Source organism: Veillonella infantium (genome assembly GCF_002959895.1).
GTDB classification, from domain to species: domain Bacteria; phylum Bacillota; class Negativicutes; order Veillonellales; family Veillonellaceae; genus Veillonella; species Veillonella infantium.
Map to the genome: position 1 here is coordinate 57,672 of NZ_PPDD01000001.1, position 221,384 is coordinate 279,055.

The window sequence follows — 221,384 nt, forward strand, 5'->3', positions numbered from 1 at the left end:
CCACGCCCCATCACACTAGAGTAAACCGAGCTATATTTACATGGTATATCTCCACCTGAAACGAGGGCTTCATCGCTACCATCAATTTCAATAAATACATGGGGATTCGCTTGAATCAAACTAAACTTCTTCCCCTCATAATGGCCATGTACATAGATATAAAGTGCCTCATCTGTAAATTCGTATCCAAAATGTAGTGGCACCACATAAGGATAGTCACCATCCATCAGACCTAGGTGAATGATACGAGTACTATTTAAAATCCCCTTAATTTCATCTATATCTGTAACCATGCGATCTTGTCGTCTCATAATAGCCTTCCCTCCACAGTTTTACGTAAAAGATAATCTATGTATTATTATAGCAAATGTTTAAAACCTTTTAAGGCATAGTATCCTTTTAAAAATTATGAATAATTTCTCTTTTATTCGTATATTAATAATACTATTTGCTCTATATGTCTACTGCATAAATACATTTGACTTTTTACAATAGATACTGTATTATAAGAAAATAGTTTTATATATTCTATAGATTATAAAGGCTATGGGTATCCATGGCTTTTTATATTTGTAGATGGTTTGTAGAAAAGAGGTCTTTACTATGTCTGATACACATCAGTTAAAACGGGGTCTTAAGAACCGGCACGTACAGTTGCTCGCCATTGGCGGTGCCATCGGTACAGGCTTGTTCTTAGGCTCCGGTCGTGCCATTCACTTGGCCGGTCCATCCATTATTTTCGCCTACCTTATTACAGGTATTATCTGCTTCTTTATCATGAGAGCATTAGGCGAATTGTTATTATCCAACTTGAATCATCACTCTTTTATCGATTTCGTAGAAGATTATTTAGGTGATCGAGCAGCATTTATCACAGGATGGACATACTGGTTCTGTTGGCTTTCACTAGCCATGGCCGATTTAACAGCCGTAGGCCTCTATATGCAGTTCTGGATACCGTGGCTGCCTCAATGGATACCCGCCCTTGTCGTCTTAGTGGCATTGCTATTAATGAACTTAACAGCCGTAAAGTACTTCGGTGAAATGGAGTTCTGGTTTGCCTTGATTAAGGTAATTGCCATCATTTCTCTCATTATTATCGGTATCATCATGATTGTCACAGGTTTTACTACAGATGCAGGCGTTGCCGCCTTTAGTAATATGTGGAATTATGGGGGCTGGTTCCCGAACGGAACAATGGGCTTTATCTTATCATTCCAAATGGTTGTTTTCGCTTTCACAGGTATCGAGCTCGTAGGTTTGACAGCTGGTGAAACAGAAGATCCTGAAAAGGTTATTCCTATGGCGATTAACAACATCCCTTTACGCATTATTTTGTTCTATGTGGGCTCTTTGGCTATCATCATGAGCATTTATCCTTGGACAGCCGTCAACCCATCTGCTAGCCCATTTGTGGCCGTATTTACAGCAGTTGGTATTGCAGCCGCTGCAGGCATCGTAAACTTTGTAGTTCTTACATCTGCTGCATCTGCAACAAACTCTGGTATCTTTAGTACAGGCCGTATGATTTACGCCCTTGCTAAACGCGGTCATGCGCCAAGCTCTATGCGCCGCTTAACCCACAGCAGTGTACCATACCAAGCAACCATTTTCTCCGCTGCAGTACTATTGATTACAGTTGTACTCAACTATGTAATGCCAGAAGCAGTATTCGTTATGATTACATCTATCTCTACATTCTGCTTCATCTTTATTTGGGCAATGATGGTTATTTGTCACCTTAAATATCGCAAGAAAAACCCTGAATTAGCGGCACAATCTAAATTCAAGATGCCTCTATTCCCAGTGATGAATTACATCATCCTTGCGTTCTTTGTTTTCATTCTAGGCATTCTCGCCCTAAACGAAGACACTCGAATTGCCCTCTTGTTTACACCAATTTGGTTCGTTATTCTCTGGGCCTTCTACTCCATGCTTAATACAGATGATGAGGACGCTCTCAGTGAGGAACTTATCGAGATGGCTGGTGTAAAAGAAATTTACAAAAAACCTAAAAAAGAAGATTCTGACGATTACATAATCTAACAAAAGGCGATTACATAAGCTAATAAAATTTGTCTACGTAACATAACAAAAAGCCCGTGCATATTGATATGTACCCCCTTTACTGGACAACCAGTAAAGGGGGTATTTTCATGAGATATAGTTATGAATTTAAAAGAAAAGCAATTGAATTATTTTATCAAGGTGAATGGCCCGAGACACCTGACGGTGTAAGGACAGATACATTTCATAAACAAATAAGGGACTGGGTTAAATTAGAACAACGTCATGGTTCGGACATTAATAAATGTCAAGGGACTAATAAGTATTGGTCTCCGGAAGAAAAATATGAGTTAGTATGCCAAGTTCTTTCTGGTCAAGGTTTAAGAGCAGTAGCTATTGTAGCGGGTATTAACTCTGGACAACTGTATCAATGGGTTCATAAATACAAAACTTTGGGATACAATGGTCTTATTAATAAACCTAAAGGACGACCACCAAAGGATTGCAAAATGAAAGTACCTAAGACTATCTCAACTCGAGAGCTCAAAGAAAGTGAATATGAGGAACTCATTCGCTTACGAGCTGAAATTGCTTATATTAAAGCTGAAAATGAAGTCATAAAAAAAGAGATTGCCTTGAGAGAAGAAAAGGAAGCTGCGCGTCTCAAGGCGAAAAAGCAGCGATTATCAAAACGCTCCGCCAACAAGGCTATCAACTAAAGCATCTTTTAAAAGCTATGCCAATGTCCAAATCTACCTATTATTTTGAACTTACTAAAGTAGATCTTGTAGATAAAAGAAATACAGAGCTAAAAGATGAAATTCAAAAGATTTTTACAGAACATAAAGGTCGGTATGGTGTACGCCGTGTATACCAAGAACTTCTTAATCGAGGTTTTGTAGTCAATCATAAACGAGTACAAAGACTTATGCATAATATGGGACTAGCAGGAAAGCGGCCGAAGGAAAAGTATCACTCTTACAAAGGGAAAGTCGGTAAAGTAGCAGAAAATATCGTCAATAGAGATTTTAGTACAACTGCACCATTACAAAAATGGACTACTGATGTGTCTCAATTTAATTTCCCGTGGGGAAAATGCTATTTGTCGCCTATTTTAGATATGAATACGAATGAGATTGTTGCTTATGACTTAGCATTAAGGCCTAACTTAGAACAGATTTCTCGTATGTTAGAGAAAGCTTTTAAGAAGTTTACTAATCTTTCGGGATTAATCTTCCACTCTGATCAAGGATGGCAATACCAACATAAGTATTTTAGGCAAGCACTTAAAGAACATGGCATTATTCAGTCTATGTCTAGAAAAGGAAATTGTTATGATAACTCTGTGATGGAAACCTTTTTTGGTAGATTGAAAACAGAAATATATTATGGTTTTGAAAAAGAATATTCATCATTTAATGCTTTTGCAGTAGCAATAAAAGAATATATTAACTATTACAACAACAGAAGGATCCAGAAAAAAACAAAATGGATGCCCCCTGTAAAATACAGGGAAGCATCCATGTGTTTAGGCTAGTAAATAATATGTGTCCAGGAAAATGGGTACATATCATATCATAGCACGGGCTTTTCTGTTACTTCATAGTCGGGAAGTTTTGTTGTTCATATTGTTGTTGATACGCTGCAATATTGCTTGTATCTTCATCGTAGTTAAAGATTGTTTTACTGCGATATCCACCTTGCGTAATGATGATATCGATAGAGGACGGCACCTCTTGACCAGTACGTTGCAAATGGTTAACTAGCTCTTGTAAAGCTTCATTTTGGCGCATGGAACCAGCCATGTATTTACCTTTAGATAAACCAGTATTTCTAATGACTTGACCATTATATACTTGGCCTCTATTATCTACATAATAGAAGCGTACGGCACCCTTATCTCCCGAAGGCACTGCTTTTACATAAATAGTCTTCCAGTTCTTTTTAACCATACCTTTAGTAGCGTCTGCTAACTTATTAGACAAACGTTGTGTTTCTTTATTAGTCTCTTTGGAGACACCATTTACCTGTTGAATTTCATCATTCATGGGCATTTCAATAGGTGACACCGCAGGATCTTGTTGAACCTTTTTCGCATCTGCAGGCTGAACCGCCAATACACCAACGGCTGCCATTACAGCTAATGTTGTAAGAGCAAATTTCTTCATTATATCTCTCCTCAGATAGGATTCCCTAAACAAATTATATTTTATACAATACATTATAAGCATTAGGCTATTTATTATCAAGCCTATCTTATTTTTTCAGGACCATTATTCTTAATTATTTGATTCCAATGTTCAAATCTCGCAATATTATAATCCATATCCATATATTTAATATTAAAAGATGTAATAGATTTAAGATCGTTATAAAATTCCATCTCATCAGTACTCGTATTCCAGAATAACATCATATTTTCATATATAGGTATACCATAATACTGTTCAGCTTTTAAAAACTCAAATGGTAAATTCATGTTAGGCTTCGCGTAGATAAGAGGACTAACAGTAAGCAAATAGGTATCTCCTACCTTACCATTCATGTATAAATCTCTAGGAATTAAAGAATCTGATATTACTTTATCTTTTTGAATACCATGTTTACTAACATTCTTATTTTGAACAGAAATCGAGTCTGTATTCACTATTTTGCTAGCAGATAAATCAGGGCTTAAGATATATTTCGCGTTCCCTTTAGAAGCTATAATTTTACCATCTATATAGTCTAATGAAGCGGAGAATTTATCGAATTCATACCCGATAACATTAGAGCTTAAAGATGTATCATTAATCTTAAAAATTAAAAGTTGATATAATTTCATATCAGAAATAGCATCATTAGAACGTGCAAGAAGATATAATTCATTATTAACGATAAGAGAGTCAAAAATATAACAGTTATATGCTTTCATGATAGGCAATACATCAACTACATAAGATTCAGAGTAATTACTTGCATTTATAACTGTCACGGTTGCATTAGGATCACGATTACTATCAACTGTAATATCCTTCTCTATAATTATTCCTTGTTTGGGTAAAATTCGATCCTCATTTCTCGTACCATTAAGGTGTAAGGCACACAAAACAAGGATAAGTAAAAGCAAAAAACTAACAATATAATGCTTTTGTATCCATCCCAACATAAAATCACCTCTCTCTTATGTATAGTATAGCGAAATCTCTAACCTAATAAAAGAAAAGGCTTCAACCAATGCTCGACAAAACTTATTCTGTCGATGATTGATTGAAGCCTTTATTTTTATATTATTAATTACTGAAGTCAGTATCTACAATAGCAAATTGTGTATATTCAGGGCAGCGTTTTTGCATTTCTGCTTTAATTTTTTCTAATGTACCTTGTGGATCTTCTTCGTCAAAATCAAAGATAATATCGTAGTAGATAACTTTCTTTTCTTCTTGTACGTAGAACGCATGTACTTGTACTACGTTTGTATATAGACTCACAACTTGGTCGAGTGCTTGTCTTATTTCAAGCACTTCTACACTAGGTTGGTTTTCAGCATATACGCCAACGGTCATAGCAATACCAAATTTTTTATAGAGATGAACGGCGATACCTTTTGTTAGGGGATGAATATCTGCCATGGTCATCGTATCTGGCACTGTAATATGAACGGAGCCAATTGTTTCACCAGGACCGTAGCTATTTAATACTAAATCATATACACCGCCTACATTTGGATGTTGGGCGATAGTTTCTTTAATTTCACGAACTAAGTTATCATCTGCACGAATGCCAAGCAAGTGATTATACATTTCTTTTAAAATGTCATAAGCAGCTTTCAAAATTAAAACAGAGATAGCTGCACCTACATAACCTTGAATATCAAAGTTAAAGAAGAATACTAACGCTGCAGATACCAATGTGGCAAAGGTAATTACCGCATCAAAGAGCGCATCGATACCGGATGCTACAAGAGCATCGGATTTATATTTTTCACCTTGCGCCTTAATATAACGGCCCATTACAACTTTCACCACAATAGCAACAGCGATAATGGCCAAGCTTGGAACATCAAAGGTAGATACCTCAGGGTGAAGAATTTTTTCAATAGATTCCTTGAGGGATCCAATGCCTGCACCAAGGATGATGAAAGCAATGGCCATGGTAGTCATATATTCGATACGACCATGACCAAATGGATGCTCCTTATCGGCACCTTTAGCGGCTAATTTTGTACCAACAATGGTCAATACAGAGGACAAAACGTCTGTTAAGTTGTTTACCGCATCAAGGATGATGGCGATAGAGTTAGACGCAAGGCCTACAATCATTTTAAAAATAACGAGAACGACGTTACCTATAATACCTTTTATACTAGCAAGCGTAATCCCCCGATTACGTGCTGCACTATTTTCTTGCAAAATCATATTAAACTACACCTCTTACATTCAATTCACTAAGCTATAAATCGAAGCATATCGATTTATTTACATTTCTATTATAGCTTATCGATTATCATTTGTCATTATTTTTTTCGAAAAATTTTTATAAAATCATTGATTTTACTGAGTTATCAATAATTCTCATTTCTCAATTAGAATGTTTGATGTATTGTGACTTCACAATCTTATGCAGTAACCGTAATACGCTCGCCTGTGCGCATGTGTGTAAATACAACCTTTTGAGCACGTAATTGGAAGGGCTGCCCCGTTGGTTGTGCGCCATATAATGTATCCCCTACAAGAGGGTGACCTATATGGCTGAAAGCCACACGAATTTGATGTGTTTTTCCTGTGTACAAACGGACTAAAACCTCTGTATATCCACATTCTTGGGAGTTATGCACAGATTTGTCCACATTTCGACCACTTTTATCCACATTTGGTAATTCTATATCCACATTTTTTAATGCTCTATCCACAGAATTCGGGGACTTATTCACAGAGTTATCCACAGGCTGTGATTGATGTCTACATAGAACGGAATAATCTGTACGAGTCTCTTTTCCCTTAGGATTGACTTCATAATGAATCCCATCAGCACTGCGATCCATAGGGAATACCAAGGAATCCTCGTCAGCTTCTACGATGCCTTCTACAGCGGCCATATACCACTTCTCAAAGGTATTATCATCCATTTGTTGTTGATAAAGGCTTTGAGCCAAGCCGCTTTTAGCAATTACAATACAGCCCGTCGTATCTCTATCTAAGCGGTTCAAAAAACGCACCTTACGCTTAATTCCATGTTCTTTAAAGTAATACGCCACGCCATTAGCGAGGGATACTTGGCCTTTAGAGTTTACAGTCACACCTGCTGGCTTATCCACAATGAGGAGATCATCATCTTCATATAGGATATGTAAGTCCATTTCTATGGGTTCGTAATCTATTTTTTCCTTAGCCATAGCAATCCAAATCTCGTCACCTTCGGAAATAACATCCTTTGGCGTCGCCTTATGTCCGTTGAGGTGGATTAGCTTTTCCTCAAATAATTTTACTAAGGATTTACGAGGATATCTCGTATCAAGGACTTCGCCTAGCGAGATATCCACACTATCACTCATTTGAACCGCTTCTTGTTTCTTAGACGGCTGTACTACAGCAAGCTTGTTAGCATGTACAGCCTCTAAATCTGCAGCGGTTACGGTCCACAAAATATCGTCGGGACGATGTGTTTTTCTCGCCATTAGTATCTCCTTTCTACGAGCTCATTGTCTCGCGGCATATAGTTCAGTAGCGAGCTTGGTTGAACCGCTCGGCCACGTATATTGGTTTGTTTAAAGGTAATGGTCAGCTCTTGCTTAGGACGCGTAATAGCCACATAGAACAAGCGCTTTTCTTCGTCTTCACGCCCTTCTGCAATGGCAAATGGGCTTGGAAATGTCCCTTCGTTAAGGCCTGCTAGAAATACATGGTCAAACTCGCTTCCCTTTGCTTGGTGGATAGTAATGATAGGAATGCGATCTTCATTTCGCACCTGCTGAGCGGGCTCACCAGCGGTAAGGGCCGCCATCTGTAAGATTTGATTTAATCTCGCTAACCCGGCTGGTCCTTCATAAGCAGCATCTAGTTTCTCCATAATGCGATATAGATCCCGTATATGCTCTACCTTTGCTGCTTCCCCATGGGATTTATAGTATTCTAGAACCCCCATTTGGTTCATAATGTACGCCAACAACTTCGTTGGCAATTCCGTATAGGCCTTTCTACGTAACGTCGCCATTTGGGACGCAATATTGGTGAAAGCCGCTTTATACTTATTGATTGCCACCATACGACCAGTCGTTGTAGGCACGATATTTTCTTTCACTGCATAAATCAAAAGCTGTGCAGTGGCTAAGATATCGTCCATCGCATTGTGCGTAGGCTCATGATTGATAGGAAACTCTGACGCTAGGAAGCCCAATTTATGATTCGGCAAATTAGGATAAAATCTACGATAGATATCGAGTGTATCGTAAATAGCCTTGAACTCTGGGTTACCTAAATTATGGCGTGCCAATTCATTAGTAAAGATAGTTACGTCATAATTTACGTTGTGACCTACAATAATAGCATTCTTAGAGAATTCCTTAAAGGCTTGTAGCACTATAGCTGGCGCTTCGCCGTGCTCTTGTAAATACGCATCGGAGAAGCCGTGTACCTCTTCAGATTGTCCTACAGGTACGCCTGGGTTGATAAAGCGCTCAAAGCTCTCTAAGACCTGCCCATGTTCATCAATGCGGATAGCCGCAATTTGAATGATACGATCCTGGGACGTATCTGTGCCTGTACTCTCTACATCGTATACTACAACTTCGTGTTTCTCTAAACCACTAACGAGCTTGGCATAAGGCTCGGCCTCAAAGATTGGCATATCCATAAAGTCCGTCAATTTTAAGCCAACTTGACGCGTCTCAGGACTTTCAATAGCGGCGATACGCGCGTCACCGATGCCCGCAACATAGCGTTTTATAATACGCTTAGCGCTGACGGAGTCATTCGGATTCATAAGCAATTTAAAGTAAGCCATAACGTCTTTGATTTCTTGACGTCTAAAGAATTTAAACTCGTCAATAATCATGAAGTGACGGCGTTCATCTTCAGGTTTTTCATTATTTAGACGTTCAAAGGAGTCGCTTAGCCGTTGTGCCTTTTTATTATCTCGTACGAGAACGCCAATATTGGCATCCTTTGGCAAGGCACAGATAGCTTCATAAATATATCGCCCCTCAAGATAGCTATTTTTACAGCCTTTAATGAGAACAGGCTTGCCCTTTCTTTCACTATTAGCGCGAGGCAATTCAGTATAGATAGAGCCTACCAGATCAGGGAACATATTCTGCAATGTTTTGAAAGCCATCGTAAAGAGCGTCCAGTTAGAGCGGTAGTTTTCGTAGAAAATAATTTTTAAAGGCTTAAAGTCCGCATCAAACTGCTTGAGCAAACGGAATGGATCAGAGCCGCGCCATTCGTATATGGTTTGGAAATAGTCCCCACATAATAAGACGTGGTTGCCTTCCCAAAGCATTTCTAATACCTTGTATTCTAGTATGCCTGTATCTTGCATTTCATCTACAGAAATGTAGTTGTAACGGCTACGCCAACGCTCCCGAACTACAGGATCTTGGAATAGGCGATGAACACCGCAAATGAGATCTGTAAAATCTAGACCATGTACAGAGGCTAAGCTTTCATCATAAGCGGCAATCCATTCGTGACCATGGTTCAAAAAGTCATGGAGTTCACTATACAAAACATTGCCAAAACTAGAGAACTGTTGCTCAATTGCAGGACGCTGTTCCTTTTGCAAACGCTCAATAGTTCGTTTATAGTCGCCTACGAGATCATCAGAATAGAACCCATACAAGGAGCGATATTCTTTTACCATGCCGATGATGTTGGCAAAGGACATTTCTCGCAATTTACCGGGACGATACGGTTCAGACAATTCCTTACAATCCTCTTCATCAAAGATGGTTACATCCGTATACAAGGTTTCATTGCGCTTGCCCTCTTGTTGAAGCACGAAAAAGCAAAAGCTGTGGAATGTACTAACCTCCACAGCCTTTGCAGGACTGCCTACGAGCGATTGAATGCGGTCTTTCATCTCGTTCGCCGCCTTGTTCGTAAAGGTCATGCACAAGATATTCTCCGCCTTCGCATAGCCGCCCTCGATGAGGTGAGCCACTCGATAAGCAAGTGTATTCGTTTTTCCCGTCCCTGCGGACGCTAACAAGAGGATATTCTGTTCAACTTCATCAATAACGCGTTGTTGTTCACTATTGATAAGCATGAGGTCCTCCTATTTTAAAAAGCCGTACCATCCGGCAGCAATGAGCATTGGAATAGGGCCTAGAATCGCTGTTAAAGCCCATACGCCCAAACCAATATCCATAGGAATATTGAGGATATGAACGCATACTAAATACGTCAAAATACCAGTTACTGCATTCATAGCCACCCGTTTAATGGTGAAAAATGCTACTTTGAAAGCAATGTAGGCTACAGCAACGGATACAGCCGCCGATATAATCGGTGATGCTAATAAAGCTCCCATATTATCCTTTCATTTCTTGGCGGTTCACTACAGCACCGCCTAACGTCAATTCATCGGCATATTCGATATCGCCCCCCACAGGAACACCGCGGGCAATACGCGTTACCTTAATGCCACTTGGACTTAATAAACGCGCCAAATAGAGAGCTGTCGCCTCCCCTTCTACGTCTGGGTCAGTAGCGAGAATAACCTCTTGTACAACACCATCCCGAAGGCGGGCAATCAATTCTTTTACGCGAATATCGTCAGCACCGATGCCCTCCATAGGGGACAAGGCACCTTCCAATACGTGATATAAGCCCTTATAGTCGCCACTGCGCTCGATAGCAATGACATCGCGAGAAGTTTCAACGACCATAATCGTCGTTTGATCGCGGTTCGGATTGCTACAGAATTCACAAGGGTCTTGAGCTGATAAGTTAAAGCAAATAGAACAGTGACGCGTAGCCCCCTTCGCTTCTACGATGGTTTCCACGAGACGGTCTACCTCTTCCTTCGGCATTTCTACCAAATGATAGGCCAAGCGTCTAGCCGACTTGGAGCCGATTCCCGGCAAGCGGCGCAACTGCTCTACGAGCCGTTCTAAAGCGTTTGTCATTTAGAATAAACCTGTTGGTAAGTTAAGACCACCAGTTACTTTGCCCATTTCTTGAGCCAAGAGGTCGTCTACTTTTTTGCTAGCTTCGTTTACAGCAGCCATCACTAAATCTTCTAACATTTCTACGTCTTCAGGATCAACTGCAGTTGGGTTCAATTTTAAAGACTCGATGATTTTTTCACCGTTCATCACAACTGTTACAGCACCGCCACCAACGGAAGCCTCTACTGTGCGAGTTTTTAATTCTTCTTGCATTTTCTTCATATCTGCTTGCATTTTTTGAACTTTTTTCATCATGCCCGCCATATTGCCCATACCTTTACCAAACATTGTAATTCCTCCTTTTAGGATCTACGTCCTATACTCATATTCTAATTGATTTATTCTTCGATGACCTCGACGATGATGTCGTGATCTTCAGATAGTTTCTCTAATGTTTCTGCCAAAAGAGGATTGTGTCGTTCCTCTTCTGTCATATGCTCTGGATCCCATGCATATTCACGAGCAACCGTCACACTATCGATAGGCGCAACTTCAATAGGTGGTTGTGAAAGCATTGCATGTTCATCACTTTGATAAGGGGTTCCCTGTTGCTGTTCGCCCCCATTAGACTTTGGGACAGCTTCCACCTCAATATGTGCACCGCTATCCATAGGGCGTTCTAAGACTTCCCCATCATCGCTAATAACAGTGACACTATCTAATGGATGTGGTGGCATATCATCTAGGGATGATACATAAGCTTCCTCCATATCGTCTACAGGTACATCGTCAAAGGAATGAACGGGAATATCATCGCCTTCAATAGAACCTGCTAGCGACTCGATAGGAATCTCACCATCAGGCACTTGTACCGTAGGACCGCCATCAAAGGATGTAATCGGCACATCTCCACTAGATGGTGAAGTTTCTGGTCCGGCCTCACTCGTATTAGCACCAGATGTGGCACTTATAGCAGCACCGCCCGTCTTCTTTGCTAAGAATGCTAATGCTGCAGCCTTTGCCGCATCTACCGCTCCGGAATCAGGCTTACTAGCCGTCGCTTCAGATGTAGGACCTCCAACCTGTGCAGTAGGTTGTTGAGCTTGTGACGCGCTACTAGCTTGAGCTCTATTAGCTCCTGCTGAGCTATTTCCCACTGAAGCATTATTAGTGCCTTGTGGGGCTGATGGATTTGTTAAATCCATTTGCGTTGGTTGACCTCCAGAGGTCTTCTGCACATCAACCATTGGTTCTGGTGGACGTTGCGGCGCTTTTACTTGGTGCTGCGTCGTACTGCCAGAGGCTTTTTTATAGTCTTTGTAAACTTGTGTAAGGGCATCAACGATTTCTACATGTACTGGATAGCCTAGCGTATAGGTGAAAGCATCTGCCGCTTCTGCCAAGTTTACTTCGTTGGTCATTACATTGAGGTGCAATGTATTTTTAAAGGCCATAACAGCCTTACTTTGGTCTACGTATACAAGTTGACCTTGGCCAATTACGGTAGAGGTCATATTGCGATTGCTGTCCTTCAAGTATTTAATGACATTAGACTGTACATTGCGATACTCTTGAGCAGACAAGATTTGATCACTAATGATAGCCTGTGTGCTAATGCCTTTTTTACCACGACCTTTGGCTTGATTTCTAGCAGGTCGTTGTGGGGCGTCTCCAATGCTTGGTGGTGGCGCCATCCCAACACCGCCCATCGGCGGAGGAGCCATGCCCACTCCATTCATAGGAGGAGGTGTGCTACCAGGAGCTCCCAGCGGTGGAGGTGTCAAGCCTACATTAGTAGGCGGTGGCATCATTCCTACCCCACTTGGAGGTGGTACTGTACCAACAGTAGCATTTTGCTCACTACTCATGGAAGCATTCTGTACAGCACCATTATCTACAGGAACAAAGCTATTGGCATAACCACTTGGCGGTCCAAAGGAATTAGCACCGTAAGCAGGTGCAGTTGCGACAGCTGGACCTCGCTGTTCTAATTGAGCCATGCGGTTCAATAAATCGTTCCGTTCAGACCGTTCTGCCGTTTCCAATGCATATACACGGTCTTCTAAGCTTTCATCAACAGAGCCTAATTTAGCACATAAAACGAGTAAGCCCATTTCGATGATGGTTCGTGGATTATCCACCTGTTTTGCATCATTCATAATGGATTGTGCACTGCGAACATACTGATTAAGCTCATTAAAATCGATGCTTTCAGCTTGAGCTAAGAATTCATCCTTAAAGGCATCGTATACCTTGAGCTCGTCCGCATCAGGTGCTACCTTGCCTACAAGCAAGGCCCGCACGTGTTGGATGAGGGCTTCCATAATCTGCGTTGCATCACGACCTTCTGCTAAAGCATCGTGGATATAGGACAACAATTTAGGCCCATCCCCGTTGCGCAACGCATCAAGAAAATGAATAATCCATTCCTTACTAACAAGACCGATCAGTTCTTCTACTACTTGCGGCGTAATAGAGCCTGTCGCCATACCGGCACATTGGTCTAAGATACTCAAGGCATCACGCAAACCACCGTCTGCATGAACAGCGATGAGCTGTGCTGCTGCAGGATCTAAGCCAAAGCCTTCCTTTTCTGCTACATAGGATAAACGTTGTGCAATATCGTCTGACGTAATCCTTCTGAAGGTATAGCGCTGACAACGAGACACGATAGTAACAGGCAATTTTTCAATTTCTGTAGTAGCGAAGATAAACATAACGTGAGCCGGTGGCTCTTCGATAGTTTTTAAAAGCGCATTCCACGCCTCAGTTGTGAGCATGTGGGCTTCGTCGATGATGAATACCTTTTTACGGCCCTCAACAGGCATGAATTTGACGCTTTCACGAAGGGCACGCACCTCATCGATACCACGATTAGATGCGGCGTCGATTTCAAGAACGTCCATGGACTGGCCGCTCAAAATCGATTTACAAGCACTACACTCGTTACAAGGATGATCCGTTGGCCCATGCTCGCAGTTGATAGCGCGCGCGAAAATCTTGGCCATACTCGTCTTACCAGTCCCTCGCGGGCCGGCAAACAAATACGCATGAGCCACCTTATCCTCACGAATAGCGCGCATCAATGTATCCGATACCTGATGCTGACCAACCACATCGGTAAACGTCTGCGGACGGTACTTACGATATAACGCAATATATGCCATTGGAACACCCCCCTTTTCCGAAAATTACAATACTTTATTATACCATATTCACGGAAATCTTACTCATTTTATAGAGTTCTATCATTAATTTATACAACCCATTTCCCTCTATCGATTAGACATAAAAAAAGCGGCCCCACAGGCCGCCTTGCAATATTCGATCACGACAGCCCCCGGGTTCCCCGTGGCACATGAAGGTTACCGCTTAGTGCTGCTACCTCTCAGTCCTGACACGATTCACAGGCCCCCATTGCACGGGCCCGAGAACTGCCATGATCCAATATTGCAATACAAATATTATACATGAAAATACCTCTATAGTCAAAGCTATAGAGGTATTTCACATATCTTATCTAAAGAATATTCAGTTAGATTAGAAATTATTTTGCATATTTTTCTTTGAATGCAGCTAATTGTGCTTCTTCCAAGGATAAACCTTGTTCTTTATAGCGTTCAATAGCAGCGTGCATTTCTTCGTATGCTACAGGTACAACTTTTGTAAATCTGTTTACAAAGTTATTCCAGTTTTCAAGGATGTGCCGGCCTTTAGCGGAGTTAGTATGCAATACGTGTTGTTCTACTAATTCTTTAATCCGTTTAAGGTCATCATTGTTAGCAAGGCGTAATTCTACAAGGCCTGTATTTACATAGCGTTCATCGCAATCGAGGATGTATGCATAGCCACCGGACATGCCTGCTGCAAAGTTACGGCCGATTTTACCGAGTACAAGAACTTCGCCACCAGTCATGTATTCACAACCATGGTCGCCTAAGCCTTCAACAACAGCAGTGATACCACTGTTACGAACGGCGAAACGTTCACCAGCTACACCGTTGATATAGGATGTACCAGATGTAGCACCATAGAAGGCAACGTTACCGATAAGGATGTTTTCGTCCGCTTCGAAAATAGATTTCTTAGGCGGATATACAGTGATTGTACCACCGGACAAACCTTTACCGAGGTAATCGTTCGCATCCCCTTCAAGTTCTAATGTCATGCCTTTAGGAATGAAAGCACCGAAGGATTGGCCTGCAGAACCTTCAAAGTTCAACTTGATTGTGTTATCTGGCAAGCCGCTTTCACCATAACGACGTGTCACCTCAGAACCAACCAAGGTACCTACAACACGGTTAATATTGTTGATAGCCAATTTAGCGCGAATAGGTTTTTGGTCCTCAATGGCAGGACGGCACATACGCAAGAGCTTGGACATATCCAATGTGCGTTCCAATTCATGATCTTGGTCAATCATGTGCATATGACCTACAGATGCATCGATGTATGGGTGGAATAATACGCGTTTAAGGTCAACGCGAGACAATTTGAAGTTATCGTCTTGAGATTTTTGACGAACAAGGTCGATACGACCTACAAGTTCAGCTACGGAGCGAATTCCTAAGCGAGCCATAATTTCACGCAACTCACGAGCGATGAAGATCATTAAGTTTTCTACGTACTCAGGTTTACCTGTGAAACGAGCACGCAATTTTTCATCTTGTGTCGCTACGCCATAAGGACATGTGTTGAGGTTACATACACGAGCCATTTTACAGCCTACAGCAACGAGTGGCAATGTACCAAAACCAAATAACTCAGCGCCAAGCATAGCAGCAACAGCTACGTCGAAACCAGTCATTAACTTGGAGTCTACTTCCAATTTAACGCGGTCACGCAATCTGTTGAGCATCAATGTTTGATGTGTTTCGGACAAGCCTAATTCCCAAGGCACACCAGCGTGTTTTACAGATGTACGGCCTGCCGCACCTGTACCACCATCGTAACCAGAGATTAAGATATTATCTGCTTTTGCTTTTGCCACACCAGCAGCGATAGTACCAACGCCAGCTTCAGATGTTAATTTAACGGAAATACGAGCATCTTTGTTAACGCATTTCAAATCGTAAATCAACTCAGCCAAGTCTTCGATGGAGTAAATATCATGATGTGGTGGTGGAGATACAAGTTCAACCCCTGGAGTGGAGTGACGAGCTTTCCCGATTTCAGGATATACTTTCTTACCTGGTAATTGACCACCTTCGCCTGGTTTAGCACCTTGAGCACATTTAATTTGCAATTCTTTTGCGTGGATGAGGTAGTTCGCAGTTACACCGAAACGACCAGAGGCGATCTGTTTTACTTCGGAGTTCATGCTGTCCCCATTTGGCAATGGTTTGAAGCGAGCTACATCTTCGCCACCTTCACCAGAGTTAGATGTGGAACCAAGACGGTTCATTGCGATAGCAATCGTTTCATGAGCTTCTTTACTGATGGCACCATAACTCATAGCACCCGCTTTAAAGCGTTTTACGATGGATTCTTCAGGTTCAACCTCTTCGATAGGAATACCGCCGCCTACTGGGTAGTTCAATTCCATTAAGGAACGCAATGTTACGTGATAATCGTTGCGAATCGCTTTAGAGTATTCTTTATATTTTGCGTAATCACCGTTGATAAGGGATTCTTGTAAAAGATCAATTGTTTTAGGGTTGAACAAATGCTCTTCCCCATCTTTTACAGGGCCATACCAACCACCTGGTTCAAGCACAGATTCGTCGGATTTGAAAGCACGGTCATAACGAGCCAACGCTTCATTGGCAACGCCTACAAGACCAATACCGCCAATACGAGTTGGTGTATTTACAAAGAACTTATTAATAAAGTTGGTATTCAAGCCCAAAGCTTCGAAGATTTGTGCACCATGGTAGGAACGAACTGTGGAGATGCCCATTTTGGACATAACTTTCATAATACCGCCTACAGCTGCTTTAATGTAGTTCTTTTCTGCTTGTTCAGGTGTAATATCACCAAGACGTTTGCGAGCTTGTAAATCGCGTACAGTTTCAAGAGCCAAGTAAGGGTTGATAGCTGTTACACCATAACCGATCAATGTACAGAAATGATGTACTTCGCGAGGCTCACCAGATTCGAGGATAAGACCAATTTCTGTGCGCAATACTTTTCTAATTAAGTGATTATGAACAGCTGCTACAGCTAACAACGCTGGAATTGGTGCATGATTTTCATCAACTCCACGGTCAGATAAAATCAATACATTTTGCTCTGTACGTGCTGCTTCTTCTGCTTTTTCGCACAATTCATTCAATGCATCACGCAAGCCATCCGCACCCTTAGTTGGGTCGAAGAGGATTGGCAATGTAACAGACTTCATACGACGGCAATCAAGAGCCTTGATGGACGCCAATTCTTGGTTAGTAAGGATTGGTGTACGCATAGACAATGCATAGGTACCAGCTTTGTTAGGGTCTGTTAAGTTACCAGAGTTACCAAGCATAACGCGTGTAGATGTAACCATTTCCTCACGAATGGAGTCGATTGGAGGATTTGTTACTTGCGCGAACATTTGCTTGAAGTAGCTGTATAACAATTGTGGTTTATCGGACAAGATAGCAAGTGGAGCATCGGCACCCATTGCACCTACAGGGTCTTTACCATCTTTTGCCATAGGTACGATCATACGTACAAGGTCTTCTTGAGTATAACCAAAGGCTTGTTGCTTTTTGAACAAATCTTCTACTTTTGGAATATCACTTTCATCAGCTTGAGTAATTTCAGACAAGTGGATAACATGTTCTTTTACCCATTCATCATATGGCAATTCAGTAGCAACGCGTTGTTTGATTTCTTCGTCGGAAATAATGCGTTGTTCCTCTGTATCGATGAGAAGCATTTTGCCTGGTTCCAAACGACCTTTAGCACGAATATTTTCAGCGTTTTCGTTTACTACACCCACTTCGGATGCCATGATAACGCGATCATCAGTTGTTACATAGTAACGAGCAGGACGCAAACCATTACGGTCAAGTACGCCACCGATAACAGTACCATCAGTGAAGCCCATTGCAGCTGGACCATCCCATGGTTCCATCATGAAGCTATTGAACTCATAGAAGTCATGTTTTTCTTGGCTCATGAGATTATTGCGTTCCCAAGGTTCAGGAATCATCATCATAATAGCATGAGGCAAGGAACGACCTGTCATGTGCAAGAATTCCAAAGTATTGTCGAACATAGCGGAGTCAGAACCGCTGTCATCTACTACAGGGAATACTTTTTTAATATCTGGGAATAATGGAGATTCTGCCTTACCTTCACGAGCATTGATCCAGTTTACGTTACCACGGATTGTATTGATTTCACCATTATGCACTAAGAAACGGTTAGGATGCGCCCGAGCCCAGCTTGGGAATGTATTCGTACTGAAACGGGAGTGAACCATAGCCAATGCAGATGTAAAGTCAAGGTCACTCAAATCAAGGTAGAAGTCACGCAATTGACCAGGTGTTAACATACCTTTATATACAATTGTTTTAGAGGACAAAGATGCGATATAGAAGTCGCTAGATAATTCTTTGCTCAATGGAATGATGCGTTTTTCCGCTAATTTACGAATGACATATAATTTGCGTTCGAACTCTTTGTTATTTGTAATATCTGGGCCTTTACCGATGAGGATTTGAATCATCCATGGACGAATGGCCGCAGCTTCATGACCAACTTTAGTACCATCAACTGGCACTTCGCGCCAACCGAGAACAACTTGCCCCTCTTCGCGTACAACCTCTTCGAAAATGCGTTTTTGCTCGTTACGGAGGCTTTCATATTTGTGGGCGAATACCATACCTACGCCGTACTCTCCAGCTGCAGGTAGATTGATACCAAGCACTTCGCATTCGCGTTTAAAGAACTCATGAGGAATTTGTACCAAAATACCGGCACCATCCCCTGTGTCTTTATCGGCACCTGCACCACCACGGTGCTCAAGGCGCTCTAAAATGCGCAAGCCATCATCGATAATATCATGGGATTTTTTCCCCTTAATATTAACAACAAAGCCCATACCGCACGCATCCTTTTCAAATTGGCTGCTGTACATACCATTGGCTTCTAGTCTAGCTTGATCTAGACGTTGTTGCTCAATTGTGCTCTGATTCATATCCATAACGTGCACTCCTTCATATCACTTGATCATCCCAAGCGCAGCGGCATCGTTCCGTTCGGGCTTGGTGAAAGTATAAACTATAAACTACCTCTAAAGAATCCATTCTGTAGTGATATTATCGGCTGTGACCGTCCATAACCTCATCTAAGTTTTAAATTCTATAGAATTTTTGTCTATACATAGTATACTCCTGTCCACTGTGAATTGAAAATATAAAAAAAACATAGTCTATGACTTTAAGTCATAGACTATGCATTTTTATCACTATTGTTTTTTGTATACACAAATACACAATCACTACTTCTCACGACCAAAGTTGTCCCCTACTTCACAGGTTACAGTAATAGCCTCGTCCTTACCATAGGGTACAAAGGTGATTTCTGACGCATGTAAGCATTGACGTGTATAGGGTTTATTGCGTGTCCCATACATGGCATCTCCCACAATAGGATGACCAATGTGTTCCATGTGCACACGGATTTGATGTGTTCTGCCGGTTAATAATTTGAACTTCAATAGCGTATGTTTGACTTCGTGACCAAGAACGGTATATTCCGTTTGAGCTGGTTGACCAAATTCATCGATGACACGGCGATTATCAAATACTGGATCAACACCAATAGGTTCATCAACTACGCCATCTTCGTTAATACAGCCTTCTACTAAGCCTGTGTAGATACGGTCGATACGACCAGCTTGCAATTCATCAGTGTAATATTGCTGAGCTTCCTTTGTTTTACCAAATAGAATACAACCAGATGTGTCTCGGTCAAGACGATGTACAGGGCGCACCTTGTGAACTACACCTTTTTTCGCATAATATCCAGCCACATAGTTACTCAATGTACCAGATTTAGTTTGCCCTGCAGGATGAACAAGCATGAATGGAGGTTTATTAACTACTAGGGTATGCGCATCTTCATAGAGAACAGTAATCGTCCCTTTTTCTACATCGACACCATAGTCTTTATCCTGTGGTAATACCAAAGTTAATACATCACCCTTTTTGAGGGAACGCTGGGAATGGGCTACACGGCTATTTACTTTCACCCGTTTCTTGCGGAACATCATTTGAATATCTCGAGAGGATAATGAAAAGCGTTCCTTTACATATTTAGAGACCGTCAATTCTGTTGGTTCTTTCACGGTATACGTTTTCCAGCTCATATTACCACCATTCGTTAATATATGTTTTTTGTTCAGGATAGAGAATATCAAAGAATTCTAGCCATTCATCATTAGCTAAAAGTTTACCTTCAAAAGCAAGATCACGAGCGGTTAATGTGCCCATTAAGAGTTGGCTCAAAGCACCGACTTCAACAGTAATATCTACGTCCCCATCTAATGTGTCAGACACCTTTTTAACCGTTGGAGTCAATGCGCCACCATATTGAACTTCATAGCGACCTTCATTCCACTCACAAAGGCTATCTTTCACACCAAAGGTCATTGTAATAGGCATCATCAAGGCCTCTGGGTTCACTGGAATCGACTCAAAGGCAGCTTTCACATCCACAATACGGCTCATCATGTACGGCATGGTAGCATGTCCGCTTTTACCATCTGGATAGAATCGATAGTACGTATCGTGAAGGCCCTCATTCCAACGAATAGTAGTGCCTTGAGAACGGTGATTATAGAAGTAGTTCAACAATGCTCGTTGTGCACGACGTGTAGTATAAACTAATTCGGATACAGGAATTTCTGGTTGACCTAAGCGATACACTGCATAGCCTTCGATACTTCCTTCATCATTGCGTACAACAGCGATATTCACGCCTTCTGCAAAGAAGCTGCCGAGCAAGCGTTTCCATTCCTTTTCACCGCGCTCTGCATACCCAGAAAGATGGGCTGTATATGTTTTATATACAGGATCAAGCAATGTCCATTGGTCAACGCTATTAAGTAAACCAAAGCTCAAGGATTTATCAGTCATAGGGCGCAAGTCCTCAAGAGACATAGCGTTCACCCATTGATGAGCATAGAGTTCCCAACCATATTGTTGGTAGAATGCAGCCTTGGAAGGCATCAAAATCGTCAATGCTTGACCTCGGTTGCGAAGTTCTTCAAGAGAAGCCTTTAACAACGCACCACCTACGCCACCACGACGAGCCGCTGGATGTGTAGCAACACCTACCATATAGCTTGTAGGCAATACAGCACCACGAACATTGATATTATATTGACGCAAATGAACGGTACTCAATAATTGATCTTGTTCAAGACCAACCATTGTATTTTCTGGTTCATAGCAATTTGTAAAATAATATTGGAAGAATGGATCTTCCTTTGGTTCAAAGCAGTACGCCCATAGATTTTCCACATGTGGCGTATCTTGAACTGTTGCAATTCTATATTCCATAAGTATATCCTCGTTTAGTATAAAAACCACTCTCTATCTGTCGCATCATCATGATGATACAAAATATAATCAAATAGATAGGCTAACACCTCTATTATAACAAAAATGAGCTATGAAGCGCATCGACTTCATAGCTCAGATTTTTATTTACCGCCTGTTGCATTATCTGCTTCATTAGCATATACTGCGTCATATTTTTCGGCAAAATGATCTGGATTGTAAGATTCTTTTGCTTGGCGAAGACCAGGCAAGCCCATGTCTTCTTCACGGTTGATGAATTCTACTTCGCTAAATTCATGACGAATGAATTCATTATTGATTGCTTGATACAAACCACGGATATCTGGATTTGCTTTTTCAATGTGAATCAACGCCATTTTATCATTCAATAATTCACCGATACTGAAAGCTTCAACACGGCCAAACAATTTGATAGCGCCACCTTTAAGGCCTAGTGTTTCCCAATTATCGAATAATAAGTTAATAGCAACCAATTCATCTTCGATACCTTCTTCATGATGAGTTTCTACCCAAGATGCTGCTGTTTCGCGGCACAATGGAATGATATCTTCTGTAATTGGCATATATTCATAGTTAGAATATTGCATACGGAATTGGTTCAAATGATTTTTCTTTTGACGGAACCTCTTACCAGATAAGTTGATAAGATCTTCAGATTTGTAAATGTATTCGTAGTTGTCGCGGTCAGGTGTAAATTCATAACGACCAGGACACAACTCTTCCATACGCTCTTTTACAACTTTGCTAACACCTTTGAAACGGAATGGCAAATTATTTTCTACAAACCATTCTTTAGCGCGTAACAAACCATCAAGGAACTTTGCATCTTTGCCGGCAAATGGAGGCAATAGGAATGGTTCACGTTTACCGCCACCTTGGATGTACAATACGCCGTTTTCCTCAGCCCAACGAATACCATACGCATCTTGCCACATAAACAATGTAGTAAAGCAATTATCAGATGCTTCGTAATGATGTTGTTCAAAATATTTATCGATTAATGGTTTGTCTCTTAGTTCAAAACGTTTAAATTCTAAAATAATAATCCCTCCTATCAGATTCCTCTTTTGAGGTTACCGTCATCATTGGTAAAAGTCGAATATAGCCTAATATTTATTAGGATTTTCGTAATTCTCTATTGAAGTCACTTAGTTTGTAATTATAATTTAACAGATTCACCTAATTCAAAGTTTCCGTCGGTTGTAATTACCTTATCGCCTTCGTTTAGGCCTGAAATAATTGCTACATCATCGTCTTCTGTCATACCGACCTCAACGACACGTACGTCAACCGTATTATTTTCAGTTAATACATATACGTACTTGCCATCTTGGTTTTCACGAACAGCTTTACTTGGAACGGTTAACATCTTCGCCTTTATATCAGACTCGATGATGAGCGTATAGAACTCACCAGCCTTGATGAGGCCCTTGTCATTATTGAAAGTAGCTTTCACAAGAACACTTGGCACATTTTCTGGCTGGGTCACATCTACATAGGTCAATTCACCTGGTAACTCTTGGTCACCTACCTTGAGGAGTACCTTGATACCCTTTTTGGCATCTGGTGTACCCAGTTTCATCGCCGCATCACGAGGGATGCTAAGAGAAGCTACCATTGGTGTAGATTGTTGAATCATCATGAATGGACGATCAGCAATGGCCATTTGACGGTCTTCATTGTAAATGGCGGTTACCGTACCAGCTATAGGCGCTACGATTGTAGATGCTGCCATTTGTGCAGATACTTGAGCAATTTGAGCTTGGATAGCTGCCGTATTGGCACCACCACCGCCACCACCAGTTGTTACTGTCGTAGTTTGTGGTTGAGACCGTTCTACAATGCGATCATATTCTTTTTGTGTAATCATACCTGCTTCGCGCATTTTCTGTGCCTGTGCTAATTGACCACTATCTACAGACGCTGCCGTCGTAGTTGTAACGGATGTCGCATAGGACTGAGCTTGCGCTTGCGCTAACTGGCCTTGTAAGGATGCCAACTGTTGCTGTAAAGCCGATGTATCTACAGTGGCCAAGGTTTGACCTTGCTGTACTTGATCGCCTACTTTTACAGCATATGCAACCTGCCCTGTCAACGTCGGTGTTACCGTCGCCTTATTAAGAGCGGTTACATTGGCATCATTATGGATCTGTAGCGGCATATCCTTGTATGTTACATCAGCAACGGATACAGTTTTTGTACCGCAACCAGCAATGGCCAAGGCCATCATCACAACACCAAGCATAGCAACTACAGAATAAATTCGATTTAATTTCATTCTGTCACTTCCTGTCATATTGATTTTTATCAATACCTTAGTATATCATAAAATCAATTAGAATTGTATGAAAGCTAATTCCTTTAATTTATGGATATAACGGAGGTTCTCATGGAAGAACGGATGGACTTTAGAATATTAAATAACGGCAGCTTCATTCCCTCTATCGGTTATGGCACTTATAAAACAGGCACCGAAGGAGAAACGGAGCAAGCCGTTGCTAATGCACTTAGTGTAGGCTACCGCTTGCTCGATACAGCCGCGTACTACGGCAACGAAGAGGCCGTTGGCAGAGGTATCAAAGCATCTGGCGTTAATCGTACAGATATCATTATTACTACAAAAATTTGGCACACCGATGCAGGCTATGATAATACGATGCGCGCTGTTGAAAGCTCTCTAAAGAAATTAGACACTAATTATATCGACATCATGCTCGTTCACCAACCTTTAGGCGATTACTACGGCTCTTGGCGCGCTATGGAGGAGTTATACGACCAAAACGTATTGCGTGGTCTAGGTCTCTCTAACTTCTACGAAGATCGCCTTATAGACTTGTTGTATCACTGTAATGTAAAACCTGTGGTGAACCAAATTGAGTGTCACCCGTTTAACCAACGTCAGTCCTTATTACAATTAATGCGTAAACATCAAGTCGTAGGTATGGCATGGTCTCCATTTACTCGTGATCGCCAACCTGTATTTGACCACCCTATCATCAAGAGCTTGGCTGAAAAGTACGGCGTTAGTAAACACCAAATCATCTTACGTTGGCACATCCAACGAGGCATCATTCCATTGCCAAAGGCAAATAACGTAAGCCATATGGAAGCTAACTTTGATGTGTTCGACTTCAAGCTTACTAACATCGACATGGACGTTATGGAGTTATTAGATCAACAAGACTTCTTGGAAGATCACCACACGGCACCAGGTCTAGAAAGATTATTACAACTAAAATAGAATATAAAAAGAAAACCACTTATACTTCTGCCCCAAAAGGTTAGATATAAGTGGTTTATTTTATTGTAATTTATTTAGGCACATTAAAGACGGCTTGTATAAGTATCATATACACTACAGTACCTGCCCCAATAGACATGAACATATTTCGCTTCCATAGGTGCATGCCAACAGTTACTAATAAAGCAATAAGTTCTGGAATGCCATAAGGATAGGAAAGCACAATTGTATCTTTAAAGGTATATACAACAAGCATACCCATAACAGCTGCAGGCAATGCTTTACCTAAATACTGTACAAAATCTGGTGCCTTTTTACCAGGTGGAAAAATAAGAAAAGCGGAGAAACGTGTAAGTAATGTAGCTGCTACGACAATAGCAACGGTAATGACCATTTCAAAACTAGTCAAGATGTACACCTCCCCACTTATACGCTATATAACATACTACGAGCATACACCCCATAGAAGCAAGCATAAATAAGGATTTTCCCGTCAACAAAAGCATTGCTACTGCTACAACGGCTCCAACAGCACCAAAGCCTCGAATATTATTACTTTTAGCATTAAATAACATTTCAAGGAATATAACAATAAATAAGCCAGGTAATACAAAACCAATACCACGCAAATCTACAGATGCTAATAAATCACCAAACAATCCCCCTACAAAGGTACTCACCACCCAAAAGGTATAATTAAGCCACGATACATGGAAGTAGAACCATTTTTCATCTACATCATCGGGCAACTTCGTAGATACATTAATTGCAAAACTTTCATCACACATCCAGGCAACGGTAGGAAACCATTTCCACCCCATATTCACATATCTCTGTAATGCAGATAAACCATAGAAAAAATGGCGCCCATTAACAAACAAGGTCAGCATAAAAGCATTTACAGGATCAAAGCCTGCCATCAGCAGCCCAATAGTTACGAACTCCATAGAGCCTGCAAAAATTGTACTAGCCAAAACAGGAGCGGTCCACCAAGGTAATCCCTGACTGGTAGCATACAAGCCAAAACCTAATCCAAGGAAGAAGAAGCTGAGTCCCATAGGAACCATAATAGGAAATGCAAAAGAAAAGGCACTTTGACGCTTTATTTCACTCAAGGGCTTACCTCCTTTCTTTAATAGGTTAATCAGTACATTATGAGATGGCATTACCATCTATTACGCAATAATTCGCACCTAACCCTAGCATCACACTAACAATAAAAGACACCCTGAGGTGTCTTTTATTAATTTATTATATTATACATGGTAAAGATTGACTGTCAAAAGTTAAATTATTTGCTCAATCAATCAATCCGATTATAAAGCGCGCGTTAAAATTTCACGAGCTACTTCTGGTGTGACATCACCTTTTTCGCCAAGTTGTGTCATACCATGGTCTTCCAATTGTTTCACAATTTTATCAACTGCTTCTTCGCCTAGACCATAATCTTTCAAACGGGTAGATACGCCAAGGGACTCGAAGAATTCACGAGTTTTAGCAACCGCTTTGTCTGCTTTTTCTTCGTTTGTACCTTCTGTAATATGCCATACACGTGTAGCATATTGTGCCAATTTTTCAAGCTTGTCTGCTTTTTTCACTTCTAACAATGCAGGCAATACGATAGCTAATGTAATCCCATGGTCAAGATGATACGCCGCAGTTAACTCATGACCGATAAGATGTGTTGCCCAATCTTGTGGTACGCCAGCACCGATCAAGCCATTTAATGCCAAGGTAGAAGCCCACACGTGGTTAGCACGAATGTCGTAGTTTTCTGGATTTTCTACTGTTTCTTTGCCGATTTCAATCATAGTTTTCAAAATACCTTCACTGAAACGATCTTGAATACGGCCTTCTACAGGGTATGTTAAATATTGCTCTGTGGTATGCACAAAGGTATCAATAACGCCATTCTTAACTTGTTTTTCAGGCAATGTGAAAGTCAATGTTGGATCAAGCATGGAGAACTTAGGGAATACTAAGCTACTGAATACAGGGTATTTACCGTCACCATAAGTAATAACCGCACCATTGTTCATTTCGGAACCTGTGGCAGGAAGCGTCATAACTGTACCAAATGGTAATGGATTTGGTACCATGTCTACCGGAACCTCTGGCACACCAGCTTTCATAACCTCAATAACAGGGCCATCATAAGTAGCTCCCATAACGATAAGTTTTGTGGCGTCTACTACAGAACCGCCGCCTACAGCGAGAACGAAATCTACGCCATGTTCTTTAATGAAAGCTACCGCACGTTCACATGTTTCAAGAGATGGGTTTGGCTCAATACCGCCGAATTGCTCTACCTTACGGTTACCAAGGGCTTTCACAATACGATCAATAAGACCACTGCGCACAGCAGATCCACCGCCGTAAGTAATGAGCACCTTTGCATCCTTTGGAACCAATGTATCTAATTCACCTAATCGATCTTTACCAAATACGATATGTGTAGGGTTATAAAAATCAAAGTTAAACATGGGGACCTCCTAAGTATTAAGTTTATATTCCACCATTTTAATTGTATAAAACTTATCTTTATTATATCATATTTCGATTTTTTTAGATATATCTAGATAATGCTACTTTCAGTTACTTAATAACTCTACTTTACAATTATCGTAAAAGCCATAGTTTTAATCTATATCCAACTCCTATGTTTTTATCTATATACAAACCCCCATTTATATGATAGGATATATCCATTATATGTATATAGAAAGGGATGTTCACATGAAATTAAAAAAATTTATTGCCCCTCTTCTCGTTGGCGTTTTAGCATTCGCCATCGCAGGCTGTGGCACAAATACAAATCAATCTAGTCAGGCACCAAAGGAAATTAAAATCGGTGCTACTGCTGGTCCTCACGCTCAAGTAGCTGAAGCAGTTGCAAAAGAGGCTAAAAAACAAGGTATCGACCTTAAAGTTGTAGAGTTCTCCGATTATGTAACACCAGATAAAGCTCTTGCTGATGGTGACATTCAACTAAATGCGTACCAACACGTGCCATTCATGGAAAACTTTAATAAACAAAATGGTTCCAACTTAGTAGCAATCGGTAAAACCCTTTTAGTGCGTATGGGATTATATAGTAATAGTGTACATAGCGTACAAGATGTACCTGAAGGCGCTACGGTTTCTATTCCAAATGACCCTACTAATGGTGGTCGTGCATTAGTATTATTAGCTAAAGCTGGATTAATTACGTTAAAAGATGGTGTCGGCTTCAAAGCAACTGTTGCAGATATCACATCTAACCCGAAAAATATAAAGATTCAAGAATTAGAAGCAGCTCAATTACCTCGTAGTCTAGATGATGTAACAATTGCAGTTATTCCAATGAATTATGTACAAAGTGCTGGCCTTAGTGTAGAAAAACAAGGTTTCTTCTTCGAATCCAAAGATGAACCACTAACAGTCATCGTACTTGCGGTACGTAGTGAAGACAAAGACAATGAAACTTACAAAAAAATTGCAGACATTTACAAATCTGATGCAATTAAACAATTCATCAACGATACTTTCAAAGGTAGCATTACCTCTGCAAACTAAATAAACAAGAACCGACCTCTATCAAATTAGAGGCCGGTTCTTTTATTTATAATGCTAAAAAGCGATACCCTAACTTTTTAGAGTATCGCTCTTATTTTATTCTTTAGTATCACTCACGGTTATTCTTCAGTGTCGAATGTGACGTCCAATGGTTGGCGTTCCACAATATTGCGGTAACGAACCTTTGGATAGCCCATCAAGATACCACCAGCAATGATTTTATCCTCAGGTACACCTAATAGGTCCAATAATGGTTTATATTCTGCTTCTCCAGCATGTTCAAAGAAGCCTGCCCAACAAGTGCCTAAACCTAATGTTGGTGCATACAACTCTGCATAAGACAAGCAAGAATGACCACTATCGTGAGTACGATGAATATCCTTTTTAGAACCGATAGCCACTACTAACGCAGGCGCATCGCGCAAGATATATTCCTTACCTTTATCCACTTCAGCTTGTGCTGCACGAGCATAAAGACGCATAATGGGCACAGTTTTTGCAGCTAAATGCATCCACTCAAGAACGAGATCTGCAATGCGGCGCAACTTTTGTTTATCCCGAATAACAATATAGGAAATACCTTGTGTATTTGTCGCTGTTGGAGCCATTCTCGCAACGTTTAATACCTTACGAATAAACTCAGCAGGAACTGGTTTATTTTGATAATTACGAATAGAGCGACGGCTGCGTAAGAATAACTCAGCTTGCTCTGGCGTTAATTTTTGTTCTTTTGTGATATCAATTTGCTCTTTACGTGGTGTCATATCACTATCAAGAGCAAGTGTAGGGCATACAGAAATACAATGCCCACAGGAGATACAACCTCCTTTGCCAGTTACAGGTCCATTTTCGGACATCACTAGCAAGCCTGTCGGACAGTCAGCTACGCAAAGGCCGCATCGTGTACAGACTTCTGTATTGACGGTAAATAACATCTGATAAATCCTCCAAAACTACTATAAAGCTTATTATAACACACAAAATCTAGTGATATCTAGTTTTAACCAATTAATCTACTTGTAATGGAGCTAATCCATGTTCCTATATTGGCCTTTTGGATGGGACCCCGTTTCGTTAGTACAACTTGGTAAAAAAAGAAAGTATACACTTGCTTGCTCCGTTCTTCGCAATGTCGCTGCACAAGTGTATACTTTCTTTTTTATCACGTTACTTATAAAGGTGTCCCATCCCAAAGGCAAATATACTCGATCGATAAAACTAACCTTGCTCCATTACAATTAATCACTAAAATAAAACTCACAAAACACCTTGATTTCACACATTATAATAAACTTTATAGTAGTAGCGCCACGCCCACCCTGTGGGAAGGACTAGCCTGAGACTAGTCCGCGGGTTAGTTTTAAGCCTAATTTAGTCAAAACTACTTAGCGTTCTTTCCCTCGCCCCACAAAAAGCATATTGAGTAAATATCTACTGCAGCTTGTGGTGGGGAGTTCGGAATATATGGAGGAAACTTAGTCGCTTGCTATGGGACTGTTTCACAACAGGTGTTATAAAAATAAAACTAGGTATTTCTGCACCAACTTTACGAAGGCCGGAGCAAGGAGATACCTACGTTTCTAAACACTTCCCCCATCACACAAAAGCATATTGAGTAAATATCATATGTAGCTTGTGATGGGACTAGTTAATAGCAGGCGCTCAAATAATAAAAAGAGTTCCCTATGCAGCGACTTTGCGAAGAACGGAGCAAAGAGGGAACTCTTTTTATTATTTATTGAGTTGTCGCAATCTAACCGGGCCCCATCACAAGCGGAAAAGACATTTACTCAAATGCTTTTATAAGTTCCATGTATTCCGCTTTGTGTGTCATTCTCCAGGTACCAAAGTCTGGTTCTGGAGATTCGTTTAGAATGTTAGCCAAGGCTTCTAAGAATTCTGGAATTTTTGTAGCTACGATATTACCTGCCATTTTACCAAAATTTTCAGAACCCATGTGTTCGGAGCCACCGTCTACGAGGATAAAGGCTACTGTAGGTTTCTTATCTACTAGTTTTACAGCACCATGGAATCCAATTTCGCCGATTTGGTGTGTACCGCAGGAGTGTGGACAGCCGGAGATGTGTAAACGAGGTAGTTTACTTGTATCTACACCTTTTTCTTCAAGGTGTCCGAAGATGTCTTTCAAAAGGCCATTGGAGTCTTGCATACCAATTTGGCATACTGTAGAGCCTACGCAGGATACGGAACGGCGGAAGTCATTTTCTGCACTGTCATCTGTTAATTCTGCAATTTTACGAGCCTCATCAGCAGTAAGGTTGATGAAGAACAATGCTTGGTCTGGCGCAATACGAGCCTCCACTTGATCCAGTGTTACTGCATAGTCGAGAGCAGCCAATAGATGTTCTACATTAGCATCGCCACCTGCCGGATGGTATTCTACATAGTATAAACCTTCTTGTTTTTGACGATGAATACGATCATTTTCCACAGAATTATCACGCTTACCTGTTTTCGTAATTTCATACGCATAGTCAGCTGGATTAATGGTTAATTGCTCAACTTCTTTCACCATTGCCAATGTTTCTTCATAAGTCTTGATGAAAGCTTCAGCCCCGCCCATTTCAGCAGGCATGTAACGGGTACGAGCCTTACCGCGGTTTTTGAAATTGCCATGGTTAGCAAAAACCATAAGCATAGCTTTCACATGATATAATACATCCTCAGGTTGCACATCATGTGCCACAGGAATACCAATGCGAGGATTTGGGCCAATACCACCACAAGCGTATACATCAAAAGTATTATGTTTCGTTAAATTGAAACCAAGGTCCTTGAATGTAGCATGAGGCGTGCTATCAAAGCCATTGTCGATGCCCATTTTAAACTTTCGAGGGATTTTGATGTAGAACATTTGCTCTAAAAGGAACTCGCTAATAGCCGTTGCATACGGCGTTATGTCGAGGGTTTCACGAGGATCAATACCGCGCAAAATACTAGCCACTACATTCGGATTGTCTCCACCAGCACCGCGATTATAGATACCATGGTCATAGCATTCTGTATAGAGGTTTAAAATTGTATCGCCATCGAGGCCATGCATTTGTAAGCATTGGCCGGTAGTGAAATGTACGTGTTGTAAGTTATATTTACGAATAGCATCTGCTAAGAACTGCATGTGCTCGCGTGTCATACGGCCCCCATTAAAGCGCCAACGGCTCATACCGGAGTTAGCACCTCGCTCAGCGTAACTACCATAAGCACCAGATTGGCCTTTATAGTCCGCAATAGACATTTCTTTCTTATAGAATTTGTGCGTCATATCTTCAAACTTTGGATAATCTGCAATTAATCGATCTTTCAATTCTTGTGTAATCATACTATTACCCTCTTGGCTTATATTTATTAAGCATAATACAGAACTTTGTAATGGTAAGTATACCATATACGCATACGTATGTTAGTAGCCAAGCTCACATTTTTAATATCAATTACAAATAATACTCTTTACAATCTGTAATAATAATCACTTCTAATTAGAGTTATGAAAAATCCTAATCGTACAAAAAAAGAACAGCTCGAAAGCTGTTCTCTTATGTTAAGTTCTGAAATTATAGTAACGGTACTAGATTAACTAGTTCAAGTCATATCCTGCACTTGAGGATTATACGCGACCTTCATTAGGATTGTTATAGGCGTCTTTATCGATAGTGCCCATAATTTTATCTACTACGAGAGCATTTGTTAAGGAACCAGATACGTTCAAGCATGTACGGCCCATGTCGATCAATGGATCGATAGCAAGGATTGGGCTAATGGATGTGAAGTACGCACCAAGGCCTGTACCACTAAGGGATACGGATGCAGCCATTGTAGCTGTACCAGGAACACCAGCGATACCAACGGAACCGATTGCGATAACAATAACACTCATGATGTACATAGTCAAATCGAATGGAATATTTGCTACATTAGAGATATATACAACGACAAGTGCTGGGAATACGCCGGCACAACCTTGCATGCCCGCAGTAGTACCGAAAGATGCTACTGTATTAGCTGTTGTAGCATTTACACCAAGACGTTTTGTCAATGTTTCCACAGTCAATGGCAATACGCCCATAGAGGAACGGGATGTGAAAGCTAACAAGAGCGGAGCTTTTGCTTTTTTGAAGTATGTAATCGGATTGTAACCAAAGCTAGCAATCAAGATAGCTTGAACAACGAACATAATCAAAAGGCCAACGTAAAGCAATACTACGAAGAGACCCATATCTAAGATAGCTTGCAGGCCACGTGTTGCCAATGTAGATGCCAACAATGCAACTACGCCATATGGCATAAGACCAATAATGAAGTCTGCTACCCAAGAAATCAATTGATGAAGTTCATCAAATAACTTAGTGAAGATTTCCATGCTATTTGTGCCTGTTTTCTTCAACAAACGAGCAACGCTGCCCAAGATAATAGCAAATACTACGATGCCAATAACATTAGTTTCAGCAGCTGCTTGAATTGGATTACTTGGAATCAATGCACGGAATGTATCAACCATTGGTTTGATTTCACGAATCTTTTTACCAGACTCTACAATATCGAACCCTTGACCTAAACCGAAAGCATTACCCAAAACAAGGCCTACGATAGCAGCAACAGCTACCATGCCAAGGTTTGTAGATACCATGGCAACTACTAACTTTTTAAGGTTAGCACCCGCCTCCATGTGCAAGATAACATGGACGATAGAAATAAATACAATAGGAATAACAAGCATACGGATCAAATCAATGAAACCGCCACCCACTAGAGAGAACCATTTAGTACTTTCCTTGATGTAAACTACTTTAGATGGATCATCTGGGAAGCCCGCAATGATTTGAACTGCAATACCGAGTACGGCACCAACAATGGTACCAATAATAACGAGATTACCGAAGGATGTGCCCTTGCGTTGCAACACATAAATACCAATTAACGCAAGTACAAACACTGCGATAATACCAATACTTAGTGGATTGCTTAACATGAGGTAATCTGTAAAGAATGGAATATTCATAATACACCTCTTTAATTCATATCACAATAATAGGTTATGAACTAAGTATAGCATATATCGAAAATTTTACAAGTAAAACAATTCAAATTTTATAAGTTTATCTATGCAGAATCTGCAAGCTCCATAAACACGTTAATCTCCATAGCTCTACAGGTGCCTATACAGTTCCAAGAGAGCTCTACATCATAATAGAAATTAACACATATAAAAAAGGTGACCTTCCTAAGGAAGATCACCTTTAAAATTATTCAGTTATAGCTATACCTAGTTAATGTATTAGCGTTTAACCAAAACGTAAGTTACTTGGATAGGACCATGAGCACCATCTACAGTAACCAACTCAATATCAGCCGTACGGGATGGACCAGAAATCAAGCAGATATTTGTAGGGAATTTGGATGGATCGTTATGATAACGTTCAGCCAAATGTTCCATAGTTTGAGTCATACGTGGATTGATTGTATCAGTGTACAATACAGCAATATGTGTTGTTGGCAACAAGCTGATAGCACGACCAGATTCTTCACCAGATGCTTGTACTACAGTAGCTGTTTCAGCAATACCGCAGTATGGGAATGTAATACCGATATCTGCATTGGCAGTGTTGGAGATACATTCTTCACGGCCTTTAGCTGGGTCCCATTGGAAGTATGTACGAGTGCCGCCATTATTAGCTGCATCTTGTTCGAATAATTCTTTTAATTTATATTCGTCTACTTCTGGAGTGCTTGGGAATACAATCTTACCATTGCCCCAGTCTTCGATAGCTGCCAAAATTGTTTCACCTAATTTATCAGGTGTAGTTTCAACGAATTTTGTACCAACACGTTGACATTGTTCCTTAAACATTGTCAAAATTTGATCTTGATTCAAATCTTTGAACATAGTTTCTTGAGGACCATGGCTGTAATCAAAGCCCTCTACAAATGCAGGGCACATTTCTTGATCACGGCCTAATGCACGAGATAAACGTGCAATAAATTGTTTACGTTTAGCTTCATCCATTATTTTTTCTCCTTCTTCTTGTTCTTTTCATGTTCAGCATATAAGTCACGGAATTTCTTGAACTTCAATGTACCCATTTCTTTAGATTTAGTCCAGCCGTTCATAACTGGAATAGCTTGAGTCCATGTAGGCATATTGCCTTCTTTGTTACTAATCAAATTCATGCCGATAGCGCCAGCTTTTGTACCAAGGTCGAATAATGTGGAGTTACCAAACATCTTAGCCGCTGCAGTAAAGATTGCTTCTTCTGCTTTCGGACGAGTTTTTTCGATGTCAGCCATAATATGACGGTGTTCCATCAATAATTCATGCAATGGAATAGCTACTGGACAGTTTTCTGTACATGCACCGCACAATGTGGAAGCATATGGAAGATCGCCTGCTACGTCGTAACCTTTGAACAATGGAGTCAATACAGCACCCATTGGACCTGGATATACGGAGCCATAACCATGACCAGAGATGTGACGGTATACAGGACAGATATTCATACATGCACCACAACGGATACAACGTAACATTTCTTGGAATGTACCACCTAAGATACCGGAACGACCGTTATCGATAATGATGATATGAGTTTCTTCAGGACCGTCAGCTTCGCCAGCACGACCAGGACCAGTCATCATGGAGAAGTAGTTGGAAATTTTAGCACCTACTGCAGAGCGGTTCAACATTTCCATCATTACGTCAAGAGCTTTGAAGTCAGGAACGATACGTTCTGTACCTAAGAAGATTACTTGAGTCTTAGGAATGGAACTAGCCATACGACCGTTACCTTCGTTGGAAACGATAGTACAAGTACCGGATGCAGCAACTGCAAAGTTACAACCGTTAACGCCTACGTCAGCTTTCAAGAAGCGTTCACGTACATAACCACGTACGAAGTGAGTCATTTCAGTAGGGTTTTCAGTACCTGTATAACCTAATTTTTCAGCGAAGATTTCGCGGATTTTATGACGTTCAAAGTGAAGGCCTGGTACTACGATGTGAGATGGTGGGCTCACTGCAGTTTGCAAAATGAATTCCGCCAAGTCAGTTTCGTTTACTTCGATACCAGCTTCTTCAAGAACTTCGTTCAAACCAATTTCTTCAGTTAAGATAGTTTTGGATTTAACGATCATTTTAGCTTCGCGTTCACGAAGAATATCTAAAGCGATTTGAGTTGCTTCTTTATCGTCGAATGCAAAGTGAACTTTAGAACCAGCTTTTTCAGCGTTTTCAGCGAATTGGTTTACATAGTAATCCAAATTGTTAAGAACGTGATCACGAAGTTTAGCTGCTTCTGCGCGGAAATCTAACCATTCAGGAACGTCCGCAACTACTGTATTACGTTTATCATAAAACACGTCTTGTGCTTTTTTGATAGCTGCTACTTTGAAATCGTCAGCCAAACATTCTTTTATACGTGTTTTATAGGGGCGATTGTCATATATAAGTGCCATGTCGTCTCCTCCTTAACGGCAGTTTAAGATTTCAGCAATATGCATTACTTTGATACGGCGATCGATTTCGCCTTCTTTGTGAAGACGGTCAAGCATACCAGCGATGTTCATCAAGCACGCTTGGTCAGAACCGGAAATAACGTTAGCACCTGTGCCAGCGATTTCCAATGCTTTTTCGCGTGTCATAACTTCACTAATTTCAGGATTCTTAACGGAGAATGTACCGCCGAAACCACAGCAACGGTCTGCACGTGGTAATTCAATCAAATTGATATCTTTAACATTTTTAAGGAGTTTGAATGGAGGCTCTTTAACGCCCATCAAACGAGTTACGTGGCAAGAAGTATGGTATGTAACGGATTCGTTAAAGCGTGCGCCTACATCTTCTACACCTAATACGTCAGTAATGAATTGAGTGAACTCGTAAATTTTGCCGCTCAATTTTTCTGCACGTGCCAACCACTCAGGTTGATCTTTCAAGAAATGATGATATTCATCACGGATTGCAAATGCGCAAGAGCCGGACATGCTGACTACATATTCAGCGTTTTCGAAGCATTCGATTGTATTCTTAATTGCATCCATAGCTGCTTCGTTGTAACCAGAGTTAGTGAACATTTGGCCACAACATACTTGTTTCTTAGGCACTACGAGTTCGCAGCCTAATCTTTCAAGTACTTCTACACCAGCCATGCCTACATGTGGGTAGAACATGTCAATCAAACACTGTTGGAAAAGATGAATTTTCATATTATCGTCCTCGTCTTTTCTAGTACTTAACCTAATAAAAAATTTTGATATGTATGTGTTATGGCAAGAATTCTAGTGAAAGTTTTTCAATAATTTTCCGCCCGAAACATTACTTATGCTTTCAAATAAATATTCAAAAGCTTTATCGATATAATTATAAATTAATCATATAGAAAATGTCCAAAGGATTGCTATATTAGTATGTACCCTTTTATTTCCCATATCGTTATGACTTTTTGTAATAACAAACATTGAATTTTATCACAAACACCTCCTTATTTATAAATTATTCTTGTAAAAGTCCCTTAAATTCTAGATTTTGGGAATATTTATCATTTTGCATTTTCAAAAGCTCTCATATCGTTATTTACCTATAATTCATTGAATATTTATATAAATAGGCTTTAAATTTCAAATTCATGTAATTTTTATCCTTATATATTACATTTTCTTATAGTAGTGTATAAATTTAAAAAGTGTTATAATTTATTTTATATAAGTATAGTTTGAAAGGAGCCTTTTCAATGAAACTAAATAAATTATCTTTATCCTTGGCAATTACATTAGCCCTCGGTTCCACATTCGGCATGGCTCACGCCGAAACAACTGCGGCTCATGTAAAATCTGAAGTATCTAGTACAGCTACAAAAGCTGAAGTAGCTGCTAAATCTGACGAACATCGCGTTGATACATCTGTTAAAAATGATGCTAAACGTGTTGATACATCCGTTAAAAACGATGCTAAACGTGTTGATACATCTGTAAAAAATGACGCTAAACGCGTTGATACTTCCGTAAAAAACGATGCTAAACGTGTTGGTACATCTGCTAAAAATGACGCTAAACATGCAACTACAGTTGTAAAACACGATGCTAAGCATGCTGATACATCCGTTAAAAGCGATGCAAAACATGTTGATACATCTGTGAAAAACGACGCTAAACGCGTAGATACATCCGTTAAAAACGATGCTAAACGTGTAGATACATCCGTTAAAAACGATGCTAAACGCGTTGACACTTCTGTAAAAAACGACGCTAAACGCGTTGATACATCTGTAAAAAATGATGTTAAAGAAGATGCTGCTAAAGTAGAAGGAAAAAAAGCTGTAAAAGCTAAAGAAAACTTACCTGCTGGTGTATATCCTGACACTAAAGATAACTGGGCTCGCGATGCTATCCAAGCAATGACACAAGCCGGTTACCTTTCTGGTTACGCAGATAACACATTCAAACCTAGCGCTCAAATCACTCGTGAACAAGCAGCTGCTATTTACGGCAAAGTATTACAACATAACTTAAACGAACAAGAATTAGCTGATATCGTAACAAAAGAATCCGCTACTTCCTACTCTGACGTAGAAGCAGATCGTTGGTCCAGCTCCGCTATCAAATTAGTAAGTGCTGCAGGCGTAATGGAAGGCACATCTAAAACAGCTTTCACACCTAGTAAAACTATGGACCGCGAACAATTCGTAGCATCCGCAGCAAGCTTGGCTAAGAAGTTAAACCTTTCTACACCTGTAAAAACAGAAAAGGTTACTTTCAAAGACGAAGCTAGCATTTCCTCTGCTTACTTGGCAGATATTCAATACATGGCACAACGTGGCATTGTAGCATCTGGGGCAACAGAAAACTTTAACCCTAAACAACCTGTAACAAGAGCACAAGCAGCTACAATTTTGAACCGCATGCTTAACGGTGCTGGCCTTGCAACACCAAAACATACTGCAACTGTAACTGAAACAAAAACTGAGCCAACTGTAAAAGAAGATGTAAAAAAAGCTGATACAACAGAAAAAGATGCATCTAAAGTAAACAAAGATGCTAAAAAAGATGTAGCTAAAGCTGACAAAACAGTAAAAGCTGATGCAAAAAAAGCTGAAAAAGATGTAAAAGGCAACAAAAATGCTGCAGTAGCTCAAAAAACTGAACCTACTCGCACAGTTCGCCCTGTTCGTCGTAGCACTTTAAAAGCACTTGATCAAAAACAACAAGCTGCTTTAGAAGATAAAGTATTCAATGAATTGAATAAAACATATAAAACAGAAGAAGCGTTCCAAGATTACGGTGTAATGTACTGGCGCGATAATCAATTGCACGTAGCATTGAAAACAGATAGCGATATCTCCACAGTAAAAGCTAACCTTGCTGCACGTGGTGATTCCACTGTAAACAACTATGTTGTAGTTGAGCCATCCCAATACAGCCAAACCGAATACGATGCAATCGATGCGAACTTCCGCAACTACTACAACAAAAATGAAAAAGCTGGTACTATCCTAGCTACATTCCCTGATGTAGAAAACAACCAACTTTATGCTGTTGTAACAACTGCATCTAAAGAAACTCAACAAGGAATGTCTAAATTATTCGGTTCCAAAGTAAAAATGACAGTAAAACGCTAATCGGCGTTCACTCAACCAGCCAAGGCAGCGTATACGTTTAGTATTACGCTGCTTTGTTTATATCTCTATGCATGCCTTATTATTCGCTATATAATGGATATAGATTTTTTTGTTGGTAAAAGTTTATATTCTTCGGCTATAAAACGTTAGCCATTTACCATAATTAGGAAGGATTTTTATGTACAAGAATACCCCTTATGTATTACGTGCCCTTGTTTTAGGCACACTATTAGCTACAACAGGCCTTAGTTTTGTTTCTGCTAATACTACAACTCATGCTCCTGCAGTAGCCTCCACTAAAGCTGAAGCGTCTACCGTAGACAATACAAAAGCAGTTACACCAAAAACAGATGTTACTAACGTAGAAGCAACTAAAGTAGAGTCTTCTAAATTTGATGCTGCTAAAGCTGCCACACCTATAGTTGTAAATACATCTATTGGTACGCCTCAAGATATTCAAAAAATCCGTGCCCACATCTTCTCTGATGTACCTAGCGATTTCTGGGCTGCCAACTCTATCAGTACTGTAACAAAAGCAAATCTTATGAAAGGTTATTCTGACGGTACATTCCGACCTAACCAACCTATGACTCGTGAAGAAGTAGCTGCTCTCTTCAACAACATCACAGATGATGGTACAGCAGCCTTCTTATCTAGCAAATTTAAAGATATTACATCTGATCGTTGGTCCGCTCTTGCCATCGAATCTGTAGCGCGCAAAAATATTATCAGCGGTTATGGCGATAACACATATAAACCTGAAAAATATATGTCTCGCCAAGAATTTGCTGTAGTAGCAGACAACTACATTCACTACTTAGGATACACAACAGAGGATCCAACAGCACTTGATAGTATTGCTTATGGAGACCAAAAATTCATAGCTCCTTGGGCTCAAGACGCAGTTCGTGAACTTGCATACCTTGGCTTCACAAACTATGCTCCTGGCACATTATTCAACCCTGAAAAATATGTAACTCGTGCTGAAGCAGCTGAGATTGCATACCGCATGACACAAACAGAGCAAGCACTTGCCTTCCACAATACATTGTTCAAACAACAAGTAGAAAGCAAAACAGCTACTATTATCGACAAAACATTAGGCTATGGCAATGACTTCACTAAATTCCGTCAAGACGGTGCCCTATTCTGGGATGGTGGAAAATTACATGCTTCTTTAACAGATAAGAAAAAAGCTGATGCTGTGGCTCATGCAATCGCTGAAACACAAGATCCTCAACTTGAAAGTGCTCTTGTGGTTGCTCAAGGCAAGTTAAATCAAGCACAACTTGAAGATTACCAATCTGACGCTATTGATTTATACAAAGCAAAAGAGCCAAAAGGTAACATCATCTCCATACGTCCTAATGACGATACAAGCGCTCTTATCATCACAGCAGACTCCGTTCAAAAGGACACTGTGAAAGCTTTCAAAAAGAAATTCAAAAACAATGTAGTCGTAGAATTACCAGAACCAGAGACAGTAAAAGCGGATGCAGCGATCCAATTCCCATTGCCTCCACGCGTAAACTACTACGATACAACAAATAAATAATTAAATAAACTCAATAATAAAAAATAATAAAAAGCCGTGTTCTTACACGGCTTTTTGTTGTATCCCCATCAAAATGTATTATAAGACTATTATTAAATCTATAAAATCATAACCACCCGTAGAACGGGTGGTTTGCTCTGACCCTATAAGGGTCTTTCTCTAGTGGTGGCCCTCTAAAGATCAAGCACAACTTGAAGATTACCAATCTGACGCTATTGATTTATACAAAGCAAAAGAGCCAAAAGGTAACATCATCTCCATACGTCCTAATGACGATACAAGCGCTCTTATCATCACAGCAGACTCCGTTCAAAAGGACACTGTGAAAGCTTTCAAAAAGAAATTCAAAAACAATGTAGTCGTAGAATTACCAGAACCAGAGACAGTAAAAGCGGATGCAGCGATCCAATTCCCATTGCCTCCACGCGTAAACTACTACGATACAACAAATAAATAATTAAATAAACTCAATAATAAAAAATAATAAAAAGCCGTGTTCTTACACGGCTTTTTGTTGTATCCCCATCAAAATGTATTATAAGACTATTATTAAATCTATAAAATCATAACCACCCGTAGAACGGGTGGTTTGCTCTGACCCTATAAGGGTCTTTCTCTAGTGGTGGCCCTCTAAAGAGGGCATTGAATGATCTGACAACCACTCTATTACCACTGGCTGCCCCCTACTCGGGGGCTTTTATTTTGCCTATTTTACTGGCTCACCTGTAAACGGGTCGGTATATTCTTTAAAGTTTAATGTATCTTGCGCTATATCCTCTTGTAGTTGATTGCGAATATACTCTTTTATCGCTCCTTCATATCGTCCTACCGTATCCACATAATATCCTCTACACCAGAAATGTCTATTTCCATACTTATATTTTAAATTTGCGTGTTTATCGAATATCATGAGGCTACTTTTACTTTTTAAATATCCCATAAAACTCGATACGCTTAAATGTGGTGGTATCGTTACTAACATATGAATATGATCCGGACAGCATTCCGCTTCTATTATCTCTACATTTTTTCTCTTACATAAATCTCGTAAGATTTTACCTATATCAGCTTTTATCCGACCGTAAATTATTTGTCTTCTATACTTTGGAGCAAAAACAATATGATATTTACATCTCCATTTACTATGTGATAAGCTTTTTACGTCATTCATTGACATTGAACCTCCTATGTTGAAATGTTGTGGTTGCCAGACCAACTTCATTCTATCACTAGGAGGTTCTTTCCTTTTCTCTAAGAATTTTTACCGACCCCCAGTTTAACTGGGGGTTTAGTCATGCCTATTCGGCGTACAACAAGAAGCGGATAGATATGAAATCTATCCGCTTTTTGTATAGACTTATATAGTTTTTCGATCTTCTATAAAAGGATTAGCCTAAGAATCCGCCATGTCCCATACGAATGCAGTCTTCTTTAGTAATTTCATCATTTGCTACGAGGCGTGGCAAGATTTCATCAAATGCCGTTGGTTTGCTGAACAATACGCCACCTGGAACGCCAAGAATCGGTGTACCATCAGCACAGTAAGCAATACAAACCATAGAACCTGGCAATACAGGTAATCCGTATGTCACTACGCGATCTGCATAACGTTTAATGGCCCCTGGGGTTAAATCGTCAGGGTCAACGCTCATGCCGCCGGTACAGAAAATAATATCAGCACCAGCTGCTTTTACCTTGTCGATAGCCGCCACAATATCGTCTGTATTATCCGTTACGATTTCATGGGCTACTTTATTTACACCAAACTCTGCACAACGTTCCTCAATGATTGGGGTGAAAGCATCTTTAATACGGCCTTCAAATACTTCGGAACCTGTAGTAACAATGCCCATTGTTTTGCGTACGAATGGTTTTACATTAAGTAAAGGCTTGCCATTAGCAATTTTCTTTGCATCCTCCACTTGTTGTTCCTCTAATAACAATGGAATACAACGCATGCCCGCTAATTTATCGCCTACTTTCACCGGTGTATTATTAAATCTCGTTACGATAGTAAGCTCGCCAATGCTATTAATAGCATGTAAGCGATCTACATCAACTTTAAAGAGACCGTCTACGTCCGCAATAGCTTCGATTTTACCTTGCGCCATAGGTCCATCGTGCATATTTTCGCCACCTGCCATATTGTACAAAGCACGTGCCACGTCCTCTTCGTGCAAGAATCCTTCATCCTCAGGTTCCATCACAAAGATATGCTCTTTACCAAGGTCTAGTAATTTCGGAATATCCTCTTCCGTAATAACATGGCCACGACGGAATGGCGTATCTTTCACCTCTCCGATGACAATGCGTACTAAATCATGTATTAATGCATGCCCCACGGCATCTTGTGTTCTAATGGATTTCATAATATCTCCCTTTATAATCTAGAACTCTATGTAATGTATTATACTCAAAATTTTCTTCAAACTTTAAATTCTGAACTCTATACAATGTAAATTCTAACAATTCTATGTATCTTACCAAATAATCATATAAAAATAGATGTATTTATGCTGTAACTCAAGTCACCTTATTCGGTAAAATCAGATTGCACCGAGTATACGCGCAAGTAGTACGCCAATCCAGCAAAGGATTAAGCCCCCTACAACTTGTACAAAGCCATAGAAAAAAGCCTGTACATAAGACTCAACCATCATAAGTTGTAACATTTCAAAGGCAAAGGTTGAAAATGTTGTAAATGCACCGAGTCCACCAACAACGAGGAAGAACCTCGCCAACTGTGATAAATCTGGCTTTTGCATATATAGACCTAGTACAAGGCCAATAATGAGGCAACCAATGAGGTTTACTACAATCGTTCCATATGGAAAGGAACTCACCTTTGTCATAACCCATTCGCCAAGAGCCATGCGACACAAAGCACCAACTGCGCCACCAATGGCAACTGCAATGTATTTTTCCATATTGCCTCCTATACTTACAGTAGTATCCTACGATTTTCACAATCCGTGTAATTATCTGAAATAACCGATAAATATCTAGTTTTCTATATTAGTCAACGACCAACAGTCTCAGTATACTATATTTAGAGAGAAGGGAAAAGAAAGGAATCCCTATGAAGCCTGCAACAACACCGTTAACTGAGCTACGAATAAATACCTACGAAGACCCATTTTTACAACATCAATATGTATGTTTAGGTCATAAAATTGCCAACATTCGCATATCTCTAAATATGTCCCAACACGAGCTAGCACGCCATGTTGGGATTAGCCGCAGTTATTTGAGCAAGCTAGAGTGTGGCACAGGCATATCCGGCATGTCTTTAGAAATTTTATTTAAAATCGCTCAAGCATTCCAAATTGATGTAGCTCAGCTAGTAAGGTTGCGCATCATAGATTATAAAAGTTGCAATGCTCATCTGACGTCACACTATAAACGATTAGAATTTCTAAGTCATACGAGGAACAGCGCGCTAACTAAAGTTAAGCCAAAGCTAAGTTAAGCTAATCAAATACAGTATTAACGCTCGTACAGAAAAAGCCCCGCCAACGGCGGAGCCTTTCATAAGCATGCCAACAATAGGCATTATACTTCATTAAGTTTTTTGTGTTGTACTTCAGCATTTGCTTTTTTGAAGATAAATGCATTATTAATATGCTGACGCATAGCAGTTTCTGCTGCCACTTCATCATGACGCTCAATAGCATCTACGATATGATCATGTTCATCATCGCAATCATGGGTACGCACTGCATTAAAAGAGCTAATGTACATGTCGCGGTTAACGCGTTCACGGAAGCTTGCTAAGTATTCTACAACGCGTTCATTACCAGAATAATGAGCAATCATAGTATGGAAACGACTGTTTACTTCAACGCGTTCTGTAGCTTCTTCAATCTCATGCATTTCTTTACAAATTTCACGCAACTCTTTAATTTGTTCATCAGTTGCATGACGGGCACAAAGTCGTGCACCAAGGCCTTCCATTACTTCACGCACTTGATACAATGCAATAATCTCTTCAGGAGTATCCGCCTTTACAGTAACACCCTTCCAAGGAACAATAACTACGAGATTATCTTTCGCCAATTTACGGAATGCTTCGCGAACAGGTGTAGCGCTCACTTGCAATTGTTCTGCAATTTTTACTTCGTTAAGCTTTTCTTGTGGCATCAATTCGCCTGTTAAGATAGCTGTTTTTAATGTTAAATAAACTTGTTCACTGAGCGGTAATCTTTCAATGGAGTCCACAGCGGACAATTTGTATTTATCTTTTGAATCTTGTCGTCCCATTAATATCCCCTAACCTTATATCCCTTCATCTCTTTCGTACTTTCAAAGAACGGCTAAAATGAGTATAATATATTGTACGATATATTTTATATCTTGAATAAATATGTCATATGTAATTTAGTGCATATAATATAATTATAGAGCTCACATCTAAGACTGTCAATTTAACGATAGATAATAGCTATATCTCATTTTTGAAAGTAAGGAAGTTAAATCATGAGCCGTTGTTTGGTAATCATAAACCCTGTATCGGGTGGCGGTGCGGCGCGCCGTTATGCCCTCGATTTACAATGGAAATTGAGCACCTTATTCGAAACAATCGAGGTCAAATTCACCACCGGTGAAGGCGATGCTACACGTTTTGCAAAGGATGCTTGCGAACGCGGATTCGATGCTGTGTTCTGCATGGGCGGTGACGGCACCGTAAACGAAACTGTAAACGGTATTGCCCAAGGGGGATTCAAATCTACCTTTGGTTTTATCCCTGTAGGTACTGTTAACGATATGTCCCGCGCTCTTGGTATTCACCAAAATCCAACACAAGCAATCAAACGTATTGATATCAATCAAACGCGTACTATTGATATTGGCCGGTGCAATGATAAATATTTCTGCAATAATATCGCAGCCGGTGTTATTCCAAAGGTAATCGAAGAGGTTACCCCAAAGGAAAAGAGCATCTTGGGTCCTCTAGCCTACTTCTTACGCGCAGGGCAAGCCTTATTTACAACAAAGGATTACACATACCGCATCAAAACAGAGAATGATGATTTTATTTGTAAATCACCACTCGTATTGGCATTGCTCACCAATGTAGTATCTAGCTTTGAACGGTTTATGCCTGAAGCCTCTGTAGACGATGGTTATATGCGCATCATAATATTCAAGGAATACTTCATCCTCGATATTCTAAGCGTATTGCCACTTATCATTAGTGGTGCCATCTACAACTCCCGTTATACAACAACACTAACCGTGAAAAAGGCTCATATTGAGTTATTATCTAATATCGGTGATCTACCTACTAATATGGACGGTGATCAAGGTCCATCCATGCCGGTAGATATCGAAGTATTGCCGCGTGTACTGAAAGTATTCGCACCAGCAAAACACAAAAAGAAAAAGGCCTTGAACTTGCCTAAACTACCGTATATAGACTTGTAAGAGGCAATCTAGGTAATTTATTTGAGTATATTATACAGTTAGCACAAAAGCTCTCTATCCAAGGATAGAGAGCTTTTTGTATTTACTGGACTATAAGCTACCTCTGTACAGATTTATACACTAGCATACATATAGCCTTATGACAATCGTACGATTCTTATAGTCTAATCTATAATGATTGCATCGTGCAAGCGGAAGCTATAGATATAGCATGCTTTCACAGGCATTCCCGTCAATCGCTGCAAGGCCTCTTTGTAGAGATCCATTTGAATTTTATAGCGCTTGATGAGGTCTTCCCCTGATTTGACGCGGTCCGTCTTGTAATCTACGAGAACCCATTCACCGTCCTCTTCAAAGGCAGTATCGATAATACCTTGAAGGAATAGATTCTCCCCATCCTCTAAGGTGTCATATACGCGTTTTCCTTCAAAGAGCATACTAAACGGCAATTCACGTTCTATACGTTTCGCATTGATAAGACGCTTCCCAAGGTCAGAACTAAAGAATTTATATAAACTTGTATCACTTAATAAATTTCGCTCTTCCTCTGTGAAAGTCCCTTTTGTTACAAGTGCATCAAGCTCTTTTGTTAAAGAAGATTGGGTATACTGCGCAAGAGGTAGCCATTGCATGGCCTCATGCATCAAGGTCCCCCATTGAGCCCCTGTCAACACATCCTCTTCGGACTGTAATGCTTGCGGCTTGCGGCCGAATACAGAATTAGCTAAATCATCAGCGGAAACTGTAATAGTTGGTACAGCAACATTACTTGTAGCGTCACGATCAGCATTACGAACATCTAGCTTAATAGCTTGACCTAAGATTGCATCTGAAACGGCTCGTTTAGCGCCTGTATCTACCGTTACAATCGGTTCGTTCAAGGTATCAATAGTGCCTGCTTCAATTTCACGTTCTTGGAATCGTCGTTTTAATTCACTGACGGAAATCTTAGCCGTGCGCCGCGTAGCGTCGCTATACGGATAACTATAGTTGAACCGGTCTTCGATTTCCTGTGGCAATTCCACAGCATTAACAGCTTGTAATTCACGTACTTTATTGATGGTAGTTTCATCGATATCTGCCTTGTAATCGAGGTCACCATAGAGAGAACCATCGTGAATTTCCACCTTAATGCGACACTTTTTATCAGGCAAATCAAAATAGGTCGGCCCTTCGTACTCAATGGCTACGCGCAATGGATTGCCACCGTCCAAATGACGGGTAAAGCCCATAATTAACCATTCTAGATATGTATTCGCTTGGGTGATAATATCCGTCGGCAACTGTTGCCCTTCTATAGCGGCAACATTGTTAATGAGCTCACCTAGGCTAGATAGTTTACCTGCAGAATTCTTAAACCCCTTCACAAAGCCCGTCATGAACAGCTTATCTCTAGCCCGTGTTAAGGCTACGTAAAGAATACGCTGTTCCTCGGCCTTGAGGGCCGCCTCTTTAATGTCTTTCACGTAAAACCACGGCATGGTCGGGAAGGAAACCCGAATATCTGGGAAATAGCCCTTAAGACCAAGTCCTGCATTTTTATCGATGAGGAGTTCCGAGCGAAGATCCATCATATTGAACCGTTTTTGAACTCCAGAGAGGAATACCACAGGGAATTCAAGGCCCTTACTCTTATGGATGGTCATGAGGCGCACTACATTATCCGCTTCGCTTACCACATTAGCTAGTGGCATATCTTGGTTGCTATCGCGCAAGCTTTCCACAAAGCGCAAGAATCTAAAGAGTCCACGGAAGCCAGAGGCCTCATAGCCCTTTGCTCGATCGTACAAGGCGAGCACGTTCGCACGGCGCACGAGACCATTTGGCATGGCACCTACATAGTTTACATAGTCTTGGGATTCGTAAATATCCCATAGCAAATCGGTCACACCGTGACGACGCGACAAGGTGCGCCACCGCTCCATATGACCAATAAAAGCTAATAAGCGCTCATCTTGAGCCTCTTCTGCATAGGCGGGCATGAGAGACCACAAAGAGCCCTCACCAGATAGGCGCAGTGCACCTAGTTCGTTTGCATCAAGACCTACAAGACCAGAGTGCAATACCGCAGCCATCGGCAAGTCTTGTTCCGGATTATCTATGATTGATAACAATGCCAATAGTAATTGAATCTCTTGTGCTTCAAAGTAGCCATCCCGTTCGTTTACTACCGCAGGGATACCCGCTTGGCGCATGGCTTCTACAGCACGAGTGCCCCAACCAGCCAAGGATCTGCGCAAAATAGCAAAGTCTCGCCATTCAATTTGATGGAACGTACCATCTGGATTTTGCACCTTCTTCTTGGCAGTATGGATTTCCTTGATTTTTTGGATAATGAAATCTAACTCACGCTCGTTATTTTCAGGGTCGTCCCCTTCGTCCTCGTCACTTTCACTAGCACTGAGGGTGTCCTTACTCACATCGAGGAGCTGCAACTCCACGTCGCCTCCAACCCAATCTGCTGGCGCATCCTCTACGATGCGGCCAGGAATGAGGGATTCAGCCTCAGTATAATTAAGCTCTGCCGCCTCTTCTGTCATGATTTGGTAGAACAAGAAATTCGTAGCAGCCAAAATATTATCGTGAGATCGGAAGTTCTTTGCTAGGTCGATACGGCGCTCCACCGCATCAGTACTGCCGTACGTATTATATTTCTCCATAAATAGAGAACTGTCCGCCATACGGAAGCTGTAAATCGCTTGCTTCACGTCCCCTACGTAGAACCGATTATCGACGCGAGAAATCAAGTTGATAATCGTCTCTTGCACGCCGTTCGTATCTTGGTATTCATCGACCATGATTTCTTTAAAAGTATCTTGCAGCTCCTTCGCTACATCGGATGGCTGAGGATTATCCTCTGTGCCCGGCTCAACAAGAAGAGCTAAACATAGATGCTCCAAGTCACTAAAGTCCATGATACCTTGTTCTTGTTTCATATCCCGATACGCCTTATGAAACGCAATCGTGAGCTCTACTAAACCTTCGATGATTGGATATTGAGCCTTGAACTGCTCTTGCAAGGTAGCTTCCGGCACTGTGAATACAGCAGCTTGTATCGCTTTGAGGTCATCTTTATTTTGGGAACCTAAGGATTTAAACTCTGCTTGTAAACTAGGGTCAACCTCTTCTCCAAGTTTATTAAAGCGGTCTTTTATAAAGGTATCCGTATGTTTACAAGCTTCCCCCATATCGTCCCAAGTTTGAGCATTTGAAAGCATGCCTAGTGCGGCTAGTTGGTTATCATAAATATTTTGCCATTTATGAGGCCCCACTGGATCGAGCAAGATTTGCTCCATCCGCTCTAAGCGCTCGCGAATGCGGTCGATAACAGCTACATGGTTGTCCCACATATATTGGCCCCATAGAGTATCACTTGGGTTTGCAGTCATAGCCTCTTTATAAGGCTCTAAGGCTTTTCGTAACCACCCATCAGGATTGGCAAGGGACATGGCGTAGTTATATAAAGACATAATCTTCGCCGTTAAGCCTGCATCCGATTTATCATCACTAAAGAAATCCGCCAATTCATAGATGTTATAAAGACCTTCTTCGTAAGATTTAGTCAATAAATCAGCTAGCACCTCTTGTTGTAACAATGCCATTTCTGCTTCGTTACCGATACGAGCTGTTGGGTTAATATCCAGCTTATAGAAATAAGATCGAATCACCCATTGGCAGAATGAGTGCAACGTAGAAATATGAGCAGACGGCAACAGATTAAGCTGTCGTTCAAGGCGCTCTTGCATAGCCGCGTCATCAGTAGACTCCATGGCTTTTGCCAAGGCTAAACCAATGCGGGCACTCATCTCTTGAGCAGCCGCCTTTGTAAAGGTTACAACCATGAGCTCTTGTACGGATAAAGGATTATCCATATCTTTAAGACGCGTAATAATGCGCTCTACGAGAACTGCCGTTTTACCTGAGCCGGCCGCTGCCGCTACAAGTAAGGTTTGATTATCTAAGGACGAGTCCTTAGGAGCTATGATGGCAGACTCTTGCTCTGGCGTCCATTTAACACCCATGGTATTCACCTCCTTCGTTACCATTATTTTTAGCGTTCCTGTTATTTCTATCGTTACTGTTGTTTCCGTCGCTACTGTTATTTCCGTCGTTTAGAGCCTCTTTCATCCGTTCTAATGCATCATCTTCAGATAAGCCGGACAGATAATTATACTTATTACGGCTAGAGTCAAAACGGCATACAGTACGATAGTCACAATATGTACATGGTCTAAAGCCATCCAATTGATATGGCTTAATAGGGAACTGGCCTTCCCCAATATTACGGCCCGTTTCAGCCATTACGTGGTTTGTATAACGGCACATTACGTCAAATTCACCTGGATTCTTAACCTTGCGCAAATCCCTACTAGAGATAGTTTGATCCTTTTTCGTAGCGATTGGTACATAAGGTCCTCGTTTAGATCCATAGGATAAAAATTTATTATCGATATGGGTCAACAACTCGATATCATCAGAGAAGTATCCACTGTTTTGCCATGCATTGCTTTCTTTAGCCAAAGATACTGCATCTTCATAAGATATAGGTGCATCGGCAGGAATTTTAGGATTTTTCACATAGGAATACACCACAGCTGCCGGTGACATGGAGCCACCATGCGTTTTGCCATAAGCGGATTCTAACGCCAATAGATAGGTCATGAGCTGCAATTTAAGGCCATAGTATACATCTTGCGCCGTTACGTGTGCGCCGCCCGATTTGTAGTCAATAACCATACCATAAGTTTGACCATCTCGGGTATATTCATCGATGCGGTCAATTTGACCGATGAGGCGTAAATAACGATCCTCTCCAAGGGGCACCCGAATCGGATCCCAGCCTCCTTGACGGCCAAAATCTTGCTCTAAGTATTTCGTATCAAAATCACTGCGCTTCGACCACTCTACGAGGCGGTCTACCGTCACATGTAATGTTCTTTGTACACGCTGCTCGATTGCCTTTTGGTAGGCGTCACTCGTTTCCTCGCCGCCCTGATTTTCTTGTAAAATTTCTTCTGCCACGGAGCGGCACAAATTTTGTTGATCCGCTTCGTTAAGGTCACGCCATTGTTTATTGTTATCTAATAGATAATTACCTAAACGCTCTAAATTAGCGTGAAGGAATGTACCAATTTCAGGAGCACCAAAGGAACGTACACGACGCGGTTCTAGTTTTAAACCATATTGAGCATAGAACTTGAACGGACATTGCTGATATCTCTCTAGACGCGTCACAGAACCAGACATATAGCCTTTAGATAGGAACAATCCATTCACTAAATCCTTCGTAATGACCGGCACATCATTATTATCTCGAATACCACGAGACACCTCCCCTAAACGAGGACGGTAGGTGTCACTTTCACGAGCCCAGTTATAGAGGCCCCACCACAATGGATTGACCTCATGACCACTAAAGAGGGCACCCCAGCGCTCAGACAATAGGGACAAACTCTGTAAAGGTCGCCATACATAATCCGCCTCGGTATCAGGTGCAATAGAGAGTGGAATATCTACCGCCTTGTCTACATAACCAAGGGATTCTAGTCGTTTCACCACGAGAGCTGGCTCAAGGCCGGTTCCATCTTCACCAGAACTTGCATAGGACAGCGTCAAAGAATCGGACGCCCGCGTCATAGCTAGGTATAATAGAAAATTTTCGTTGAAAGCCTTCGGCAAAGCCCCTTCAGCCAAGGTTATACCGGCCTCCGCCAATTCTTGACGTTCCTTATCTTTAATGAGCCCTTCATCGCCCATGCTTTGTGGAAATACGCCTTGGTTGAGGCCCATGACGAATACCTTAGGCCACCATTGGCTATAACCACGTTCAATGGTGGTAATCACCACATGGTCCAAGGATGGTGGAATCATGGAATAATTTACATCACTCAAGCCCTCTTCGAGGAGCAACATCATCTCATCCAGTGTCAACACTTCGTCCTTCATGACCATAGAGATTTCGTCTATGAAAGAAATAACAGCATTGTACATCTGTTCATGGCTAGCTTTAGACTCTTGATCGCCCACCGTTTCTGCGTCCTTCGCCCATTCATAGAGGCGCTGTGGCACTTGCAATGTTTCTAAGAGACCATAAAGTTGTTCGCCCCATTCTGCCCCCGTATGGCCTTCGCTATGAGCAGCAAAGTCAAACCATGGGGATAGAATCTCCATAATAGTTTGCCGAGCTTTGTTGATACGAGCTCTACGAGGTGCATCTACATGACTTTCTTCATCTTGCCCTTCATGAAAGCCTCGTAAATAGGGCCAGCTTTCACGTTCCCATTTATAATGGTCGATACCAAACTCGAGTACATAGTTTTCTAATTCATCTACGGCCTCACGGGTAAGGGGCATCAAATCTGTTTTAAGCAATAAGAACATGCTGTCTCGACTGTAGCTATGGCGCACGATATCAAAGAGTGCCGTCAACAACTCGCCTAATGGATGGTTTTTCATAGGCCGTTGGCGGTCGATAAAGTGCGGAATGCCATACCGACCGAAGACCTTTTCTAAGGTATCCCCGTACGTTTCTGACTCGCGAAGCATGATACATACATCGCGGTAACGTGCTTCTGGAGAGGATTCTACGTAGGCTAAAATACGGCGAGCCACCGCATCAGCTTCTCGTTCTCTATTATAACCACGAATGAGTTGAACAGTAGTATCAGTAGAATTTTGCTTGCTAGGACTAGTAAAGTAATTAGACTCTAATTCTTGTACGATTTGAGGGCCCCGTTTGCCGTCAAAACCCACCCAATTAATACTAGTGCCATAACGAGCCACTAAGGTGTCGTAAATTTCTAAAGGACGACTAAAGAGATGTTCCCCTCGACGAGCGAGGTTTAACGCCTTCGGAGCCATCGGTAAGTCAATAGTAATAACGGCTTCCTTAGCCAAATCAAACAAGGTATAGATCAACTCGTAGTGTGTCGGCGTAAACCAATGAAAGCCATCGATAAAGACGTGGCTGTTTTCCATCAGTGGAGATTGAGGCAAAGCCTCAACGATTTCCATAATTGGATCGATATCGCGCTCCCCATGACGACTGATTTCCTCCTCATAGGCAGCCATACAAATGGCAAGTTCGCGCAATTTCTTTTGTAATACTTTATTTTTTACGGACTCCGCCCCACGTTCTAGGTCTGTAGGACCAACGCGGAATGCGCGAAACTCAGAAAAAAGCTGTTGCAATACAGAAGAAAACTCAGGCCGTTTTGTAGCCTGTTCTAAGAGGCCTAGCTCCTTTTGTTTTCGTTTCATAACAAGGCGCAACAACATAGACCGGCCAAAACTAGATAAGCTTGATTGACCGGCTCCTTTGGAGCCTATGGATTGATATACTTGGTAACCCAAACGACCAAAACCTACGACGCGAACCGTAGTAAAACCTTTTTCAGGCATAAATTCTGCCAGTTCCCGCTCTACCCGATACGTAGCTGGTTCAGGAACGAGTAAGATTATGGGTTCCCCTGGACAATCAGTCATCACTTGACGTATCCGTTCATATACGGCACGCGTCTTGCCTGATCCCGGTCGTCCATAATAGGCGCTAATACTCATGAGACCTCCCTAGTGAAACGTTCACCATCTCAGTTTATATAATTTATATAATACGCAAATTTCATCTTATTTATATATTTCTTGTTCTTAGGTATAGCCTAAAACTATTTTTTTCGATATAATATGTTATTATACTAAGTATTATTATATAGTAATATGATATTCTGTGCTTAATTCTGGGGTTAATTTAAGCTAATTGTACAATATTTGACTCATTTGATTATATTTGTTTATAATTAAGAAAAAAATTTATATTTTATTTACAATTAACAGAATTTCATATATAATACATGTTAGTATTTGTGTTATTTGTAAAAATCATGTATTTAGGAGTGAACTATTATGAACAAAAAACATTTAGCAGCTGCTTTTGCAGTATTTGCAGCTACAACTATGTCTTTCTCTGCTTTCGCAGCATCTGTTGATGCTAATGCACGTGCTTACGAACGCGCTGCAGCAGAGCAATATACTTACGCAGCACCTCAAGCGGCTACACCAGCTTACCAATCTGGCTACGTAACAAGTGCACCACGCCCTGGTTACAAACCATTACCAGCGGTACCTTACACAGCAGGTGACATGGCTCAACAAATGCCTGTATCTAAAGAATTAGGCGATCCAATCTTCGTAGCACCTGAAACAACAGCTGTAGGTCTTCAAATCATGGACCCTATCGCTACTAACAGCCAACCTGTATACCAAGAAACTGTAACTTCCGTAACAGCTAATGGTAACGGCAGTGCATATGTTTCCCGTTATAAAACTAACCAATTAAACGCATTCGACTTGTTGTTGAACGGCAAATCTTACACTTACGACTTGCCTGCATACACTAACGGCTACCAAGTGAAAACTGCTAGCTCCTACAACCGTGCTGGCGACGGCGTTGCAAATGTATTCTCTACAAACGTAATCACTGAAGCAGTTGTAAACAACAACTCCTTGCGTATCACTGTTAACATGACTCAACCAACAGCTGTAGCAGCTGCTAAATTGCGTTCCATGCAACAAACTGGTCAAGTAGCAGGCGGTGAAGTAGCTGCATTGTTCGCTTACAATGAAAGCTATGATGGTGTAAAACAAGCTGCTCATTACGACGTATTCAACAACGGCAACCGTTACATCGTTGTTAAATCTGGTGCTGTAACAGTTCCAAATGGTGCACAACACCCTTACGCAACTGCATTGTTCGCAGTAACTGACGACACTGTAGCAGCTGTAACAGTATCTGGCAACACTGCTGATACTTACGATTTAGTTAAAGGTACTGCATACGCAATTGCACAATCTGCTCGCGTATCTAACGCACGTACTCGCTAATTCTAACTATAATTCGTTACGAATTAACTATAATGGTGAAAGCTACAAGCCTTCACACCTAAAGACTATATAAATCACTAAATCCCCGAATGAGGTATCTCATTCGGGGCTTTTTTATGCATCTTACCAATTGAATTCTTTTTATGCATCTTACCAATTGAATTCTTTTTATGCATCTTACCAATTGAATTCTTATATTTATTTTTTTACGATAATCTTGTAAATACTTCTAACGCTTTATACGCCATCAAACGATAGCCTCTTGCATTAGGATGTACTTCACCGGCAAAGACAATTTGGCCGATTTGATCCGCTTCGTATAATGATGTATAAAAGTCTATAACCTTCAAATCATGCTCTGCAGCATAGGCTTTCAGTTGTTCATTGACCTCTCTCACCACAATGTCGAGTCCATCCATATCACTATCGATTTGTGTTTCTAAACCAATAATAACCTTCCCCTTTGTGCTCGCTAGTTCAATAGCTTTCACCAAGGTCTTGAACACATATGTACTATCTCGACCTTGCAAAATATCATTAGTACCACACATTAAGAAGATATGACGCGTGGAATCAGCTACAGCTGTTGGTAGCCATTTTTCAATGTTATAAATCATGCCCTGAACGGAGCAGCCGTCTTCACCATAATTTGTAAAATGTACACCCTCTATAGATGCATCACAAATTTCAACCCAACCTTGGCCATAAGGCACATCATAACCGCGGGTAATGCTATCGCCAAAACAGATAATTTCCATATCTAGACCTCCTGTACTATGCATTAATCATATAACAAAATGACAATTATATACAATATACATACTATGGATTTTTATATGCATTTTTTATAGAATTACATGTTTGACTATGGTATACTAATTCCACATAAGAGAGGTCAAAGATGAGAAAACTATATCCCTTTTTAATACTAGCATTAGCAACATTACAATCAGCTAGTGCGATTTCACAATATGAATTAGAGAACAAGCCTACTCAATACCAAGTTGCTTATAATAGCCCTTCGGAAACTGTGTATATCGACTTAAGTGCACTTAGTCTAGCACAGTCAGGTCCTACATATAGTACGCTTCACGCTCGTACAATTAGTCTCTATAAAAAGCAGAATATTATTGCTGATTATTCAACTAATTATACATACCATCGTGGTAATACATCTAAAGATATTTATCTTATGGATTGGCATGTAGCACCGGCGAAATTCTACCAAGTAAATGGCGCACCTATAGGAACTGCTAATAATCAGCGTTCTGTTCTATCTACAGGTGCTCACGTCGCTACAAAGGGTTCTCCTGTAGCTGAAATAGGTCAATTTATTTTACATAATGCATTGGAATTAGAGCGTATTACCTATACATCTAAGAACCCATACGTACCACCTCGTCCATATAAACCATTAAGTACACCAGCTCCAACAGAAGGTAGGCCATTATTTGGAGTTCAGCCACCAGAAGGTATCTATAAACCGCTAAACCAATTAGAATCTCCTTATACATCTAATCAACCACGGTTATTTCCTTCTAAATTAGGTATATATGGACCCGTTCCACCACCACCGCCTCAAGGGCCTCGACCTAGTGATTGGATTCTCGACATTCAAAATCAGGACATGCCCGATCCAAATACACCTATGAGTGATTGGAGACCTCAACCTGATTATCATGCACCGCAAAAACCATAATCAAAAAATATAGTTACTCGTAACGTATAAAAAGAGACTGAACTGTCCCCTATTTTGAATTGCACCTCCAAAAATTGTGTCCAATTTTTGGGGTGCAGTTCATTAGGAGAGCTAATTCAGTCTCTTTTGTTTCATATTTTGTTTGTTTCCATACAATCAGAGGAACCTATTGTATGATGCTTTCACATTATTTAAGACGTACAAAGAACAATGCAATAGCACCGATAACTGGTGCAATGGCAAGGGTCATCAATGCAGATTGATAACTGCCTGTAGCTGTTAACATGCTACCTAAAATCATAGGTGCCAACATAACGCCGATCTGATTAAACAAGTTTACGAAGCCTGCAGTTGTACCGCGTAAATGAGGTGCTGCGGATTGAATTACGAGAGCATTTGTTAAAGCACTATGCATGAAAGCACCAATACCAAGAATTGGACCTGTTATAAAGAGCATATCTGGATTTGTGGTGCTCGCAAAGAGGATCAATGCTGGTGCAAATAAGAACATAACAAGCGCCACCAAATGGTTCTTCTTAATCGGTAATATATCGGACAAAATACCGATAGTCGGTTTCGCAATAAGCGCGGCTAAACCAAAGGCAGACATTACATGGCCTGCATAGATGGCATTAACGCCGAGCTGTTTAACCATGTACAAGTTTGACCATTGCGCCACGGCCCAAGTAGCACCGGTAGCAAAGAAGCCTGCAAAGGCAAGACAACAAATATTGCGATTCTTCAAAACATGTAACAAGTTTTCCTTTAAAGAAGTCTTTTCCCCTATATGAGCAGATGCAGCACTCACCTCTGCTTCTCGTTGAGCTAAAATCTCAGCACTTGGCTTACGAACCGTAAAGTAGCTAAGAATGAAAACAAGGATTGGTAATACTGCTGTTAAAAGAAATGCATTTTGCCAACCATAATTAGTTGCCACATATGGTGCATAAAGGTTTACAGTAGTCAATCCAAGGGATGTACAGGACATGAAGATACCCACGGCTGCACCACGTTGATTAGGCCCAAAGTAATCCCCAATAGCACTTAAACAAGATGCTTGTACCGGACCAGATACAATACCTAATAAGAATCGTAATACCCATCCATAGGTGTAATTATCTATAGTACTCATCAATGCCGTAATAACTGCCATAGCAAGTAAGCTTACCAAAATGGTGTAACGATAACCAATGCGATCCGCTAAGATACCACCTGGTAGAACCATAATGGCATAGCCCATATAAAAGGCGGATAAATAGGCTGTACCCATTTGAGGCGTAAAGCTCAAGGCCTCATTAACGATAGGCATCAAGGATGCCCAAGATAAACGCATAACAAAGCTAATCAAAAATGTTAGCCACACGCTGACAAGAATTAAAATCTGAGTTCGTGAGAAACTAAGTCGATTCATACGAGCTCCTTTCTACAGAAAAATAACATATAAAGCTATCATACTATAAATAGAAAGAGTTTTTCAAACTAAAAAAGAACCCGTTACCAAAACGATAAAGGGTTCTCTCTAGTATTATACAAGGAACGGGCTACCGCTTGCTTTGAAATCTATTTTTGAACGTAAGGAATTTATCATATGAATTTAGTTGTTCAGCAGAATAATTTTCCATAATTTCAGTATTATCACTATCTACAATAGAAACAAAAAATATGACATTATTTGTTTTTTTCTTATCTATATTTTCTATCGCTTTTTTAAATCCTTCTATAATTGAATCATATACTTCCGCCTGATATTGCTCAAAATTATCTTCAGATATTAATGTATTTCCATCATTAAGAATATTTTGAATCTCATTATTGAATATACTATCTATTTTCTCAGGAACCTCTCCAAGTCCTATTGCAAATTGAGGGTAATACCATTTAATAAAAGGCTGGTCTTCTTTTGGGTAGTTTACTTTTTCTATTTCGTAGTGAGAAATAGTGTTAGCAGCCCACCCCAGATATGAACAATAGTCATCAATAAATAATGTATAGGCAAAAACTTCATTAGAATTATATCTTTCTAATACAAATTTAAATGACTCTGTAACTCCTTTAGATACATTCTGGATTAAATCTTGAATTATATAATTACTTAAAATACTCATTTTAGTTTTCCTTTTATAAGTTTTTATTATCAATCAGTTTCTATGCACATTTACTAGGTGATCCGTATTTTCCAAAAACCTTACCACCAATTCTAGTCAATTACTTACTCATGTATCTATCTGTTTGAGCTTTGTTATACTTATCCAATACTTTTGAATAAATTCTTCAAATTTAATTAATATGGAAGTCCTTTGGTTATGATGTTTATAGCATATCCTTAAGTTATATTTGTTCATATAAAGTTAAATTCTTTTCTGTGCTTTTATATATATCTGTATAGAAATAAATTCTATTATCTTTTATCTCTTTCAGATAAACCAAGTCTTCGATCCCCCCAATATACCCAATTGATAAATTATCTAAATTTAATGTTGCAAGCCTAAATCCAACAACGCAAAATCGTCTAATAAAAACTGGAATATATATTTTTCTATTGAAATACAACAAAGGCCCTCCAAACCCCTGTTCTTTAATAATAACTTGACCGTTAATGGATAGACTTCCAACTAAGGGAGAACCTTGATTTACTTCCATCAAATCAAGGTAACTGACTTCCCATTCGTCAAAAAAATTTTTTTCTTGAAAGTCTAAAGGAGTTTCATTCAAAATTTTTAACTTAGACATTTTTATATTTTCTCTTGTCAAAGAATTGAAATCTTCTTCTAATTCTACAAGGAGTTTACCAACTTCATTATTAAATGGCCAAGAATCAATTACTATCCGAGATAATAAAAATTCTTTCCCTTTTTTTTGTTGAAAAATACTTTCTGAATTTAGATAATTAATCATGTCATATAGTTCATTTTTTATAGAAACCAACTGCTGTTTATTTGTATAACTATATTCATCACAATTATTAATCATTTTATCAATTTCGACTAAAACTATATTAATCTTTTTTATAAATTGCTCCTGATTCATTGTCTTATTAACCTTTCTAAGACATTAATATATTTTTGTGTTTATCCACCAGGCAACCCCAAACCTTGAGGTGCAGCTTTACCTTCAATAATAGTTGTTCCTGATTTCATTTTAAATTGAGCAATATTAGTCATGAGGTTCCATTTTGGTTACATAAACCATCTTTAATATCAAGTAATAAATTCAAAAATAGCTCTTGAAAATCATCTATTTCATTATTATTTAAATCAGTTATATCAGGATACAAAAAACAAACTGTTATGCGTTGTATATATTTATCTATACCATTTAGCACATCATATCTAGACCAAACATCAATTGCTATTCATATATTCGTGAGGCATTCAAAAGGCTTTTCAAAGAGTACGAAGCATTTTACTTTCAGGATAAGCTTTGAGTTGGAATAGATCATTTGTTCTTATAGATGAGATTCTCAGGTTTTTTGTCGGGAGAAATAAGAAGTTTATCAAGGTATTCGGGGTCATGCCAGTCATCCCAAGGTGCTAGACTAAAATAAGCTTTAATAAAATCATCAATAATAGCTGAACCTTCGGTATTAATACCAATAATATTTCCTTGTTCAATTAAATCAATATTAGGAAAATATTGTTTCAGTATATTTTTATTTACTATACCTTGTTGAATAATTGGCCAGAATCCTTTATCTAACGATTCTTCAGTAATAAACATAGCAGCAATAACATCGTTTTTATCTATTTTTATATCTTCATATAAAGGAAGGTTTTTTGAGGAAATTTTCATTTTGGTAATTAAGCAGGCTACACCTATCCAATCATATCTTCCAAGAATCTGTCCAACAGCTAAAAAATCATCTTCTATGGGAATGCCAAAATAATCGCCTACCTGCCATTTCTGTTTTTTTCTTGCCATTTTTAAAAGTTTCTTTCTGTAATTCAATAAGACATGGGAATTTTTCCACCTAAAAGGCGGCCCGAATGCCTTATTCAACATTGTCATAAATTATGTTTTATTTGTAGAAAATATATTATCTTCTATATGACAGTTTTGAAAAGAGCAGTTAGATATTAAATGATCTTGTATATGCATTGATCTGAATACACAATTAATAAATGTACAATTAGTAAATTTTGTATTACAAACTATTGCCGTAATAAAAGAACAATTAATAAAATTACAATTAGTAAAGGAACTATAGCTTATGAACGCACCACGAAATGAACAGAAAGAAAATTTGAGACTTTCAATTTTCCTATGGGATATTTCGTATCTGTGAAAATCAATATTATCTATATGGGTTAACTGTCTAGAAATTAAAGCATCTAACTCTTTTGTTTCGATTTTAATTAGAGACTTTGTAATATTTTTAAGTAATTCTTGAATGTCATTTGATATCATTTTTATTACCACCAATCTATAGGGTCTGGTTGTATATCTTTCAAAGGTATTCTTGGTTTAGATAATAGAGCAGTTCCTGGGGTACTAGCAGGTGTTCGTAACTGTCGTATTGTAGGCGTCGGTAATGGTTTCGGGCAGCCATTGGGCGTTGTAGCCGTAGTTTGCGGTATGACCAACAAGAGAGAAATTTGGATACCATAATTAAAAGTTTCATACAGACTACAGTTTGCTTTTTTCATTCAAATGAAAATTTTAACATTTTTGATAAGCGATTTATAAAATATAGAATTGCCAAATGTTCATCTTGGCAACAATATTCTTCGGTTCTCAATCCTCTTTCAGAATAGAATATATGCCATTTTTTATTTTCTTCAACAATACATAATGATTCATCATTTACTTCATTGATTGAGTAACTATCTTCTGGTACTCCTTTACTTTTAAGATATGAATTTAATTCATTAATTTTTAACATTTTCCTATTTTCACCTCTTCCAGATGCCCAGATTCTATATGATTTAACAGATTTTGGTAATTCATACTGTGTCCCTAATCCAATCTCTCCGAACAACGACATAATTTTACTTGCAGCTACATTATCAATTGATTTCAGTACCCTATATATGGTATAAGGCTTTAGATTAGAACCAGGAGGTAAGACTCTCATAGAGTATGGTATTCCTACTGGAGATACAGATTGTCTCCACCTGAAAGCCCAATCGGATCCTGATTCACAAACTGCCCGGCCTCAGGCTCGTAATATCTCATCAGGTTGTAATGCAGCCCGGTTTCTTTATCAAAGTATTGGTTTTGCAATCTGAACGGCTGATGCGCATCCTTTTAAACCCGCCCGTCCTTTTTCAGACGACCTCATGTGGTATATTCGCCGCACCATAACAGATTGCCGTGGATGTCGGTCATCTCTCTCAGTATGCCGAACGGGTCGTAGGCGTAGCGGCGGTTAAGTACGATACAAAAAAGGTCGTCTGAAAATATCGAATCTTACTTTTTATTTTTTTTCTTAGGATTTATTTCTTCTTTACGTTGCTTATAAAATTGCCAATATTTTTTGTCTTCCATAGAGAAAGGTATGTAACGTAGCTCATTATAAGTTAGGTCAAAATATTTATAGGCATTTTCCATATCACCTAGTTCGTAATAGATAATACCTGCCCATAGAAATGTACTGCCATCAGGAACTGTTTTTCGCGCCTCTAATGCAATATTTATCCATTCAAGTGCCTTAGAATAATCCTTTAACTCTTTAAATCTGCCAGAAATTTCAGAACATAGCCCACTAGTTGGGGTTACGAATTGAGTAGCAGGTTTTGGAATTAAATCCCAAGCCCTCATTAACTCATTAATCCTTTCCTGAAGAGTTTTAGCTTGTCTCGACTCACATATAATATTATTAATTTCACTATTTAACTCAGGATTAATATCAGATAAATACATGGTTTTCCTCCTTTTCCTAAACCTAGGATTTTTCTTTCGGCTATTACAATTTAAACCCTAAGGATCTAATCAAATAGATACATTCGGTGCAAACCAATAAAGGTTATCACAGCCATCCAACCCAATCGGATCCTGATTCACAAACCGTCCCGCATCAGGCTCATAATACCTGAAGAAGTTGTAGTGCAACCTCGTTTCACGATCGCAATACTGGTTTTGCAGGCGGAAGGTCTGGTATGCGCTATCCGTTAGCTGGGTTTTCTCTTTCAGACGCCCCCAGGCGATATATTCGCCGTACCACAACAGGTTGCCACCGCAAACGAATTCAGTGTCCTCTTCGAGGCTACCTGAAACTTCTTGACTGCTTTTCAGACTACCTCAAAGAGGTATCGAGACCGTCTGAAATAGTTTGAGTTTAAATAGTTTACTAAATTTGTTTTTTAAGAATTTTCTCTAAATAATCTGAAAAATTAGCTGCTAAAGTTAGCAATTCATCAGTATCATGATTGTAAATCATTACCGTTTTAGATGGGGAAATATAAATAGGATTTCCCCAGCCATCGGTGCCAATTATTAAATTACTTTGACCATCTTTAAGATAATCGGAAAATTCTTTATTTAAATCAATAATTGTATCTTCCCCAAGAAATTCGGAATTATGTATTCCATATATTTGAGCATCCCTAATGACACCCCCCCAAATCTCATTGTAAATTCTTTAAAATCGTCATCTAACTTGATATTAAGTGATTTCTCTACATTGAGGACCTCATCATCAGTTGTTGGCTTTCCTTGAGCGACTGGATTTTTTTGAAAGAAAGCAATTAACTGCTCTAAAACAAATTTGTTTAACATAAATACTCCTTATTAAACTAATAAGACTTACCTGCTTTTAGGTCTCTACGTCTTAACTCTTTTCTGGCTCTATATTTCCAATATTCTATACGGCAATTTCAAAAATCATGTCTGACACTGTCATTTCCTACACCTTTACCTTTTTGATTACCAATATGTTAGATAACTTTTACATTTATAGTGATTTTCCCAGCCGGTGTAGTTGCCGAACTACAACAAATTGCCATCCTTATCGGTCATATCGCGCGGGATGCCGATTTGGTCTCAGTGGAAGTGGAAGTAGTGGGTTTGTTGGCAGTTTTCGTAGTCTTCGCTGATGTGGTTTAGACAGGCGAAACCGCCTTCGTGCGTACCACAATGCTCTACGTCGGGATTGGAGGTTTCGTACGGGCTACGGCTTGCTATTTTGAATGGGTTATTTCTTCTACTCTCCCATCTTTTTTAGAAATAACTATATGGAAATTACCACCTAGTGCTTTTGGAGGGGCTCCATTAATGATCCAGACATCTTTCTCTTCAATAATACGGTATGGTTTTTGATTTATTGAAACGGTATTTCCATATACGTTTTTTATGTATGTTTCAGCAAGATCAAGCGCCATATTTTTTGAACTGACTAACATATTGCTCTCCTTTTTGTCTAAAAAATCTTTTGCAAAAGCTGAAGTAAAACAAAGAAATACTAATATAGTAAAGAGACGGATTTTGTTCATCATTCTTTCCTTAATACCAAAATTTAAAAATCGATTGTGCTTGTGTAGGTAATGCAGTACTGCGCACACCCTATATCGGGATTGGAGGTTTCATGCGGGCTACGGCTACTTTTCTAGAAACCTTGGCTTATGTATTCGATTAACAAAATAATAAGTAGATTTAGGAATTACTTATTAACTTTTCGAGATATTCAATACTTCTGAATAAATAATGTTCACCTATTTGCTGTATCAAATTTGATGGACCCCCAAATAATATTTTTTCTAAATACTTTTTAAGAATTATAAGCTCATCTTTTTTTAAGAGATTTAAAGCATGAGTGATGTTTTCTGCGGTAGGTATATTTATAATAAATTCTTCTATATTTACTGGAATATCATCATTTCTAATACTATTACTGATGCTATCAATAATTTTAGGCATTAAATAATTTATTCCTTCTGGTGAAAAAAAGATAAATGGTACTAAATTATGTTCATCAATAATAATTTTCTCTATTGGGGTATATTCGTAATACTTAAATTCATCTTTAAATTCCTCTATTTTATAGATGTTTTCTCGATAAAGTTTTTTGAACAATCCTTTTTTAGGATAATCTCTATAAGGAATTTTCAAGAAGGGCATATTTATCTCCATTATGCTAGATAACTTTTACATTTATAGTGATTTTTCCATGCGATGTATTCGCCGAACCACAAGAGGTTGCCGTGGATGTCAGTCATCTCTCTCGGTATGCCGAACGGGTCGTAGGCGTAGCGGCGGTTAAGTACGGTACCAAATAGGTCATCTGAAAATATCGAATCTTACTTTTTGGTTTTTTTCTTAGGATTTAGTTCTTCTTTACGCTGCTTATAAAATTGCCAATATTTTTTGTCTTCCATAGAGAAAGGTGTGTAACGTAGCTCATTATAAGTTAGGTCAAAATATTTATAGGCATTTTCCATATCACCCAATTCGTAATAAACGATTCCTGTCCATATAAACACACCTGCTGCAGGTTCATCTTTTCGTGCCTCAAGTGCAATTAACATCCACTCAAGGGCTTTTTGATAATCACCTAATTTTTTATAATTTTCTGAAACACCACAGGCGATTGCCGAAGTAGGCTCAACGAACTGAGTGGCTGGTTTAGGTAAAAGTTCCCATGCTTGATTCAGAATATCAATACTTTCCTCCGGCGTAGTAGCATCATTTGAGTTACATACAAACTCATTGATTTTTTTGTTTAATTCATAATTTACTTGATCTAAATACATAATTTCTCCTTCTTATGTGCATTCTTTAAAGAGTATTTATTACCATGTTGGTCCGGTTGTGTACCTGTGCCAAGGGTTATAGCTATAGGAATCGGTGTAGATATAGGTATATCTACCATCCGGCTGAACTTTCTGCAAGAGGTAACTGCCGTCCCAAACAAATCCGGTTTCCTCTTCGAAGCCGTCTGAAACTTCTTCGTTTTTCAGACGGCCTTAATGTTTTATCAGGTTTCTATTAAATATGTAACTTATTGTTTGTAATATCCCATTAGGTTTCTAATTTCTTTAGATTTCTTTTTATCGTGATATTCTTCAGATGTATAATGTTTTGCATCATATCCAAACTCATTTTTTATATTTGTTTTAGCTCCATTTTTTAAAAGAATTTCAATAATATCAAGATTTCCATGAAGACAAGCATTTTGAATAGGAGTGAAATTTAATTCACCTTGTTGATTGACATTTGCTCCATTTTCTATTAATAGAATAACATCTTTTTTAGATTGGGAATTAACTGCTAAATTTAATAATGTTTCTCCCATAGATCCTAAGTCATGTACGGAGGTTATAGGACTATGATTCAAAAAACTAGGGAAATCCCGATATTTAAAAAAAAGATTTTTCAAGGAATTATTCATAATTTAGCCTCATAAAGAATTTATTTAGTATATTCAGATTTTGCTTTTTCTTTTAAAGCATCTAGCCTATTTTAACAACCATTTATTTTGATTGTATGTCTCCAGGGTTACATTTTTCTGTCCCAATTAGTTATAACTCGATACATCTTTTGGCATGATTAATTTGCGCACTTAGAGTTGCGCATATAGACGCTTGAGGTGATACTGGAGTATCACAAAACCTTTTCGCTAGTTGATATTCTCGATCACGTTTATCAGATTTATTATTTTTTTATTTGCTTTGTTAAACAATTATTGTAACTTTGCAAAACACTCTAAAGGGATTTAATCCTAGAAAATCTACCCAATTTACGATACTAAATGCATAAGTATAAAAATTTGTACCTCCTAAATATTTAATAGGATCCTGATTCACAAACCGCCCGGCCTCTGGCTCGTAATAACGCATCAGGTTGTAATGCAGCCCCGTCTTACGGTCGACATATTGGTTTTGCAGGTGGAAAGCTTACTGAATGTAGATATAGGCGTAGTGACGGTTAAGTACGGCACCAAAAAGGTCGTCTGAAAATATTGATCTGCACCCATTTTCCTGGACACATATTATTTACTAGCCTAAACACATGGATGCTTCCCTGTATTTTACAGGAGGCATCCATTTTATTTTTTTCTGGATCCTTTTGTTGTTGTAATAATTAATGTATTCTTCTATCGTTACTGCAAAAGCATTAAATAATATATATTCTTTTTCAAAACCATAATATATTTCTGTTTTCAATCTACCAAAAAAGGTTTCTATCACAGAGTTATCATAACAATTTCCTTTTCAATTGCTTTTCTTTTAAATTCATAACTATATCTCATGAAAATACCCCCTTTACTGGTTATCCAGTAAAGGGGGTACATATCATAACCTAAAGGGCTTTCTAATGTGGCGGAGAGGGTGGGATTCGAACCCACGGCCCCTTGCGGAGTCACTGGTTTTCAAGACCAGCTCCTTAAACCACTCGGACACCTCTCCATAACGGTATTATTATATCAGATTGGCCCAATAATAAGCAACAACGTAATATCGTACAAGAAAAAAGCTGGCTCAAAGCCAGCTTTTTCATGTGTATTTGTTGTTAAAGTAATGTTTCAACTACTTACTATTGAATTAAGTATTCACTAATTATCATAAATTAGAATAAATCTTTTTTCCACATACCGATAATGGCAATAATAGAGAATACTAATGCAACACCTATAACCTCATAGAATCCCTCTGGATCATCTTGGAATGGCAATGGCACGTTTGTCCCCCACAAGCTAAATACGATTGTTGGCACCGCCATAGCAATAGTAAGGGTCGCCAACATTTTCATAACCAAGTTAAGGTTATTAGAAATAATGGATGTAAAGGCGTTCATCATGTTCATCAAGATATTGGAGTACATTTCAACCATCTCGATGGCCTGTTTATTCTCGATGATAACGTCCTCTAGTAAGTCCTCATCCTCTTCGTACATTTTGAGAAGATGTTTATAGGAACTATGACCACGCAAGCGCAATAGACGTTCCATAACGGTACCATTCGTGCGCAATGCAGATGTAAAGTATGTCATGGATTTCTGTAATTCCAACAATTGGAAGAAGTCTTTATTCTTTGTAGTATGACGCAATTGGACTTCAATATCGTCAGTACGGCGGTTGATTTGTTGCAAGTAGCGCAAGAACATAGTTGCTGTGCGATACAAGATTTGGAACAAGAAACGCGTCTTTTTGTATGTATAGAACGTAGAAATCTGATTAGAAATGAACGGATACAATACTTCAGATTCTTCGAGGCAGACCGTAATAAAGAAGTCTGGCGTCAAGAAGATACCAAGCGGCACTGTATCATACATATCGTTACCGCGGATAACCGGAATATTGATAACGATAAAGATGTAGTTATCCTCTAACTCCACGTGAGAACGTTCTTCCATATCGAGAGCGGTCTTTAAAACGTCCGTTGGGATTTCCGTCAAAATATTGATAAGGGATAACTCATCGGGGTCTGGGTTCACCAAATTTACCCAAGAACCTTTTGTGGCATCTGATACAGTGCTATCGGAAACTAACTCTTCTTCTATATGTTTATACACCGTAATCATGCTATCCCTCCTTCCAACGAACTTATAGTAATCATCTAATAAATTATATACTATTTTATAGCTATTATTCAATTCAATTGTGAAAGTTTTGTGTATCTAGAACATACATATACAGTTTTATGTCTATTTATGATGTACAAATGTATATAGTAAAAGTATCGTAAATGTTTAATCCACGCAATAAAATAACCTCTAAGTTAGTCAGTTACTAACCTAGAGGTTATTTATATCAGTCCTAATCATTCAGATCAGGAGAATGTAATTTATTTCGTTCCTCAACAGAGCTATAAACTCTGCTTTCACCTAATTGCGGCGCAAGATACGAACAGAGTTCAAGATACAAAGGATGGATACGCCAGTATCACCAAATACTGCCCACCACATGGATGCATAGCCCATGAGGCCAAGCGCCATGATAAGGATTTTAACAGCAATAGCGAACACTACGTTTTGCCATGCTACGCGCAACGTCGCTTTGGACAAGTCAAGGATATGTGCAATAGCAGTCAAGGACGGACGCATGAATACAACGTCTGCCGCTTCGATAGCCGCATCAGCACCGCTACCCATCGCACCACCTACATCAGCACCAGCAAGTACTGGAGCATCGTTGATGCCGTCCCCTACGAACATAGTTGGACCATATTCAGAGCGAATATCTTGTACTACGGACAATTTATCTTGTGGCAACAATTGAGCGCGAACAGCACTTACACCAGTTTCTTTAGCGATGTAATTTGCACTTGCTTCAGCATCACCTGTAAGCATAACAGTTTTAATATCTTGACCATTAAGATTAGCAATCGCTTCAGCAGAGTCTGGGCGAGCTTCATCGGCGATGATGATACGACCTAAGTATGTATTACCTTCTGCCACAAGAACTTCTGTGCCATATTCAGCAGACTCTGTTGGATAGCCTTGCACATTATAGCGTTCCATAAGGCGACGGTTACCAATAAGTACTTGTTGACCATCAGTCATACCCACCATACCTTCACCAGCTAACTCTTGAACGAAATCAGAAGGTTCCACTGTAAGGCCTTGATCTTTTGCTTCAGACACGATGCTTGTTGCAATTGGATGAGTAGAAACGGCTTCGATAGCTGCCGCCATGGATAACAATTGACTGGAACTTACATGAGAGCCTACAGTTTCTACGCTGTGAACTTTGAACTCACCAGATGTGATGGTACCAGTTTTATCAAGAGCTACTGCTTTCACATTAGCCAACGCCTCGATAACTCGACCACCTTTAAGCAAGATACCGTGTTTAGACGCATTGCCGATACCGGAGAAGAATGCAAGTGGCACGCTAAGCACCAATGCACATGGGCAAGAAATAACGAGGAATGTTAAGGCTGTGTAGATCCATTTATGCCATTCGCCTGTAATAAGGGATGGGATGATAGCTACAGCCAATGCAAGAGCTACAACGATTGGTGTGTATACGCGAGCAAAACGCGTAATGAAACGGTCGATTTTAGGTTTAGAAGATGCTGCATTTTCAACGGCATCAAGGATTTTAGTAACCATAGATTCTTCAAGAACCTTATCTACACGCATTGTAATACGACCAGATTCGTTGATACAACCAGACATAAGTTGAGTGCCAGGTACGGCGCGAACAGGTACAGGTTCACCTGTTACAGGTGCTGTATTAACGCGTGTTTCACCTTCAAGCACTGTGCCGTCTAGAGGAATTAAATCGCCAGGACGAACTTCGATAGTCCAACCTACTTCAACCTTTTCAGGAGCCATAACTACGATTTCACCACCGCAGTCTGTATCTACAACCCGCACCTCTTGAGGACGCATATCGACAGCGTTCATGATTTCTGTACGACTACGATCAGTTGCTTTTTCTTCGAAGAACTCACCAATACGGTAAAACAAGATAACACCTACGGCCTCAGGCAATGCATCGATAGCAATAGCGCCCAATGTAGCGATAGACATCAAGAAGTTCTCGTCGAACACTTGGCCTTTTAAGATATTACGACCTGCGATGCGCAATACTGGGAACGCAAGAAGAATATAGGCAATATAGTAAATTGGAGTTTCGATAGACTCTGGCAAGCTGATGGACGGAACAACCGTAGTCAACGCTTCGTAGAGCATAAATAACAAGCCTGCTACGATAACTGCAATTGTTACTGCCTCACTGCCGTGGTCGTGATCATGACCATGGTCATCCACAGCCGCTTTAGATTTACGCTCATAATCAGCTACGGTTACGCCCTCTTCGATGGCATCACAAATCTCTTGAATGTCACGTTTAAGAGCTTCTCGGTCTTCCCAAGAGCCGGTTAATTTTAATTGATGTGTAGCAATTGTGAAATTTGCAGTCTCTACAACATCCATTTTACGGATACGATCTTCAATTTTTGCTGCGCAGTTCGCACAGTTCAAATCCTTCAACAACAATGTTTCTTCCATGATATCTCCTTTGATAATGGTGAAAGCTTCTATCCTATATAGTAAGTTAGTTTCTAATACTTATTAGACATATCTTATAGCATATCTTTTAGATATTTTTACTTTTCTCATCAGATACTTTATATGAGTATCCATTCATATGTCTATTTTAATAAAATATATACTGTATGTCAAGAAAAATTATCAAAATATATGACACTAAACATTAGTAAAATAGCCTATGCTCATCATACACGAGCATAGGCCAAATCTATGTTTCTTCACTTTACAATTTACTTTACTGAGTTTCTTTATTCGATTACTTTACCAATTACATTAGTGTTATTATTATCAACTCTTCAAAGGTTCTTATTCAAAAGGGTTCTTATTCAAAAGGGTTCTTATTCAAAAAGATTAATTTCCTTTATATCTTTAAAAGCAATGGCTACGCCCCCAATAGATAGACTATGGGCAGGTTTACCTATCGCCTCGATAGTCCCTACTAATTCCGTATAGCAATGCCCTGTATAATAAAGCACTCGTACAAAATCCCCTTCCACCAAGGATTGTATAGTACGGTTTAATTCCTCTATTTGATCCTCCGATAGCTCTACACGATTCTCTTTAGGCCGTGCCACAGCTGCCAGTAATACTTCAAATCCCTTTAATGCCGCAAAGGGCATAAATTGTTTCGCCCGTTGCAAACGAGACATACGATGTTTCATTAATTTATTCCCCATTATGGCCACCTACCAAGGTATTTCTAAAGCGCATTGTCCCTTCATCTTGCAAGCTAGAGGCACGTAAAATAGCATTTTTACCGAACTGCTCCTTGATAGATAACATCGCCTCATGTACTTGACGCTCCTTTTCCTCTTCCTCCGTCGCAAGAGAGCTGAATAAATCTACCTCCTGAGGTATAGCAGAGCGATTGACTAAATCCTCAAAGCTTACGCCTATACGCCGTATAAGTTCATTTTTATGGCAATGTTGTTCATATAATTTAATTACTGCCGTCGTTAATGCTTGCAATGAATCAGTGTGCTGTTTAAGCTTTTTAGAACCTCCAGTAGAGCGCACCATATCATCTGCATAGCCAATATGAACGTGAATATGGTTTGTAACCCCTTTGATTTGTAAAAGCTCTAATACCAAGGACTCCACCATTTCCCGCATAGGCACGTACGCCTCTTCATAGGTATAGTTACGCAACAAAATCTGGCTATGCGAGATAGAGTGCTTAATAGGACGATACGCATGAATATCTGCAATCGTACAAGGCTCACAGCCCCAAGCATGATCGATAATAAGCTCTGCATTAATACCAAACTCCTTATATAACTTTGCTTCAGGAACCATGGTAATACCATGTAAATCATACGCACCATACTTATGTAAGCGGTTGGCTATGCCTTTACCAATCTGCCAAATATCAGTCAAGGGCTGATGATACCAGATTTTCTCTTTAAAGAGGCTTTCATCAAGATACCCTATAAAATCAGGCGCATGTTTTGCCAGGATATCGAGAGCAATCTTGGCAAGGAACAAGTTTGTTCCAATCCCAACAGTGGCATAAATCTTGGTCGCCTCTAACACCGCATCAAGTAACATCTGCGCTAGCTCTCGAGGCGTTTTCTTGTAGAGCGGTAAGTAGGGGGTGATATCAATGAAATACTCATCGATAGAGTATACATGCACATCCTCAGGTGCCACATACTTGAGCAAAGTCCCGTAAATCTCAGCAGACGCCTGCATATACCGTTTCATATGAGGCTTCACCGTCAAATACTCAATGTGCGGAGGAATCTCAAAAAGACGACTGCGATTTTTAACACCTAGCTTTTTTAAGGCCGGTGAAATGGCCAATGTAATAGCCCCTTTGCCACGAGATCCATCGGCCACCACCAAAGGCGTCGTAAACGGATCCAGCCCCAAATCGGCACACTCCACAGACGCGTAAAAACTCTTCAAATCAATGCACATATACATTCGATCCGTATCAGCTGAACCCATACAAACACCCCCTTAAACCGCTAAATCACTAGACTCTACAAGAAATATGAAAAGAAGAATCTCTATGATTAGTATAACAAAAATACAGAGTATTTTCAAACATATGTTTGTTATTATAAAGGTAAATTTTAGGTATAAATAAAAAATCCCAAGCCTTAACTATATAGTTAGGACTTAGGATTAAATGATATAACTTCACCTGCAATATACTATTCAATTACAAACTTAACCAATTTTCTCCTTTTCTACCAACAATATAACGAAAACTATCTAGTGCCACTATATTGATGGGACATCTTCATATCTACAGTGATAAAAAGAAAGGACTATACTTATGCAGCGACATCAGGTCACGAGGAGCAAAGAAGTATAGTCCTTTCTTTTTAATTAAAATGTAGCTATGTCACGGGGCCCCATCAATATAGGCACACCCACAATAGTTTTCATTATTGTTCCGGCCCCATGTCTCGGAATTCCACGTCTCTAAATTGTGTTAATTCCCCAATGAATTGGAGTTCCACGGTACCGACGGAACCATTACGGTGTTTACGAATGAGGACTTCTGCATTATCCCCTTTTTCGGAGTTTTCATCGTAATATTTATCGCGGTACAAGAAGATAACGATATCCGCATCTTGTTCAAGAGAACCAGATTCACGAAGGTCAGACAGTACAGGCCGTTTATCTGGTCTGCTTTCAACACTACGAGACAACTGAGATAAGGCAATGAGTGGCACATTGAACTCACGGGCGATCAATTTAAGGTTACGAGAGATTTCAGATACCTCTTGTTGACGGTTCTCGCTACCCTTGCCGGAGTTGCGGCCTTGCATCAACTGAATATAGTCGACGATAACGAGATCGAGACCATGTTCCACCTTAAGACGGCGCAATTTTGAGCGCATATCTTGCACGGTAAGGCCCGGCGTATCATCGATAAAAAGCTTAGATTTGCTCATGCGGTCCGCAGCGGCAATAACCTTTTCCCAGTCAGCAGGGTCCATATTTGCACGGCGCAGTTTTTCAGAGCTTACACCTGCCACGGAGGACAGAATACGACCAACCAGCTGTTCCTTGCCCATTTCTAGGGAGAAGAACGCTACCGTCTTGTCGTACAACATCGTTACGTTTTGAGCGATGTTCAAGGTGAAAGCCGTTTTCCCCATCGCAGGACGAGCTGCTACGAGGATAAGGTCAGATTTTTGTAGACCATTAAAGACATGATCTACATCTTTAAAGCCTGTTGGCACCCCTGTAATAGCACCATCATGCTGTTGCAATGCATTTAATTTATCTAAGTTAGATAGTACAACCTCCCCAATAGGAGCAAATGATGATTCGGACTGGGTTTGACCACTTACGTCCAGTACCATTTGTTCCGCCTTGTTGAGGATAGCCGTTGGCTCATCTTCGCCAGCGTACGTCATGCCTACGATTTTATTCCCTGCATCGATAAGACGGCGCAACTGAGCTTTTTCACTGATGATTTTCGCATGTTCCTCTACATTATAGGACACCGATTCATTAGCAAGCGATGTAATATAAGCAAGACCGCCTACCGCATCGAGACGTTTACGACGATCTAGCTCTTCACCAACAGTGATAAAGTCCGCCGTCTTGTTAGCATGCACGATTTCTAAGATAGCATCATAAATAATACGATGCGCATCGCGATAAAAGTCTTCAGATTTTAGAATACTCGTTACCGTATCGACAACAGCACCCGAGTTGGATCCATTCGTTAATAAAGCCCCCAAAACGGCTTTTTCCGCATCTAAATTATGCGGTGGAATGCGTACATCCATGATAATCCCCTTTATAAAACCACTATGGATAAAAGAATTCACCATACTCAAAGAGCATGGTGAACACTATTATTCAGCTACTACGTTAACCTTGATAGTACTTGTAATTTCAGGATGAACACGAACGAGTACATCATGTACGCCTAATGTTTTCAATGGTTCTTTGATTTCGATTTTCTTTTTATCGATATCTACTTTGTATTGCGCTTTAGCTGCATCGGAAATATCTTTTGCAGTAACGGAACCGAATACACGACCTTCTTCACCCATGCGAACTTTTACAGTTACTTCAACCTTAGTCAATTGAGCTGCCAAGATTTTAGCCTCGTCATTGGCAACCGCTTTATTGTGAGCGATGGATTCTTGCTTTTGTTTCGCATTATTTACGTTAGTTGCTGTACCTTCAAGGCCAAGACCTTTTTTGATTAATACATTACGGCCATATGCATCGCTAACTTCAACGATTTCACCTTTTTTACCAACTTTTTTAACGTCTTCTAACAATACTACTTTCATTGTTGTTCCTCCTCTTGTTCAGCGGAATGAAGGGCTTCTAGAGCACGCTCTAAGATGGCCTGCTTCGCTTCCTCTACGGTCATACCTTGTAATTGGGCACCAGCCACAGTTCTGTGACCACCGCCGCCCAAGGCTTCCATCACAACCTGTACATTTACCTTGCCTTTGGATCGAGCACTAACGCCGATACCGCCGTCATTCAAGGAATACAGTACAAAGGCTGCTTCAATATCTTCATTACTGATGAGCATGTCTGCACTTTGTGCAGCTAATGCCATCATATCCTTCAAACCTTCAGGGGCTACAGAAATAGCAATCCCTTCAGTTCGGTTGGCTTCAAATACCATTTTAGCACGCAATTGAACAGAATCGAAGGTTTCAATAAATAATTGTTTAACCCGCTCAATATCTGCCCCTGCACGGCGCAAGAATGCAGCCGCTTCAAAGGTACGCGCACCAGTTTGTTGAACAAAGTTCTTCGTATCAAGCACAATACCGGCATAAATACCTGTTGCTTCTGACTTTGAAAGTTTTACACCACCACCTGCATATTGTACAAGCTCTGTAACAAGCTCGGAGGTAGATGATGCAGTTGGTTCCAAGTACGTAAGTAATGGGTTTTCTACGAAGTCCGCTGCACGACGATGATGATCGATAACGATGCGTCGTTCAGAAATTTCAAGCGCCTCTGGGGCTGCTACCATTTCTTGACGATGCGTATCACATACAATAGTGAGCGTATTCGCATCTACCCATACTTTCGCACCTTCTACGGTGATAAAATGCTCTTGCCAGAACTCAGATTCATTAAGAACCGCCACCATTTTATCGATAGCACTCGTTTCTTTTGAAAGTACAACACGTACGTCTTTTCCCAATGCTCGGGCAATGGAAGTAACGCCAATGATACCACCTAAGGCATCATAGTCTTCACGCTTATGACCCATCACAAGGATTTTATCGGAATCAAGCATAAGCTCATGTAAAGCTTGTGATACAACACGAGCACGAACACGAGTATTCTTCTCAACGCCAGCTGTATTACCGCCAAAGAAGTGGGTGCTTTCACCATCCATAATACACACTTGGTCACCACCGCGACCTAATGCAATATCTAGAGCAGCACGAGCTCGGCCCGATACCTCTTTTACAGAGCCTACGTTCTCGCTAATCCCGATAGAAATTGTTGCTGGCACTTGACGAGGAGAAGGCAATTTACGGATTTTCTCAAGGATTTTAAACCCATCTTCCTCCATCGCATGAAGTGCACCACGAGAAATAGCAAAAGTATACATATCATCTTGGAAGTTACGAATGAAACCTTCTTGTCTATCAATTTCATCCATAATAATGTTATTAATATCTGTCCAAACGCTAGTATACTCACGATCACTAAGACCTTTTGTCAATTCTTCGAGATTATCGATTTGAATCATGCCCCATACAGGCTGGCCCTCTTCAGCTTTAATACGCGCCTTTTCTAAGTCTGTAATATTCTTAAAGTAAAGCGCCATTACCGCATGTTCTGCTAATTCATCGTCGCTATCAATATTTGGTCGTGTATCACGAGGATCAATGAATTTGTAAATAATTTGGAAATACTTATCTTCGTACTGTTCCGTCATAAATCCAGATTTTCCCCAGATTTTATCAATACGGAAGCCAGGCATAAGAGCAGACATTTTTTGAAGTTTATTCCAGTCTACCTTAACCCAGTCTGCAAAGACACTATTATTCCATACGAGGGTACCTTGTTTATTAACAAGAGCAATCCCCATTGGCAAGTTTTGTAAAGCAAAGTTCGAAGCTTGTGTGACGTTTTTCATCATCGCCCCAAACTGTTCCCTTGCTAAACGACGCCGGTTATGAAGGGTATTGTAGTTAACCAAATATGCCGCTACCACGATAATTAAAGCTAGAATTGCAATGGCCCAATTTAGATAGGCCAACAATAATAACAATAATACGATAACGGTAATAATGGTAATTTCTAAACCTTCCCATTTCCGTTGAAAGGATTTCATAACGGCCTCCTTTCTATTACTATTGACGCGCTTTGTAACGTGTCCGTAAATCTAAAAACATATCTATGACACCAAATATAGCTAATGCTTGTCCAAAGAAAAAGGCATACACCCCAAGCAATATCCACTTCAATTTATTACTCATGCGGTAACTACTCATTAAATCTGCTAAAGCTGCAAAGCCATGAATAGAACACATAGAACTACCGAGGAGTAATACATTGGTACTAATGGCTATGACCCAGGAAGAGTCCATATTGATATGCGGCGTACCATATATACCAATAATACCTAAAGCGTATAGCCCTGCACTCCAGACAGGCATCTTCCATTCTTCAATTGGTAAAAATCGAGGTATGGAGATACGTAATCTTTTACCTAGCCATATAGATATCTGAATAGTTATATAACTGTATGATACTGCAGCTATAGCTACAGCTACAAAAAACGCATCCTTCAAACCAGTAGCAAGCTTATCTACATTTTTCACAAATAAATCAGCTTGTTCCTGTGTGATATTAGGATTCGTCTGTAATGCTTGATCAGCAATCATACGAGCTTGCTCAGTCATCTGTGTATCTATCATTGATAGAGTAATACCAGATACATATACTTGTGCCATTAAAGTTACTAATACAGCAACAAACATAGCAATACTAGGGAGTAGTAGTCGTTTAATCGTCCCTAAAGAAAGACGGTTACCTTCTCCTACCCCTACACCTACCGCAGCAAATAAGCCAACAGGTATACCATTCCATGGTCCAAACAAAACTACCGCTAAGAAAGTAGTAACAACAGCTGCCGATATACTATACTTGCGACCCCATTTTGTTCCAATTATGCCAATGGCTGCAGGTGTAACAAAAAATGATAAAAAAGCGAAAGCTGGTAAATACACACTAATAGCACTAAGGATGACACCTATAGCACTAACAAATCCTGTTTCTACCATCGCTCTTGTATTTGTTTGTTTCATAAATCTCCATTCTATATAAGAAGATAGATTAATTGGTATCTTTTAATTATAACAGTTTAAAAAGGTAACTTCAAATACCCTATGTAGTAGACAAATGCGATAACACCGCTATTTATAGTAGATTCCATAGGTCCTTTTTAAAATGTTAAAAGTACCACACCATAGGGTGCGGTACTTTTGTTTATTATATATGATTATACGTCTTGAATAATCGGCAAGATCATAGGACGGCGGCGAGTTTTATCATAGAAGAATTTACCCAACGCGTCGCGTACATTTTGCTTAATCGTAGTCCAATCTTTAATGCGTTGCATTTCGCATTCTTCAAGGACTTGGTCTACGCGATGTTCTGCAGCAATCATAAGTTCTTCTGCGTCACGTACGTATACGAAGCCACGAGATACGAGATCTGGACCAGCTACGATTGTACCAGAAGCTTTATCCATCGCCATTACCACGATAACCATGCCTTCTTGTGCCAATTGTTGACGGTCACGGATAACGATGTTACCTACATCGCCAACGCCAAGGCCATCAACGAAGATAGCACCAGCTTGTACACGGCCACCTTTACGGCCACCATCTTTATCAAATTCAAAGATTTGACCATTGTCGCCGATAAGGACTTTCTTAGGATCTACGCCCATAGCAACGCCAAGTTCACCATGACGGCGCAACATGCGGTACTCACCATGAACTGGAATGAAGTATTCTGGACGAACAAGGTTGAGCATCGTTTTAAGCTCTTCTTGGCTCGCATGACCAGATACGTGGATACCACGGTCTTTACCATATACAACGTGACAACCTAATCGGAGCAAGTTATCGATAGTTCTACCTACAGCACCTTCGTTACCTGGAATTGGTGTAGCAGAGATGATAACTGTATCATTCGGCGCCAACTCTACAGTACGATGGTTGCTTGTAGCCATACGGGACAAACCTGCCATCGGTTCACCTTGAGAGCCAGTTGTTAAGATCATAATTTGGTCATCTGTGTAGTTGTGCATTACATCTACGTCGATAATTGTATTTGGTGGAATGTTCAAGTAACCGCGTTCTTGAGCGATTTCTGTAACATTTACCATACTGCGGCCCATAACGACAACCTTACGGTTGAACATAACTGCCGCATCAATAGCTTGTTGGATACGAGATACGTTAGATGCAAATGTAGCTAACACAACGCGGCCCTTTGCTTCTCCAACAGCTTGTTTAATAGCAGGGCCTACGGAACTTTCAGAACCTGTAGTACCTGGTTTTTCAACGTTTGTAGAGTCAGACATCAAGGCCAATACACCTTTATTACCGAGCTCAGCAAATTTGTGCATATCCATCAAACGGCCATCAACTGGTGTTTGGTCGATTTTAAAGTCACCTGTATGAAGTACAGTCCCGATTGGTGTATCAAAGTACACAGCGCAGGAGTCAGGAATGGAGTGGTTTGTTTGGATAAAACCAACCTTAACTTGACCAATTTGAACTTCATCGCCTGCAGCAATAGTACGAAGACATTTTGGAGATACCTTATGTTCTTTAAACTTGCCTTCAATCAAACCACAAACGAGATTTGTTGCATATACTGGGCAATTGATTTCTTTCATAAGGTATGCCAAGGAACCAATATGGTCCTCGTGACCATGGGTAATTACGACAGCTTTCACGCGATCCTTATTCTCGATGATATAGCTCATATCAGGAATAACGATATCTACGCCAAGCATATCTTCGCTAGGGAACGCAAGACCAGAGTCGAGAACGATGATTTCGTCCTCATATTGGAAGATGGTCATGTTTTTACCGATTTCACCAAGACCGCCAAGAGGGATGATTTGGAATTTACCCTTATTAGCGCCATTTGGTGTACGACCTACTAATTCCACAGGAGCCTCTTGATTGTTGCGGTTTGTGGAGCGATTATTTGGACGGTTGTTGTTACGGTTTTGACTATTGCGACCATTGTTAGAGCGCGTATTACGCGTATTTTCACTACGTTCACCACGTGGTGCACGAGTTTGACGAGGTTTACGTTCTGTACGTTCTTGACCTTCACCTTGCTCAGCATTGCGACGTGTATTTGTACGGCGTGTCGTATTAGTACGACCACCATTTGCATTTGTACGAGTATTTGTACGGCGTTGGCGTGTTGTGCCTTCACCTTCACCAGCTGCATGTTGACGAGTACGACCCTCGCCAGCAGGGCGGCGTGTATTAGTGCGGCGGCGAGTCTGTTTATGTTCGCCTTCAGCCGCAGCTGTACGAGTAGCAGGTTTTGCTACTGTTGGTTCTGCTTTCACTTGTGCAGTAACCTGATTATCTGTTGTATTCACAGTTCCTCCTAAAATTTTGTTCATTATTTTATTTAACATAGTTTCTTTTCTCACCTATCACTTGAATTGATCTATGCTATGGAGGCCACACAAAGAAAAAGGCGCTAAAATACTAGCGTCTCGTCAAATAGGCGCAAAAATGCGCTATCAATTTTTGCCGTTCCTAGTGTTGTTGTGACCATTTGCCATAGCAAATGAGTATATTGCCATCATTAGACATGTCAGCCGCGACGGGTACGTTCTCTTCGTCCCTATCCAATGGGTCTTGCAATATAATCCGATCGATTTTGATGAAAGCCTCGCTTTCATACGTTATGTCTATTGTAACATAAAAATAGCGTTAACAAAAGAGGGTAGCCCCCATGTTAACGCTATTTAGATATATCATATTCTATTTATCATCATCTGGCATAGTTTTGTAAAACCCTTCGATACGCCACGCACCATTCTCTTCAATGACAGAAATATAACGCTTCATCGGCGTTGATTCTACAACACCGGCGCCAACCTTTGTGGTTTGTAGGTTTGCATCAAAGACAATGCGCTTCAAATCTCCTGTGCGACTCACCCGTGTAATACCTAGGGATACTACATCCACCTTTGGTGCCTGTTTCATGGACTCTAGCCATTTTTGCTTCTCCACTGGATTTGTACTAGCTTGGCTAATAATATAGGTGAAAGCCTTGTCATAGTCCTTGTTATTCAGGGCATCAAAATAATTCTGTACAGAAGCTCGCGCTGCTTCCGCACTGCCTTCACCAACGATAGAGTTTGTAAACCATCCGTCAGGGAATACCTCATTAGCTGGCCCCATCGCACGTAAAGATGCGCCAAACACACAGATTACTATAACAAGTAATCCCACCAGAACACGCGTAGTTAAAGCACTACTCGTAGGAGATACCTTCATAATAGATGCCAAGCGCTTATCTATGACGATATGTTGCAATGCGCTGCCATATTGATTATCCTGTGGCTGTCCTTTTACACATAACAAACCAAATAAGATCAAAGGCCCTACAAAAGGAATAAAAAACAACAACAAGGTAGCGCTGCTTTTACCTGTATCATGGAGGCGTCGTACAGATAACGCAGCCAAAGGCATCAAGGAAACTAAACTGAGTATGGCAACGATAAGACCTGCCAACCCGATTAGATAGGGCCCTGTTTGGAATATGGCTGTTAAGCCATAAAATACTGCTAGCAAGCCGACAATAGCAATATGCCACAACAATAGAAACTGGAAAAACTCTCTACGAGAGGCGCGTCCATCCGTATCCATGAACTTTTTCCCCATTACATAGAGGAATGTATCCTTATAACTCATTTGGTAATGGGCGAAAGGATAGATTACATCGCCTTCTGGTGCGATACGCTCCACCTCTGTTGCTACTGTATACTGCCCACAGGTAGGGCAAAACATAGCCGCCTCATCACAATAATGACGGCAAGCATCACAATAACGTTTCATAAACTTCTCTCCAACACTCTCAATCTTTTATTATTTTAACTATCTCAATTATTTATTATTTTAATAATCTCAATCACCTATTATTTTAAATAGGTATCTACCGCCTCAGCAAATCCTTGGCGATATAGATTAGCTCCACCGTTTGCTGGATGGCGCAAGCCAATGGCAGACAGACCAAATTTGCCCATCGTATCAGCAGACTTTTGTCCTACGGCGAGCACAAGAGGATCTGCACCGCCTAATTCTATATGTAAATCTAACAAGCGTTTTGTATATTCCCAACCTACTTGTTGTTCTCTATCTGTAGGTGTACGGTTCGTCAATGGGTTGCCATCCTTATGTGGATGGAAGGGGAATATGTTCCACAACAATGTATCATAAGGATCGATACCCTTTTCAACAATAGCACTCCACACCACTGTATCAGTAGGTTCATTAAAACCATCCTTTTGCTGTGTTCCTTTTAACAAAGCGCTAGTAGGTGAACTAGTACGTTCCAACTGAATAGTCGTGATATCCTTCGCACGAATGGTTTTGTGCTTATCTAGTAGCATTCTTTCACAAGTAATGGCAATACCTGTGAAGCGTCCCCCTTGATAGCCTACAGCCTCTGCCACTACAAAGACCTTAGCTCGACCTAAGCGCGGCAATAAATAAGCTACTAAATTATCTCGGCGCACCTGTGCCGCATCAAAGCCATTTGTAACGATCTCTAAATCAGGATTTACCTCACCCCAAGGATTATGGACAAGGTTACCAGAATACTGGGCGAGCCAATCTGCAAAACTACGTACCTTTGCTACTCTCTCCGCCTCAAAAGTTGCTATATATTCATCAAAAGACAAGGTCTTCTCTAACTCAAATAAAGACATACAGCCTCCAATTTAAATTTCATAGGTTATTACCGATATATATCTACTATACATGATAATTACACGAATTGCATAAGAAATATAAAAACCACCCAAGGACGTCGAAATACTTGGGTGGTTCTTTTAAGGTGTACACTAATGGAACTCCTTACTCTTTTAGCTACTTATAGTATACATTATTTTAGAGTTTTGTCTATTATAAAACACCCAAGAGTGTAAAAAACTCCTTGGGTGTTTCGTTAAGGTGTATATACCTAAATATAGAACTCGATTTTGTCTTCTTTTGCGAGTTGGAATTGTTCGAAGATGTGGTTCCGAATATTAACAAAGTTTGGCGATGTACGGTCTGTTCTATCTATGATATTTACAGGGATAATAGTTTGTACACAACCTGGGTTTGCCGCTAGGACTACAACGCGGTCCGCAAGGACTACGGCTTCTTCAATGTCGTGAGTAACGAATACAACTGTTTTACCTTCTTCACGGCAGATGCGAGAGATTTCGTCTTGCAAGTTGATACGTGTCAACGCATCAAGGGCACCTAGTGGTTCATCCATAAAGATAATATCTGGATCAACCGCTAGTGCACGAGCAATGGATACACGCTGTTGCATGCCCCCAGATAGTTCTGCAGGATAGCGATTACGAGCGTGATCGAGGCCTACCATTTTAACGTATTTGTCGATAATCGCAGGGCGCTCTTCTTTAGGCACCTTTTTACTTTCAAGGCCTAGCTCGATATTGCTTTCCACTGTACGCCACGGCAAGAGACCATAATTTTGGAATACCGTTACATATCTGAGTTGAGGCGCTTTCACCTCTTCACCATCGATAGTAATGGAGCCAGATGTAACGAGCTCAAAGCCAGCTATAGCATTTAATAGCGTACTTTTACCAGAACCAGAAGGGCCTAAGAGGCAAATAAACTCGCCCTTTTCAATGTCTAAATTAATATCTTCAAGAATGGTGAGTGGTTCCCCATCTTTCATAAATTCCTTGTGTGCATTGCGCACCGAAATGTAACCCATGAGGCCACCTCCTATTTCTCAATACCCCAACGTTTGTAAATCCATTTTTCGATGAGGGATACGCCCCAATCGAGTAAAAGCCCAACGAAACCGATGGTTAAAATGGCTACCATTAGAAGATCGTTGCGCAAGTTATTTCTCATATCGATAATGAGGAAGCCAAGGCCCGTTTGAGAGCCTACCATTTCGCCTGTTACAAGGAAGATCCACGCTGTACCAAGGGCGATGTGAAGACCCGATGCAATGCCAGGGAATACGGCAGGCAACACGATTTTAAATAACAATTCTGGTTGTCTAATACCAAAGTTGCGCGCTACCTTGATGTACACAGGGTCAATATTTTGAATAGCAGACACGGTGGACAATAATACAGGGAAGAATGCTGCGATAAAGATGATAACGATAGCCGGCGCTTGACCGATACCGAAGAAGAGAACGATAAACGGCAACCATGCTACAGGAGAAATTGGTCGAATGACTTGAACGATTGGATTGATGTAGTTCCAAATCCCCTTATACCACCCCAAGATAAGGCCGAAGAATACGCCGGCTACAACGGAAATGATGTAACCAATGAAGAAGCGTACTAAACTGTCTGCAATATCCTTAAAGAGAACACCGTCTCCGATGAGTTCTCCAAAGCCGAGCAATACCTTATATGGCGTTGGAAACAAGGCTTCGTTAAAACCGCCCAGACGAACGATTAACTCCCAAATCAACCAAGCTGCGATAAATGAGCCCGGCACATATGTATATTTCTTCATGGTCCCCCTCCTATGGTAACAACGATGTATCTACAAACTCTGAATAACTCGGCACTTTTTTAATCAAATCAATATGCGTCATATGATGGACGAGTGCGTTATAACGGTCCTCTGTAAGGGCTAAATCTCTAAACCCAATCACTTGTAAAGAGCGCTCGATAACCGGATCCTTAAACTTCATATATTTTAAGGAAATCTCTTTTTGTGCTTCTGGATGCTCATCTAGGTATTTACCGGCATCAAGATAGGCCTTGGTAAAAGCTTTTGCCAAGTCGTGATGTTCGTCGACGAATTGACCATTAAACACGAGGGCACAGCAAATATTGTCATGCCATAAGTGGTCAGGATCTTCAAAAACTTTGCCATTTCCCATCTCTAATGCAAGAGATCCAAATGGCTCAGCTACGCTATAGCCTGCAATTTGGCCTACAGATAGGGCAGAAGGCATTTCTGGAGGGCTCATTTCTACGATTTGTACATCTTTTTCAGAAAGACCCGCTTGTTCAAGCATGCAATCCACGAGAACTTTTTGAGTTGATTGTTTATGAGGGATAGCAAAGGATTTGCCTTTTAAGTCTTGAACGGAGTTAATATCCTTATTTACGATGATAATATTACCCTCTGTATGACCAAGTGCAGCAGCACGAACATCAATGCCTTGTTCACGAGCCTTTACACCTAGTTCAACGAGTACCGATGCAGCATCTACCTTGCCTGTATTTAATGCATCCATGAGCTCTGGCCAAGATCCATACTTAACAAGCTCTACATGAACAGGACCATCTGCTGTTTCTAATTCTTTTGTAGCGAATACCGGCAATGCATGGGTAATTGGTAAATAGGCTACGCGTACAGTCTTTAATTCTTGAGCCGTCTTTGGTTTATGGTGTTCATGATAACCATAGGCTATGCAGCCAATAACCAAGAGAACCACTCCGATGATTAGATACCAGGTCTTCTTCATAACTTCCCCTCTTTCTACCTCACAACAAGGGGCGTTTTTGACACATGTCATTTTTCACACTTTTCTAAAACCTAGATGAAGTCTGGTTCTAGAACACCTTGTCTTCTAAACTTATTTATACCCTACTATATCAATATGTATTAATTATGTCAATAAAACACAGTAATATTGTAGGTATTATTATTTAGGTACGAAATGTATCAATATAGACCAAATAAATCCAAATAAATATAGTAGTCTAAGTATAGTAGTCTAAAGATATGAACTACTATATCTACAAAACGATTTAGCACTCCAACTTTAGCAATACTATAAACAAGAACTCTATCACTAAACAAAAAAGCAGGTAGTATCCATTGGATACTACCTGCTACTAGCTTTAATATTTTCACTTATTGTTAGATTGTATGTGAAGATTCACTTAAAACAGTGTCTTTTTATTTAGTATATATACTTCTGCTGTACCAGCTTCGCTAGACTCAGATACATTTGGGTAGATAGTAGACTGACGGAAGTGCTTGATTTCACCTTTTGGAACGATGAGCATTAGAGGTTTACCAGAGGCGATTATCTTGTTAAATTCCTCTTCGTTAACTTGTTCCATAAGATATTTCTTTGACCACTCGGCACTGCGTTTTTTAATTTTATCTCGATCATCCCAGCGACTTTCATCACCGTTGATTTTAATAATCTTATGACCTGTATAGTATACAGCAGCTGTACTGTAACCGTTATAGTAATAGATATCGCCATCATAAGAGTCTACTACCGGCACTACTTCTATATTACTCCGCTGTTTAACAAATGGTTCTAACCCTTCCACCACAACGATAGAGGAAATAACCATAGTACCTAGGACAATAATACTAACAAGGCGATACCCTTTTTTCGTATACCATGCATGGAATAAAAGGAGTACGGCTACAGCCACCACAACATAGAGCAAGAAATAGAAGCCCCATGGAGCGAAGAATGATCCCGCTACATAAGCAATCCATAAGAGTAAGGTAGGTCCCATAATGACCCATTTAACAGCTCTAGATTTACCTTTACGTATAATCTTCATAACGCCCATAGCGCCGATAGCACTAAAGGGAACTAAGCTCACGAATGTATATAAAGGATATTTTGTAGCCATTAAGGTGTAGAACAAAACGACCCCAACACCCCAAGTCATGTTATAGATAAAGGCTGTATGACGCTGTTTAAAACCATCAATCATACCGTAAATAACAGCACCAGTCCACGGCAAAGAAGCACCTAGGAAGATTGCGATATAATACCACCACACATTATCTTCAGGATGTTCAGATTGTGTGGCCCGTGTTACATTGTGAAGCCCTAAGAAGCCATTGATAAAATCTTGACCGTGAACGCTGTACATATACACATACCACGGCAAGCAGACTACACAAAAGGCAAGGATACCACGCCAATCAAAGATAGCTTTCACCATCGACCAAGAACGATTGATCCCAGCAAAAACGAGTAAAATCATACCAGGCAAAACGAGTGCTACAGGCCCCTTTGTGAGCACCCCGAGGGCTGCAAAGATATAGGCCACAATCATAGCATGTGGTTTCTGTTCCACCATCCCCTTATAGGAATAAATCATGACCATGATCGTCGTATAAAGTAGCACCATGTCCGTAATAACGCCATGAGCTACGGTCCAGAACATGAGGGATGTACCAAGAACACCGGCCGCAATTAAGCCGAGGGCCCACTTGCCGCTCATAGTACGCGTCGATTGATACATAGTCGCTACAGATAAAGCGCCAAAGATAGCACTGGGTAAACGAACCACCCAATCGGCAATACCAAAGATTTTAAATCCAAGGGCAATGAGCCAATAAATCATAATTGGTTTATCGTACCAATAGGTGCCGTAAATTTGAGGTGACAACCAATCTCCGGAGAGAACCATTTCCTTAGCAGTTAACGCATAGTTAGATTCCACAGGATCCGTAACAGGCAACATATTATTGCCAAATAGATAAAAAACAAGCCATACAATAAATACGACTGGCGTTAATCGTGAAAGTTTCATAAGGGCCTCCTTATCGGCGATTGCGATAGTATTTAAAGCCCAATACAGCCGCTATAATAACGAATACAACAATCATAATAACCAAGAACTCATGATTATATTGGATTAAATCTTTCCAGTTTTCACCGAGAACTTTACCCAAGTAAACAAGAAGGATTGTCCAAGGAATCGTGCCTAGTACAGTCCAAATAACAAAATGCCACATAGGATAACGCGCCATGCCAGCTGGGAAAGAAATAAATGTACGAACACCTGGCAACAAACGGCCAAAGAACACCGCGGCACCACCATACTTATTAAACAACTTTTCAGCGAGTTCAAATTTATGTTCATTAAAGAATATGTATTTGCCGTATTTCAAAAGAAGTGGACGTCCACCATGCTCACCCATCCAGTAGGATAAGATAGAGCCTACAATCCCTGCTAAAATACCTACAACCATAGTCGTATGTAAATCAAATATGCCCTGAGCAATCAGATATCCAGCAAAACCTAAGACGATTTCACTAGGAATAGGAATGTTAGCATTTTCCAAAACCATTGCAATAAACATGGCTCCATAGCCATACGTTTCCATAAATGAAATGATATATTCCACTGTTTTACCCCTTTTTAATCACCATCCGGGTCCATTATGCACAAATTTTTGGGCATAGTATTTTCATCATTACCATACCTATTCGGTATATCTTATATTTTACCATAATAAAAAGGCCCTCACCACAGGTGAAAGCCTTTTTACCATTTAACTGTATACGATTATTGCAATTCAGTAGTTTGAGTTGTTACTTCACGAGCCGTAGTAAATGCGGCAAGTTCTGCATCACCAGAACCAAGGATTACTTTGTTAGCTACTAGCGCGTTAGCCGCTGTTTTAGCATCTTGTAAAGTAATTCCAGCACGAGGAGCACTAATTGTGACTGATGTGCTTTTACCACCGACCGTAGAAAATGTAAGATATACAACGCGTTTTTCCGCCATGTGGGCGCCTCCTTTCACGTTTCATAAACAAGTTCTCGAATTTAGATAGAATAGGATGATTTCTGTAACTCTGCAATTCTGTAATTACACAAATTACAATTAGATTAAATATATCTATCTATAATTCATATCAATAAGGATGGGAATGTGAGGGTTTGCAATCTCTATATCCTGTTACGACTATGGGAGGATATAAAAACTAGCAATAAGAATGTGTTTGGATCACTAAAAAAACGAATAGATAAGATTCAATTAATGTCCTAAGGATACTTCATTGACGCGGACCACGTCGGACAAGCTGTGGTCATACAAGGCTGCCAGCGCATTACCAACGGTTTTTATATTATCGTCGGACGCTTCTTCTGCAACACGTGTATAGGTTACGTCTTTGTACTTCGGCGCATCTTCGGTGCCGATGTTAAAACGCAACACCAATTTAGTGCGTTTAATGTTAGCCATCGTATCACCTCCTTTCACCCTCTTATATTCCTGAGGGTCCCTCTCGACAACCCCCGCTAGAGTAATTAAGGTAATCATTGTGAAAGTCAGAGAACAACAACTTTAAATCTATACTTCTTACAGTATTTATATAAATCTAACAAACAATACAGAAGTATACACGCTATAAACATGTCATAAATACAGAAAAAGACCCTTACAAATCATTAGCTATACAAATATAACTAACAACTGTAAAGGTCTACATAAGCCCATAAAGGGCAATGAAAATCTATAAAGTACCATAAACCATTATTAAGGTCTGTGCTCAATAGATAAATACTATTCAGTTTTCAAGGCTAGCATAAAGTCATGTGCTTTTACAGCTGCTTCAGTATCTACAAAGTGTAGCGGGTTTAATAAGCGACAGAATTTAAAGAGATATTCATGTTTACGTAAAATTTCTTTTACATGTAACACCGTATCGCGCGCCGTACGAGCCGAACTATAGCCATTCATCATAGCGTATAGGTAAGAAATCGGTAGATTATCTTCACGCAAATAGCTATGCACAAAGATGAGTAAATCCCAACCTTGTGGTGTAAATTCAGGCCAACGACGACCATTTTCCCAATCTAATAAAGTAACCTTATCAGTATCTGGATCATAGGTGATATCTCGCATGGCAGGACGGCCATGGGACAAACCATAGTCATGAAGTTGTCCCAATGTTTTACCAAAACTATAGAAGATATGAGTAACCATATCTTGTAAGCTATCATCATCAGGATGTTGCGCTGGCAATTCACTATAATAAGTTAATGTTTTACCAGACCCTTCTGTAACGAAATAATGCTCTCTAAAACCAGCAATCACTGGTGCTACAGGCAACTGAGTATTTACGAAGGAAATTTTATAAAACTCATAATCAAAAGAAGCTCTAGGAGCTGGTTTAATCCAACTAGAGCGATTATTACTGATATCTTGTTTTACATAATAGGTTTTATCATTAAACTCTACAGGAAAAACACGATGGTCTTTCTCTTCATCGATTATGCGATCAATATATTCTAATAACATATCATTCATTATAGCCTCCCTATGTATGACACCTACAACACTAGTGCCCCTCAGCCATATATTTCAAAAAATCTAATATAACAATTTACCCTCGTATTGTTATATTCCTCGGAATATATAGTATTAAATAATTTATGAGTAACAACATAGTAGCTATTACTCATTTAAGTGTATACAATTAATGTATTTATTATACTACAATTATCATCTCATATCAAAGAGAATTCACTTCACCAACACAGATAAACACTGTATTATCGGCAAACTCTTCATGTTAATCTCAAATAACCCACCTTGGTTTTAACCCACAAAAGAAAAACCCCCTAGCCTAAGCTAGGGGGTTCTTCTGGTAATTATGATAATAGGTTTAGATTTAAGACAATACAAGGACCAACTGAGGTCATGTCTAAATCAAACGAATTAACCAACGAATTTAGTCACTGCTGCAGTATCAGTTAAGTGACGTTTAGGCATGCCCATTTCTTCAGGGGAAATGCCAAGAGCAAGACCCACTAATTGGGACATGTGCAAGATTGGCATATCTTTGCCACCGCCAACAACTTCTTTTGCTTCTTTTTGGAACATATCAAGTTGCATTTGGCAAAGTGGGCAAGGAGTTACTACGCAATCTGCGCCTTCAGTAGCTGCATCTTTGTTGATGGAGCCAGTCATTTGCATTACGGAATCATGTGCAGGGTATACAGCATGGAAACCGCAGCAATCAAGTTTACGGGAGAAGTCGATTGGTGTAGCACCGATAGCAGAAATCAAATCTGCTAAGGATGTAGGCATTTGATAATCTTCGAAGCCCAATTCAGTTTGAGGACGAAGAATATGGCAACCATAGTATTCAGCTACACGTAAACCAGTTAAAGGTTTAACAACTTTAGCTTTCAATTTGTCCAAACCGTAATCGCGGATCAATACCCATAAGAAATGAGTGATATCAGTTGTACCACGGTATTGTTTACCGATTTGAGCTAATTTTTTGTTAACTTCGTTCTTTTCTTTTTCGTTTTTATCAAGCTCGTTTTTAGCTTCACGAAGCATCAAAGTACAAGTGTTACATACAGTTAAAAGATTCAAACCTTTTTCTTCTGCCAATGCAATGTTACGAGCATTTGTAGCAAGTGTAATTTCTGGAGCGATGTCTTGAACGTGGGACGCGCCGCAGCAAGTCCAGCCGTCAAGCTCTTCCAACTCGATGCCTAATTTTTTAGCTACAGCAACTGTTGCTAAGTAGTCTTCTTTGGCAGCGCTTTCAAGAACGCAACCTGGGAAAAATGCGTATTTCATTATTTGCTTACCTCCTCAGCTGCTTTCATAAGTCTGCGAACACCATCAATACCATTTACAGGTTTTTGAGGTACTACAAGTTCGAATGGATTGATTTTGCTGTGTTTCCACAAACGTAAAGCATAGAATGCTTGTTTAGCGGAATCAACAACACCATCAGATTTCAAGCTCATAGAAACTTCTTTCAAGCGACCAGTTTTGTAGAGATCGTCTTTGAAAGCAACTGCATGGCGAACGCCTTTGCTGTTAGTAAGACCAGCTTTTGTAGCCTCTTTACGCAAGTTGGAAATATCTTGAGCAGGTTTTAAGTGTTTAGGACAACGGGAGATACAGTTCATGCAGTGAACGCATTTCCAAAGACCGTTGTCGAATGCAGGTTGAATGTGAGCCATAGGTGCATCATCACGGCTATCCAATACGAAACGGTTAGCTTTTGTGAATACATATGGTTCTAAGAAGTCATCTTGACGTGCAGTCAATTTGTTACATTCAGATGCGCAGCAACCACAAAGGATACATTCTGTACCAGCAACGAATTTTTTGAAGTCAGCTGGAGTTTGGCGAACGATTTTGTCACCTTCGTTAAATTCTGCTTTAAGGAAGATCCAAGGAGCAACTGTTTTCAAACGATCAACTTTTGCTTCCCAGTCAACAACTAAGTCACGGATAACGCGGAAGTTGCCGATAGGTGCAATTGTCAATTCATCAGTACCATAACGTTCTGTTAATTCGTCGATTTTAGCTTCGCAACCAAGCATTGCTTCGCCATTTACGCGAATGGAGCAAGCGCCACAAACTGCGGAACGGCAAGCTGCCAAGAATGTTAATGTTGGATCTTGAGTATCTTTAATTTTTTGAAGGCCCCAAAGAATTGTACGGTCAGCTTCATAGTCGAATTTGAAAGTCTGTACAAACGCGCGACCTTGTTGGTAACGGTGAATATGGTAGGTGATTTGTCTCATCTTAGTACTTCCTTTCTTGTGGTTCGTATTTAGTGAACACTACGTCGCGTTCAGTCAATTCGTACTCGCCGTTAGCACCCAATTTGATCAAAGAGTGTTTTAAGTATCTTTCATCATTACGTTTTGGATGGTCTTCACGGATATGAGCACCACGAGATTCACGACGGTGTAAAGCGCCCATAGCAATAGCTTTTGCTACTGTTAACATGGAACCGATTTCACAATAGTTTACGAATGCCATGTTGTAAGTACGTTCAGGGTCACCTACATAACAAGTTTTGTAATCTTCCATCAATTGGTCGATTTCTTTTAATGCTTCAGTAATACCATCTTCATTACGGAAGATACCTACTTTGTTCCACATTGCATCAGCCAATGCATCGCGGATTTCAACTACTGGACGGCCGCCTTCACGAGTTGTTACTTCAGTGAATTTAGCTTCCCAAGCTTTAGCAGCTGCAGCTAATTCTGCATCTACATTAGGTTGTTCATGTGTTTCAGCATAGTCAGCTGCGCCAGCACCGGATACTTTACCGAATACTACGCCATCTGCCAAGGAGTTACCACCCAAACGGTTAGCACCGTGGATGGAGATACAAGATGCTTCGCCGGAGGAGAACAAACCAGGCAATTCACATGCACAAGTTTTGTAATCTACTACGTCGATACCGCCCATTGTATAGTGACATGTAGGACGAATAGGTACTGGTTGTACTAATGGATCGCAATGTTCGAAAGTCATAGCCAAGTCACGGATACCATGAAGTTTTTCGATGATAACTTCAGGACCTAAGTGACGAAGGTCAGCTACTACGTATGCATTTAGACCAGAACCGAAACCACGACCTGCAGCGATTTCATCTTCGATTGCTTTCGCTACAACGTCACGGGATGCTAATTCCATTTTGTTAGGCGCATATTTTTTCATGAAACGTTCGCCTTCAGCATTAAGAAGGTAACCACCTTCACCACGAACCGCTTCAGACATCAAGATACCAGTACGACCAAGACCAGTTGGATGGAATTGGATCATTTCCATATCTTTCAATGCATTACCAGCGCGGAATGCTGCTGCCATACCATCGCCTGTGGAAAGGAATGGGTTTGTAGTACGAGTCCAGAAAATACGACCTGCACCACCAGTAGACAAGATAACAGCTTTCGCTTTAATTTGTTCTACACGACCTTCTTTCATGTTCCAAACTACAGCGCCACCAACATGACCTTCTGCAGATTTAACAAGATCTAAAAGGTACCATTCTTGTAAGAAGTGTACGCCTTCTTTCAAGCATTGTTCATAAGTTGTGTGCAAGATAACATGACCAGTTTTATCCGCAGAGTAGCAAGTACGTGGATAAGATTGACCACCAAAGTTACGTTGCGCAATTTTGTTTTGTTCTGTACGGGAGAATGGAGCACCCATGTGGTCCATTTCAAGTACGCCTTCTGGACAACGGGAGCAGAAGAATTCGATTGCATCTTGGTCACCAAGATAGTCAGAACCTTTTACTGTATCGAAAGTATGAGTTTCGATTGTATCTTCAGCTGCTACGTTGTTCAAACATGCATTAACACCGCCTTGCGCCATTGCTGTTGCAGAGCGAGTTGGGAAAATTTTAGTAATAAGTGCTACATTTAAGCCTTTGCGACGACCTACTTCAAGAGCCGCACGTTGACCAGCGCCACCGCTACCTACTACTAGAACATCAAACTGTTCCATAATGACCTCCTCATAACTACCTATTAATAAGAAAACTTGTTAGACTATCTCATTTCAAAAACTTATAAAAATTTTTGATAACCTAATCATTTTTCTTTCAAGAAAAACCTCATACTTATGCGATTCTTCTTATTTCTTTACCTATAATTATAGAGAGCATTTTGTATGATGTCTAAACCCTATTATGCATAATTAATTTCGATTAATCTAATTGATAATTTATTTCACTTATTGTTTTTCTTGTTTACTTATGAACATTTAAAATAGATTTATGAATATTTCATACAAGAAGTTAAGGATATTACGAAAGTAATTCGGTTCCGAAATTTTTGTATATTTTTATTTCTTACAATACATCAACTAGCCCTATAAATACTGTGTTTATTCAATATCGAAATCATTCATAATAATTAATATCCGTTAAATTCCTACCAAAACTACCTCGATTTTAACCATCTAAAATCATTAAATTTCTACGACTATCATTGGTATTTATCTCTCTGATAATTATTATCACAAGTTTTTCTAGTGATTTCTTTCACACTCGCCAAAATTGGTAAAATCAGGTCTATCTATGCGCATACGGCAATCTTCGATATAGTTCATCTTCATTCATTAGCAGAATTCATTAAGTTTCAAGTTTTTCCCGTCTTTTGGCTTTAAAAACATGAAGAAGGCGCTTATAAACTCGCATATACATTCATCTTTTGCTCATTCCTGTTGTATAAGGTATGATAATAGATAAATAAGTTATATAATATTATATATATAGTCACCCTTATATGGTGTTGTGGCTTTCACAAAAAAAGAAAGCTTATATATATAATGACTATATTAATGTAGTTGGAGAGCTATATTTTTAACTCATACATAAGGAGAACAGAGAATGAAAATTTTACTTGTAGAAGACGAAGAAATGCTGAATGGCATTACGGCCAAATATTTACGTGCAGAGAATATGACGGTTGATACATGCTTTAACGGTCAACAAGCGATTGATTATGTAAACACATCCAGCTATGACGTTATCGTTATGGATATCATGATGCCGATCCTCGATGGTATTAGTGCTCTTGCTCAAATGCGTAACGATGGCAATACAACACCTGTATTGCTTTTAACTGCAAAAGATTCCTTACAAGATAAAGTTACAGGTCTCAACACAGGTGCTGATGATTACCTTGTAAAACCATTTGATCTTGAAGAGTTAACTGCTCGTATCTATGCATTGGCTCGCCGTAACGCACGTCATGCACAAAATGATATCCATGTTGGTCCTCTTACTATCAATGTGCCTCAACGTACTGTTAAACGGGATGGCGAAACAATCACATTGACTGCAAAAGAATTCGACCTCTTATACTATTTAGCAAGTAACGAAAACATCGTATTATCCCGTCAACAAATTCTTGATCACGTTTGGGAATACGATTATGAAAGCTACTCTAATCTTATCGATGTATACATCAAAGATTTACGTAAAAAGATCGATACTGACGAGAATGTAAAACTCATTCAAACAGTTCGTGGAGTAGGGTATGTCCTCAAAACAGAAAACTAATGATCCTCACCGAGATCTAGACACCATGTCTGGGGCAGCTACCGATTTATTTAATCGGCTGCCCCTAACTTTTAAAATCATGTCTTGGTATACCATCTTCTTGCTTATCATTTTGATGGTTGCATCCGCATGGATTTATGCATATACGCACGAATCCGACAACAAAGAAGTTCGCGAGCGCTTACAGCAGCAAGCAATGATCATGGCTACGGATATCCGCAAATTTAAGCCGTACCAAGATAACACATTCTTCTTTGTATCAACCCAGGACGGCTATATTATTAAAGGCGCCTTACCGGATGGTTTCCCTAATCAAACAGTCCTTTCCTTGGGACAGGTTGGAGAAACCGCTGTTGGTGATGACACCTTCTACTACTACGATACGCCGGTTAACGAACCGAATTATCGTGGTATTTTGCGTGCCGTTACAAAGGTAAAAACAGCGTCTAAAAAGACCGAAAACCTTTTATACAGCTTACTATTAGGAAATATCATATTCTTGCTGATTTCCTCACTAGGTGGTTATCTATTTATCAAGAAAGGACTGAAACCAGTCCGAACCTTGACCAAAACAGCTAAAGTTATCGGTAAGAACAATGACTTGAGCCGCCGTATCGACATTCCTCCGCGCACTGCGAAGGATGAGATCTATGAACTAACTACTACATTTAATCGCATGATTTCAGGTCTTGAAGATTCTTCAAACCGTGAAAGACAGTTTAGTTCTGACGTTTCTCACGAGTTGCGTACACCTATTGCGGTTATTAAAGCAGAAAGTGAATTTGCTTTAAAATACGGACGCACCGAAGACGATTTGCGGGAAGGTTTGACACATATCTTAGAACAAGCTAAGTTTATGACAAATCTCGTAAGCCAACTGCTCGATGTAGCACGCCTTGAAAATGCACATGACCTTAACTTATCGCCTGTAGATGTGTCGTTGATGTTAACGAACATGGTACATGACTATACACGGCTCTGTGCAGAAAATACAGAAAAGCAAATCACCATAACATCTCACATTGAGCCAAATCTACGTATGACAGCTCATGAAGTATCCTTGCGTCGAGCTATTACAAACTTAGTAGATAATGCTATCAAGTTTACGAACTCCACTATAGACATTTCAGCTAAGCTTGCAGGTGGTGAACTGATTATCACGGTAACAGATAACGGCATCGGTATCGAGCCGGAAAACCTCGAGCATATTTGGGATCGAATGTATCAAACAGAGCAATCTCGGAACAAGAAATCCAACCACGGTATCGGCCTTGGCCTGTACTTTGTAAATAAAGTTATTAACTTGCACCACGGCACAGTAACAGCCGCTAGTGAGCCACAAGTAAGAACTACATTTACAGTTCGATTGCCATACAATAGAATTGAAGAATAAGCTAAAGCTTACATACATATAACAAAACGCTAGCACAGAGACATCGTCTCGTTGCTAGCGTTTTTTTGTATTATGTGGCGTTTTTGTATTATGTAGCGTTTATAGTATTTAATCTTGAATTGTTTAGCCTATGAATTGTTGCCATAGCGGCATATAAACGTATTCTAGGAAGGTCCATACAACAAGACCCGCTACAGCACCAACGATGGCACCATTGATACGAATCCAGCTGAGGTCATCCTCAACCTTAGATTCGATGAAGTAAATAAACTTCTCTGTGCTAAGGCCGCCGAGCACTTGGCGTATGATGGTTTCAATGAGGTCGTAGCCTTGTTCAAGGACATAGATCCCTATATCGTGTAATGTAACTTCAATACGGTTTCTAAGGTCTTCAGATTGACCGTATACGGTCCACAATTCAAGGGCGATATTAACTAACACTTGAGCTGGTGTTTCCCCATTTTCATCCCCTACAAGCAATAGTTCTTCTACATACGGGCATAAATGGTTTTCAATAACAGATTCCCAGTCTTGTTCACGAATCCAACGTTCCCACGCTTCATCGAGAGCATCACAAACCTCGCGGTTTTCTTCTATATGGCGAATTGGATCTACCCATTGGCGAAGCCATGCAGTCCGTTCAGGACTATTTGGTCGCTTCCAGTTTTCCAGCATAGCATAAGCCTCTTGAACGATAGCCTGTGCTAACTCATGGTAGTTCACCACATCAGTCGCTTCAGACATGGAGATGAGGAAATCAGACCAGAAACCTTTTCTCTTTTTCTTATGAGCCTCTTCTGCCACAACCGCTGTAAGCCATGTCACCATAGCAGGATGGTTGATACGTTCTTGAACTACATTCAATACCTGTACAACCATGCCTTCGTAGCGATTATGTTCACATAAGTCGAGCAAAACGTGCTTCAACACAGGTACAAGGGAATGTTTTTCTAGCAGACCGCGAATGCGTTTTGCCCCCCACTGTGCCCATTCCTCGCTCGTTTGAGACTTCCATAACAAATGCAAACCTTGATGGATAACAAGGCGCGCTGCCCGTTGTCCTTCTGGAGATAGCAAAAATTTCTCAAACAACGGTACAAATTGCACATTATTCAACAATACCTTGCAACGATCCTTGGTAAGCATCTTTGTCTCAACCAGCTTAATAACACCGTTGATGAGGCGCTCCTTATTACGAGGTATTAACGCTGTATGATACGGGAATCCTAGGGGCTTACGGAATAAAGCTGTTACGGCAAACCAGTCCGCCACACTGCCGATAAGGGCAGACTGCACAGCCCAATAGAGGGGTTGGTACCAGCTTTCAGAACCAAAGAAAAATTGACCTACGAAAGCAAAACAGTACAATAGGGCGGTTAACCCAAGAATACCGTTTGCGCGCTGCCGCAAGGTGAGGGATTTCAAATACTGAATCATTTGAGCACCCCCTCTACGAAAATGGTCAAGCCGTAGAAGATACCGCCTAGAACAGCCCCTACGAGAGAACCATTAATACGCACCATTTGGAGGTCGTAGTACATTTTACCACGCACAATTTGAGTAATCTCATCAGGGGAGTAGCGAGATAATTCCTGCTCTACCACCTTATCGATGAGAGGGTTCAATTTTTGTAACCACGGAATGCTGCGTAGCAAGAAGAACCGTTCAAACGGTGCTTGCTTGTCTGGATTTAACAAGATTTCCGTACCAAGCACATTAAAGCGGTCCATAACGATGTCCATGAGGCGATTCCAATCTACAGTATCGCCATCGATGAGCTTCCCTTCCCATTCTTCAAGAACCATTTTAATCCATTGATTTTTATGTTCTTCGATGAATGCTTGCCACTCTGCATTAGTTTCCAAATTATTGAAGAAACGAATCGCTTGGCCCCATACGTAGCGACCTAGCGCAGAATCGATGGACTCATTTTCCTTGAGGAATTGAACAGCCTTTTTCTGCACCGTTTCTACCAATCGTTCTGGTGAAAGCCCATCCCCACCAAAGGCAATAGCCAGTTCGCGGAAGAAGGAATCCTTCGTATAGGTTTTCATAATGTCTAGCATGACGCGATACAAATAAGGATATACCTGATTCGATGCGATAACACGCTGACAGGTACGGTTAAAGTAAAGCCAGAAAATACTTGCTGTTTGGCGTTCTAACATGCAGCGGCCAAACAAGATAACGAGAGGCGTCGCCTTCCAGTTCGTAACACCTTTATAAACAGCCTTGTTGATTTCTTGACGCATAGGCTCAATATCCATATGGGATAAGACTTGATTACCTACACCGTACAAGATTTCTTTAATCTGACCTTGTCCTACATCACTCATGCCATATTCGATAATACGGACCATGACACGTTCTTTTTTGATGGCATAATACATCTGTGGCACGCGCAACAACTCTTCGCTAAGCATGGTACGTCCCATTTGAATGAGCCGTTCCTTGCTACGCGGCAAAATGGCTGTCTTAAAAGGAATGCCTAAGGGCTTCGTAAAGAGTGCCGTTACCGCATACCAGTCCGCCAAGCCACCAATCATGGCCGCTCCAGATACGTGCATGATAAACGCCCAGAACGTATCCTGTCTTTGTGGATATGCAATTAAAAATATAATAGCCATGACAACCAACAGTGTCGTTGCCACTGGTTTAGTTTTCATCATCACTTGATCCTAACTTACTGAATTACGTATATAGACTCTCCCCATATAACGTAGTGACCACATAGGCCACGAACTTTCACAAACTACAAACTGTGAAAGTAGATTTAGAATGTGCATTCATCGCCATCTTTTTGAGGGGCCCAAACCGGCACATCTCCAAAGAGGGCTTTAAAATACACAGATGGAGTCCATAGTGGACCATTTAAATGCATGGGAATAAAGGCTTTTTTCACCTCTACACGACGAAGAAATTCAATACTGCCCCACTCCATAGCATCTTCCAGACGATTGTCCACAGGGAACATCGCTACATCTACAGACAAGCCTTCTAACTCCTTAAACTCGCGCCAAGCCATGCGCTTCGCATCCGCATTGTTCTCAGGCGTATCACCTAGCCAATGCCACCAGTTGAGGTCGCCTGCATGGAAGATAGAGTCAGAATCGATGTTAGCCGTATTTGTCTTTACGTAGAAAGAACCGCCTTCATCGGTGCTACCATACATATGGATGCCTACATCATCAAGTGTAGCATCTTGGCCAGGGCGCATAGTAATACATTTCTTCACCTTGCCCTCTAGCGGTACATCTTGATGGCAAATATAACGAGTTTGAGGCCCATCAAACTCCGTAATAGACGGATTAAAGTGATCACCATGAGTATGACTCACAAAGAACCAAAGCTCACGACCTCGTTTAGCCAATTGCCAAACTATATTATTAGGATCTTTATAATAATCAAACACATAACAACGCTTACCATCATCTACGAGGAAGCCGCTATGAGCTAAAAAAGTAACATTCAACATTATTATCAATACCTCTAATTTATTGAGAATTTATATCATTCGTATTGTTTATTATACCATATTTTTATAAAGACTGGGCATAAACAAGTGGCTATTCCTGACATATATAAAGGTTTTTTTACCTTATCAAATCTATAGTGGCCCATACGTATAATCATAATAAGGGCAGAAATGCCGCTGGCATTTCTTAAATGCGGCCAGCGGCTTTCATATAGTCAATATATTGGTTGCCCCAAGTTTCAAGGGACGCTAGAACGGTTTTAAAACCTGCCCCCACTTCGGTAAGGCTATATTCAACCTTTGGTGGAATCGTACCGTATACTTCACGGTGTACCAGGCCATCATCTTCTAATTGGCGTAACGCTCTAGTAAGTGTTGCTTGTGTAATTGGGTATAAGCGGCGCTCTAATTCACGGAAACGCACAGGCCCTTCGGCTAATTCGTGCATGATCAACAAAGACCATTTGCCGGCTAATAACTTTTGACTCGTTGCAAAAGGACAGCGGCCCACTAAATCATGAACATTTACGAGTTGCTCTGCCATAATAATTCTCCTTCTCTATATAGCTTAAATAGCTTTTTATAACAAAGCTAAACCTCTATTGCTAAGCTCAACCATGTATAGCTATACTACTATCTCCATTTCAGGATTAGAAATATGTCTTTCTAATGTAGTTCAAATCATATCACAAATTTATCGTATTGCAAGCATTTTATAGTATTGTTTTTTAGGGTACAAAACTTTTTGAAAAAATTTTAATCAATAATAATCATAATTCTATCACTTTTGATAGTACCTATCTAAAATAATTCTACTACTCAAAATATTTGCACAACTATATAATGAGGTCATCAGCTGAACACAAACCCTCTATCAAAGTGGCTTTCACAAAAAGGAGAATCATCATGAACATTTTAGTAATCGGTGCAAACGGTAAAGCAGGTCATCGTATAGTAGAGAAAGCTCTTAAAGCTGGTCATCAAGTAACAGGCGTTGTTCGCCGTGAAGGTGCTATTGAAGGCATCCGAACCATCGTAAAGGATGCATTACAATTAACTAAAGAGGAATTAACACAATTTGACGTTGTAGTGAATGCTACCAGTGCTTTCACGCCAGATACGTATCATTTACCAGCAGATTTGACATTATTGCTTGTAAAAGCATTAGCTAACACAAATACGCGCCTCATCGCTATAGGTGGTGCAGGTAGCCTCTACGTAGACGAAGATCACACAGTTCAACTAAATGATACACCAGAGTTTCCAAAAGAATTTTTAGCTCGTTCAAAAACTCATGGTAAGTCTGACGATATCTTGCGTAAATTCAGCAATGTAGACTGGACAATGTTTACCCCACCACCAATCTTAGATGCAGAAGGCCCTGAATCTAATGACTATGTATTAGGTAATGAAAATGTTATCTTGAACAAAGAAGGCAAACCTTATATCTCATATGCTACATTCGCACAAATTCTAGTGGATGAAATCAACAACCACAAATTTGGTCGTCAACGCTTTACAGCCGTACAAAACTAAGCTATATAAAAACTGCTTGTACAATGAGTACAAGCAGTTTTTTACTGTCTATTATGTTTCAAGATATGATTTTAACTGATCTATATGGTTTTTTCTTGATTAAATTATAGCAGTTCTTTGATGAAGGTTTCCATTTCAGCCGGTTTTACAACAGGCTCAAAGCGCCCTACCACCTTACCTTGACGGTCTATGACAAATTTAGTAAAGTTCCACTTTACTTCATCATCATTAAGATAATTAAGGTCAATACCATTAAGATAATCTGTAAGCATTTCCGTCTTATCACTCGGTGGGAAACCTTGGAACGGTTGCTCTTTAATCATATATTTAAAAAGTTCTAGTGCACTTTCATCACGCACATCTGCTTTTCCCATCACAGGGAAGGTAACACCGTAATTTAACTTACAGAATGATTGAATTTCACTATTTGAACCAGGTTCTTCTTCCCCAAATTGGTTAGATGGAACAGCGATAATCTCTAATCCTTGATCTTTATATTTCTTATAAAGAGCCTCTAAGGCTTCATATTGATGAGTAAAGCCACACTTACTAGCCGTATTAACAATCACCAGCACTTTACCTTCAAAATCTTTTAAGCTTTGCTCTTCACCAGCTTTATTGAGTAAGGAATAATTATATACAGTCATGATACGCCTCCTAAAAATATTCATACAATAGATATTATCATCATTTAAAATTCTACATGTCTTAATATCCAAGGTGTTATCACCTCATGACTATACTATATCGAAGTATCCAATATTATAACAATGTTTTCACATCATAGCCAAATTTAGCTGTTGTTTCAGCAGCAGTTTTCTGCCATTCTGTAGGTGCTGTACCGTCTTTCTCAAGGAAGAAACCAGAGTCAAGATAGCGGATAATAATATAGTTGGAATTCTTTTGATCAAAACCGTTACCGCGACTGAAATCAATACCATGACCTGTATTGCGTGTTACAATGGCTTCCAATAACGGCAACGTAATGGCATTCAATGTGATTTTCATATCAGGAGAGTCAAATATCTTTTTAAGGAAAGAGCTAGGCTTTTCTTCCTTGTATACTAGCAATTTACTAATCGTACCATTAGATGCACATACTACGCGACGGATATCTTTAATAGGAATATCTACCTTACCATTAGAAATAACGCCGTTTTTAATGGTAATTTCTCGCTTACCCATAAAGGAAGAGTCTAATGGCAATTGAAGAGTATCTAAGTTCGCAGGAAAATCTGCGGTCAATTTATTTCGAGCAAAGGCTGCAAGAATCGCTTTTGTTTCACGAATGTTGTGACCAGTATTAGATTCTGTGCGATCCGTATCTAAATCTTGACCTTCTATATTTTTCCAGTTGTGATCTCTAAAGAGAATAGAATAATTACCGTTTGAATTTAAATATCTCATAAGATATAGCTCATTTACATCTTCAAAATCAATGTCTGTTAGAACTTGTCCATTTGCATCTTTGCAAAGTACACCATTGTAACTAATAGTTAAAGTCCGATCTGAACCTTCAAAAACAACGGGATGTGTATCGAATACAGAAATCATAGCCCTCTCCTTTTCACGACTCTAGACACAAATACACTTGTGCATATCAAGTGTATTCACTCAAACATTAATTAAATATATTAATCAAATATTCTTAACTTAATCATACACCTTCTATATGTATTTACGCAAACCGCATATTTCACCATAATATAGCTACAAACTCATAATTTTTAAGAAAACAAAAGACACCAACCATTCGATTGGTGTCTTTACTACATACAAGGGTCCATTTTGCAATAGAGCCTTGTCGTTATACAGATGATATTATAATCTACTTCATGTCAAACAAAACAGAATTTTCTAAGAAAATATGTTCATGAAGACCTTCTTCTAAGGCTTTCATAGTCTTAAATACATAGACATAAGTAGCACAGCCATCTGCTGGTGCTGTGTACTGGTTGGTCAATGCACTTAAGGATTCCAAAAGTACACCTGCAGCTTCGTGTTCAGCCCGAAGTTCATCAAAGTCTATTGGTTTACCAGCTTTAAACTCAGGAAAGTCTACATGTTCTTCATGCCGGAAATGAGGTACAAGAGCGGATTTGAGTTGCAAAAAGGTTTGATAAATCTTTATCAATTCCTCACCATGATGGTCATAATGTACATTTAGTAGTTTTGCCAATCCTTGGTCAATTTCATCAATCATATTCAATTGTTCTCGATGATAGGTATGAACGATATAATCAATCAATTGGTCTTTAGAATAACTAAGCACCTCTGCACGAGAAGATTTCTGAGCAACTTGTACATCATTTAACATAGCAATATATACATCCACATCTTTACCTATTTCTGTAATAGCCTCTGCTAAAGGATGTCCACCACCACAGCAAAAATCAATTCCATCTTTTGCTAATACATCCATTAACTCTGGATTTACTTTTACCGCATCAGCTACGGTCATGGATTTATTAATAGTTCCAAAACTCATAAGATACACCTCCAATGGTTTATGCCGATCTATATTCTTATAGTTATACTATACGATCAACCATGGATTCTGTCTGTCGCAGTAGCTACTAATTTGAAAGTACCATGACAACAATGGTAAGGCTGTAAAAAATAACATAAAGTAATGAATATAAAAATATATGGATATATATTGAACATACAAAAAGCTGGCCCCATAGAGCCAGCTTTCAGCATATCAAAACATATACAACATATGTTTATATATAATTGTGTGGGCAACTATTAGATGCTTTCAACAGCAGCAATAGCCGCAACGTCTACAACGTCTTGAGCAGAGCAGCCACGGGAAAGGTCATGAACTGGTTTAGCCAAACCTTGAATCAATGGGCCAAGAGCGTCAGCGCCGGAGAAGCGTTGTACCAATTTGTAACCAATGTTAGCAGCTTGAAGATCAGGGAAAATCAAAATGTTAGCTTTACCAGCTACGTTGGAGCCAGGAGCTTTCTTTTCTGCTACGGAAGGAACGATGGAAGCATCCAATTGTAATTCGCCGTCGAATTTGAAGTCTACATTACGTTCTTTCAAAATGTTAACAGCTTCTACTACTTTGTCTACTTCTGGAGTGGAAGCGGAACCTTTAGTGGAGAAGGACAACATGGATACGCGAGGGTCAGCCATACCAACAACTTTGCGAGCTTTTTCTACAGTGGATTCTGCGATATCAGCCAATTGTTCGCTAGTTGGGTTAGGCAATACGCCGCAGTCGGAGAATACGAGCATACCGTCGTCGCCATATTCTTTTTTGCTTGTAAACATGAACATGGAAGAAGATACAGTTTTAAGGCCTGGTTTAGTACCTACTACTTGTAATGCAGCACGCAATACATTAGCAGTTGGGCAACCAGAACCAGCAACCATGCCATCTACAGCGCCAAGACGAACGAGCATAGCACCGAAGAATAAGCAGTCACCTTTCATAGTTGCGTCAGCTTTTTCAGGAGTCATACCTTTTTTAGCACGCAATTCTACGAATGTATCAACCATTTCTTGGTAACGATCGTAGTTAGCTGGATCGATGATTTCAGCACCTTCTACGGATACGCCAACAGCTTTAGCAGCTTCTGCGATTTCAGCTGGGTTACCTACTAATACAGGTGTTACGAAACCTTCTTTCAAAATGATTTCTGTTGCTTTCAATACACGTTCATCTTGGTATTCTGGCAACACGATTTTTTTACCTAATGGTTTTACTTGGTCTTTTAATTTTTGAATTAAATCCACGATTTTTGCCTCCTTAACATTGGCTTATGCCATATCAATACTATTATTATAGCAAATTCAACCTATTGGTAAAAGTAAAATTTATTTTCTTAGCCTATTATTCCAATTTTACCCCTTTTAGTGAAAGTTGGAATTCATTCCCACTTCACCAATTTTTACCTATCAACTTGGAATCTATTCCAACTTTGACACTTTTTTATGACTAATTTGGATTCTATTCCAACTTTTAAAAGAGTATTCTCTGAATGATACCATGATAAAGTATTGGCTTAGTTATATTAAAAGGCTACAATAATACCAAAACATTGCTATAGTAATAATCAAGAGGATACTACTTTTATCCCCATTCAGGAGGACTCATGGCAAATACAGAAACGACAATCAACGCAGTTATGCATCCACAGCCTAATGAAACGCCCATAGATATTGAAAAGACAATCAAAGCGTTAGAGAGAAATAAATTTGTAGTTCATTATTTTGAAACCGGTGCCGAAGCCGTTACATATCTAAAAAATCGCATCCAAAACAAATGTGTCGCCATCGGCGATTCTCGCACTTTATTGGAACTCAACGTTCACGACGCTTTATCTGAGGTCAACGAAGACATAACAGATATTCAGCGACCATTGGAGGGTGAAAGCTTCCGCGATACGGCCTTACGCACCATGGGACGCGATGTATTTCTCACCTCTGTAAACGCCCTTTCACAAACGGGAGAGATGGTGAATATCGACGGCACAGGCAATCGTGTAGCAGCCTCCTTATTTGGCTCCCAAGAGGTTTTCTTTGTATTGGGTATTAACAAGATTACCCCAGATTTAGCCTCCGCTATTTATCGTGCACGAAACGTAGCGGCTCCACTTAATAGTAAGAAAAATAAAAAGAGCTCTCTCAATCCGTGTGCTAACTTAGAAGAAAAATGCTACGACTGCGGCTCTCCAGATCGTATATGTAATGCATTAACTATTTACTATAAAAAGATGCGTAACATGCAAACTATGGAAGTCATTATCATCAATGAAGCTTTAGGCTTCTAATAGCTTGTGGGCCATTGAGAAAGTCTTGAACACTCAATTGCCCTAGTCCATTGACGACTCTATAAATCGTAGACCATCTAGGGTCTATAGCACCACTTTCAAGATCACTTATATAAGATTGAGCTAGACCTGATTTATCTGCTAATTGATACTGCGTCATGCCCAATTGTCTACGCCAAAGCAAAATCAACACCCCGAGTTTGTGAACTTCTTGTCGAACCTGTATATCACGACAACATAGGATAGGATTCATAGCAACCTCTATCTACTTTCACACTCAACACATGGTTATGCCTTTACTATACGACTCGGCGCCATTCCTGCATAGTAGCAGTTGAAAAGCAATAACGCAAAAGCCTCCATAAAAACTAAGGCATAAATTAGTTCTATCGAGGCTTTTTTCTTTGCATATTAAGTTATGTCCGATTTCATCAATTCGTGGAATTTTAGTATATCTAGAGATAATTAAGACTAAAAATACAGGTATTGTAATCGATAAGCTCAGGTTTTATAAGCATTTATCGTAATTTCTATACATTATCTATGCAGGAAAGACAAATTTGAATTCTAATATCACACTGGATTAGCCTACATCATAATAAGTACATATATACATGACCCTCTACTTTGACCGTAAACTGAAACCAATAATAAAACACTATTAAAATACTATAATAATCAAATCCTTATAGTAAAAAGAGTCCTATACTAAGTATAGGACTCTTTGATTATCTCTATAAGATTATTGATTAGCGCTTTCTTGAGCTTTTTTGATTTCCATGTATTTAACCATGCCGTCAACAGCTTTTTTAGCTTCCCGCATAGCGAGTACTACAGTAGCAGGTTTATGTACAACGTCGCCGCCAGCAAAGACGCCAGCGCGATTAGTCATGCCATATGGATCTTCAGATGTAATGATATAGCCTTTTTCGTCTACCTTTAGGTTATTACCTTCGCCGATAAGACGTGCATTTGGTTTGTGGCCAGCAGCGATGATGATTTTATCTACAGGCATAACTTGGAAGTTACCAGTACCGTGAATGCCTGCACCATCTTCGTTAAGAGCCATCACTTCGTATTTGAAGCCTTCTACCTTGTCTTTACCTTCTACACCCACTGGAGAAGCGAACCATTGGAATTGAACACCTTCAGCACGTGCTTCTTCGTATTCAGACAATAGTGCTGGCATTTGTTCTTGGCTACGACGATATGCTACCGTTACGGATTCACAGCCTAAACGTACGCATGTACGAGCCGCATCCATCGCTACGTTACCGCCGCCAATGATGATAACACGGTCGCCTTTTTTAACAGGAATTTGATCCTTGTCAAGCTCGCCATTTTCTACTAATTGTACATTAGTCAACAAGTACATCGCTTGGAATACACCGTGCACTTCATCATTTTCCATACGTACTTCTTGAGGAATATGAGTACCAGTACCGATAAAGATGGTATCAAAGCCTTCAGCGAAGAGTTCATCCAATGTTTTATCTTGACCGATAAATGTATTACATACGAATTTAACCCCTAAGCCTTCAAGACGAGCGATTTCACGACGTACAACAGATTTAGACAAACGGAACTCAGGAATACCGAATAAGAGTACACCACCTGGTTCAGATTGACCTTCAAATACAGTTACATCATAGCCAAGTTTAGCGATATCGCCGGCTACGGACAAGCCTGCAGGACCGGAACCTACAACGGCAACCTTACCAAGATCTTGTTTGATTTTCTTAGGTTTGCGAAGTTCATTGATGCTTTCAAAATCAGCAGCAAAGCGTTCCAATTTACCAATATTGATAGGCGGTTTTTTCGCCTTATTCATGATGCAGTTACCTTCGCATTGGTTTTCGCGCGGACATACGCGACCACAAATGGATGGCAAGTTTGTACGTTCTGCCAAGATATCATTGGCTTCACCAAAGTTACCGCGTGCGATGGCTTGGATAAAACGAGGAATCTCGTTTTCAATAGGGCAACCCATACGGCACAATGGTTTCGGACAATTTAGACAACGTTTCGCCTCAGCGAGCGCTTCCTCCATTGTATAATCCGCATCAAAATGTAGTGGTTTTAATTCGTTACTCATGGCACATGCCTCCTAACAAGGATCCAGTACTATACTTATACAGCGTTGCATGTACCTGAGCAATCCGATGAGCCCTCTCACATAGGGATGCCGCCACATGCTGCTAAGATTTATCTTTTGTAACCATTCGATAGACGTGTGGTCACTGGTCAGACGCACACTATTCTATAGTATATTCTAAATTGTGAAAGTCCCAACAGTCAAGCAAATATAGCACCTTTTGTATACCAATATAGGCCCTATTCATGCAAGGATTGCATAGAAAAGAAAGATGCTGTAACGCCATTTTCTAAGTGTATATTTACATATACATCTATGCATGTATACTGATAATAGATAGATCAATTGATTCTCACCACATTAACATACACTTATAGAGGTTCACTATGAACACAATAGACTTTACAGAAAAATACTATATCAATCGCCGCGGTTCCCATTCCCGCAAATGGGACGGCGAACACTTAAAATTTAACCACACCGATTTATTACCACTATGGGTGGCTGATATGGACTTTATGCCCCCTCAATGTATTCAAGATGCTATTTGTAACTATGTGAAAGCTAACCCTTTGGGCTATACCATGACAAATCCGAATTATATAGAAGCCGTCATGAGTTGGTATAAACGCCATCATCATTGTAAGCTTCAAAAAGACTGGCTTACAAGTGCACCCAATGTTATTACAGGCATTATGTGGTGTATTGGGGCTTTCACAAAACCAAATGATGCCATTGCCGTTCTAAGTCCTGTGTACGGCGCCTTTGATACGAGCGCCAGCGATGCACAGCGCCAGATCATCGCTATTCCTATGAAACGCAGTGACGATAATCGCTATACCGTAGATTACGAGGCCTTTGAAACGGCGATTACCATGCACGATGTTAAACTGTTCATTCACTGCAATCCTCATAATCCTGTAGGTCACGTATGGACAGAAAATGAGATGGCTCGGTTATTTAGCATTTGTGAGCAACATAAGGTGCTCATCATCAGCGACGAAATCCATCAGGACCTCATTACAGATTCAACACCATTTACATCGGCTCTAACAGTAGCTAGCGGCGCCTATGCCGATAATATTATTGCTATGTCTTCCCTGTCCAAATCGTTTAATATGGCTAGTTTGCATCATGCAGAGGTTATCATTCCAAACGAAAAGCTGAGAGACCAATTCAACTTCTATAAAGCCCATGTATACCATACGGACTCCGATGTTATTGCTGAAACGGCCATCACTGTAGCCTACACACATCCAGAGTCGGAGGCATGGCTCACAGATGTACTGACTGTTATACGTGAAAATTATGAATATCTGTGCAGAGAGCTTTGTACGGCATTACCACAAATCCGCATCAGCCCTATGGACGGCACCTATTTAGCATGGATTGATTTTGGTGCCTATGTAAAGGCGGAAAATATGCATGACCTATTTGAAAATAAATGCCGCATCGCACCAAGCTTTGGCGAATGGTTTGGCGGCGAAAACTACACCACCTTTGTACGCCTAAACTTGGCTACTAGCCTTGAAAATATTAAGACTGCTACCCATAATATTATCAAGTACGTACGCCCTTAATAGGTACCTCTTATCAAAAAATACATTAATTCAGGAAATACATTAATCATATTAGAGAATTCATTTCGTACAAATAAAAGAGGCTGCTCTAGCATCATTCAATGTTAGAGCAGCCTTTTTGTATCAAAGTTTCACTGTATCACACAACTAGTATTACACTAGTTTTTATTTAATTCTATCGAAATGTTCCTTTGCAAATTGCATGTCTTGTACGAGTTCTAATGTACCAATATAGTTATTGTTTTGATCGCGTACAGCCATGTAGTTTACATAGAATGGACGACCTTGTTTTTCAAGCCATACTGCCACATTATCGCGGTCACCTTTACGGAAGGAGTCGATAATACCACGTACAATCGGTTCTACCTTTGGTGGATGGCAGGAGTACACATCACGACCAATTGCTGTAGTAGGACGTTTGAATACCTTTTCACCATCATTGAAGTAACGGTTAATATCTTCATGGTCAACGAAGGTTACCTCCATTGGCATTGTATTGAGCATAGCATCTAGTTGATCTACAGTTAAAGTACCACCAATTAAACCGATAGCATTATTATCACCACTTGGTTTTGTAGTTTGCGCAGCTAATGCGGCATCAGCTTCTGGCCAAGCAATGCGTGTTACCCCAAAGATGTCTTCATACTGCGCTGTATCTTTGTAAATTTGATACCAATCTTCTTTGCTGAAGTTTTCTGCACAGATTGGGAACAAGATATTTTGTTCTTTGTAGATCATTTCTTGAGCACGTGTAAGAAGCTCATCAAAGCGTCTATACCAATCATCTACACTTTGGCTAGATTTTGCTAAATCACCTAATTGGTCGCGAATATCGCCATCAACAGTCCACATAACCATGGATGGACCACCAATTGCATAATCCACTTTCAATTTTGGATATAATAAATCGCCTTTTTTAGCATAGTGAACAGATAGTTGACGCACTGTATTCACATCATCATAAGTGGCAGTTTTGTCTGCTACTTTTGGACGAATAGCCTCAATCAACTCATCGAGCGCTTTATTTTCTTCTGTTAATCGGTTTAACGGATGACCTGCAGTCTCTACCAAACCCACAACGCTCTTGCTCTTTTCTTGAGCTTCTAGAACCGCTTCTACCTTAGCATGTTCTGCATCCATTTGTTCATGAATGGTGGAACCATGGAACAACGCAGAGTGAAGGTCACATAATTGTTGTACCTCTTCTAAAGGTGTACCTTCACGCATAAGACCTTGTTCAGCTTTCATGATTTCACTAGCCTCAACATGTTTGAATTGGCTCGCAAAGTCTTCACGAACAGCACCAAGCTCTTCACCAGTACCTAACCGTTTCAAGAAGCCTTTCAATTGTTCTACACGTTCGCTATCTGTAACAGTGTCCTCTTCATTAGTTTCTGTATTTTGGCTAGCTTTAGGCTCCTCTACTTGAATAGCCACAGTCTCTACAGGAGCATCTTTAGCAGATGCTGCTTCATCACCTTGTAGATTTGGCATTTCACCTTCCAAGGTAAAACCAGCTTTCATGAATGCGCTCACGATATCGATCATGGATACGCCTTTCATTTTAGCCCCTTTAGGAATAGTCATGATTTTACCAACAGAGTTCAACATCACTTTATTAGTGATTTCACTGAACCCTAAGCTTTTCATAATATCTACTACTTCAGGATATTCTGTTACCAAATCATATACGGATTTGGACAAATCTAATTTCTTTTCCATTTTGATCCCCTCGTGTCAAAAATATTGTTTATTACTTATGTGAGTAGCCCTCTATACGTACCACTGTGTATACAAGGCAATATATACTGTGAAAGGTTTATCTAACATAACCTATGACCCTATGATAAACGATATCGATTATAAAATCTGTATCCATGGCTATACTTTTGAAAGTTCTTTCTAAAAATATCAACATTTTTATATAAAAATAACGGATAGATAATACATCCCCAGTCAAGCATGAAGGAGAATATATGAACTATCCGTTATCTATTAAAAATATATATCTAGTTTTTAGAGAGATGAAAGTTCTGAGAGATTTATATATTTCTGAGATCAACTAGTTTGAGAGATATACCAATATCAAAAGCTATCTTATTGATGGTGTGGTTTCAAGGCTTTTTCGTAGTTTTCAGATACTTTGTCCCAGTTAATAACGCGGAAGAATTCCTTGATATAGTCTGGACGACGGTTTTGGTAGTGCAAGTAGTATGCATGTTCCCAAACGTCTAAGCAAAGAATGGCTTTTTTGCCTTCTAACAGAGGATTGTCTTGGTTCGCAGTAGATGTCACTTCGAGTTTACCATCTTTGTTTACCACAAGCCATGCCCAACCAGAGCCGAAGCGTGTTGCTGCCGCAGTGGAGAAGCTTTCAACAAAGGCATCATAACCACCAAGATCAGCGTCAATAGCCTCTTTCAAAGGGCCTTCCAATTTAGATGTATCTGGTTTTGTCATGATGTCCCAGAACATAGTGTGGTTCTTATGACCGCCACCGTTGTTGATAACCGCTTGACGGATGTCCTCTGGCACATTAGCGATATCGCCGAGGATGCAGTCTACACAGCCATAAGCAAGATCAGGATATTTTGCGATAGCAGCGTTCAAATTATTAACATACGCTTGATGGTGCTTATCATGGTGCAATTTCATTGTTTCTGCGTCGATAACAGGCTCAAGATAATCATAAGCATATGGCAATGGTGCGAGTTCGAAAGGTTTCATAATAGTCCTCCTTAAATTTAGGGCATGGAACGATATATATCAGTACCTATCGTTCTAGTGAAAGCGTTTCGATGCACCTGCATCTTTATTTTATTTAATTGATATGAATTATCATTATTTATTGTACATTGTATATAGAAAATCGTCAATATGATTTCCCATGTAAAAAGGCTATAGAATAACCTATAGCCTTTACATAAGTTAATCAATATACGATTTGAATACATCCATACTAAAGGTACGTTATACACCCTTGTACTTCAAACTAATACAGTTGCAACAAGCTCGATTAGTCAATGATACACTGACACATTTTCATTGTTGTTAATGCTGCTTGATGAGATTCTTCCGTAACGCCAGCACAGCAGCTAGAATCTACGTAAACAGGGATTTCTGGCAAACCTGCTTTCAGTATAATCGCATTAGAAACAACGCAAATATCAGTACATAAACCAACGAGCGTAATAGACTCAATAGGATTTACCGAGTTCATGCCTTCCAAACGGGATAATAATTCAAAGGATCCAAAGTTTGGCTTATCGATAAAGGATACAGGGCTCATGACAGGACGCCCTTCTGCAGCTTCGATTAAACCTTTCACAATATGCCAGCCCTCTGTATTCTTCACGCAATGTGTAACAGGCAAGAACTTGCCCTCTTGGCTTTCAAGATAATTAGTATCATGCGTATCGCGCGTAAAGATAATAGGCCCGTCAAAGTTCTCAATTTTTTGGCGCACATTATCTACAATCATCTGCGCCTGTGCTGAGCCAAGGGCACCATCTACGAAGTCTTTTTGCATATCAATAACAACTAGAACCTTTTGCATAGTTCCTCCTGTATATAACCTACCAGTAATAAATTATTTATTCACTATACTAGTTATACTCTTTATACTCAATGACATCAATACTAGAAATTTATTCTTTTTCCTCAGCTAACGCATGACGTACGCGGTGTGGCTCATTATGAGCTAGCTTTCCTGCTGCAGCGGCCGCCACGGCACCTACAAGATCATCGAGGAATGTATTACAGTGACCGCCCTCTTCACTATCTAGCTTCTTAATAATACCTGGCTTTACCTTATCTAAATAGCCATAGTTCGTAAAGCCTATAGAGCCATACAGATTAACGATGGAAAAGGCTAGAATCTCATCGATACCATAGAGGCTTTCATCATTAGCCACGATGCGTTGCAAAGGCTGAGACAATTTATTTTGTTCTGTTAACTTGTCGAGCTCAATGCCCGTAATTATCGCATTGTGTACCTCTCGTTTTGAAAGCACGGATGCCACATGCTCACGACACTCTTCAATCTTTAAATTCGGCATATACGGTTTTTGAACGTATAAAACGAGCTCTGCAATATCCTCTACCGTAACGCCACGCTCCGCCAGTAGGTCGTAAGTGTATTTCTCTAAATCTTTTGTAGATTCCATAAGTGCTCCTTTATTTTTTCTTAGGCTTATCACCGGATAGCATAACAATACTAACTGGAATGGTTATCACCAACTCTTCCTCTGTATCGACATGCTTTGTATTCCAAGCCGCCTCTTTGGCAGCCTCTTCAAAGATGGGGTAAGCCTCTCGATCTAATTTCCAATTATTAGGCCCCGCTTCAACAGCCACAATATTACCCTTATCATCAGTCTTAATCTCTACTGGAACAATCAAGGTACCGTCAGCACTCGTTTTGAAAGCCTCACTAGGAATGATGACATTATAAGAGATTTGTTGCTGTAATTCATAGGTACGCTTATCTGTAGGCTTTAAATCAGCCGCTAAAGAAGTAACAGTTCCCATCATAGACGCCAATACGGCTAGTAACACAACACGTTTTAACATAGTTTCCTCTCGACTAAATACTCTCACGCTACACGCAGTATACGTTGATTATACCATTTATGATATGAAAAAATCCCTACCGAATATATCGGTAGGGATTCCTTATATTAGATTTTTTTAACCATTTCAGATTTCAATGCCATTGCACCGAAACCATCGATTTTGCAATCGATATCATGGCCATCGCTTGCACCAGTGATGAGGCGAATATTCTTTACGCGCGTACCTTGTTTCAAGATGCCCGCACCTTTTACTTTGAGGTCTTTTACAACTACAACTGTATCGCCATCAGCTAGCTCGTTGCCGTTAGCATCGCGAATGATACCTGCTTCAGCTGCAGCTTGTGCGTCAGCCGCTGTCCATTCATTGCCGCACATAGGGCAGATAAACATATGACCATCTTCGTATGTGTACTCATCGCCGCACTTAGGGCAGTTAGGTAAATTTGCCATTTAGATCTCCTTTTCTCACTACATAATGAAAGTATTATACCATATAAAACTTTATTCCACTAAAACATTATAACTACTCTATAAAATAGTTATATCTCTATTAATCAATGCTTATTGTATCGCATATTAGTTCGCATTATAATAATAGTGTAGCCGACGAGGTTGGGCCTCTCTTCTTTTTAGAAGGGGGTGAAACTATGAGTGATTTTGAAATTTTATCAATTGTCATAGATATTTTGACAATTCTCATTTCTTTCGGCTCACTTATTGCCCTTATTTGCTTTACAAAAAGCAAATAGCCCTTCGTTACAGCTCGTAGCTAGATAAAACGAAAAGGCCATTTCCTGATTTTTTCAGTTTTTTGAGATGAGCCTGACGTCTCTACTCGCTCGGCTATCTACTCATATTATAGGTTGAATACCATATATCGTCAAATTATGATTAATAGGAGGTACCTACCTCCACATTGATACAAGTGCTATATACCATCTACAATAAAAAACCTAATCAATCTCATTTCTCTTTATTAAAGTTTCATACAACTCTAACTTATCTTCTAGATTATTCTTATAGCCTTCCAATCGTTTAATTTCGGCCTCAATAAACCGATAGTGGTCTTGTAACAGTGTCATTCTTTCATGAACCGTATGAGATCCGGCATACCTTAAATCCGCATACCGCTTGATATTCGCAAGCGGCATTCCCATGTCTTTCAAGCGTTTAATAAACTGCACAAACCCCACATCCTCCGCATGGTAATTGCGAATGCCGTTCTGCCGCTCGATGTGAAGGAACCCTTGATCCTCATAATATCGTAATGTAGAAATAGACAGTCCCACCAATTTTGAAAATTCACCGATTTTCATACTTTCACCACCTTGACCTCAAGTATACTCGAGCATATATCATACGTCTAGACGGAGGTAATAATTATGAAAGAAACACGTTTTAACATCGGTATGAACACATTGAAACAAATTGACGGGCTGCACGGCGAGGAGGTGTATAACACAATTCAAGAGATTTCACCGGCCATAGCCGATTTATTGGTCGAGCTGTTCGGCGACATCTACACGCGCCCCAACCTGGATTTCAAGGAACGGGAACTGATTACGCTCGCATCCCTATTAACGCTGGGCGGTTGCGAGGCACAGCTGAAAGTACACACCAATGCGGCACTCAATGTCGGTATTGCGCCCGAGCAAATCGTAGAGGTCTGTACCCACTGCATCCCCTATGCGGGATTTCCACGCGTGCTGAACGCACTGTTCACGGTGAAAGCGGTCTTTGAAGAACGAAACATACTGTAATTAAGGAACGACAGTAATAAAAATCTATTAATAAATATTAGTCTATTTAAAACTAACAAAGGGAGACTCTTGATAAAGTCTCCCTTTTATTCGTGTAAAAGTTGTACGAAATTAATTCGTATTTTTCAATATTCAAAATCCGCTATATACTAATAACGAAAGAGCCATTAACGTGAGTTAGGTTCATCTCCGTCTTTTCGAGGGAGGTGACATTATGACTGTATACGAAGCATTATCATTAATGATTTTATTCGCTACCCTCGTAGTGTTAATTCTTAAGAAATAATCAGTTATTTGATTATAAAATAAGATAAACCTAACGTTTAAGACTAAGTACTGCAATACTTAGACACGTTAGGTTTATCAAATTCGTAATTCTTTGATGAGCCTAACGCCTAGAACACGTTAACTGGCTCTTTTGTACTTATAGTATAGTCTGAATTCTAGAGGCTGTCAATTTACATCGTCCTTAGAGGATATTATAAAATGAAATGGAATATAAATAATAACTTCTTCTTTAACATCAATATACCCTATATTCCAAACTGTATCTTTTGCAGACTGTACTAATTTTGAATATATCTCATCATTAGATATATTCTCATTTGGATCTAACTCAATTATTGAGTTTTATATTAACAAAACAAATAAAATATGTCCATTCAGTCCAAGTTCCAAAGAAAATAACTACAAAAGGGAGACTCACAACGGAGTCTCCCTTTATTCATCTATACCAAATCAACTAAACATCTACAATCCTTGCAGAAGTTGTAAATAATCTTGCCGTTGACTAAATATATTATATATACGCACTTCTTTTTCATCATCAAAGACACGATATAAAATAATATTTTTATTAATAATCAACATTCGATAGTTTTTATTACGTAAAACAGTATGTCTTGGAATCGTGCCCATATAAGGATTATCCGCTAATAAAAGGATTCTATCCTTAATATCTTGATAAACAGACTTGGCAATTTCATTGGAAAAAGATTGCTTTACATGCAGAACAATATGATGCAATGCCTGATCGGCCTGTGCCATAATAATGATACGATAAGCAGTGTCTTCCATAACTATTCGGCCTCAGCTAACAACGCTTCTATGCTGATAAAAGTATCCTCAATAGGACCCATTCTACCTTTTCGTTCGTCTTCCTCAGCCAATGCAATAGCCTCTAATAATTCGATCTGTGCTTTCAATTTATTATAGGTTTCATATCCCATACATACCGTATCACCACGACCATTTACCGTCATAATACAAGCTTCGTCCCCTGTTTTCAAAACTGTAGAGATTTCATTATATTTATTTCTTAAATCCGACGATGGTCGAATACTTTCACGTAATAACCCCATAAAAGCACCTCCTCATATACAAATTATATCATAATTTGTATATGAATTGTGAATCACTAATCCTATCCTAATCGTTTACGCAAGATAGCATAGAGAATCATACTAACAATAACGCTCATAACGGCTTGAATGGTATTGGTCACAATACTAGCAATGGCTACGCCTGGATCGAATACAAAGTATTCAGCGATGAAGTAGCCTGCTACGATGATAATGCCACCTACAATGGTTGCCACCAAGGCAGAGGTAGTTGTCTTATTGTTATAGACAGTACCGACAAGATAGCCTTCAATGCCTTTCACCACAAAGGTGATTGGTACAAAGACTACGTAGCCGAGAAACAAATCAGCTAGCGCCGGGCCGATAGCACCAATATAGGCGCCATATTTTCGACCTAATAACAGAGCTGACGTCATAATAACGACATCTCCTACATTGAAATAGCCGCGAATGCCAGGTACTGGGATTTTCGTGTACATGGTAAACAATGTTGCGAGGGCAATCAATACGGCTGTGAGTACTAACGCGGACGTAGTACTGCGGTTTTGAACGTGTTGCATAGCGTCCTCCTTATAAAAATAGACATGTGACTATATCCATCACATGCCTATACTATATACCTTTATGGTAACACCTGCAAATACATAGAATTAACTATAAAAAATACTATTAACAGTACTCTTCAAAACGTTCCTCTACATTGTAGAGAACCTCGCAATCACACCCGCCACCTTCCTTGATAATCCAGTCTAGTACGCTTTCAACATCTACCTTTTGTTTTTCTAAAAACTCTCTTGTGAAAGTCAGACTATGATCGCAACCGTCATTTGCTTCTAATTTCTCGTCTACATAATCAAAGAGATTCCAAAATAATTCTTCGTCCATAGGTAAACTATCTTTAAAATTCTGTTTTTCTTTAGCTTTATAGCCTTTCAATAATTCCTTTTTACGCGCTTTGTCCATTATGATTACTCCCTTTTATGTATTATAAGTTATAGCTCATGACTTATATCTCAAGCCTTATTTCTCATATAATTCCGGTCGTTCTAATATAGTGCCATACTTCAACTTTGGTAGTTTAATTAATTGAGGGTACAACTGCTTAACCTCTTTACAAGATTTTAACGTAAGATGTTCTAAATTATTGAGTTCTAAAATGGGAGAGTAGTCTTTATCTATCACCTTTGCCGTTAAAAAGCTGAAAAAGCGCAACTGTTTCATATGGCGTAGAAATTCTAAGGATTGAACCTTAAGAATTTTAGGAGCGGCGAAGTCACCTTCTAAGGCAAGACTTTCAAGATGTTTTAGATTAGCTAATGGCACATAATCATCAATTTGTTGAAAGTTTTCAATCGACAGCGCTACTAAATTTACTAATCTTGAAATAGGCTCTAAGCTCGATACACTTCTTCCTGACCCAATGTGTAGATATTCTAGTTCTTGTAAGTTCTCTAATTTTGAAATATCTGGATAAACGCCCCATTTTATATGTAATTTTTTGAGTCTCTGTTGGGCACACACCGCATCAAATAACTCCTGTGGCATTCTTGTACAAAACATGAGCTCTGTAAAAGTATCTGGATTATTTACTAGAAAATCACACCACTCCATCCAAATTCGCTTCTTATCTTTAGCAGAATAAGACTCATCTAACTGTGTGCAGTTGATTATCAGCTTGTCTTCACCATCATATTCAGAGACCTCTACCACAGATTTAGGCCGTGCGTCATCCTTATGATAGTAGTCAAAGCCATATTTAATTTGCTTTTCCGTTAACACTGCCATTTACAATTCCTCATCTTCGTCAGTCCTATAATTAATTTATCTATAACCAGAGCCATGACCAACAGATTATAACGGGCCTAACAAATTGATACGAGCACATGCCCCTTCGCTTCTAGCACTTTTTTATAGAACACCTTCATCTGCTCGAAATCATGAAGAAGTTCATCTTTGATTTCTTCCTCTTCCTCTTCATAATCCCAAATATTTGGGTAAAGCTCTGCCTCTTTGCAGGCTGCCATATCAAAAGATTCGAGAGCTGCTTCCATGTCAAACTGTTCTAGAGCCGCCACGATATCTGCTAACTTATCGTGTTCGGTATACGCTAAGTAATCCGATATTTCTTCAACAGCTGTTATGCCAAGCACAGCTTGACTAAGAGGGTTATTATCATCCTTATGGTCAGTGCTTACGCCGGTAAGCACGAAATGGAGCACATCCCACATCTTGTCGATATCAAGCAATAATTCATCATCGTCATTCCACTCTTCAACGCTCTCAAGAATTTCCTCTTCTTCTGCGCCCATGGCTTTAAGCTCTTTTAAATTTACATCGCTTAAACAGCTATAATTAGCAATTAATCCCATAGTCCATAACCTCCTAATCCTATAATCTCAGTAGAAGTGTAATAATCTGTAATCCCCTTAGATATATAGTACTCTATCGCTTATTTAGTACTCTATCTCTGTCAGTAATTCTAGTAAATTAGCCTCTCCTTCATTAGCTTTATTTAATAATGGCTTACCTAGTAAAAGCACTTGCAGTGAGTAGTAATAGAAGCTAAAGAATAAATCATCAGGAAATACATCTTCTTCCTCATATCTAAGAACGTCTTCATCTTCATCGTAGTCTTCAGACCATAGGTATTCTTCGTTGAGCATATCCTCAAAGTTCGGCAATGGATCTGCATGCTCTAGCATAAGACCATCTCGGATACACTCAGCAATCACAGTAAACAACTCAATCAATTGTTCTGCTAAATAATGAGCTACTTCATTCTGAGCGCTCTCTTCCTGGGCTTTCTTAAAAATACGAAGCAAGAAAATCATGGCGAATGGTGTAGCATGCCACAATGTGGATTGATGCTCAATATTTAACGCTATGTCCTCACCAGCCACATCAACAGCTTCAATACTGTCCATCTTCCATAAAACATCAAATTGATTAGGAAAATCTGTGCCCCGTCCATAAGAGGTCGTTAACCGATGCCACGGTATATCACTGACTTGTACGGTCTCTATGTATTTTTTAGTTACAGTATCCATTAAATTTACACCTTTATAGTAACAATTTTATATTTGCACATTTATATGTACGCCATAGATCAGTGCATTTATCGATGATTATTCCTGAACAACCTCTTTCACTAGTTCATAGGTGTCTATGAGACGCAGTTTTCCAATCCTAGGCTCATCTGTAATCTCCTCATAGATATCCTCAAGCGTTCTTCTTGGTGCTAGTGTCCATAATTTACACGGATATAGTTCAACTGTCCCGATAATTTCCAAATTATCCAGTAACAAGCCTAAGTCCTTATGATTGAACCAACAGTCTGTATCGATACCAAAATTTGTATTATCTTTTCGGCATGCGATTTTGCTGTTTAGAAACTGCTCCATTGTCGGTTTTTCTTCTTGTAAAAGCCGCGTACAGGCTAAATGATATTCGATTTTCCGCGGTGATTGATCCACGTCAGAGACAAAAATAGCACCATACTCGTTTTCAAATTTAACAGCTAATACGTCGCCCACCTTAAAATAAGGTACTCTTTTTGTTTTAGATTTACGAACCTTAATAGGCTTCGGATTTTCGCTCTGTAGCTGTACTGCTAACTTATCCAATACCTTTTGACGCTGTTTAAGGGCCTTATCATCGATTTCCAGCCAAAACTCATTAGGACCCTGAGCGATTATATCCAAGGCTTTCTGTTTAATATCAGTTGATAGATGCCCTATCTTCCATAACGAATAGGCCACCGCAGTCCAATAAATTTCTGTATAAAACTCATCAGTACAAAAATTTTCTTCTTCACTTAAAATGTCAGAAATGATCGTATCTACACTGATACCATCCTTGTACCGCTCAACAATGGCATTATAAATATCATGACCGTCGTCACTATCTATGATCTTCACTCCGTCAATTGCCATACGATTCTCCTATAACAACACAAAACCGCTTGAAATACTCTTTTATTGCTGATTATTTTCCCATTTTACATATTAAAAAAATAGACTTTCATATGGTGTAATGCTACCATCCTCTTCATGGTAAAAGCCTTGGTACAGAGGTTCTCGATGTGCCGCATCATAGAACTTTTGTAATTCAACAGCCACATTTGCTTCGGAAGGCATACCTAGCGCCTTGACAACCTCTTCCCATATTTCCATTTCTGTATAAGAAGCGATTTCATCATAACGCTCATTGGCATAGGCTTCGAGAGTATCCATGTCTGTATACTGGCTGGAGTCACAATAATCATGCCAGCAAATGCTATATACCAACAAATAGATTAAATCATCTATACTTTCAGCTATACGACCACATTGACCTTCGCTGCTGACATAACCGATAGAGCCATCCTCTAATTGATGATATTCACCGCCGGCACCATCTCGAGCAAAAGCCTTTCCATCCAAGGAAAAGGTGCATCGCCCCTCTACCTCATCCCGCTCCGTTGGCTCATCGAGCAAAAAGAAATCAAATAAAGCATCAAAATCTGCTGCTAAGCTAGAGTCTTCCTGTAATATTTTTAAATAATCCATATTCTTACCTCTTATAGATTCGCATATTTACTCTATTTCATCTCTTATTTTCCCGTAATTCTAACAACGTAGAAACCTCGTCCATATCGAGATTAAACATGTTACTTTCAAGATTAATAGGTTCAAAATAGTAACGAACTATATCTGTACCAAATTCATCTTCTAAATTGGCCCATTCTGCCCCTGAAAGCACGGTAAACCCAAGCGTATCGTTTCCAAGGCTTTCAACAAACCAGCGCACCTCATAATCAGGCTGAACGAAGTCGTTAAAGTATTTGATGGTTACATCCCGATCTTTCTCATCACCGTAAGGAATTTGCAGTTCTTTATCGCCCTTTTGTAACACAATATCGTCACCATAAGGCTTGCCATTGTTAACGGTTTGAATGTCGATAGGCTCATCCATCATATCATTAAAATAGTTCACCACATCTTCGTCATCCTCGCGCCAATCAATCCAGATGATAGCTTCAGAATCAAACAAATCATTTAGATCCATATCATTGGCAAAAAAACTTTTTAATTCTTTATACAGATTTTCCATCTTCTCTCTCCTATGTATCACTTATAGCTTTAGCTAAACTTCCTCACCAGTGTTACCACTTTAAAACAACACTATAAAGTTTCGTAAATCACATCTTGTTGAGCCGTAAAATTTTCATCAAAAGAAACTAAAATATATAGATGTCCTGCCGGTGATTCGCCCACATCATAGCCTAGCGCAAATGCGTCGTAACAACCTGATTTATCTAACATTATATCCGTTAGTGTAAGTACAACAGACTCTTCTTGCGGTATTTCCTTTTGTATAATTTCCTGTGCTAGTTGGTCTAATTCATCTAATTGAACATATAATTGTTTCCACATTGATAGTGAAAGCACCTCAGCCTCAGTATAACCGGTACAACTAATATTGAGGTTTTTAAAGGCTTGTCCTACAGTCTCTAAATGATTAGTACCCAATCTGCGAGATACAAAGTAAACGCCATACGGTTCTTCAGACCAGCTTTCAACATTCCATAAAGTCATTAATTCGGATTTTCTCATCAGGACGCTCCATTAGTTAATCATCCCGCAATATCTGCATCATCAGGGTTTCCCTCCGCATCAATATGAGCTATGATACAGTGCCCCCAGAAGATATCATCGTCGTCATAATAGACCTCTATGGTGCCATCGTTACGAAATGCCAATTCACCCATCGTAATACGCTTAGCAAATACGTCTGACGTAATCGGATCTTGGTCATCATTGTCGAGCCAATCATTAGCAAGATCTAGTAATTTTTCACTAATATAGGTACTAATTCGTTGTTCAAATGCTTTAAAATTATCGATTGTATTGAAAGCAGCCAATGCTACGGTACAACTTTCATCAGAGTCCTCATCCACATCAAGGGTGAAAGCATAATCATCAATTCTGGCTGTGTAATATTGATACTCTCGATTTAACAGGAAGTCACCCCGGTCAGTATGAAGGTATTTAGGGGTTTTCAAATACGCCGACAACGCCTCTAATTCTCTATGTTTAGCATGCTCCTCTAATACCTCAAGCACATAATAGCGATTATTCCAAGAGGGGCGCATATAGCCCAAGTCCTCTAAAGGCTTTGCTTTCTTAACCAATAATTTATAGACCCCATGGGGCTCAAAAGAATAACCCCATCTATCATCAAGGCCCTCAATAATCCACGTCAAAATGCCTTCGCTACGGTCAAGCATACCAGTTCGAGTATCTAGGATAGCATCGGTGTCCACCAGTGGTCTATGATACTTATCTAAATAAGGACTAGCCCCATTCGCATCGCTGCGTGGCAATGCATAGATTTCAAACTCTTCCGATTCAAACTCTGCTTCATATTCTGGTAAACGTACAATACTCATATGACTCTCTCCTATTCATCACATTTTACGGTACAAACTATTTACAGTTAGAACTACATCCTTTTACAGATGATGCCATAGTATAATTACTTCTATAACATTAAAATGTTCTGTTGCATCACAAGTGTTCAGCTACATCAATTCTATGTAATAGTTCTTTCGCTAGTTCTTTGGCTATTTTGAATTCCTCATTTGAAAGCACCATAAGTACAAAGCTATCGGTTCCTGTGTCCATGCCTGCTAACGTATAGTTTTCCCACGTAGAATTAAGACTAGCACACCAGTCCATAATAACTTGATCTTCATCTAATGTTGCTGTATCAATAGTTAGATTTTCTCTAGTATCTAAAGACTTATTACGTATTAACTTCTGTACATGATAAATAAAATCCTCTAGTTCACATTTACAGTCTAACTCTACGGCATATCCTTTAGAGAGTAGTTCCTCATAGAGGTTCCACCAGCTATCTTCCAATTCTTCCAGGGAGCTCAACTTTACCTTGGTCATAAACGATTTAGCTTGTTTTGCATCACCTAGCAACAACGTTGCTAATTCTGTAAATGTAGATCGCATCTGATCAATATCTAGATACACTGCTTCTACACACAAACTATAGTCAGGTACTCTGCGTTTTTTCATAAAAGCCCGCATCATCTTCACTGCGTCAGGATAACTTACATCAGCCATACGATAGGTCTTGCCATCTATATCTAAGAATAAATCTACTGCATCCTGCGTTTTACCTACACGTGCTTTCATGGCTGTACATCCATCGATGGCATGAGGTGGGTATAACTCCATGTACATATAAAATCCATCATGCATAGCCTTTAAGGTATTATCTATTCCGACTATATTAAAACCGTTTCCATTAGAACCAGGGCTCTTCAAGCGCCATTCTTCGAAATTATCAAATAGTTTTTCTTGAATCCAATTGTAAAAGCTCATATGCACTCTCCCCCATATACTGCTGTTTACATATAATGTTTAACTGACTATGTAACTAAATATGTAACTAAATATGTAACTAAATATGTAACTGAATATGTAACTGAATATGTAACTGAATATGTAACTGAATATATATCTTAATTATATCATTATTAAGGAATACTTATAATGAAAGCATAGGATAAAAAATACCCCTACAAGATACGTCTTGTAGGAGTATTGATCACACTATTTGGATTCTTATTTAGGTTCTAATTATTTAGATTCTAATTTAGCTGCCAATTCAGTATATTTTCGTTCTAACTCATTATATTTTTCAGATAGGTCTTTCATATCTTTCTTGAGTTGTGTAGCATCTTCAGTAGTTACCTCTTCAGAGCTTTTACCAAATTTAAAATTGGCACCTAAGCTAATAGAATTACGGCCGTTACCAACGGTAGTAGCAGCATTAAACATGGTGTTTTTATTAGGGCGATAGAACGCACCTAACGCCGCTGCATTAGCATTTTTATAGTTACCAAAGCCAACAGAGTAGGACCATTTGTCATGTTTATCGAAATCTAATGGATGCAAGCCAGCGAGTGCTGCAGAAGCCGCTGCTACGCTAGATACTTGTTGATCAGTGTAGGATTTAGCTTCATTTAAGCTATTAGCACCGCCATTAATAATACGATTATTTAATGTATTAATATCGCCTTCTATAGTAGTGATACGGTTTTCATGATTATCTACCACGTCTTTAATGGCATGTAATTGGGAGCCATTGACTGCATCAGTAGATGTCGCAGATACACGGCCTGCCGCTACATTTGTAATCGTACGTTCTGCACCACTATCACCAATGCTCAATGTACCAACCGCATTTCCACCAGCAAAGTTATAGGTTCTGCCGCCGATAACACCAGAGTTAGTAGATACAGCTGTAGCAGTAACAGACTTAGCACCTAGTGCAATGCTATTATCTGTGGCAGCCTTCGCATTCGTACCGATAGCGATGGAGTTTTCATTAAGAGCTTTAGCTGCATTTCCGATTGCAGTAGCGCTTTTACCAGAAGCCTCCGCTACAAAGCCAATAGCATTGGATGCAAAGCCTGTCGCTTTAGAAAGGCCAATCGCATTAGCCGCTCTGCCGGAAGCTACGGAAGACACACCAAGTGCTGTGGAGTATGTATCAGATGCTTGCGCATTATCACCGATAGCAGTGGATTGAGCACCAGTTGCTTTGGAAATAGTACCTACTGCAGTACCACCCCAACCAGTTGCTACAGAGTCAGTACCAATGGATACTGCTAATTCATCTGCTGTCGTATTTCTACCAATTACAATACTACCTGCTTTAGCAATATTTGCGGCTTTGCCGATAGCAATAGAATCCACACCAGTTACAGATGCATTTGTACCGATAGCGATACCATTTTCCTTAGTTGTACTTGCACTATGACCAATTGCTAAAGAATCTTTTTCTGCTGCATTCGCTAATGTACCAGCAGCAAAGGCACTTTTACCAGCACTAGTAGAATAGTTACCCAATGCTACAGAGTCCTCATTAGACGCCACAGTTTTAAAGCCTAACGCTGTAGAGTACGCACCGCTAGCATTTGCATAGGAACCAACTGCAGTTGTATTCATAGCCGTTGCTTCTGCATTAAAACCAAACGCAGAAGATTGATTACCAGAACCTATGGAGCTATAACCTACCGCTGTAGCATAATCATTTTTTGCTTTTGCATTATAGCCAATCGCTGTGCCCATAATGTTATTGGCCTTTGCATTATTACCAATAGCAACTGTATTTAGAGCAGTTGCTTCCGCTTTACGACCAATGGCATACGCATCATCGGATGTTGCTTTCGCAGTATCACCAAAGGCGATAGCATTATTACCTTGAACCTTAGCACCAGTACCACCTACCAAAGCATTATTACCTTTAATGGTATTATTCTTACCTAAAGCCACCGAGTTTTGTCCGTCAATACTATTATATGAACCAACTAATAAAGAATTAATCGCATTGTCATTATTGGCATGGCCAAAGCCGCCTACGATATTATTAGTACCACCAACAGTATTGCTAGTACCTACTACCAAGCTGTGAGTAGCAGAGTTTGTATTATACCAACCTGCTACGATACTGCCCGGACCAGATGCAGTATTATTCATTCCAGAGGTGATACTATTAGAAGCAGAAGGTCGAACTGTATTATTGTCACCACCGAGCAATATATTATTTACAGGAGAGAACATACCATTCTCAACTTTGTTATTTCCACCATAAGCAATGGAATTCTGCATACTTAATGGCGCAGCAGTTGTAGCACTAATATCTAAATTGGATGCTGCAAACGCTGTTGTAGTAATACCTGCGGTAATCATAGCCGTTAACAGTAATTCTTTTTTCATTTCGTTTCCCCCTTTTAAGACAACACAAACAATAAACCTAAAAAAAAGATTCAAACCTATCTAATGGAACTTGAATCTTATTGTACCCCTCTATACACTATTCATTGTCAAAATATGAATAAAATATGAATATTACTCTAATATTATAAGTCTAGCTCATAAGAATTGCAAGATAATACAAAAAAGAAGGCATACTACTTATAAAAGCTGTATGCCTTCTTTTCTATATTGGTGCGCCTAACCGGAATCGAACCAGTGACACGCAGTTTAGGAAACTGCTGCTCTATCCTACTGAGCTATAGACGCATGTATACTTTATTATATCGTTTTTAATAAAGTATACGCAAGGCGTCCTTATTGTTGTAGGTATTGGTTATTCACTTGTTTTTGTTCTTCTGGGCTAAGGTTTTGGTAGCCTTTAGCTAAGGCACTTACCCAAGATCCGTAAGCAGGGTTTGGGAATACCACAAAGGTAGTACCAAAGTCTTCTTTATGAGCATCGATGATAGCATTTCTTTCAGCTAAGGTCTTACCTTTTGTACCAATTGGGAAGTCACCGGCATTATCACCCATGTATAGAACGACATAATATTTTTTAGCAATCATATCGAAGCGAGGTTGTTTATCAGAGTCTTTTTCGAATAGTAGTACATGGTCTTTATCGACGGATGGGAATCCTAGTTCCTTAAAGTTTTGTACTGTTGCATCATAGTTAACAGGTGCATATCGGTTTGAAACGTAGAATATTTCAACACCTTGTTTATGTACTTCATTTAGGAATTCAACAGCACCAGGCATGGCTTGCGATTTACCTTGATGCACAGCTTGACGCCACCAAGGAGCATCGAAGCGACCATTGCCATTAGCAATGCTTTCACCCATCAGTTTAGTATTATCCACTACAGTTTCGTCCGCATCAAGAACAATAGCAAGAGGTTTTCTTTGATGAGATGGATCAGTAACAGCCATCTTAACAAGATTTAGCGCCACATTGTACCCTTGATACGCTAGTGCTCTGTACTCTGCAGAGGTGCGCATCCATAAGAGTCCCATTGTTTCTGTTTCGGCTTGGTACTGCTGTTTTTGCTTCAGTGCTGTCTGCTCATCTAGTACTACTGCAGCTTTTGCCGGCTCACTGTTAGCAGCTACCGTATTCGTAGCCGCTATACTATTAGTCGGTCGAGTTGATTGAACCTGTGCTACCATCGCTGTAGGAACTACAGGATTTGCCTTCACTGTCGTCGGAGAATCCGCCTGTACTACGGAACCTACGCAAAGACTACCGCCAAGGCAAGCCACCCCTACATACCATGCTAAACTACTACGTTTCATAATTGCCTCCTATCCACATGTGCTCTCTGTATACATACAATACACAATGTAATTCTACATAGGTATACGAAAGTCCTCTATAGCTTTATAGGCTATCTGTGTATTTTAATCGATTTACACAAGAACTATGCTATAATACAGCTGTTGATAGTATTAGAGAGTTCTTATAAAAAAGAGGTATATGTAATGAAAGTATGTAAACGATTAATTATTACCAGTTCACTATTAGCTGTATTGGCTATATCATCTGCGTACGGGGCTACACCTGTACAGCCAAGTGAAAGCACAGACACTGCAGTGGTTGATATGGATTATTCTAATATTCCAGAGTTAAAAAAATCTATCGAAAGCGCAACTCCTGCTATGGTGCAATCTACGCTTGATGCTTCTAATGGAAAACCTACTAAAGATAAGCCCATCTATTCAACAGTGACTATGTCTGGTAACCGTGTTGTATCCGTAAAAACTTACAAAACTAAAGAAGAACAAGAAAAAGCCATATTAAAAGAGCGTAAACGCTTAGACAAGGTCACTGCTGAACGTCAGGCTAAAAGAAAAGACGAAACACGCACAGATATGCTAAAAGGTTTAACACCAATACCGTCCTATCCACCGGTAAGCGAAACACGTGTATTACAAAGCGAAATGTTCTCTAGACCATTCGGCAGACAACTAGATTTGCGTTTAGTAGAGGCCTATACACAAGATTATGACAAGGCCAAACCTGGCGATATTTATGTCTATGCAGATTATGTGGACTACACATCTAAACAGCTATTAGGTGAAAAAGATGGTACCACTGCTATTTCAGCTATGATTCTACGTGTAATCATGAGAAAAGACGAAAACAAGGCTTTCAGCATTGATGTAAATGCGTACTTCATAAATCCAACAACACATACCATTTCCATAAGTCGGTCCGAAGATGTAAAGGGTATCGATATCAAGAAAGAGGAAAGAGCTGAAGCTGTATTTAAACTACCATCACACCAATTACAAGCCGGCGATCCACAGTATGAAATCGCTAAGCTTATGTATCAGGACCTAACAAATAAAAAATTTGATTAATAATATTTAAATACAATCTCCATGACAAAAGCCCCTCCTTACTATGTCCTACATAGCAAGGAGGGGCTTCGTCTTAGTTACGCTGGACGGCTCCAGTCGACTTGTACGTCGATAGCTTCCCACATGCGTGTTAAAGCTAATTTTAGGTTATCTAAAGATTCTAATGGTTTTACAGTCAACCGTTCATATGTATCAAGACCTGTAGCATGCTCGATGGCATGTTCGTCGTTCAAGTAAGCGATAACCTTATCAGCCCACTCTTGTTCAGGTAAATCTACGGACACTGTTTTTGCTTCTGTATCATAGGACAAGAAGCCATTGCTGTTGATGCCATAATGGATGGCTACACGAAATAAACTCATATCTATACCTCTCTTGCGGTAATTTTTAAACACTATATCCATATTGTAACATGAATAAATATATTAGCGAAAGTATTCAATATAAACTTTATGAGTCTATTGTATCGAGTTATATGTCTTCGTTAAGGTCGCCTACATCACCATTCTTATATAGGTCAAGACTCTTATCCATTTTATTAGATTCCACATCCTCATTAGTAGATTGTGCATCTACTGCGGCCTTTAGTTCCGATCGCTTTCTACGCGTTCCATTGTCTCCGTGAAAGCGCTGCCATAATGCGCCACTCATAACGGCCGTTTCACCAAATTTAGACTCTAATGAATCTAATACACCAGCCAGTTTATTTTCAGTCTCATTTTTAGATGATTCGAAAAGACTATCTTGCATAGGCACCTCTTCATCGAGACCACTTACGGTAAGGCCTAATAGTCGTATAGGGCCCGGGGGATCCATAAAGGCAATCTCACTAGAACTACCATAGTTTGAACTACTATAGTTTGAATTAGTAGATTTTAAATTTGTAGATTTAACCTTCGTAGTGGCTCCTAATAGTTCAATGTCGTTCTTTGTGCCTTTCGGTTTTTTACTGGTCTTATCTTGCATGAGTTTGTTCCACAAGAGCAAAGCCGTTTCAAAAAACACATGCTCATGGTCTGATGGTGTATCTAACCGCTTTTGGCGAGATACGGTGGTGAAATCATCGTACCGAACCTTAATGGATACGGTATGACCTAAGAGATTACGTTTTCGCAATCGTTTTGATAAGCGGTTAGCAAAATATCTAAACTCTAATTCAATAGCACTACCATCCGTTAAATCTTCTTCGTAAGTCTCCTCCGCACCAATAGATTGTATTTTGCGATCTGTTTCCACCGGTCTATCGTCAATCCCATTCGCTAGTTCCCATATGCGGCGCGCCTGGTTGCCCACGAGGGGAATTAAACTACTTTCATCAGGCAACGCTTGAATATGACGCATCAAGTGAAAGCCTCCTGTTTTCAAGATTTTTTCTGTACGAGGACCTACGCCCCAAATGCGTTTAATCGGTAATGGAGCTAAAATCTCTTTTTCACGGCCATAAGGTATGACTACAAGGCCGTCGGGCTTATCTAAATCGGATGCCAATTTGGCAAGGAATTTATTCGGTGCTAGCCCTGCAGAGATAATAAGACCTGTTTCCTCAAATACTCGATCTTTAATGGCTCTGCCCAGTGCTTTTGGTCCACTATACATGGTAGACATACCGCTAACCTCGAGAAAGGCTTCGTCGATAGATAGAGGCTCAATGTGAGGCGTAAATTCTTTCATAATAGAAAAAATCTGATGGGATACCTCTTTGTAACGATCCATACGCGGATACACATAGATGCCATCGGGACAGAGTTTCTTAGCTCGTGAAATAGGCATCGCCGAATGAACACCGAATTTGCGAGCCTCATAGGAGCAGGTAGCAACGACGCCACGTGAAGAAAGACCACCCACAATTACGGGGTGGCCTTTATATTCTGGATGATCCAATTGTTCGATGGACGCGAAAAATGCATCCATATCAACATGCATAATCCATCGTCTCATTGTTACGCTTCTTTTTCGTGCTCAGAAATACGGCAGTATTTAATTTGCGCGCAAATACACTCATCCTTAGATTTATATAATTGAGGGATGATCTCTAAAATATCGCCAAATGTAGCTTCATTAATGGAATAACGAGTCCATAAGCCATTACGTTGAGAGTTAACTACACCTGCATCAATTAAGATTTTCATGTGGTAGCTCAACGTAGATTGGGATAAATTGAAGCTAGCTAAAATATCAGCTGCACATAATTCATTGCAAGACAACATATCGATGATGTGTAATCTTGTTTCATCGCTTAATGCCTTGAAAATCGTAGCTAAACGTTCGTAAGAAACTTCAACCATATCTTTAACTCCTCAAATCCGTATCAAAAAATGTCAATCTACTTTCTAGACTCTATTATATACTATTTCTTAATGTAAATCTATTTTTTTCTTTATATTTGTATCTTAATAATTTATTATGAATATCAATTTTATATAGATGGGTAATTTTTACCACATTATAAACTAATTTAAGCACGTCATAGTTTGTATATTGTGAATATTTTAAATAAATTTTCATCTCATAGATTTATTTAGTTATACATAATTTTGCATATATAAAAATTGTATAAAATATTTTTCTATAGAATTTTCGATATACACATTTTCCGATAACCTTATAGCATACTTCGATATACCGCACTACATTAGCAACCGAAAGGATTAGATGTATTATACTTTTTTTTGTAGTCTAAATCATTTCATTACAAAAGGCTCCTCTTAGAGGAGCCTTATCTGTATAATTCTATAAACCGATTGCATAGCGGTAAAATTTTAACAATTATACTGCTAAATCTACACTATCGAATGCAATCATTTACATTATATCAAATTAGTATAGCTTAGAATACGTTTACCAAGTCGATAGTTTGGTTACGGTTAGGACCTACGGATACGATACCCAAAGGTACACCTGTTACCTCTGCAATACGTTCTACATATTTGCGAGCATTTTCAGGAAGATCTTCGTATTTACGGATACCAGAAATATCTGTTTCCCAACCTGGCAATGTTTCGTACACTGCTTCGCATGCTTCAAGGTCTTTCAAGTTAGCTGGGAAGCCTTCTACATCTTTACCATTCAATTTATAACCTACGCAGATTTTCAATTCTTTGAATGTATCAAGAATATCCAAACGAGTAATTGCAAGGTAATCAAGACTGTTAAGACCTGCCGCGTATTTTACAACCATAAGATCTAACCAACCGCAACGACGAGGACGACCAGTTACAGTACCGAACTCATGACCAAGTTTGCGAAGGTTATCGCCAGTTTCATCAAGAAGCTCTGTAGGGAATGGACCTGCACCAACGCGTGTTGCGTAAGCTTTTACTACGCCGAAGATATTTTTCAAGTAGTTAGGACCAATACCAGCACCTGTGGAAGCACCACCAGCGATTGGATGAGAGGATGTTACGAATGGATATGTACCGTGATCAAGGTCAAGCATAGTTGCTTGCGCGCCTTCGAACAATACCTTTTTATCCTCTTGAACTGCTTTCAAAACAGCGATGTTAGTGTCTGTTACATATGGTTTCAATGCTTCAGCATATTTGATGTAATCCGCTAAGATTTCATCGTAGTTAACAGGTTCAGCATCATAAACCTTTGTAAGCATTTTGTTTTTGAATTCTACATTGTATGCTAATTTTTGTTTGAATGTATCCAAGTCATACAAATCGCAGATACGGATGCCGATACGGTTAATCTTATCAGCATAGCAAGGACCGATACCGTTTTTAGTAGTACCGATTTTAGCATCCCCTTTAGATGCTTCCTCTGCATTATCTAAAGCGATATGATATGGCATGATAACATGCGCACGGTCAGAAATTTGAAGAGATTTAGCAGATTTACCTTGTTTTTCAAGACCTTCAATTTCTTGTAACAAAACTTTAGGGTCGATAACAACACCAGTACCAACGATATTTTGTTTATCATCATACAAGATACCACTTGGTAATAGGCGAAGCGCAAATGCTTTGTCATCTACTACAACAGTATGACCTGCGTTATTACCACCTTGACTGCGCACTACAACGTCCGCACGTTCCGCAATCCAGTCAACGATCTTACCTTTACCCTCGTCACCCCATTGAGTGCCGATAACCATACTTGTTGCCATATCTATATCCTCCATGTGAAAGTCTAAATAATTCACTAACATTATACAACAATGTTCGGACTCTGTGAAAGTATTTATACAAATTCAATCTTTAGTTTCTTCCCAAAGGCGTGAGCAATTTTTTGCAACGTTTTCAAAGACGGATTACCATTTCCATTTTCAATCTTACTAATATCAGACTGGGTAATGCCTGTTAATTCAGATAACTGCATCTGAGTCATATGAGCTGCGAGACGAGCCTCTACAATATTTTGAATGATTTGATATTCATCCTCTAACGCATCCCACTCTTTTTTAAACTTCGGATTTTTTAATTGTTTCTCTAAATATTGATCTAACGTTTCCATATTATGTATACCTCTCAATATAATCATTCTTATATTTAACAGCTAGCTCAATAGCATTCTTCGGTGTTTTCATAGATTTTTTTATAAAACCATTAGTTAAAACAATTCGCTTTCCTACAAAAAAGAAATACAATATTCTAGAAATATTTTAACCTTGCTTCGTTCGTAACTCATAAATACCATCTTCTAAATGTTTAGACTGAGGCTCTCTCAAACAATTGCCATATAATTCAAGTATCTTTAGATCTCTAATTGTTTTAGCACGTTGCTTATCTGAGAGCTCATTTAAGAATACTTTTGCTGGCTTTTCTCCACTAAGAGTTTCATAAAAAACAACAGAAAACGTATCCATCATATTCCCCCTAATACTAGAAGAAATCTTCACCTAAATTATATGTTAAAACATATATATAGTAAAGATATTGAAATATAGAAAGTCAAAGTCTTACTATAACCAATATAAATATCTAATCTTCTAAAGTAAACAAATGGGAGGTGACTATTAGTCACCTCCCACGTATTGACATTTTATCTAATCAAAGTATTCTATTTTGGCTCCTTTAACCAGAAGCTCATTAGGAGCCCCATAAGTCCTACAGGTATCAATGTCATCAATGCTGTTTGCACACCATAGATATCAGCTAAATGGCCTACATATGGAGCTACAAGGCCACCTAAAGTAATGCCTAGACCTAAGGTAATTCCCGATGCAAATCCTGCATTTTTTGCAAGATATTTTTGACCTAATACCGTAATTGGTCCATATTGTGAAAATACGCCAAAGGCCATCGGTATCATAGCACCGAAGAAGCCCCAGATATTTGGTACAAAGATAAATACTAAAACAGACGGCAAGAAGATAAGATTACCTAAACGTACCGTTTTCAGGAAGCCTAATTTATCAGATAGAGCACCGCCCATATAAGTAAGAACCGCGCCCATTGCAAAGTACATAGTTAGCGCCAAACTAGAGGCACTGGCTTCGCCGTTTATAACGGTAATATACAAAATAGGGATAAAGATGGATAGTACAGAGAACAATATGGAGCGAGAAGCAATGACAAAGAATAACTTGCCGAAGCTTACCCAATCGTTGGCACCAGTATTAGTGGACTTAGCAGAGCTTTTACTTTCACCAACAACATCGGTAGCCGCAGAACCTGTAAAGGCATACACATACAATAACACGCCAATTAAGGCAATGGCCGTGAACACCCAAAGGAACTGAGCGCCAAAGACGTACACACCACCAGCAAGGAGCGGCCCCATTGCAAAACCAGCACTACCACCTACGGCAAAGCGCCCCATAGCATTACCAAGCTCATTGGATTGCATACGGTTTACAAGAAGTGCTGCCTCAGGATGGAACAATGCAGCCCCAAGGCCTGCAATGAGCGATAGAGCAAGTATCATCTCATAGCTCGTCGCCAGTGCAATGGAACTAATGGAGACTAATGTTATGGAAAAGCCTACTGGAATAAACCAAGGCACGCGCCACCGATCCGCCACATAGCCCAAGATAGGTTGGGCTACAGAAGCCACGATGGTGTTACAGAAAATGATAGATGCTGATTGATAGTAGTTAAGCCCAAAGTTAGCGATAAAAAACGGTATAAGCGCCGCTAGAGATCCTTGTCCAAAGTCATTAATACAATGAAAAATAGGCGGTCCGTACTTTCGTATAATACGTTTCATATAACCTCCTAAGATAAATAAAAACAGGTAGATATAGCCAACACCTAATGCATGTGCCATAGGCTTGTTGGTCTATACCTACCCTAGTCTTTCATATGTTATGTGGGAAGTACCCTACAATTATAGGCCAAAGCGAGCCATGATTGTATCTACATGTTTCAACAATTTATGTGGATCGAAGCATGCATCGATTTCTTCAGCAGTCATGTATTTCTTGATGTTTTCATCAGATTTAAGACCTGTAGCGAAATCTTTACCTTCAAGCCAACGTTCCATAGCGTATTTTTGAACCCAACGGTATGCTTCGTCACGTACGGCACCTTTGTCTACAAGGTGAGTCAAAATTGTTTGGCTGAATACAAGGCCCCCTGTAAGGTTAAGGTTTTTAAGCATTGTTTCAGGATATACCAACAATTTATCAATTGTACGGATTGTAAGGTGAAGCATGTAGTTCAACGAAATTGTTGCATCTGGTAAGATGACACGTTCTACAGAGCTATGGGAAATGTCGCGTTCATGCCACAAAGCTTGGTCTTCGTAAGCAGATTGAGCATAGCCACGAAGCAAGCGAGCCATACCGCAAATTCTTTCACATGTAATAGGATTACGTTTATGAGGCATTGCAGAGGAGCCCTTTTGTTTAGGGCTGAAATATTCTTCCGCTTCGCGCACTTCAGTACGTTGCAGATGACGAATTTCCAAAGCGATTTTATCCAATGTACCGCCTACAACAGCGATAGTGGACAACAATTCAGCGTGACGGTCACGTTGTACGACTTGTGTAGCGATTTTAACAGGTTCAAGACCTAATTTTTCGCATACATATTGTTCTACGAATGGATCGATGTTGGAGTATGTACCAACAGCACCGGACAATTTACCAACAGCTACGCTTTTACGAGCATGTTCCATGCGTTCGATGTCGCGTTCTACTTCAGCCATCCACAATGCTAATTTCAAACCAAATGTAGTAGGTTCACCATGAATACCGTGAGTACGGCCGATCATAGGTGTATATTTGAACTCAGCTGCGCGACGACGCAATACTTCGTGCAAGCGTTTCAAGTCTTCAATCAAGATGTCGCATGCTTGTTTCATCATGTAACCAAGTGCTGTATCTTTAACGTCAGTAGATGTAAGGCCAAGATGGATATATTTAGCCGCTTCAGGACCTACGTATTCGCCTACTGCTGTTACGAAGGAAATAATATCGTGGTTTGTTTCCTTTTCGATTTCATGAATGCGTTCAACGTCGAAATTGCCCTTTTCACGAATGGCTTTAGCCGCTTCTTTAGGGATAACTCCCAACTCAGCTTGCGCCTCGGATGCCAATGTTTCTACCAATAACATTGTGTCGAACTCGTTGCGTTCGCTCCAAATATGGCCCATTTCTTCTCGTGTATAACGTGGTATCATGATGTCTCCTTTGCATGATAAAAGCTAGATTTCTTATAAAATAATTGTATCATATGTGAAAGCTCCATTCAATGAAAGACCAATAAATTTCCGAATGATAATTATATTAAATTTACTAATCGTTCGTATTTATTGGTACACCATACTTTAACTTAGAATTTATACTAATAAAATGATATACTAGAGCTATCTGAAATATACAGGAACTTGTATATCATTATCGGGAGGCTTTCATGGCAAATTTAAATCGCAAAGAGCGTCGTGCACAGCGCAACGAATCAAATACTATAGGCATACTATTGCGCCTATTCTTTGTACTCAGCTTTATCGGCTTGGCCGTAGTTCTGTTTGGAGAACTTGATCTCAACTATGTATTCTCCATCTTTACAGCAGATATCATCGTATCCTTAATTTACGTGATACTCAATAAATCTCGCATTACTACATCCTTAGCGGTTAACACCAATGTACGCGTTATCATTGCATTCCTCATCATGCTAATAACTATGTTCTTCTACGCCTTTGCATTATGGCGTGTCAATCAGTTTAGTGCGCCTATGCAGGTCACATTATTTATCGGTGGCGCCATCGTATATCTTGCGGTGTTTAACTCTACCAAAACAATGCTTACAAACCAAGACTAATACAAACATAACAAAAGAGGCATATCTTACATACATGCGTATGTGAGGTATGCCTCTTGTTATTATTTATCTAATTATTGATGTACTGTTATTAATTATTTTTTGTATTCTGGTTTCCACAAGATAGCATCAATCGCAGCATCAATATCTTGTTCAGGTGCTAAGCCTTCTTTGATGGCACATTCGGCAACAGCTTTAGCAACTGTACGAGAGAATTGTGTTAATTTTGCTACTGGTGGTAACGTAGCTGCACCTGGTTTTGTAGTATCTACAATACCTTGTAAGGCATGAGCTGCTGCGGAAATCATAGCATCACTTAAGCGAGTTGCATTGACAGCTAATACACCAAGACCTACACCTGGATAAATGAGTGCATTGTTAGCTTGTCCAATATCATATGTTACACCTTTAAGTTCGATAGGTGAATATGGCACGCCTGTTGCGATAAGAGCCTTTCCATCTGTCCATGTTAACAGATCTTGTGCACTTGCTTCTGCTAATTTTGTCGGGTTAGATAATGGGAAAATAATAGGTCTTTCTACATGACTAGCCATTTCTTGGACAACCTCTTTTGTGAAAGTGCCTGGTGCTGTCGATGTACCAACGAGAATTCCTGGTTGTACAGCTTTAATAACAGCATGTAAATTAGTTAATTCATTAGCATTAGTGAATTCAGAACGTTTGCGAGCGAACGGCTTTTGCTCGATTGTTAAGTCTGTCATGTCATCGAATAGGAGACCTTGTTTATCTACGAGGTAGAAACGACTTCTAGCTTCCTCCTCGGATAGCCCTTGCGCTACCATTTCAGACATTACAAGGTTGGCGATACCTACACCTGCTGTACCAGCGCCAAAGCACACATATTTTTTATCAGTTAATGTGTCCCCGCTAATTTTGAGTGCTCCTAAGATGCCTGCAAGGGAAATGATACCAGTACCTTGAACATCATCATTGAAGGTAGCAATTTGAGGACGATATACTTTTAAAATTTCAGTAGCATGGTCGCGACCAAAATCTTCCCAATGTAGGTATAATTTAGGGAATTTAGATTCTACGTGACGAACAAAAGTTTCAATAAATTTATTGTATGCATCTCCTGTGATGCGGTTTTTACGAACCCCTAGATATAATGGATCCTCAAGAAGCTCTTGTCTATTTGTACCTACATCAAGTACAACTGGTAGTACCCATTCAGGATTTACGCCTGCTGCTGCAGTGTAGACCATTAATTTCCCTACAGAAATATCTACGCCGTTAGTACCCCAATCGCCAATCCCCAAGATTTCTTCTGCATCAGTAACTACAATTAAGCGAATATCACGACCATCTGCAGCTCGATCTAAAATAGTATCAAGTTGATCAATATTCTCTTCTGTAATATAGGCTGCATATTCTGGATCAATGAATTCGTGGCTAAAACGTTCTATACTTTCAGCTATAACAGGATCATAAACGATTGGCATCATTTCAACAACATGCTCGCTAAATACTTTGAAGAATAGAGTGCGATTTGTGGAGAAAATACGCATTAAGAATTCACGTTTTTGTAATAGAGAATCTTTGCGACTAAATAATTCATAAGTTTGGGTTGCTTGCTGTTCTAACGTTTGTACAACTGGAGGCAATAAACCTTCAAGACCAAGGTTTTTACGTTCTTCCTTTGTAAAGGCAGTACCTTTATTTAGGAAGGGATTGTTCAAAATTTCATAAGCTTTCATATAAACCTCCTGATAGGAACTACTTGGCACGACTTACTACTGTACCTACTTTAATCATACACTAACTGTCAAGAGAGTTTTATAAACATAAAAAGAGGCATATCTTACATACATTTGTATGAGATATGCCTCTTTATTGTCCTAGAATAACGGGAACTGCTAAGTAAACAGGTTCACCCCGTCGGTTAACGATGGATCCACTGCTTTTGATGATGCGCAGCGCTTCGTCTCGTACAGCTGGTGGTACATCGTCCACGATCAGTGGCGTATGTTCACCAACGATGACATTGCCGTTAATATCAAAGTTAACTCGTACTACTACCTTGCCTGTTACGACAGATGCTCGCCCCTGTTCTTGCACAGTCCGCAAATAGTCATGAGGATTAATATCTGGTTTTTGTAAAAGCGCTTGTTGTCCTGGCGTCAATAAACTCAATGCTAAATCAGATAAGACAGATAAGTCACTAGATTCAGGCAATCCATTTCCAGTTGCATTCGGATCCGATGTTATATCTTTACCGACAGGCGCTTTACTATTCGTAGAGGATTTTCCATCCTTAGAATCTGCCCCGTGCGTAACTACAGCTTGTTCACTGCTGCTCGTTTCCGATTCAATAGCCTTTGGAACAGTCCATTCTCGGCGCACACTAGATGCTGCTGTACTTTCACTTAACTCTTTAGTACGTTCCTCCTCTGGCTTGCGCTCATTCACCAAAGAATTCGCCTTAGGTGCCGCGCCTTCTGGAGTTACGTTCTGTAGTTTTTCCATAGGATTTTCCGCTGGTTTCGGTGCAGTGTCAACAGCCTCAACCCCTGTATCGCTTTCACCATCATCAGGCAAATCAAAGCTAATTTCAGCCGCATCATGGGCTGCACCAGTTCCTGCCATACCTCGTAAAGAAAGCCCCATCCCAGAGACGAGTATCATCGTAATACCTAAGGACACGATGAACGGTTTCAAATAATGTGATTCAAACATAGAATCACTTCCGTTCTGTGGCAACGCTAATATATTTAGCGCCATTCACCTTGAGCATGTCCAATAGGGCGATAACCTCGCTATAGTAAACATCCTTAGATGCGCGAATGACAAAAGCTTGTCGAGGTGCCTGCTTCACGATAGATTGTACCTCTTCAGCCAATCGGTCGGAAGAGATTTCCTGATTGTCGATATATAGCGTGTGCGTTGTGGTGAGCGTAATCGTAATAGGTTCAATAGATTTTGCTGTAGATGTGGATGCAGATGGCAAATTGAGCGGAATTTGCTGCTCTGTATTCATGTACAGCGTGCCAACCATGAAGAATACCAATAAGAAAAATACGATATCGATCATAGGGATAATCATGATGGTCGGTTCTTTTTTAACCCCTAATGTGCGTCGTCTCATATATCATGTTCCTCGTTGTATGCATCGAGGATATTACCACACTCATGCTCTAAGGTAGTAATAGAATCGTTTACCTTTGCCGCACAGTAACTGTGAAAGCCAAGAGCGATAATCGCTACAGTCAAGCCTGTAGCCGTTGCCACTAAGGCTTCAGATACACCGCCTGTAATGATGGTAGGCGCACCAATATCGCCACCTACTACTGCGAAGGCGCGAATCATACCCAGCACTGTACCCAACAGCCCTAACAACGGTGCCATCGTTACGATCATGCTGAGCCAGCTAAGGCCGCGTTTTAAACGCTCATCGGCGTAAGATACTACGTCTTGTAAACGGTTTTCTAAACCATTATAGTTCTTTGCACTGCGCATAGCCCGAGCAAATAAAGAGCCAAGCTCCTCTGTGTCGCGTTCCAGAACACTTGGTAACATGACCCAAGATTGATTCTTCTCTAACACCTTATTAAAGCGACGCAAGTCCTTCGTAAACTTGCGATATAAAACGATACGCTCAATGCCAATCATCAACGCAAAGAGCAAAAAAATTACTAGCGGATACATTACAAATCCACCAGCCACAAATAAATGCGCTATGCTACTCATACTAACCTCCAAAAGCCGTTACCCTCTAGGCCCCATTAAATTTAATTATATCACGTTTTAAGGCATCTAAAAATAATTATGAGACAAAAAAAGGCTATACTAATAGTGATATACCTATTAGTATAGCCTTTAATGTAATCTTAATTTAGCTATAATCCTGATGTAATTTAACCTAGGAGGCTTATAATCTCTTACATCCTATTAATCTTTTTTAAGAAACTTCACAAGTATGCCACCGATTGTTAAGGACACGCCAAAACCAGTAAAGAACATACCGAGGGAATACATCCATGCATAGGTTTGATTATTAGAAGAAATCGCTTTCGCTGCGTCTCGTGCATTAGTAGCGTTTCTTGCAATTTCCAAATTTGTTGTAGCTGGATCTGGATTTAATAATAGGATAACAATACCTATAATTAGAACAACTACACCAACGGGTAATAACATTTTCTTGCTCATTTAAATGTTCCTCTCCTAACATTACATAACATAACATGGTATATACGATTAGATATTATTTATCAAGTTTATTCATATCCAAGCGATTTACACTGCCAATAAAGCTATTGTAGGATTCAATCATATCATTGTAATGATCAGCTGTTTGGTCACCTAAGAATGTACGAATTCTACCAATAGTTGTATTTAAATGATTTTTAGCAGAGTTATAGTCCGGACTAGTAATGCTGCTGGATACATCCATGATTCCTTGCAACTCTTGGTTCGCCGCATTTACATCGATTTGCTTGCCTTCTTCAAAGCTATCCAATAATGCAGTTAAACGTAAATGAACTTCTTGAACAGCAGCTGCATTTTTCTTACCGGAATCTTTAAGTTCTTTCAACTGTTCTTGTTGATTTTCCGTATTATGTTTATGAATTACTGCGTCTAACTGATTATATGCTGCATAGAATTGATCATATAGTTGAACGTATTTAGGTCCTAATTGTTGTTCCTTAGCATAATTATCTGCTTGATATGAATTAGTTTGGTAGTACGTATCCAATTCATTTGCTACTGGTACAATGTCCTTTAATACGGCTAATACGTTATCAAGAGGTTCCTTCATATCATCATATGGTATGCCCGCATCTTTAGCGGCTTGTAATTTTTGTTGTAAGCTATCAAACTTTGGTGCCATAAAGCTTGATAAATGTTGACCCTCTCTTAGTTTTTGAATGGAAGGATTAATAGCATATCCAAAGCTTACGGTACCACTGTTAAAATTACCAACTGCTTCAATATACTGATTAAAGACTTGAATGTCTTTTTGCGATGCCTTTTGAGCGCCTTGCTGCACCCCATTGGCAATCTTAGAAAAACTACAACCACTCAAAAATAATGGAGCTGTTAGAGTAGATGCACACAATACGGCTGTTAACATTTTCTTTACTAGTGGTTTCATAATGACCCTCTCATTTAAATCACACACACAAGTAACAGTTTATGATTAAATTATATATCATATATGTTATTTACGAAAGTATCAACCGTATTTTTTATGAAATTTGTTTCATGAATATGCTTTCACAAGCACATAAAAAGGCATAGTATACATCTCCATTGGGGTAAACCCAATAGTAATGTTTATACTATGCCTTTTCTAGATACATCTTATATGTCTAAATCAGTATGATAGCTAATCGGAGTGTCTTAATAGATAAGTTATGCCAGCTTATCAAATAGGTATGTAGCTATCTACTTATTTAATGGACTTATCGAAAACGCCAATTAATTCTTCAACGGCTTGAGATTCGCTCATTTCACCATCTAAGACGGCTGCTTCCACTTCGCCCATACGACCTTGAATGACGACATTATTAAAGAATAGGTTGTGCAAGTGTTCGTCAATCATATCGCGTACCCAACGGAGGGATTGTTCTTGACGGCGTTTTAAGAAGACCCCATTTTCTTTGCCTTGTTCAGTAAATTCTTGGATTACATCCCACAATTCATCGAGGCCATCCTTTGTAACGGCTGAGCAAGTGTAGGCTTGGGTTTTCCATTTTTCCGTAGCAGGACGAATGTAATGCAACATCCGATCGTAATCGCTACGAGCGATGAGAGCGCGCTTGAGGTTATCCCCATCAGCCTTGTTGACCACAATAGCATCGGCCAGCTCCATAACGCCTTTTTTGATGCCTTGTAATTCATCGCCTGCACCTGTTAATACGATGAGCATAAAGAAGTCTACCATGGAACGCACGGTAACTTCACTTTGCCCAACCCCAACGGTTTCAACGAGAATGATATCGTATCCAGCAGCCTCGCAAAGTAGCATGGTCTCTCTACTTTTACGAGCTACACCTCCTAGTGTACCACCTGCCGGCGACGGACGAATGTACGCGTCAGGATGTTTCGTCAATGTTTCCATCCGCGTTTTATCGCCCAAAATACTGCCCTTTGTGACTTGGCTCGTAGGGTCTACAGCAAGTACGGCTACCTTGTAACCTGCTTCAATGAGCATGTTACCAAAGGCTTCAATAAATGTACTTTTACCAGCCCCAGGCACACCAGTAATACCGATGCGCAACGCCTTGCCCGTGCGAGGCAATATAGCTTGCAATACTTGTTGAGCTAATTTAAAGTGTTCCTTATTATTACTTTCTACTAACGTAATAGCCCGTGAAAGTATAACGCGGTCCCCCTGCTCGATACCGCGTACATAATCAGCGACAGTTAACTTCTTTCGCCGCTGTACGGGACGTACCGACGGAGCCAGATGAGCGGAGCTAGATAAGAGGCCATCGTGCATTTCCTTGACGCCTTTCATTACATGACACGCGAAGGTATCATCCTTTTTCGCATCTTCCGGCACCCAATCGGGACGGTAGGTGCTACCCTCGGCATTTGCATTTTTTACACCTAATTCAGGAGCCTTACCTTCACCAGTGGTGAAGGTGGCATCCTGAGTCGTATGCAATGCGTCCGGAGTAGTCCGTTTATTATCAGTCATCAGACTCTTCTTCTTGAACGTGGCTGGTCAATGTTTCTAGTAATTTCTTAGCCGCTACTGGCAAGACTGTACCAGGGCCAAAGATAGCCACTGCGCCATGTTCGCGTAGGAATTCATAGTCCTGAGCAGGGATTACGCCACCAATGGCAACCAATATATCTCCACGACCGCGTTTTTTGAGTTCTTCCACAAGTTGAGGTAACAATGTTTTGTGACCTGCTGCAAGGGAACTGAACCCGACGATGTGAACGTCATTATCCACCGCATCTTGCGCTGTTTCTTCTGGAGTTTGGAACAAAGGTCCGATATCCACGTCAAAGCCCATATCCGCGAAGGATGTAGCAATAACTTTGGCACCGCGGTCATGACCGTCTTGGCCCATCTTCGCAATCATGATGCGAGGGCGACGACCTTCGAGTTCTTCAAAGTCATCCGCCATTTGACGTACTTCTTTGATGACATCGTCATCTTCATATTCGCTGGAGTATACACCGGAAATAGAGCGAATAACCGCTTTATGACGGCCGCAAACTTTTTCAACAGCAAAGGAAATTTCACCCAAGGATGCACGAGCACGAGCAGCTTCAAGTGCAAGAGCAAGCAAGTTGCCTTCCCCGGATTCTGTAGCATTGGTAATCGCTTCGAGGCAGGATTGAACCTTTTCTTCGTCACGGTTAGCACGCAATTGTTCGAGACGACGGATTTGCGCTTCTCGTACAGCTGTATTATCTACGTCGAGGATATCCAATGGATCTTCTTTATCTAGACGATATTTATTGATGCCGATGATCGCTTCACGGCCAGAGTCGATACGAGCTTGGCGACGAGCTGCCGCTTCTTCGATACGCATCTTAGGAAGACCTGTATCAATCGCTTTCGCCATACCGCCAAGGGATTCGATTTCTTGGATATGACCCCAAGCACGGCGGATTAATTCATCAGTCAAGGCTTCTACGTAGTAGGAACCGCCCCATGGGTCAATAACCTTACATACCTTAGTTTCGTCTTGAATGTAAAGCTGAGTATTACGGGCAATACGTGCAGAGAAGTCCGTAGGCAACGCAATGGCTTCATCAAGCGCATTGGTATGTAGAGATTGGGTATGGCCCAATGCAGCACCCATCGCTTCCATACATGTACGAGCTACGTTGTTGAATGGATCTTGTTCTGTTAAGGACCAACCAGATGTTTGGCTATGTGTACGAAGAGCCATGGATTTAGGATTTTCAGAACCGAAGCTCTTAATAATCTTAGCCCACAACATACGAGCTGCACGCATTTTCGCTACTTCCATGAAGTAGTTTTTACCGATTGCCCAGAAGAAGGACAAACGTGGAGCGAATTTATCTACGTGAAGGCCTGCATTTACACCGGTACGGATGTATTCAAGGCCGTCGGCCAAGGTGTAACCTAATTCGATATCTGCCGTAGCACCTGCTTCTTGCATATGGTAGCCAGAAATGGAGATACTGTTGAATTTAGGCATGTACTGAGAAGTGTACGCAAAGATATCACCGATAATGCGCATGGACGTAGCTGGAGGGTAAATATAGGTATTACGTACCATGAATTCTTTCAAGATATCATTTTGGATTGTACCAGCCATAACCTTTTTATCAACGCCTTGTTCTTCACCAGCTAGGATGTAGAACGCCATGACAGGCAATACGGCGCCGTTCATTGTCATGGATACGGACATTTGGTCGAGAGGAATACCGGAGAACAGAATTTCCATATCGAGGATGGAGTCTACCGCAACACCGGCTTTACCAACGTCACCTACTACGCGAGGATGGTCGGAGTCGTAACCACGATGTGTGGCAAGGTCAAAGGCGATAGACAAACCTTTTTGGCCCGCTGCCAAGTTACGACGGTAGAACGCATTAGATTCTTCTGCTGTGGAGAAACCAGCGTACTGACGTACTGTCCAAGGACGAGTTACGTACATTGTGGAATAAGGTCCACGCAAGAATGGAGGTACACCAGCCATGTAGTCAAGGTGTGTCATTCCTTCATAATCCATCTCTGTGTAGAGAGGTTTTAGTTGGATTTGCTCCATTGTCGTATTATATAAATCTTCAAAGCTTTTTCCTGTTTCTTTTTGAAGTTCAGCAAGCCATGCATCGCGAGATGTCGGCGACTGAGATCCCAAGCCAAGAGAGGAGAAGTCTGGATTTTTAAACATGAGCTCACATCCCTTTCTTATCTTGTAACGTATGTAAGATTTCGTAGCAATTTGCACGAACGGAAATGAAGTCGTCTACGCCAGCTTCACGGTATACAGGCTCAAGGTCCTTAGGAGGCGCCCCTGCCAAAATAACTGTTACATTCGGCATAGTTTCTTTCAACTCTTTAGCAAGTGGTGGTACTAATTCTGGATATGTATCATCTGTGGAACAGATAACGACAACATCGGCACCACTTTCACGAGCAGCCTTCGCCGCATCAGCCGTTGTTTCATGGCCATCATTTTTAATAACTTCAAAAGCACCTACTTCGAAGAAGCCTGTGGAGAAGTCCGCACGAGGTTTATGTTGAGGGATTGGGCCCATATTAGCCAAGAATACCTTCACATTATCTTTCGTACGCTGTTTATACGCTTCCGTACGCATACGAAGTGCTTCGAATTGTTCAGTCCAGCGATGTGCTGTAATTGGTTCGATTGTTTCAGAAGCAATATCGCCAGCATCTAAAGCCTTACGGATTTGGCGGATTGTCAATTTTTGTAATGCTCCAAGTTCGATGAGGCCGATCAACGCACCTGGTTCTGTTGTACTTGCTTCTAGAGTAGCCTGTGCTTTCACAACTGCATCAGCCTCTGCACCTGCCAAGTACTCATCGATTTGAGCAGCTCGTTTTTGACGCAATGTTTCTTGATTTTCTGGTTTAGGATCAAGCAATTCTTCCGTCATGTTCGCATACATGTTGTTGCCAACTGCGACGTCCTTACGGAATGCAAGGTTCTTGAAGCGTTCTTCGAGGATGGCTTTCACTTGAGCTTGAGGGTAGCCTTCTTTCAACGCTGCAATAATGCCACCTTTAGACTCGATGGTTTGGAACTCAGTCCAAATTTTTTCACATAGTTCAGCCGCCAATGTTTCCACGTACCAGGAACCACCTACAGGGTCCACAGGTTGACGCAATTCGAATTCAGTTTGCAACATAACTTGGATATTACGGGCAATACGGCGAGAGAAATCGTCTGCTTTGCGAATTGGTTGGTCAAATGGAGATACTTCAAGACTATTCAACCCGCCTACGACGCCAGAGAATGCTTGTGTTGTATTGCGCAACAAGTTTACATATGGGTCGTATACAGTTTTTGTGAAAGCAGATGTTCTGCCATGTACATGAACGGCGCGGTCCGCTTCTTCGGCACCGAAAGCTTCCATAATGCGAGCCCAAAGTACGCGCAAGGCACGTAATTTAGCAATTTCCATAAAGAAATTAGCACCTAAGGAGAATGTGAACATCATACTCTTCGCGATGGTGTGAATATCGATGTTGCGTTGTGCTAATTGACGCACGTAGCATACAGCCGTTGCCAATGCATAGGCAACCTCTTGCACATCGTTAGCGCCGCCATTAGCGTATACATCGCCGGATACAAGCACTGTTTTAAGCTCTGGAGCTTGCTCTTTAGCCCATACAACTGTATGTGCCATTTCATCAAAGGCTGTATCTAAGGAAATGTGCAAAGCACCATCTTTCGCCAAAACACCGATAGGATCTGCACCAACAAGACCTTTCAAATCAGACGTTTGTTTTTTAGCGCCTTTCACTGTAGCCGCTAACATACCAAGCAAGATGGCTGCAGAAGCACCAGTTTCAATGTACAAAGGGTTTTCCTTCAAATTGAAGCGGTCGATTAATTGTTTGCAGTCATCCATGGTGGATACAGATGTACCACCAACGCCAACAGATGCGCCTACTTGCACGTCTTGATCATGACGTGTTGCTTCATCTAGGCGGATGTTGTGAATAGTGCCACCTTTTACAATCTCGTATAAACTTGCATGATTAGCATCTTTAGGCAAAGAGTCATCTACATATTGGGATACACCCCAAGAGTCTTTAATATAACCACTTGCCTTAGTGCCACGTAGGAACTCACCTGCCCCAGGGTATACGCCCTTCGGAATTGCTTCTGCATGTAATGCAGGTGTGTAAATCGGCTGCAACGTAATACCTTCATAGGTTTTCGTGAACATCTTCTTGTGGAAGTCGCCACCCTTTAACGCCTTTTCAACCTCTGCCTGCCATTGTTCATACGTAGGTTTCTCAAATTCATCAAAGGATACAGGAGCTAATAGATCGCGTTCAGCATCCTTTGAAGTCTTTTTGTCAGACATATATGTGCCTCCTTTTCAACTCGAAACCATACCGAGAAACAGCGCACCGTACCTACAATTGTTATGCTTATACACCACCAAAGCTTTCCTATCTATGGATCACATCAACCTCAAATCTGTGTCCATCAGTTTACTAACAATGAAGCCTGATGTATATGCTCAACAGTCACTTTCAAGGGCAACAAAAAAACGTGCCACCCAAAAGTGACACGTAAGGTTCCTTGTTGAAAAGTATGCCAAAAAACACTGAAACCAGCATACCTCAATCCCCTTCCTATCGCTCGTAGGTACATAACGGTGATTATCAAATAGGCAGTTCTCCTGGCTCGGGCTCATCGCCTTGCTTTCGCCTTCCCAGATTTCTCCAGTGACATTTTTGAAAGCAGGCTCGTCCTTACAGTGGCGGGACCGCATCGGCTTGTACCGATTTCTCTATTAAGTCTTGCGACACCTATTCTCTATATTCGTTGTTCTAAGTCCAATATAGTGTAAGATTATGCACAAAGTCAATGAACATAACAGTTAATCATAAGTATCAAATTTTAGGTTATAACTAATGCATATTTAAAATGATAAAAACTCATCACTTTCAAATATACGTATTCATCGCTATCAAATATACGTATTCATTGTCTGCAAATCGAGTTATAAATCGAGTACAAATCATCATAAAATCTAAGCCCACGCACAAACGCACCCACAATGCGTGATATAATGAATACAATCACAAGGAGGCATTATGGAGCATACAAGTAAAAAAGGTCTAATAACAGCCCTTAGTTGCTATATCATCTGGGGCCTACTCCCTCTCTATTGGGCATTATTAAACCATGTTTCACCATATAATATACTGGCACAGCGCATTATCTGGTCAGGCATTTGCATGGCCATCGTCGTATTTGGCCTACATTTTAAACAGTTCAAAAAGGACTTTCAATTACTAAAAGAACAGCGTTCACAACTATTACTACTGTTGATGGCATCAGTCATCATCAGCGTAAATTGGTTTACCTACATTTGGGCCATCGCCAACAACCAAGTTATGGACACGAGCCTTGGCTATTATATCAACCCACTCTTTAATGTAGTGTTAGGTGTCATCCTATTTAAAGAGGTTCTATCTATACCGAAAAAACTAAGCGTCCTCATCGCTACCATCGGCATCGTCTTGCTCACCTATCAAGTGGGATCCTTGCCGTTAGTGTCGATGATCCTCGCCGTTTCCTTTGGTCTCTATGGGGTCGTCAAAAAGAAACTACTCATCTCTCCCTTTACGAGCATCGCCTTTGAGGCTTGGCTATTAACACCACTAGCCTTATTCTATACGACTATGGTCGATAATACAGTGTGGTCCTATTTCGGCACAGATTGGTATACATCCATGCTACTCATAGCCTGCGGTCTAACAACATCGGTTCCATTGGTGCTATTCTCCTATGGAGCCCAACTATTGCCGCTCAACCTACTAGGCTTCCTACAATATGTCTCCCCTACCATTGCCTTGTTGCTAGCTATCTTCTACTTTGGTGAAAGCTTTGGCACACCACAGATGATTGCCTTTGGTTGTATCTGGATAGCCTTAGTGTTGTTCTCGTTATCAAATCAAATTACAACCATTAGAAAATGTAGTTAAGTACAAGAGAGCGTATGCCATCTGCATGCAATCTCATAAACCATTTTAGAAACTATATCTAACCTATAAACACATAAAAGCTGTATCAAATGATATCCTCATTCGATACAGCTTTCTTTTTATATCTTATATATGCCTATTAATTTATCACACTATTCTTCTACCTTGCTTATTGATCCAATTCATTCATATTGGTTGTATTCATATTGGAAATGTAACGGTTATAGGCCTCAACCATATGTTTATAATCGTTATCTTGTTTGGATCCCATATAGGTACGGATCGCACCAATCGTAGAGTTTACAGAAGTCTTAACAGTGTCATACTGAGGACTAGCAATACCATTCGCTAAATCACCAATAGCTTGTAGCTCTTGATTGATAGCATTTACATCTGGTTCTTTTTCACTATCTAGCTTTTCTAGGACTGCAGTAAGTCGCAAAGAAACCTCTTGTGCAGCGGCTGCATTTTTCTTACCTGCATCACGCAATTGTTGTAACCGTTGTTGCAATCGGTCCGTATTAATCTTATGCATCAAATTATCAAAGTCAGCATAAATAGGAATAAATTGTTCATATAACTGAACATATTTAGGACCTAATTGTTGCTCCTTAGCATAGTTATCTGTAGTATACCCTTTAGATTTATAGTATGCATCGAGCTCTTCCGCAACCGGTGTTATTTCGTTCAATTTTGAAAGTAGCTTATCTAAAGGCTCCTTCATTTCATCATAAGGAACACCTGCTTGCTTAGCCTCTTCTAATTCTTTTTGTAGCTGTTTAAAGTTTGGTGCATTAAATACAGTTAAATGCTGCCCCGCTTTTAACTCATTAAGAGTTGGCCTATTCGCATAATCAAACATTACAGCCATGCGATTAAATCGGCTTACAGCTTTTACATATTGATTAAACAATTGTACCTGATCCTGCTCAGACCGCTGCGCAATTTCCTTGCGACTCTGTTCAGTGCCCTGCCATAGCTCCGACATACTACAACCGCTCAACAATAAGGGAGATGTCAATGTAACCGCACACAACACAGCCATTGCAATCCGTTTACCCAATGGTTTCATGATGAATTCTCTCCTTTCATCAATATACAACTCTATTTATATACCTTAATTATATACCAATATAATTTATATAAATAGAATTAATGCACGCAACGCATACATCTAGTTTGTCAAGTGACTAATAGAATCAGGGGTGACCAATGGTCACCCCTGTTTTCCTTTATATACGGTTAAACTATAAATAAGAATATATAACTCCTAACAATTGTATTATACGTGTACACGTGTTACCATAAAAGGAGAGCATATGAAAGATAAAGATCTACTAAAACTGCTACTCAAAAACGGCTGGAAGGATGTACGGCAACGCGGCAGTCATCATCGTTTGAAAAAAGATAATCGAGTTGAAGTAATTGCCGTACACGGAAAAGATGTACCTGTCGGTTTATTAAATGCAATTTTAAAACGTACAGGACTAAAATGAGGAGGACCTATGAAATTTATATACCCTGCTATAATCCATGATGATGCTGATGGTTTCTGGGCTGAGTTTCCAGACTTAGAATATACTAGCAGTACAGGCTCAACGTTAACAGAGCTCGTAACTAATGCGCAAGAGGCTATGGAATTGTATATTTTAGGAGCTTTAGAAGATGGGGAAAGTTTACCTACACCTACATCTATTCGCAACTTACCTTGTACGGATACAACGTATCCTACATTAGTACAAACAGATATTGATTTAGCTAAAAATAGTAAATCCGTAAAGAAAACCTTAACAATTCCTGCCTGGCTTAACGATAGAGCACTAGCTAAAGGAATTAATTTTTCTCAACTTTTACAAGAAGCATTAGTAGAAAAAACAATGTAAATATAAATTTACATCATCAATTACTCAGCAAAATTAGGACTACTGTCCACGCAATAACTGCTAAGGTGAGTAATATGATACAAAGCATCCACAGAATTGTTACGAAATAGAGCAATAATTTTAGTACATATAGCACATCAAACCATATGCTATGGCAATCTTCTAATCGCGCCATAAATTCGGAGAGATGGCGCACTAAAAATGGAACTTTCACATTAGGATTTAGCTTCTTCCAGTACAGCATAATATACGGTGTTACAAAACATCCTACAAATACTAAGTATGTAAGGAATAGAGGTGTTTCTATATTATGTTGGGACATAAACCCTGACCAGTCTACGACCATTAAACCACCAAGGTATAGAAAAACAAACCAATATATAAATCCTATCGCCTTTATAATAAGGCGAATCATCTGTTTCACATCCATGCCTATAATCCTACTAATGTTTTAAATCGCGCATTATTGTGAAAGCGTTCAAAATGGTCTTGTTCAGCGGCCACAGCTTTCACAGATGGATCAATGTTAATTGCTTTTTCAAGCCAATCAAGGGCCTTCGTATCATCCCCTTGGTCTGCATAAATAGTAGCAATGCCATACACAGACCAGGTGTTACTAGGGTCCTTTTCTAATACCTTTTCAAACCATTGTTTAGACTCATTTAATTGGCCTTGTAATTTGTACACCATAGCCATGTTGTAGTAGTTCGCTACATTATTAGGATCTAGGTCATATGATTTTTTAGTATCTGTTAAGCCCTTAGCTGTATCACCATTTAACGCCGTAGCGAAGCCACGGATGGAGTACGCCTCTGCATTATTAGGATTATCCTTAATAGAAGCTGATGCTTCCTCGATGGTTTTAGCATAATCGCCAGAGGATAAAGCCTGCTTAGCTACCATTACGTGAGCATCTTGACCTTGATCTATTTTAGCTTGTTCGTTAGCTGTTGTTGTAGGTTTAGTGTCTTGCTGGATCTTAGTATCTGTGCCACAACCTAATAGGCTAAGCAAACAAATACATAATAGAATATATTTCATACAATACCTCTATATTATCTATATAATACAACCACATTATGTCGTATATATTCATTATTTAATATGATTACAATATGTAGTAGTATCTTATAATTTATTAAATACATTACAATTATACCAAAACTATATACAAAAAAGGACGAGCCGCAACTCGTCCTTTTTCGTTATATGGTAGGTAATGTTATAAATCTTATTTTTTTGCTTTAGAGCAACGATCTAATAGGAATGCAACGCCTACGAATGGGATACCACCGCTTTCACCAAGACCAATTTCACATGTGGAACTGGAGCTTACGCCTAGTGTTGCACCGTATTCAGCAATTTCACCAGCAAGGTCTTTTGTAGCAGCTTTGTTAAGTTCTGGTGTGAAGAAACCTTTTTGACCAGCAAAGCCATCGCATGCGAAGGATTTAATGTTGAATACATGGTCTGTACATAGACGAGCCAAGTCTTCGATGTATTGAGATTTACCCAAAGATTTAATCTTACATTGTTTATGTACGATTACGCGTTCATCGCATTTTTCAATGTCGAGATGAGGCACTACGTATTTGCACAAGAATTCAGAAATATCGTTGATTTCTAAGTCTGGCATGTGTTTGAACGCATGGTTGAAGCATGCACTATGGTCAATCACGATTGGATATTTACCATTTTGAGATGCTTTCATCAATGCATCGTGCAAGTCCTTAACAGCACGTTCGTGAACGTCATCGTAGTTTTCAAAGCTCAAGCCGCAGCAGAGGTTTTCGATATGTTGAGGATAGATAATATCGATATGAGCCTTGTTGCAGAGGCTTTCTACAACTTGTTGCAAGCTGCGATCATCGTCATACCCTTGGTTAGGTTTGAATGCACGGTTCGCACAAGTACTGAAGTATACAACCTTTTCAAAGTTAGTTGGTTTAATGCGGTTTTTCAATTTATAGCGATTAGCCTTAGGAGTTGTTTTAGGTACATATGGTGTAACACCTGTTACGCCATGTAAGCCTTCAGTAATCTTAGAAATCGCTTTTTGAGTAATGATGGAACCTGCAATACCTTCAAGGCTTACGCCAGCACGGCACATTTGAAGTGTTGTGGAGAAGTTATCGTAGATTTTCTTAGCCAATTCTGGTGCAGGTGGATCGATGCGGCGCATGGACAATGCGATTTGAGCAGTATCGATGCTGAGTGGGCAAAGACCTTTACACATAGAGCAAGCAGCACAAGTATCTACGCCGAAGTATTCGTAACCTTTTCTAAGTTCAGATGCCAATGTGAAGTTGCCTTCGTTTTCAAGGCGTTTAGTTTCGCGCAACAATGCGATACGTTGACGTGGAGTCAATGTTAAGTTACGGCTTGGACAATGTTTTTCACAGAAACCGCATTCCATACAGATTGTGAAAGCATCGTCGATAACGCATTGAGCTTTAAGGTTTTTCTTGTACACATCTGGGTCATCAGTAATCATAACATCAGGGTTCAAGATGCGTTCAGGGTCAAAGATAGCTTTGATGCGACGGTTGATTTCGTACGCTTTTTTACCCCATTCCATTTCAACGAATGGTGCTACCATGCGGCCTGTACCATGTTCGGCTTTCAAAGAACCACCGAAACCAGATACGCGTTCGGACATTTCTTTTACCAAGTCGCCGAAGTTCTTAGTATCTTTAGGGTCGCTAAAATCAGGTGTAATGTTAAAGTGAACATTACCAGACAAAGCATGACCGAAGATTACGCCACCATCAACGAAATCGTATTTGTGGAATAATTCGGTAAGCATTTCAATGCCTTTAGTGAAGTCTTCGATTTGGAAGCAAACGTCTTCTGTGATAACAGTAGTACCTTTTCTACGTTGACCACCAACGATAGGCAAGATACCTTTACGGATAGCCCACCAAGAATCGTATTCCTTAGGATCTTGAGAATAAAGACTTGGGATAGCTGTTGGGATGTCTTTCAATTTATCTTTAATGAAAGCTAAATTTTCATCTACAGTTTCTTTGGAGTAGCTTTCAGTTTGGAACAAGATAGCGCTTGTACCTTCTGGCACTTCACGAACGAAGTCTGGTACATTTTCAAGAGTTTGAACTGCTTTTAGGGATTGATAGTCCATCATTTCTGCAGCTACAACCTTATCGCGGCCCATATTAGCCAAGGCCACAACGGCCAAGGATGCATCGTTCAATGTTTTGAAGAACATGAGACCGCAACCTTTATGAGGTACGTCTTCAACAGTGTTGTACACGATTTCAGATACGAAGCCCAATGTACCTTCAGAACCGATGAACAAGTGATTGATGATATCAATGATATCTTCGAAATCAACAAGAGAGTTCAAGCCATAGCCTGTAGTATTTTTGATTTTATATTTGTGATGAATCAAATGAGTCAATTCTTCGTCAGCTAAAATTTCTTTGCGCAATTGCAAGATTTCTTCTACCATTTGAGGTTTTTCACGAAGGAATTGTTCAATGGATTTTTTATCGGATGTATCAAGAACAGTGCCATCTAGCAATACAACGCGGATGGAACGAATAGTTTTATAGGAGTTTTGAGCCGTACCACAGCACATACCAGAGGAGTTATTGTTCAAAATACCGCCTACTAATGCTGTTGCAAGCGTAGCTGGATCTGGACCGATTTTGCGGTTGTATGGTTTCAATAAATCATTTGCATCAGAACCGATAACACCACATTCGCATTTTAAAGCCTTGCCATCGTCGATAACTTCCATTTTTTTGAAGCCATCATTACATACGATGAGCACGTCTTCACTGGAACATTGGCCAGACAAAGAAGAACCAGCTGCACGGAATGTAAATGGTGTACCACATTGTTGACACAAACGAATAAGGCGTCGTACTTCGCGTTCATCTTCAGCCTTTACAACAACCTTTGGTAAATAGCTATAGCAGGACGCGTCAACGCCATATGCATAACGACGTAAATGATCGGTATATACACGATCTTTACAAATCTCTTTTGCCTCCTTGGCAAAACGTTCATAATCTCTAGTAAGCGTACTCACTTATATTTCCTCCTATCCTCTCTTAAGGAATATATCTTAATAATGTCTTATATTTAGTATACGCCGTTCTCATTCTCACTACTATAATTATGCATAAATTATATGTCTCCTAACAATTCTCGATATGCACTGTGTTTTTATTTCTTTAGTTGAAAGTGCATCTCAATAGCATTATCATGTACTCATCTTTTCATATGTTATATTAAAACTATTTTATTTACTAAGCATATTCATAACGCCATAATAAATGAGTGCTAAACATCCCGTAAAACATGAGTTACACTGCATATAATTCTATAGGAAATAGTTTGCAAAAATTATGCATAAATTCGGTATAATTTATTTATTTTAGTTTTCTCGTTCTCATTTATATTTAACTATGACTTTTACTCATACCTTTTTTAATTGTCAGTCTAATACGCCCATTCATAGTTGCTTTACATATAAAAAGCCCTCTAGTAATAACTCTGTCGAGCAACCACTAGAGGGCTTATATTATCCAAGAATACCAGATTTCAAAATAAGGCGTACTGCCAACGCAAAGACGGCAACACTCATAAGGGCTAGGATAGATTTTGCTTTCAAACGTTTAGCGATGCGCGCCCCTGCTTGGGCACCAAAAACGGCACCAATACTTGTAGGAATAGCAATACTAAATACAATATGATTTTCGATTAAATGTGTTACAACACCTATCGTTGTAGATACAGCAAGGATAGATTGGCTCGTAGCTGTAGCCATATGGGTTGGGAAGCCCATGAGATAAATCAAGGCAGGCACATGGATGAGACCACCACCGATACCAAAGATACTGGAGATAAATCCTACAAAGAAGCTAATACTAATACCGATAGGCTTGCTATAGGTTAGCTGATCAAGGGTAAGGCTTTCTTCCTTCCGCTCCCCTTTGCGGAAATTCTTAAACCCAATCAAACCAGAAGCACAGAGCATAAAGCACCCAAAGGCAAACATAAAGCCTTTACCAGAGAACCAACCAGACATTTGAGCACCTAAGATAGCACCTGGTAAAGTCGCTAAACTAAATACAATAGCCGCGCTAATGAGTACCTTTTTCTGTTTAATATAGGCAATGGACCCAGAAATGGCATTACACATAACAGAAAATAGCGATGTCCCTACAATCATAGACGGAGACCACTCAGGGAACCAATAAATAAAGAGAGGCACAAATACAAGCCCTCCACCAGCACCGATGATAGTGCCTAGCATAGCGGCTAAAAAGCCAACTATGGTAAAGAAGATATAAAATACTATAATATTATCCAGCATGATAAGGCCTCCCTTTACTTAGATTGGAAAAAGCTCTTTGCTATATCTGATTCGATTGGAAAAATTCTTTCGCTGCTTTTAATCGTCCTCGTTCACAAGAGACTTGTAGTTCGTCACCTGGTTCAAGTTTTACATCCCCTAACGGCACAATGTATGTTCCATTGCGACGAATACTTACGATAAGTGTCCCATCTGGCAAGGCCAAGTCTTGTAATTGTACATCTGTATAATTCGCTACTACAGGTACCTTCGTTTGGAAGAAGGTTTGTACAGATTCTAAATTGTTTTGACCACTCATAGCTTGTAATAAGGAATCGTAAATAGGTGGTTCTTTTAATAGTTCTGCCACAAGGTAGGCCACCAGTGTAACAATGCCGATGGCGTAAATATTGGAGAAACTATTCGTCATTTCAAGGACGAGCAAAATCGCCAAAATTGGTGTTCGCATAGCCGCCGCTAACATCCCGCCCATGGCGCAAATAACGAATTGCGGTACAAAATCAGGAGCGATGATACCCACTGATGAAAGTAAACTTTCACAAAAGGCACCTGCTGAGGCACCTATAACGAGCATTGGCAAGAATATGCCGCCTTGCGCACCACTGCCATAGCAGAAGGTAGTAAGCAAAATCTTGCCTAATACGATGCCCCCTAAGAGCAAGACGCCATGAGATTGAAAGGCTAGCTGCCCCACCAGATCATTGCCACCACCTAAGAGGAGTTGCGAGTCATAGCCGATGACGGCTACAGTTACAAAGGTAAGAGCTAATTTCAAGAACCGAGAGCATTTAAGCCATTCAAAGAATTTCTTAAATGCAAAGATCATGCGACAGAAGAACACCCCACAGAGACCCATGATAACGCCAACCATAAGAAGGACTGGGAAGTACTCAAGAGGTACACCGGAGGTCACCGAAAATCCAAGGGCCGGTTCGAGGCCGAAGATACTAACCGTAATATAGTTAGAAATTAAGGTAGCCACGAAAGTAGGCACAACGAGGTACGGATAGAAGCTTTTATGGACCTCTTCAAAGACGAACATAGCCCCCGATACGGGTGCACTAAATGCAGCCGTTAAGCCTGCCCCTGCCCCAGCAGAGGTCAAGATGCGCTGCTCACGCAGCCCTGAATTCATCCAATAGGACACAATCTTGCCGGCAGAGCCACCAATTTGTACGGCTGGACCTTCACGACCTACAGAGAAGCCGGCAAAACCAGTCAACACGCCACCAATCATCTTGGAAGCTAGCGTCCGATACGGCTTCATATCAAAGAGGCCTAGCATTTCCCCTTCGATTTGAGGAATACCAGAACCACCAGATAATGGAGCCCACGCGAGCAATCGATCTACGATAAAAGCAAAGATGACCATCATCACAAGCCATCCTATGGCCCATTCTAGGGTAATGCCATCCATCAAATGCCAGCGAATATGCTCAGATTCAAGGATCAAATAGCGATATGTAGCACCACAAAAGCCTGCAATCACGCCCACAAGAGCGCCCTTCGCAATGAGCTCCGTCAACAACATACGATTCATGGACATATCTGCTAAGGTAGAACTTCGCTTATTAAATTTCCATAGCTTCATAACATTCCTCCTTAGCACTGACCAAATCTGGCTTATTATCTAGTAACATACATACAACCAAACTATGTATTCATATCCTTAGTATACTTATGTAAACCACCATTTTCAAGAAAGGATTACGTATCAAACAGCTATCTCACTAAATGCGAAATTAAAATTTCGAGTCATAAGACATTCCATAGGACTTCAAACGCAAAGCTAGCCACCTCTAGAACGAGATGGCTAGTTTTGTTAAGCAAGTGTGTAAATGTATTTTCTTTACATATTCGGAGGCATCTGAAATATGTAAAGATTCTAAAGATGTAAAGTTCTTAGGGATAGAGCTAGGCATCATTTAGACTATTAGATTATTTAGACTAGCAAAATATTTAGACTAGTCTAAATATTGATACCATAGTATAGTATTAAATCCTATACATCATGAAACACTATATGCTATCAAATTCTAAAATTCCTTAGAATATGGATTCATAGATACCGATGATTTCTTCCATAGATGCATCTCTTGGGTTACCAGGTGTACATGCATCGTTGAAAGCAGATTCAGCGAGGAATGGAATGTCTTCCCGTTTTACGCCCGCTTCGCTAAGGGATTTAGGAATGCCTACATCATCAGCTAGTTTTTGGATCACATCGATGGCTGCTTGACGATATGTTTCTTGATCCATGCCGTCTACATCAGGAACGCCCATAACGCGAGCAATTTCACGATATTTTTCGCCTGTTGCAGGAGCATTGAATTTCAAGACTGCTGTTAAAAGCATAGCGCACGCTTTACCATGAGGGATATCGTACACAGCGCTCAATGGATGTGCCATAGAGTGAACAATACCAAGGCCTACGTTGGAGAAACCCATACCTGCAATATATTGACCAAGGGACATAGCTTCACGACCTGCGAAGTCACCAGCTACGGCGCTACGCAAGGAACGACCGATGATTTCAATAGCTTTCAAATGAAGCATATCAGTGAGTTCCCATGCACCTTTTGTAATGTAACCTTCCACAGCATGAACGAGGGCATCCATACCGGTAGATGCGCAAAGACCAGTTGGCATCGATGCGGACATATCAGGATCCACGATGGCTACGATTGGAATGTCATGAGGGTCAACACATACAAATTTGCGGTTCTTTTCAACATCTGTAATAACGTAGTTAATAGTAACCTCAGCGGCCGTACCAGATGTGGTAGACACAGCAATAATCGGCAAGCATGGATGTTTCGTAGGTGCCACGCCTTCAAGACTACGCACATCGCCGAACTCAGGATTTGTAATAATCGTAGCAATAGCTTTACTTGTATCAATAGCACTGCCACCGCCTACAGCAACGATAGCTTCAGCACCGGCCGCCTTACAAGCTGCCACACCAGATGTTACGTTTTCAATGGTTGGATTCGGCTTAATATTGTCATATACATCATAAGCAATACCTGCCGCATCAAGTAGGTCTGTTACCTTTGTAGCTACCTTAAACTCAAATAAATCAGGTGTAGACGTAACAAGAACCTTTTTAAAATGGCGATTCTTAATTTCGTTCACAATCTCCTGAATCGCCCCTTGCCCAAAATAGGACGTACCGTTCAACATAATTCTCCGAGCCATATACATTCACTCCTAACGAATAAAAAATAAACCGATAGAGAATAACTATACTAAGTAATTCTCTATCGGTTTATTAAAATCCTTGAAACTGTGTTATGTATACACTATATAATCATTGTAATATTTCGTTTTCTCATCAAGCGTAATAGGGAATCTAAAGACTTAAACGGCTTAGACATAAGTCCCTCCTACAAATCATAACCACCCGTAGAACGGGTGGTTTGCTCTGACCCTATAAGGGTCTTTCTCTAGTGGTGGCCCTCTAAAGAGGGCATTGAATGATCTGACAACCACTCTATTACCACTGGCTGCCCCCTACTCGGGGGCTTTTCTTTTGCCTATTTTACTGGCTCACCCGTAAATGGGTCGGTATACTCTTTAAAGTTTAATGTATCTTGTGCTATATCTTCTTGTAGTTGATTGCGAATATATTCTTTTATCGCTCCTTCATATCGGCCTACCGTATCCACATAATATCCTCTACACCAAAAATGTCTATTTCCATACTTATATTTTAAATTTGCGTGTTTATCGAATATCATGAGGCTACTTTTGCTTTTTAAATACCCCATAAAACTCGATACACTTAAATGTGGTGGAATGGTTACTAGCATATGGATATGATCCGGACAGCATTCCGCCTCTATAATCTCTACATTTTTTCTCTTACATAAATCTCTTAGAATTTTACCTACATCAGCTTTTATCCGACCATAAATTATTTGCCTTCTATACTTTGGAGCAAAAACAATATGATATTTACATCTCCATTTACTATGTGATAAGCTTTTTACGTCATTCATTGACATTGAACCTCCTATGTTGAAATGTTGTGGTTGCCAGACCAACTTCATTTTATCACTAGGAGGTTCTTTCCTTTTCTCTAAGAAATTTTGCCGACCCCCAGTTTAACTGGGGGTTTAGTCATGCCTATTCGGCGTACAACAAAAAAGCTCGCCGACCCTTGAGTCGACGAGCGTTGTACGTTGCCCGTAAGCTTCGCACAGTTTCTCTGTGTAATAACTATAACAAAGTTCTCCCTCGAGTGTCAACTCAGATGCGATTTCAATGAATAGTACTTCCACTTTCTATATTCGTTATATGGTTAATTAATTCCTGCAACAAAAACAAATAGTCTAAGAAATTTTAGTTATCTTCATAAGCAAAATCCGTTTCACAGATTCATCGAGTCGTTCTTTAGAGATTCGGCCGTCTTTTACGGCTTTCATAAGGCCATTGTACGCTTCTTGCATGTGTTCGTACTCGTGGCATACGAGCAAGATATCGCTGCCAGCCAAGATAGATTGAACCGCCATATCGCCAAAGGTGTAGTGTTTTGCAAGAGCGCCCATATCCATATCATCCGTTACGACAACGCCGTTATAGCCCATATCCTTGCGCAACCAGTCTGTAATGATAGCTTTAGATAGACTAGATGGATGGTCTGGATCGATTTGAGGATACATCGCATGAGACACCATAATTGCATATGTATTCGGTTTAGACTGTTTAATGAGGTCTACAAATACCTTTGTATCTTCATTCAACAATGTCTCTTTAGACACTGGCACAACACTGGTATCAGCATGTAAATCGACATCCGTTTTACCAATACCTGGGAAGTGTTTGTAAGAATACCACAAGCCCGCTTCATCATAGGCCTTGCCTACTGCACTGGCATAGCGTACGACCTCATCAGGGTTCGTACTAAAGGAACGGCCATAGGTTAATCCCAAGTCCGCTACAGGAGCAAAATTAATGTTGAATCCCAAGTCTTTAAGTTCTGTACCAGACTGTTTTGCCAAGGATACCGCTTTCTCAATAGGCTCCTTGCCTAACTCTTCTGCTGGAGGGACCTTGATGAGCTGATCCTCCATGCGCGCTACGGCACCGCCCTCTTGGTCGATGCCGATGAATAATGGCGTTAAACCGGCGCTTTTACCAGTTTTATTAATGTCCGCAATCAACGATTTCACTTGATCTTTGGACTCCATATTCCGATCAAACAAGATAATGCCGCCCACGCGGTACTCATTGAGCATAAACTTAGCATCATCGTTCAAGGTCTTGCCGTGGATACCAATCATCAACAATTGCCCCACCTTGTCTGCATCAGACATATTAGCTACTAATTTATCCACCTTTTCCTCTGGTGAAAGCTCGCTCTGTGCCACAGATTCATAGGTTACAGGCTCTGCTTTAGAAGTAAATGGATTATGTAAACCGCAGCCCGTTGTAAGCGCCAATGCGCCAATCATCGTAGCCGCTACGATACGTCGAAACATATATACCTCCAAAATCTCTAAAAAGTATTATGTATAGTATATCAAATAATAAAGACAACCCCAACAAGGCCAATACATGTAGTGCATCGTGAGCGTAAAAAAGACTATTACTCAAAACCTACGAATACATACCGTATTGATTCCAAGTAATAGTCTTTATATGAGTTAAGAGTAAATTTACGCTTAACTTTTGCTTAGTCTTAAATTTTGCTTAGTTTTAAATTTTACCTTGCTCTTTCATTTCTGCTAAGAGCTTTACGATGCGAGGGCCACAGCCTTTACCACCGCAAGCACCCGTGCCAGCACGAGTTGCTTCTTTTACCTCAGGAAATGTATGAGCACCATTTAAAATGGCTTCTTTAATCGTTTTGCGTGTAATGCTACGACATGTGCACACCTTTGTAAGCTTGTCCAGAATCGCCTCTGGCACTTGATTTTCTTCAAAATCCATATGTATTCCTCTTCTATTCACTTGAATATCTATATACTATATCAATTTAATATATCGATTTACGTACCGACTTAATATATCGATTGACGTATCGATGCAGTGTATTGATTTACATATCGATGTACTGGCCCAATTGCCCCTATCAATAGTATCTAAAATACACTGTCATATTAATATATCGAAAATTTACGATTTCTATACTTAGTATATCATATCCTAAAAGCTATATCGATAGTTTTTAATATAAATATAACTATAATTTTGTTCATACTTATAACACAAAAAAGCCTCTACCATAGATTTATCACCTATATAGTAGAGGCTTTCACCAAATATATTTATAAAATCGTCCCAATGATTGCAAAGTAAATTTTGAAAATTGTTTGTTGTAATGGGCGGATTACCATAGAAATAATCGGTGTATTAATAAGGATGATAAAGAAGATCAAGTTAATCATCCCTAATTGGTAATATTTAATTTGCCATTCTGTCGGTAGCCACGGCAAAATGATATTAAAACCAGGTAATGGTGGGAATGGAATTAAGCAGAAAATAGAAAGGCCGATGCTATACAAAATAATGTATTGCATAACCATCGGTAAACCCGGGGACTGCATAAGATTCAAATTACCCAAAAGTACGTATATGAAAGTAAATACGAACCCTGTAATCAGGCCTGCTATAGGACCTGCAAAAGCAAGTAGGCTCATATCACGGCGTGGGTCTTTAAAATAAGATGGATTAATAGCCATCCCTTTAGGCCAGCCAAAGCCAACTAGAATGATACAGATTGTACCTATTAAATCAAGGTGTGCCAAAGGAGATAATGTGAGGCGCCCCGCCATCCGAGGTGTTGGATCGCCAAACCAGGTAGCTACTTTGGCCTCTGCATATCCAAAGATAGAAAAAACGATGATAATAGCAGGAATACTAGCTAATATCTGTATCGGATTTAAATCAAACATAGAACTCCTTTATATGTTAACTAACATGTTTATGAACTATATATCATATATAGATTACATAACACGTTGATGTATTACATAATTTCTTATTGTTTAGCTTCCCATGCGGTGTAGCCGTCTTGAATGCAACGAAGGGCATTCAAGGTGCGTGGATAACCGATGTACGGCACGCATTGGGAGGCGATATTAATCAAATATTGTTTGCTGTTCCCTACGTTCAAGTTCCCTTCTACGTGAGCCTTGAGCTGAGGTTCACAGCCACCTTGAGCGGCCAAGAAGCAAAAGGTAATCATTTCGCGGTGAGCCACGCTCAAGCCTTTACGCGTGTAATAGTCGCCAAACATATTAGCAAGCCACTTTTTGATGTGACGTGTATCTTCAGGGCCTTCTTCGTAAGAATGACGCACAGATTCACCAAAGATTTCCACCTGTTTTTCTACGCCCTTTTCAAGACGAGATGCAGCAGTAATTGTACTGCGAGATGGATCCGCAACAGTTTCCCCTCGATAGTCAAAAATCTTATTTGTAACCTTAAAGAATGGACGCACACGACCAATGCCAAGATATGGCACAGCTTGATAAATAAGCTCGATTACTTCATCGGGAATCAAGCCAAAGTTAAGTGCTGCCGGTAGCATCAACGCATATTCATCCACAGCAGATGCCCCTACTAATGTAGCAAGGATAGCCAAGAAGCGATCCTTGGCAGGCACATTACGCCCCTCTTCAGTGATAACTTCATCGAATGCAAAATTATCAAATAAAACTTCAAACTCAGGATCAATATAACCTGCAGGGGCCGCAATATCAGGGAACATGCGCTCCGTATAAGCTTGAGCAAATTCAGATTTAGACATAGGAAACCTCCATAAACAACACTGGTGAAAGCCCAAAGGAGCTTTCACCAGCAATAGTTATGTAATTATTACGGCTTGCGCCATCAAATTATAAAGCTGGGAAAGAGAAGTCAGTGCCGTATACTTCTTTCCAAGCAGCCAAGAACATATTGTATTCATTGGAACCAGGAGTGATTTGGTAAGCTTGACCATCTGGAGCGAAACGATATACAGTATGCAAACTTGGATGAACAATGTATTTGAACAATGTAGCTTCACCATATTGGTTATTATGCATGTTAATTACATTGATGCCGAATACATAGTTACGGCTACTATCGATACCTTTGAACTCAGATGCTTTATCGAAGAAATACGTTTCTGCACCATTTGCACTATTTGGAACCTCTGGGTAGTTAGCCAAACCATTCCAGTTTGCTGCGTTTGCAACGCCACCCACTAATAATGTACCTGCTAATACAAATGCACCTAATAAATTTTTATTCATAATGCTCTCCTTTTTGCCTTTCGGCATCTCACGACAGGTCATGCTCTCACATGACCTCAGTACAATACGCTATATGTATAGTATATCACATTTTATGAAAATATTAGATATATTAAATTACAGAATGTATGCATATGAGATTTTACTAGAGTAAACTAAATTAGCGCTTACCATTTCCTGCTGTTCTTGCATTTGCGTTATCGATTGCTTCTAACAATTTGTTAAGCAATGCACGCAATTGACGCGTTTCTTCAACATCAAAGATTGGGCCTGCAGCTTCAGACAAACGACGTGGCACATGAACTGCTTCGTCACGCAATGCTTTACCTGTCTCAGTAAGAGTTACCATAACTACACGTTCATCTTGACGACTGCGCTTACGCTTCAAGAATGCTTTTGCTTCTAATTTCTTTAAAAGTGGTGTTAACGTACCAGAATCAAGGCGCAATACTTGGCCTAATTCTTTAACGGATAAGTCACCATATTGCCACAATGCCATCATTACGATGTATTGAGTATATGTCAAATTCAAAGGATCCAAGTGACTACGATATGCATTAACAATCTCCTTCGCCACTACATAAAGTGGGAAGCTCAACTGGTTTTCTAATTTTAAATATTCGAAATCTGGAACATCTTCTTTATGTTTATAACCTTCGAGTACGCCAATTTCTGCCATATTCTACCTCCATATGCACACAATAATCTACAATTAATTGTACACAATTCTACGGTAAACAGTCAACGCAAAAAGCCTACTTTGTCCATATTTTTTTTAATTTGTCAATTAATTAATGTATTTTTTCTTATTCGTTAATAATTGCCGATTTCTATAGAATTCATGAGAAAAAATTTTACCATAAAACTGTGGACTTATTAATAATTTTTTTTGATATCAGAACTTATTTTTCTTGTATAGTTAGATACCTTGGTTAAAATGTGACCCCTCCTAGTTTTTCCTTGTAGTATAATAAAAGAAGCTCTATATCAAAATCTCGTTTGTCATAGGAGGCCCTCATGAATACCTTAGAATGTATCAAAACTCGTCATAGTACGCGTAAATTTAAAGCTGATCAATTATCTCGAGAGCTCATCAATGAAGTGCTCGACGCTGGTCGCCGTGCTCCATCTGGTGGCAATACGCAATTAACACATTTCATGGTTATCACGAACCAAGATGTGCTAAGCGAGCTAGTAACACTCGTTCAAGAAGAATACGGCAAAATGCCGATTACAGAAAACACATTACCATATATGGTGAATATCATTAAAATGTCCGCTGAAGGCAAATTTGTATTTAACTATGGGGCGCCTGTACTCATCGTATTGGCTAGCAAACCAAGTTATGCCAATAACTTTGCTGACGTGTCATGTGCGATGCAAAACATGATGCTCGCTTGCAACGAACTCGACCTTGGTAGCTGCTGGGTGAACCAAATTCGCCATCTTCAAGATAACAAACGCATTCAAGCTAAAATGCGTGAACTCGGCCTCGGCGAAGATGAAAAAGTCTATGCTAGCCTTGCTATCGGTTATCCAGACTTACCAAATGGTCTTAACCGCCGCGAAATCGAGCCAAAAGGCTACAAAGTAACATATGTAGATTAATGATATAGTTTACCTACAACTATGCCTATAAGAGAATTAATTGAATAATCAAACACGTATTTCTTTGAATACCAAAATAAGTAATTCTCTAAATATAAAAGCGCTATCAATTCCACTACTCATACAGAGTTGTTATCGGAATTGATAGCGCTATTTTATTGATTATATTACGTTTTAGCTCATGACATCTTAGCAATCAGATCAGTGGATGAATTTTAATTACCCTTCAAACACGCGTTTACGAGCTGCTTTTACAAGAACGATATCTGCTGCTTCTACAGCAATATCACTGCCTACACCGCCCATGGCGATACCTACATCAGATTTCTTAAGGGCTGGCGCATCGTTCATATATCTTGATAATCAAATGGATTTTTATATAGAAGATATTTTAATGTTCTACAACCTATGCGCTTATCCCATAATGGTGCGTTAAAATAACTATTTATCATAATTAAAAATAAAATATAGTCGACTTTTAGTCATACATGGTATGATTACAATGGCATTTTGTAGAAAGGATGTGTGATGATGTCGATTTTCTCTCCAGCTCCTCATATTGAACGATTACCAGAGGGGCAAATCGATTCCACCTACAAACGTCTTCGCAAAGAAGTCTTTGCAGGTACTTTTATTGGTTATGCTACATTCTATTTGATCCGCCAAAACTTTAGTTTGGCTGTTCCGTACATGATTGCCGAGTACGGCTACACTAAAGCGGATCTTGGTATTGTCATGACCCTCTTATCCGTAGCGTACGGCATAAGTAAATTTGTCATGGGTAATGCGTCTGACCGCTCTAACCCAAAATACTTCTCCACAGTAGGTCTATTGCTCAGTGCTTTAGTTATGTTATTATTCGGCACCTTACCTGGTGTTTTAAGCAGTATTCCTATCATGTGCGTACTCGCCTTCTTAAATGGTTGGTTCCAAGGTATGGGCTATCCTCCATATGCGAAAAATATGGTAACTTGGTTCTCCCGTTCTGAACGCGGTGCTTGGTGGTCTTGGTGGAACGTATCCCACAATCTTGGTGGCGGTATCATCGCACCTCTCGCTACGTTAGGTATCTATCTATTTGGTACATGGCATAGTATTTTCTTCTTCCCTGCTCTTATTTCTATCGTTTTAGCTGTAGTTACATTCTTCTTGTTGAAAGATACACCTCAATCTTGTGGCTTGCCACCTATCGAGGAATATAAACACGAAACAGTAGCAACTGAAGTAAAAGATGAAAATAAAACTACTTTCAAAGAAATATTCTACAAATATATTTTGCATAACAAATACTTATGGTATCTTGCAATCGCAAATATCTTTGTATACTTCATCCGTTACGGCGTAGTAAGCTGGGCGCCTACTTATTTGACTGCTGTGAAAGGCTTTACAAAAGAAGGTTCCCGTTGGGCTTACTTCTTATACGAATGGGCTGGTATTCCAGGCATGCTCGTAAGTGGCTATTTGAGTGACCGCGTATTCCGCGGCCGTCGTGCTCCAGCTACCATCTGCTTCATGCTATTCGTTATCTTGGCAATCCTTGTTTACTGGTTCAACCCAGCAGGCAATATCCTTATCGATAATTTAGCACTTATCGCTATTGGCTTTCTCATCTATGGTCCTGTTATGATGATCGGCCTTCAAGCAGCAGACATGGTACCACGTGTAGCAACAGGTGGCGCTACTGGTCTTACAGGCCTTCTTGGTTACCTCATCGGTTCCGCTGGTGCTGGTGCGTTTATGGGTCTCATGGTTGACCTTTATGGTTGGGATGGCGGCTTCGTGGCCCTCGTTGGTGCATGTATCCTCGCTATCGTATTCCTACTTCTCACACTTGGTGATAAATCCCAAGCAAAAGAATAATCTACAACTAACTGTTGTATGAACATAAAAATCCCCTAGTATGATATGTACCTATTTTCCTGGACACATATTATTTACTAGGGGATTTTATTATGTCTTAAAATATATACTGTACTAAATTCTATGCTACACACAAAGAACCATTTAAAACTTTCAAATTATACACGAGACCCAGTCGTGCTAAACCGTGCAATGCAACGGCCGTAACAGGATCGATGAGACCAAATACACCAGCACCGATGATGGCAATGTGGAACACAATGGACACGATGAGTAGACCTAAATGAGACTGCTTTGTTACTTTTGAAAGCTCCGATACAGGAGATGCGTCATCCACAAGAGATCCCATCATGAGCGCTACTAAAATAAGTTCCAAAGAACATGGGCATAGCACCAATAACAAGGTTACAGTATGTATGAAATCCTGTGTCAATGCAAAGGAACCCATAGACAATAGCAATACAGCTACAACAATGACGGACGAATAATTGTTAATACCCTGACGCAATGCCACCAGTTGAGATGGCATCATAGGAAGCATATCATTATCTACAGTGTAATGTGACTCACCCGTAATAAGCTGCTCCAAGAAGAAACCAGCCTGTACGATTAGCCCCACATAGGCCGCCGTATGATAATCGCCAATGGAAATGAGCGCCACCATGGCCACTACAATGAGGAAATTAGCATGGATCTCTAAACGCTCCCAAATACTTTGAACACTGTTAATAAATAGTGGTAAACCACAAACTAGAACCGTTACCCACGCTAAATCTATAACGGGATTTAGCACCTCTGTGATTACATCTAATAGAATAAATACAACACCTAGTGCCAAAATAGCACCTTGCGTAAATAGCGACACCTGCGCTGATAAAGACTGTAAAAACTTCATATGGACCTCTCTATACACTAGAACCGGCCTTACTTACTCCGGAAACACAAAACAACACAATAATAATTCAAAACGCTTTATACCTTAAGCAATTTGAAACTCTCTGTGCCTAAAGTAATTTAAAACACTTTGCACCTAAGGTAATTTAAAACGCTTTGTACCTGTGGTAATGTAAACTTTATATACCTGAGGTAATGTAGCCTCTATGTACCCATAGGGGTATATCTACAATGTAAATATTATACAAAACATACAAACTATATACAAATTAATTTTTTTGATAAATAATAAAGAACTGCATTTCCATTACAAAATAGGAAAAGAATAAATTCATAAAAATGACCTCTCCCATTAAAGCTCTAGTTGAAAGCTCTTATTTCTTTATTAGATATAGAAAAAACAGATCCCTAAAAACGACTTAGCTCGCTTTGGAAACTCTTCAATAGGCCCTAGTTGAAGATGCTAATTTCATATAAAAAGAAAAGCCCCTATCTCTAAAAATGACTTAGCTCGCTATGGAGGCTTTTAGAGATAGGGGCTTTGACCCAAGTTATAAAATTAGAGCTTCAACGCCTCAATCCATTCTGCTTCTTTAAAGCCCACTAGAACTTTGTCTTTAAGAACCAAGATAGGACGTTTTACTAACATGCCATTAGATGCTAATAAAGCTACTTTTTCTTCTTCGCTAAGGTTTGGTAATTTATCCTTTAATTGCTGTTCACGGTAGATCATACCAGACGTATTAAAGAATGCTTTCAAATCTTTACCAGATTGTGGATACCAAGCAGCGATTTCTTCTGCTGTAGGGTTTTCAGATTTAATATCACGATCTGTGTATTTAATATTATGATCATCTAAGAATTTCTTTGCTTTTTTGCATGTTGTGCATTTAGGATATTCAACGAATAACATAGCGTCTCCTTATAGTAATACATAATGTTCTAACGATTTATTTATAAAATAAGTGTACCAAATATATCGAAAATTATCAATCAGCAGTAGATTGAGTTGTGATACATATAATATTTTCTAAATCAGCTTGCAGTCCCTCAGTGTCCTCTGCTTCAAGCAAATCTAAATCCATCTGCAATCTTAAGAAAAAACCTTTAGACATGCCAAAATATTTACACAATCGTAAATCTGTATCTGCCGTAATTTTTCGTTTATCTTGAAGAATTTCTTGTATTCGTGATACAGGAACCATAATATCCTTCGCAACACGGTACGCACTTAGCCCCAATGGTTGCATAAATTCTTCACGTAGAACCTCACTCATTTTAGGTACTGGGATTAGTTCCTTCATACTTATATCTCCTTAAATCCGATAATCATAGAATCTCTCCTTTGATTATACCTGTTAAACAGGTATAATTCAATAATATCTACCTGAATAACAGGTAGATTGGGATTAGAATTATTCTGCTTGCGATTTTGGTAAAAGATTTCTAGGTAATACCAGTCAAATCCTACTTTGGCAGTGACTCTATTGGTCACCTATTTCGGAACGTAAGGATCTATATCTATCAACTTAATTGAGTTGAGGAATATCATTAACTTGATTGAGTGGAGAAATATCATAAGTTATTTTATTACAAAATAATTTCAGAAAATAAAAAGACCTATATCCTCCACCTCATGTACAAGGTACATATCAAAGGTTTAGAGGATATAGGTTTCTTATAATGCTATTTATAGTATGATTTACAGCAAGAATGTTAAGCCCATAGCCACAAAGATGGCTGGCAATAGGTTAGCAATACGGATTTTACCAGGCCAGATGAGGTCAATACCGACACAGAAGATCAGAATAGATCCCACGTAGGACAGGTTATCGATAGCACTTGGCGTCATTAGAGGCGCAGCGATGTGAGCCATAGCTGTAATAATCCATTGGGTAATCCCCACAGGAATAAAGGAGAACAATGCGCCCTTGCCCATAGAGGACACCATAACCATAACGATGATGCCGTCGAGGATGCCTTTCAACAATAGCGTTTGATAGTTACCCGTCAAGCCGTCTTGAATAGAGCCTAGTACGCCCATGGCGCCCACGGTAAACGTAAGGGATGCTGTGATAAAAGCGTGCGTAAACTGCGGATCACCAGTGTTACCAGTTTTTGCTTTCACCCAGTCACCAAAAACAGTAATCCAACGGTTAAGGTCGATAAGCTCGCCAATTACAGCGCCTGCCACCATGCTAATAATCATGAGCATAGGCCCCGTCGTTTGCAGCATGCCGTTTACAATAACTAGCATATACTGCATAGCGCCGCTCATCCCAAGAAGGAGAACGATAATGCCGCTCACCATCATGAGCGTCTGTTTCAAATTTTCTTTCATAAACCGACCAAATGCGAGGCCGCACAAGCTGCCGGCTATGATGAGGCCAATGTTAATGGCCGTGCCCAAACCAATCATATATTTCCCTTTCTAAATTGTGAAAGTAAATGCTTATTTCATCATCAGTATACCAACTACATCGAAATAAATCAATTTGTCATGATATACAATCTAACATTCCGATATATAGCAAAAAGCCCCTATCCAGTTAAGGATAGAGGCTTCATGTTATTTTATAGCGTTGAGAGAGAAGTATATGAGAGACCCGCTTTGGAGAGAGAGAATATATGTGTTTGTATATAAAGCGGGCCGACATATGATGGAACGCTATCTTTCCATCGACTATAGTATACACCTTAAGGTGCGGTTTAACACAAATTCAACTTTGTAAAATGAATTATGTATAAAAACTATTGTTAACTAATCATTATATGAATACGTTACAACAGACATTGAAAAGCAAGTAAAGAAATATAACGCTAAATACAGAATAATAAGAACTATATTAATTCTCACCATCCACAGGTAGTCGAATAATATCAGCATTTGCATTAATATCGTCAAAACAAGGACAGTCCTTGCCGTGATCGTTGATGAGACCACTAGCTTGCAGGTGGGAATAGATGGTAACAGGGCCTACAAACTTAAAACCTCGTTTCTTTAGGTCCTTACTAATCCGCGTGGACAAGCCATTCTTCGCAGGTATATTTCCATCAGGGTGGCTTTCATAAATAATAGTTTTATTGTCTGTAAAAGCCCAGATATAGTTGCAAAACGAACCAAATTTATCTTGAATATCTTTAAAAGCAGAAGCATTATTGATGATAGCCTCAATTTTAGGTCGAGACTTGAGCATACCCTCGGTCTGCAAGATTCGCTCTACGTCGCTTTCACCATAACTAGCAACCATATCAATATCAAAATGATCAAAGCAGCCTCGGATAATATCTCGTTTATTCAAAATCGTAAGCCAGCTGAGGCCACATTGAAGACTTTCAAGACAGAGATGTTCAAACTGCAACCGATCATCATGAATAGGCCGCCCCCACTCATGATCGTGATAGGCCTGATACAAAGGCGTAGTAGGCCACTCGCAAGTCGCCATCACACACCTCCATGTGCCCACACGAGGACATCATACATGAGAGCCACTACGAGGCCCATCACGAGATGACCACCTACGTAGAGCGGGATTAGCAAATAGATAAATAACAATAGGGAATGTAAGGTTTTGCGTAACCATACAATCGGCGTAGATGTACCGCCGCCAACCTTGCCATCTAGCCAATTGTGAACGATGTAGATAGGCGTACCTAAACGATGAATCCAATTAGGAAGTCGCTTACCAGGATTTAAGCTAGGGCAATATAAAATGACCAATGGTAACGCCACCGCATCAAGAATGAGCAGCATCGTTAAGGTCAAGGAGAATAAATCTATTTCGCCTTCCCACGTCACTGGATGTGCTATAAAGCGGAGGGCCCACAAATAGGCTTTATATACGATATACGGTTCTAATAGCCATAATAAGGGCTTCACTACACTCATGGGACTACCTATACCAAACACAAAATAAGAAAACTACGCATTCGCGTAGTTGTTTTTAATACTATTATTATATCAGATTTTGACCTTTTTGTGGGGTTAAAATTCACAAAATTTTGCTAAAATATACAATTTATAGTAGTTCTCACTGAAGGAACCCACTATATAAGCTATCCCTCACTATCGACTCATATATACTAATTTTTCATCAAAATTATGACTTATTTTGATAAATCCCTTAGAAAAATGCGGCATACAAAGTAACATAAAAACCAAAATAAAGAACTAAAATTAAAACTAAGAATTTGTATCAATATTATGTGGCATTTTATGTCCATGCCCTATGTTATTATAAATACAGGTAGTAAATACCGTCTCACTTTCTACGTTAAACAACGGCAAAAAAGGCAGCCAATAGGGGCTGCCTTTTTTGTATTCCACATACAACTTAAAAATATAGTCATTTAGTTATATAATTATACTTAACAACTTAACCTATGGATTACACAAGATCAATAGATATGAGAGTATAAACGGGAGATACTACCATGACCAAACTACCACTATTAGCGGGTATTTTCATGATGAGCACTATCTTATCATCAGTAGGAGCCATCAATGTTAATATTCCTGGTGCAGATTCGAAGATTCCAAAGGATGCCTACATAAATTACAAAACTACGAATCCTGATATTGAAAAGGATGTAGCAAACTATGTAGAAACACTCAAAGCAACGGACAAAACTAAAGGTATTAACAAAAGCGAAATGGAGTACGCTAAAGCTGCCTCTATCTATCGCGGTCAACATTACCATAATACGATCATTTCCGTTCATGACAAATACAACCAAATCCGGCTTTCATTCCCCGTAGCGGGCATAAAAAGTGATTATAATATAGGGCGTTACAAAAGTCCAAGTCGAACCATTGAGGACTATCGAGTGTTTACCGATAATGGAAGTCTCAATTTAGAAATTGACTATGCTGATTACAAAGACTATGACTGGCGTAACACAAAAATAGCTTATGAAAAACTAACTGACAAGAATGTACGTGATTTCTTTCAAGACATGGCAAAACATAATCCAGCAAAACACATTTCTGATATAAAGGGTACTGTATTTTCATATCCTACTGTTACCTACAGCACTTGGGATAGCATGAAGATGCCACACCTTGAAAACGGTAAAAAAACAACTCTTACCATCGACACAATCAATTTTAAATTTAAGGGCTATAACATGCGTCATCCCTTATATCACGCAGGGTTTGTCTATTATGATAACAACCCCGTTCTGAACAAAGTTCCTACAGATAAATTATTGGCTAATTATGTGCTTCCTTCTGTGCAAAACCTAAATGAATTAAATCAATATTCACGCATAGAAAACTTAAATGGTATACAATACCGCGTACCAAAAGACGCCATATACGAAGGTCAAAGTAAGGGCTCCGACCACCAAGATATTAGACACTACAAAAAAGGGAACATAATATTCTTTGTTTCTACTGACAATGTTCCTAAGAACCCATATGCGCATGAACTTGTTGTAAATGGTCATTACGATTTTAAAACGGAGTTAAATACGTCCTGGGATATTTACTATTCCTACCCAACATCGGATTATATTAATTATGCCGTTATATGGAATAATAATATTCCTGGGCTATCCACACACATCTATAAACCCCATAAAGATGATCACATCCTAACCTTTTACTCCTATGATGGAACCTATAGTTTTATCTATACCATCTTTTATCCAAGTTTTTTAAATACTGAGGAAGTTCAAAAATTACGGAATATGATTGAGTTTTTTGAGTCTACCAATAATCCTAACTTTAAACTGAAAGAGCATGTTCTATTCCCAGATACAGAGGGGAGCCATGCCCATTAAAACATCGTTCAAAATCAACCTAATAGTATCAGAGGTGTAAACCAAACAGCCAGTACTGCAAATCGCAATACTGGCTGCTTTTCTCTCTCTATTTCTTTTTAGAAATAGGTTTACCTACACATATAGATATAATATAAATAAACCTTATATAAGATTAGCCCTCTATAGCCTCAAGTACTTCGCCGATGTACATATAGTGCGGTTCCCAGCGATCTTTGCCAGCTTGAGTATACACAGCCGGATTCGCTGCATAATATTCCTTTACGCTATCTGCCAAATGAGCTTCATCAAATTGATGTTCATACAGTTTTTTACATACAAATGTTAAATCTGCTTCTTTGAAAGTCACACCGTTCCCTGCCGCCACTGGTGTTAGCCCAGAGTTAGCCACCTTATCTTCGTTGCGACCAGAATGAGAACCTAAATAACCAAGGGCCTTGCGATGGCTTTCAGGGAAGAAACTAACAGTAAAGGTATCGTATTTTGCCATGAATTCTTGGGTATAACGAGCTGGGTGGATATACACTGTCACCGTAGAAATATCGCCACCATTAGGGCCCCATACGTTGCCCATGCTACCCCAACTAACGGTACACGTATTAAAATCCTCAAGTGTACCTGCTGTAACCAGCGCCCAACGATCCTCGAACATAGTAAATGCCTTATAATCCTTCGTTTCAAATGGTTTCATAAGAACCTCCGCACATAGAATTTACTTAACAATAACCTCATCAAAATGTTCTTTATATACTTCATAATACACCGCATCAGCGATATCGTAAAACTCTTTATTTAGAGAATCTTTCACAACAGGTCTGCGCAGGAAGGCCCCTCGATGGATAGGCCAAGGCGTTCCATCAAAGCCAAAGCGGCTGATTTCCTCTTCATCGCGCATAATCCCTGGATTAGACCACATATCGTTATTCATATTCGCATCAGTATTAATCGCCATTGTCCCTTGCTGTTGCGCCCGATAGGCCTTGCTAGCTGCTGAATTGCTACTATCATAGGTGAAAGTCATGTCCTTAACGGTAATCACTTTCTCATCATTCCATTGATACGCTTTATATACAGTCGCCTTAATCGTATAAATAGGCGGCTCAAAACCGATTACTTTCACCGTATTCACATCAATATAGGACGCGCCACGCTCGTCTACATTAGGAATATCTGACACAAACTGAGACACCTGCTTGAACTGCGGCTGAGACGTGAGCTCCTCAATCGTGATTGCTTGGGCTGGGATGGTGAAAGCCAGCATAAGCTCTAGCGTTATTAAAAATCGATGTAACATATATCCTCTCATATTTCTAAACTTTTACAAAATAAAAAACACAACCTTATAAGCATAAGTATACTATGCAAATAAGACTGTGCCTATTACCTATTATTTATAAGTGTATATTTTAGAATGTAAAGGGATTATCTCTATTAGTACTTATAATGTTTATCTTAATTTGACGATATATATCTTTAACTCTATAATATAAGTAGATAGTCAGACGAGTAGTTGCGTCAGGCTCATCTCGAAAATCAAAATACTTAGGAAATGGCCTTTCTGTTTACTTAGCTACCATGCGGTAACGGAGGGCTATTTGTCTTTTGTGAGACAAATAAGCGCTATTAAGGCTCCAAAAGCAATGACAACAGCCAGTACTTGTAAGAGGAGCATGATTATTTCATAATCACTCATAGACTTATCCCTCCCTTCAAAAACGAAGAGAGGCCCAACCTCGTCCAACTATCCTAAGTCTATTATAGAACGAACTAATATACGATACAACAAGCATTGCATTATATAGATATATGAATAAACTAATAAAAGCTGAGCAACTTAATCAACATAGTAGCTCAGCTTTTTAGTTAATTTAATGTTTGATAGAATACTAATAATCTATCAATGGAATGCTTAAAACAGTAGAGACAGCAATTAAGATATACACTACAAGACATAGCTTTAACAAAAGCAGTAAACTACCAAATAGAACTTTATAGATAGGTGCTTCTTGTTTCTTGGATCGTATCCAATCTTTAATTTCATAATATATTTTTGGTTTATTAAAAGCTGGCGGTAATCGCTTACACCATAAAACAAGCCACAGAATACAACATATATTACTAAAGAGAAAGAATAGAAATAGACCGAAATGCTCCAATGAATATACTTTTAATACATAAATATTATAGAGTAGCTGAGTAAACGTCTCTACAAAGTTAATCCATAGATAGACAAGATAAGCCTTAAGCAAAAGCACTAATATATTTTTGATGTACTTGAGTTTACTCATTGCCTCTCTCCTATCTAATACCATAAAAACTTTAACACTAAAGTTCTTATTGAGTTAATATTTCAATCCATTTTATATACCACGGATTAAAGATTGGATCCGCATCAAACTGCTTTTTAGGCATTTTCACTAATATGGAAATAATTTTCGTATTACATTCTTTCTTGACTTTGAATGCGAATTACTTTATTTCTCAATGTTTCAATATTTGCAAAGTCAGAATATTCTACTGTATTACGCAATTGAATATGAGAATATGGTATAGCTCCATCAGTATAAACTAAACTCATAATATATACATTCTTGTCATCTCGTAAAAATCGATGCATTAAAGACTTTTTGCCTGGTTGATAGTTATCTACCAAAAAACTAGGAACACCATTATTCCAAACAGATGCTGATTGGATAGATACATCACCTATAATTTGACTTTCTGGCTTTACTTCTGAAATTTCGTTAATAAAAGAATACATATATTTATCATCTACTTTTACAGGCTTCTTAGCCACAATAAGTCGCATACCTAATCCACTATAGTCTCTCATTTCGGCAGAGTCCTTTAACGATTTCTGTCCTATTAGTGTAAGTCCTTTAGGAATACGATATATGAGATTATCCCAGTTGACACTTTCACTATAATGATCCATATCATCTAAAGAGCGAATCGATGGAATCACATAATTACTCATAACGCGCTCTAGCTTATCGGTAACCGGCTGATTTTTGTAGCTAAGCCCTATCATATACTCTTTATTTGGTTGACTATCTAAGCCAACTACGGCAACCATAGCAGGCGTATTTTCACCAAAAGACTCTGTTTCAATAGCCCATTTGCCATGTGAAATACCAGGATATATGAATTCCCCTTTTCGCTCTGATTTTAGTTTACGTAAAGCATCATCATAATTCGGCTTCGTGCCGATTGCAAAAAACATGGAATTCTCTCTTACAATAGATAACCGTTCACCATCACTGCGTTTTGGATAATATTTACTTGCTAATAGTAGTCCAGGAACAGATGCTCGGATGTTAGTACGATCATCATGCAACAACACAACAGCAGATTCATTAACAAGTAAATCCATCATCTTTTCAGAATCGCTTGCTATCTGATTAACTTCATCTCGTGTTAGACCCCAGTCAGTTGCATACATTTCCATACGCTTTTCAGATTTAGAATGTAACTCTATAACATCACTAGCCCTTACATTGCTCAAACTACCGGTCCGATAATTCTCATACGCATTGGCCGGAATACTCGCATCAGCCCCTGGCATAGGCGGCTGTCCAGCTGGGACTTCGATCTGCACAGCGCTTACATTCAAGGTGAAAGCAGCCGCTAATGCCATCACGACTATACTTTTACGTAACATAAAAACCTCTCTAAATTTACAACATAAAATAAGCACAACCTTATTAGCATAAGTATACTATGCAAATAAGACTGTGCCTATTATTTATAAATTTATATTTAAGTGTTTATTCTATTCATCTAAATCAGATATGTAAGATATTTAAATAAATAGAGTTCGGAAATAAAATATGTAATGAAATATAGCATATATAAAGTAAGGAGTTAATGCAAGCAACGTTCCAATGGCAATAATAATATATACCAAAAGACACAATGCTAGTAAAACCAGCAGACTATTAATGATGACTTTATAAATCAGGCTCTGCTCTTTCTTAGATCGTATCCACCCTTTAGCCCTATAATATATTTTGGGTTTATTAAAGGCTAGTGGTAACCGTTTACACCATAGAACAAGCCAAGGAATAAGAAGGATATTACCAAATAGAAAAATCATATTTAAATCATAACTTCCTAAAGGGTATAAGTACGGCGTTAAATTATGGTTCTGTAAGCTATGAATAACCCCCTCTATGGAGCCGATCCATATAGAAACGAGCAAATACTTAACGTAAAGTACTAGTATAATTTTAAAAATGTATTTAAATGTACTCATTCGCTATTCTCTATCTAATCATATACATAGTAAAAGTAACTTAATAGCACAAGTATACTATGTAACCGAGACCGTGCCTATTATTTATCATTTATATTTTAGATTATATAGGAGTTATCTCTAATTAGTATGTATAAGGTTTATCTCTGTTTGACGATATAATATAACTTTACTATAATATAAGAAGATAGTCAGACGAGTCGTAACGTCAGGCTCATCTCTAGTTACAAAAAAGCATGAAGAAATGGCCTTTTCGTTTTATCTAATTTCCGAAGAAACGAAGGGCTATTTTGCTATTTCTAGACAAATAAGTGCCACAAGTGCTCCAAAGGATATCATGACTGATAAAATCCGAGTTGCTCAGAACGATGAGTAGCTCGGCTTTCAGATTCTTAAATAACTAGAGAAGCAATAAGATATAGTATGCCAAATAAAAATGGAGTGCTTACAGCAATACAGTAACCAAGTAAAATAGCAAGATAAACCACTAAATATACTTTTACCAGAATGCCTAAGCAGAGAAAAATAACCTTATAAGTAAATGCCTCTTCTTTCTTGGCACAGATCCACTCTTTAGCCCTATAGTATAATTGGGGTTTATTAAAGGCTGGTGGTAATCGTTTACACCATAATACAAGCCAGGGAATACAGCATATATTACCCAATAAGAGAATTATATATAATTTTAAGTCCCCCAGTGAATAGGGCTCTAATGCAGGATTATATGACATTGTAGAAAAAAGACCTACGGAAATCCCCCACATAATAACAAGCAAAAGCTTGAAATAAAGCACTAGTATAGTTTTAATGACGTATATAACTTTACCCACTGAATCTAACCAATTTTTAAGCAATCTAAAAAACACAACCGTATTAGCATAAGTATACTATTCAAACAAGGTCATGCCTATTATTAATAATTTTATACTTTAGTATATAGGCTTTATTTCCAATTAATATTTTCAAGATTGATATTTATAAGATTTATCTCCATTTGACGATATATATCTTTGTCCCTATAATATAGATAGATAGTCAGACGAGTCGTGACGTCAGGCTCATCTCTAAATCAGAAAAAATTAGGAAATGGCCTTTCTGTTTACTTAGCTACCATGCGGTAACGGAGGGCTATTTGCTTTTTGTAAGACAAATAAGCGCTATTAAGGCTCCAAAAGCAATGACAACAGCCAGTACTTGTAAGAGGAGCATGATTATTTCATAATCACTCATAGACTTATCCCTCCCTTCAAAAACGAAGAGAGGCCCAACCTCGTCCAACTATCCTAAGTCTATTATAGAACGAACTAATATGCGATACAATAAGCATTGTATTATATAAATATACGAATAAACTAATAAACGCCAAGCTATTTTTTAAATATGAATAGTTTGGCTTTTGTATTGTATAAATTAGTTAAGAGCGTATCAGAAATAAAATATATGTTTTCAAAAGCTTTCAAGAGCTAATGAAATATCAATCTAAGAATAATAAGCAGAGGCAGAACTAATATAACACCAGCCAAAATAAAACCAGCTAAAACAGCCATAGTGCCATACGTTATTAGACATAACTTTATTAAAAAATCTATACAACTATATATACACATACCCACGGTAGATTGTTCTTTTAAAGAAATGAACCATGCTTTCACTCTATAATACATTTTCGGTTTATCAAACACAGGATATAGTTTCTCATACCATAAAATTACCCATGGTAAAACCCAAATATTCCCAAAGCAAAAAATCAATACCGGCACATAATCTCTTAATGGATATGCTTCTAATACATATCGATCGTACAGTAATGTATAAATCCCCCAAATAGAGGCGCCCCAAATAAGTAAAAGTACAAACTTTAACAGAAACCCAAAAATAAGTTTAATCATTAATCTAAGTCTATCCTCGATTCTGACCATTCTAATACTATCAATAATTTATTATGTCTCATCGTCATAAGCTATACCATATGCTTTTTGATAGAGCAAATTAGGCAATTTATATTTTTCATCACCAAAATCAGCAGGTAGAATTATAGCATTTAGATTTTCTTTATATACACGTTGTTGGCGCATTTGTCCATCATTGTAAAAGGTGCCACTATCATTAACGGTTCCAGTGATACCTGAGTTCCCTTGTTTTGCACGCCAAATAGAGATATATGGAGTCTTATCACCTTGTTTGAAACTTTTATCATGAGCATTAATCAAATGGCGCAAAGAACGATCCATTTGGTAATCGTATTGTACTGAAAGTCCTTGAATCATATTCGCAGCAGGCATGGAAACATAAATGTTGGCTTCGATACGACGATGGCCATTTGGCGCCGTTACAGACTTAACAGATGAAAGATCCAAGTATTTTCCATCTCCTCTTCCAGAGTCAGCACTCGAATCGATGTGTTCAAATCGCTCTGAGTTTAATAAGTCAGCCTGTGATACAGCTTGTCCTTGCATCGGTACTATGAGGCACATTAATAACCATAGTGAAAGTAAATATATGCGTTTCATCATCCACCTCACTGTACCACAATATCATCAAAATGATTCTGATACACGGACATAAACATAGCATCCGCTATATCATACATAATAGTATTATTGCGATTAAGTGGGAACTTACGCGTATCGTTTACATAATGCATTGGCTTTGTCGCCCCATCAAAGGTATACTTCGCTACATCTACCTCCGTCATAGCCAAACCAGACTTACTTTCACTAGCCTCAATCAAAGCCATCATAGATGGACTCGGATTCATTATACGAGACGAATGAATAAGGGTCGCTAACGAATAGTTTGTATCATAATCCACGGTGAGCTGTCTCTCATCGATGGTAGATTGATAAGATGTATCCATCACTACATAGTAGGTCCCACGCAAGGAATACTGTGGCGGTGCATAGCGAAGGGCTTCAATAGAATAGGTGTTCAAATAGATATACAACCCACCACTCTCCATAGGACCATTCATCGATCGAGTATGAACTAACTTAAACTGTGGTGATGTCTTCAACTCCTGATAGGTGATTGCCTCTGTGGGCATGGTGAAAGCCAGCAACACAAGGGCTAGCATCAAAATACGTTGAACCATAAAAACCTCTCTCAAACTAAATAGTCAAATACAGCTTATTTACTTAACAGCTTAACCCATTCCATATACCATGGAATAAAGATTGAGCTATTTTCAAGCCTCTCCTTATATGTTCCTTCTTCTCGCCATTGTGGCTCTTTTCGTAATCTTGCCGCATCATCAAAGCCTACGTATTCGATCATATCTCTTAGCTGCTTATGTGTATAAGATGTTTTACTTTCATCATAATTAATACGATAACTGTAAACATATACAGAATCTCTCACAACATGACGCAGATAGGATTCACTATTAGGCTTATAGGCATCAACCAAAGAACCTGCAATCCCATTATTCCATACTACTGCGTATTGTGTGGGTGTTTCTAAATCACCATATTTATGTAAAAAATATAGTATTGGGATCTTAATTATCGTTACATCTTTCTTTTTGTCCTTGATTGAGCTACGTATTACCCTGATTTTAGCCCCTGTATCTTCATATAGTCTCACATCATACACTCCATCTTCAACAGCTTCACTGATCAACTTAGCCGTTTTGGGAATACGATAGCTATAATTTCCCCAATGCTCAATTTGACTATAATTATCCAAGCTAGATAAAGACTCTATGGATGGAATAATATATTTACTCATCACCACCTCAGGTGCTTTATCTTGATATGGATCTTCTGTATTAACCCATCCACCATAAGTAACTCCATACGTTGTCTTTGTACCATCCGGAGTAAACTCCGTATACATTATGCGAGAATTGTTTGACATGAACTTCCAAGATGCATTCCTCAACCCTGGATAATTATATTTTCCTTCACCTTCAGCATATTTACTAAGCTCTTTCCCATGAGGTGGTCCTACTACTAAAAATGTACTGAGACTTTGAACGGCAAATAACGGCCCTTTCCCAGCCTCTGTTTCTACAACATCACCACGGAAGCTAACATTTGGAACGGATAATCTGATATTCTTATCCCCTTCATGAATCAATACAACTGTAGACTGCGAATAATCTGCAAGCTCCAAAGCCTTAGCAAAACCAGGATGTTCCGAATTTAGCTTATCGAAGGAAGATGGAGGATTTGTAGGCTTTGATTTTATAAATTGACTAAATGACTCTGCTTTTTTCTCCGCTACCTCATTAATATGACGATAATTCTCATACGCATTGGCAGGAATGCTCGCATCTGCTCCAGGCATAGGCGGCTGTCCGGCTGGCACTTCGATCTGTACAGCACTTACATTTATGGTGAAAGCAGTTGCTACTGCCATCATAATTACACTTTTACATAACATAAAACCCTCTCTTTTTCTTCTCTCACATTACAACAAAATAAGCACAACCTTATTAGCATAAGTATACTATGCAAACAAGGTCGTGCCTATTATTAATAATTTTATAATTTAGTATATAGGATTTACTTCTAATTGCTACTTATAAGATTGATATTTATAAGGTTTATCTCCATTTGACGATATATATCTTTATCCCTATAATATAAGTAGATAGTCAGACGAGTAGTTGCGTCAGGCTCATCTCTAAACTAAATGAAACATGTAGAAATGGCCTTTTCGTTTTATCTAATTTCCGAAGAAACGAAGGGCTATTTTGCTATTTCTAGACAAATAAGCGCCACAAGTGCTTCAAAGGAATGCATAGAAAAAGCCCGTATTAACGGGCTTTTTTTAGTTCCTAATATATATACATTCTCCAATATATCAAGAAACTCCTCTTTGTATTTTCTCCAGTTTTTATGGATAATTAAACTATACTTGATATATACACCGCAAGTAGTAAGGGTGATTTAGTATGTGTCTCTAACTAGTTTGTAGTTTAGGAGGTGGCATATGGACTCTTTAACTATTATATGGGTCATTGTTTGTGCCTATTTATTACTGAATTTATTGGTCGGCGTGTATTGTCATATTCGTGTAAAAGATAGTACTGACTATCTTCTCGCAGGTCGTCGTATTGGGGTTCTTATGACGGCAGGCACGTTAGCAGCTACGGAGATCGGTGGCGGGAGTACCGTTGGGGTAGCCGCGAAAGCGTATGGTTCTTGGGGTTTATCTGCAGGTTGGTACGTAGTTTCTGCAGGGATTGGGGTTATTCTCGTTGCATTCATCGCACCGCTTTTACGTCGTGCTATGGCAACAACAGTACCAGAGATCATCGGTCGTCGCTTCGGTGCGGCTAGTCATCTCATTACGTCTATTCTGTCCATGCTAGCAACGATTACACTAGCAGGCGTACAGATTACAGCGACAGCAACTATTATTAGCGTTCTCACCGGGCTTTCAACAGAGCTCGCCATCCTCATCTGCGGCGCGGTTCTCGTAATTTACACCATGTCCGGCGGCATGTGGAGCGTAACGATGACGGACGTTATCCATTTCTTCGTTCTCGTTGGGGGCTTCTCCCTCGCTGTACCGTTCGTATTGCACAATGTAGGCGGTTGGGAATCTGTTGTAACAAAATTGCCACCTGAACAGCTCGGCTTCACTAAGGTTGGTTGGAAAACCATCATCGGCCTCATTATCATGTACTTCATGACCTTCTCCACCGGCCAAGAATCCGTACAACGGTACTTCGCCGCAAAGGACGAGAAAACAGCCGTTCTTGGTTCCATCATTTGTGGTATTATCATGGCTCTATTTGCCTTCGTTCCTGCGGTGTTAGGTCTCGTAGCATTGGCTGAGTTCCCGAACATCGAAGCGAACAATGCGGTGGCAACGGTTGCCCTTAACCTCATGCCTCCAGTAATGGCGGGCTTCGTTATGGCAGCTGTCGTATCGGCCACGCTTTCATCAGGCGCAGGCGACCTATTAGGCGCCGCTACTGTATTTACCAAGGATATTGTGGAACATCATTTTGGTAAAAGCCTCACTGACTCTCAGCTCACAAATTATAGCCGTCTATGCGTGCTATTCCTCGGCATCATCGCCATCGTTATCTCTCTCGTAAGTAAAGCCATCATTCCGATGCTCGTATTTGCTTTCACCATGAGATCCGCTGGCCCATTCGCGGCATTCCTACTAGGCCTCACTTGGAAAAATGCAACAGCTGGCGCTGGCATTTGGTCCATCGTGCTCGGCTCTATCGCAGGCGTGTACTGGGAATTCGTGGGCAACCCATACGGCATTATGTCCATCATCTTCGGTTCTATTGTCAGCCTCATCGTCTTTGTGGCTGTGGTGTTCATTGAAAGATCCATGGGTAAACCACCGGCTCCACCGGCTATACCTGATGATTTAAAAGAATAACTAAAAAAAATAATGTAAGAGAACATTCTAAAAGAGTTCTCTAAAGAAAAAACTCCTATCGGCTAAGCTAATAGGAGTTTTCCTTATTTTACAAGACCTCAACACATTACGTATTATACACATTCATCACAATTTGACGATATATCATAACCTTACTATAATATAGATAGTCAGACGAGTAGCTACGTCAGGCTCATCTCGGAAAACAAAGAATCTTGAGAAATGGCCTTTCAGTTATCGAATCATCTAAGATAACGAAGGGCTATTTGTCTTTTGTGAGACAAATAAGCGCTATAGGCAATCCTATAAAGACCGTACCCAAAAGTACGGTCTTTTATATATCTTTTTTGCTTATTTCTTTATTTTTTTCTGTTTTGCTTCTTAACTCTTTAGCATTTTTAAAGTCTAAGTATTCCATCATATTGCGTAACTTTAGATGATTGTATTTAGCTTTATCATCTTTATATGTCAATACCATAACATAGGAGTATTCATCATCTTGTATCAAATGGAGTATACGTGATAGCTTACCAGGGTTGTATTGATCCATGATATAGGTAGGAATACCATTATTCAACACCATCGCAGATTGGATCGGTACATTTTGTAACAATAATTTAGAGGATCTATAGATAAGATCTTTAAAAACACGTTTAGGATATGCAACCATTGGATGATCTTTTCTCTGTATAGGACCTCTTGTTACAACCAGCCGCATGTCTGGCCCTACATATACACGACCTTCTGCATGTGGCCCCTCTTTCATTTCTGATTGTAACTGCATACCCTTAGGCAAACGATAGGTTACATTCCCCCATGTAACAGCATCACTTGTACGATCTACATCATCTATTGGCTGTAGCGATGGAATGACAAAGTTAGCCATTGTACGCTCTATCTTATCGGTAATTGGGTGATTTTTATGGCCAAGAATGGCCATATAATTGTGGTTCGGTTGTTTATCAAACGTAACAGCAGCCATCATTAAAGGTGTATTCTCACTAGAATATGTATCTGTTATACTCCAATACCCTTTCGTAATACCAGGGTAATTAAAAGCACCCTTTTGTTTTGCAGATTTATAAGCTGCATCATCTACAAAGCTTTCACTGGAACTAACAAGACCAGCAACAACACTACTTTCAGCAGCAAAAGAAGATACCTCATTTTTCTTATGAGCTTCTTTATAAAAACTTCTGGTTACAACAATAGGCACTGTCATTTTAGCCCGATGCTCACCTTCGTGCAGCAAGATAACCGTAGATTCATGAGAAGATATATCCATAGATTTATCATGTGCTTTCTTCCATCGTTCTGCTTCTTCGATACTTCTTTTATTCTCTTCTACCTGTTTATCTAACATTTCATATATGTGCTTGCGCGCTAAAATAATTGCACTCGCATTAGCATTCAGAGCTTCACCATAACGATAGTTCTGATATGCATTATCTGGAATACTTGCATCAGCTCCTGGCACAGGTGGTTGCCCTTCAGGAACAGTATACTGCGCCGCATCAATAGGCATGGTGAAAGCAAGTGCTATAGCCAAACCCAACAATGTACTTTTTAGTTTCATACAACACCTCTCAAACAATAATAGGCACGTTCTCTCATTAGTATAAGTATACTATATCCTCGAGAACATGCCTATGTATGGTCCAAGCGTAAAGCTTAGCTATTATATAACTTATGTGACTATTATAAATACTACAATTACTGTAATTTTTGTAACGCTGCTTTAATTTCGTTTACTTCAGCGCGTAGTTCGTCGTTGTCTGCGCGCAGTGATGCATTGTCGGCTTGTAGGTCTTTGATTTGTTTCGCCATTTCAAAGCGGCTTGTTTTAAGTGTCGGATCTTGTTCGCCCACCTTGAAAGAAGCACCGATGTTAAACATACTTTCACCACCAACGGTAACGCCAGCGTGAACCATGGAGTTTTCATTCGGCTGATAAGCCGCCCCGATAGCGCCAGCATTTGAGTTCTTGTAATGGCCTACACTTGTCGCAAAGGACCATTTATCGTTTGGATTATAGTCCAAATAATGGAGGCCCGCTAACGCCGCAGAGGCAGCGCCTACCTTAGAAACCTGATGATCCGTATAAGACTTGGCGTTGTTGAGCACCTTGTCACCAATGTTAACCGTGTTATTTTCGAGCGTAGAAATGCGATTCGTATTATTGTCCACCTGCGTTTTCACTTCGTGCAACTGACTACCGTTGATAGCGTCAGTAGACGTTTTAGATACATTGCCCTTAGACACATTTACAATCTTATTGTTCCCATTATCTAGGCCTTTGTCAGTGAGAGACACAGTTTTCTCATTGTCATGGTCCCCATCAGTAGTCGTGATGGTCACCCCTTTATAACCATAATTCGTATTGTATTCAATGCTCTCATCGTTATCAAAGTGCACAATCTTCGTACCATCTGTGCTGAGCTCGGATTTATCACCACTTTGTGTATTGGTCATGGTGAAAGTTTTAGGCTCCATTTGTGCCGTATATTTATTTTCTTTTCGGTCGAGAATCGCCAAGCCATAATCCTCCATCCAAACGAGCTCATGAGTGCCATTATACATATCAAAGTGACCAGCTCCAATATGAGCATGACGATCATCAGGATGACCCGCATTTGCTTCTACCGTATCACTAATAGATATACCATCAGACTCAATGCGAATACCATGGTTAATATCACCACCAGTACCTATAAACGTCCCTTGGTATGTAGGATAATTCGTCATCGAAATCTCATAGTTCGTAGAACCATCTGCATTCGTACTCCTATTAACTAACAAATTCTCACTATTCGCGGAAACAGTAGAATCTGCATGGACCGTTAAACCATTTGCACACAATACAGACAAAATACCTGCTAATACTAAACACTTCTTATTCATTGTAAATCCCCTTATATTTACAGCTGGAACCCTATCCATACAAACCCTATATTGCATGAACCAAATAATACACAACTATTGCTGTTTTAATTACTATAAACAGTTAATGAAACCTTATTGCTACCAAAGAATATGTATTCACCATGACCAATAGAGAATACACCTTGGAATGTATTCTTTGAAAGCTCAGATGGCATTCGATTAAATTGATAGAAGTTATAGTAGTCAATCATAGATGAATCGATACCCAATCCAGATTTGTCAAAATGAGCATTTTTACTAGTAAGCGTAATAACTGTAACCATATTATGATCAAGGCCAACACTAAGACCTAAATCCATATATTTTAATGTCTCACGTCCACGAACATCACTGGAACTTGGAGCACCAAGTAGATCAATTACCTGTTGTCGAGTCATTCCTAAATGCACTCCTCGAACAGATTCATAATGCTCCTTTTGCAAGCGATTAGTTAATTGGTTCTTTTTATTCATAATCAAGGTTCTATGCTCACCATTCCCCAACCACTCTAGATGAATAGCTTTTCTACCTTGAGCCTCCTGAATAATAAAAACACCTGCCCCAGGATAACCACCAACAAAATCAGCACCATCAACAATACGACAACCATTAATATATCCGTTAGAAATACTCAATACCTTATTGCCACTAGCATCATACCAATCACCGGCTACCTTTTGAGACGCATGAATAACTAAGTCTAATGGCATTTGAGCTGCATCAACTGTTAAGGCAAAAAATAGACACATAACACTAAAACACATACACACAAACAATCTCAATTTTGATTTCATGTTAAATCTCCCTAATCCACATATCTGTAGATATCAAACAAGAATTAATCGAATCTTATGATCCCAACAGTACAAAACATAACACATTATTTATCAACACTATACTACATACAGTTAAACAAATAATTATAAATATAAAACCCTTCCATAAAATGAATATAAAATGAACTGGTACTCGCATAGAATTTCCAAAGATAGCTGTAATTTAATGACCTATAAAATATAAAAGAAGACTGTTATAAAGCAGTCTCCTCTTTCTGTTTCTCTATTTTATACGCTGTCTCTTATAATATTTGATCTCTACCTAAAAGTATGATCTAATATTTATAAGAAAAGTATTTTTGTATACGGGGGTAGTAATATGGGGATTATTAACTCAAATCTAACAAAACTAGGTTCTTTTTTAGGGAACGAGAAGCTTTATATTCCAGAATATCAACGGGGCTACTCTTGGGAAGAGACTCAACTAGATGACTTTTGGCTAGACTTGGAACAAATTTACGAAGAAAATACACATGATGAACACTTTCTTGGACAGGTTGTAATTCACAAAAATAAGGAAGATGGTAAACGCTACATTATTGATGGTCAGCAACGTATCTCAACAACAATTATCTTCCTAGATATTCTACGTACAAAATTTAAAGAAATTGCCAATGCAACAAACAATAATGATGCAAATGACGACTCCGAAGATATTAATGCTAAATATATTGGCCGTATATCTGAAAGCAAGCGAGAGCAGTATTTATCTATGGGTGGTGTTGATAAAGAGTTCTTCTTTGAATATGTACAAAAACGTGGAGCCATTGATTATAGTGACAAAAAATTTGATAAAAAGAAACTTAAACCATCTAACTATAATATCTTCTATGCAAGTAAATTCTTTAATGGAAAGGTAAATGAATTTCTTAAAAATAATGACTCTAATCAATACAAAGCGCTAAATAAACTATATCAAGCCTTAATTAATCAATTTATTCTTATGACCGTTGAAACTGACGATATCAATGAAGCGTATATAATCTTTGAATCACTCAACGCTCGTGGTAAAGCACTAGAAACGGCAGACTTATTAAAGAATCATATCCTTCGCATGGCACAAAATGATTTACCTAGTGCTACTGAAACTTGGAATACTATTATTGATAATCTTGATAATATAGATCCAACAAAATTTATTCGCTACTATTGGAATAGTACAAAACGTTTTGCCCGAGAAAAAGATTTATTTAAAGCATTACGTACAGATATAACATCACAATCTGATGTGAATGCATTATTATCAAATCTACGCTCTCTATCTAAGGTGTGTGCAGCAATACTACACCCTGACGATAACAAAGACTTTGATTTAACAGAACTGAACGAACGTCTTATTGAGATGCAAAAATTAGATGCATCCTCATATATTCCTATAATCTTTGCCTTAAGATTACAGAACTACTCTGAAGAAGATATAAATGAGGTTTTAAAAGCAATAGAAACACTAGTAGTTCGTAACTTTGTTGTTTCTGGACTTGTAGCCAACAAATATGAGCTTGTATTTGCTCAAATTGCAAAAAGTATTAGCGATAAAGCTTGGCCACCTAATAGTGATAGTGCATCCAGCAAAAAGCCAACAAAAGATGATATCCTAAAAAAACTATATTCTCTTATGGTATCAGATGAGGAATTCATCAATAACTTCAGAATTTTCAACTCCAAGAAAAATGCAGTTATACGCTATTTACTTCGTAAAATTAATAACTTTGATATTAACGAAACAAAAATTGTGGATGACTCAAATCGTGTTCATGTTGAACATATCCTTCCTAAAAAGATTAATGATGAATGGATCAACTTCAATGATGAGGACCATGAAACATACCTATGGCGTTTAGGTAATTTAACTCTGCTAGGCCAAGAATATAATAATAGAGCTAAGAACAAAGGCTTTGATAAAAAGAAAGAAATCTATAAGAAGTCAGAAATCAAAATGACTCGTGACCTTGTCTCAATAGATGACTGGACTACACTCACAATTGTGAAACGCCAAGAAGACTTCGCTGAAATAGCACTAAAAATTTGGCCACGGAATTAATATTTCGATATCTGGCGTAAATTATATTGGTCAAAGATATACAAAAAGGAGCAACCTTATGGTTGCTCCTTTTAACTTTAACGATAAATGATTGATTTTAATTCATTAATTTGTTCAAAGATTTTTACTAGTACATCAACAACTATACTATTACCTGCAAGTCGTTCTAACCGCTCACGAGAGTATAATTTCTTATTTACTTGTATTTGCGGGTTATATTTCAATACTCTATTAAAATCAGCCTCATCAAATCCCATTAGAAGAAAGCATTCTCTAGGGGTTAGATTTCGATAAGGACTTCCACCCTCCCGATGCTCTGGGAACTCTAATATTCCAGCGTTAGGATGTCGATCTTGTTTCGTTGTTAACGTGCCAAGATATTCATTAAATCCAGTTGGCTTATTAAGTATATCATTCCCCTCATATATCTTACGTCGAGATGGCGTATCATTAGGATTAGAAATATTTGCCTCTTCTTTATAGATTGGATTAGAATAATCCATTCGTAAAAAACGCTCAAGTTTTTTAGGCTTTCTATGGTTATTTTTAGATGTTTCTTCTAAATCATTATCTTTAAAATATTGCTCCACTAAAGTTTGTACGTCTTTATTAGGTAATAAAACACTTACCATAAAAGTCCGTACACGTCGTTGCGGACTTCCAAAATTAGATGCATCCAATGTATAAACCTTATTAAAATATCCTAACCGTTCTAGTTGATTTTTCCAGTCATTGAAATTAGATGCATGTCTCTTGGAAAGAATGTTACTAACATTCTCCATCAATAGAAAGCGAGGTAAATCCTTATCATTATCATGTAACGATTCTAAAATCCGTTCAACTTCCCACAATAATCCTGAACGATTATTAGCATCCCGATCAATACCAGAATGATTGTTATGCCATGCTCCACCTATAGATAAATCCTGACAAGGAAAAGAGTACGTTAATACATCAATATCACTCGGGAAAGTAAGATGATCTACCTTTTGAATATCACCTAAGTTACGCGTTCTGTTATATGCAGCCCATATAACTTGGAGAGACTCCACCTTCCACATATTAAGAGAATTTCGTTTTACAGGGTTTTTACCATCAATACTTAGATTTAGTGGAATCAACTTATCTAAAAGCTCTTTTTTTGTAAGATTTTTATAAGGAGTAATGTCTGGCGCACCATTATGAATAAAATCATATGCAACAAAAGCTGATATATCCCATTCCAATATATTAACAACTTTATAGTCAATGCCTAATTTTTTTAATGCTTTAGCCTGACTGCCAATGCCACTAAAGGCTTCAACTACATTTAACATTAATACGACTCCTTACCATATTGTAAATCATTCTGGAAATCCTTCTAACCGTGCACGTTGAAGAGTTTCTAAAATTTTAATACATTGTTTGCCACTTGGATACCACCCTTTAGTATGGATTTTTATAGCACAATCTATAAAATCTAACTCTTTTTGAGTTAAAATGCGATGGTTACTATTCCAACTTTTTAAATTGTACCATAAAGACGCTTCTATCTTAAAAACCTCAATCATAGCTTGATCTTCAGTCCACTCAGTCGTATTAGGCCCCTCAGCTATCAAATCTTCAGTGAAAACTAATTCATCGATAAATTCCGAATCTAATGAAAAGGAGGTTATCTTAAAGCGATCCCAACAGTTAGTCCTTTTAGCCCACTCTGTAACATTTTGTACGTCTCTACTATCATTAATCAAATACTTGTGAGTAAATTTTGTCAGCTCTTTTAATTGATTACGTAGCGCTAAACTAATATTTTGATTCTTCCAAATATAATTAAAATTAATAGACTTATCTTTATAACGTTTTTCTATAATATCAAAAAGCTTACTCAATGTATAGGCTACAATATTTGCCTTATAACTACCATACCATTCTGAAGACTTTACAATATAATCAGTCTCTCTAAATAAAATTTTATAACATATTAGCTTTTTAAAATATTCTGGTCCAAATGCTTTAGGGTTACGCTCCCATTCCTTAGAGATATCTTGCATAAAATGCACAAAAGCCTTTTGCCCCCCAGCACTAGCTATGTTTGGGCGACCGGAAAATATATTAACAAGTTTTGCCAATTCAGTTTTATCAAACTTCTGTTTTTTAGGATATTTTGCTTCGAAATTCTTTTTAGTAGATAATGTAGCTTTATGTGTTTCTTGAGCATATGATCCACGCGCACGTTCATAGTACCAATATGTGCCGAACTGTTGCCCATGTAGAGCTGGAGAACTAGTTGTTTTTGACAATTGCTCAATTCTAATATGGTACGGGTGGTTAGCAGATAAATCAGCTTCATTTACTTTATTCTGACTATTAGCATATCTAGAAATATTAGCAACAAGCTCTGCAGAGTTTACATCTGTAACTACAGAAATCTTCATCGGCACATAAATATCATTAATATTTCTTTCTAAATGCTCTTTCTTATCTAATAGTGCTGATGCCAATGATGCTGTTGTTTGCCCACCATTTACAATTTGAAGATTTTGACATGATATTAATATTGGAGTGCCATTATCACTATCAACTTTTATAGAATCCGCAGTACATGTAATACCATTATTATATGCAAAAAACTTACTAGGTTCTTTTATAATAGTATTTCTGATGCCTTTATTAACTTTCCCTTTAATTTGTAAAAAAGAACGTACATTACTTTCTAACAGTTTAGCTCCAAACTTAATATATAGTTTCGCCAATACAATCCCTGGAATACAAGCCATATAACCTTGGTAATCTTCACCACTTGTAACTGATAAACAAGGAATTGATTTATCGCTAAATTCACTAAATTCTACCTCGTAATCTTCTTTCATAGTTAGATTTTGAGATAATTCATATAATCTGGATATATCCCATACATGGTATTCTATAGGAATACCTCCAATTTGATCTGCTTCAAGAGTCTTAATACGATTAGACATCAAGTTATTAGTAAAAAGATAAATTTTATATTTTTGAATATCAAAAATATTATTCTTTATATCTAATGCTAGTCCATATCCAGGTGAGCTCTCCTCCGCATGACTGAGGATATAATCAATATCTTCAAGGAAAAATCTAGCCCGTTTTACTATTGTATCAATTTCTGTGGCAGTTACAACACTGTCATCATGACGGTAGTCTACAAGTGCTAATGACATACAATTAGATAATTCACCATAAACATAACCATCTAACTGTAAGCGATGTTGACGATAACCAATACCTTCATACTCAACAATTTGAAACTCAGATTCAAGTTCATTATCCCCAAGTAAGTTAGATGCAGCTTCTAAAAAGGCTGCTTTTGTACTAACACCAGTTCCATATACACTCGTCTTAATCTCTTCATCAAAGTCTTCTTTATATTCTACTAACCCCATAATATTTACTCCCTAAGAAATTTTAAACTCGGAAATAGAATCTAAATTTAGATTATAGGAAACTGATGTAATAGCCGTAGATATATCATTACGTTTAATTTTGGGGAAATCATTAGTAACACTATAGTAATCCTTACTGATGATTCTAAAATAAACTTCATCAGCTTGACTTGAGCCATAACCAACTAATAATAAATTCTCTCTAAATTTATTTAATAAAAGATCTTCATTAATATTGGCATCAATTTCATCAATAACCATTGTTAAAGATATAGCTTTACTATCATGAACATTTGATTCTTGCACAGTTAAAACAACAAGCTCTCCTTCACTAATATCTGAATCTAACTGTTCCAAAGAAGAAATTCTTATATCTCGTTTTCCTAAAATAGTAGACTTAACCTCAATCCAACTATCTAATAGAATAAAGTCTTGCTTACCACCTTTAGGACCTTGCCACATTTCTAAAGCTTCTGATACTCCATACTTTGGAATTAAATCTTCTTTTAATACTAACAACTCTGCCATCAGTCCTTGTTGTTTTAATGGCCCAAATGAATCTGGTACCTTAGAAAGCAATTGTTGCCAATGCTCATATCTATAACATAAAGTTTCAAGAGCCTTCTTCTCTGATTGACTAAAATCAATCGTTTTTATAATATCTCGAAAGATATATTTAAACATATCCTTACTATTATCACTCGAAGATGTCAAACTAAACAAAATTTGCCATTCATCTCTATTAGGATTATACATTCTATGAACGGATATCAGTTTAGTGGATAATAGATTTTTAGGCTCATATTTACTTATAACACTATATACACGATAACCATCAGCATTATCACCTTTATAAATTCTCAAAGGCCATTCTGGATTTATCAATCCAACTTCTACTTGCAATGCTGCTCCATTAATCATCATCTTCTCCTAAGTCATCTTCTTCTGTTAACATATCATCGTCTATATCATAATACTTTTGAAGCCATTTTACGTTAACCTTATATTTATAGCTAAGAGCTTTAGGTTCACGAAGTTTAGGTATACCGAGTGCAAGACCTACCAAAGGTTGATTTTGAGTGATATTCTCAGAAGATTTTAAATCTATTAAATAAATAACCAATAATGGTCTCCGCTTAAAGCCTAAATCAAAGAATCTGCTATCTGGTATAGTTACTTCAGAATAATTAGTTTCTGGATCACTATCCGCTAAAAGTTTAAAAAAGGCTTTATACTCTTTTTCTGTTAATCCACTAGATACAACACCTGGCGTACCCAGACGTCTGGAATTCAAAGCAATTGTATCTCTACATATATTAGCCGCAGTACGCTCTGTAACATGAATTTTTTCATCAAATATATCAAATTGAATACGTTTAGATTTACCTTGAGCAATTGCAATATCCCAACTTTCAAGAATTTCATCTGTGCTGGCTTCAAGTAATTTTGCAATTTGACGCGCATCAAATTTAATATTCTTAGAATGTGTGTCTATATTTTTTAAAAACTCTACAATATACTCTTTCTTAACACATAAAATTTGTTTTGCAGACTTATTATGAAGAGATTCCGCTTCTGGATTAGCTAATTGATATCCTTTAATTTTTAAAAGCTCAAGAAATTCTTTTACTTGTATAACATTACCGTCAATTGATTGTTGGCTTCTAGAAAAATAAGGTGTTTCAATATAATTTTCATTAAGAGAAATATCTGCCTCATAATCACCAGCACTACGCATTTTATTTCTTGCTGTCACAATTAAGGCACCTTCACTTGAACGTACTCTAATACCAACATCTATAGGCTTATTATTTTTATCATTTATACAGCGACGAATTTCATCTCTAAGCTCATCTGTTGCATCTGAAATATGCTGATACCAACTATATGATTCACCAGACATCCAAACCTGACATATATCTTCGTAATTATGCCTATATCCAAACCAACGCCCCATTTGCATTAATGTATCATACATAACAGAATTTCTATAAAAATAACTTACACAAAGCCCTTCTAAGGTTAATCCTCTTGATAAACTTAATCCACCAACAGCAATTATGCGCAATCCTTTTTCATATACTTTATAATCTAATAATCTCGATGCGTTCCCACCATTTATAGATTCTACCTTAATATTTTCAATAGACTGAATAAGTTGTTTCTTGATTGTCTCCCAGTTTATTTCACTATTCTCTTTATATTTCCCTGGCAATATAAATTCACTATTATATACATCATATAGAAGCTGAAGTAAAGGGTACTGATCATAAGAGGGTAATAATATATAATTTTGAATAGCATTTTTCATATTAGAAACAAATATGTTAATTCTATCACTAAGTTCATTTTGAATAGCGATAAACCGACTTACATTTACCAACATTGAACGATGTGATGTTATATTACCTCTTAAATCTCTAATTGCATTAATAATAAAGAAAGAAAGTATTGCCTTTTTTAATGATAGTGGTAATTCATAAGGAACGTCTGCATCTTTTTTATGTTTAATAGGAAGATATTGTTCAAAATCATCAATCTCCCTATACATAGATTTATATTTCCCATTAACTGAATAAATCTCTCTAGCACCAATGTAGTTACTTGGTGAGTCTAGAACATATATATAATCACGAGGGAATAGATCTGCATTATACATATCTGTACTATTGCTAGGTTCTATAAAGACATTAGCATATGGTGTTGCTGTATAACCAACATAACTAGATCTAACAAATAGTGACAAAATTTTTCTTATATATTGATTAATAGCAGTCGGACTGTTATCACTACTATTAGTATTAATAGATGCATTATCTGCTTCATCATCAATAAATAATAAAGAATGGTTAATCTTACTATCTATAGCATCAGTTGTTTCTCTTCTAAAATATTTATATACTCTATCTAAAACAGTCTTATTCTTTTTTACAACTAATATCAATGGACTTGATAACGAATCTAATCGAATATTAGAATTAATAAGAGTTGTTTTATTAAAATCTTTAATAGTAGAAGTTAATGCGACTGCATTACGACTTGGATCTTTTCGGCCCACACCAATTAAACATCTACGTCCAGCATTACGTTCTAAGTCAGAGGTATTATCCCCTATAAACCCTTCATCGACACGTGCTTGTGTTTGTTTTCTCAATTTTTCAATTGTACCCGTCAAAAGAACAATTACTTTATAACCCGCATCAGCAGCTTTATTAATTACAGATATATAATTAGCTGTCTTTCCTGACTGAACATCCCCTATGACCAATCCTTTCTTTGCAAAGCTTACATTTTTTTTAGGATCACCAAGTAAATTTACTATAGAAGATGTTGAAGTATCAATTGCATTAACTACACTAGGAGAAAAACCAACATCATCTAATAAATATCGTTTATATCGACCCCAATAAGAATCTGTTAATGGTCCATTGCTATACCAATCTTCATAATCTGCATCTTGAGATATAACCCAACCATCATTCATAATAATAGAATACTGATGATGTAATTGTCTTCTTATCTCTTCAAATTCATCAGAATTTAAATTATACCCAAAGTGCTCAGATATAAATTTGATTTTTGAATCTAAATATTCTTCCGAAAATTTATCAACATCACTATCATCAGATAAAAGTATATCTATCATTCGAAGTATCTTAACTTTTTTTTGCTCGTCCATAAAATACTCACACCCTTTAAATTATCATTTAGTGTTATTTACAAAAAAGTCTATTTTTTCCAAGGTCTCTATTAATTCTTTTTGATTCATTGTATTAATATTAGATAGAACATGAAGAAGTTTAGAGGCCTCATCTGAATAATCTTTATCAAACGTTCCTTCATTCTTAGCTAACATAGTATATGCCGCTTTGAATGGAACAGTTACTTCCATAAGCCTTATAAGTGCCTTAAATTGTTTTGCTTGTTCTGTAGATAAAGATTCTAAAAAAGCTTTGTAAACAAGAAGTTTCTTATTTATTTCAAAGAATGTCTCTGCATTTTTTTCCCGCAATTCCCATACATGATCATACTCATCATTAATCAACTTATTACCTTGATAAGTATATACACGTTCACTAGAACCTATTGCACGTTTTACAATAAACTTTAAGTTTTGCTTAATCGAATTAGGCAAGCTAGCAGTGGATTTTTTTATATCAATATCCCAAATATGATCTAAAGAGTTAGGTATATCAACTCTAATACGAGCTAATTTGTTTAACTCATTTTTAGTATCAAGCCTAAACCAAGTTCCCCAAATAATTAAACGATTATTACGATAAACATATATCCCTTGTTTATTTCGTAAAGCATCAAGAGACCCTAATAGATTAATATCTTCAGGGCTTAATTTATTAAGGTAAGGTAAAATATATGGTTTGACTCTAATATTATTTCCTTCTAAATTAATCTGTTCTTCTGGTAAAGGTTGTGTTCCTGGATGCCTTGTTAAGAATGGATCTTTAGCCACCAATGGAAGGTAATTAAATCTTAATTCAATAGGATTTTTACTCGTTTTATCTAAGAAATTATGATAAATAAGTTCTAAATGTGATCGTGCAATAGATATTTTTTCATCAAATAAAGTATCCGGTTCAGTAGCACCTTCAAGCATCTTATCAAAATCTTCCCAAATAACAATAGTACCCGATTCATAACTATTAAGTTGATCTAAAATTCCTGGAATTGCTTTATTATATTGATTTACAATTTCATCATAATCATAAACCTTTAAAGACCAACCTTGTTGCTCAATGATAAAATCCAAATCCCATGATGCTGCAGATATAACATTATTTTTCTTACTAATAACAGTTAGCTTTCTACACTGTGATAGAGATGCTGTTTTTAGGCCTAACCCAAATCTCCCCAAATCTGATTCCGCACGTTGGTCATTTACATTTCTACTACCATAACGCATAGCTATAATTAATTCATCCGGTGTCATACCACAAGCATCATCTAAGATAGCTATATATCTAGGATCAATACTAGAAAATCTAACATCTATATGTGTCGCACCATTACCAATACTATTATCAATAATATCCGCCAATGCAGATTCAAATGTATATCCGATAGATCGCGTCGACTCAACTAAAATATCTGCTCTAGGCTCAACAACTTGAACATTCATACCTTATGCCCCTTATATGAAATTTATTATGTCAGTTATAATTACTCTAATTCTATCATAATTCATGATTAAATTCACATTATTTTCATGTAATAAACTCATTTACGCAAGAATAATAACCTATTAAACCGCTCAGTATAATTGTTACTATATACATTATCATATAATATAGGTATTTTTTTACTCATATAACTTTTAATTCAATCATGAATGAATTTTCATATTTTGCATATAAAAAAACCACCCCTATATGAGGTGGTTTTTATCAAGAGTGAAAAGATATTTGTTTTGTCTTAATGATAACCTTTTATTTATGTCTCCCCTATGTTATTTCTCCCTATAGTTCCTCCTTTCTCTCCCCTATTACATCATCTCCCCTTCTATTACTTCATCTCCCTCTACTAGTTCATTTCTCCCCCCTAGCGTTCTGGTTAGTCTCTCCCCCTAATGTTTTATCTCGTTAGGTCTCTCCAAGCAATAAATAGTTCGGCCACGACTTGTGGGTTTTGACTGAGTTTGATGCGGGCTAGCATTTTGCGCACGTAGTTACAGTGTTCTAGCATGGCTTCGTTCAGCTTGTGTTTCACGTGGTGTGGGGCTTGGTACACCAAGATAGGTTTAAAGTCACCCACGTGAATGTAGCTCGTATCTGGATCAGGACCATCGGTGACGATATATTGATAAGGTATCGCCACGTTAAAGAGTCCATATACCACGTCCTTGCCTATAGGTCGCCGACATTTAATATGCCCAAAGGTAAGATGCGGGCCATAGGTCTTAGGCGCCGTATAGCTACTGCGCCGACCGTCGCTGGTCATGATGTAGTTCGGTCTCAACCCCTCTTGTAAGGCCAACTCTCGTAGAATAGTACGAATTGGCAGATGTACCAATTCTTGACGACCGTCTACGAAATAGCACATCGTGCTGTCCCCGCCGCCAGGTTCATAGGTAGGAATAAAACAAACAATATGATTCTTCGGATTCGTATAGATCAAATCCAAATTCTCTCCCTTAGATAGCCAAGTGGCCACCGCTACTGGTACTTCATTACATGTCATCATAGGAATTCTCTCCCCTCAACTTAGGAACATTCCTTTCAACAATACAATGAACACGTGTTCTGTGAAAGCAGATTCGCATGCTTTAATCTGCTGTTGGTTTAATTGTATATCACACTGTATAATTTGTAAATATATACACAAAACTATAGAAATTTATGTAAAATTAAAGACTTTATGATCTTGTAAAAGTAATATATACCTATATGTGTCATTATTTTCTCATTTAAATTGAGAATTGCATATTTTATGTATATCTGTTAATCGCGATTAACGTAATTATACAAGAATCAGAATATAAATAAGAAATTAAATTATATTAACACATATCATACTAATAAGAACTTAGCTCTAATAGACTAATACTCATATGCTTATACTACACATTCTAATAGCTTCAGAGTTCTAAGAATCTCATATATGTATAGCCCTAATAAGTATATAGCTCTAAAACATGTATATCTATAATGAATGTATAGCCCCATTCCATTCGTATTAGTGTACTCGTAGTTTCTTAAAGTCTGTCGTCAAGTATCTACGCAGCTTCCGCAGGGCTCGTTCATGGCGCCGTTGGATTGCTTGGCGGCTACAGTTCAGTTCTTCACTAACGGATACGAGGCTTTTACAGTCACCGTACACACGGCGCAATAGATCTTGTTGATCTGGAGATAATCTGCCAAGAGCCCATACGAGTCGAGCCCGTAATCGTTGTTCCTCATCGGCCGTCATGATCATGTCTGCTATATTTTCTCCAGATGAGAAGATATCCATACCAACAGCTACCTCGCCATCATCGGTGATGCGGTCTGGTATATGAATCTCACGATGATTACGCAATCGTTCTCGCTTCCAATACCGCATGTAACCATATCTAACACCGGCTTTCACAAAGCCAGGGAACGGTACGGAGCCTTTTAGATCAAAGCTATAAATCGACTCTAATAGGATAGCCCATAGATAGCTCTCTAGGTCTTCACGGAACTCGCGGTTCCCCGTCTTATTCGTATAGTGTAAGATGAGTGGTCGATACCTGCGACAGAGCTCGATTTGAGCCGCATCATGGCGCAACTCATCAACGGACCACGGCTGATATCCAACCGTCTGAATCCGCATATTTGGATTTTGACAAATCGACACGAGGCTCTTATCCGATAAGGACGTTAAGACCTGATGACCGCAGATAAGAGTCTGTAATTTCAACTCCTCTGGCACCTTGTACTCTGGTTCCTTAGGCGGTATCATTTCAGATTCTAGTTCCTTAGAAAAAGGCCTCTTAGAAAGTACTTCTTTGGAAGATGTTCCCTTTGAAGATATTTCTTCAGATTGTAAGCTTGCAGTTTTAATACAGGTTCGTTGTACTAACGGTTCTTCGTTTGTGTATAACATAAATCCCCTTTCCTGCCATGGCATAGCGCTTATCTACACAATAGCGTGAAAAGGGGATTTTGACAAATTGGCAATTCCTTAGAATTCCGTCATATTCTATTATAATCTAGCATTAATTTCTATCTCTGAAAGGACATAACTATACACCTAGATAGGTAATTGCTGAAAATAAATAAACAACACAAAAAGACACCACAGAGGAAGTGCGGTGTCTTTTTTAGAAGAGTGAGTACTACCATTGGGTAATAGTACGCAAGTTCAGATTACTAATACATACACATTAGGAGTAATGTATTCTGATATTGCCAGTAATTGTACAAGTAATCCTATGTTTAATGTGTCTGATTAAATTGCGATACAAGAGGCTTCCACAAAGTCTTTCAATTGTGGTTTTACATAGGTATGGTACACGTCTGCACCGTTGCCACGAACAATGTCGCCCCAGTATTTATACACATAGCGGTACCAGAAATGGAACATGCTATTGGTAAAATGGTAGTCTGCATATTTCGCAGGTCCACGGCTATTCGCTTGGATACGACCTACAAGGCCCATCGACATCAAGTCATTTAAACGAGATGTAAAGGTGCCGCTTTTAATTTGGCTTGCTTGTAAAAGTTCTACGTAGTATGGTCTTTCAAGGGTAGCAAGGCCAGACAAAATAGCGTTAGCACCTGTTATATTTTTCATATCTCTGTGTAAGATATGTTGTGTTTCTTCAAATAGGGCACCTGATACAGAGAAGAACAAATTAATGATATTCGTATCGATGCTTTCACCATTATCAAAGTACTGCACATACGCAGGTAGACCGCCTGTTACGGCGAATACAGTACGCAAGTCATCTTTAGCATAGTGAAGCCCCAAGGATTTCATATCAACCAAAGAGAATGGTTTCACCTCGAAGTATTCTGATACATAAGGGCCTATTAAGCTACGCTCACCAATGATACGGCCATCGAGTTGCTCTAATCCATTCGCCATCAAAATGATGTTCAACTGGCTCGTTTCTTTATAGGCATCTAACAAATCACGAAAATAAATAGGAAACTGTGGTACAGCCTCTACCAAGGATGGGTAATCATCGATCACCACTGTCTGAGGCGTTTTCACACTATCTTCAAAGAGGCCCTCAAAAGCCTCTTGCAAACTTGTAATCGGTTCAAATTTGTTCTGCTCATCGGTAGGAACAAAACGTGCCTCAAGAGCTCGATTCATATCAGCTACATGGATCGCTTCATTAGCTATACGCCCCGCCAAGTATAACGCCTTATGACGTCGTACGAGCTGGGAAGCCACATAAGATTTGCCACTACGATGTGGGCCGTATACAACACACAAACTCATTTGCCCCATCGCAACACGGGACTGGATACTCTCAATAATCTCAGCACGTCCCACAAAATTCATATACTCTCACCTCCAACATTCTATGGAGATTATTATATCATAAATTTAAAACAAATATAAACTTATTTTCATATTATTAACATGACTTTTTATTATGTTAAATTTTTTACGCATAAAATATACTTATTTAATGGTTTACTTTTTACTCATTTGATTGTGAAATCCCTTATATTTACTGCATTCTTATAAGTCTATCCTCGTCACGCCAACATACAATATTCCATATATAATCTTTTTCCATAGTCAACACATATAAAAAGACGTGCCTACCATAAGGTATAGCACGTCATATGATTCGTATATAATAAGAATATTTATATAGTCGTTTCTTTATTGTTGTAGTTGAGTTTGCATCTTCATGAGCAAAATATGTTTAACCGCATCATTGAGTCGGTCATTTGAAATGGTTCCGTTCGCCACCGCTTGCGTAAGTGCGCGATGGACTTCATCGATGTGCCCCGTATCTGCATCAAGGAGAACGAGGTCACTGCCTGCTACGATGGAGTTAACTGCAAAGTCTCCTATCTTTTGGTTTGCTTGCAAAGCGCCTACATCGATACGGTCTATCATGACCACTCCATTATATCCAAGCTCATGTCGTAGCCAGTCCGTTATGATTGCTTTCGAGTTACTCGCTAGGTGTTCATTATCGATGGCAGGGATTTGCACATGGCTTATGACAAGCATGTACGTATTCGCTGTCGTCTGTGTAATGAGGCGTTTAAATACGGACACATCGTTATTGTTCAAATAGGCCTTCGCATCGTTAGCGGTCTCAAAGGATGCATCACCAAGGCTCACTGTTGGGAAGTAGTTATAGCCAAACCACATGTGGTTGATTTGATAACGCTCCGCCATGGCGAGATCCATATACCCTGCCCACGTAGGGTCAGATGTATAGGACACATTCGGCACCCCTAGGTTTGCATTTGGTCCCACGATGAGGTTAAAGCCCATATCCCGCATTTCGATGGCCGATCGAGTCACTAAATTGATGATCCGTTCCATCGGTAGTTGGCCCCAACGATTTGGCTCTGGCAAGCGCAAGAAACTTTCATTCGTACTCAACACCTTATCCCGATTGATGCCGATGTATGGCGTCACCATACTCGCCGTTGTGGCTGTTTGCATGATATCGCTGGTAAAAGCTTTCACTTGATTTTTATTATGTAGATTTTCATTAGTTAGCATAACGCCGCTCACACGGTATTTCCTGATGACGTCCTTTTGGGACTGTCCTACCGTACTGCCATGAAGGCTAATCATCATCAGCTGACCTATCTTGTCCTCTTGAGACATAGCCCCAAGCCAGGTATTCACCTTCTCAGGGACAGGTTTATCTGATTGCATGACAGCCCGATACGATACAGTTCGTACCTCTTCCTGCTCTGCCTGACTCTCATGTTGGCATCCCGCAGTACCGATGGCGGCGACTATCAAGGCCATGCCACATAAGGCACGCCGTAAAAACAAGTTCATCTCTCCACAAAACTCCTTGCTGAACTCTCTTACACATTACTTATCTATATATTATACACTATATAATTCATCTTTTCCTCATATAAAAGCTGATTTTCTATACTAATTTATCATAATAAAGTTATAAAGTAATTGTAAGTATTGATATACGCGGTACTCAATCGTTATGAATCCATAATAAGGATAAACATAAAAATCCTACGAATCGCATGTAAGGTGACACTCAGTAGTCAATATCTACACAAGTATCAAGTCACTCATGACCCGTAGGATTTATGTATGTTCAGTTAGTTACCCATATACCAGTCTAATCACGCCAATGTATAGATGTACGTATCGACTGATTACATTCGAAACGACTCATACTGACCGAATTAGCTACATGATAATACGATTAGCCCTTATATTTAGGGGATGTTGGGCATGTTTCAGGTGTTACGTCTTTGCGATCACCAAGAACCGCGCTGCGGTCTGTGTAATGTGTATGCAAAAGTTCATGTGCCTTATGGCCCAATGGTTCACCCAAGAAGTCTTTGTATAAGGCTTGGATTTCTGGATTTTCATAGGAAGCAACCCATTTGTAGTTCGCATCAGCTTCATAAAGACCGCCAATACGAGCTTCCTTAGTTTTCACAGCTTGAGGCAATTTAGTGCGCGGTTGACCGCCGCCACCAATACAGCCACCAGGGCAAGCCATAACTTCGATGAAGTCATAGTGTTTATCGCTGTCTTTCAAGGCATTAAGGAAGTCACGTGTATTTTTACCGCCATGCACTACCGCAACGGACAAGGTTACATCATCACCTAATTGAACAGTGGCCTCTTTAACGCCTTCCATACCACGAACGTCTTCGAGGTGTGTCAATGCATATGGAGGTGGCTCTTTATCAGTGATAAGCTTATATGCTGTACGCATAGCTGCTTCCATAACACCGCCAGTGTTACCGAAGATGATGGAGGCCCCAGTTTCCATACCGATTAAGTCATCGAATTGGGATTCTTCAATAGCATTGAAGTCGAGGTTTTCCTCTTGAATCCAACGGATGAACTCACGAGTTGTGATGGAAATATCTGTATCCATACCAAGAGATTCGTCATCATAGAAACGAGCCGCTGCATTTTCTTCTTCCCGTTTTGTTTCTGCTTTTTTAGCTGTACAAGGGTTTACAGATACGGATACGATATTGCTAGGATTAATGCCTTTTTTCTCAGCAAAATATGTTTTAATCATAGCTGCTTCCATAGCGATACAAGAACGTGTGGAAGACAAGTTAGGAATCAATTCAGGGAAGTAGATTTCCGCAAAGCGCACCCACGCTGGGCAGCAGCTTGTGAACTGAGGAATTTGACCACCATTTTTAAGGCGTTCTACAAGCTCAGATGCTTCTTCCATGATAGTTAAGTCCGCACCAAAGTTAGTGTCTACTACATAGTCTGCACCTAATGCACGCAATGCACCAACCATTTTACCTTCAAGGAATGTACCTGGTTCGTAACCAAAGCCTTCACCGATCGCTACACGAACAGCTGGAGCTGTTTGGATAACAACGATTTTTTCAGGATCTGCAAGAGCTGCTTTCACCTTTTCAAGCTCGGATTTAGCATGCATGGAGTCGAATGGACATGCAGCCGCACATTGACCACAGTGGATACATACTGGCACATCACCATTTGCATCGAGATCGTAGTAGTCGAGTACGCTCATTACGTCCGCACAAGCGCGACGGCATAACGTACAGTTTTTACACTTAGAAATGTCGTGATAAATGGATGGATTGTCGAGCGCAATCGGCACGCGTTTATCGATAAATTCGTATTGAGACATGAGGACCTCCTCTAACAAACTAAAACTAGCAAACCTTTAAAAGAAATAGGCCAAACTACGGAGCACTGTGCTCAAGGCGTACTTCCACATCTTACCTTTAGTATACGCTATAGTGAAAGTTTATACTATGTAGAAATGTTACACTTTTGCGTAAAATTATGATCAATCAACCCTCTCTAGATGACATAATATTGCGCATGCTATTCTACATAACATTGTGCGTGATATTGCACATGACATTGTACATAACATTCTACATGATATTGTGTGTAAACATATTTCAATAAGACACAACTTACAAAAATGCGTAATAATATTCCCATTGTACCACGAATGGATAAATAATTCACCAAATTTTAGGGAATTAAAAGCAAAAAAAAAACGCACGTCCTCAAATGAGAACGTGCGTATGTAGGCTTTCACTAAAAATCATAACCCTCGGAGGATCAGATTATTTGTCACCCCAGATAAGTGTGTATACAGCGTATGCAGGAGTACCTTGTTCAACCTTACGAGTAGATTTGTTAGGTTGTTCTTGTTTTACTACTTCGCCTTTTGGATTGTAAAGAGTAACCTTAACGTCTTTTACTTCACGTTTTTTGTGATTGAACTCTTCAGTTACGATGTAATGGTAACCTTCGTAATCCATAGCTTTGATGTCCAAAACAGCTTTTTTGTCATCTTTTTTAACAGAATCGTTATCGATGGACCAAGTGATGCCATTGCTATCAGTACCAACAGTATACCAATTTGCTGCATCAACACTACCGATACCACCAATCAATAAAGCGCCTGCTGCCAAAACAGCTGCTAATGTTTTTTTCATATGTTTACCTCTCGATTTAAATACAAGAATACGAAATCTAGTATATTCGATGAAACTAAATATTTTATGAAAGACAATTTACCAAATCAAGTGATACACGTGATCTAGATTACTTCCTTCTTGTATTTGTATTTTTGTATTCGCCAATGTTTCAGAGCCAATCATATAGCCTTGTGGATTATATGTTGTAACATCAATAAGCTGCACTGTTTTATCAGCACGGTTAAATGTCATCGTATAAATGGAGTGATCTCCATTCGGATCTACAATCTTTAAGCGCAATGTAGCTTGAGCATCATTTTTATTAACAGAATCATTATCGATGTAACCAGTACGACCGGCTTGATCTGTTTCTAATGCATACCAACTTTCAGCATGAGACACACCCACACCAGCGCTAAATAACAAACCGGCTACAGCTAGACAAGCAAATAATTTTTTCATAACTAGTCTCTCCTGACTATAAAATTAAATAACTATGCAATCTACATACATAAATTCCCTACGCCTTCATTATAACACCATAATTGCATATTACTAATAAAAACTCTATTAAATGCATAAATTATATAGAACCCTAAGGAACATCTAGCGAGTCCCCTATGGGCTTTAAATAATCCAATGGATTTGAAGGCTGGTATTCGCTCTGTAAGATTGGTAAGAAAATAGAAAGCCCCGAACTATTCTGAAAACGACTTAGTTCACTATGGAGGCTTTCAGGATAGTTCGGGGCGACTTATACGTTCTAAATATCTAAATAGACAGAGCGAATATCAGCTTCTATTAAATTGTTGGATTATTTACCCCATAGGGCCTGCATAACTTCCGCGCCCATGGTATCATCTTCAATTTTTGTAGGTTTTTGTGCTTCTTTACTGGACAACAATGCTACACCTGCAGCACTGTATACTGTTGTATCAAGTTCTGTCCATGTTTTTTCTTTGCGATCGATACGTACTGTGTAGATGTATGTGAAGCCTTCTACATTGTTAATTTTAACAAGTACTGTAGCCGCATCATCTGTTTTATATACAGAAGAGTTATCGATGAACCATGCTGCATCGTCAGCATCCGCATCGATATAATACCAATCAGCGGCACTAGCTTGGCCAAAGCCACCTACAAAGAAAACCCCTGCTGCAAACATAGCAGCTAACCATTTTTTCATTTCTAACTCCTTAACGCTATAGACGACCATCTAAGATGGCCGCCCATAGTTACTTACATATTTGTATCTTACTTAATTATATTACTTATAGTATGCTCTAACTCATTAGCTTATGAACTTATAAGCTTACTGTTCTTTAGCTTATTATTCTTCAGTTCCGTCTTCTTCGATTTCAGAACCTGGAATAACAGCAATGCTAGCTACTTTATCACCTTCGTCGAGGTTTTGTGTTTTCACACCAGAAATAGCTTTGCCTTTTTTAACAGCAATATCGTTCATGTTGAAGCGAATAATCTTGCCTTGTTCAGAGATAAGCATTACTTCATCATCATTATGAACAACTTCAACGGCAACTACGTCACCTGTTTTGTTCGTAATCTTGAAGTTCTTAGAGCCTTTACCGCCGCGTTTTTGCAATGTATAAGCTTCCGCATCATTGCGTTTACCAAATCCTTCTTCGGAGATAGTAAACACTTGTGCTTCGCTTTCATCAGCATTAATAACACCAGCACCTACAACCACGTCGCCTGCATTGAGTTTAATGCCCCGCACGCCGTGAGCCGCACGTTTCATAAGGCGTACATCGCTTTCACTGAAACGAATAGCGATACCCAATTTAGTACCGATCAAGATATCTTGGTCACCAGTCGTTACGTTGACGGAAATCAAGTGATCCCCTTCGTCGAGGTTGATAGCGTTGAGACCAGAACGACGGATGTTGCGGTATTCTTCGATAGCTGTACGTTTTACAACGCCGAACTCAGTTACCATGAATAAGTTTACATCTTCTTGAACGCGTTCAAGGTCGATCATAGTCGTAACGGATTCGCCTACAGCTAGTGGCAATACGTTAACCATAGCAGTACCACGAGAGTTGCGGGAACCTGCTTCTGGCACTTCGTATGCTTTGAGGCGGTATGTACGACCAGTAGATGTGAAGAACAACAATGTATTATGCGTACGTACATGCATAATTTGTGTTACATAATCGTCTTCCTTCGTCTTCATTCCGATAACGCCAGCGCCACCTTTATGTTGGTTGCGATATACGTTCGCGTTCATCCGTTTGATATAACCTTGTTTAGTCAAGGTAATAACCATCTCTTCGTCAGCGATGAGGTCTTCTACATCAAGGTCGGACGTATCGATTGTGATTTCAGAACGACGAGGGTCGCCGTATTTCTTCTTCATATCATCCAGTTCGTCTTTGATGATTTGACGTTGACGCGCTTCGCTAGCCAAGATAGCTTTCAAGTCTTCGATCAATGCCAACAATTCCTTGTATTCGTCTTCGATTTTCTCGCGTTCCAAGCCTGTTAAACGGCGTAAACGCATGTCGAGGATGGCTACTGCTTGTTTTTCTGAAAGCCCGAATTTTTGCATCAATGCGTTACGTGCAATTTCGTCAGTTTGGGAACTGCGGATTGTAGCAATAACTTCATCGATGTGGTCGAGGGCGATCAACAAGCCTTCCAAGATGTGTGCACGCGCTTCGGCTTTGTTAAGCTCGAATTGAGTACGGCGTACGATTACATTGAGACGATGATCTAAGTAGTAACCCAATACTTCTTTCAAATTCAATACGCGAGGATGACCATCTACAAGGGCCAACATAATCACGCCGAAAGATTCTTGAAGTTGAGTGTGTTTATATAATTTGTTAAGAACGATATCTGGTTGTACGTCAGCGCGCAATTCGATAACGATGCGCATACCTTGACGGTCAGATTCGTCGCGAAGTGCTGTGATGCCATCAATAACCTTGTCGCGGCTCAAGTTCGCAATCGTTTCGATAACGCGAGCCTTGTTAACTTGGTATGGGATCTCAGTCACTACGATTTTATGCTTGCCTTTCGCCATTTCTTCAATGGTTGCACGAGCGCGCATTTTTACGCTACCACGACCTGTGGAATACGCTTTTTTGATGCCTTCCCTGCCCAAAATGAGCGCCCCAGTTGGGAAGTCTGGACCTTTGATTTGCGTCATCAATTCGTCCACAGTTACGTCTGGATTATCGATGAGCATGGTAAGGCCATTACATACCTCGTTAAGGTTGTGCGGCGGAATATTTGTCGCCATCCCTACGGCGATACCGCTGGAACCATTGATGAGAAGATTTGGAATCTTCGCTGGCAATACGGTAGGTTCTTGCAAACTTTCATCATAGTTCGGCATGAAATCAACAGTTTCCTTGTCGATATCAGCGAGCATTTCTTGCGTAATTTTTGCCATACGTACTTCGGTATAACGCATCGCAGCGGCACTATCGCCGTCGATGGAACCAAAGTTACCGTGGCCGTCTACCAAGAGGTAGCGCGTATTGAAATCTTGCGCCAAACGAACCGTTGCGTCGTAAACGGAGCTATCACCATGTGGATGATACTTACCGAGTACGTCACCGACGATACGAGCGGATTTCTTGTACGGTTTATTTGGCGTCATGCCTGTTTCGTGCATCGCGTACAAAATACGACGATGTACTGGTTTCAAGCCATCACGCACATCTGGAAGAGCACGCATTACGATTACGGACATCGCATAATCGATATAAGCGTTCTTCATTTCTTTATCAATCTGAACGGGATGAATATTCCCGTGGGACCATTGTTGGTCTGCCACAATCTCACCTCATTTTACTAACACTGATTATAATACATCATAATATTATAGCATTTTTAAGGGCTAAAGGCTATAAACCCTTTATTATTAACTATGTTCTCTCACAAACTTATCAAAATCAGAAATTACTTTCTGTTGTGCATTAAACACTTTATATTCACTAACAGCTTTCTTCTGTGCTTGTGTCATAGAAATAAGTCCTTTGTTCGTTAAGATTTGATACTCATTAAAGTCTAAAAACTTATCTACACTTTCAATAAAAGCTTTCATAGTAAATGTTTCACGTCGTTCAATAATACGTTCTATATAATCAAAAAATGAGGATACCGTTCGCTCAAGTTGTTCAATCTGTTCAATAGATAAATAATTTTTTGCTACGATTACATCCTTCTTATAAATCCGCCCTTCCGGTCCAGATTCCCACGTAGTCAATCCCATATGATCCTTTGTAGCATCTGCATGACTATGAATGATTTCTGCAGCAGTTTGACCAGTAATAGCATAATGAAACTTATTCTGTATCGTTCCAAAAAATTCTCTGGTAATAGGTGATTGTGCATCATAATCGATTGCACACACAGCAAATATATCTGTCACTTGTTGATATATGCGTCGTTCACTAGCACGAATTGAGCGGACTCTTCGTAGTAATTCTTTAAAATAATCTTGTCCAAATGCACGCCCATTCTTTAGCATAACATCATCAAGAGCAAAACCTTTGATAATATATTCCCTTAAAACTCTTGTCGCCCAAATTCGAAATTGTGTTGCCTTTTTACTATTTACTCGATATCCTACTGCAATGATAGCATCAAGATTATAAAAATCTATTACCCGTTTAACAGTACGAGTTCCTTCTATTTGAACTTGTTCCATTTTGGAACAAGTTCCTAGCTTTTCTAATTCGCCGTCAGAATAAATATTATTTAAATGCTTGGATATAGCCTGTGGATTAACATCAAATAGTTTTGATATATCTTTTTGTGTCATCCAAAATGTTTCATCTTTGAATAGTACATTCGTAGAAACAGATTCATTCTCTGCTTGATATACAATCACATTTCCTGTAATCGCATTTTCTAAAGATGTCATATAATTCCCCTCTATATTTATATCTCATTTTATTTCATACTTATAAGCTATTCCTGCTTCTTATTTAATGAGCTGCATGGTATATCATATGGTCCAAGACCTTAACAAAGTCTCGTTCCACACCTGAAGTATCATTACCAGTACTGCCAATGCCTGTTAGCATCGTTTCTTTCCAATCATTCTTTGCCATAAATCTAAATGAAATCAAATACTTAGCTTTTGTTTTATCCGCTTCTCCCAATTAGGGGCCCTGCCCCATGCGAAAGGAAAAGTGCTTTTGTTGTTGGGACTGCTCCACCTATAGGGTTATAAAAAAGTTAGACACTTATGAATAAGCGACTTAGGTCACTATGGAGGGAAGGAATAAGTGTCTAACTTTTTTAACTAGTAAACCACTATGTGACGGGGCCCCAACAACAATCACTTAACTAGCGCATCCAATGTATTCATTCGATAATTCTCTATTACATTCATAAAGGATTGATTATGTATCGGATTGTCCATCATCCCAAATAGGTGGCTTTTACAGTCGCAATCAGAGGATCCAAATTTCGGCACGTCCCATTCGGCAACGCCGCGGACCGCATCAGCGAGAGCACATTCCGCATCATCTAGGCTAGTGCGAATCGGCAGGCCTGCTATCATTTCGCAGTGACCGCGGAAGTAATCTAGATGCCAGTGCATTTTCTTCCGTTTTCGTTTATGGCGCTCAATGCGTTTCGTTAAATTCGCCTTCGCAGAGCCGACGTACATATAGTACCCCGCCTTGAAATGCATCATTCCTTTAGAACCGACTTCAAGGTCTAAATCGTGGTCCAGAAGCATAACCATCACGTACACGCCGCTATCGTGAGCCTCTGTGTCTAGAATGTTACTCGGATAGGAACATTCATGGGTTACAGTAGGCATGGTAAAAGTCTCATCCCACGCCACAGCAACGGCTTTCCAATCTAAAGAAGTTGCGACCTCTTTAAAGGTTTTAGCGAATTCTAAATCTGTATGGTAGTCTGGCAAGAACCACTGCGCCCTATCCCATTGTACGAGGAATAAAACACCTGTGTGGTAACCTTCATTTTGCAATTCTTTCAAATGTAATAAATGCTTGCGCCCTCGTTCTGTAATCGCATCAGGGAACATGGCACCAGTCTTGGAGAATAGCGTACAAGACTTAACCTCTAACAAGAACTCATCACCTTTATCATTGGTGAGGAGTAAGTCAAAACGTGATGATGTGCCATGTAGTTTAACCGTATACTCCCGCCGCACAACGCGCCACTCCTCCCAGCCAGGGATGAGTTTATTTTCGATCAAGTGCTGCGCTACATCATTGCTGTAGTTTGTATCGAGCATAATCACTACACCATCGCGCTCGATGCCTACCACGCGGTATTTTGTCTTTGCATCAGGCTTATCGTGAGGCACGATATACATTGTTACACCCGTAAACAAGAGCTCCCACATGCGACCAGGATTTGGCAAATGAGCGAGTACGCTTTCACCATTTAAATCTAAGGTCACCACAAAACGGTTCGGGCGACCTGTATATGTTGCTTTTAAAATTGTATCGTAAAGGACTTTCATTGGTACTCCTATATCAAGAATATTCTATATTTCTATTATACGCTATTTTGTTACAGGATGAGAGTCTTACGAATTGTACTTTGAAAATCCTTACTGATTGTACTTTGAAAGTCCTTACAGATTGTAGTTTTAAAGTCCTTATAACTTGTATGATGAAAAACCTAGAAAAAGCCTAAAAAGTAATATCTAAGAAAAACCTAAGAGTTACACCTTAACTATTTACAAAAATGAATTAATAATTCACCACAGTTACAGGGTCATTATTACGGTATTTACGATTACTACGCGGATAATCTCGTTCTAACAAATTATGTAAAGCTTCTCCTAATAACTTCCAAAAAGCATCAGAACCTTCCGTTGGTATACCAAGAACAATGGAGTTTCCTTTGGAATATGTAATACATGTGGAGGTTATGTTATCAATAATTGGCAAATACACAATAATCACACCACATGCTGCTAACATGTCCTTAAGAGGCTCTTTCACAGCAATTAAAGGTTCACTAGAAAGATCCTTAATTTTGGGTATAAATTTTTCTAGTAACTCTGCATCGTAGGGATTTACTTCTACAAAGCGTGCCCTCCCTTTCGTGATTTGTACCAATGTATAAATTGCACTCTTTTTATCAGGCTCCATATCCTTAATATTTTCATATACTAAGGGCATAATCATTTCATTAGCTACATATTTTAAAGAAGCTACCTCAAAAAACTTTTGTAGATTATTGACCTGCTCAGCTGCCTTTTTTGTTTCTGGCACGATACCTAAACGTGCGAGTTTGGCATAACCAAAATGTTTCGCAAAGTTAATTTCTTCATCAATAGAGTTTTCATACTCTACTTTTAATATCTTTTCTCTGTAATTAGCTTCTAATCCATTCCAAAAACTTGCCTCTACACCAAATACCCGTTCAAGACGCATTGCCACATCCTGCGTTAGTGGCACCTCTCCATTAATGAGCTTACTAATGTGTTTCTCACTCATATCCATTCGTGTAGCTAATTCTTTTTGGGACATATGTCTATCTTCTAAAACCTCTTTTATTGTCATTCCAGGCGGTATAGCAATAAAAGTTTTACTCTCATATATCTTCATATGTATATCTCCTATACTAATGATAATCAATAATTTCTTGAATCTCTACTACGTGAAACGTTCCATCAACATGTATAAAAATAAGTCTATAAGGGTGTACTAAATCCATGGCATATTGAGTTTTGCGATTCCCAACCAACTTATGACACCGACCTACACCATTTAAAATCAAATCCTGAATAGATGTAGCAAAACGAAGTTGATCAATTCTTAAATGAATTTTACGTGCCATCTCACGCCCATATTCCCGCCTAGCAAAGTTTGCATCTGTACAAACTGTTTCTAACTTATTATTCTTATATCGTATATCCAATATGTCACCGACTCTCTCAAATCATAGTGAATGGTTGATACAATATAAATGGCCATTTATAATAATTTACCTAGTAGGTTAATTATATTATACTCCCTCAAATATAAATGTAAACACATAATTTACCAATTAGGTAAATTATTTTATAATATCTAGTATCATAAATCATATATACTATTAATAATTAATATTAAAAACTTTCAATTTTGTAGCTTAGGTTACATTATTACGTGTTAAAATAGTTTATACTAGGAACATCAGGTCAGTATTTAATACCCGTACTGATCGTTACGCCGGGTTTTGATGAGGCATCGCCTAGTTGATCTCATCACGCTGTTCGTATACGTGCGAAGCTTTCACAAAACCCAATGGCGTATATAGATTACAAATAAAGAATCATATAGATTAACTAAGTAGTTTAAGCCACTATTCTCCGCAGAGAGGGCTCGAGAAAGGATCTAACATGGCACAAATTGCAGCAAATTTACAACGCATTAAAAACGGCCAACGCCGTTATGCAATTACACCTCGCATTCCTGCAGGTTTCATTCAACCAGAACAATTACAAAAATATATCGACGTAGCCAATGAGTTCGGCGCCGTTCTTAAATTGACTGGCAGCCAACGCATTATGATTACGAATTTGAAAGCAGAAGACGTAGATAAAGCTTGGGAAATGCTCGGCATGGAGCCAGCGTATATGGTTTCTAACCGTGTGCGTAGCGTAAAAATCTGCCCAGGCACTACATTCTGTAAACGTGCTAAACAAGACAGCGTACATCTTGGTATGCAACTTGAACGCAAATATTTGTCTCAAGAAATGCCAAGCAAAATGAAAATCGGCGTGGCCGGTTGTATTAACTCTTGTACTGAAAGCCGCATGAAAGATGTTGGTATTATTGGTACTGTAGAGGGCTGGAACGTATACGCTGGCGGTAGCGGCGGTGCTCACCCACGCATCGGCGACCTCATCGCAGAGGTAGCAACTGAAAAAGAAGCTCTTGCATTAGTAGATCGTATCATTGCATACTATAAAGAAAACGCACAAATCGAGCGCATGGGCGAATTCATCGACCGCATTGGTTTAGAGACTTTTAAAGCAGCTGTATTGGGCGACCTTGAAGGTGCTCCAGCTGAAAGCAAATCCGATGAACCAGCTGTGTTCTTACCTGGTCATGGCAACGACCCTGAACCAGAAGCACCACGCCTCGAAGCAGGTGCCCCTATTACACCAGACACAATCATTCGCGATATCGTAGATACATATCCAAATGTCGTACCTGTGTTACAAAGCATCGGTATGGGTTGCCTTGGTTGCCCATCTTCTACAGCTGAGCCATTATGGCAAGCCGCAGAAATTCACGGTGTTAATGTATACGATTTAGTTCAAAAATTAGAAACAGCACGAAAAGGAGCTTAATATGTCCGCATTCTTAGGTCACATCCATTACTGGTTATATCGTAAAATCCAATTGCTCGTTGAGCGTGAAAACTTGATTTTAGAAAAAACAACTAAGGTTGTTGATGATTTGGCAGAGGAATTACACTCTATCTCCGTAGATACATACGGCGAACCAATCAATCCAAGCATTCCGCTAGAAAACATTATCGACCACGGCAATATCCATGGCTGGTTGGCTAACCAAATCAATATCGCTTCCGTTCGCGAAGCAGCTTTCATCAAAGATTTGCTCGACACTAACGCTGGCGACGAAGCAGTACATGTAGTAACAGCTATTCTTGATGCATTCGCTGTACAAGGTCAAGCATGTGGCGTTGTGGCGCAAGACAACCTTGAGGAACACACTGCACCAGCTATTTACAATGCGTTGCAAAACTTCTACGTAAATGGCATGCCTTGCGATGGTGGTGACCAAGTGGTTTCTGAAAGCCCAGATGAATTCACATGGGTTGGCGATCACAGATTACAAGCAGGCTACTGGCGTACAGCGGGCGTTGACCCTAAGTTCATGGCCCTTGCATACCAAACATGGTTCGAAGCTTTTGTAAAAGCCGTAGATCCAAACTTTGAACTTGTAACAACTGAAGAAAACGGCACACGTTTATATACAATCAAGAAAAAATAAATAATAAATACATAACATTCCGTTTGTTTAGAGACTATAAACGAACGAAAATGGACAAAAAGCGAACGTAAAATTTTACGTTCGCTTTTTTCATGTCTAAAATTTTCTATATATTTTTTACAAAACTGTAGCTATAGGCACAGCATTGATAAGTAATATCATTTATAATATAAGCATAAGGTAATTACACAAATTAATTTAATTAAGTGATAGCGTCAGCTTTCAAAACATAAAAAGCTAGAATTAGGAGGTCTATTATGGCAGGCACAGTTAATCAAGAATTAGGTTTATTATTCCAAGGTCCTAACTATGTAATCGTTAAAAAAGGCGGCAAAGCTGGTGAACAAGTTGAAAAACACAATCACCCAGAAGCAAACGTAATCTTTACAGTAGTAAAAGGTAAAGTACAAGTGTTCCTTAACGAAACTGAAGAACACGTACTTGTACCAGGCCAAGTATTGGAATTCAACGGCGACAACTACATCCAAGCAACACTTGTAGAAGATAGCGAATTCGTAGTAAACCTTATTCATAAACCAGAATAAATACTAACAGAACCTACAAACACTATTAGAAAAGGCGGTTAATCGTAATTGATTAACCGCCTTTTTTGTATTACTTAAATTCTGTAGTGCTTACATTTTATAGAGCTTACATTTTGAAGAAATTAAAAGGAGTTATAGATTGTTAGCTCACTTACATCAGCCCGTTTTGTATGGCCTGGGGCAGGTACGCAATCAGGATGAGGATAACCGATTGGGAATATCGCTACAGGTATGATGTTATCAGGCAAAGTATAGGCTGCTCGTACCTTAGCAGGATCAAAATGAGCAATCCAAGTTGTTCCTAGACCTATATCCGCCACAGTAAACATAAGGTGAGAGCCTACAATACTAGCGTCTACAACGCCCATATCCGCATCATCGTATTCCCGTTTCCAACTCACTGTATTATCATAGCAAACAATAATTGCCAACGGTGCATTGAAGTGACCATTCGTGCAATCTTTTAGTTTATTAAGACTATCTGTCGTATTCAACACAAGTAAGCGTTGTGGCTGATAATTATGAGCCGTAGGTGCTAATCTCGCTGCCTCTAACAAGATATCTAATTTCTCTTGCTCAACGGGCTTCGTATCAAATTTGCGAACTGAATACCGCTCTGAGGCTAATGCTTTAAAATCTTTCATTAGATCTCACTCCTTAGTTGAAATAAGCTAATCTATTTTAAAGAAAACACCTATATAATACTTATAATATATTAACCTATATAATACTTATAATATATTAATTCCCTATTATAGCTCTCCTTTTACCACTTGAACAACTTCATTAAAATCTTCTGAAAGATCATCAAACTGATGGTCTGAATATAAAAAATAACCTTCTAAACCTCTGTGAATAATTGCATTTACTGTTGGGTGAAACTCCTCATCTGTCGCATCAATGACGAATTGCGTCATTTGATAAGCTACTTCCTCTGAATAAGTAAGTTTATCAATACCAATATTAAACATCAAGTCTTGGACATCCTCTGGTGTAAGGGACTCCTTTTGAGCCGTCCCATTTAACATTCCAAAAATATATGCTGCCGCTAACTCTCTATCAAGCTCATCCTCTAAATTAATCGTAACCAAGCTAAGGAATGTATCAACCATTTCCATAACTTCATTCACAATACTATCTTTCATAATAAATCCTTTCTTCAACAGTTTACACATTGTCACAAGAAATAACTAACTAGCAATAACTATGGGATATAAAACTGACAAGTCTCTTCCCTTAGTTTACATGACGATATAAATTTAATTTACTATATGTTATCTCTATACAGACTACTTCTGTTAATATATTTCTCTGTCTTACTGTAAAAGTCCTTTAAATCATAACCACCCGTAGAACGGGTGGTTTGCTCTGACCCTATAAGGGTCTTTCTCTAGTGGTGGCCCTCTAAAGAGGGCATTGAATGATCTGAC

197 protein-coding genes, 2 tRNA genes, 1 other RNA gene, 5 pseudogenes and 1 riboswitch (1 of these 206 only partly in view) are annotated in these 221,384 nt (G+C 39.2%); of the genes and pseudogenes, 32 read left to right on the plus strand and 173 right to left on the minus strand.

The genetic code is table 11. From position 1 onward, the window contains the following. Positions 1-311, minus strand: the 5' portion of a protein-coding gene (locus tag VCHSUH03_RS00270) for a pyridoxamine 5'-phosphate oxidase family protein (RefSeq protein WP_105093636.1). It extends 202 nt beyond the left edge of the window; the window shows 311 of its 513 coding nt (coding positions 1-311); it begins with the start codon at positions 309-311; its stop codon lies off the left edge, out of view. 292 nt (positions 312-603) lie between these two features. Between VCHSUH03_RS00270 and VCHSUH03_RS00275 the strand changes: the two genes are divergently transcribed. The 3 genes from VCHSUH03_RS00275 to VCHSUH03_RS00285 all read left to right on the plus strand — a co-directional run bounded on the left by VCHSUH03_RS00275 (position 604) and on the right by VCHSUH03_RS00285 (position 3,544). Beyond that, entirely contained in the window at positions 604-2,046 is a 1,443-nt protein-coding gene (locus VCHSUH03_RS00275) for an amino acid permease (protein ID WP_060924449.1), read from the plus strand. Positions 2,047-2,156: 110 nt separating this feature from the next. After that, positions 2,157-2,726, plus strand: coding sequence for a helix-turn-helix domain-containing protein (locus tag VCHSUH03_RS00280; protein ID WP_241567113.1), 570 nt, complete (start codon positions 2,157-2,159; stop codon positions 2,724-2,726). Beyond that, a complete protein-coding gene (locus VCHSUH03_RS00285; protein WP_241567117.1) occupies positions 2,690-3,544 on the plus strand; it encodes an IS3 family transposase in 855 nt (284 codons plus the stop codon). Before VCHSUH03_RS00280 ends, VCHSUH03_RS00285 begins: the two co-directional genes overlap by 37 nt. A 58-nt stretch (positions 3,545-3,602) precedes the next feature. Here the strand turns inward: VCHSUH03_RS00285 and VCHSUH03_RS00290 are convergent, their stop codons facing one another. From VCHSUH03_RS00290 to VCHSUH03_RS00360, 15 genes are all read right to left on the minus strand, one after another. After that, a complete protein-coding gene (locus tag VCHSUH03_RS00290) occupies positions 3,603-4,175 on the minus strand; it encodes an immunity protein YezG family protein (protein ID WP_105093638.1) in 573 nt (190 codons plus the stop codon). Between the two features lie 83 nt (positions 4,176-4,258). Then, a complete protein-coding gene (locus VCHSUH03_RS00295) occupies positions 4,259-5,155 on the minus strand; it encodes a hypothetical protein (RefSeq protein WP_105093639.1) in 897 nt (298 codons plus the stop codon). Positions 5,156-5,279: 124 nt separating this feature from the next. Next, entirely contained in the window at positions 5,280-6,404 is a 1,125-nt protein-coding gene (locus tag VCHSUH03_RS00300; RefSeq protein ID WP_105093640.1) for a cation diffusion facilitator family transporter, read from the minus strand. A 200-nt stretch (positions 6,405-6,604) separates the two neighbouring features. Next, positions 6,605-7,663 (minus strand): RluA family pseudouridine synthase, encoded by a 1,059-nt coding sequence (locus VCHSUH03_RS00305; protein ID WP_105093641.1) that lies wholly within the window; start codon positions 7,661-7,663, stop codon positions 6,605-6,607. Continuing rightward, positions 7,663-10,251, minus strand: a complete 2,589-nt coding sequence (locus tag VCHSUH03_RS00310; RefSeq protein ID WP_105093642.1) for a 3'-5' exonuclease — start codon at positions 10,249-10,251, stop codon at positions 7,663-7,665. Before VCHSUH03_RS00310 ends, VCHSUH03_RS00305 begins: the two co-directional genes overlap by 1 nt. 9 nt (positions 10,252-10,260) lie before the next feature. Next, entirely contained in the window at positions 10,261-10,515 is a 255-nt protein-coding gene (locus VCHSUH03_RS00315) for a hypothetical protein (protein ID WP_105093643.1), read from the minus strand. A gap of 1 nt (position 10,516) precedes the next feature. Beyond that, positions 10,517-11,113 carry a recombination mediator RecR gene (recR, locus tag VCHSUH03_RS00320; RefSeq protein WP_004694915.1) on the minus strand — a complete coding sequence of 199 codons (597 nt, stop codon included), beginning with the start codon at positions 11,111-11,113 and terminating at the stop codon, positions 10,517-10,519. Further along, positions 11,114-11,443: a YbaB/EbfC family nucleoid-associated protein gene (locus VCHSUH03_RS00325; protein WP_008602262.1), complete on the minus strand. Its 330-nt coding sequence runs from the start codon at positions 11,441-11,443 to the stop codon at positions 11,114-11,116. A 50-nt stretch (positions 11,444-11,493) separates the two neighbouring features. Further along, positions 11,494-14,262: a DNA polymerase III subunit gamma/tau gene (dnaX, locus tag VCHSUH03_RS00330; protein ID WP_105093644.1), complete on the minus strand. Its 2,769-nt coding sequence runs from the start codon at positions 14,260-14,262 to the stop codon at positions 11,494-11,496. A 167-nt stretch (positions 14,263-14,429) separates the two neighbouring features. Next, positions 14,430-14,529, minus strand: an RNA gene (ffs, locus tag VCHSUH03_RS00335) — signal recognition particle sRNA small type. Between the two features lie 113 nt (positions 14,530-14,642). Further along, positions 14,643-19,226 (minus strand): glutamate synthase large subunit, encoded by a 4,584-nt coding sequence (gene gltB, locus VCHSUH03_RS00340; protein WP_105093645.1) that lies wholly within the window; start codon positions 19,224-19,226, stop codon positions 14,643-14,645. A gap of 297 nt (positions 19,227-19,523) precedes the next feature. Next, entirely contained in the window at positions 19,524-20,393 is an 870-nt protein-coding gene (locus VCHSUH03_RS00345) for an RluA family pseudouridine synthase (RefSeq protein WP_105093646.1), read from the minus strand. 1 nt (position 20,394) lies between these two features. Beyond that, a complete protein-coding gene (locus VCHSUH03_RS00350; protein WP_105093647.1) occupies positions 20,395-21,588 on the minus strand; it encodes a GNAT family N-acetyltransferase in 1,194 nt (397 codons plus the stop codon). Between the two features lie 143 nt (positions 21,589-21,731). Next, positions 21,732-22,667 carry a DUF2156 domain-containing protein gene (locus tag VCHSUH03_RS00355; RefSeq protein WP_174683250.1) on the minus strand — a complete coding sequence of 312 codons (936 nt, stop codon included), beginning with the start codon at positions 22,665-22,667 and terminating at the stop codon, positions 21,732-21,734. 101 nt (positions 22,668-22,768) lie between these two features. Continuing rightward, positions 22,769-23,887: an efflux RND transporter periplasmic adaptor subunit gene (locus VCHSUH03_RS00360; RefSeq protein ID WP_105093649.1), complete on the minus strand. Its 1,119-nt coding sequence runs from the start codon at positions 23,885-23,887 to the stop codon at positions 22,769-22,771. 111 nt (positions 23,888-23,998) lie between these two features. Here VCHSUH03_RS00360 and VCHSUH03_RS00365 point away from each other — a divergent pair, with 111 nt between their 5' ends. Beyond that, a complete protein-coding gene (locus VCHSUH03_RS00365) occupies positions 23,999-24,850 on the plus strand; it encodes an aldo/keto reductase (RefSeq protein ID WP_105093650.1) in 852 nt (283 codons plus the stop codon). 70 nt (positions 24,851-24,920) lie between these two features. On the opposite strand, the gene VCHSUH03_RS00370 is transcribed toward VCHSUH03_RS00365, so the two are convergent. The 3 genes from VCHSUH03_RS00370 to VCHSUH03_RS00380 all read right to left on the minus strand — a co-directional run bounded on the left by VCHSUH03_RS00370 (position 24,921) and on the right by VCHSUH03_RS00380 (position 27,333). Continuing rightward, entirely contained in the window at positions 24,921-25,259 is a 339-nt protein-coding gene (locus tag VCHSUH03_RS00370; RefSeq protein WP_105093651.1) for a branched-chain amino acid transporter permease, read from the minus strand. Next, positions 25,252-25,917, minus strand: a complete 666-nt coding sequence (locus VCHSUH03_RS00375) for an AzlC family ABC transporter permease (RefSeq protein WP_105093788.1) — start codon at positions 25,915-25,917, stop codon at positions 25,252-25,254. The genes VCHSUH03_RS00370 and VCHSUH03_RS00375 overlap by 8 nt, the downstream gene beginning before the upstream one ends. A gap of 249 nt (positions 25,918-26,166) precedes the next feature. Next, complete coding sequence (locus tag VCHSUH03_RS00380) at positions 26,167-27,333, minus strand: iron-containing alcohol dehydrogenase (protein ID WP_105093652.1); 1,167 nt, start codon at positions 27,331-27,333, stop codon at positions 26,167-26,169. A gap of 253 nt (positions 27,334-27,586) precedes the next feature. On the opposite strand from VCHSUH03_RS00380, the gene VCHSUH03_RS00385 reads away from it, so the two are divergent. Further along, on the plus strand, positions 27,587-28,405 hold the full coding sequence (locus tag VCHSUH03_RS00385) for a MetQ/NlpA family ABC transporter substrate-binding protein (RefSeq protein ID WP_105093653.1): 819 nt from the start codon (positions 27,587-27,589) through the stop codon (positions 28,403-28,405). Between the two features lie 119 nt (positions 28,406-28,524). Here the strand turns inward: VCHSUH03_RS00385 and VCHSUH03_RS00390 are convergent, their stop codons facing one another. From VCHSUH03_RS00390 to VCHSUH03_RS00415, 6 genes are all read right to left on the minus strand, one after another. Continuing rightward, a complete protein-coding gene (locus VCHSUH03_RS00390; RefSeq protein ID WP_105093654.1) occupies positions 28,525-29,340 on the minus strand; it encodes a nitroreductase family protein in 816 nt (271 codons plus the stop codon). A gap of 851 nt (positions 29,341-30,191) precedes the next feature. Further along, entirely contained in the window at positions 30,192-31,745 is a 1,554-nt protein-coding gene (locus VCHSUH03_RS00395) for a nitrite/sulfite reductase (RefSeq protein WP_105093655.1), read from the minus strand. A gap of 285 nt (positions 31,746-32,030) precedes the next feature. Next, on the minus strand, positions 32,031-33,422 hold the full coding sequence (locus tag VCHSUH03_RS00400; protein ID WP_105093656.1) for a cation:dicarboxylate symporter family transporter: 1,392 nt from the start codon (positions 33,420-33,422) through the stop codon (positions 32,031-32,033). A gap of 276 nt (positions 33,423-33,698) precedes the next feature. Beyond that, a complete protein-coding gene (locus VCHSUH03_RS00405) occupies positions 33,699-34,427 on the minus strand; it encodes a LutC/YkgG family protein (RefSeq protein WP_105093657.1) in 729 nt (242 codons plus the stop codon). Continuing rightward, entirely contained in the window at positions 34,427-35,872 is a 1,446-nt protein-coding gene (locus VCHSUH03_RS00410; RefSeq protein ID WP_105093658.1) for a LutB/LldF family L-lactate oxidation iron-sulfur protein, read from the minus strand. The genes VCHSUH03_RS00405 and VCHSUH03_RS00410 overlap by 1 nt, the downstream gene beginning before the upstream one ends. Positions 35,873-35,884: 12 nt before the next feature. After that, positions 35,885-36,622, minus strand: coding sequence for a (Fe-S)-binding protein (locus tag VCHSUH03_RS00415; RefSeq protein ID WP_105093659.1), 738 nt, complete (start codon positions 36,620-36,622; stop codon positions 35,885-35,887). Positions 36,623-37,146: 524 nt separating this feature from the next. Between VCHSUH03_RS00415 and VCHSUH03_RS00420 the strand changes: the two genes are divergently transcribed. From VCHSUH03_RS00420 to VCHSUH03_RS09595, 3 genes are all read left to right on the plus strand, one after another. Next, entirely contained in the window at positions 37,147-39,030 is a 1,884-nt protein-coding gene (locus tag VCHSUH03_RS00420; RefSeq protein WP_241567115.1) for an S-layer homology domain-containing protein, read from the plus strand. Between the two features lie 178 nt (positions 39,031-39,208). Further along, positions 39,209-40,585: an S-layer homology domain-containing protein gene (locus VCHSUH03_RS00425; RefSeq protein ID WP_105093660.1), complete on the plus strand. Its 1,377-nt coding sequence runs from the start codon at positions 39,209-39,211 to the stop codon at positions 40,583-40,585. 322 nt (positions 40,586-40,907) lie between these two features. Beyond that, positions 40,908-41,042, plus strand: coding sequence for a hypothetical protein (locus VCHSUH03_RS09595; protein WP_277620744.1), 135 nt, complete (start codon positions 40,908-40,910; stop codon positions 41,040-41,042). A 249-nt stretch (positions 41,043-41,291) separates the two neighbouring features. Here the strand turns inward: VCHSUH03_RS09595 and tnpA (VCHSUH03_RS00435) are convergent, their stop codons facing one another. From tnpA (VCHSUH03_RS00435) to crcB, 3 genes are all read right to left on the minus strand, one after another. After that, complete coding sequence (tnpA, locus tag VCHSUH03_RS00435) at positions 41,292-41,756, minus strand: IS200/IS605 family transposase (protein ID WP_043005932.1); 465 nt, start codon at positions 41,754-41,756, stop codon at positions 41,292-41,294. 217 nt (positions 41,757-41,973) lie between these two features. Then, complete coding sequence (locus tag VCHSUH03_RS00440) at positions 41,974-42,954, minus strand: molybdopterin-binding protein (RefSeq protein WP_024064497.1); 981 nt, start codon at positions 42,952-42,954, stop codon at positions 41,974-41,976. Between the two features lie 177 nt (positions 42,955-43,131). Continuing rightward, positions 43,132-43,512: a fluoride efflux transporter CrcB gene (gene crcB, locus VCHSUH03_RS00445; protein ID WP_105093661.1), complete on the minus strand. Its 381-nt coding sequence runs from the start codon at positions 43,510-43,512 to the stop codon at positions 43,132-43,134. Between the two features lie 152 nt (positions 43,513-43,664). Between crcB and VCHSUH03_RS00450 the strand changes: the two genes are divergently transcribed. Then, positions 43,665-44,054 (plus strand): helix-turn-helix domain-containing protein, encoded by a 390-nt coding sequence (locus tag VCHSUH03_RS00450; protein ID WP_060924483.1) that lies wholly within the window; start codon positions 43,665-43,667, stop codon positions 44,052-44,054. Positions 44,055-44,137: 83 nt separating this feature from the next. On the opposite strand, the gene VCHSUH03_RS00455 is transcribed toward VCHSUH03_RS00450, so the two are convergent. Beyond that, complete coding sequence (locus VCHSUH03_RS00455) at positions 44,138-44,845, minus strand: GntR family transcriptional regulator (protein ID WP_024064500.1); 708 nt, start codon at positions 44,843-44,845, stop codon at positions 44,138-44,140. Between the two features lie 216 nt (positions 44,846-45,061). On the opposite strand from VCHSUH03_RS00455, the gene VCHSUH03_RS00460 reads away from it, so the two are divergent. Further along, positions 45,062-46,009 carry a diacylglycerol/lipid kinase family protein gene (locus VCHSUH03_RS00460; protein ID WP_105093662.1) on the plus strand — a complete coding sequence of 316 codons (948 nt, stop codon included), beginning with the start codon at positions 45,062-45,064 and terminating at the stop codon, positions 46,007-46,009. A 164-nt stretch (positions 46,010-46,173) separates the two neighbouring features. Here VCHSUH03_RS00460 and addA read toward each other — a convergent pair whose 3' ends face one another. After that, a complete protein-coding gene (addA, locus tag VCHSUH03_RS00465; protein ID WP_105093663.1) occupies positions 46,174-50,031 on the minus strand; it encodes a helicase-exonuclease AddAB subunit AddA in 3,858 nt (1,285 codons plus the stop codon). Next, positions 50,021-53,569 (minus strand): PD-(D/E)XK nuclease family protein, encoded by a 3,549-nt coding sequence (locus VCHSUH03_RS00470; RefSeq protein ID WP_105093664.1) that lies wholly within the window; start codon positions 53,567-53,569, stop codon positions 50,021-50,023. Before VCHSUH03_RS00470 ends, addA begins: the two co-directional genes overlap by 11 nt. A 342-nt stretch (positions 53,570-53,911) precedes the next feature. Between VCHSUH03_RS00470 and VCHSUH03_RS00475 the strand changes: the two genes are divergently transcribed. Further along, complete coding sequence (locus VCHSUH03_RS00475; RefSeq protein ID WP_105093665.1) at positions 53,912-54,889, plus strand: hypothetical protein; 978 nt, start codon at positions 53,912-53,914, stop codon at positions 54,887-54,889. 206 nt (positions 54,890-55,095) lie between these two features. Here the strand turns inward: VCHSUH03_RS00475 and VCHSUH03_RS00480 are convergent, their stop codons facing one another. Continuing rightward, a complete protein-coding gene (locus VCHSUH03_RS00480) occupies positions 55,096-55,647 on the minus strand; it encodes an SGNH/GDSL hydrolase family protein (RefSeq protein WP_105093666.1) in 552 nt (183 codons plus the stop codon). Between the two features lie 143 nt (positions 55,648-55,790). Here VCHSUH03_RS00480 and VCHSUH03_RS00485 point away from each other — a divergent pair, with 143 nt between their 5' ends. Beyond that, positions 55,791-56,588: a hypothetical protein gene (locus VCHSUH03_RS00485; RefSeq protein ID WP_105093667.1), complete on the plus strand. Its 798-nt coding sequence runs from the start codon at positions 55,791-55,793 to the stop codon at positions 56,586-56,588. 187 nt (positions 56,589-56,775) lie between these two features. On the opposite strand, the gene VCHSUH03_RS00490 is transcribed toward VCHSUH03_RS00485, so the two are convergent. The 40 genes and pseudogenes from VCHSUH03_RS00490 to VCHSUH03_RS00695 form a co-directional block, all read right to left on the minus strand. After that, positions 56,776-57,999 carry an MFS transporter gene (locus tag VCHSUH03_RS00490; protein WP_060924489.1) on the minus strand — a complete coding sequence of 408 codons (1,224 nt, stop codon included), beginning with the start codon at positions 57,997-57,999 and terminating at the stop codon, positions 56,776-56,778. A 130-nt stretch (positions 58,000-58,129) separates the two neighbouring features. Continuing rightward, positions 58,130-58,693 carry a DUF4303 domain-containing protein gene (locus VCHSUH03_RS00495; RefSeq protein WP_105093668.1) on the minus strand — a complete coding sequence of 188 codons (564 nt, stop codon included), beginning with the start codon at positions 58,691-58,693 and terminating at the stop codon, positions 58,130-58,132. Positions 58,694-58,916: 223 nt separating this feature from the next. Next, complete coding sequence (locus VCHSUH03_RS09550; RefSeq protein ID WP_105093669.1) at positions 58,917-59,615, minus strand: hypothetical protein; 699 nt, start codon at positions 59,613-59,615, stop codon at positions 58,917-58,919. Between the two features lie 408 nt (positions 59,616-60,023). Next, positions 60,024-60,506: a hypothetical protein gene (locus VCHSUH03_RS00505; RefSeq protein WP_105085090.1), complete on the minus strand. Its 483-nt coding sequence runs from the start codon at positions 60,504-60,506 to the stop codon at positions 60,024-60,026. A 90-nt stretch (positions 60,507-60,596) separates the two neighbouring features. Beyond that, a complete protein-coding gene (locus tag VCHSUH03_RS09620) occupies positions 60,597-60,992 on the minus strand; it encodes a pentapeptide repeat-containing protein (RefSeq protein ID WP_105093670.1) in 396 nt (131 codons plus the stop codon). A 235-nt stretch (positions 60,993-61,227) separates the two neighbouring features. Further along, positions 61,228-61,674 (minus strand): annotated as a pseudogene (locus tag VCHSUH03_RS00515) (TNT domain-containing protein); the annotation flags it as partial. Further along, positions 61,674-61,814 (minus strand): annotated as a pseudogene (locus VCHSUH03_RS09625) (RHS repeat-associated core domain-containing protein); the annotation flags it as partial. The pseudogenes VCHSUH03_RS09625 and VCHSUH03_RS00515, both read right to left, overlap by 1 nt. Before the next feature lie 180 nt (positions 61,815-61,994). Beyond that, positions 61,995-62,447, minus strand: a complete 453-nt coding sequence (locus VCHSUH03_RS00525; RefSeq protein ID WP_105093672.1) for a hypothetical protein — start codon at positions 62,445-62,447, stop codon at positions 61,995-61,997. Between the two features lie 69 nt (positions 62,448-62,516). Then, a complete protein-coding gene (locus tag VCHSUH03_RS09630) occupies positions 62,517-62,750 on the minus strand; it encodes an RHS repeat-associated core domain-containing protein (protein WP_206602786.1) in 234 nt (77 codons plus the stop codon). A 124-nt stretch (positions 62,751-62,874) separates the two neighbouring features. After that, a pseudogene (locus VCHSUH03_RS09635) lies at positions 62,875-63,302 on the minus strand (SMI1/KNR4 family protein). A 401-nt stretch (positions 63,303-63,703) separates the two neighbouring features. Then, the gene (locus VCHSUH03_RS00545; RefSeq protein ID WP_105093675.1) at positions 63,704-64,018 is read right to left on the minus strand and encodes an NTF2 fold immunity protein; all 315 of its coding nucleotides are present in this window, start codon (positions 64,016-64,018) and stop codon (positions 63,704-63,706) included. Between the two features lie 157 nt (positions 64,019-64,175). Continuing rightward, on the minus strand, positions 64,176-64,640 hold the full coding sequence (locus tag VCHSUH03_RS00550; RefSeq protein WP_206602787.1) for a hypothetical protein: 465 nt from the start codon (positions 64,638-64,640) through the stop codon (positions 64,176-64,178). 11 nt (positions 64,641-64,651) lie between these two features. Continuing rightward, complete coding sequence (locus tag VCHSUH03_RS09640; protein ID WP_371732235.1) at positions 64,652-64,738, minus strand: hypothetical protein; 87 nt, start codon at positions 64,736-64,738, stop codon at positions 64,652-64,654. An 81-nt stretch (positions 64,739-64,819) separates the two neighbouring features. After that, the gene (locus VCHSUH03_RS00560) at positions 64,820-65,272 is read right to left on the minus strand and encodes a tetratricopeptide repeat protein (RefSeq protein ID WP_105093677.1); all 453 of its coding nucleotides are present in this window, start codon (positions 65,270-65,272) and stop codon (positions 64,820-64,822) included. Positions 65,273-65,520: 248 nt separating this feature from the next. Then, a complete protein-coding gene (locus VCHSUH03_RS00565) occupies positions 65,521-65,910 on the minus strand; it encodes an ankyrin repeat domain-containing protein (protein ID WP_167388597.1) in 390 nt (129 codons plus the stop codon). A 283-nt stretch (positions 65,911-66,193) separates the two neighbouring features. Beyond that, positions 66,194-66,406, minus strand: coding sequence for an RHS repeat-associated core domain-containing protein (locus tag VCHSUH03_RS09645; RefSeq protein ID WP_105093678.1), 213 nt, complete (start codon positions 66,404-66,406; stop codon positions 66,194-66,196). 111 nt (positions 66,407-66,517) lie between these two features. Further along, positions 66,518-66,718 (minus strand): annotated as a pseudogene (locus VCHSUH03_RS09650) (IS3 family transposase); the annotation flags it as partial. A 121-nt stretch (positions 66,719-66,839) separates the two neighbouring features. Then, positions 66,840-66,928, minus strand: a tRNA-Ser gene (locus VCHSUH03_RS00585). A gap of 160 nt (positions 66,929-67,088) precedes the next feature. Next, positions 67,089-68,042, minus strand: coding sequence for a magnesium transporter CorA family protein (locus tag VCHSUH03_RS00590; RefSeq protein ID WP_005385143.1), 954 nt, complete (start codon positions 68,040-68,042; stop codon positions 67,089-67,091). Positions 68,043-68,345: 303 nt separating this feature from the next. Beyond that, positions 68,346-70,478: a heavy metal translocating P-type ATPase gene (locus tag VCHSUH03_RS00595; RefSeq protein ID WP_105093680.1), complete on the minus strand. Its 2,133-nt coding sequence runs from the start codon at positions 70,476-70,478 to the stop codon at positions 68,346-68,348. 380 nt (positions 70,479-70,858) lie between these two features. Continuing rightward, positions 70,859-71,182 carry a YolD-like family protein gene (locus VCHSUH03_RS00600; RefSeq protein ID WP_174683252.1) on the minus strand — a complete coding sequence of 108 codons (324 nt, stop codon included), beginning with the start codon at positions 71,180-71,182 and terminating at the stop codon, positions 70,859-70,861. A 4-nt stretch (positions 71,183-71,186) separates the two neighbouring features. Then, positions 71,187-72,470: a Y-family DNA polymerase gene (locus tag VCHSUH03_RS00605; RefSeq protein WP_105093681.1), complete on the minus strand. Its 1,284-nt coding sequence runs from the start codon at positions 72,468-72,470 to the stop codon at positions 71,187-71,189. 446 nt (positions 72,471-72,916) lie between these two features. Further along, positions 72,917-74,275, minus strand: a complete 1,359-nt coding sequence (gene dnaB / locus VCHSUH03_RS00610; RefSeq protein ID WP_105093682.1) for a replicative DNA helicase — start codon at positions 74,273-74,275, stop codon at positions 72,917-72,919. A gap of 69 nt (positions 74,276-74,344) precedes the next feature. Continuing rightward, on the minus strand, positions 74,345-74,791 hold the full coding sequence (gene rplI / locus VCHSUH03_RS00615) for a 50S ribosomal protein L9 (RefSeq protein ID WP_004694699.1): 447 nt from the start codon (positions 74,789-74,791) through the stop codon (positions 74,345-74,347). Then, entirely contained in the window at positions 74,788-76,815 is a 2,028-nt protein-coding gene (locus tag VCHSUH03_RS00620) for a DHH family phosphoesterase (protein WP_105093683.1), read from the minus strand. Before VCHSUH03_RS00620 ends, rplI begins: the two co-directional genes overlap by 4 nt. A 19-nt stretch (positions 76,816-76,834) precedes the next feature. Next, positions 76,835-77,791, minus strand: coding sequence for a DUF2232 domain-containing protein (locus VCHSUH03_RS00625; protein WP_105093684.1), 957 nt, complete (start codon positions 77,789-77,791; stop codon positions 76,835-76,837). 194 nt (positions 77,792-77,985) lie between these two features. Then, positions 77,986-80,121: a ribonuclease J gene (locus VCHSUH03_RS00630; protein ID WP_227283661.1), complete on the minus strand. Its 2,136-nt coding sequence runs from the start codon at positions 80,119-80,121 to the stop codon at positions 77,986-77,988. Between the two features lie 391 nt (positions 80,122-80,512). Next, positions 80,513-81,592 carry a DUF805 domain-containing protein gene (locus VCHSUH03_RS00635; RefSeq protein ID WP_105093685.1) on the minus strand — a complete coding sequence of 360 codons (1,080 nt, stop codon included), beginning with the start codon at positions 81,590-81,592 and terminating at the stop codon, positions 80,513-80,515. Positions 81,593-81,672: 80 nt separating this feature from the next. Next, a complete protein-coding gene (locus VCHSUH03_RS00640; RefSeq protein ID WP_105093686.1) occupies positions 81,673-82,464 on the minus strand; it encodes a uracil-DNA glycosylase in 792 nt (263 codons plus the stop codon). A gap of 254 nt (positions 82,465-82,718) precedes the next feature. Next, a complete protein-coding gene (locus VCHSUH03_RS00645) occupies positions 82,719-83,492 on the minus strand; it encodes an ABC transporter ATP-binding protein (protein WP_105093687.1) in 774 nt (257 codons plus the stop codon). 11 nt (positions 83,493-83,503) lie between these two features. After that, a complete protein-coding gene (locus VCHSUH03_RS00650; protein WP_105093688.1) occupies positions 83,504-84,256 on the minus strand; it encodes an ABC transporter permease in 753 nt (250 codons plus the stop codon). 10 nt (positions 84,257-84,266) lie between these two features. Further along, positions 84,267-85,220 carry an ABC transporter substrate-binding protein gene (locus VCHSUH03_RS00655; protein WP_105093689.1) on the minus strand — a complete coding sequence of 318 codons (954 nt, stop codon included), beginning with the start codon at positions 85,218-85,220 and terminating at the stop codon, positions 84,267-84,269. Positions 85,221-85,641: 421 nt separating this feature from the next. Next, positions 85,642-87,270 (minus strand): ArnT family glycosyltransferase, encoded by a 1,629-nt coding sequence (locus VCHSUH03_RS00660; RefSeq protein WP_105093690.1) that lies wholly within the window; start codon positions 87,268-87,270, stop codon positions 85,642-85,644. 10 nt (positions 87,271-87,280) lie between these two features. Beyond that, complete coding sequence (locus tag VCHSUH03_RS00665) at positions 87,281-87,868, minus strand: DedA family protein (RefSeq protein ID WP_105093691.1); 588 nt, start codon at positions 87,866-87,868, stop codon at positions 87,281-87,283. Positions 87,869-88,029: 161 nt separating this feature from the next. Then, on the minus strand, positions 88,030-88,251 hold the full coding sequence (locus VCHSUH03_RS00670; protein ID WP_009352278.1) for a DUF2922 domain-containing protein: 222 nt from the start codon (positions 88,249-88,251) through the stop codon (positions 88,030-88,032). A gap of 252 nt (positions 88,252-88,503) precedes the next feature. After that, positions 88,504-88,710, minus strand: coding sequence for a DUF1659 domain-containing protein (locus VCHSUH03_RS00675; RefSeq protein ID WP_105093692.1), 207 nt, complete (start codon positions 88,708-88,710; stop codon positions 88,504-88,506). A 321-nt stretch (positions 88,711-89,031) separates the two neighbouring features. Further along, complete coding sequence (locus tag VCHSUH03_RS00680) at positions 89,032-89,778, minus strand: BUD32 family EKC/KEOPS complex subunit (protein ID WP_105093693.1); 747 nt, start codon at positions 89,776-89,778, stop codon at positions 89,032-89,034. Between the two features lie 411 nt (positions 89,779-90,189). Then, positions 90,190-91,065: a CoB--CoM heterodisulfide reductase iron-sulfur subunit B family protein gene (locus VCHSUH03_RS00685; protein ID WP_060923769.1), complete on the minus strand. Its 876-nt coding sequence runs from the start codon at positions 91,063-91,065 to the stop codon at positions 90,190-90,192. Next, a complete protein-coding gene (locus VCHSUH03_RS00690) occupies positions 91,065-92,027 on the minus strand; it encodes a succinate dehydrogenase/fumarate reductase iron-sulfur subunit (protein ID WP_005385096.1) in 963 nt (320 codons plus the stop codon). The genes VCHSUH03_RS00685 and VCHSUH03_RS00690 overlap by 1 nt, the downstream gene beginning before the upstream one ends. Position 92,028: 1 nt before the next feature. Further along, on the minus strand, positions 92,029-93,747 hold the full coding sequence (locus tag VCHSUH03_RS00695) for an FAD-binding protein (protein WP_105093694.1): 1,719 nt from the start codon (positions 93,745-93,747) through the stop codon (positions 92,029-92,031). A gap of 886 nt (positions 93,748-94,633) precedes the next feature. Here VCHSUH03_RS00695 and VCHSUH03_RS00700 point away from each other — a divergent pair. Then, positions 94,634-95,308 carry a response regulator transcription factor gene (locus VCHSUH03_RS00700; protein ID WP_024066445.1) on the plus strand — a complete coding sequence of 225 codons (675 nt, stop codon included), beginning with the start codon at positions 94,634-94,636 and terminating at the stop codon, positions 95,306-95,308. Further along, positions 95,286-96,701 (plus strand): sensor histidine kinase, encoded by a 1,416-nt coding sequence (locus tag VCHSUH03_RS00705; RefSeq protein ID WP_167388598.1) that lies wholly within the window; start codon positions 95,286-95,288, stop codon positions 96,699-96,701. The genes VCHSUH03_RS00700 and VCHSUH03_RS00705 overlap by 23 nt, the downstream gene beginning before the upstream one ends. A 123-nt stretch (positions 96,702-96,824) precedes the next feature. Here the strand turns inward: VCHSUH03_RS00705 and VCHSUH03_RS00710 are convergent, their stop codons facing one another. From VCHSUH03_RS00710 to VCHSUH03_RS00725, 4 genes are all read right to left on the minus strand, one after another. Beyond that, positions 96,825-98,138, minus strand: coding sequence for a DUF445 domain-containing protein (locus VCHSUH03_RS00710; RefSeq protein ID WP_105093695.1), 1,314 nt, complete (start codon positions 98,136-98,138; stop codon positions 96,825-96,827). Beyond that, positions 98,135-99,370, minus strand: a complete 1,236-nt coding sequence (locus tag VCHSUH03_RS00715) for a DUF445 family protein (RefSeq protein WP_105093696.1) — start codon at positions 99,368-99,370, stop codon at positions 98,135-98,137. Before VCHSUH03_RS00715 ends, VCHSUH03_RS00710 begins: the two co-directional genes overlap by 4 nt. Before the next feature lie 104 nt (positions 99,371-99,474). Then, entirely contained in the window at positions 99,475-100,176 is a 702-nt protein-coding gene (locus VCHSUH03_RS00720; RefSeq protein ID WP_105093697.1) for an MBL fold metallo-hydrolase, read from the minus strand. A gap of 187 nt (positions 100,177-100,363) precedes the next feature. Then, positions 100,364-100,720 (minus strand): winged helix-turn-helix transcriptional regulator, encoded by a 357-nt coding sequence (locus VCHSUH03_RS00725; RefSeq protein ID WP_105093698.1) that lies wholly within the window; start codon positions 100,718-100,720, stop codon positions 100,364-100,366. A 362-nt stretch (positions 100,721-101,082) separates the two neighbouring features. Here VCHSUH03_RS00725 and VCHSUH03_RS00730 point away from each other — a divergent pair, with 362 nt between their 5' ends. Beyond that, a complete protein-coding gene (locus tag VCHSUH03_RS00730; protein WP_105093699.1) occupies positions 101,083-101,712 on the plus strand; it encodes an NAD(P)-dependent oxidoreductase in 630 nt (209 codons plus the stop codon). 104 nt (positions 101,713-101,816) lie between these two features. On the opposite strand, the gene VCHSUH03_RS00735 is transcribed toward VCHSUH03_RS00730, so the two are convergent. The 4 genes from VCHSUH03_RS00735 to pta form a co-directional block, all read right to left on the minus strand. Continuing rightward, positions 101,817-102,359, minus strand: a complete 543-nt coding sequence (locus VCHSUH03_RS00735) for a glutathione peroxidase (protein ID WP_105093700.1) — start codon at positions 102,357-102,359, stop codon at positions 101,817-101,819. Positions 102,360-102,474: 115 nt separating this feature from the next. After that, on the minus strand, positions 102,475-103,266 hold the full coding sequence (locus VCHSUH03_RS00740) for a hypothetical protein (RefSeq protein WP_105093701.1): 792 nt from the start codon (positions 103,264-103,266) through the stop codon (positions 102,475-102,477). Between the two features lie 274 nt (positions 103,267-103,540). Next, positions 103,541-104,200, minus strand: coding sequence for a DUF542 domain-containing protein (locus VCHSUH03_RS00745; RefSeq protein ID WP_105093702.1), 660 nt, complete (start codon positions 104,198-104,200; stop codon positions 103,541-103,543). A gap of 263 nt (positions 104,201-104,463) precedes the next feature. Then, positions 104,464-105,462, minus strand: coding sequence for a phosphate acetyltransferase (gene pta, locus VCHSUH03_RS00750; protein ID WP_105093703.1), 999 nt, complete (start codon positions 105,460-105,462; stop codon positions 104,464-104,466). Between the two features lie 359 nt (positions 105,463-105,821). Here pta and VCHSUH03_RS00755 point away from each other — a divergent pair, with 359 nt between their 5' ends. Beyond that, positions 105,822-106,499 (plus strand): lactate utilization protein, encoded by a 678-nt coding sequence (locus tag VCHSUH03_RS00755; RefSeq protein ID WP_105093704.1) that lies wholly within the window; start codon positions 105,822-105,824, stop codon positions 106,497-106,499. Here the strand turns inward: VCHSUH03_RS00755 and VCHSUH03_RS00760 are convergent. Both VCHSUH03_RS00760 and VCHSUH03_RS00765 read right to left on the minus strand, forming a co-directional pair. After that, positions 106,477-106,752, minus strand: a complete 276-nt coding sequence (locus VCHSUH03_RS00760) for a helix-turn-helix domain-containing protein (protein ID WP_105093705.1) — start codon at positions 106,750-106,752, stop codon at positions 106,477-106,479. The genes VCHSUH03_RS00755 and VCHSUH03_RS00760 overlap by 23 nt on opposite strands. Before the next feature lie 489 nt (positions 106,753-107,241). After that, positions 107,242-108,594, minus strand: a complete 1,353-nt coding sequence (locus tag VCHSUH03_RS00765) for an NAD(P)-dependent oxidoreductase (RefSeq protein WP_105093706.1) — start codon at positions 108,592-108,594, stop codon at positions 107,242-107,244. A 386-nt stretch (positions 108,595-108,980) separates the two neighbouring features. Between VCHSUH03_RS00765 and VCHSUH03_RS00770 the strand changes: the two genes are divergently transcribed. Then, a complete protein-coding gene (locus tag VCHSUH03_RS00770) occupies positions 108,981-110,174 on the plus strand; it encodes a MalY/PatB family protein (protein ID WP_105093707.1) in 1,194 nt (397 codons plus the stop codon). 165 nt (positions 110,175-110,339) lie between these two features. Here VCHSUH03_RS00770 and VCHSUH03_RS00775 read toward each other — a convergent pair whose 3' ends face one another. From VCHSUH03_RS00775 to VCHSUH03_RS00805, 7 genes are all read right to left on the minus strand, one after another. Further along, on the minus strand, positions 110,340-111,896 hold the full coding sequence (locus VCHSUH03_RS00775) for a DUF438 domain-containing protein (RefSeq protein WP_105093708.1): 1,557 nt from the start codon (positions 111,894-111,896) through the stop codon (positions 110,340-110,342). Positions 111,897-112,271: 375 nt separating this feature from the next. Then, on the minus strand, positions 112,272-112,901 hold the full coding sequence (locus VCHSUH03_RS00780; RefSeq protein ID WP_105093709.1) for a superoxide dismutase: 630 nt from the start codon (positions 112,899-112,901) through the stop codon (positions 112,272-112,274). Between the two features lie 289 nt (positions 112,902-113,190). Continuing rightward, a complete protein-coding gene (locus VCHSUH03_RS00785) occupies positions 113,191-113,730 on the minus strand; it encodes a cysteine hydrolase family protein (protein WP_105093710.1) in 540 nt (179 codons plus the stop codon). Positions 113,731-113,821: 91 nt separating this feature from the next. Next, positions 113,822-114,340 carry a phosphatidylglycerophosphatase A family protein gene (locus VCHSUH03_RS00790; protein ID WP_105093711.1) on the minus strand — a complete coding sequence of 173 codons (519 nt, stop codon included), beginning with the start codon at positions 114,338-114,340 and terminating at the stop codon, positions 113,822-113,824. Between the two features lie 10 nt (positions 114,341-114,350). After that, the gene (locus VCHSUH03_RS00795) at positions 114,351-114,746 is read right to left on the minus strand and encodes a hypothetical protein (protein ID WP_105093712.1); all 396 of its coding nucleotides are present in this window, start codon (positions 114,744-114,746) and stop codon (positions 114,351-114,353) included. Between the two features lie 107 nt (positions 114,747-114,853). Then, positions 114,854-115,198, minus strand: coding sequence for a zinc ribbon domain-containing protein YjdM (locus VCHSUH03_RS00800; protein WP_060923753.1), 345 nt, complete (start codon positions 115,196-115,198; stop codon positions 114,854-114,856). Between the two features lie 503 nt (positions 115,199-115,701). Continuing rightward, a complete protein-coding gene (locus tag VCHSUH03_RS00805) occupies positions 115,702-116,064 on the minus strand; it encodes a MerR family transcriptional regulator (protein ID WP_105093713.1) in 363 nt (120 codons plus the stop codon). 66 nt (positions 116,065-116,130) lie between these two features. On the opposite strand from VCHSUH03_RS00805, the gene VCHSUH03_RS00810 reads away from it, so the two are divergent. After that, positions 116,131-116,508, plus strand: coding sequence for a carboxymuconolactone decarboxylase family protein (locus VCHSUH03_RS00810; RefSeq protein ID WP_038141050.1), 378 nt, complete (start codon positions 116,131-116,133; stop codon positions 116,506-116,508). A 214-nt stretch (positions 116,509-116,722) separates the two neighbouring features. Further along, positions 116,723-116,794 (plus strand): putative holin-like toxin, encoded by a 72-nt coding sequence (locus tag VCHSUH03_RS09655; protein WP_219565824.1) that lies wholly within the window; start codon positions 116,723-116,725, stop codon positions 116,792-116,794. A gap of 464 nt (positions 116,795-117,258) precedes the next feature. Here the strand turns inward: VCHSUH03_RS09655 and VCHSUH03_RS00820 are convergent, their stop codons facing one another. From VCHSUH03_RS00820 to VCHSUH03_RS00895, 16 genes are all read right to left on the minus strand, one after another. Further along, on the minus strand, positions 117,259-117,585 hold the full coding sequence (locus VCHSUH03_RS00820; protein WP_105093714.1) for a type II toxin-antitoxin system RelE/ParE family toxin: 327 nt from the start codon (positions 117,583-117,585) through the stop codon (positions 117,259-117,261). A 2-nt stretch (positions 117,586-117,587) separates the two neighbouring features. Next, complete coding sequence (locus tag VCHSUH03_RS00825; protein ID WP_105093715.1) at positions 117,588-117,869, minus strand: type II toxin-antitoxin system Phd/YefM family antitoxin; 282 nt, start codon at positions 117,867-117,869, stop codon at positions 117,588-117,590. A gap of 62 nt (positions 117,870-117,931) precedes the next feature. Then, positions 117,932-118,429 carry an ECF transporter S component gene (locus tag VCHSUH03_RS00830; protein WP_105093716.1) on the minus strand — a complete coding sequence of 166 codons (498 nt, stop codon included), beginning with the start codon at positions 118,427-118,429 and terminating at the stop codon, positions 117,932-117,934. 109 nt (positions 118,430-118,538) lie between these two features. Next, on the minus strand, positions 118,539-118,832 hold the full coding sequence (locus VCHSUH03_RS00835) for a DUF2695 domain-containing protein (RefSeq protein WP_105093717.1): 294 nt from the start codon (positions 118,830-118,832) through the stop codon (positions 118,539-118,541). Positions 118,833-118,889: 57 nt separating this feature from the next. Beyond that, a complete protein-coding gene (locus tag VCHSUH03_RS00840) occupies positions 118,890-119,654 on the minus strand; it encodes a leucine-rich repeat domain-containing protein (RefSeq protein ID WP_105093718.1) in 765 nt (254 codons plus the stop codon). Positions 119,655-119,731: 77 nt separating this feature from the next. After that, on the minus strand, positions 119,732-120,238 hold the full coding sequence (locus tag VCHSUH03_RS00845) for a YfbM family protein (RefSeq protein ID WP_105093719.1): 507 nt from the start codon (positions 120,236-120,238) through the stop codon (positions 119,732-119,734). Between the two features lie 84 nt (positions 120,239-120,322). Next, positions 120,323-120,916 (minus strand): hypothetical protein, encoded by a 594-nt coding sequence (locus VCHSUH03_RS00850; RefSeq protein ID WP_105093720.1) that lies wholly within the window; start codon positions 120,914-120,916, stop codon positions 120,323-120,325. 78 nt (positions 120,917-120,994) lie between these two features. After that, positions 120,995-121,801, minus strand: a complete 807-nt coding sequence (locus VCHSUH03_RS00855) for a hypothetical protein (protein WP_054747324.1) — start codon at positions 121,799-121,801, stop codon at positions 120,995-120,997. A gap of 72 nt (positions 121,802-121,873) precedes the next feature. Then, positions 121,874-122,416 (minus strand): hypothetical protein, encoded by a 543-nt coding sequence (locus VCHSUH03_RS00860; protein WP_105093721.1) that lies wholly within the window; start codon positions 122,414-122,416, stop codon positions 121,874-121,876. Between the two features lie 37 nt (positions 122,417-122,453). After that, positions 122,454-122,960 (minus strand): hypothetical protein, encoded by a 507-nt coding sequence (locus VCHSUH03_RS00865; RefSeq protein WP_105093722.1) that lies wholly within the window; start codon positions 122,958-122,960, stop codon positions 122,454-122,456. 71 nt (positions 122,961-123,031) lie between these two features. Continuing rightward, positions 123,032-123,463 carry a hypothetical protein gene (locus VCHSUH03_RS00870; RefSeq protein WP_105093723.1) on the minus strand — a complete coding sequence of 144 codons (432 nt, stop codon included), beginning with the start codon at positions 123,461-123,463 and terminating at the stop codon, positions 123,032-123,034. Between the two features lie 20 nt (positions 123,464-123,483). Continuing rightward, entirely contained in the window at positions 123,484-124,299 is an 816-nt protein-coding gene (locus tag VCHSUH03_RS00875; protein ID WP_105086041.1) for a DUF2262 domain-containing protein, read from the minus strand. 118 nt (positions 124,300-124,417) lie between these two features. Next, a complete protein-coding gene (locus tag VCHSUH03_RS00880) occupies positions 124,418-125,248 on the minus strand; it encodes a DUF6630 family protein (protein ID WP_105086042.1) in 831 nt (276 codons plus the stop codon). A 258-nt stretch (positions 125,249-125,506) separates the two neighbouring features. After that, positions 125,507-127,651, minus strand: coding sequence for a YadA-like family protein (locus tag VCHSUH03_RS00885; protein ID WP_105093724.1), 2,145 nt, complete (start codon positions 127,649-127,651; stop codon positions 125,507-125,509). A 229-nt stretch (positions 127,652-127,880) separates the two neighbouring features. Then, positions 127,881-127,957 (minus strand) — tRNA-Arg (locus VCHSUH03_RS00890). Positions 127,958-128,005: 48 nt separating this feature from the next. Further along, a complete protein-coding gene (locus VCHSUH03_RS00895) occupies positions 128,006-128,983 on the minus strand; it encodes a 5'-nucleotidase, lipoprotein e(P4) family (protein ID WP_105093725.1) in 978 nt (325 codons plus the stop codon). Positions 128,984-129,169: 186 nt separating this feature from the next. On the opposite strand from VCHSUH03_RS00895, the gene VCHSUH03_RS00900 reads away from it, so the two are divergent. Next, positions 129,170-130,051, plus strand: a complete 882-nt coding sequence (locus VCHSUH03_RS00900) for a hypothetical protein (RefSeq protein WP_105093726.1) — start codon at positions 129,170-129,172, stop codon at positions 130,049-130,051. Positions 130,052-130,128: 77 nt separating this feature from the next. Here VCHSUH03_RS00900 and VCHSUH03_RS00905 read toward each other — a convergent pair whose 3' ends face one another. The 8 genes and pseudogenes from VCHSUH03_RS00905 to purB form a co-directional block, all read right to left on the minus strand. Next, a complete protein-coding gene (locus VCHSUH03_RS00905) occupies positions 130,129-130,413 on the minus strand; it encodes a hypothetical protein (protein ID WP_105093727.1) in 285 nt (94 codons plus the stop codon). A 109-nt stretch (positions 130,414-130,522) separates the two neighbouring features. Continuing rightward, positions 130,523-131,989 carry a DNA polymerase IV gene (dinB, locus tag VCHSUH03_RS00910; protein WP_105093728.1) on the minus strand — a complete coding sequence of 489 codons (1,467 nt, stop codon included), beginning with the start codon at positions 131,987-131,989 and terminating at the stop codon, positions 130,523-130,525. A 2-nt stretch (positions 131,990-131,991) separates the two neighbouring features. Next, positions 131,992-132,336 carry an ArsR/SmtB family transcription factor gene (locus VCHSUH03_RS00915; protein WP_009352539.1) on the minus strand — a complete coding sequence of 115 codons (345 nt, stop codon included), beginning with the start codon at positions 132,334-132,336 and terminating at the stop codon, positions 131,992-131,994. Between the two features lie 542 nt (positions 132,337-132,878). Beyond that, positions 132,879-134,162 (minus strand): adenylosuccinate synthase, encoded by a 1,284-nt coding sequence (locus VCHSUH03_RS00920; RefSeq protein WP_105093729.1) that lies wholly within the window; start codon positions 134,160-134,162, stop codon positions 132,879-132,881. Positions 134,163-134,236: 74 nt separating this feature from the next. Beyond that, positions 134,237-134,509 (minus strand): helix-turn-helix domain-containing protein, encoded by a 273-nt coding sequence (locus VCHSUH03_RS00925; RefSeq protein WP_105093730.1) that lies wholly within the window; start codon positions 134,507-134,509, stop codon positions 134,237-134,239. A 1-nt stretch (position 134,510) separates the two neighbouring features. Beyond that, positions 134,511-134,864, minus strand: a pseudogene (locus VCHSUH03_RS00930) (type II toxin-antitoxin system RelE/ParE family toxin). 191 nt (positions 134,865-135,055) lie between these two features. Beyond that, positions 135,056-136,204 carry an MFS transporter gene (locus tag VCHSUH03_RS00935; RefSeq protein WP_105093731.1) on the minus strand — a complete coding sequence of 383 codons (1,149 nt, stop codon included), beginning with the start codon at positions 136,202-136,204 and terminating at the stop codon, positions 135,056-135,058. A gap of 120 nt (positions 136,205-136,324) precedes the next feature. Continuing rightward, on the minus strand, positions 136,325-137,620 hold the full coding sequence (gene purB, locus VCHSUH03_RS00940) for an adenylosuccinate lyase (RefSeq protein ID WP_060923735.1): 1,296 nt from the start codon (positions 137,618-137,620) through the stop codon (positions 136,325-136,327). A gap of 233 nt (positions 137,621-137,853) precedes the next feature. Between purB and VCHSUH03_RS00945 the strand changes: the two genes are divergently transcribed. Further along, positions 137,854-138,264 (plus strand): CAAX protease, encoded by a 411-nt coding sequence (locus VCHSUH03_RS00945; RefSeq protein ID WP_105093732.1) that lies wholly within the window; start codon positions 137,854-137,856, stop codon positions 138,262-138,264. Between the two features lie 95 nt (positions 138,265-138,359). On the opposite strand, the gene VCHSUH03_RS00950 is transcribed toward VCHSUH03_RS00945, so the two are convergent. From VCHSUH03_RS00950 to VCHSUH03_RS00990, 9 genes are all read right to left on the minus strand, one after another. Then, positions 138,360-140,012, minus strand: coding sequence for a malolactic enzyme (locus VCHSUH03_RS00950; RefSeq protein ID WP_277620745.1), 1,653 nt, complete (start codon positions 140,010-140,012; stop codon positions 138,360-138,362). 103 nt (positions 140,013-140,115) lie between these two features. Continuing rightward, positions 140,116-140,961 (minus strand): hypothetical protein, encoded by an 846-nt coding sequence (locus VCHSUH03_RS00955; protein WP_105093734.1) that lies wholly within the window; start codon positions 140,959-140,961, stop codon positions 140,116-140,118. 4 nt (positions 140,962-140,965) lie between these two features. Then, positions 140,966-141,370: an ExbD/TolR family protein gene (locus VCHSUH03_RS00960; RefSeq protein ID WP_009352440.1), complete on the minus strand. Its 405-nt coding sequence runs from the start codon at positions 141,368-141,370 to the stop codon at positions 140,966-140,968. After that, a complete protein-coding gene (locus tag VCHSUH03_RS00965) occupies positions 141,367-141,972 on the minus strand; it encodes a MotA/TolQ/ExbB proton channel family protein (RefSeq protein WP_105089924.1) in 606 nt (201 codons plus the stop codon). The genes VCHSUH03_RS00960 and VCHSUH03_RS00965 overlap by 4 nt, the downstream gene beginning before the upstream one ends. A gap of 201 nt (positions 141,973-142,173) precedes the next feature. Then, complete coding sequence (locus VCHSUH03_RS00970) at positions 142,174-142,431, minus strand: hypothetical protein (protein WP_105089925.1); 258 nt, start codon at positions 142,429-142,431, stop codon at positions 142,174-142,176. Positions 142,432-142,486: 55 nt separating this feature from the next. Continuing rightward, positions 142,487-143,377: a DUF3829 domain-containing protein gene (locus VCHSUH03_RS00975; RefSeq protein ID WP_105093735.1), complete on the minus strand. Its 891-nt coding sequence runs from the start codon at positions 143,375-143,377 to the stop codon at positions 142,487-142,489. Positions 143,378-143,674: 297 nt separating this feature from the next. Next, entirely contained in the window at positions 143,675-144,928 is a 1,254-nt protein-coding gene (meaB, locus tag VCHSUH03_RS00980; protein WP_105089927.1) for a methylmalonyl Co-A mutase-associated GTPase MeaB, read from the minus strand. Then, entirely contained in the window at positions 144,921-147,113 is a 2,193-nt protein-coding gene (gene scpA, locus VCHSUH03_RS00985) for a methylmalonyl-CoA mutase (protein ID WP_105093736.1), read from the minus strand. The genes meaB and scpA overlap by 8 nt, the downstream gene beginning before the upstream one ends. A 4-nt stretch (positions 147,114-147,117) precedes the next feature. Then, a complete protein-coding gene (locus VCHSUH03_RS00990; protein WP_105089929.1) occupies positions 147,118-149,280 on the minus strand; it encodes a methylmalonyl-CoA mutase family protein in 2,163 nt (720 codons plus the stop codon). Between the two features lie 294 nt (positions 149,281-149,574). Beyond that, positions 149,575-149,750, minus strand: a riboswitch (cobalamin riboswitch). 269 nt (positions 149,751-150,019) lie between these two features. Between VCHSUH03_RS00990 and rarD the strand changes: the two genes are divergently transcribed. Continuing rightward, positions 150,020-150,913 carry an EamA family transporter RarD gene (rarD, locus tag VCHSUH03_RS00995; RefSeq protein ID WP_105093737.1) on the plus strand — a complete coding sequence of 298 codons (894 nt, stop codon included), beginning with the start codon at positions 150,020-150,022 and terminating at the stop codon, positions 150,911-150,913. A 169-nt stretch (positions 150,914-151,082) separates the two neighbouring features. On the opposite strand, the gene VCHSUH03_RS01000 is transcribed toward rarD, so the two are convergent. Beyond that, positions 151,083-151,985 (minus strand): DUF3829 domain-containing protein, encoded by a 903-nt coding sequence (locus tag VCHSUH03_RS01000; RefSeq protein ID WP_105093738.1) that lies wholly within the window; start codon positions 151,983-151,985, stop codon positions 151,083-151,085. A 247-nt stretch (positions 151,986-152,232) separates the two neighbouring features. Between VCHSUH03_RS01000 and VCHSUH03_RS01005 the strand changes: the two genes are divergently transcribed. After that, the gene (locus tag VCHSUH03_RS01005) at positions 152,233-152,409 is read left to right on the plus strand and encodes a type II toxin-antitoxin system HicA family toxin (protein WP_105093739.1); all 177 of its coding nucleotides are present in this window, start codon (positions 152,233-152,235) and stop codon (positions 152,407-152,409) included. Between the two features lie 9 nt (positions 152,410-152,418). Continuing rightward, positions 152,419-152,796: a type II toxin-antitoxin system HicB family antitoxin gene (locus VCHSUH03_RS01010; protein ID WP_005384984.1), complete on the plus strand. Its 378-nt coding sequence runs from the start codon at positions 152,419-152,421 to the stop codon at positions 152,794-152,796. 16 nt (positions 152,797-152,812) lie between these two features. Here VCHSUH03_RS01010 and VCHSUH03_RS01015 read toward each other — a convergent pair whose 3' ends face one another. The 13 genes from VCHSUH03_RS01015 to VCHSUH03_RS01075 form a co-directional block, all read right to left on the minus strand. Continuing rightward, complete coding sequence (locus tag VCHSUH03_RS01015) at positions 152,813-153,226, minus strand: hypothetical protein (protein WP_024064856.1); 414 nt, start codon at positions 153,224-153,226, stop codon at positions 152,813-152,815. Between the two features lie 2 nt (positions 153,227-153,228). Continuing rightward, positions 153,229-153,837, minus strand: coding sequence for a tetratricopeptide repeat protein (locus VCHSUH03_RS01020; RefSeq protein WP_024064855.1), 609 nt, complete (start codon positions 153,835-153,837; stop codon positions 153,229-153,231). Positions 153,838-154,027: 190 nt separating this feature from the next. Continuing rightward, positions 154,028-156,850 carry an FAD-binding and (Fe-S)-binding domain-containing protein gene (locus VCHSUH03_RS01025; RefSeq protein WP_105093740.1) on the minus strand — a complete coding sequence of 941 codons (2,823 nt, stop codon included), beginning with the start codon at positions 156,848-156,850 and terminating at the stop codon, positions 154,028-154,030. Positions 156,851-157,345: 495 nt separating this feature from the next. Then, a complete protein-coding gene (locus VCHSUH03_RS01030) occupies positions 157,346-158,140 on the minus strand; it encodes a sulfite exporter TauE/SafE family protein (protein WP_105093741.1) in 795 nt (264 codons plus the stop codon). Between the two features lie 40 nt (positions 158,141-158,180). Beyond that, a complete protein-coding gene (locus VCHSUH03_RS01035) occupies positions 158,181-159,731 on the minus strand; it encodes a ClC family H(+)/Cl(-) exchange transporter (protein ID WP_105093742.1) in 1,551 nt (516 codons plus the stop codon). Between the two features lie 455 nt (positions 159,732-160,186). Further along, the gene (fucO, locus tag VCHSUH03_RS01040; protein ID WP_105093743.1) at positions 160,187-161,338 is read right to left on the minus strand and encodes a lactaldehyde reductase; all 1,152 of its coding nucleotides are present in this window, start codon (positions 161,336-161,338) and stop codon (positions 160,187-160,189) included. Between the two features lie 338 nt (positions 161,339-161,676). Next, positions 161,677-162,141 (minus strand): IS200/IS605 family transposase, encoded by a 465-nt coding sequence (gene tnpA / locus VCHSUH03_RS01045; RefSeq protein ID WP_038125930.1) that lies wholly within the window; start codon positions 162,139-162,141, stop codon positions 161,677-161,679. Positions 162,142-162,474: 333 nt separating this feature from the next. Further along, positions 162,475-163,623: a glycoside hydrolase family 3 N-terminal domain-containing protein gene (locus VCHSUH03_RS01050; protein WP_105093744.1), complete on the minus strand. Its 1,149-nt coding sequence runs from the start codon at positions 163,621-163,623 to the stop codon at positions 162,475-162,477. Positions 163,624-163,840: 217 nt separating this feature from the next. Continuing rightward, positions 163,841-164,074, minus strand: a complete 234-nt coding sequence (locus tag VCHSUH03_RS01055; protein ID WP_024047871.1) for a (2Fe-2S)-binding protein — start codon at positions 164,072-164,074, stop codon at positions 163,841-163,843. Between the two features lie 338 nt (positions 164,075-164,412). Then, positions 164,413-165,039 carry a site-2 protease family protein gene (locus VCHSUH03_RS01060; protein ID WP_105093745.1) on the minus strand — a complete coding sequence of 209 codons (627 nt, stop codon included), beginning with the start codon at positions 165,037-165,039 and terminating at the stop codon, positions 164,413-164,415. An 86-nt stretch (positions 165,040-165,125) separates the two neighbouring features. Then, positions 165,126-165,896 (minus strand): carboxymuconolactone decarboxylase family protein, encoded by a 771-nt coding sequence (locus VCHSUH03_RS01065; protein ID WP_105093746.1) that lies wholly within the window; start codon positions 165,894-165,896, stop codon positions 165,126-165,128. Positions 165,897-165,984: 88 nt separating this feature from the next. Then, a complete protein-coding gene (locus VCHSUH03_RS01070; protein WP_105093747.1) occupies positions 165,985-166,383 on the minus strand; it encodes a hypothetical protein in 399 nt (132 codons plus the stop codon). 160 nt (positions 166,384-166,543) lie between these two features. Then, positions 166,544-167,062, minus strand: a complete 519-nt coding sequence (locus VCHSUH03_RS01075) for a MarR family winged helix-turn-helix transcriptional regulator (RefSeq protein ID WP_105093748.1) — start codon at positions 167,060-167,062, stop codon at positions 166,544-166,546. A gap of 338 nt (positions 167,063-167,400) precedes the next feature. On the opposite strand from VCHSUH03_RS01075, the gene VCHSUH03_RS01080 reads away from it, so the two are divergent. Next, positions 167,401-167,991 carry a nitroreductase gene (locus VCHSUH03_RS01080; protein WP_105093749.1) on the plus strand — a complete coding sequence of 197 codons (591 nt, stop codon included), beginning with the start codon at positions 167,401-167,403 and terminating at the stop codon, positions 167,989-167,991. A 219-nt stretch (positions 167,992-168,210) separates the two neighbouring features. Here VCHSUH03_RS01080 and VCHSUH03_RS09600 read toward each other — a convergent pair whose 3' ends face one another. After that, the gene (locus tag VCHSUH03_RS09600) at positions 168,211-168,342 is read right to left on the minus strand and encodes a hypothetical protein (protein WP_277620746.1); all 132 of its coding nucleotides are present in this window, start codon (positions 168,340-168,342) and stop codon (positions 168,211-168,213) included. Between the two features lie 180 nt (positions 168,343-168,522). Here VCHSUH03_RS09600 and pgtP point away from each other — a divergent pair, with 180 nt between their 5' ends. Further along, entirely contained in the window at positions 168,523-169,851 is a 1,329-nt protein-coding gene (gene pgtP, locus VCHSUH03_RS01085) for a phosphoglycerate transporter protein PgtP (RefSeq protein ID WP_105086078.1), read from the plus strand. A 121-nt stretch (positions 169,852-169,972) separates the two neighbouring features. On the opposite strand, the gene VCHSUH03_RS01090 is transcribed toward pgtP, so the two are convergent. The 6 genes from VCHSUH03_RS01090 to VCHSUH03_RS01115 all read right to left on the minus strand — a co-directional run bounded on the left by VCHSUH03_RS01090 (position 169,973) and on the right by VCHSUH03_RS01115 (position 174,634). Continuing rightward, positions 169,973-170,746: a hypothetical protein gene (locus tag VCHSUH03_RS01090; protein WP_105093750.1), complete on the minus strand. Its 774-nt coding sequence runs from the start codon at positions 170,744-170,746 to the stop codon at positions 169,973-169,975. A 558-nt stretch (positions 170,747-171,304) separates the two neighbouring features. Further along, positions 171,305-171,658 (minus strand): Spx/MgsR family RNA polymerase-binding regulatory protein, encoded by a 354-nt coding sequence (locus tag VCHSUH03_RS01095; RefSeq protein ID WP_105093751.1) that lies wholly within the window; start codon positions 171,656-171,658, stop codon positions 171,305-171,307. A 76-nt stretch (positions 171,659-171,734) separates the two neighbouring features. Beyond that, positions 171,735-172,049: a HigA family addiction module antitoxin gene (locus VCHSUH03_RS01100; RefSeq protein ID WP_105093752.1), complete on the minus strand. Its 315-nt coding sequence runs from the start codon at positions 172,047-172,049 to the stop codon at positions 171,735-171,737. Positions 172,050-172,447: 398 nt separating this feature from the next. Then, complete coding sequence (locus VCHSUH03_RS01105) at positions 172,448-173,164, minus strand: DUF554 domain-containing protein (RefSeq protein WP_105093753.1); 717 nt, start codon at positions 173,162-173,164, stop codon at positions 172,448-172,450. 427 nt (positions 173,165-173,591) lie between these two features. Then, entirely contained in the window at positions 173,592-174,191 is a 600-nt protein-coding gene (locus VCHSUH03_RS01110; RefSeq protein ID WP_105093754.1) for a DNA-3-methyladenine glycosylase I, read from the minus strand. After that, positions 174,191-174,634, minus strand: coding sequence for a hypothetical protein (locus tag VCHSUH03_RS01115; protein ID WP_105086083.1), 444 nt, complete (start codon positions 174,632-174,634; stop codon positions 174,191-174,193). Before VCHSUH03_RS01115 ends, VCHSUH03_RS01110 begins: the two co-directional genes overlap by 1 nt. A gap of 545 nt (positions 174,635-175,179) precedes the next feature. On the opposite strand from VCHSUH03_RS01115, the gene VCHSUH03_RS01120 reads away from it, so the two are divergent. Then, complete coding sequence (locus VCHSUH03_RS01120; RefSeq protein WP_105093755.1) at positions 175,180-176,529, plus strand: hypothetical protein; 1,350 nt, start codon at positions 175,180-175,182, stop codon at positions 176,527-176,529. Between the two features lie 154 nt (positions 176,530-176,683). Here the strand turns inward: VCHSUH03_RS01120 and VCHSUH03_RS01125 are convergent, their stop codons facing one another. From VCHSUH03_RS01125 to VCHSUH03_RS01170, 6 genes are all read right to left on the minus strand, one after another. Further along, positions 176,684-177,220: a flavin reductase gene (locus VCHSUH03_RS01125; RefSeq protein ID WP_105093756.1), complete on the minus strand. Its 537-nt coding sequence runs from the start codon at positions 177,218-177,220 to the stop codon at positions 176,684-176,686. A 21-nt stretch (positions 177,221-177,241) separates the two neighbouring features. Continuing rightward, the gene (locus VCHSUH03_RS01130) at positions 177,242-177,823 is read right to left on the minus strand and encodes a hypothetical protein (protein ID WP_105093757.1); all 582 of its coding nucleotides are present in this window, start codon (positions 177,821-177,823) and stop codon (positions 177,242-177,244) included. A gap of 1,146 nt (positions 177,824-178,969) precedes the next feature. Then, the gene (locus VCHSUH03_RS01140; protein ID WP_105093759.1) at positions 178,970-180,190 is read right to left on the minus strand and encodes a hypothetical protein; all 1,221 of its coding nucleotides are present in this window, start codon (positions 180,188-180,190) and stop codon (positions 178,970-178,972) included. A 2,534-nt stretch (positions 180,191-182,724) separates the two neighbouring features. After that, a complete protein-coding gene (locus tag VCHSUH03_RS01160; RefSeq protein WP_105093760.1) occupies positions 182,725-183,294 on the minus strand; it encodes a hypothetical protein in 570 nt (189 codons plus the stop codon). Between the two features lie 8 nt (positions 183,295-183,302). Continuing rightward, complete coding sequence (locus VCHSUH03_RS01165) at positions 183,303-183,875, minus strand: hypothetical protein (protein ID WP_105093761.1); 573 nt, start codon at positions 183,873-183,875, stop codon at positions 183,303-183,305. 35 nt (positions 183,876-183,910) lie between these two features. Next, positions 183,911-185,167, minus strand: a complete 1,257-nt coding sequence (locus VCHSUH03_RS01170) for a hypothetical protein (protein ID WP_105093762.1) — start codon at positions 185,165-185,167, stop codon at positions 183,911-183,913. A 552-nt stretch (positions 185,168-185,719) separates the two neighbouring features. Between VCHSUH03_RS01170 and VCHSUH03_RS01175 the strand changes: the two genes are divergently transcribed. Further along, positions 185,720-187,135, plus strand: coding sequence for a sodium:solute symporter family protein (locus VCHSUH03_RS01175; protein WP_105093763.1), 1,416 nt, complete (start codon positions 185,720-185,722; stop codon positions 187,133-187,135). Between the two features lie 334 nt (positions 187,136-187,469). On the opposite strand, the gene VCHSUH03_RS01180 is transcribed toward VCHSUH03_RS01175, so the two are convergent. The 3 genes from VCHSUH03_RS01180 to bamE form a co-directional block, all read right to left on the minus strand. Then, positions 187,470-188,711 carry a hypothetical protein gene (locus VCHSUH03_RS01180; RefSeq protein ID WP_105093764.1) on the minus strand — a complete coding sequence of 414 codons (1,242 nt, stop codon included), beginning with the start codon at positions 188,709-188,711 and terminating at the stop codon, positions 187,470-187,472. Positions 188,712-188,848: 137 nt separating this feature from the next. Next, complete coding sequence (locus tag VCHSUH03_RS01185) at positions 188,849-190,036, minus strand: YadA-like family protein (RefSeq protein WP_241567116.1); 1,188 nt, start codon at positions 190,034-190,036, stop codon at positions 188,849-188,851. A gap of 86 nt (positions 190,037-190,122) precedes the next feature. Further along, on the minus strand, positions 190,123-190,851 hold the full coding sequence (gene bamE, locus VCHSUH03_RS01190; protein ID WP_105093765.1) for an outer membrane protein assembly factor BamE domain-containing protein: 729 nt from the start codon (positions 190,849-190,851) through the stop codon (positions 190,123-190,125). A gap of 361 nt (positions 190,852-191,212) precedes the next feature. Here bamE and VCHSUH03_RS01195 point away from each other — a divergent pair, with 361 nt between their 5' ends. Further along, complete coding sequence (locus VCHSUH03_RS01195; protein WP_105093766.1) at positions 191,213-192,934, plus strand: DUF262 domain-containing protein; 1,722 nt, start codon at positions 191,213-191,215, stop codon at positions 192,932-192,934. Between the two features lie 77 nt (positions 192,935-193,011). On the opposite strand, the gene dcm is transcribed toward VCHSUH03_RS01195, so the two are convergent. The 19 genes from dcm to VCHSUH03_RS01285 all read right to left on the minus strand — a co-directional run bounded on the left by dcm (position 193,012) and on the right by VCHSUH03_RS01285 (position 217,241). Next, on the minus strand, positions 193,012-194,250 hold the full coding sequence (dcm, locus tag VCHSUH03_RS01200) for a DNA (cytosine-5-)-methyltransferase (protein ID WP_105093767.1): 1,239 nt from the start codon (positions 194,248-194,250) through the stop codon (positions 193,012-193,014). Positions 194,251-194,277: 27 nt separating this feature from the next. Then, positions 194,278-196,332: an AIPR family protein gene (locus VCHSUH03_RS01205; RefSeq protein ID WP_105093768.1), complete on the minus strand. Its 2,055-nt coding sequence runs from the start codon at positions 196,330-196,332 to the stop codon at positions 194,278-194,280. A gap of 12 nt (positions 196,333-196,344) precedes the next feature. Then, positions 196,345-197,256, minus strand: a complete 912-nt coding sequence (locus VCHSUH03_RS01210) for a PD-(D/E)XK motif protein (RefSeq protein ID WP_105093769.1) — start codon at positions 197,254-197,256, stop codon at positions 196,345-196,347. Then, positions 197,246-200,011 (minus strand): Z1 domain-containing protein, encoded by a 2,766-nt coding sequence (locus VCHSUH03_RS01215; protein WP_105093770.1) that lies wholly within the window; start codon positions 200,009-200,011, stop codon positions 197,246-197,248. Before VCHSUH03_RS01215 ends, VCHSUH03_RS01210 begins: the two co-directional genes overlap by 11 nt. A gap of 24 nt (positions 200,012-200,035) precedes the next feature. Beyond that, entirely contained in the window at positions 200,036-201,469 is a 1,434-nt protein-coding gene (locus VCHSUH03_RS01220) for an ATP-binding protein (protein WP_105093771.1), read from the minus strand. 452 nt (positions 201,470-201,921) lie between these two features. Beyond that, positions 201,922-202,530, minus strand: coding sequence for a hypothetical protein (locus VCHSUH03_RS01225; protein ID WP_039968834.1), 609 nt, complete (start codon positions 202,528-202,530; stop codon positions 201,922-201,924). Positions 202,531-203,022: 492 nt separating this feature from the next. Next, complete coding sequence (locus VCHSUH03_RS01230; RefSeq protein WP_105093772.1) at positions 203,023-203,913, minus strand: sigma-70 family RNA polymerase sigma factor; 891 nt, start codon at positions 203,911-203,913, stop codon at positions 203,023-203,025. Between the two features lie 345 nt (positions 203,914-204,258). Beyond that, positions 204,259-205,323: an AAA family ATPase gene (locus VCHSUH03_RS01235; RefSeq protein ID WP_105093773.1), complete on the minus strand. Its 1,065-nt coding sequence runs from the start codon at positions 205,321-205,323 to the stop codon at positions 204,259-204,261. A 330-nt stretch (positions 205,324-205,653) separates the two neighbouring features. Beyond that, positions 205,654-206,802: a glycoside hydrolase family 3 N-terminal domain-containing protein gene (locus VCHSUH03_RS01240; protein WP_105093774.1), complete on the minus strand. Its 1,149-nt coding sequence runs from the start codon at positions 206,800-206,802 to the stop codon at positions 205,654-205,656. A gap of 394 nt (positions 206,803-207,196) precedes the next feature. After that, entirely contained in the window at positions 207,197-208,627 is a 1,431-nt protein-coding gene (locus VCHSUH03_RS01245) for a [FeFe] hydrogenase, group A (RefSeq protein ID WP_105086111.1), read from the minus strand. Between the two features lie 451 nt (positions 208,628-209,078). Continuing rightward, complete coding sequence (locus VCHSUH03_RS01250; RefSeq protein ID WP_105093775.1) at positions 209,079-209,453, minus strand: hypothetical protein; 375 nt, start codon at positions 209,451-209,453, stop codon at positions 209,079-209,081. A 78-nt stretch (positions 209,454-209,531) separates the two neighbouring features. Next, positions 209,532-209,897, minus strand: a complete 366-nt coding sequence (locus VCHSUH03_RS01255; protein WP_105093776.1) for a hypothetical protein — start codon at positions 209,895-209,897, stop codon at positions 209,532-209,534. 352 nt (positions 209,898-210,249) lie between these two features. After that, positions 210,250-210,621: a hypothetical protein gene (locus tag VCHSUH03_RS01260; protein ID WP_105093777.1), complete on the minus strand. Its 372-nt coding sequence runs from the start codon at positions 210,619-210,621 to the stop codon at positions 210,250-210,252. A gap of 144 nt (positions 210,622-210,765) precedes the next feature. Then, the gene (gene gyrA, locus VCHSUH03_RS01265; protein ID WP_105093778.1) at positions 210,766-213,240 is read right to left on the minus strand and encodes a DNA gyrase subunit A; all 2,475 of its coding nucleotides are present in this window, start codon (positions 213,238-213,240) and stop codon (positions 210,766-210,768) included. Between the two features lie 87 nt (positions 213,241-213,327). Further along, complete coding sequence (locus tag VCHSUH03_RS01270) at positions 213,328-214,332, minus strand: virulence RhuM family protein (protein ID WP_174683248.1); 1,005 nt, start codon at positions 214,330-214,332, stop codon at positions 213,328-213,330. A 64-nt stretch (positions 214,333-214,396) separates the two neighbouring features. After that, positions 214,397-214,573, minus strand: coding sequence for a hypothetical protein (locus tag VCHSUH03_RS09500; RefSeq protein WP_157939972.1), 177 nt, complete (start codon positions 214,571-214,573; stop codon positions 214,397-214,399). Positions 214,574-214,752: 179 nt separating this feature from the next. Continuing rightward, entirely contained in the window at positions 214,753-215,913 is a 1,161-nt protein-coding gene (gene sfsA, locus VCHSUH03_RS01275) for a DNA/RNA nuclease SfsA (protein WP_105093779.1), read from the minus strand. A gap of 232 nt (positions 215,914-216,145) precedes the next feature. Further along, the gene (locus tag VCHSUH03_RS01280; protein WP_105093780.1) at positions 216,146-217,009 is read right to left on the minus strand and encodes a HigA family addiction module antitoxin; all 864 of its coding nucleotides are present in this window, start codon (positions 217,007-217,009) and stop codon (positions 216,146-216,148) included. Between the two features lie 16 nt (positions 217,010-217,025). Next, on the minus strand, positions 217,026-217,241 hold the full coding sequence (locus tag VCHSUH03_RS01285) for a type II toxin-antitoxin system RelE/ParE family toxin (protein WP_420917983.1): 216 nt from the start codon (positions 217,239-217,241) through the stop codon (positions 217,026-217,028). A 544-nt stretch (positions 217,242-217,785) separates the two neighbouring features. Here VCHSUH03_RS01285 and VCHSUH03_RS01290 point away from each other — a divergent pair. The 3 genes from VCHSUH03_RS01290 (at position 217,786) to VCHSUH03_RS01300 (ending at position 219,954) form a co-directional block, all read left to right on the plus strand. Continuing rightward, the gene (locus VCHSUH03_RS01290) at positions 217,786-218,742 is read left to right on the plus strand and encodes a DUF1858 domain-containing protein (protein ID WP_105093782.1); all 957 of its coding nucleotides are present in this window, start codon (positions 217,786-217,788) and stop codon (positions 218,740-218,742) included. A gap of 1 nt (position 218,743) precedes the next feature. Further along, a complete protein-coding gene (locus tag VCHSUH03_RS01295; protein WP_105093783.1) occupies positions 218,744-219,409 on the plus strand; it encodes a hypothetical protein in 666 nt (221 codons plus the stop codon). Positions 219,410-219,666: 257 nt separating this feature from the next. Further along, entirely contained in the window at positions 219,667-219,954 is a 288-nt protein-coding gene (locus VCHSUH03_RS01300; RefSeq protein WP_009351598.1) for a cupin domain-containing protein, read from the plus strand. A 122-nt stretch (positions 219,955-220,076) separates the two neighbouring features. Here the strand turns inward: VCHSUH03_RS01300 and VCHSUH03_RS01305 are convergent, their stop codons facing one another. Further along, positions 220,077-220,598, minus strand: coding sequence for a nitroreductase family protein (locus VCHSUH03_RS01305; RefSeq protein WP_105093784.1), 522 nt, complete (start codon positions 220,596-220,598; stop codon positions 220,077-220,079). 108 nt (positions 220,599-220,706) lie between these two features. Next, positions 220,707-221,099 (minus strand): Imm48 family immunity protein, encoded by a 393-nt coding sequence (gene imm48 / locus VCHSUH03_RS01310; RefSeq protein ID WP_105093785.1) that lies wholly within the window; start codon positions 221,097-221,099, stop codon positions 220,707-220,709. Positions 221,100-221,384 lie beyond the last annotated feature (285 nt).

Bases quoted from the DNA above. Each gene is read 5' to 3' on its own strand.
- VCHSUH03_RS00560 (WP_105093677.1), bottom strand. From the start codon at position 65,272: ATGTATTTAGATCAAGTAAATTATGAATTAAACAAAAAAATCAATGAG.
- VCHSUH03_RS01195 (WP_105093766.1), top strand. From the start codon at position 191,213: ATGGGGATTATTAACTCAAATCTAACAAAACTAGGTTCTTTTTTAGGG.
- VCHSUH03_RS01080 (WP_105093749.1), top strand. From the start codon at position 167,401: ATGAATACCTTAGAATGTATCAAAACTCGTCATAGTACGCGTAAATTT.
- VCHSUH03_RS00870 (WP_105093723.1), bottom strand. From the start codon at position 123,463: ATGAGAAAATCCGAATTAATGACTTTATGGAATGTTGAAAGCTGGTCT.
- VCHSUH03_RS00415 (WP_105093659.1), bottom strand. From the start codon at position 36,622: ATGAAAATTCATCTTTTCCAACAGTGTTTGATTGACATGTTCTACCCA.
- VCHSUH03_RS00810 (WP_038141050.1), top strand. From the start codon at position 116,131: ATGAAAGAAACACGTTTTAACATCGGTATGAACACATTGAAACAAATT.
- VCHSUH03_RS00955 (WP_105093734.1), bottom strand. From the start codon at position 140,961: ATGTTTGAATCACATTATTTGAAACCGTTCATCGTGTCCTTAGGTATT.
- VCHSUH03_RS00820 (WP_105093714.1), bottom strand. From the start codon at position 117,585: ATGGAAGACACTGCTTATCGTATCATTATTATGGCACAGGCCGATCAG.
- VCHSUH03_RS01300 (WP_009351598.1), top strand. From the start codon at position 219,667: ATGGCAGGCACAGTTAATCAAGAATTAGGTTTATTATTCCAAGGTCCT.
- VCHSUH03_RS01015 (WP_024064856.1), bottom strand. From the start codon at position 153,226: ATGGATGTGAAACAGATGATTCGCCTTATTATAAAGGCGATAGGATTT.
- VCHSUH03_RS00680 (WP_105093693.1), bottom strand. From the start codon at position 89,778: ATGAATGATATGTTATTAGAATATATTGATCGCATAATCGATGAAGAG.
- VCHSUH03_RS01280 (WP_105093780.1), bottom strand. From the start codon at position 217,009: ATGAAGATATATGAGAGTAAAACTTTTATTGCTATACCGCCTGGAATG.
- VCHSUH03_RS00605 (WP_105093681.1), bottom strand. From the start codon at position 72,470: ATGGGTTCAGCTGATACGGATCGAATGTATATGTGCATTGATTTGAAG.
- VCHSUH03_RS00905 (WP_105093727.1), bottom strand. From the start codon at position 130,413: ATGAGTTTATTTCGTGTAGCCATCCATTATGGCATCAACAGCAATGGC.
- VCHSUH03_RS00935 (WP_105093731.1), bottom strand. From the start codon at position 136,204: ATGAAACGTATTATACGAAAGTACGGACCGCCTATTTTTCATTGTATT.
- VCHSUH03_RS00595 (WP_105093680.1), bottom strand. From the start codon at position 70,478: ATGGAAGAAACATTGTTGTTGAAGGATTTGAACTGTGCGAACTGCGCA.
- VCHSUH03_RS01115 (WP_105086083.1), bottom strand. From the start codon at position 174,634: ATGAGTGTAGTGAAGCCCTTATTATGGCTATTAGAACCGTATATCGTA.
- VCHSUH03_RS00645 (WP_105093687.1), bottom strand. From the start codon at position 83,492: ATGGGTTACATTTCGGTGCGCAATGCACACAAGGAATTTATGAAAGAT.
- VCHSUH03_RS00650 (WP_105093688.1), bottom strand. From the start codon at position 84,256: ATGAAGAAATATACATATGTGCCGGGCTCATTTATCGCAGCTTGGTTG.
- VCHSUH03_RS00395 (WP_105093655.1), bottom strand. From the start codon at position 31,745: ATGATTACACAAGAATTGAAAGATCGATTAATTGCAGATTATCCAAAG.
- VCHSUH03_RS00760 (WP_105093705.1), bottom strand. From the start codon at position 106,752: ATGAATCCTATCCTATGTTGTCGTGATATACAGGTTCGACAAGAAGTT.
- VCHSUH03_RS01050 (WP_105093744.1), bottom strand. From the start codon at position 163,623: ATGTTTCGACGTATCGTAGCGGCTACGATGATTGGCGCATTGGCGCTT.
- tnpA (WP_043005932.1), bottom strand. From the start codon at position 41,756: ATGAATGACGTAAAAAGCTTATCACATAGTAAATGGAGATGTAAATAT.
- VCHSUH03_RS00735 (WP_105093700.1), bottom strand. From the start codon at position 102,359: ATGACTGTATATAATTATTCCTTACTCAATAAAGCTGGTGAAGAGCAA.
- rarD (WP_105093737.1), top strand. From the start codon at position 150,020: ATGGAGCATACAAGTAAAAAAGGTCTAATAACAGCCCTTAGTTGCTAT.
- VCHSUH03_RS01290 (WP_105093782.1), top strand. From the start codon at position 217,786: ATGGCACAAATTGCAGCAAATTTACAACGCATTAAAAACGGCCAACGC.
- VCHSUH03_RS00480 (WP_105093666.1), bottom strand. From the start codon at position 55,647: ATGGAAATTATCTGTTTTGGCGATAGCATTACCCGCGGTTATGATGTG.
- VCHSUH03_RS00310 (WP_105093642.1), bottom strand. From the start codon at position 10,251: ATGCTTATCAATAGTGAACAACAACGCGTTATTGATGAAGTTGAACAG.
- VCHSUH03_RS01305 (WP_105093784.1), bottom strand. From the start codon at position 220,598: ATGAAAGATTTTAAAGCATTAGCCTCAGAGCGGTATTCAGTTCGCAAA.
- VCHSUH03_RS00675 (WP_105093692.1), bottom strand. From the start codon at position 88,710: ATGGCTAACATTAAACGCACTAAATTGGTGTTGCGTTTTAACATCGGC.
- VCHSUH03_RS00895 (WP_105093725.1), bottom strand. From the start codon at position 128,983: ATGAAACGTAGTAGTTTAGCATGGTATGTAGGGGTGGCTTGCCTTGGC.
- VCHSUH03_RS00655 (WP_105093689.1), bottom strand. From the start codon at position 85,220: ATGAAGAAGACCTGGTATCTAATCATCGGAGTGGTTCTCTTGGTTATT.
- fucO (WP_105093743.1), bottom strand. From the start codon at position 161,338: ATGGCTCGGAGAATTATGTTGAACGGTACGTCCTATTTTGGGCAAGGG.
- VCHSUH03_RS00730 (WP_105093699.1), top strand. From the start codon at position 101,083: ATGAACATTTTAGTAATCGGTGCAAACGGTAAAGCAGGTCATCGTATA.
- VCHSUH03_RS00875 (WP_105086041.1), bottom strand. From the start codon at position 124,299: ATGAGTATTGTACGTTTACCAGAATATGAAGCAGAGTTTGAATCGGAA.
- VCHSUH03_RS00280 (WP_241567113.1), top strand. From the start codon at position 2,157: ATGAGATATAGTTATGAATTTAAAAGAAAAGCAATTGAATTATTTTAT.
- crcB (WP_105093661.1), bottom strand. From the start codon at position 43,512: ATGGAAAAATACATTGCAGTTGCCATTGGTGGCGCAGTTGGTGCTTTG.
- VCHSUH03_RS00690 (WP_005385096.1), bottom strand. From the start codon at position 92,027: ATGAGACAAATCACCTACCATATTCACCGTTACCAACAAGGTCGCGCG.
- VCHSUH03_RS00840 (WP_105093718.1), bottom strand. From the start codon at position 119,654: ATGGCAGTGTTAACGGAAAAGCAAATTAAATATGGCTTTGACTACTAT.
- imm48 (WP_105093785.1), bottom strand. From the start codon at position 221,099: ATGAAAGATAGTATTGTGAATGAAGTTATGGAAATGGTTGATACATTC.
- VCHSUH03_RS01125 (WP_105093756.1), bottom strand. From the start codon at position 177,220: ATGAAACCATTTGAAACGAAGGATTATAAGGCATTTACTATGTTCGAG.
- VCHSUH03_RS01095 (WP_105093751.1), bottom strand. From the start codon at position 171,658: ATGTTATTCGTTGAATATCCTAAATGCACAACATGCAAAAAAGCAAAG.
- VCHSUH03_RS00425 (WP_105093660.1), top strand. From the start codon at position 39,209: ATGTACAAGAATACCCCTTATGTATTACGTGCCCTTGTTTTAGGCACA.
- VCHSUH03_RS00375 (WP_105093788.1), bottom strand. From the start codon at position 25,917: ATGGTTCCTATGGGACTCAGCTTCTTCTTCCTTGGATTAGGTTTTGGC.
- VCHSUH03_RS00620 (WP_105093683.1), bottom strand. From the start codon at position 76,815: ATGAAATCCTTTCAACGGAAATGGGAAGGTTTAGAAATTACCATTATT.
- VCHSUH03_RS00880 (WP_105086042.1), bottom strand. From the start codon at position 125,248: ATGAGCTTTTACAATTGGATTCAAGAAAAACTATTTGATAATTTCGAA.
- VCHSUH03_RS00295 (WP_105093639.1), bottom strand. From the start codon at position 5,155: ATGTTGGGATGGATACAAAAGCATTATATTGTTAGTTTTTTGCTTTTA.
- VCHSUH03_RS00920 (WP_105093729.1), bottom strand. From the start codon at position 134,162: ATGGCAACAAGTATGGTTATCGGCACTCAATGGGGTGACGAGGGTAAA.
- dnaB (WP_105093682.1), bottom strand. From the start codon at position 74,275: ATGGATGTACGCATTCCACCGCATAATTTAGATGCGGAAAAAGCCGTT.
- VCHSUH03_RS01170 (WP_105093762.1), bottom strand. From the start codon at position 185,167: ATGTTATGTAAAAGTGTAATTATGATGGCAGTAGCAACTGCTTTCACC.
- VCHSUH03_RS00720 (WP_105093697.1), bottom strand. From the start codon at position 100,176: ATGTTGAATGTTACTTTTTTAGCTCATAGCGGCTTCCTCGTAGATGAT.
- VCHSUH03_RS01270 (WP_174683248.1), bottom strand. From the start codon at position 214,332: ATGACATCTTTAGAAAATGCGATTACAGGAAATGTGATTGTATATCAA.
- VCHSUH03_RS01225 (WP_039968834.1), bottom strand. From the start codon at position 202,530: ATGATGACATGTAATGAAGTACCAGTAGCGGTGGCCACTTGGCTATCT.
- VCHSUH03_RS01090 (WP_105093750.1), bottom strand. From the start codon at position 170,746: ATGAAGTTTTTACAGTCTTTATCAGCGCAGGTGTCGCTATTTACGCAA.
- VCHSUH03_RS00455 (WP_024064500.1), bottom strand. From the start codon at position 44,845: ATGGGACGACAAGATTCAAAAGATAAATACAAATTGTCCGCTGTGGAC.
- VCHSUH03_RS00635 (WP_105093685.1), bottom strand. From the start codon at position 81,592: ATGAAACGTTATTGTGATGCTTGCCGTCATTATTGTGATGAGGCGGCT.
- VCHSUH03_RS00835 (WP_105093717.1), bottom strand. From the start codon at position 118,832: ATGGACAAAGCGCGTAAAAAGGAATTATTGAAAGGCTATAAAGCTAAA.
- VCHSUH03_RS01070 (WP_105093747.1), bottom strand. From the start codon at position 166,383: ATGAATAAAAATTTATTAGGTGCATTTGTATTAGCAGGTACATTATTA.
- VCHSUH03_RS00350 (WP_105093647.1), bottom strand. From the start codon at position 21,588: ATGGAATATAGAATTGCAACAGTTCAAGATACGCCACATGTGGAAAAT.
- VCHSUH03_RS09640 (WP_371732235.1), bottom strand. From the start codon at position 64,738: ATGACTGACATCCACGGCAACCTCTTGTGGTTCGGCGAATACATCGCA.
- VCHSUH03_RS01020 (WP_024064855.1), bottom strand. From the start codon at position 153,837: ATGAAATATATTCTATTATGTATTTGTTTGCTTAGCCTATTAGGTTGT.
- VCHSUH03_RS01175 (WP_105093763.1), top strand. From the start codon at position 185,720: ATGGACTCTTTAACTATTATATGGGTCATTGTTTGTGCCTATTTATTA.
- VCHSUH03_RS00685 (WP_060923769.1), bottom strand. From the start codon at position 91,065: ATGAAATACGCATTTTTCCCAGGTTGCGTTCTTGAAAGCGCTGCCAAA.
- VCHSUH03_RS00625 (WP_105093684.1), bottom strand. From the start codon at position 77,791: ATGAAACAAACAAATACAAGAGCGATGGTAGAAACAGGATTTGTTAGT.
- VCHSUH03_RS00490 (WP_060924489.1), bottom strand. From the start codon at position 57,999: ATGAATCGACTTAGTTTCTCACGAACTCAGATTTTAATTCTTGTCAGC.
- VCHSUH03_RS00660 (WP_105093690.1), bottom strand. From the start codon at position 87,270: ATGAAACTTTCACGATTAACGCCAGTCGTATTTATTGTATGGCTTGTT.
- VCHSUH03_RS00305 (WP_105093641.1), bottom strand. From the start codon at position 7,663: ATGGCGAGAAAAACACATCGTCCCGACGATATTTTGTGGACCGTAACC.
- VCHSUH03_RS00600 (WP_174683252.1), bottom strand. From the start codon at position 71,182: ATGAAACATCGTATGTCTCGTTTGCAACGGGCGAAACAATTTATGCCC.
- VCHSUH03_RS01035 (WP_105093742.1), bottom strand. From the start codon at position 159,731: ATGAAGCTATGGAAATTTAATAAGCGAAGTTCTACCTTAGCAGATATG.
- VCHSUH03_RS00860 (WP_105093721.1), bottom strand. From the start codon at position 122,416: ATGGATTATTTAAAAATATTACAGGAAGACTCTAGCTTAGCAGCAGAT.
- VCHSUH03_RS00710 (WP_105093695.1), bottom strand. From the start codon at position 98,138: ATGATTCAGTATTTGAAATCCCTCACCTTGCGGCAGCGCGCAAACGGT.
- VCHSUH03_RS00400 (WP_105093656.1), bottom strand. From the start codon at position 33,422: ATGAATATTCCATTCTTTACAGATTACCTCATGTTAAGCAATCCACTA.
- VCHSUH03_RS00850 (WP_105093720.1), bottom strand. From the start codon at position 120,916: ATGGATACTGTAACTAAAAAATACATAGAGACCGTACAAGTCAGTGAT.
- VCHSUH03_RS00700 (WP_024066445.1), top strand. From the start codon at position 94,634: ATGAAAATTTTACTTGTAGAAGACGAAGAAATGCTGAATGGCATTACG.
- VCHSUH03_RS00945 (WP_105093732.1), top strand. From the start codon at position 137,854: ATGGCAAATTTAAATCGCAAAGAGCGTCGTGCACAGCGCAACGAATCA.
- VCHSUH03_RS00825 (WP_105093715.1), bottom strand. From the start codon at position 117,869: ATGGGGTTATTACGTGAAAGTATTCGACCATCGTCGGATTTAAGAAAT.
- VCHSUH03_RS00300 (WP_105093640.1), bottom strand. From the start codon at position 6,404: ATGATTTTGCAAGAAAATAGTGCAGCACGTAATCGGGGGATTACGCTT.
- dnaX (WP_105093644.1), bottom strand. From the start codon at position 14,262: ATGGCATATATTGCGTTATATCGTAAGTACCGTCCGCAGACGTTTACC.
- VCHSUH03_RS09620 (WP_105093670.1), bottom strand. From the start codon at position 60,992: ATGATATCAAATGACATTCAAGAATTACTTAAAAATATTACAAAGTCT.
- VCHSUH03_RS00505 (WP_105085090.1), bottom strand. From the start codon at position 60,506: ATGGCAAGAAAAAAACAGAAATGGCAGGTAGGCGATTATTTTGGCATT.
- VCHSUH03_RS00380 (WP_105093652.1), bottom strand. From the start codon at position 27,333: ATGTTTAACTTTGATTTTTATAACCCTACACATATCGTATTTGGTAAA.
- VCHSUH03_RS09550 (WP_105093669.1), bottom strand. From the start codon at position 59,615: ATGAATCAGGAGCAATTTATAAAAAAGATTAATATAGTTTTAGTCGAA.
- VCHSUH03_RS01215 (WP_105093770.1), bottom strand. From the start codon at position 200,011: ATGGACGAGCAAAAAAAAGTTAAGATACTTCGAATGATAGATATACTT.
- VCHSUH03_RS00900 (WP_105093726.1), top strand. From the start codon at position 129,170: ATGAAAGTATGTAAACGATTAATTATTACCAGTTCACTATTAGCTGTA.
- VCHSUH03_RS01210 (WP_105093769.1), bottom strand. From the start codon at position 197,256: ATGATGATTAATGGAGCAGCATTGCAAGTAGAAGTTGGATTGATAAAT.
- VCHSUH03_RS00845 (WP_105093719.1), bottom strand. From the start codon at position 120,238: ATGGGATTAATTGCTAATTATAGCTGTTTAAGCGATGTAAATTTAAAA.
- VCHSUH03_RS01165 (WP_105093761.1), bottom strand. From the start codon at position 183,875: ATGGTTCAACGTATTTTGATGCTAGCCCTTGTGTTGCTGGCTTTCACC.
- VCHSUH03_RS01205 (WP_105093768.1), bottom strand. From the start codon at position 196,332: ATGGGGTTAGTAGAATATAAAGAAGACTTTGATGAAGAGATTAAGACG.
- VCHSUH03_RS01180 (WP_105093764.1), bottom strand. From the start codon at position 188,711: ATGAAACTAAAAAGTACATTGTTGGGTTTGGCTATAGCACTTGCTTTC.
- VCHSUH03_RS00590 (WP_005385143.1), bottom strand. From the start codon at position 68,042: ATGATTACGGTGTATAAACATATAGAAGAAGAGTTAGTTTCCGATAGC.
- VCHSUH03_RS00765 (WP_105093706.1), bottom strand. From the start codon at position 108,594: ATGAGTAACGAATTAAAACCACTACATTTTGATGCGGATTATACAATG.
- VCHSUH03_RS00745 (WP_105093702.1), bottom strand. From the start codon at position 104,200: ATGAGTTTTGGAACTATTAATAAATCCATGACCGTAGCTGATGCGGTA.
- VCHSUH03_RS01010 (WP_005384984.1), top strand. From the start codon at position 152,419: ATGAAATTTATATACCCTGCTATAATCCATGATGATGCTGATGGTTTC.
- VCHSUH03_RS00975 (WP_105093735.1), bottom strand. From the start codon at position 143,377: ATGAAACCACTAGTAAAGAAAATGTTAACAGCCGTATTGTGTGCATCT.
- VCHSUH03_RS00705 (WP_167388598.1), top strand. From the start codon at position 95,286: ATGTCCTCAAAACAGAAAACTAATGATCCTCACCGAGATCTAGACACC.
- VCHSUH03_RS00775 (WP_105093708.1), bottom strand. From the start codon at position 111,896: ATGGAAAAGAAATTAGATTTGTCCAAATCCGTATATGATTTGGTAACA.
- addA (WP_105093663.1), bottom strand. From the start codon at position 50,031: ATGGGTGTTAAATGGACGCCAGAGCAAGAGTCTGCCATCATAGCTCCT.
- VCHSUH03_RS01185 (WP_241567116.1), bottom strand. From the start codon at position 190,036: ATGAATAAGAAGTGTTTAGTATTAGCAGGTATTTTGTCTGTATTGTGT.
- VCHSUH03_RS00470 (WP_105093664.1), bottom strand. From the start codon at position 53,569: ATGAGTATTAGCGCCTATTATGGACGACCGGGATCAGGCAAGACGCGT.
- VCHSUH03_RS01285 (WP_420917983.1), bottom strand. From the start codon at position 217,241: ATGGCACGTAAAATTCATTTAAGAATTGATCAACTTCGTTTTGCTACA.
- VCHSUH03_RS00410 (WP_105093658.1), bottom strand. From the start codon at position 35,872: ATGGCACTTATATATGACAATCGCCCCTATAAAACACGTATAAAAGAA.
- bamE (WP_105093765.1), bottom strand. From the start codon at position 190,851: ATGAAATCAAAATTGAGATTGTTTGTGTGTATGTGTTTTAGTGTTATG.
- gltB (WP_105093645.1), bottom strand. From the start codon at position 19,226: ATGGATATGAATCAGAGCACAATTGAGCAACAACGTCTAGATCAAGCT.
- VCHSUH03_RS01005 (WP_105093739.1), top strand. From the start codon at position 152,233: ATGAAAGATAAAGATCTACTAAAACTGCTACTCAAAAACGGCTGGAAG.
- VCHSUH03_RS00460 (WP_105093662.1), top strand. From the start codon at position 45,062: ATGAGCCGTTGTTTGGTAATCATAAACCCTGTATCGGGTGGCGGTGCG.
- VCHSUH03_RS00865 (WP_105093722.1), bottom strand. From the start codon at position 122,960: ATGGAAAATCTGTATAAAGAATTAAAAAGTTTTTTTGCCAATGATATG.
- VCHSUH03_RS01140 (WP_105093759.1), bottom strand. From the start codon at position 180,190: ATGTTACGTAAAAGTATAGTCGTGATGGCATTAGCGGCTGCTTTCACC.
- VCHSUH03_RS00475 (WP_105093665.1), top strand. From the start codon at position 53,912: ATGAACAAAAAACATTTAGCAGCTGCTTTTGCAGTATTTGCAGCTACA.
- VCHSUH03_RS01030 (WP_105093741.1), bottom strand. From the start codon at position 158,140: ATGCTGGATAATATTATAGTATTTTATATCTTCTTTACCATAGTTGGC.
- scpA (WP_105093736.1), bottom strand. From the start codon at position 147,113: ATGTTTAAAAATCCAGACTTCTCCTCTCTTGGCTTGGGATCTCAGTCG.
- VCHSUH03_RS01235 (WP_105093773.1), bottom strand. From the start codon at position 205,323: ATGAATTTTGTGGGACGTGCTGAGATTATTGAGAGTATCCAGTCCCGT.
- VCHSUH03_RS01130 (WP_105093757.1), bottom strand. From the start codon at position 177,823: ATGTTACATCGATTTTTAATAACGCTAGAGCTTATGCTGGCTTTCACC.
- VCHSUH03_RS01000 (WP_105093738.1), bottom strand. From the start codon at position 151,985: ATGAAACCATTGGGTAAACGGATTGCAATGGCTGTGTTGTGTGCGGTT.
- VCHSUH03_RS00450 (WP_060924483.1), top strand. From the start codon at position 43,665: ATGAAGCCTGCAACAACACCGTTAACTGAGCTACGAATAAATACCTAC.
- sfsA (WP_105093779.1), bottom strand. From the start codon at position 215,913: ATGAAAGTCCTTTACGATACAATTTTAAAAGCAACATATACAGGTCGC.
- VCHSUH03_RS00325 (WP_008602262.1), bottom strand. From the start codon at position 11,443: ATGTTTGGTAAAGGTATGGGCAATATGGCGGGCATGATGAAAAAAGTT.
- VCHSUH03_RS00925 (WP_105093730.1), bottom strand. From the start codon at position 134,509: ATGGAAACGTTAGATCAATATTTAGAGAAACAATTAAAAAATCCGAAG.
- VCHSUH03_RS00830 (WP_105093716.1), bottom strand. From the start codon at position 118,429: ATGCAACACGTTCAAAACCGCAGTACTACGTCCGCGTTAGTACTCACA.
- VCHSUH03_RS00770 (WP_105093707.1), top strand. From the start codon at position 108,981: ATGAACACAATAGACTTTACAGAAAAATACTATATCAATCGCCGCGGT.
- VCHSUH03_RS00970 (WP_105089925.1), bottom strand. From the start codon at position 142,431: ATGAGCAAGAAAATGTTATTACCCGTTGGTGTAGTTGTTCTAATTATA.
- VCHSUH03_RS00485 (WP_105093667.1), top strand. From the start codon at position 55,791: ATGAGAAAACTATATCCCTTTTTAATACTAGCATTAGCAACATTACAA.
- VCHSUH03_RS01110 (WP_105093754.1), bottom strand. From the start codon at position 174,191: ATGGCGACTTGCGAGTGGCCTACTACGCCTTTGTATCAGGCCTATCAC.
- pgtP (WP_105086078.1), top strand. From the start codon at position 168,523: ATGTCGATTTTCTCTCCAGCTCCTCATATTGAACGATTACCAGAGGGG.
- VCHSUH03_RS00420 (WP_241567115.1), top strand. From the start codon at position 37,147: ATGAAACTAAATAAATTATCTTTATCCTTGGCAATTACATTAGCCCTC.
- VCHSUH03_RS00855 (WP_054747324.1), bottom strand. From the start codon at position 121,801: ATGGCAATTGACGGAGTGAAGATCATAGATAGTGACGACGGTCATGAT.
- VCHSUH03_RS01230 (WP_105093772.1), bottom strand. From the start codon at position 203,913: ATGTTATACACAAACGAAGAACCGTTAGTACAACGAACCTGTATTAAA.
- VCHSUH03_RS00385 (WP_105093653.1), top strand. From the start codon at position 27,587: ATGAAATTAAAAAAATTTATTGCCCCTCTTCTCGTTGGCGTTTTAGCA.
- VCHSUH03_RS00960 (WP_009352440.1), bottom strand. From the start codon at position 141,370: ATGAGACGACGCACATTAGGGGTTAAAAAAGAACCGACCATCATGATT.
- VCHSUH03_RS01260 (WP_105093777.1), bottom strand. From the start codon at position 210,621: ATGAAAAAATGGTTAGCTGCTATGTTTGCAGCAGGGGTTTTCTTTGTA.
- VCHSUH03_RS00715 (WP_105093696.1), bottom strand. From the start codon at position 99,370: ATGATGAAAACTAAACCAGTGGCAACGACACTGTTGGTTGTCATGGCT.
- VCHSUH03_RS00785 (WP_105093710.1), bottom strand. From the start codon at position 113,730: ATGCAAAAGGTTCTAGTTGTTATTGATATGCAAAAAGACTTCGTAGAT.
- VCHSUH03_RS00755 (WP_105093704.1), top strand. From the start codon at position 105,822: ATGGCAAATACAGAAACGACAATCAACGCAGTTATGCATCCACAGCCT.
- VCHSUH03_RS00525 (WP_105093672.1), bottom strand. From the start codon at position 62,447: ATGTATTTATCTGATATTAATCCTGAGTTAAATAGTGAAATTAATAAT.
- purB (WP_060923735.1), bottom strand. From the start codon at position 137,620: ATGATACCACGTTATACACGAGAAGAAATGGGCCATATTTGGAGCGAA.
- VCHSUH03_RS00915 (WP_009352539.1), bottom strand. From the start codon at position 132,336: ATGGTTGAAGTTTCTTACGAACGTTTAGCTACGATTTTCAAGGCATTA.
- VCHSUH03_RS00795 (WP_105093712.1), bottom strand. From the start codon at position 114,746: ATGTTAAAACGTGTTGTGTTACTAGCCGTATTGGCGTCTATGATGGGA.
- VCHSUH03_RS00545 (WP_105093675.1), bottom strand. From the start codon at position 64,018: ATGATGAACAAAATCCGTCTCTTTACTATATTAGTATTTCTTTGTTTT.
- VCHSUH03_RS00360 (WP_105093649.1), bottom strand. From the start codon at position 23,887: ATGAAATTAAATCGAATTTATTCTGTAGTTGCTATGCTTGGTGTTGTG.
- VCHSUH03_RS01240 (WP_105093774.1), bottom strand. From the start codon at position 206,802: ATGAACTTGTTTTTACGGCGTGCCTTATGTGGCATGGCCTTGATAGTC.
- tnpA (WP_038125930.1), bottom strand. From the start codon at position 162,141: ATGAATGACGTAAAAAGCTTATCACATAGTAAATGGAGATGTAAATAT.
- VCHSUH03_RS00725 (WP_105093698.1), bottom strand. From the start codon at position 100,720: ATGGCAGAGCAACTCGTAAATGTTCATGATTTAGTGGGCCGCTGTCCT.
- VCHSUH03_RS00495 (WP_105093668.1), bottom strand. From the start codon at position 58,693: ATGAGTATTTTAAGTAATTATATAATTCAAGATTTAATCCAGAATGTA.
- dcm (WP_105093767.1), bottom strand. From the start codon at position 194,250: ATGTTAAATGTAGTTGAAGCCTTTAGTGGCATTGGCAGTCAGGCTAAA.
- VCHSUH03_RS01160 (WP_105093760.1), bottom strand. From the start codon at position 183,294: ATGAAACGCATATATTTACTTTCACTATGGTTATTAATGTGCCTCATA.
- dinB (WP_105093728.1), bottom strand. From the start codon at position 131,989: ATGAGACGATGGATTATGCATGTTGATATGGATGCATTTTTCGCGTCC.
- VCHSUH03_RS01105 (WP_105093753.1), bottom strand. From the start codon at position 173,164: ATGATTGGTTTGGGCACGGCCATTAACATTGGCCTCATCATAGCCGGC.
- VCHSUH03_RS00275 (WP_060924449.1), top strand. From the start codon at position 604: ATGTCTGATACACATCAGTTAAAACGGGGTCTTAAGAACCGGCACGTA.
- VCHSUH03_RS00670 (WP_009352278.1), bottom strand. From the start codon at position 88,251: ATGGCGGAAAAACGCGTTGTATATCTTACATTTTCTACGGTCGGTGGT.
- VCHSUH03_RS00885 (WP_105093724.1), bottom strand. From the start codon at position 127,651: ATGAAAAAAGAATTACTGTTAACGGCTATGATTACCGCAGGTATTACT.
- VCHSUH03_RS00565 (WP_167388597.1), bottom strand. From the start codon at position 65,910: ATGAATAATTCCTTGAAAAATCTTTTTTTTAAATATCGGGATTTCCCT.
- VCHSUH03_RS01245 (WP_105086111.1), bottom strand. From the start codon at position 208,627: ATGTCTCAATACGAATTTATCGATAAACGCGTGCCGATTGCGCTCGAC.
- VCHSUH03_RS00640 (WP_105093686.1), bottom strand. From the start codon at position 82,464: ATGTCTTTATTTGAGTTAGAGAAGACCTTGTCTTTTGATGAATATATA.
- VCHSUH03_RS00990 (WP_105089929.1), bottom strand. From the start codon at position 149,280: ATGTCTGACAAAAAGACTTCAAAGGATGCTGAACGCGATCTATTAGCT.
- VCHSUH03_RS00345 (WP_105093646.1), bottom strand. From the start codon at position 20,393: ATGAGCTGGAAAACGTATACCGTGAAAGAACCAACAGAATTGACGGTC.
- VCHSUH03_RS01100 (WP_105093752.1), bottom strand. From the start codon at position 172,049: ATGAAGGAACTAATCCCAGTACCTAAAATGAGTGAGGTTCTACGTGAA.
- VCHSUH03_RS00800 (WP_060923753.1), bottom strand. From the start codon at position 115,198: ATGGCAAATTTACCTAACTGCCCTAAGTGCGGCGATGAGTACACATAC.
- VCHSUH03_RS00805 (WP_105093713.1), bottom strand. From the start codon at position 116,064: ATGAAAATCGGTGAATTTTCAAAATTGGTGGGACTGTCTATTTCTACA.
- VCHSUH03_RS09600 (WP_277620746.1), bottom strand. From the start codon at position 168,342: ATGAACGATGCGCCAGCCCTTAAGAAATCTGATGTAGGTATCGCCATG.
- VCHSUH03_RS00695 (WP_105093694.1), bottom strand. From the start codon at position 93,747: ATGGAACAGTTTGATGTTCTAGTAGTAGGTAGCGGTGGCGCTGGTCAA.
- recR (WP_004694915.1), bottom strand. From the start codon at position 11,113: ATGACAAACGCTTTAGAACGGCTCGTAGAGCAGTTGCGCCGCTTGCCG.
- VCHSUH03_RS00440 (WP_024064497.1), bottom strand. From the start codon at position 42,954: ATGAAATCCATTAGAACACAAGATGCCGTGGGGCATGCATTAATACAT.
- meaB (WP_105089927.1), bottom strand. From the start codon at position 144,928: ATGACTGATAATAAACGGACTACTCCGGACGCATTGCATACGACTCAG.
- VCHSUH03_RS00365 (WP_105093650.1), top strand. From the start codon at position 23,999: ATGGAAGAACGGATGGACTTTAGAATATTAAATAACGGCAGCTTCATT.
- VCHSUH03_RS00790 (WP_105093711.1), bottom strand. From the start codon at position 114,340: ATGGAATCTACAAAAGATTTAGAGAAATACACTTACGACCTACTGGCG.
- VCHSUH03_RS01250 (WP_105093775.1), bottom strand. From the start codon at position 209,453: ATGAAAAAAACATTAGCAGCTGTTTTGGCAGCAGGCGCTTTATTGATT.
- VCHSUH03_RS01060 (WP_105093745.1), bottom strand. From the start codon at position 165,039: ATGTTTGATTTAAATCCGATACAGATATTAGCTAGTATTCCTGCTATT.
- VCHSUH03_RS01055 (WP_024047871.1), bottom strand. From the start codon at position 164,074: ATGGATTTTGAAGAAAATCAAGTGCCAGAGGCGATTCTGGACAAGCTT.
- VCHSUH03_RS00405 (WP_105093657.1), bottom strand. From the start codon at position 34,427: ATGGATGAAGCTAAACGTAAACAATTTATTGCACGTTTATCTCGTGCA.
- rplI (WP_004694699.1), bottom strand. From the start codon at position 74,791: ATGAAAGTAGTATTGTTAGAAGACGTTAAAAAAGTTGGTAAAAAAGGT.
- VCHSUH03_RS01295 (WP_105093783.1), top strand. From the start codon at position 218,744: ATGTCCGCATTCTTAGGTCACATCCATTACTGGTTATATCGTAAAATC.
- VCHSUH03_RS00290 (WP_105093638.1), bottom strand. From the start codon at position 4,175: ATGAAGAAATTTGCTCTTACAACATTAGCTGTAATGGCAGCCGTTGGT.
- VCHSUH03_RS00740 (WP_105093701.1), bottom strand. From the start codon at position 103,266: ATGATTTCTGTATTCGATACACATCCCGTTGTTTTTGAAGGTTCAGAT.
- VCHSUH03_RS00550 (WP_206602787.1), bottom strand. From the start codon at position 64,640: ATGCCCTTCTTGAAAATTCCTTATAGAGATTATCCTAAAAAAGGATTG.
- VCHSUH03_RS01075 (WP_105093748.1), bottom strand. From the start codon at position 167,062: ATGGCAGAAATTGGCGTACTCGAAGGTTATAAACATAAAGAAGATGTT.
- VCHSUH03_RS00965 (WP_105089924.1), bottom strand. From the start codon at position 141,972: ATGAGTAGCATAGCGCATTTATTTGTGGCTGGTGGATTTGTAATGTAT.
- VCHSUH03_RS00315 (WP_105093643.1), bottom strand. From the start codon at position 10,515: ATGGGAGCTTTATTAGCATCACCGATTATATCGGCGGCTGTATCCGTT.
- VCHSUH03_RS00390 (WP_105093654.1), bottom strand. From the start codon at position 29,340: ATGTTATTTACCGTCAATACAGAAGTCTGTACACGATGCGGCCTTTGC.
- VCHSUH03_RS01255 (WP_105093776.1), bottom strand. From the start codon at position 209,897: ATGAAAAAATTATTTGCTTGTCTAGCTGTAGCCGGTTTGTTATTTAGC.
- VCHSUH03_RS01120 (WP_105093755.1), top strand. From the start codon at position 175,180: ATGACCAAACTACCACTATTAGCGGGTATTTTCATGATGAGCACTATC.
- VCHSUH03_RS01065 (WP_105093746.1), bottom strand. From the start codon at position 165,896: ATGTCTAAATCTGAATTTGCTCAAGCTTATACGGAGCGCATGTTCCCT.
- VCHSUH03_RS01220 (WP_105093771.1), bottom strand. From the start codon at position 201,469: ATGAATGTTCAAGTTGTTGAGCCTAGAGCAGATATTTTAGTTGAGTCG.
- VCHSUH03_RS00780 (WP_105093709.1), bottom strand. From the start codon at position 112,901: ATGAAACCTTTCGAACTCGCACCATTGCCATATGCTTATGATTATCTT.